Origin of the sequence: Burkholderia sp. R-40, assembly GCF_049942845.1 — a bacterium.
Taxonomy (GTDB): Bacteria; Pseudomonadota; Gammaproteobacteria; order Burkholderiales; family Burkholderiaceae; genus Burkholderia; species Burkholderia ambifaria.
On record NZ_CP187968.1, the window covers coordinates 1,766,952 to 1,994,041 of the forward strand.

The following is a 227,090-nucleotide window of genomic DNA, read 5'->3' on the forward strand; positions in this document are numbered from 1 at the left end:
CACGACGCGGCTGCGCACGCTCGTCGACGTGCTGCGCCGGCCGACCGTCGGCCTCGGGATGTTCGCGACGATCCTCGTGTTCACCGGGCATTTCGCGTTCTTCACGTATCTGCGGCCGTTCCTCGAGCAGGTCGCCGGCGTCGGCGTGAACGGGCTGTCGGCGATCCTGCTCGGCTACGGGATCGCGAACTTCGTCGGCACGTCGCTCGCGGGCCGCGTGCTCGAACACCGGCTGCGGCCGATGCTGATCGGGATGCCGGCGCTGATGGTCGTGCTCGGCATCGCGCTCGTCGCGCTCGGCCGCGCGCCGATGATCGACGCGGTGCTCGTCGCGTTGTGGGGGATGGCGTTCGGCGGCGTGCCGGTTGCCTGGTCGACGTGGGTCACGCGCACCGTGCCCGATGAAGCCGAGAGCGCGGGCGGGCTGATCGTCGCGGCGATCCAGCTCGCGATCGCGACGGGCGCGGCGGCCGGCGGCGTCGTGTTCGACGCGAACGGTGCGGGCGGCGTGTTCCTGGGCGCGGCTGCGGTACTGGCCGTCGCGGTCGCGACGATCGTGACCGGCGTGCCGAAGCGGGTGGGCGTCGCGGGGGCGCTGGCCGAATGATGGATCGCAGCGGGCCGGCGCGTGCGATCGCGCATCGGCCCGCTGCTCGTTGCTAGTTGCAATGCGCGCCGCGGGAATGGCGGCGCGGCACCTGAAGCGTGGGGACGGCGATTGCATCGGATGTAATCGTCCGCCGTCCGCTGTCCGCCCGGGCAGCGGCTAGCCGCCTTGCTTCACCACTGCCGCAAGCGCCTTCATCGCCTGCAGGTAAGGGTAGGGGCCGTGACTGATGCGCGCGACGCCGTATTCCGCGAGTTCGGCGAGCGTCGGCGTGTCGGCCACGCGCATGATGTTCACGGGCAGCGGCGACGCGGCCGTCAGCGCGCGAATCAGCGCCGGCGATTGCAGGCCCGGCACGAACAGGCCGTCGGCGCCCGCCGCCGCATACGCGCGTGCGCGGGTCAGCACGTCGTCCAGAAGCCGTTCGTCGTGCGTGTCGGCCGCGGCCTTGAAGAACACGTCGGTGCGCGCGTTGATGAAGTAGCCGATGTCCGCGCGATCGGCCGCCTGCCGGGCCGCCGCGAGGCGCGCGGCCGCGTCGTCGACGGTGCGCAGTTCGCCCGTCGCCGGAAAGCTGTCTTCCAGATTGCAGCCGATCGCGCCGGCCTCGATGCTGCTTGCGATCGTGTCGGCCACGTCCTCCAGCCGCTCGCCGTACCCGCTTTCGAGATCGACTGTGACGGGCAGGTCGGTTGCTTGGGCGATTCGCGCGAGCACTTCCATCACGAGCGCTTTCGGCATCTGCTCGCCGTCGGCGAACCCGTTGGCGACCGCGACCGACCAACTGCCCGTCGCCAGCGCGAGCCCCCCCGCGTCGGCCACCGTGCGCGCGCTGCCGGCGTCCCACACGTTGAACAGCGCGAGCGGCTCGCCCGCGCGATGAAGCGAACGGAAATACGCGGCCTTTTCCTTGTTATTGCGACTCATGCTCGTCCCTCCGGTTGAAATGCCGATCGGTGATCGTATCGAACGATACGTCGATGGTGTCGAGCGCCGCGAGAAAATCGCGCGCGTCGAACAGTTCGCCCAGGCTGCGTACGCCGCCCGACGTCAGTGTACGGCCGCTCAGCAGGCGGACCGTCGCCTCGACGATGATCGGGGCGCTCACCGCATAAATGTCGCGTCCCGACGCGCTCGCGCGATGCGTGATGCCGTTCTGCACGACGATGGCGTCCATCACGAATTGCTGCGCCGAGCGGCCTAGCGCGTCGACCGGTTGCGGCGGCGGCGTGCCGGCATCGCGGATATCGCGCAGCGCGAGCGTCGCGAGCCAGGACTCGATCGTATCGATGCGCAGATGACGCGCGAGCGTCATCACTTCCGAGAACGGCAGCAGCGTCACGTCGACGTCGCCGAGGGGTGCCGGAAACGGCCAGCGGCGCTCGCGTGCCGTCGACGGCACCGCGGTCGGCTTGCCGTCCCGCTGAATCAGCCGGGTCGCGTGATTGCGCTCGCCGGTCACGTGCGTGCCGCGCGTCGAATGCCAGCTGTCGAGGCCGGTCGCGACGTCGACGCGCTCGATCGGCCGCTGCGGGTCGACGACGGCCGTCACGAGCAGGTCGGCCAGGCCGCCGTAGAACGCGGCGGCCGGCACGAGCGTCACACCGGCGACGCGTGCACGGGCGTCGCGCTGCTCGGTCAGTGTCTGGACGGACGGCTGCTCGGCCGTCAGATCGAGATACGGGATACCGGCGCGCAACGCCGCGTCGGCGAGCGGCAGCGCGGTATCGAGGTAGGGCCCCGCGCAGTTGATCACCGCGTGCGCGCCGCGCAAGGCGGCGTCGAGCGCGGCCGGATCGTCTGCCGACGCGACGCGCCACGGCGCCGCGTCGTTGCCGCCTTGCGCGAGCCGCGCGGCATCGCGCCCGATGCGCATTGCGCCGACACCGCGCCGTTCCAGTTCGGCGACGACAAACCGCCCGGTGTGACCCGTGGCGCCATACACTGCAACCGTCATTCGACCATTCATGATCCACTCCGATACAGACCGGTTTGTTTTATAGTACAGACCTGTAGCGCCGTCAACCCCGCGGTGCTATCATCGGATGCACTTTTGCGGGACAGGCGGCCCTCGGCGGCCGGGCTTGGATGAAACAGGAAACACAGACGAAGGGGAGCGCGCCCGATACGCGCGAGCGCATTCTGCAAACGGCGAGCGCGCTGTTCTATCGGGAAGGGACGCGGGCGGTGGGCGTGGATTTGATCGTCGCGCAGGCGGGCGTCGCGAAGACGAGCCTGTATCGGCATTTCGCGACGAAGGACGACCTGATCGAGGCGTTTCTGCTGCGCGAGGATGCGGATTTCTGGGCGCACTGGGACGCGGTGGCCGCGCGGTACCGGCGTACGCCGCGCGAGGAGCTGGATGCGCAGTTGCAGTGGATCGGCGAGCGCATCGAGCGGCCCGGTTATCGCGGCTGTCCGCAGATCAACATCGCCGCGGAGTATGCGGACGGCAATCATCCCGCCCGCAAGGTCGCCGTCGCGCACAAGCAGGAATTGCGGCGCCGGCTGACGGAACTGGCGAGCGCGATCGGGATCGACGAACCGCAGACTTACGCGCTGCGGCTCGCGACCGTCATCGACGGCGCGCTCAGCAGCGGGCACGCACTGCACGCGCACGGCCCCGTGCGCTTCCTGCGGGAGTTCGCCCAATTGCTGATGCCGACGAAGGGCACGAAGTGAAGCCCGGGTAGTGCGGTGCCGCGCGCGGCTTCAGCCGCGCGTAGCTGGATCTTCCGACAGCATGCGCAACTGATCGCGCAACACATCGACTTCTCCGGCCGCGAACGGCTGTTCGATCTCGGCGTGCGTCTGCTGCCACAGCGGGAACGCGTCGGCCAGCAGCCGATGGCCGGCCGGCGTGAGTTCGAGCAGGCGGCTGCGCTTGTCATCCGGATCCTGCACGATCGTGACCAGCCCGCGCCGCTCGAGCGGTTTCAACGCGGCGGTCAGCGTGGTGCGATCCATCGCGAGCAGCGACGCGACCGATTTCATCGCGGCCGGTTTCGGCCGGTTCAGCGACATCAATAGCGAAAACTGGCCGTTCGTGAGATCCAGCGGACGCAGCACATCGTCGAAGATGCGCGCGAGATTGCGCGCCGCGCGCTGCATGTGCAGGCACAGGCAGCAATCGCGCACCATCAGCGTTGTTTCGAAAGGAAGCTTTTCATTGCGTGCCATGTTGCAATTGTGTTGATATCAACCTATCTTGTCAAGGACGAGGAGCGGCAGCTCGCTGTTCCCGCCATCGGACGGAGGAAGCATGAGTGCGCAACAGCAGTTGTATCTCGCGGTTTTCCTCGGCAGCAAGGAGAGCCCGGCCATGAAGGCGTGGATGGCGCTACCGGAGGAGGAGCGGCGCACGCGGGAGAAGGAAGGGATCGCCGCGTGGCATGCGTGGGTCGACCGGCATCGTGACGCGATCGTCGAGCTCGGCGGGCCGCTCGGCAAGACCAAGTCCATCGGCAAGGGCGGTATCACGGACACCGCCAATGCGCTGAGCGGCTTTACCGTCGTGCGTGCCGCATCGCACGATGCTGCTGCCGCGCTGTTCGAAGGCCATCCGCATTTCACGCTGTTTCCCGGCGACACGATCGAGGTGATGCCGGTGCTCGCGGTGCCCGATATGTAAACGATGAACGCATGAACCATGCGCCGCAGCCTGCATGGAGACCAATTCCCGACAATCTGGATGGAGACACTGCAATGAAGCTTTACGGATTTGCCGGCACCCGCACGCAACGCGCGCTGTGGGGGCTGAAGGAACTGGACGCGGATTTCGAATTCGTGTCGGTCAACCTGCTCGCGGGCGAGCACAAGCGGCCCGAATTCCTGCACCTCAATCCGGCCGGGAAGGTGCCCGTGCTGGTGGATGGCGACCTCGTGATTCCCGAGTCGGCCGCGATCGTGCTGTATCTCGCGGACAAGTATCCGGAGAAGCAATTGCTGCCGGTCGATCTTGCGCGGCGTGCCGAGGCCTATCGGTGGATCATGTTCGCGGTGACGGAACTCGAGCAGCCGCTGTGGCGCATCGCGCGGCATACGTTCATCTATCCGCCCGAGAAGCGCTCGCCGGCCGATATCGAACTGGCGCGCGAGGATTTCAACGCGATGGCCGTGATTCTCGACAAGCATCTCGAGGGGCGTGAATTCATCGTCGGCGATACGCTGACGGTGGCCGATTGCGTGACGGCGTATCTGATCGACTGGGCGAGCGAATGCAACCTGATCGAACCGTTCCCGCAATTGCGCGCGTATCTCGAACGGTTGTATGCACGGCCGAAGGCGCCGCAGCGGATTGCGGAGGCGCGCAAGGCGGCGTGAGCGGGTGGTTGATCCGGCTTGACCGCGGGTCAACCACGAACATTGTTGCGAACTGTTGCCATTCGCTGGACGAGAACGTGGCCATCGTTTATCCCTCAGCTTCCACAAAAAAAATCCGTGGCTGAGAGAAAAACATGGCTCGACAACGAAGTACGCACGGTGCGCTCGCGCAATGGATAACCGGCCGTCAGTCGTATTTCCTGGAGGTGCCGGGGGCGCCTCGGGCGCAGGATCTGTCGATTATGTCGTTCGCGCTCGACGAGCGGCTCGGCGAGCCCTATCGAATCGACCTGACGCTGACCAGCCCGGCCCCGCTCGCGCGTCCGGACTATCTCAATCGCCCGGCGATCTTCACGATCGAGCCGGCAGGAGCGGCCGGCGCCGCCGATGCGCGGCGTACCTTCGCCGGCTGCATCACCGCGTTCGGTCAGATTCGCAAGACCCACGATTTCGTGTCGTATCGCATCGTTGTCGAGCCATTCGTCGCTCGCCTGCGTCTCGGCGAAACATCACGCATCTACCAGCAGCAGTCCGTGCCGGAGATCATCGAATCGATCCTGAGGCGGCACGAATTCCGCTCCCATCAGTTCTCGTTCAAGCTGAGGCGCGCCTATCCGCGTCTCGCGTTCCGCATGCAGTACCGGATGTCCGACTGGGACTACATCAGGTTGCTGATGGAACAGACGGGCTTGTTCTGCTTTTTCCGTGCCGGGCAGCATGGCGACGAACTGCATTTCGGCGACGACGTCGATGCCTACACATATCGTCCGGATGTCGTGATTCCGTATCGCGAGGCAAGCGGTCTCGAAACCGGTCACGAAGCCGTGCTGTCGCTCGAGTCGCTGAGCGAAACAATTCCGCAGTCGGTGAAGGTTGCCGATTACAACCCCGACAAGGCCTACGATCGCTTCAATGCCGAAGTGAATATCGTTCGCGACGATCCGACGACGTGGGGCCGGCATTACGTCTTCGGCACGCATCATCTGGACGGCAACGAAGCCCGGCACGAAGCGCAGTTGCGTCACGAAGCCGCGGTTGCGTGGCAGGTCGTGTATTCCGGCACGAGTTCGGTGGTGGATTTCGCCCCGGGGCTCGTCGCGAAGCTCGACGAGAAGCCGGCCGATGCGCCGCACGGGATCGTCATCATTGCCGTGCGTCACGAAGGCGGTCGGGATGCGTCGTACATCAACACGTTCGACGCGATTCCCAGTGGCCGGCCGTTCCGCCTGAAGCTCGACGAACGGCGCTGGCCGGCAATCGCCGGCACGCTGTCGGCGCGCGTCACGGCGCCGGATACTTCGCCCTATGCGCATCTGACGAGCGCTGGCCTCTACACCGTACGATTCGATTTCGACTTCGACGACTGGGCGGCAGGTGGTGAATCCGTGCCGCTCAGGCTGGCCAAACCGTTCGCTGGTGACAACCAGACAGGCTTCCATTTCCCGCTGCTCGCCGATACGGAGGTGGCGGTTGCATTCGTGGGTGGCGATCCGAATCGGCCTTATATCGCGAACGCACATCATCACAGTCAGGCGACCGACCTGGTGACGAGCCGGGACGAATTCAATACGCGCAACGTGATCCGCACGCGGGCCAACAACAAGCTTCGTTTCGAGGATCGGAAAGGACGCGAAGGCATCAAGCTGTCGACGGACTACGGCGGCAAGACTCAGGTCAATCTCGGCTATCTCGTCGACAGCCGGAAGGCGGTGCGCGGTGAAGGGTTCGAGGTCAGGACCGACGAACGCGGGGTACTGCGTGCGGGCAAGGGGCTGTTCCTGACGGCCGATGTCCAGTCGAACGCGGGCGGACAGGCTTTCGACATGACGGCGGCCCGCCAGCAGCTCGACGCGGCCCGGTCCCGCATGCGCAGCCTGGCCGAAGCGGTCGAGAAGGCTCGAGCAACGGTGGCCGCATGCGACGCACAGCAGGCATTGCTCGAATCGCAGATCAAGGATCTCGAAGCGGCTGTGTTGCTCGCGTCTGCGCCACACGGCGTGGCGATCACCAGTGGCGAGCACATGCAACTGGCGGCAGGCGGACATCTGTTCACGACGACGGGCGGCAATGCGGATGCGGCGATCGGCGGCAATTTCACGGTCGCGGCTGGCAATGCGGTATCGATGTATGCGAATGCGCAGGGGATGAAGCTGTACGCGGGCGCCGGCAAGGTCGATGTGCAGGCGCAGGCAGACGCGCTCGAACTCACGGCGCTGAAGGGCGTGACGATCGCGAGCACGTCGGATGCAGTGACGCTGAATGCGCAGAAGGCGCTGACGCTGATGTGCAGTGGCGCCTATATCAAGCTCGAAGGCGGAATCGTCGAGATCGGCAGTGCGGGCGAGATCCGGGTGAAAGGGCAATTGAGCGTCGGGCCATCCGCGACGCTGAGGCAGGCGTTGCCGCTGATGCCTGAACAGGAACAAACCGGCATGCAACTCTGGCATGCGTACCCGAATGGCGAGCCAGTCAGGAACGCACCGTATCGCGTGACGTTTCCGGATGGTTCGTGGCGCGAGGGCCGGCTCGATGCCAACGGCAGGGGCACGGTAGCGAATGTGCCGCGTGGCGGCGGCGCGGTCGAGTATCTCGAAGAAGACCACGATATTCAGGATAAGGCGCGCAAATGGGTCGACCCGAACGGGACGGCGCTATTTGCGGCGGTCGGGCGCGATGCCGGCCAGGCGGTGCCTAGTCTCGTCGGGCCCGTGATGGCGGCGGCGGTGCCGGAAAGCGACGCAGTCAGGCAAGGACTGGATGCGGCTGCCTCCATCGGGGCGGCAACATCCGGCGTCGCGAAAGGCGACGGCGCCGCGCTTGCTCGAGCCGCACTCGAACCGGTCGGGCAGCCGGTTGCGAATGCCGCTGCCAATCGTGCGACGGCCTTGGTATCGGATGTCACGCCTGCGCTCGTCAAAACCACCGTGTCGCGTTGATTCACGCTCCGCGTTTTTCCCGTTCTAGACAGATAACAACCATGACCGGAACCGCCACACCTTCTACCCCTCAGCGCCAGATTCCGAAGGCACTTCTTCAGAATGCCGAAGCACGGCGCGTCATCGTCGGTCCGGTCCCCGCGCCCCGGACGTCTCCGACGCTGATCCCGGCCGACGCCGAATCGGTCGGCAATCACGGCCTCGAAATCTTCGTGCAGTGCCTGTACATGGTGCCGTTCGTCGGCAATGCGATGTCGCTGTACGACGTCGGCGTCGATATCTATCGGATCTGCAGCGAGCCGGGCGGCACCGGGAAGGTGCTCAATTGGGGGATCCTCGCGATCGATGCGATCGGCGTCGTGCCGGCGGCGGGCAATGCGACGCGGCCGGCGCGCGCGATCGTCAAGGAGGTGTTGCTCGCGTTCGCGAAGGGCGCGGGCGCGGCGGTGCTGGTCGACCTGTTCTGGGCGACGGCCGGTGGCGACGTGCTTGCGTTCATGGCCGAACTCGACGTGTCCCTCGCGAAATGGAAGACCGACATCGTCGCAGGCGTGCGCGAAGCCTCGCGCACGGTGCGCCGCTTCGTGCTCGATCCCGTCTCCGTGGCCGAGCAGATGGGACGGGTCAAGAAGAACACGGGCTTCCTGTCGTGGGTGCCGTCGACGGAGGAGATCGCGCTCATTGGCATTGACCGGTTGCTCGAGGTCTCGGGGCAGCGCGACGCGATCGTCGCGTGGCTGGACGCGTTCGATCGCGATGCGGGGCCGATGCTCGACCGGGCGTTCGGCAGTGTGGAGGAAGCCGGCAGTCTGCTGTTCATGGCCGGGCAGATCGCCGCGGAGATCAAGGCCCGCAAGGCACGCAGGATCCCGTCGCATGTGGCGCAGGCCGCGCCGGGCACGATGCGCGAGCCGCACCGGAAGCCGGGCGAGCACCGTGATTCGACGCAGAAAGGCGCGGCGCCGAGCCCGCTGCCAGCGAAGAACGGATGCGGGTGCCCGAAAACCACGACCCCGAAGCCGGTCAATTACGCGATGGGCGACGAGAACCTCGAGCAGACCGACTTCGTGCTCGACGGCGTCGTGCCGATCGTGTGGACGCGACGCTACCGGTCGAGCCTCGCGGCCTATGACGGGAGCCCGCTGGGCGCGCGCTGGAGTAGCGCGTATCACCTGTCGCTGGCGGAACGGGATGGAACGTTGACGTTCTTCGATCCCGATAGCCGGGCGGTGCCGTTGCCGCCAGTCGGCATGGGGGAATCGGTGGAGGTGCCGGCCGAACAGTTCACGGTGACGCGGCTGGACGGGCGCCGCATTCGACTGAGCTATCCCGACGGCAGTCGGGAGGATTACGAACTGCATGGCTTCATTGCATCGGCGCGCTACCGCCTCGTCTCCCGGACGAACCGCGACGGCCTCGGCCTGAGCTTCACCTACAACGCAGCCGGTGAACTCACGACGATCAGCGATGGCATGGCCAACGCGATTCGCATCGACTACGTCGACGGCCGGGTTGCGGCGATCTACCGCGCGGGCGTCCCGGGCCTCGCCAACGAAGCCCTCGCGTACTACACGTACAGCGCCGAAGGCGACCTGACCGGCCACGTCGACATGCTCGGCTTCCGGCGCACGTATGCGTACGAGCAGCACCTGCTCACGCGCTATACGGACTTCAACGGCAACCCCGCGAATCTGACGTGGGACTGGCCGGGGCGACGCGAAGGCGTGCCGGCGCCGGCCGATGCGCGCTGTGTGCGCACCTGGTACGGCACCGAAGGGCAGCACGTCCAGGACGACACGCGCTTCGAGTACCACCGTGAACACTGGTACACCAAGGTCACCGACGCGGATGGTCATGCCACCACCCACCGCTACGACTTCCACAACCGGATCGTGCTGGTCGAACACCCGGATGGTTCGACCGAGTCCTATGAATGGGACGAACAGAACCGTCTCGTCGGCACCAAGAACGCGCTGGGTCACACGCAACGTTTCGCTTATGACGCGCAGGGGCGCCTCACTGCCGAAACCGACGCGCTTGGCAATACGACGCGCACTGAATACGATGCTGCTGGTCTGCCCGTCACGGTCACGACCGCGGACGGCCGCGTCACCCAAACCGAATACGATCCGCTCGGCCGCCCGGTCTCGGTGACGGATGCGTCAGGTCGCACGACCCGCTACGCATGGGGCGCCCAAAGTGAGCTGCTGTCGTTGACCGACCCGAAGGGCGGCGTGAAGCGCTTTCGTTACGACCACGGAGGACGGCTGGCGGAGGCGGCCGACTGCTCCGGCCACACGACGTACTACGGATACGACGAGCGCGGTCATCTGTCGCGGATCACCGATGCAGCGGGGCACATTACGCTGTACAGCTGCGATGCGCGCGGACAGGTCACTAGCGTCACGCATCCGGATGGCACCGAAGAGCGCTTCACGTGGGACGGCGAAGGCAACCTGCGCACGTACCGCGACGGCGCGCGCCAGACCACCGAATACATGTTCAACGCGCGCAGGCAGCCGATCTGGCGCAAGGACGCCGCAGGCCGGGAACTCGCGTACGGATACGACCGGCAATGGCGGCTGGACACGCTGACCAACGAGAACCGCGACCAGATGCGGTTCAGCTACGACCAGTTGGGGCGCCTCGCCGAGCAGACGGACTTCGATGGCGGCACGACTCGCTACCGGTGGGACGACACGGGGCAACTGATCGGCTCGCAGACCGGTGATATCGACACGAGCTACGCGCGTGATCCGCTCGGCCGCCTGACGCGGCGGGAGATGAAGGGCGCGAGCGGTCGCGCTCAGGTGATCGAGCGTTTCTATTACGACGCTCGCGGTCGGCTCACAACCGCGCAGGGTTACGGCAGTCGCGTGACCCTGCACTATGACGACGCCGACAACCTGATCGCGGAAGAACAGACGATCTACCCGGATACCGACAGCGCCTATACGACCGTGACCCGGCATGAATATGACGTGCTCGGCAACCGGATCCGCACGCAACTGCCGAATACGCGGACGATCGACTGGCTGCGCTACGGCTCGGGTCATCTGCATGGCGTACTGCTGGACGGTCAGCCGCTCGTGGATTTCGAGCGTGACGCGCTGCATCGCGAGACCCACCGTCAATATCGGCACTTCGAGCAGCGGCGCGAATACGATCCGCTGGGCCGGCTGAAACGGATGATCGTGCGTCACGACGTACAAAGGACGTTACCGAAAGACTGGATCGTCGGGCGCGAGCTGCGCTACGACGCGGCGGGCCAGTTGACGCGCATCGACGACCGCACGCGCGGCGTCACGGATTACGCATACGATCCCACCGGGCGTTTGCTGAAGGCGACGACGCTGGATTTGAAGGAGGTGTTTGCGTTCGATCCGGCGGGCAATCCGGTGGATCCGGAGAATATCCCGCCGCGCCCGAGCGAGGAAACGATCGAGTCTGTCACGGCGCGGATGCAGCGGCAGATGGCGCAGGATCGCGCGTGGTGGGACGCCCATCCGGGCGAACGATTGCCGGACGAGCAACTCGCGAAGCGCTTGCGGATGGCTGAGGAGTTCAATGCGCTGTCCAGTTGGTACGACGCGCTGCCGAAGTGCGTCGGCAATGTGCTGAAGGAACTGAACCGCACACGCTACGATCACGATGCGCAGGGCAACCTGGTGCGCAAGACTGAACCGGGTGGGGTGACGTGGCTGTACGAGTACGATGCGGCGAACCGGCTCAAACGGGCCGATCGTTACGCGAAGCCGCCGGCGGCGAATGAGGTTGACCGGATCGAGCGGACGCAAAGCGGCGTGACGTCGATACCGGGCACGGTGCGCCCGGAGTTGTGCGTGAGCTTCACCTATGACGCGTTCGGCCGTCGCCGGTTGAAGGAAGTGGCGAGCAAGAACGGCAGCGTCGATCGAACGGTGTTCACGTGGGACGGCGACGTGCTGTTGATGGAGGAGCGATTCCACGTCCCGCCGCCGCAGTTGGGTGAGCGCGATCCGCTCGCACATCGCGCGCCGCAGGTGGTACGTGAGGATCCGGACGATGCGTACTCGGTGCCGGTGGCGCAGCGGGCCCATACGTTCGGCGAGCGGCGGCAGTGGCAGGGCGCGTCGCTGTACCTGCACGAGCCGGGCACGTTCGTGCCGCTGGCACGGCTGGACGAGACGCTGGTGGAGGCGGCGTTCATTGCGACGGGCACGGACGGCGGCTTCGTCCAGGTGCCGGCCAAGACGCGGCATGCGACGCTGTTCTACCAGAACGATCATCTGGGGACACCGCAGGAACTGCTGGATGACGCGGGGATGGTGGTGTGGCTGGGTCGGTATCGGGCGTGGGGCGGTGAGAAGACGGTGTGGCGGGAGACGCAGGAGCCGAATGAAGTGGCGAACGCGATCCGGTTTCAGGGGCAGTATCACGATGAAGAGACGGGGCTGCATTACAACCGGTATCGGTATTACGATCCGGATATTGGGCGGTTCGTGTCGAAAGACCCCATCGGGCTGCAAGGAGGCGTCAACGTTTATCAATACGCGCCGAATCCAGTACAGTGGGTCGATCCCCTAGGGCTCGCTACGGTTTCCAATGCACCTGATTTCGATACGGCTAGACGGGGGGCGTTTGAAAAGGCGGGAATGACTAATCCAGAGAACGTAGCGTTCTCGAAAATGGATCCAGTAACAGGTACCGTTGTTGAGTTCAAAGGTGCAGGTGGCGCCAAAGTAGCATATGACGCACCTCATGCAGATATGGACTCGGCGCAAGGCCACGATAAACCCCACATTGGATGGCAGACTGCTGGCAAACGAGGATGCGGGTGTCAGCGCGGAAATATTACTTATGAGGGACCACAACATCCCCATAGGCCCGACCAAAAGCTGTGAGGAGGTGTCTAGTAATGGAAAATCTTGATGCCGACGATTTCAAGGCTGAACTATCCATTGCACTGAAGAATTGCGGCCTGAGTGATCAGCAGCCAAGCAATAGGGAAGCACTATTACGAAAAATTCACGGCATATTTGTTGATGGAAATCCGCGTGCTTGGTGGACAAGTTTAAAAGAGAAGCCAATTGTATTTCAGTATGAAGACGATAGTGGCTACTTGCATCTTGCTGAGTTGGCTCCTTCCTCGACGCGAGACGTATGGTTTGTAGTGGATGAGGGTGACGAGGAAAAGTTTATCTTCGATGCTCCAATTCAGGCGATCTCCAAAGTTATAAAAGAATGTCGGTTCTTTGAGTATTACGTAGTCCCCAAAGACTTCTCGTGGATGCTTGCGGAAAATGATCACGGGGACTTGCTGTTCGTAACCAGCATGACCGACGCAGTACGACGATAATGAAGGGGGATTTGACCGCAATGGCAGGATTGTTCCAAACCGTACTACACGTCCCTGGCGTCGACTACGCTGAGTATGTGCGAGATCCGAGTACAGGAATATGGTGGTCCGAAGGATAAACGGGGCATGGAAACAGGCCTGGAAATTATGCGATAAAAATGGTGTATGGATGGAGGGTGGAGATGTATGTGGTAATTAAATGAATAAGCATCAGAGCGATTCCGGGAAGAGGATTGATTGAAATTCAAGGAGCCGAAATGATTTACTCTGCTGAAGAGTTTGTCGCGCTACGAGATAGTTCTATCAAGGAGGAGTATGATCGCGCTGCGACTGACGATGCTCCTGTTTCAGTGTGGAAAGATATTATTGATAGATTCCCGGAATACAGGAAATGGGTTGCTTATAACAAGACGGTTCCGCTTGAGATCTTGACGTTGCTTTGCAAATTTGAACCTGATGTTCGTCGTTTCATTGCCGTGAAGAGGAAATTATCTGATGAATTATTTGATATATTGTCAAGGGATCTTGATGCGATCGTTCGGCAGGGCATCGCTTCGAATAAAAGGACTCCTATTTCAGTAGTCAGAAGGCTTGCGGATGATGAGGACGAGGATGTTTCTAGAGTCGCCAAGTACAATCTCGATAACCGATCATGATCGGCAGTATATTCTTGGAGGCATTACTCGAGCACTATATCGCGCTCCAGCGGAGGTGCTTGTATCACCGGATCCAACGCACATTGGTCCCGTAACCCTGCGGATCTGCCAGCCGTTCGAGGGAGGCCGCACGGATCATGAGTTACGAATATAGATTGGTGTTTGACGACGCTGCCTCAGCGCAGCTTGTCATCGATTCACTGAAGTCCAGTGACGCCTGTGTCAAAGCGCAAGCTCAGGAAGTCTGCCTGAAGGACCGGGGCCTACAGACGTTGGCTGAGTATGATGCTAGGTTGACAAAAGAGAGTGATCGAGCACTATGGCTGGAAGTTAATTTTAGATCGCCCAATTTGTACAATTTATTGCAAGGAGCATTGAGCAGTAGGGTTGTTAGATGCTTCGAAGATGGGGATTGGGATGATGAAGTAACGCTGCAAGAGGCGTTTCGCATCAAGCAGTAACTAACTACAAGGGCCGCGTTAGCGGCCCTTGTAGTTAGCGAGGTTAGCGGTGATCCGGGCAGATGGTGATTCTTGAGCTAATGGATATTGTTTCGGGTTTCTGTCGCCCCGATATGCGAGTTTGGTAGACGTGTCGCACGGTATGGGTGCTACGCTGCCGAACAGCAGGCGATTCATATCGAAGGATTCGATCAGACCGATCGTCTTAAGAATGTCTACGACACCTCGTCGGGGCCGCCGAGCGCCCGACACAGCGACGACAGGTCGCGCAGTGTGAGATGTGCGGAAGCCGCTCGTTGCCGAACGTGTTCCCCGTCCGGATGCGTGTCGCGCACCACCCACGCCGCCTGAAGCCCCGCATTCAACGCGCCGACGATATCGAGGTGGTAATCATCCCCGACATGGAGCAGTTCCCCCGCAGGCACGCCAAGCGTCGCGGCGGCCGCATGAAAGATCTCCGGCTCGGGTTTTGCGAAGCCGAACGCACGCGCGCTGAGCGTGTCGCGGAAGAACTCGCCGCCGCCGGTCAGCCGAAGGTCCGCATTGCCGTTCGTCACCGCGATCAGCGGAAAGCGCGCGCTCAGCCACGCGAGCGCCGGCAATGCATCGTCGAAGAACTCGACCCGATTCCGCGCGGCATAAAACACGTCGTATGCGCGGTCGGTCAGCGTGACGTCTTCGTTCGCGCGTTCCAGCGCAAGCCGGATCGAGCCGATGCGCAACGCACGGTAGTCGCCGACCAGATCCGGCCGCAAGCGTTCGTATTCGTCGCGCAACTGGTTCAGCGCCTGCGACGTGGGCAGAACACGCGCAGTCTCGGGCGCGTGCGCGAGCAGCCACGCATGCAGCGACGCTTCGGCCCGTTCGACGGAGGGTCCGAACGGCCACAGCGTGTCGTCGAGATCGAACGAGATGGCGGAAACGTTGGTCAGGTGCATGGCGACGGAAGATACCACGCAGTCGCCATTCACCACGGCCACGGGATGGCGCGTCCCGCGCCGCGTTCGACCGCGTGCCGATACAGGAAGCGCGCAACGGTCAGGTCCTGCAGCGCGAGCCCCGTCATGTCGAACACGGTGATCTCGCTCGCCGTGCGATCGACCGATACAGCCCCGGAGAGCACGTCGCCGATTTCAGTGCGCGGCAAATCCGGCGCCCACTGACACTCGCCGATGCTGCGCGCCTGCTCGTGATCGTCCACGAAAATCCGCGCACGCTCCAATACGCGCTCGGGAAGTTCGCGCTTGCCCGCGGTATCCGCGCCCACGCAAGTCAGATGTGTGCCGGGCTGCACCGCATCCGCTTCGAACAGCGGGCCGCCGCCCGGTGTCGCCGTGATGACCACGTCGCTGTCGGCCACTGCATCGTTGCGGTCCCGTGCGACGCGGATGTCGCAGCGCTCGCGGAATGCCGATTCGAACTCCGGATCGACTTCGCCGCTGACTGTCACGTACTGCACCGCGCACCGTTGCGGCAGCAGCCTGATCGCATAGTCGAGCTGGACGCGCGCCTGCACGCCGGTGCCGAACACGCAGATGCGCGTGCTGTCGCGGCGGGCGAGCGCCTGCAGCCCGAGGCCGCCTGCCGCTCCAGTCCGCGCCGTGGTGATCGCGTTGCCGTCCATGATGCAGAGTGGGCGGCCGGTGGCCGGATCGAACAGCGCGATCGTCGCCTGATGCGGTTCGCCGCCGCGGCCGCGATTGCCGGGCCAGAACCCGGCCGCCTTGAAACCGAGCAGATCCTGGCTCGCGACGTCGCCCGACTTGATCCCGAATACGCCGCCGGTATGCAGCTTCTCGCGGACGACCGGGAACACGCGTCCGGCGCGTTGACTATGCAGCACGAAGGCCTCGCGGACCGCCGCCGTCACTTGTTCGGCTTGAAGGGCCGGTTCGACCACGTCGCGGTCGAGAAGAAGGAGTTGAGCGTCTGTCGGCATGGGTGGGCGAGCCTGTGGAGCAATGCGAATCGCAATGTTTAGAGTTTGTGCAGATGTAGACAAACTGTCAATTCAGTCCGACTGAGGGAGCCGGGCATTGAATCGCCGCACCGGCTGCCGTGCTCGCGGCGCTCACCACCCGTAAAAGCGCGGCCAGGTCTGTACCGTGCCGTCGCCGCTCAGCGCGTGGTATTCCGGATGTTGCGCACCGGTCGCGCACGCATGGTTCGGCAGGATCCGCAAACGCGTGCCGATCGGAAACCGCTGCGCGATGCGCGTGTCGGGCGTATCGATGCGCGACACGATGCCGTGCTCCTGATTGGCCGAACTCATGACGTATTCGCCGAGCACGTCGCCGTCTTCGGTACACACCTGCCCGTAGCCGAAATCCCGCGCCTGCCGCTGGGTGCCGCGATCGCGGCTCATCGCCATCCAGCCCGCGTCGACGATGGCCCAGCCTTTTTCTTCCTGGTGTCCGATGACGGTGGTCAGCACCGACAGCGCGATGTCCCCCAGCGCGCACACGCCGATGTTGTGCATCACGAGGTCGAACAGTACGTAGACGCCTGCGCGGACTTCCGTCACCCCGTCGAGGTTCGTCGCGGACAGCGCAGTCGGCGTCGAACCGATGCTCACCACCGGGCAGGGCAAGCCGGCCGCCCTGAGGCGCTCGGCGGCGTGCACGGTGCGGCTGCGCTCCTGTTCGGCGATCGCGACCAGCGCGTCGCGCGTGTCGTATTCATAACTGGAGCCGGCGTGAGCAAGCACGCCACCGAGCGCCATGCCGCCATCGACCAACGCGCGGCCGACGTCGATCAGCAGGGCATCGTCGGGCCGAATCCCCGAGCGGTGGCCATCGACGTCGACCTCGATCCACACGTCGAAGCGCTCGCCGTGCTCGCGCCCGAATTCGGCGATCGCATTCGCGGTCTCCGGGCTGTCGGCGACGATCTTCAGGTCGCAGCCCTGGCGGCGCAGCGCGAGCGCCTGACCCAGCTTGGCCGGAATTATCCCGACTGCATAGACGATGTCGCGCACGCCGGCCGCGAAGAACTGTTCGGCTTCCTTCAGCGTCGACACCGTGATGCCCTGCGCGCCGGCCGCGATCTGCGCGTCGACGACCTGCCGGCACTTGGTGGTCTTCACGTGCGGCCGGAACTTGACGCCCAGCGCGTCGAGATGCGCCTGCATGCGCGCGATGTTGTTGCGCATGCGATCGACGTCGATCAATGCGGCGGGTGTATTGAGGGGTGGGATGCCCATGGTGCGTTGCCTCGGTGGGTTGCCGACAGCGAACACTGTAGGGCGGTTGGCAAGCCGCGTGTTTAACGCGTGCCAAATCGATCATTAAGCCGCATTTAATCGTGGAATGCCGCTCAGGCCTTGCCGCGCCATGGCGGCGGATCGAGAAATTGCTTCGCGGCGTCGAGAAAAACCCGTTGCCGCGCGGAGCGGCCGGTGCGCGACGGCAGCAGCGCGGTCACCGGCGCGGGCGGCAGATGCCAGTCGGGCAGCAGCCTCACCAGCTTGCCGTTCGCGAGCAGTGGCGCGACGTCCCATTCCGAGCGCTCCACGATGCCGAGCCCGGCCAGTGCCCAGTCGGTGATGACGGTGCCGTCGTTCGACGAAAGCGCGCCCGTGACGCGGATCACCGCAGATCGCCTGGCTTCACCCTTGTTGTCGCCGGGTTGCGAGAAGTGCCAGCGTGGGACGTCCTCGTCGTTCTCGCGCAGGCACAGGCAGTCGTAGCGGGCGAGGTCGGACGGATGGTTCAGTTCGCCGATGCGACGCGCGTAACCGGGGCTCGCGCACAGGAAGCGCTCGTTGGGTGCGAGCGGATAGCCGATCCACGACGACGACTTCAGGGTGCCGACATGCACGACCACGTCGGCGCCCGACGCGCTGCCCAGCGGGCTCTCCGACAGGTGCAGCGAGATCTCGAGCTTCGGATGCGCGCGCTGCACGTCGCGCACGATCCGCGCGACGTACTTGCGTCCGAAGCCGAACGGCGCGACGACGCGCAGCGTGCCCTGCACGTCGCCGTGATCACCGGAGATGTTGACCGGCAGCGCCTCGACGCGCTCGAGAATCTCGACGGCTTCCTGATACAGCCGCTGGCCTTCGTCGGTCAATGCGATGCCTTTCGGCTGTCGCACGGCCAGGCGTACGTCCAGCCGCGCCTCCATCCGCTGCAGGCGGATGGTGACCGCGGGCGGGGTGAGGTCGAGCAATCGAGCGGCGGATGCCAATGAGCGCGACGCGCCGATCGCGCGGACGAGTCGCAGGTCTTCGAGATCGAGCATTGCATGTCTCTTAATGCTGGCGTTGCGAAGCATTAAACAACACATCGCGTGAAGACGGTAGCGCTACACGGCATCAACCGACCTGCGGCTTCGTGCCCGTCACGCGTCCAGCCCGAAAATCAACGAACGATGCGCGCCCACGCCGGCGGCGACGCCCGATGCCGACGCGAACGTCGCATTCGTCATCAGGCTCGACGCATCGCCGGCCGCGAACACGCCGGGAACGCTCGTCTGCTTCCACGTATCGACGCGGATCGCCACGCCGAGCGGCCCTTCGTCGAACGCACAGCCGAGCTGTTGCGCGAGATCGCTCGCCATCTCCGTACGCGCGCCGATGAACAGCGCCTCGATCGGCACGACCTGCCCGTCGGCGAGCCGTAACGCTTCGATATGCGGTGCGTCGCCGAGGATCTCGACGACCGGCGACCGCTCGATACGCACGCCACGTGCGTCAAGCAACGCGGCTTCCTCTTCATTCGGTTCGACCACGCCTTGCGTGAACCACGTCGTCGGCCCCCAGTCCGGAATCAGGATCGCCTGATGCACGGACAGCGGATGGGTGGCCAGCACGCCGAGTTGCCGATCCGACACCTCGTACCCATGGCAATACGGACAATGCAGCACGCTGACGCCCCAGCGCTCCGCAAGACCCGGCAGCGCGGGCAACGCGTCGCGGATGCCGGTTGCGAGGATCAGCCGGTCGGCGCTGGCGCGGCTGCCGTCCGCGAGCGTCACGTGAAAGTGGCCGCTCGCATCGCGCTCGGTGGTGCGCGCTTCGCCGGCGATCCGCTGCACGGTCGGATAGGCGGCGAGTTGCGCGGCGGCGTCGGCGACGATCCGCGCGGGCGGCTTGCCGTCCTGCCCGAAAAAGCCGTGCGCATGCTCGGCGAAACGATTACGCGGCTGTCCGGCATCGATCACGAGCACGCGGCGTCGCGCGCGCGCCAGTTGCATCGCGGCCGACAGCCCGGCAAAGCTGCCGCCGATCACGATCACTTCATGATGGTTCTGCATGTGTGCACCCCTTTCCGGAATCCGTGCCAGCGAAGAACGTGCTTCGATGGCGGTCAACTCATGAAACACGAGAAGTTGCATGATAGGTCGATGGTATCATTCATGCAACTTCAGGAGTTTCGAGAGTGGGAGCAGTCCGGCCATGAGAACCGATAGCCGTTTGTCGCGCATGCTGCATGCGCTGATCCACATGGACCAGGCCGACGGCCCGCTGACGTCGGAGGCGATCGCGGCGATGCTGGGCACGAATCCGGTCGTCGTGCGGCGCTTGCTCGGCGGCTTGCGCGATAGCGGCTACGTGCAGTCGGAAAAAGGCCACGGCGGCGGCTGGGCGCTCGCCGTCGCGCTCGACGACATCACGCTGCTCGACGTCTATCGCGCGGTGGGCGAGCCGCCGGTGTTTTCGGATCTGGTGTCCGAGGATGCGCCCGAATGCCTGGTCGAACAGGCGGTCAACGCGCATCTGTCGGCCACGCTGAAAGAGGCCGAGGCGGTGCTGCTCGCGCGCTTCGGCGAGGTGACGCTCGGCATGCTGTCACGCGATTTCGAAGCGAAGGCGGCGCGCCGCCGCACGCCGCGCTGACGCGCTGCAACATCGCGGCCGAGCGCAGATAGCCGGTAGTCCGACGTAATCCGGCGCGGCGCGAAACCGCCGTGCCGCCATGTTCTGTCCCCCAACTTCTGCCCGATTCGCCCGCCACAGGGCAAAATACGGGTTTTCCGCACCCGAGAGGGCGCGTCCGAATCACGCGCCGGGCGGCGGCAGTGCGCAATCGCACGCCGTCGCCGGGCGCCCAGGCAAGCTGCTCGCCGCGTCGCGAGCCCACAGGAGTCCAGACCCCATGCCCGAAACCAACCTGTCCTTCTTCGGCCGGCTATCGCTGGCCGTCGGCACGTTCTTCTCCGTGCTCGGCAACCGCGAGTTCGCGGCCGGCGTGCTGCGCCTGCGCGACGGCGCGCCGGCGCCAGTCGCCCCGGCACCGGTCGCCCCGACCCCCGCCGCGGCGCCGGCACCCGCGCCCGTGAAGGCGCCGGCGCCCGAGCTGCGCGAAGCGAGCCCGCAAGCCGCACTGCAACTGCTCGGCCTGCTGCAGCGCGATGCGCGCTTCATCGACTTCGTCGAGGAAGACATCGCCGGCTACGCGGACGCCGATATCGGCGCCGCCGCACGCCTCGTGCACGACGGCTGCCGTGCCGCGCTGCGCGAACACTTCACGATCGTGCCGGTGCGCGATGAAGCCGAGGGCAGCCGCGTGACGCTGCCGGCCGGCTTCGACGCGACGGCCGTGCGCGTGACGGGGAACGTGGTCGGCGCGGCGCCGTTCACGGGCACGGTCAGCCATCGCGGCTGGCGCGTGGCCGACGTGCGCCTGCCGAAGCTGACGGGCAGCCACGACGCATCGGTGGTCGCACCGGCGGAGGTGGAACTGTGAGCGATCCGCGCTATTCGATTGGTATCGACCTCGGTACGACCCACTGCGCGCTGTCGTACGTCGACAGCGCCGCAAGCGACGGCGAAAAAATCACGCAGCAGGTGCTGCCGATCGCGCAGCTGACCGCGCCCGGCGCGCTGGAGTCGCGCGACCTGCTGCCGTCGTTCCTCTATCTTCCGCATGAAAGCGAGCTGACGCAGGGCGACCTGACGCTGCCGTGGACGGACTCGCGCGGCTTCGCGGTCGGCGAGATGGCGCGCACCCGCGGCGCGGGCACGCCGATCCGCCTCGTGTCGAGCGCGAAGAGCTGGCTGTGCCATCCGGGCGTCGATCGCCGCGCGGCGATCCTGCCGAGCGATGCGCCGCCCGAAGTGGCGCGGGTGTCGCCGCTGGAAAGCTCGATCCGCTACCTGACGCACCTGCGCGAAGCGTGGGACCACGCGCATCCCGATGCCCCGTTCGCCGAACAGGACGTGACGGTCACGATCCCCGCGTCGTTCGACCCGGCCGCGCGCGAACTGACGGCGGAAGCCGCGCGTGCCGCCGGCTACACGCGGATGACGCTGCTCGAGGAGCCGCAAGCGGCGCTCTACAGCTGGATCCAGAAGAGCGAAGGCGGCTGGCGCAAGCAGGTGCAGGTCGGCGACCTGATCCTGTGCGTGGACGTCGGCGGCGGCACGACCGACCTGTCGCTGATCGCGGTGGTTGAGCGCGACGGCAACCTGGAGCTGCATCGCGTGGCGGTCGGCGAGCACATCCTGCTCGGCGGCGACAACATGGACCTCGCGCTCGCGCACGTGGTCGCACGCAAGCTCGCGCAGCAGGGCACGCAGGCCGATCCGTGGCAACTGCGCGCGCTGACCTACGCGTGCCGCGCCGCGAAGGAAACGCTGCTGTCCGACCCGACGACCGACGCGGTGCCGCTCGTCGTGCCGAGCCGCGGCTCGAAGCTGATCGGCGGGTCGATCCGCACGGAACTGACGCGCGCGGAACTCACGCAGACGATCCTCGAAGGCTTCTTCCCGCAAGTCGATGCGGCTGCGCGGCCGGTGAGCCGCGCGCGCGTCGGCCTGACGCAGCTCGGCCTGCCGTATGCGCAGGACGCGGGCATCACGCGCCATCTCGCGGCGTTCCTCGGTCGCCAGGTCGCGGCGCTCGACGCGCTCGAAGGCGTGCAGCGCACGCTGCCGCAAGGCGCGACGTTCCTGCATCCGACCGCCGTGCTGTTCAACGGCGGCGTGTTCAAGTCGGCGCTGCTCACGCAGCGCGTGCTCGATACGCTCAACAGCTGGCTCGCCGCCGAAGGTGCGCCGGCCGCGCGCCTGCTCGAAGGCGCGGACCTCGATCTCGCGGTCGCGCGCGGCGCCGCGTACTACGGCTTCGTGAAGCGCGGCCGTGGCGTGCGTATTCGCGGCGGCACGGCGCGCGCGTACTACGTCGCGATCGAGTCGGCGATGCCCGCCGTGCCGGGGCTCGAACCGCCGGTGCAGGCGCTGTGCGTCGCACCGTTCGGGATGGAGGAAGGCTCGGATGCGGCGCTGCCGCCGCAGGAGTTCGGGCTCGTCGTCGGCGAACCGGTGCAGTTCCGCTTCTTCGGGTCGTCGGTGCGCCGTCAGGACGAGGTCGGCACGCTGCTCGACTACTGGTCGGCAGAGGAACTGCAGGAACTCGAGGAAATCCAGGCCACGCTGCCCGCCGAAGGGCGCACGGTCGGCGAGATCGTGCCGGTGAAGCTGCATGCGCGCGTGACCGAAGCCGGCACGCTCGAGCTCGAGGCGATCCCGAGCGGGACGGACGAGCGCTGGAAGGTCGAGTTCGACGTGCGCGGCGCCGCCTGAGCGCGATGAAGCGCTATACCGTCGGCATCGACCTCGGCACGAGCAACACGGTCGTCGCATACGTCGAGGCCGGCTCCGACGCGATCCGCGTGTTCGACGTCGATCAGCTGGTCGGCCCCGGCGCGGTGGCCGCGCAGCCGCTGCTGCCGTCGGTGCGCTATCACCCGGCGGCGGGCGAACTGCCGCCGGACGCGCTGCGTCTGCCGTGGACGGTTGCTTCGAAGGCCGCGGCCGACGCGCCGCCGGCCGTGATCGGCCGTTATGCGCGCACGCTCGGCGCCCAGGTGCCGGGCCGGCTCGTCACCAGCGCGAAGAGCTGGCTGTCGCACGCATCGGTCGACCGGCTCGCGGCGATCCTGCCGTGGGGCGCGGCCGACGGTGTCGACAAGGTGTCGCCGGTCGACGCGAGCGCGAGCTACCTCGCGCACGTGCGTGCCGCGTGGGATGCCCGCTTTCCCGATGCGCCGCTCGCGAAGCAGGACGTCATCCTGACGGTGCCGGCCTCGTTCGACGACGGCGCACGCGCGTTGACGGTCGAGGCCGCCAGGCGCGCGAAACTGCCGGCGCTGCGCTTGCTCGAAGAACCGCAGGCCGCGTTCTATGACTGGTTGTACGGCCAGCGCGCGACGTTGCGCGACACGTTCGCCGCGGCGCGCCGCGTGCTGATCTGCGACGTCGGCGGCGGCACGACCGATCTCACGCTCGTCGATGTCGCGCCCGGCGACGACGGCGAGCCGACCTTCACGCGTGTCGGCGTCGGCAATCACCTGATGCTCGGCGGCGACAACATGGACCTCGCGCTTGCGCGCCTGGTCGAGACGCGGCTGACCGAGCCCGGCACGCGGCTGTCCGCCGCGAGCCTGTCGCAGCTCGTCGAACGCTGTCGCGCCGCGAAGGAGCGGCTGCTCGGCGACGACGCGCCGGCATCCGTCACCGTGACGCTGCTCGGCGCGGGCAGCAAGCTCGTCGGCGGCGCGCGCTCGGCCGAGCTGACGCGGCAGGAAGTCGAACAGGTCGTCGTCGACGGCTTCTTTCCGCAGGTCGATGCCGGCGAGCTGCCGCGCCGTGTGCGGGCCGCGATCGTCGAATTCGGCTTGCCGTATGCGAGCGATCCGGGCGTCACGCGCCACGTCGCCGCGTTCCTGAACCGTCATGCGGAAGGCCCGCTGCCCGACACGCTGCTGCTCAACGGCGGCGTGTTCCGCGCGGGCGCACTCGCCGGCCGCCTCGCGCAGACGCTCGGCGCATGGCGCGGCGCACCGCTCGACGTGCTGCACAACGCGCATCCGGATGTGGCCGTCGCGCGCGGCGCGGTGGCATATGGCCTGGCGCGGGCCGGGCATGCGCCGCGCATCGGCGGTGGCTCCGCGCGCAGCTATTTCCTCGTGCTCGACGACGGTGAGGGTGACGGCGACGCCGCGCCGCGCGGCGTCTGCCTGCTGCCGCGCGGTGCCGAGGAAGGCCGCGAGATCCGGCTCGAGGAGCGCACCTTCGCGCTGCAGCTCGGGCAGCCGGTACGTTTCCACCTCGTGTCGACGGTGGCCGACACCGCGTACCAACCCGGCGATCTCGTCGAGCTGGACGGCGGCGATTTCGTGCGGCTGCCGCCGATCGCGACGGTCGTCGACCGGCAGGCCGGCGGCGACGCCCGCGAAACGCCGGTGAAGCTCACCGCGTCGCTGACCGAGGTCGGCACGCTCGAAATGCACTGCATCGCGACCGACGATGCATCGCGGCGCTGGCGGCTCGAATTCCAGTTGCGCGGCGATGCGCCCGCGCAGGGCGACGGCGCCGCGCTGGCGCGCCATCCGCGGCTCGATCACGCGATCGAGCTGATCGACCGCTCGTTCGGCAGCAAGGCCGCCGGCGTCACGCCGAAGGACACGCGACGGTTGCGCGCGCAACTTGAACAGGTGCTCGGCCCGCGCGACGAGTGGGACGTCGCGCTCGCGCGCGAACTGTTCGACGCGTTGCTCGCACGGGCGCGTCGTCGGCGGCGCTCGGCCGATCACGAGCGGGCATGGCTGAACCTGGCCGGCTATTGCTTGCGCCCCGGCTTCGGCCATCCGCTCGATGCATGGCGCATCGAGCAGCTGTGGCCGCTGTTCGACGACGGGATTCAGTACGTGAACGACGCGCAGGTGTGGTCGGAGTGGTGGACGCTGTGGCGGCGCGTGGCCGGCGGCCTCGACGACGATGCGCAGACCCAGGTGCGCGACGCGATCGCATTCCTCGAACCGTCCGACGACAAGCGCCGTAAGCTGCCGTTCGACCCGGCCAAGGTCGGCCCGGCCGACATGACGCGCTTGTCCGCGTCGCTCGAACGGTTGCCGGTCGAGCGCAAGGTCGAACTGGCCGAGCGATTGATCGTGCAATTGCAGAAGCCGGCCGAGCGCACGCTGTGCGCGTGGGCGCTCGGGCGGATCGGTGCGCGCCGGCCGTTCTACGGCAGCGCGCACAGTGTCGTGCCGGCCGGGATCGCGAACCGCTGGCTCGACGCGTTGTTCGCGCTGGACTGGAAGCAGGTCGAACCCGCGGCCTTCGCGGCCGCGCAAATCGCGCGGATGACGGGCGACCGCGAACGCGATTTGCCGGACGACACGCGCGAAGCGGTGATCAAGCGGCTGTCGGCCGCGAATGCGTCGGCGGCGTGGATCGACATGGTGCGCGAAGCAATCGCGTTCGACGAAGCCGACACGGCGCGCGTGTTCGGCGAAACGCTGCCGGCCGGGTTGAAGCTGCTGGCCGGTTGACGCAAGGGCGCGGGGCTTCGATCCGGTTCGCAGATCGAAGCATCATCCTGTCGAGTCGGGTCGTGCGTCGCGGCCCGTCTCTGTCTCTCAGGCATGCGACACGAGTTCGCGTTGCCTTTCCCCCGATTCGGTTTCCTTCACGTCACGGGTTGCCGCGCGCCGCGCGAGGTGAATGCCCGCGAGCATGCAGCGCACTGAGCCGCCGGCCAGCTCGATCGTCGGCACGTCGAGCGGCAGCAGCCGCGCGGAGCGTTCGATCGTCGCGCGTTGCTCGCCGGTGAGGCAGTCGAACGCACGCCGCGACAACGCGAGCACGCGCCCGTCGTTGCCCGACAGTTCCAGCGTATTGCCCGCGAAGTTCGCGATCTGCGCGTGATCGAGCGCGATCACCGTGCGGCCCGTTTCGGTCAGACGGTGCGCGATCTCGTCGCGGCGCCGCCGATCCGCGATCAGGTCGAGCCCCACCATCGCGAATTCGGTGGCGACGCTCATCATCACGTTCGTGTGATAGATCGGCTTTCCATTCGCGTCGGCGGTGTCGAAGCAGATCGGCTCGAAGTTGAAATTCGTGCAGAAGCGCTCGAGCGCGACCGGATCGGCACGGCGCGAACGCGCGGTGTACGCGATTCGCGCGACGTGATCGAGCACCATCGCGCCCGTGCCTTCCAGGAACACGTCGTCGTATTCGAGCCCCGAGTAGTCGATCACGTCCTGTACGCGGTACTCGGCCTTCAGCATCTCGATCACGTCCGCGCGCCGTTCGCGGCGACGATTCGCGCTGTACATCGGATACAGCGCGACGTGCCCGCCCGGATGCGTCGAGAACCAGTTGTTCGGGAACACGGAGTCGGGCGTGCCGCGCTCGCCGTGGTCGTCGAACACGTGCACGCGTACGCCCGCATCGGCGAGAATCCGCGCGGCGGCCGTGACCTCGTCGCGCGCGGCGGCCGACACCGACGACGGGCTGCCCGCGCCGTTGCCGGCTGTGCGCTGAAAGGCGTTGTCGGCCGCGGTCTGCGGGTTCGGCACGAAGCGGTGCGGCCGGATCAACACGACGGCGGACGGCGCCTGGATCGATACGAGATTCATGAAAGGCGGGAGCGAAGGGCAGGAGAGCGGGCGGCTCACCGGCCGCCCGCGGAGGTCGATCAGCGCGCGAACGCGGCGACGGCTTCGGTCACGAACGCCGCGTGACCCTGTGCGATCGCGGCCGGATCGTCGATCAGCGCGAACAGGTTCTTCGGATCGACGGCCGGCGGAATCAGCGCGATCTCGACGCCCGCGTTGTGCTGCTGCGCGAGCGCGTACAGGTAGCGCAGCGCCGAGTAGTCCTCCAGCGCGAAGCCGACCGAGTCGAACACCGTGACTTCGTCCGCGCGCTCGCGGCCGCTCGTCTCGCCCTGCAGCACGCGCCACAGTTCGGTCACCGGGAAGTCGGCTGGCATCTGCTGGATCTCGCCTTCGATGCGCGACTGCGGCTCGAATTCGACGAACACGCGGCCCGCCTGCAGCACGCCGGCTTCGAGCTCGGTCTTGCCCGGGCAATCGCCGCCCACCGCGTTCAGGTGCATGCCGGGCTCGATCATGTCGGCCGTGACGATCGTCGCATAGGCCTTGTCCGCGGTGACGGTCGTCACGATGTCGGCGCCGCGCACGGTATCGGCGGTCGACGCGGCGCGCACGATGCGCAGCGCCGGATATGCGGCGAGGTTCCGCACGAGCTTGTCGGTCGCGAGCGGATCGACGTCGAAGACGCGGATCTCGTCGATACCGAGCAGCGTGTGGAACGCGATCGCCTGGAATTCGCTCTGCGCGCCGTTGCCGATCAGCGCCATCGTGCGCGAGTCGGGACGGGCGAGGGCCTGCGCGGCCAGCACCGACGTCGCGGCCGTGCGCAGCGCGGTGGTCAGCGTCAGTTCGGCGAGCAGCAGCGGGTAGCCGGTGTCGACTTCGGCGAGCGCGCCGAACGCCATCACCGTATGCATGCCGCGCGCGGCGTTCACGGGATGGCCGTTCACGTACTTGAACGCGAACAGCGACGCGTTCGCGACCGGCATCAGCTCGATCACGCCGTCGCGCGAGTGGCATGCGACGCGCGGCGACTTGTCGAAGTCGGCCCAGTGCAGATAGTCGGCGCGCAGCGTGTCGACGAGCTCTCGCAGGAACGGCGTGACGCCGGTTTTGGCGATCAGTCGGGCGGTGGCGGGAACGTCGAGGAAGCGAGTCATCGGTCTGTCTCCATTGTGTTGCCGGTATCGGTGTCCGGCGTTCTGGTCGACCGGGGCGGGCGCGTCAGCCCGGGCCCCGGCTCCATCAAATGCGGCGTGGCAGCGTGGGCTGCCGGTCGATGAAGTCATTATTTCCGGGAGTCGAGCCAACAAAAAGACGGCAAAAGTGGCAGATTTCTCGATAGACTTGACAAATTGCTATGCCGATTCGGCAATTTGTTCGATTCATGTGGGTCGGAATGTGCGCTCTCCGGGGCGCTGGCGGCCGGCTCGCGTTCGTCACGTTCAACAGGAAGGCCCGTTCATGATTACGCTCGACGACGTCGACCGGCAGCTCATCGCGCTGCTGCGCGACAACGCGCGGCTGCCTGTCGTCGCGCTCGCGAAGGAGTTGCGCGTCGCGCGCGCGACCGTGCAGAACCGGCTGACGCGGCTGGAGAAGAACGGCGTGATCGTCGGCTATACGGTGCGGCTCAAGCCGGCGGCCGAGCGGCACCGGATCCGCGCGCTGATGTCGATCGCGGTGCAGGGCAATCGCGGCGCGGAAGTGGTGAAGGTGCTGCGCGGGCATCCGAACGTCGCATCGATCCACAGTACCAACGGGCGCTGGGATCTCGTCGCCGAGCTGCATGCCGATTCGCTCGAGCATTTCGATCGCGTGCTTGGCGCGATTCGATTGATCGACGGGATCGCGAATACCGAGACGAGTATTCTGCTGTCGACGCACAAGGCGTGACGCGGGCGGGTGGCACCCGCGTCAGCCTGCGTACAGGTTCGGGTTGCCCAGGCTTCAGGCGTGGGCCGCCGGCTCCGGAAACACTGGCTCGCCCAGCGTCAACATCAACCGGTTCGCCCACGCGAAGATCGCGACCGCGTGCGACAGGTCGAGAATGTCCTCATGCGTCAGCCCTTCGGCTTCCAGCTCGGCGATATCGCTCGCGTCGACCGTATCGGGCCGTTCCGTCAGCGCGATCGCATAGCGGACGATCGCGCGTTCGCGCGCCGTCGTGCCGGCCGTCGCCGGATCGTCGAACACCTGCTCGATCGCGTCGGTGCGTTTCGCGAGCTGCGTGAAGCGCTGCGCATGCACGGATGCGCAATACACGCAGCCGTTCACGCGCGACACGGCCGTGCTGGCCAGTTCGCGCTCCGCGCGCGACAGTCCGCCGGGGCCGTACATGATCGCGTTGAATACACCCGAGCGTTGCCGCAGGATCTCGGGAAGATGGACGAGCAGCAGGTAATAGTCGGACGTCTTCGCGTGCGGGTGGCTCGCTTCGAGCACGGCAAGCTGATCGGGTGTTGCGGCGTCGAGCGCGACGGTGTCGAGCCAGGCACGCCAGCCGAGCGTGTCGGACGTGAAGCCGTGGGCGGTCGTCGTCATGCGGCCTCCTTGGCGGCACGTGCCTGAAGCGCTTGCGCGGCAACGGCGACGCGCAGCTGATACGCGACGAACGCAACGAGCTGCGACAGCGCGACGATTGCGGGTGTCGTGAGTCCGGCGGACTTCAGCGCATCGAGATCGGACGGGCGTGCATCGACAGGGGAAAGCGTCAGCAGGCGCGCATGCGCAAGGATCGCGCCGGTTCGTCGAGGCAGTGCGTCGAACGCATCGGCGTCCGCGTGTGCGATATCGTCGAGCGTGCCGCCTGCCTCGACCAGTCGTGCGCGATAAGTCTCGGCCAATGCCAGTGCATTCGATTTTTGTGCGACATACCGTGCCACGTGCAATCGTTCGGTCAGCGAAAGATCGGGCAGCGCGGGATCGAACAGCGCAGCCTCGCTTAGCCGAGTATGAAGCAGCACCTTTTCGCGCGCGCGGCGCAGCGCGGCGACCGCATCGCCGTCGCGCAGGCCGGCTACCGCATCGATCGTGTCCGGCGCGCCGGCCGGCGTGATGGATTCAGTCATCGTTTCAGATTCCCTTCGTCGTCAATGTGATCGATGGACGCGCGCTCACGCATCGGCGTCGCGCCATTCGTCGCCTTGCAGTTCTGCGTTCGCGTACGCGACGAGCGCGTCGTAGTGGCGATCGCGATCGGCGTCGAACAGCCGGCTCGCAATGCCGCGCGCGAGCCGCTCGGCGCCCGCGCTGATGGCCGGGATATCGCCGGACAGCTTGCCGTGGCTCAGGCTCCCCGCATGGTTGAAGCAGTGGATCCGCGTGATGGCCGCGCACGCGCCGGGCTCGCGCTCCTGGAACGCGAACGCGGGGCCGAGATCGGGCGACTCGGCGAGCTCGTCGAGCCACGCGCCCGCCTCCGGTCGATAGCGATCCTTCCAGCGCCGCACCTGCGCGCCGAACGACGCGAATTCCGCGCGGGTCGTCCAGTCCGAATGAAAGCCGGTCGCGAAGATCAGGAAGTCGACGGTGTAGCGCCCGCGCGGCGTCGTCACGTCGAGTCCGTCCGCGTGTTCGGCAAGCGTCTCGATCGGGTTGCCCGCATGGAAATGCGCATGCCCGTGACGCGACACGCGCAGCACGCTGTCGCGCGGCGGCGGCGTCTGCGACGTCAGCGCGTAATGCATGAAGCGCCATTTCGTCGCGTCGTCGAGATCGGCGTAGCCGTGCACGAGGCCCGGGCTGCCGATGCCCGTCAGCTTGTTGATGCGCGGAATGTCCGCGCGGCGGAAGAACAGGTCGACGCGTGCGGCGCCGGCTTCGAGCGCGGTGCCCGCATTGTCGAACGCGGACGCGCCCGCGCCGACCACGCCGATGCGCTTGCCCGCGAGCGCCGCGAAATCGATCGGCTCGGACGAATGGGCCCAGCGCGTGCGCGGCGCGCGCTGCGCGACGGGCGGCACGTACGGGCCGCCGAGCCCGTCGCGGCCGGTTGCGAGTACCACGTGCCGCGCGAGCAGCGTCTGCGCTTCGCCGTTGCTGCGCACATCGAGTGCGAGCAGGCCGTCGTCGCGCGGACGCAGCGCGACGAGCGTGGTGTCGTTGCGCACCTGCAGGTCGAGCACGCGCCGATACCAGCGCAGGTAGTCCATCCATTGCGTGCGCGGAATCTTGTAGAGCGCGTCCCACGCGTCGCGGCCGTATTGCGCTTCGAACCATGCGCGGAACGTCAGCGCAGGCAGCCCGAGCGCGGGGCCCGCGAGCTGTTTCGGCGAGCGCAGCGTGTCCATCCGCGCGAACGTGACCCACGGGCCTTCGTAGCCGGCCGGCGCGCGGTCGATCACGCACTGGTTGTCGATGCCGAGCAGGCGCAGTTCGGCGGAAGCCGCGAGCCCGGCCATGCCGCCGCCGACGATCGCGACGTCGAGCACGCGTGTGCCGTCTGCCTCTCGCGGCGGCACCCACGACGGCGCGGGCAGGTCGAGCCAGCGCAGGTCTTGCGCGAGCCGGGCTTCGAGTGCGTCGAGCGAAGTCGTCATGCGGCCTCCTTGCGCGAACGGCGGGGGCGGGGCGGGCGAGGCGCGGGCGGCGTGCGGCCGCTGCCCAGCCGATCGCCACGCAACAGCGCGTCGTGCGCGGCCGCTTCATGAAAGATCACGTCGTCGAGCAGCGCGCGCGTCGTGCGGCGCAGCGCATCGAGCAGCGCATCGACGGCCGCCGTGCGCGTCTTGCCGGCCGGTGTCGCGACGCCGAACGCGAACGGGATGTCGACGTCGAGGGCTCGCGCGACGACGCCGTCCACCGGCAGCGCGATACCCGTCGCCGGATCGACGATGCCGATCCCGATGCCCGCGCGCGCGGCCATGACCGCATTCAGCGATGCATTGGTTTCGATGAACACGCGCGCGTCGACCCGCGCGGCCGCGAATGCCGCATCGATCCGCTGGCGCAGCCGGTGCCGGTTCGCGACCGTCACGATGCGGCGTTGCGCGAGATCGCGCAGCGCGATGCGTGGCTGCGCCGCGAGCGGGTCGCCGGCGGGCAGCACGGCGACGCACGGCGTCTGCGCGATCCAGTGCACGTCGAGTCCGGCGTGCGCCATCGGCAGCGTGACGACGCCGACATCGGCCGTGCCGGCCAGCACCTCATGGACGACATGTTCGGCCGATTCGCTGCGCAACTGGTAGTGCGGCGCGTGCGCGTGGTCAGGCAGCGCGGCGAGCGCGGCCGGTACGAGCGTGGCCGCGAGCGAAGGTGTCGCCGCGATGCGGACGGGTTCGGCGGTTTCATCGCCGAGCGCCCGTGCGCGTGCCTCGATCGCACGCAGGCCGACCAGCGAGCGTTCGACTTCCTCGTAAAGCAGGAAGGCGCGCCGCGTCGGCGTAACGCGCGGGCCGTGCCGGTCGAACAGCGCGTAGCCGAGATCGGCTTCGAGTTCCTGGATCTGCCGCGTGACGGCCGGCTGCGAGCGGCCGAGCAGTTCGCCCGCGCCGGTTACGCTGCCGGCCGACATGACTGCGGAAAAGGCTTCGAGTTGATGCAGCTCCATGACGCGTTCCGATGATGCGATTTGCGCATTGTAGGAGCGCGAGCATGCGTGATTCATATAATGATTCTTGCTATCGACAGCGCAAAAACTTCGAAGCGCCCGATCGTCGCGATGGCCGGTGGTGCGCGCGCGAGCATCGGTAGCGACCGGTGACGTGAACGAAACGCCAATCGAATCAACGCGATGCGATGCATGCCGATGCATCGTGCGACACGCGGTGTGCGGATGGCCGTTCGCGAGCATCACGCGCTTCGCGCCGCGCATGATATCGATATGCGCAAAACTTCGTTGGATCGTCCTGAACCGGATGGTTACATGCCCTCACTCTTTTCGACTGACTGAAGCTGGGGGACGCATGAACGTTTCGGGGAACGACGCACGCGGCGCATGGCGGCGCGTGCTGGGCACGGTGGCGGCGCTCGCTGCCGCATGGGGCTTGTCGACGGGCGGTGCGCTCGCGGCCGGTGTGTCGGGCGAGCCGGTGGTGATCGGCGTGAGCGGGCCGCTCACGGGCCAGGACGCGCAGTACGGCGAGCAATGGAAGCGCGGCTTCGATCTCGCGCTCGACGAGATCAACGGCAGCGGCGGCATTCACGGCCGGCCGCTCGCAGTCGACTTCCAGGACAGCCGCAGCGACCCGCGTCAGGCCGTCGCGATCGCGCAGAAGTTCGTCGCCGATCCGCGCATCGCGATCGAGCTGGGCGATTTCTCCAGCGCGACGTCGATGGCCGCGTCGCCGATCTACCAGCGCGGGCAGCTGACCCAGTTCGGCTTCACGAACTCGCATCCGGACTTCACGAAGGGCGGCGACTATCTGTGGAGCACCGCGCTGAGCCAGGCCGAGGAGCAGCCGCTGCTTGCCCGCTACGCGGTGAAGGAACTCGGCTTCAAGCGGATCGCGGTGCTGTACCTGAACACCGACTGGGGCCGCACCAGCAAGGACATCTTCGCGAGGGCGGTGGCCGGGCTCGGCGCGCAGGTCGTCGCGGCCGAAGGCTACCAGCCGACGGAGAAGGATTTCCGTTCGACGCTCGTGCGGATCGGTGAATCGAAGCCCGATTCGATCGTGCTGATCTCGTACTACGCGGACGGCGCGCAGATCGTGCGGCAGGCGCGCACGTCGGGCGTCACGCTGCCGATCGCGGCGGTTGGCTCCGTGTATTCGCCGAAATTCCTCGAGCTGGGCGGCGCGGCCGTCGATGGCGTCTATACGGAATCGAACTTCTTCCCGGCGGAACCGCGCCCCGAGGTGCAGGCGTTCGTGCAGCGCTATCGCGCGAAATTCCATGCCGATCCCGATTCGTTCGTCGCGCGTGCGTACGACGCGCTGATCCTGTCGGCCGAGGTGCTGCGCCGCTACGGCACGACACGCCAGGCCGCGCACGACGGCTTCGCGAAAATCAGCGACGTGCCGAGCGTGATCTTCGGCAAGGTGCGCTTCGATCCGCAGACGCGCCGCGTCGCGGGCGCACGCACCGTGTATCTGGTCGTGAAGCAGGGGCAGTGGGCGCTATGGGATGGCGCGAAGCCGCAGCTCGCCGCGCGTTGACCCCAGCCCTGAACAGCATGCACGTAACGGACGCATCGTGATGGCTTCCTGGCTCGACTACACGCTCAACGGCCTCATCGTCGGCAACATCTACGCGCTGCTCGCGGTCGGGCTCGCGCTGATCTTCGGCGTGTCGCACCTGATCAACTTCGCGCACGGCTCGGTCTACATGGTCGGCGCGTTCATCGGCTGGCTGTGCCTGACGCGCTTCGGGCTGCCGCTGCCGGTCGCGCTTGCCGCGGTGGTCATCGGTTGCGGCGCGCTCGGCGTCGCGATCGAACGGATCGGGCTGCGGCCGCTGCGGCACGCGGCACGCATCGCGCCGCTGCTCGCGACGATCGGCATCAGTTTCATCCTCGACCAGCTCGCGCAGCTCGCATTCGGCGCGGACCCGCGCGCGGTGCCGACGCCGCTGCCCGACTGGCATCTGCGAATTGCCGGCGCAACGCTCGGCTCGCTCGACCTGCTGATCGCGGGCATCGGCATCGCGGCGGCCGCGCTGCTGTACGGCTTCCTGCGATTCACGCGGCTCGGCTGGGCCGTGCGCGCGACCGCGCAGGATCGCGACGCGGCGCTGCAGATGGGTGTCGACGTCGATCGCGTGAACCAGACCGTGTTCGCGATCGCATGCGCGCTCGGCGGCGTGAGCGGGCTGCTGGTCGGCATGTACTACAACAGCATCGATCCGGCGATGGGCTTCCAGGCGACGCTGAAGGGCGTGGTCGCGCTGCTGATCGGCGGGCTCGGCAACGTGCCGGGCGCGATTGCCGGGAGCCTGCTGCTCGGCCTCGTCGAAAGCTATGGCGTCGCGCTGTTCGGCACCAGCTATCGCGACCTGTTCGCGTTCGGGCTGCTGATCGTATTCCTCGTATGGCGGCCGAACGGGCTGTTCAGCGCGAACCGCGCGCTGCCGCCCGAGCCGATGACGGGGACCTTCCTCGCGGCCGCGAAGGCCGTGCGCGCGCCGCGCCCGGTGCTCGTCGCGCTGATCGCGGCGGCGGCCGTGCTGCCGTGGCTCGGTGCATCGCCTTACGTGCTGCAGACGCTGACCAACGCGTGGCTGTACGGGCTGCTCGCGCTGAGCCTCACGCTCGTCGCGGGCACGGTCGGGCAGATCTCGCTCGGCCACGCGGCGCTGCTCGTGATCGGCGCGTATGCGTCGGCGCTGCTGTCGTCGGATCTCGGCTGGTCGCCGGCCGTGACGATCCTGTGCGCGGGCGTCATCACCGCCGTGCTCGGCACGTTGCTCGTCTATCCGGCGTTCCGGCTGCGCGGGCATTACGTGTCGATCGCGACGCTCGGCATCGGCGAAGTGGTGAGCCTCGTGATCCTGAACTGGGACGGCCTCACGCGTGGCCCGCTCGGCATCACCGGCATCGCGCCGCTGCCGTGGGCGACGACCGCGCGTGCCGCGTACTGGTTCACGTTCGCGGTGCTCATCGTGTTCGCGCTCGTGCAGGTGCGGCTGCTGCGTTCGCATCTCGGCCGCACGCTGCGCGCGGTGCGCGAGGATGATGTCGCCGCCCGTGCGCACGGCATCGCGCCGAACCGCTACAAGGCGATCGCGTTCGCGGTCGGCGGCGTCGCGGCCGGCGTGAGCGGCGGGATCGCCGCGCACCTGTACAGCTACATCAATCACCAGACCTTCGATTCGCAGGTGTCGATCCTCGCGCTGACGATGGTGATCCTGGGCGGCCTCGGCAACGTGCTCGGCGGCATCGCCGGCGCGATTGCGCTGATCGGCCTGCCCGAGCTGTTTCGTTGGGCGGCCGAATACCGGATGCTGATCTACGGCCTCGTGCTGCTGCTGCTTGTCCGGTTCCGGCCGCAAGGCCTGCTCGGCACGGTGTGAGGAGATACGCGATGACCACGACCCGACCCCTGCTCGACGTGCAGGGCCTGACGCGCCGCTTCGACGGCGTGACCGCGCTCGACGGCGCGAGCCTGACGCTCGCCGACGGCGAGCTGCTGAGCGTGATCGGCCCCAACGGCGCGGGCAAGTCGACGCTGTTCAACCTGATCGCGGGCGCCGACCGGCCCGACGCCGGCCGCGTGACGTTCGACGGCCGCGACATCACGGGCACGGCGCCCGAACGGCTCGCGGCGCTCGGCATCGCGCGCACGTTCCAGCACGGCCGCGTGTTCGGCAACCTGAGCGTGCTCGACAACGTGCTGATCGGCGCGCATGCGCGGCTGCGCGCGGCGCGGCCGGGCTGGCCCGCGCTCGGCGCGGCGGCCGAGGTGTGGCGTGCGCTCGTGCGGCCCGCGTCGGTGCGGCGCGAGGAAGCCGCGCTGCGCGAAGAGGCGCGCGCGATCGTCGCCGGGTTCGGCGAGCGGCTGACGCCGCGCATCGATCATCCGGCGCACAGCCTGTCGTATGCGAACCGGCGGCGCGTGGAGATCGGCCGTGCGCTCGCGCTCCATCCGCGCCTGCTGCTGCTCGACGAGCCGACGGCCGGGATGAACGAGACGGAGACGTCCGAGATGCTGCAATTGATCCAGTCGCTGAAGGCGCGCGGGCTGACGATCCTGCTGATCGAGCACAAGCTCGAACTCGTGATGCGCGTGTCCGATCGCGTGATGGTGCTCGACAACGGCGTGAAGATCGCCGAAGGCGCGCCGCGCGACGTGCGGCACGACCCGCGCGTGATCGAGGCGTACCTCGGCCGCCGCCATGCGGGCGACGCGCCGGCGGACCGCACTACGCAGGCGGCCGCATGAGCGCACTTTCTTCGGAACCCGATACGACCATGACCGACGCGCTGCTGAAACTCGAACACCTCGACACGTTCTACGGGCCGGTGCAGGTACACTTCGACGTGAACTTCGAGGTCGGCCGCGGGCAGATCGTCAGCCTGCTCGGCGGCAACGCAAGCGGCAAGTCGACGACGATGAAGCTGATTCTCGGGCTGATGCGGCCGCGCCGCGGCGTCGTGCGCTTCGACGGCGACGACGTGACCGCGCTCGCGACGCCGCAGCGCGTGCGGCGCGGGATCGCGGCCGTGCCGGAGGCGCGGCGGCTGTTCGGCGACATGAGCGTGCGCGAGAACCTGCTGATGGGCGCGTACACGCGCGGCGATCGTGCTGCGGTGGCCGACGACTACGAGCGTGTGCTCGACCTGTTCCCGCGTGTGCGCGAACGGCTCGCGCAGCGCGCGGGCACGCTGTCGGGCGGCGAGCAGCAGATGCTCGCGATGGCGCGTGCGCTGATGGCGCGGCCGAAACTGATCTGCATGGACGAGCCGACGATGGGGCTGTCGCCGCTCTACGTCGACAAGGTGCTGGAACTGATCGACGCGATCAACCGGCAGGGCGTGACCGTGTTCATGGTCGAGCAGAACGCGAGCCTCGCGCTGGAAATCGCGCATTACGGGTACGTGCTGCAGACGGGGCGCGTCGTGCTCGAAGGGCCCGCGAAAACGCTGCTCGACGATGAGCGCGTGCGCGATGCGTATCTCGGTGGGGAGGCGGTGGCGGCGTAGACGGTGTAGGCGGTGTAGGCGGCGTAGCGCGTTTCATCGCCCGGCATTCGCCGAGTTCGCACCGCCGATCTTGCGTTGCAGCCGGCGCTCGGGCTCTGTCCGATGCAAGTGAACGGCGTAGGTATCCCAAGGGAGCTCGATATCCTGTGCCGAGAGCGCGGCCGCCTGAATCATCAGTCTGCCCGCTTCGCCGCGATGATAGCCGCCGTGCGTGACGACATGGGTCAGCATCTCTTCGCGCGTCATGTATCCGTTGTCGCCATCGGTAAACACAAAGGGAATCGATTCCGACAGCATGTCGGGTGTGGCGGCCTCCACATAGTCGAGATACCAGCGATCGAGCGTGGCGAATGCCGCGCGCAGCGCTTCCGGCTCAGGCGTGTCAGGCGTGTTGTCGGACACGAAGCCGTGACGTTCGCCGCTCAGGTGCGCGGCGAATATCCGGTTCACCACGAGGCAATGGTTCATCAGCCGCAGCGCGAGATGACGCGCCTGCGCATGCCGTACCGCGTCGAGCCCCGACAGCGCTTTCAGCATTTCGTCATTGGCCCATGCCTGGTAGCGCAGCATGCGGGACAGGAGTGCGTTCGCGCTCATGATCGTTTCCTCGTCGGGTTCACCTAATATGTGAGTTTCGCCACCATTATTTTCAGTGGGAGCCCGCATGTCCACTCGCGTTTCCAGTGCAGCCGCCGTGATGCGCAAAGCCCCACGCCAGGCCCGTTCGCGTGCGACGGTGGACGTGATCGTCACGGCCGGGGCTCGCGTTCTGGACAAGCAAGGGTGGGCCGGATTCACGACCAACGAGGTCGCGCAGGTCGCCGGTGTGAGCATCGGCTCCGTGTATCAGTATTTCCCGAACAAGCTCGCGTTGGTCGATGCGATCCGGCGTCGCCATTTCGACGACGTGCTTGCCGTGCTGCAGCGCGCGCATGATCGTCGGGCGAGCACTGGGCGTCGGCTCGAAGGCCTGATCGGCGACCTGATCGCCGCGCATCGCGATTACCCTGCGCTGCACCGGGCGCTGCTCGATCTTCCCGATCCGGGCGGTGCGAAAGAAGCGTATGACGCGTTTCAGAAGGAATATCTGTGCAGGTATGCGCTGATCGTTGCCGCGTGTCGCGGGCGTGCGCCGGTCAAGGCCGATACGTTGACCGCACAGGTGCTGTCGTCCGCGCTCGAAGGCGTCGTGCACAACGCGGCCCGGCGCGGGTTGCTGGCGGATCCGAAACTGAAGCGCGAGCTCGTCAGGCTGGCCGGCGCTTACCTCGAAGAACACCGCGCGGCGACGGCGAATGTGCGCTCATGAGCCGCCCGGAAAAATCGTCACCGATACCGAAATTCACGGTAGATTGACGCTCTCCTGATTTCGAACACCACGGGGTGGCCGCGCCATGTTGACCTATTCCATCCAGAAAGTCGGCTACGACTTCAATCAGCTCGATCAGCAGGGCGCGACCGACTATGCGTCGTTCGTTCATGCGTTCGACGCGTTCCCTTGGGTGGCGCAGCACGTCGAATGGAACGAGACGCAGGACGGCCCGCTACCGGCGCTCGTGCTGCAGCATGCCGACGATCAGCGCGAGCTGTGGGTGACTGCGTTGACGGACGCGCTTTCGGACGGCTTCCAGCTGAATGCCGTTGCCATGCGGAGGAAGAAGGGGCTGTTCGGGATCGGCAAGGGGAAGCTGGAGCAGCACGTCGACACGATCGACGTCGACTCGCGCGCGGACGTCGACACGTTGTGTCGTCTTTTCTGCGATCGTCAGTATGACGAGCTGGACCGGCTGGTCGCGCGGCACGCCGAGCGCAATCGCTTCGACGACGACAGCGACGATTGATCGCCTGCCGCGCATGAGCCGGCGCAGGTTCGCCTGTTCATGCTTTTTCTGCTTCAGCCCTCGCCGCCCGCGGAAACGTCAACACCACCGCAAATCCGCCCGCCTCGGGAAACGCGAACCCCACGCGCCCGCCGTGCGCCTTCATCACTTCCTGCACGATCGCGAGCCCCAGGCCCGACCCTGTACGCCGTTCGGTGCCGTCCGGCGCGATCCGCACGAACGGCTGCAGCGCTGCGTCCCAATGCTCGCGCGGGATCCCGCGCCCGTTGTCGGTGACGGTCAGCGTCACCGCATCGTCGCTGTTGCCCGCGGTGGCGACCGACACGACGATATCGTCCGCATGCCCATGCAGCAGCGCGTTGTGCAGCACGTTTGACAATGCTTCCTGCAGACTGATTGCATCGCCGTCGATCCACGCACGCGGCGCATCGCTCGCGAACGCGACGGCCACGTCTCGCTCGTCCGCGAGCGGAATCGTGCGGCCGAGCACGTCCTTCGCGAGCGCGACAAGTTCGACGGGTTGCAGCGGCACGGCCTCGGTACGATGGATCACCATCGCATGATTGAGCAACTGCCCGGTGAGCCGCCCGACATCCGCGCTGGTCGCACGCAGCGCATCGAGCCGCGCCGCATGACGCGCGGGATCGGCCTCGCCGTCGAGCAGTTCGATCTGCGCGTCGAGCCGCGCGAGCGGCGTGCGCATCTGGTGCGCGGCGTCGGCGATGAAGCGCTGCATCGCGTTGATCCGCTCGGCCAGGCGGTGCATCAGCCCGTTGATCGATCCGATGATCGCGTCGATCTCGCTCGGCGTATCGACGGCCACCGGCCGCAAATCGGCCGGGTCGCGTGCGGCGATGATCGTGCCGATCTGCGCGAGCGGGCGCAGCCCGCGCCGGATCGCGAGGCCGCTCGCGCCGATCGCGAGCACGCTCATCAGCAGGATCAACGTCCACACCTTGATGCTCATGTCGTTCGTCAACTGCTGCCGCGCGTTGGTTGTTTGCGCAACCGTCACGAGCGCCCATCCCGGCGTGCTTTCCTCGGGCATGTAGCGCGCGATCGTCGCGGTGCGGATCTGGTGCCCCTGATAGACGGCGTTCGCGAACGCGGGGCCCTGCTTCGCGGCGGCGAGCGTCGCGGAGCTCGCGAGATCGTTGTAGCCGGCCACGACGACGCCGCGCGAATCGACGACCTTGTAGTAGACGAGGTCGTAGCGCGACAGCGTCGACAGCGCGGCGACCGGCGGATTCAGCGCGAGCACGCCGCCTTGCACGTAGAGGTTCTCCGCGACCTGGATCGATGCGCCCGCAAGCAACTGGTCGTATGCGCGTTCGGCCGCGACGCCCGCGTAGTAGCGCGCGATCACCGCGAGGGCGAGCGCGCCGGTCGCGACGACGAGCGCGATGAACAGCAGCGTGCGACCGAACAGCGTCTTCGGGAACCAGTCAATGCGCGGCAATCTGATACCCCATCCCGCGCGCGGTGCGGATCTCGACCGAGCTGCCCTGCAGCTTCCTGCGCACGCGCGTCACGTATTGCTCGACCGCGTTCGCGCTCGGCTCGTTGCCGAAGCTGAACAGCTGGTTCAGCAGCTCGTCCTTCGAGAAGATCCGCTGCGGACGGCTCGCGAGAATCTCGAGCAACGCGAACTCCTGGCGCGACAGCGACAGCGGCTGACCGTCGAGTTCCGCGAGGCGGCTGCTGCGGTCGATCACGAGGCCGCCGAGCGTCAGCACGTCGTTCGCATGGCCGCTGTTGCGGCGCAGCAGCGCCTGCACGCGCGCTTCGAGCTCGCGATAGTCGAACGGCTTCACGAGATAGTCGTCGGCGCCGAAGCCGAGGCCGCTCACGCGGTCGTCGATTGCCGAGCGCGCGGTGACGAGCAGCACCGGCGTCGTGCTGCCCGACGCGCGCAGGTTGCGCAGCACCGTGAAGCCGTCGAGACCGGGCAGGTTCGCATCGAGCACGACGAGGTCGAAGCGCTCGACGCGCAGCAGGCTGTTCGCGGTCGAGCCGTCGGTTTCGAGATCGACGGCATGGCCGAGCCGCGTCAGACGGCTGCGGATCGCCGCGCCGATTTCGGCATCGTCCTCCACGACGAGAATGCGCATGGTGCCGTTTGCAGGTAGAAGGTTAGGGGTTTTCCCGGGGCCGGGATGTCAGCATTTTCTCAGACTCGCTCGATAACCTGTGTACAGCCGGAACAGGCGATGACGGCATTAATACCAGAGGAGACGGCAACATGCAGCATGTCACGGGCACGATGAAGGCGAGGCGCAATACTCGGCGAGGTGTGACGCCGATTGCCGCGTGGCCGCTTGCCGTGCGCCGCACGCAGGCCTGCGCATGACCACGTCGTCGCGCCGCCGCGCGTTGCTCGCCGCCGGCCTCGGCGCGTTCGCCGCGCCGTCGCTGGTGCGCGCGAAGCCGCGCACGGTGCGAATCTCGAAAGGCTACGGCGTGCTGTACCTGCCGCTGCTCGTGATGGAGAAGCAGCGCCTGTTCGAGCGGCATGCGGCGCGCCGCGGCCTGCGCGACCTTGCGCTCGACTGGGTGTTGCTCGACGGCGGCAATTCCGTCAACGACGCGATGATGGCCGGCACGCTCGACTTCGCGGGCGCCGGCGCGCCGGGCTTCATCGAGCTGTGGGCGCGGGCGCGCGGGATTCCGAATGTCGAGGTGATCGGCATCAGCGGCTTGTCGACAACCTCGCTGTCGCTCAATGCGAACCGTCCGGGCCTCGCGTCACTGCGCGACTTCACGCCGTCCGACCGGATCGCGGTGCCGGGCATCCGCACGTCGCTGTCGGCGGTCGTGCTGCAGATGGTCGCGAGCCGGCAGCTGGGTGCGAAGCATTTCGCGCAGCTCGATTCAATCACCGTGAACCTGCCGCATCCGCAGGCGATGCAGGCGCTGATCCGCCGCGAGAACGGCGTGACGGCGCACTTCACGTCGCCGCCATTCTCGACGCTCGAATTGCGGCAGCCGGGCATTCATCGCGTGGTGAATTCGGTCGACGTGCTCGGCCCGATGACGCTCGACGTCGTGTTCGCGCCGAAGCGGCTCGTCGATGCGGAGCCTGCGCTGGCCGCGGCGTTTCTCGGCGCGCTCGACGAAGCGAACCGCCTGATCGTGCAGGATCCGCGCGCGGCGGCCGCGCTGTATGCGGCGTCGTCGGGTGTCGGCGTGTCGCACGACGACGTGATACGGATGCTCGCCGCGCCGGACACGCGGTTCTCGGTATGGCCGAACCAGCTGATGGACTACGTCGAGTTCCTGTACCTCGCCGGCACGATCAAGGCAAAACCGCGCGCGTGGCACGAGATGTTCGCGCCGATGCTCGACGACTACCAGCCACGCTGAGCGCCGCCGGCCCACGATTTCATCGACCTGCACCGCGCCCGCGCGTTCGTCGCGCGCGGCGCCGATTCAACCGACAAGCAACCGATTCATGGAGGAGCCCTTAATGAATGCCACCGAAACCCTGGACCCCGCGTCCGCCGACGAGCAGCGCGTCATGTCGAAGATCGCGCGGCGCCTGCTGCCCATCCTCGTCGTGATGTTCCTGATCGCGTTCATCGACCGGCAGAACGTCGGCTTCGCGAAGCTGCAGATGGTGCACAGCCTCGGGATGACGGAAGCCGCGTTCGGGCTCGCGTCGTCGCTGTTCTTCATCGGCTACCTGCTGTTCGAGGTGCCGAGCACGCTCGCGCTGCATCGCTACGGCGCGCGCGTGTGGCTCGCGCGGATCATGCTGACGTGGGGCCTCATCACCGTGCTGATGGGCTTCACGACGTCGATGCCGGCGTTCTGCTCGCTGCGCTTCCTGCTCGGCATCGCCGAGGCCGGCTTCTACCCGGGCGTGATCTACTACCTGACGCTGTGGTTTCCGCAGAGCTACCGCGCGAAGGTGCTCGGCATCTTTACGCTCGGCAGCGCGCTCGCGAACATGCTTGGGTCGCTGGTCGGCGGCGTGCTGCTGAGCCTGAACGGCGTGTGGGGCCTCGCGGGCTGGCAATGGGTGTTCGTGGCGACGGGCATCCCGGCCGTGATCGTCGCGATCGTCGTGTTCCGCGTGTTGCCGGCTTCGTTCCGCGAGGCGTCGTTCCTCGACGATCGCGAGAAGCAGATCGTCGCGGCAGCGCTCGAGCGCGAGAAGCCGGCGCAGGCCGAGCACGGCCAGCCGTGGAAGGCGCTGCTCGATCCGCGCGTGATGCTGTTCGCGGCGACTTACATGCTGATGTCGACGTCGCTGTACGGCGTCACGTACTGGCTGCCGACGCTCGTGAAATCGTTCGGCGTGTCGAGCAGCATGAACGGTTTCCTGAGCATGCTGCCGTGGGCGCTCGCGGTGGTGCTGCTGGTGTGGCTGCCGTCGAAGCTGCGCCGCGCGAAGAGCATCCTGCGCACGATCGCGATCGTCGCGGCGCTCGGCGCGCTCGGCTTTCTGCTGAGTCTCGTGCTGCCGTCGACGCCGCTGCGCTTCATCGCGCTCGTGCTCGGCGGCGCGTGCATCCCGCTGCTGTATCCGTGCTTCTGGTCGATGCCGCCGCGCTACTTCACCGGCGCGCGCGCGGCGGCGAGTGTCGCGGCGATCAACTCGATCGGCAACCTGGGCGGCTTCTTCAGCCAGAACCTGATGCCGTTCGCCGGCAAGGTGACGGGCACCGCGTTCGGGCCGATGATCGTGCCGATCGTCTGTCTCGCGCTGCTCGGGATCGGCGCGCTGGTCGCGTGGACGCGCTCGGAGCGGGGGATGGTGGTGGTGCGGGTGTGATGTGCTACCGTGCATGCGTTTGAATGCACGGAGATAGCAATGAAGACTGCGGCGATGTGCGCGCTTCGAGTCGATCAGACATTACTCGAGGAAGCGCAAACCGTGTTGGCGGAAAACGAGACGCTGTCTGCGTTCGTCGAATCGACGCTGCGCGCCGCGATCGCACGCCGGCGCTCGCAGCGCGAGTTTGTCGCGCGCGGCGTGTTGTCGGCTGAGGAGGCGCGGCGCACCGGTGAATACGTCGACGCCGCAGAAGTCCAGGTCGAACTTGGGACGATGCTGAAAGCCGCGCGTGCAGCGAAGATAACGGGTTAAACGATTGGCGTCGATCGACGCGCACGGTCGTACCCGTTACGAGCATTGCCGGTCGGCGTCAGCGCGACGTCCCCCGTCCATCATGCGCGATCGCCACATGCGCGGACGCCACCGGAATATCCACTTCCACCGTCGTCCCAACGCCCAGCGTCGTGTCGATCCGTAGCGTGCCGCCGACGAGATACGCGCGCTCGCGCAGGCCGACCAGCCCGAACGATCCCGATTTGCGCCGCGCACCGGGATCGAAGCCCGCACCGTCGTCGCGAATCGTCAGCGCGATGGTTTCGTCCCGGTACACGAGTTCCACGGTCGCGCTCGACGCGGCCGCGTGCCGTGCGACGTTCGCGAGCGCTTCCTGCGCGATGCGGAACACGGCCGTCGCATACGGTTCGTCGAGCTGCAGCTCGCCCGGCTCGACGTGCAGCGCACACGCCATGCCGTGACGGTGCCGGAAATCCTCCACGAGCCATTGCATCGCGGCCGCGAACCCGAGGTCGTCGAGCATCAGCGGGCGCAAGTCGGATGCAATGCGCCGCGTGGCCGTCACCGCGCCGCGCGCGAGCGCATGCATCGCCGCGATCTTGCGCGCCAGCGGCGCATCGTCCTGCGGCACGTGATCGAGCAGCCATTCGAGATCGTTCTTCAGCGTCGCGAGCGTCTGCGCGAGTTCGTCGTGCAGTTCGCGCGCGATGCGGCGCTGCTCGGCCTCGCGTGCGCTCGCGCTGATCGCCGCGATCTCGCGCAGCTCCTCGCGTGACGCCTGCAGCGCCCGCTCCGCGCGCACACGCTCCTCGACTTCGCGCCGCAAGTCGCGGTTCGACGCGCTCAACTGCGCGGTGCGGGCCGCGACGCGCTGCTCGAGCCGCTCGTTCGCGTCGTTGAGCTGCGCGCTCTTCTGCACGACGAGCAGGTGCTGATAGCGCGCGCCGGCAAGCGCACGCACCGTCTGCGCATGCAGCCGGCCGTTCTCGAACAGCAGCGCGAACAGCACGACGCCCGACGCGATGAGGCCATAGGTGCGCCCCGCGTAGAAGCCGAGATCGAAGCGCCCGTGGTTCAGCATCGACGACAACGCGATGTCGAACAGCCACGCGACGAGCACGATCATCACCCACAGGTCGAGCACGGAATGGCGCCGCCGCTGCCGCCACATCAGCACGAGCGCGGCCAGGTTCAACGCCCAGACGATCGTGATCGCGATCGTCATCGTCGCGGCCATCCGGTTGCCCTGCATGATGCGCGGCAGCAGGTCGTGGCCGGCGGTCGCGAGCAGCGCGAGCGCGCCGGTCGCGGCGGCCGTCAGGACGATGCAGAGCAGCACCGGAAGCGTCGCGCGGCGCCGCTCGAGCGACGGCGGGCGGGCGCGCGGCGTCGCGCGCAGCAGCACGTACGCGGCGACCGCCAGCGGAAAGCCGCCGTGCCAGAACAGATAAAGCCACGCGGTGGTCTGCTCGCGCGCGCCGAGCAGGCCGGTCGGCGTGAACAGCCCCGGAAAGGTCAGCATGTGCGTGCCGGCCATGAACCCCGTGAACAGGTAGCCGGCGGCGAGCGCGAGCAGCGATTTCTCGCGCAGGATCGCGAACTGGCCGAGCAGCAGGCCGGCCGTCACCATGTCGTTGACGACGATCGCCGACTGGTACACGGGAATGAAGCCCCACACGCGAGCAAGCGGCAGGCCCGCGAACGGCGCCAGGGCGACGAAGATCACGGCCGACACGATCACCATCGCGATTGCGAGCCGCCGCTCCCGCCGGCCCGGCGGCAGCGACGACATGAACAGCTGCGATGGATCCGGCGCGTCGTCGTCGTCGGTGGCCGCGGCGCGCAAGCGGAATGCGGGCATCATGCGTCGTCGACGCCGAGGTCGAGATCGTGGCGCACCGCGTAGCGCACCAGCGCGGCTTCGTGCGGCAGTTCCATTTTCTCGAGGATGCGCGTCTTGTAGGTGCTGACCGTCTTCGCGCTCAGCGTGAGTTCCGACGCGATCCGCGTGACCGTTTGGCCCGCGACGATGCGGCGCATCACGTCGAGTTCGCGCGCGGACAAGCGTTCGTGCGGCAGCATTTCGACCGGCGCGCGCAGCGTGCGCGCGAGGCTTTCGGCCGCCTGTGGGCTCACGTAGACGCCGCCCGCCGCGACCTTGGTGACGGCCTGGACCAGCTCGGCAGTCGCGCTGTCCTTCGTCAAGTAACCGGTCGCGCCGGCCTTGAACGCGCGCGCGGCGTACTGCGCCTCCGCATGCATCGTCAGCACCAGCATGCGCAGCGCCGGCGCGCGCGTCTTGACGAGCCGGATCAGCTCGATGCCGGTCGGCCCGGGCATCGACAGGTCGAGCAGCAGCACGTCGGCGTCGCCACGCTCGGCCAGCGCGAGCGCGGCCGTGCCGTCGCTTGCCTCGCCGACGATTTCGAAACCGCCGGCCGTTTCCAGGATGTGACGCAGTCCGTCCCGCATGACTGCGTGATCGTCAGCCAGAATTATCCTGATCACTAGCGTTCCTCTTCGGGATGCCGCCGCGGGCCGTTCCGCCGGTTGCCGCCGCGGCCGTTCTTCTGACCAATATATTCCGCCGAAGCCGGAAAAGGTGCACCTTCGGGAAATTTTTGAGACATTGAAGTGTGGAGTGTGTCTCGAAACGAAATAATCAGCGAGAAATGGTACAGGCGATAGGGCCAGATGGGGCGGGTATTCCCGAGGCGTCGCTGCCGCGCGGCGAGCCGTGTGTGTCGCGGACCGCCCTGATTCAGAGATAAACTGGTGCCCGATTGCCCTGTCGCGACCCGAGGAGCCTCCACGATGATCGATCTCGCCGACATCCTGCCGTCCGCGCTGCCCGACGCCGTCGCGTGGGCCGACGCGCAGGCGGCGCACGGGCTCGCGCAGGGCGTGCCGCTCACGCCCGCGCAGGCCGACGACGCACGTACCGTGGGCGTCGCGCAACCGGAGCGGATCCGCATCGTGGTCGGCGACGAGCTGCCGTTTCCCGATACGCCGGCGCTGGCCGCGATCGCGCGCGACACCGGACTGCTGTGGCCGGGGACGATCGGCCTCACGCTCGGCCATGCGGTGTTCGTGCTGCGCGGCCACGACACGCGGCGCCTGCTCACGCATGAGTTCCGTCATGTGCATCAGTACGAGGAAGCGGGGTCGATCGGCGCGTTTCTCGCGCGCTACCTGCACGAGATCGCGACCGTCGGCTACCACGATGCGCCGCTCGAAGCCGATGCGCGGCAGCACGAGTTCGACTGATGCCGCCGGCCCGCACGAACATACACACTCTCCGATGAACCTTCCCCACGCCATGGCCGGCCCAGTGCGGACACGCCGCGCCGCCACGCCGCGCAACCCGCGATGAGCGACACGATCCACGCATGGCTGGGCGCGATCAGCGCGCATCCGCTACTCGTGCTGGCGATCGTGTTCGTGACCGCCTGCGCGGAGGCGATCGCGCTGATCGGCACGGTCGTGCCGGCCGGCGCCGTGATGTTCGCGGCCGGCACGCTGATCGGCGCGGGCGCGCTCGACGGCTGGACGACGATCGGCGTCGCGGCCGCCGGTGCGATCGTCGGCGACGGCATCAGCTATGAGATCGGCCGCCGCTATGGCGGCGCGATTCGCAACGGCTGGGTGCGGCTCGGCTACGCGGACGCCTATGCGCGCGGCGAGCAGTTCGTGCTGCGCCACGGGATGAAGAGCATCGTGCTCGCGCGCTTCCTGGCGCCGCTGCGCGCGGTCGTGCCGGTCGTGGTCGGCTGCGCGACGCTGCCGCGCCGGTCGTTCTATCCGGTCAACGCCGTGTCGGCGCTGATCTGGGCACCCGTGCACATCGCGCCGGGCATCGTGTTCGGCGCGTCGGCGGCGTTGGCCGCGGCAATCAGCGTGCGGGTCGCCGCGATCCTGCTGGTGGTCGCCGCGCTGGTCGCGCTCGTGTGGTTCGGCGTGCGCCTGGCGCTGCGGCGCGGCTGGCCGTTGCTGTGCCAGGCGACCGGCGCGGCCGTGCATGCATCCGCGCGCCGCTGGCCGCGCTTCGGCGCGTGGCTGCACGACGCGATCGGCAAGGTGCGCCGCCTGCCGGGCGCGGTGCCCGTGTTCGCGCTGCTGTTCCTCGGTTGCGTGTGGCTGTTCGCCGGCATCGTGCAGGACGTCGTCGCGAACGATCCGCTGACGCACGCGGACATCGCGCTGTATGCGTTCCTGCAGAACCTGCGCACGCCGCCCGTGGACGCCACGATGCGCGCGCTCGCGGTGCTGCACGGACACGATACGGGGCTGATCGTCGCGGCCGCGTTTCTCGTCTGGCTGATGATCCATCGCTGCTGGGTGACGTCCGCCTGGTGGCTCGCGACGCTCGGCATCGCAGTCGTGCTCGTGCCGGCGTTCGGCGCCGGCGTGCCCGGCATGTCGCCCGCGAGCCTGCCGCCCGGCGCGCTGCACGTGGCGCTGCCCGACGCCGACGCCGCATTCGCGATGCTCGCGAGCAGCGGCATCGGCTGGGTGCTGACGCGCGAGCGGCCCGCGTCGTGGCGGATCCCGGTCGTGACGGCGGTCGTACTGTGGATCGTGCTCGGCGGCTTCGCGCGGCTCTATGTCGGCGATACGTGGCTGTCGGGCCTGCTCGGCGGCTGGAGCCTCGGGCTCGCGTGGTTCGCGGTGCTGGCGGGCGCCCATGCGTACTGGCGGGTGCACGAACACGTGCAGCCGCGCGGCGCGCTCGTCGCGGTGCTCGTCGTGCTCGCCACCGCCGGCGTATGGACCGTGCCCGCGCAGTGGCAGCTCGATCGCGCGGCGCGTCCGCATGTCGGCGACGTCGTCGCGATGACCGTCGACCAGTGGATGCGCGGCGGCTGGCAGCGCGTGCCGACGCGGCGCACCGAGATCGGCGGCGATCGCGAGGAATATCTGCCGCTGCAATGGTGCGCGACGTCGGACACGCTCGACCGCCATCTGTCGCTGGCCGGCTGGCAGCGCGCGACGCCGTGGTCGCCCGCCACCGCGCTGCACTGGCTGTCGCCGCAGGCGCCGGCCGAGACGCTGCCCGTGCTGCCGCGCTACACGCACGGCGAGAGCACGCGCCGCGTGTTCGTGCGCGTCGACGCGGCCCATCCGGACAGCCGCCTCGTGCTGCGGCTATGGCGTTATCCGTACGTGCTGCAGGATGCGCTCGGCATGCGGCCGCTGTGGTACGGCGCGCTGTATCGCGAGACGCTGCATCGGCCCGCGCGGGTGATGACGGTCGTGCGCACGACGCCGCTCGACGATGCGGCGACGATCGCGCAGGCGCTGAAGGTCGAGCCGACGATCGAGCGGCCGCCGGCGGGGATGAGCGCGGCGCCGCCCGCGATGACGCTCGTGTGGATGGTGCAGCCTTGAAGCGCGCGCAACGCGTCAGGCGTGCGCCGGTTGCGCGGGGACGACGGACAGGCGCAGGCCGACCGTCTTGAGCACCGCGAGCAGGGTTTTCAGTGTCGGGTTGCCGTTGGGCGACAGCGTGCGATACAGCGATTCGCGGCTGATGCCGGCTTCGGCCGCGACCGCGCCGAGCCCGCCGTACGCTTCCGCGACCGTGCGCAGCGCGAGCAGCGCGGCCGCGCGGTTGTCGGGATCGTCGAGCGATTCCATCGCGACGCGCAGATAGGCCACCGCGAGCTCGCGGTCGGCACCGAGTTCGGCGACTTCCGCGTCGTGGTGCGAGACCGCGCCTTTGAGCTTGTTCACATTTGCCTCCGTTTCCAGTTCAACCAGTGTTCGTGCGCACGCCTGATGTCGTCGGACTGGCTGCGCTTGTCGCCGCCGGACAACAGCAGGATCAGCGCGCTGCCGTACCGGCCGAAGTACACGCGATAGCCGGCACCGACGTGGATGCGCAGTTCGATCACGCCTTCGCCGACCGGCTCGCAATCGCCGAAATTGCCGGTCTCAACGCGGCGCAGGCGTTCGCGAATCCGCGCCTGGATGACTTTGTCGCGGACGGTGTTCAGCCATTCGGTGAAAGGCTCGCGACCGTCGTCGCGCTGATAGCGAAGCAGTTCGAACTTGGAGAGCATTGTAACTTATAAGCTACATGAAGGAAAGGGATATCGCCGGGATGGCGTGAAGTGACGCACACGCGGGCCGACTGCCGAATCGGGACGAAGCACGACGCAAGGGCGCTGCGCAGGAATGCCTGCAGAGCGCTTTCGCGACGTGGGGTTTCGGGCGATGAAGCTGGCTTCCCGAACGACGATCATTCTTTCATTCGGGGCATGCGATGACGATTCGGCCGAATGGCCGATCTCATCGGCGCGCGAGGACACGCGCCGTGCGGAGGAGGGATTGCTCGTCGAGCTGCGCGGTCACCGATTCGTGGAAGGAGGTCGGCTTGCTCCGCGCGTCGGGCATGTCCTTGTGCTCGCCGGTCGCGTATCCGGCGAGCGTGAACAATTTGCCGACGGCCGACGGATAGCGCGCGGCCAGAGCGCGAGCACCTTCTCCGTGTGCTTGTCGCTCATCGTCACGATCACATCGGCGTGCTTGATATCGTTCGCGTTCCGTTGCATCGAACGACGCGCGGACACGGCATTGCGCCGAACCCGCGCCCCGCCGCCTCGATCGCCGGCATCGCCGGCATCACTACGCGGTCGCCGTCACCCGCTGCGCGGCAAACCCCGCCAGCGTCCGCAACGCGTCCCGCGCCGAGCGCAGATAGAACGCCTGCAGATGAAACACATGCCAGCGCTCGGCATGAATCTCCAGCCGGCACGGCACGCCGCACGCGAGCGCATGCGCCGCCAGCCGCTGCGCATCCGACAGCAGCACTTCCTGGTCGCCGGCCTGCACCAGGATCGGCGGCAGGCCGCGCAAGTCGGTGTCGAGCGGGCCGCGCGCGGCCACCGAGCCGCTCCCGTGATACCAGCGCAACCCCTGTTCGAGCCAGTCGCGACGAATCATCGGATCGTCGTGGCGGCGCGACGCGAGCGTGTCGCCGCCCAGCGCCGGGTCGGTCACGGGCGAGATCAGCAGCAGCGCGGCGGCAGCCGGTTCGCCACGCTCGCGCAGCGCGATGGCGAGTGCCAGCGCGAGCGCGCCGCCGGCCGAATCGCCGGCAATCGCGATCCGGTGCGGCGCATAGCCCAGCGCGCGCAACGCATCGTATGCGGCCAGCGCGTCGTCGAGGGCCGCCGGGCTCGGATGCTCGGGCGCGAGCCGGTAGTCGGGCACCCACACCGGCAGGCCGGCTTCGGCCGCGAGCCGCGTCGTCACGCCGCGATGCGTGTGCGGGCCGCCGAGGCAGAACGCGCCGCCGTGCAGGTAGAGGATCGCGCCGCCCGCGTCGCCGCGCTTCGGCGCGATCACTTCGACCGGCACGCCGGCGGCCGACGTCCGGTAACGCAGCGTGCCGCCCGCGCCCGGCATCAGCGGCGACAGCAACGCGACGACGCGGCGCTGCATGCGCGCACCGAACGGCGGCCCGATCAGCGGCCGGAACGCGACGCGCAGAAAGCTGCGCAGCGAGGCGGCGGCGAGCGCTTCCACGCGACCGGCGGGCGGCGCGACGACGGCGCCGTGCGTCGGCGTGGCCGTGCCCGGCAGCGGCTGCGTGAAGCGATACGCGGACAGCCCCGTGAAGCGCGTGATCCATCGATAGGTCAGCGTGAAGCCGGGCCAGTTCGTGCTGTTGTGGCCCGATGCGTCGACGTACCAGCTCTTGCAGCCGCTCCACACCGAACCCGCGAGCCGCTGCTGCACGTGCGCGTTGAAGCGCCGGTAGCGGCGCGGGTCGACGTCGATTGCCGTCGCGCCGTTGCGCCGCATCGCGCGCACGCAGCGCATCACATGCGCGATCTGGCTCTCGAGCATGTAGACGATCGAGTTGTGGCCGAGATTGGTGTTCGGGCCGTACAGCATGAAGAAGTTCGGGAAGCCCGGCACGGTGAGCCCGAGATACGCCTGCGCGCCACGCCGCCATGCATCGTTCAGGTCGAGCCCGTCGCGGCCGGTGATGCGCATCGGCGACAGGAACGCGGTCGCCGCGAAACCGGTGCCGTAGACGATCGCGTCGACCGGATGGTGCACGCCGTCGTCGGTTTCGATGCCGGTCTCGGTCACGCGCCGGATGCGCTGCGTGACGAGCTCGACGTTGTCGCGGTCGAGCGCGGCGAGATAGTCGCTCGACAGCAGGATCCGCTTGCAGCCGATCGGATAGTCGGGCGTGAGCCGTGCGCGCAGCGCCGGGTCGCGCACGTCGCGCGCGAGCAGCTTGCGGAACGGCCGGCCGATCGCGACATCCATCAGCCCGTGCAGCCGCGTGAACGCGATCGCACGCGACTCATAGCGCACGTAGATCGACGCGCGATGCAGCTTCATCGCCCACGGCAGCCGGCGAAACAGCGCTTGCTCCCACGGGCGATACGCGCGATCCGGACGCGGCATCACGTAGGCCGGCGAACGCTGGAACACGACGAGGCGCTCGACGTCGGCGGCGATCGCGGGCACGAACTGGATCGCCGATGCGCCGGTGCCGACCACCGCCACGCGCTTGCCGGCGAGCGGATAGTCGCGATCCCAGTGCGCGGAGTGGAACGCGCGGCCGCGGAACGTGTCGATGCCGGGCAGATCGGGCATCGCGGGGCGGCTCAACTGGCCGGTGCCGCTGACGAGCACGGCGGCGCTGAGCGTCGTGCCGTCGGCGAGCGTGACGTGCCACAGCGCACGGGCCTCGTCGTACTGCGCGCGCTCGACCTCGGCGCCGAAACGCAGATGGCGTGCAAGACCGTACTTGCGCGCGCAGTGCTGCAGGTACGCATGGATTTCCGGTTGCGGCGCGAATACGCGCGACCAGTTCGGGTTGGGTTCGAACGAGAACGAGTACAGATGAGAGGGCACGTCGCACGCGGCGCCCGGGTAGCGGTTGTCGCGCCACACGCCGCCGACGTCGTGCGAGCGTTCGACGATCACGAAGTCGTGAATGCCGGCGCGTTGCAGTGCGATGGCCATGCCGATGCCGGCGAAGCCGGCGCCGATGATGATCGCCGACAGCGGTGCGGCCGATTCGGCGGGACGTGACGTTTCAGGCGACGACATGGCGAATCTCCTCGGGCGGGATCGCATCGTGCGACGCGCACGCTGCATAAACGGGGTCGCGGTGCGCCGGCGCGGCGGCCGGTTCGCGCTCCGTGTCGGCCGATGAGCATGCCGGCACGCGCCGCACGCCGCGGATCAGGTCGACGGCCTTCTCGGCGATCATGATCGTCGGCGCGTTGGTGTTGCCGCCGATCAGCGTCGGCATGATCGACGCATCGACGATGCGCAGCCCCTGCAGGCCGTGCACGCGCAATTGCGGATCGACGACCGCGAGCGCGTCGTGCCCCATCCGGCAGGTGCCGACCGGGTGATACACGGTGTCGGTGCGCCGGCGCAGCACGTCGCGGATCTCGTCGTCGGTCGTGACGTTCGCGGTGAACAGGTCGCGGGTGATCCATTCGGCAAGCGCGGGTGCCGCCATCAGCCGGCGCGTGAGCCGGAAGCCGGCGACCATGTCGTCGAGGTCGCGCGGGTCGTCGAAGAACGCGGGGTCGATGCGCGGCGCGGCGAGCGGATCCGTGCCTTGCAGCGTGACCGAGCCGCGGCTGCGCGGTCGCAGCAGGCACACGTGGCACGACAGCCCGTGGCCGACGTGCAGCCGGCGTGCGTGATCGTCGACGAGCGCGACGACGAAGTGCAGCTGGATGTCGGGCGCATCGAGGCCGGCCTGCGTTTTCAGGAAGCCGCCGCCTTCCGCGAAATTCGACGTCAGTATCCCGCGCCGTTCGCGGCGAAAGCGCGCGAATTCACGCAGCATGCGCAGGCCGCCGCGCACGGACACGCCCATCGTGTCGACGCTGCGTGTGCGGTAGCCGAGGATGAAGTCCGGATGATCCTGCAGGTTGCGGCCGACGCCGGGCAGGTCGGCACGCACCGGAATGCCGAGCCGCTGCAGTTCGCCGGCCGGACCGACACCCGACAGCATCAGCAGTTGGGGCGTCTGCAGCGCGCCGGCCGCGAGCACGACTTCGCGCCGCGCGCGCAGCGTGCGCACTTCGCCGTGTTGCCGCACCTCGACACCCGTCGCACGCGTGCCGTCGAACAGGATGCGCAACACCTGCGCGTGCGTTTCGACCGTCAGGTTGTCGCGCCGGCCGACGTGCGGCAGCAAATACGCGCGCGCCGCGCTCCACCGCTCGCCGTGCTTCTGCGTGACCTGATAGAGGCCGACACCTTCCTGCTGCGCGCCGTTGAAGTCGTCGGTGAGCGGCAGGCCGGTCTGCCGCGCCGCTTCCAGGTAGCGCGCATGGAACGAGTTGCCGGTGCGCAGGTCGCTGACCCACAGCGGGCCGTCGCGGCCGTGAAAGGCGTCGTCGAAGCGCTCGTTGTGCTCGCTCAGCCGGAAGTACGGCAGCACGTCGTCGTAGGACCAGCCTTCGTTGCCGAGTGCGGCCCAGCCGTCGTAATCGACGCGATGGCCGCGAATGTAGACCATCGCGTTGATCGCGGACGAACCGCCGAGCGCCTTGCCGCGCGGCTGATAGCCGATGCGCCCGCCGAGTCCGGGCTGCGGCACGGTGTCGAACGCCCAGTTGTTCACGCGGGTCGGCAGCATCGCGACCGAGCCGGTCGGCACGTTGACGACCGCGGTGTCGCCGCGGCCGCCGGCCTCGAGCACGCAGACGGTCACGGCCGGGTCCTCGGTCAGTCGCCCCGCGACGACGCATCCGCCCGAACCGCCGCCGACGACGATGTAGTCGAAAGTCTTGCTCAAGGAATCGTCTCCGATGGTCGATGGATCATGCGATGCGTGTCAGCACGCGCAGCCGATCGAGCCGCGACAGGCCGATCGCGAGCGGCGGGGCGGGGGCGCGGGCGAATGCTTCGCGCTGGCGTTCGAAGCGGGCCGCGAGATCGGGCGGGCGACTCGGTCGCATGGTGTCTCCTCCGGGGGCGTGAGTGTCGTTCAGGCGACGACTGATGACGCCGATGGTGCGGGCCGCATGGGAAAACACCAATGCTGCTTCGGGACAATTGTTTTAGTATTTGGGCCAAATCGGCGCTTCGAGGGTTTCTCCGCATGAGCTTCTGGGACTTCACCCGGAGTCCGGCCAGTGCCCGGCTGCTGGTCGATTTCGGCGACGAACGCGGCGTGTCGCGCACGAAGCTGCTGGCCGGCACGGGCCTCGCGGACGCGCAGCTCGACGATCCGAACGTCGAGGTGACGGCCGCGCAGGAACTGCGGCTGACCGGCAATCTGCTGCGCGCGCTCGGCCGTGCGCCGGGCCTCGGGTTCGACGTCGGGCAGCGCTATCACTTCTCCGCCTACGGCGTGTGGGGCTACGGGCTGATCGCGAGCGCGACCGCGCGCGACGCGCTGGCGCTCGCGATGCGCTTCCTGCCGCTCACGTATGCGTTCACGGTTATCACGTACCGCGAGGAAGCGCACACGTGCGTGCTCAATTTCGGCGCGCCGGAGCTCGATGCCGACCTGAGCCGGTTCCTCGTCGAACGCGACATGACGGCCGCCGTCGTGCTGCTGCAGGAAATCGGCGGCGACGATTTCGCGTTGTCGCGCTTCACGATGCAGGCCGCGAGCGCAGCCGCGTCCACACGCGCGCCCGCACCGCGCATCGCCGGTGTCGAACCCGCGTTCGGCGCGCGCGCGAACAGTCTCGCGTTCGACCGCGGGTTTCTCGACCGGACGCTGCCGCATGCGAACCCGCTGACGGTCTCGATGTGCGAGCAGATGTGTGGCCGGCTGGTCGAGGCGCGGCGCGCGCGGGTCGGCACGTCGGAGATGGTGCGGCAATACCTGACGGCGACGCCCGGCAACGTGCCGTTCTCGCTCGAGGACATGGCGCGGCTGATGAACACGAGCCCGCGCACGCTGAAGCGCCGGCTGCAGGAGGAAGGCACGACGTTCCGCACGCTGCTCGCGCAGGCGCGCGGCGCGATGGCCGAGACGCTGCTCGGCGATGCCCACCTGTCGCTGACGGAAGTCGCCGAGCGGCTCGGCTTCAGCGACCTGTCGAGTTTCTCGCAGGCATTCAAGCGCTGGTATGGTGTGCCGCCGGGCACCTACCGCAGCGGCCTGCTGCGCGACGGCGCCCGCAACGGCGCGGCGTAACCACGCGCCTCCCCCAACCCTTTCGCGAGAGAACCCGCATGATCACGCTTCGCCCGATGACCGACGACGACTTCCCCCGCTTCTGGCCCACCTACCATGCGATCGTCGCCGCGCAGGAGACCTACGCATTCGATCCGGCGCCGACGCGCGAAGCCGCCCGCGCGCTGTGGCTCGATGCGCCGCTGTGCACGTGGGTCGCCGAGGAGGACGGTGTGCTGCTCGGCTCGTACTACCTGAAGGCGAATGCGGCCGGGCCCGGCAATCACGTGTGCAACTGCGGCTATATGGTCGCCGAGGCGGCGCGCGGCAAGGGCGTCGCGCGCCTGATGTGCGAGCACTCGCAGCAGGTGGCGCGCGAACGCGGCTTCCTCGCGATGCAGTTCAACTCGGTGGTCGCGACGAACGAAGTGGCGGTCGCGTTGTGGCAGAAACTCGGCTTCGAGATCGTCGGCCGCTTGCCGCGCGCGTATCGTCATGCGCGGCTCGGCTTCGTCGATTGCCTCGTGATGTTCAAGTGGCTCGGCGACGCGGCGGCCGCCGAAGCCTGATTCCACGCTCAGACGGCGAACGCGCCGTCGAACACAACCTGCCCGTCGAACGCGAGCGTGCCGCGCGCGAAGATCAGGTCGAGGTGATGGCTGCCGTTCGCGCCGCCGCCGAGGCCGAGATGCAGGCCCGGATGGCGTTCCTCGAACCCGGCGTTGCGGCCGTACAGCCCGCGGATGCCCAGGTTCGTGCCGATGCCGAATTCCTCGATGCGCCGGTGATTGTCGTGCCGGTCGAGATACGACGCGAAGTCGCGCCGGAAGCCCGCGTCGTCGCTGTCGAAATCGACGATCAGGCTGTCTTCGACATGCAGCGTCGCGAGCCGCTCCGTCACACGGTACTTGATCGCGAACGGCACGGTGCCGAGAAACGTGCCGCTGAATACGATCGAGCCGTGCAGGTCGGTGACGTGCGTCGCGATTTCGCCGGGCACGACGTCGAGATTGCCCATCCCGTCCACGCTCGTCCATTTCTGGTCCGGCGCGAGCGAACCGGTCAGCGTGTTGCCGGCTTCGTCGATGAAGCGGATCTCTGATGCGCGCGCGGCCGCGTCGATCAGCCGGCCGTTGCGCGCGGCGATGTCGTCGAGCGATTCGGCGAACGCCTCGTCGAGATGCGGGCCGTAATCCTTGAACAGCACCGACTTGCTCCAGTGCTCGACGATCGCGGGACGGATCGCGGCGAGGAACGGCGGGCCGCTCGGCGACGGCGTCGGCAGGCACGACGAGTCGTACAGCAGCACGAACAGGTCGGCGTGCGAGAGTGCGGCGGTGATTTCCGCGGGCGGGGTGCTTTCGAGGCAGAGGGTGGTCGCGTCGAGCGAGTCGGGCAGGGCGGAAAACGCGCGCAATGCGGTGTCGCGGTTGCGGGTGTCGTAGCCGACCAGCAGTTGTCCCGTCTCGCCGCGTGCGAGTTTGTCGCGCAGCGCGGGGTGAAAACCCAGCGCGCGATGCAGGTTCAGCATGCGTGTCTCCGGAAGCGGCGGAAGGGCCGCAGCCCTTCCGCGAGAACGGGCTGGCCGCTCAGACCGGCCAGAGCGCGGTGCCGAACGGCACCACGGCATCCTCCACCATCATGTCGACGGCTTCGGGGTGCGTGTCTTCCTGCATCCAGTCAAGCAATTCGATTTGCCGGGTTTCCTGCATGTCAATTCTCCTGTGGTGAACATGAGTGATTCAACATGAAAGCGCGGTAAAGGGATTACCGCCCTCATCCGGAATTTTTTGAATACCGGGCGAGTGGCGTCGATATTAGTCTGACGATTTATCGAATGCAATGCGTTGCAAGGTTTTTAGCCAAAGCGTGCTAAACAAGCGAGTTCGCTGCACATCGTGCGATCGACGCGAATGAATCGAATTTCGACGGTCGCGATTTTTTATTGAATATCGGGGCATGATCGATAAATCGATTCGCGTGATTTTTTAAATCCGGAGTCCAATTGCATCGATCGTTTCGTTTTTTATCATTCGCGAACGATGGATGCGTCGCCGGGCCGTTACCGGTTTCAACCCAGCAGCGCCTTGCCGAGCGGCTTGACGGGCTCGGACCGTAGCACCAGTGAAGTCGTGACCGCGCCGAAGCGGGCAATCGCGTCGATGATGGTCTCGAGCTGGCCGGGCGTCGGCACGAGCACTTTCAGCAGGAAGCAATCCTCGCCGGTCATCCGGTGAATCTCGATCACGTGCGGCATCTCGGCAAACGCATTCAACGCGGGCTTGATGTGTTCGTGCGTCGTTCTCAGCCGGATGATGGCCATCATTCCCAACCCGAGCGCCGCCGGATCGATCCGTGCGGTGTAGCCGGCGATGATGCCGCGCTCCTCGAGCCGCTTGACGCGTTCCGACGTCGCCGGTTGCGACAGGCCAATGCGCCGGCCGATTTCGGACAATGGCATCCGCGCATTCTCCTGCAGCGCTTCGATGATCGAAATATCGAGGCGATCCAGTTCTCCGTCGGGCATGTCGGCATTCCTGTTCCGTTAATTCATCGGGATTCTGTCTCAATATCCGATGACTTGCCATTCCACGCGGAAGTCGTCCGGACCAGACTGGGACCCTCATGTTCATGGAGGCGGGAATGGATCGAAGCATCGTCATCGTGCCGGGAATCGGCAACTCGGGCGCGGATCACTGGCAGACATACTGGGAGACGGCGCTTCCTGGCGCGACGCGCATTGCGCCGGCGTCGTGGGACACGCCCGACTTGAGCGACTGGATCGCGGCGCTCGATGCGGCCGTCGCGGCTGCGCGGACCCCGCCGATCGTCGTGTGCCATTCGCTCGGCTGCCTGTTGTTCGCGCATTGGCGTTCGTCCGCCGCGCGCCCGGTGCACGGGGCCTTTCTCGTGGCGGTACCCGATCCGGACGGCCCGCGTTTTCCGGCCGCCGCGCACGCGTTCGCGCGTGTGCCGGACGGGGATTTCGGCGAGTGGCCGGTGGTGGCGATCGCCAGTTCGGACGATCCGTACGACCCGCACGGGCGAGCGATCGGATGGGCGGCGGCACGCGGTGCGACACCGCTCGTGCTCGGCGCACGTGGCCACTTGAACGCGGCTTCCGGATTGGCGCAGTGGGACGAGGGGCGCGCGCTGTTCACCGCTTTTACCGCTGGATTGGGTGCGTAGCGCATGCCCGGTGTCGGCGCACCGCAGTTCGCGGGCGGCGTATGGCATCGCTGCTGACGGTGCAGGCAGCGCTCATCGGCAGGTCAAGTATCATCGGTCGAGCGGCGCACCGGGTCCGGCAGTCGGGACCGGCGCCCGCCACAACACGGAATCCGCAGCGACGACATCACGGCCGGCGGCCCACGGCGGTCAAGCCGCGTCGGCGTTGCGGAACCCAGGCCCCGGGCATCGGCCCGGACCGGCCTCGAACTACGATGGAGACACCGCGATGCGCGCAGCACCGCAACCGGAGCACGCCGGCCGAGCACGGCCGAATGCGAGCGCCACCGAACCCGACCGCATCGCCGCATGGCGGCTCGCGATCTGCCTGTCGCTCGGCAGCGCGATCGCGCTCGGCCTCGCACGCTTCTCGTATGCACTGCTGTTGCCGCCGATGAAGGCCGATCTCGGCTGGACCTTCGCGCAGGCCGGCGCGCTGAACACCGCGAACGCGGCCGGCTACCTGATCGGCGCGCTCGTTTTCCCGTTCCTGTCGCGGCGCTGGCGCACGGGCACGCTGCTCACGGCCGGCTGCGCGCTGACCGCGCTGCTGATGGCCGCATGCGGGCTCACGTCCGACATGAACGCGCTGCTCGTCGAGCGGCTCGGGACGGGCGTTGGCAGCGCGCTGATCTTCATCAGCGGCGGCGTGCTGGCCGCGCGGCTCGCATCCGCGGCGCCGCGCGATGCGGGGCTCCTGCTCGGGCTCTATTACGGCGGCACGGGGTGGGGCGTCGTTGCGTCGTCGCTGCTCGTGCCGGCGACGCTCGTGCCTCGCGCGCATGGCTGGCAACCCGCGTGGTTCGCGCTCGCGTTCGGGTGCGTGCTGTTCTCCGCTGTAGCCGTGTCGGCGGCACGCCGCATCGAGCGCGCGCACGCGGCACCGGCCGTGCCGCGCGACGGCACCGCGCCGGCCGCCACCGCGCATCCCGCGCGCTTCGCACTCGCGCTCGCGGGCTACGCACTGTTCGGCGTCGGCTATATCGGCTACATGACGTTCATCGTCGCGCTGCTGCGCGGCGCGGGGATGAGCGGGACGGTCGTGTCCGCGTTCTACGTGACGCTCGGCGTCGCGACCGTCGTGTCGGCGCGGCTGTGGTCGGGGCTGCTCGACCGGATGCGCGGCGGCCAGGCGCTGGCCGTGCTCAACGCGCTGCTCGGCGTCGCGACGCTGATGCCGGCGCTGTTCGTGCATCCGGCGGCCGCGTTCGCGTCGGGCGTACTGTTCGGCGCGACGTTCCTGTCGGCGGTCGCGGCGACCACCGCGTTCGTGCGTCACAACCTGCCGCCCGAAGGCTGGGCGAAAGGCATCAGCGCGTTCACGACGATGTTCGCGTTCGGGCAGATCGCCGGCCCCGTCGCGATCGGCTGGGTGTCGGACAGCGCGGGACTCGCGCGCGGGCTCGTGTATTCGGCGCTTACGCTGTTCGCGGGTGCGGCGCTCGCGGCCGGGCAGCGCGCGCTACGGGCGTTCGCCTAGCCGGTCGTCAGCGGCAGGTCACCGCACGCAGGCCGTGCGCGCCACGCGATGAAACGCGCGGCTGAAGTAGATGAGGCTGTCGCCGTCGTGGCGCACGCGGATCGACGTCGCCTCGATGAACATCACCGAATGCGATCCGACTTCCTTCATCTCGGCGATCGTCCCCTGCAGGCTCGCGAGCGCGTCGCGCAGCACGGGCACGTCCTGCTCGCCGCGATCCCACACCGGCAATTCGAAGCGGCGCTCCATCGGCAGCTCGGTGAGCCCCGCGAAATGCCGGGCGAGCAGTTCGTGCTCGGCCGGCAGCACGTTGATGCACACGTGCCGATTGCGCTCGAAGATCGCGTGCATCGCGCTCGACCGGTTCAGGCACACGAGCAGCGTCGGCGGCGCATCGGTGACGGAACAGACGGCGCTCGCCGTGATCCCGCAACGGCCGTGCGGCCCCGCGGTGGTGATCACGTTGACGGCCGCGCCGAGGTGGGCCATCGCTTGCCGGAAGGCCTTTTGCGCGTCGGTCGGTTCGGCGCGCGCCGGTTGCGGGGTGTCGGTCGTGGCGGACATGGGCGCTCCTGATTGGATGAGTGCGGCGATCGTGCATGGTATCGATGCGGCATCGGATCGTCGACGATGATCCAAGCGTACGTCACGAAAAAGCCGGCGAACATTCGCACGATTGATGCCGAAGCTGGCGTTCCCGCCAACGCGTCTAAAGGTTCTACCTAGATGCGCGGCGCGGCGCGCGAAAAAAACTGCGATCGGGCGTTCACGCGGCACGTGAAGGGGTATTCAGCGCATTTTCGGCTCGTTATGATGTGCCGCACACCCCTGACGAACGACGCTTGCCTGATATGCGGCGCGTGCGATACCGATACCGATATTTTGCGAGACACCCCGATGACGTCACCCGCCCCGATCGTATACATCGTCGACGACGACAGCGGCATGCGGACGTCGCTCGCCTGGTTGCTCGAATCGGTCGGCATCGCGTCCGAAGGATTCGCGAATGCCGCCGACTTTCTCGCGCGCTTCGACGTGAACCTGCCCGCGTGCCTGGTGCTCGACGTGCGGATGCCGGAGAAAAGCGGGTTCGACGTGCAGGCGGAGCTGAATGCGCGCGGCGCGACGCTGCCGGTGATCTTCGTCAGCGGGCACGGCGACATTCCGATGTCGGTGCGCGCGCTGCAGAACGGCGCGATCGACTTCGTCGAGAAGCCGTACAACTCGCAGCAGATGCTCGAGCGCGTGCAACGCGCGCTGCGGCTCGCGCAACAACGGCACGCGGTCGACCGGCATCACCGCGAGCTGCGCCAGCGGCTCGATGCACTGACCGCGCGCGAGAAGGAAGTCCTGCGCGGCGTCGTCGACGGCAAGGGCAGCAAGCAGATCGCGTCGGACCTGTCGATCAGCGTGAAGACCGTCGACGTGCATCGCGCGAGCATCAAGGAGAAGCTCGGCGCGACGTCGATCGCCGCGCTCGTGCGCGACGTGATGGTCGTGTGGGGCGGCGACAACGAAACGCCGCGCTAGATGCTGGCTAGCTGCGCGAATGCGCGCCGAAGCGCGCCACGTTCAACGCTCAGCGCATGTACAACCCGCCGTTGATGTCCCAGCATGCGCCGTTCGCGAAATGCGCATCGCCCGACGCGAGCAGCACCGCCGCATCCGCGACGAAACCGGCCGAGCCGAGCTTGCCGCCCGGCAGGCTCGCGAGCACCTGCCGCAGCTTTTCCGGCGCGACGCTCTCGTACACGATCGGCAAGTCGAGCGGACCCGGCGAGATCGCGTTGACGGTCACGCCCTGCGCGGCGAGATCGCGCGCGAATACCTTGGTCAGCGTTAGCGTGCCGCCCTTCGCGGCCGCGTAGTGCGCGCCCGTCGCCGAGCCGCCGTTCTGTCCGGCGAGCGACGCGATGTTGACGATGCGGCCCGCGCCGCGCGTCGCGAAGTACTGGCCGAATACCTGGCAACCGAACAGCACGCTGCGCAGGTTCACGTCGATCACCTGATCGAACTGCTCGGCCGTGATCTCCATCGCGGGCACGACCTTCGACGCGCCGGCATTGTTGACGAGCACGTCGATCGTGCCCCAGCGCGCGACGAGCGCATCGCGCGCGGCTTCGAAGTCGCGCTTCAACGTGACGTCGAGCGGCAGCGCGATCGCGCGTTCGCCGCTCGGGTCGAGTTCGCGCGCATGCGCTTGAATGGCGTCGGCGGCGATGTCGGCCAGCGCGACGCGATAGCCGGCCGCGTGAAAGCGTTCGGCGATGACGGCGCCGAGCCCGCGCGCGGCGCCGGTGACGAGGACGACTCGATCTGACATGGTGCGTGATTCCCTGGTTCGCGGGCGCATGGCCGAAGCGGCGCCCGCATCGTGGTTCAGGCGGCGAGCGCCGCCTCGAAGTGCGCGGCGACGGCGCACACGTGTTCGTCCGCGCCCTTGCGTCCGACGATCTGCAAGCCGGCCTTCAACTGCGTTCCCGCGAGCGGCAGCGGCAGGCTGAGCGCCGGGTGGCCGCTCAAATTGAACGGCCGGATCAGCGACGACATCGCAATCACCGACACGCCGTCGCGTGCCTGCTGAAGCGTGATCGGCAACGCGGGCAGCGTCGGCAGCACCAGCACGTCCGCATGCTCGAGCGCGGCATCGACCTGCGCGGTGAAGCGTGCGCGCACGGCTTCGGCTTCGTCGAGCGCGGCCGGTGTCGTCGTCGCGGCCGTGCGCAGCCGCGCATCGAGATCGGCGCCGAGCTTGCCGGTGGCGACGAGATGACCGAATGCGCGCGACGTTTCCGCGTTGATGACAGCGAGCCCGGCCGCGAACGCGGCCGGCAGCTCGTCGAGCACGGCTTCGCGTACGCGCAGGCCGGACGCGCGCAGCGCCGTGTCGAGCGCGGCGACGATGGCCGCGTCGGCATCGACGATCACGTGCGCGATCGTGCAGCCTGCAACGGGCGCTGCCGCGCGCGTGCGGTCGAAGCCCGGTGCGATGGCGGTCATCACGGCCGCGAGCGTGTCGACGTCGCGCGCGAACGGTCCGACGCAATCGAGCGTGGTGTCGGCGGGCGCGACGCCGCGCCGCGACACGCGGCCGAACGTCGGCTTGAGCCCGGCCACGCCGCAGCAGGCGGCCGGCCCGCGAATCGAGCCGCCGGTGTCGGTGCCGAGCGCGGCGTCGACGACGCCGAGCCCGACGAGCGACGCCGAGCCGCTCGACGAGCCGCCCGGAATGCGCGTCGGATCCTGCGGATTGACCGGCGTGCCGGTGTAGTCGTTGATGCCGGTCATGCCGAACGCGAGCTCGTGCATGTTCGCCTTGCCGGCGATCTGCCAGCCGGCGTCGAGCAGCAGGCGGACCACGTCCGCGTGCCGCGCGGCGGGCGGCGCGTCGGCGAGCGCGCGGCTGGCCGCGCGGGTCGGATGGCCGGCGATGTCGATCGTGTCCTTGATCGCGATCGTCGGGCCCGGGCCGCCCAGCGTGAAGGTGTCGATGAAGCCTGTCATGGTGCGATGGCGTGCGAGCGCAGTGAAGAGGTTCAAGGCCGCGACGCGGCGGCGAGCGGCCACGGGCCGTCGAGCACGCGCTCGGTGCGGAAATGGCGGATCAGCCACGCGGTGCCGCCCTCGGCCGGCGCGAAATCGACGGTCAGCCGCGCGGCGATCAGCTCGGCCGTGCCGTCCACATGGCGCGACGCCTGCAGCATGATCCAGCGGCCGCGCGCGGTCGCGAGATCGGCGCCGACGTCGATCGACTCCGACGTCAGGAAGTGCAGGTTCGCCGCGAAATGCGGCTCGGGCGGCAGATAGCGGCGCAGCATCGCGACGATCGCGTCCGTGCCTTCGAGGCGGCCGAACTTGCGCGCGTACTGCGGGCCGATGCCTTCCCACACCGCATCGGCCGTGAACAGCGCGGCGAGCGCCGGGCCGTCGCCGGCATCCTCGGGCACGTCGCACAGCGCCATGTAGCGCGTGATCGTCGCGCGCACCGCGCGTTCGGCGTCGAGCGTCGCCACGCGCCGTTCAAGGGCTTCGAGCACTTCAAGCACTTCGCGTGCATCGATCGAGCGGGCCGAATCGGATCCGGTCATCGCGCGCCTCACGACGCGGGGCGCGCGGCCGGCGGCACGGTCAGCGCGCGGCCGACCCGCGCCTCGATCTTGCCGTAACGCCACAGGTTGTATTCGCCGACGGGCGTCGTGCGATACAGGTTGCAGACCGCGACCGTCGTGTCGAAGTCGGCGACGTCGGCCATGATGTAGAAGGTCCACGGCGCGCCGTCGGCCTGGCCGACGACGAGGCGGTCGTCATCCATCACGCCTAGCACGCGTACGCCGGGCATCGCCTCGACGGCGGCGAGCATCGCGCCGTACGCTTGCCACACTTCGCCGATCTTCTCGCGCGGCAGGTCGAAGAAGTTTTGCGACACGCCGCAGCAGAACAGCACGCGCAGCGGCAGCGGATTCGAATCGGACATGACAGGTTCTCCTGAAGAATGCGTTGAGCGGCGTCGCGGCGAAGCGACGCGAATTACAGATAGCCGGGAAACGGCGTGACGCCGGTGAACACCGCGCCCGCGCCGTCGAAGTTGCCTTCGCCGAGAAACGCGTGCTGCGTGACGACCATCGCGTCGCGCAGCAGGCGCTGCAGCGGATGCGTGCGATAGATCGCGGCCGTGCCGCCGAGGCGATACGCGCGCTCGACGACGCTCGCGCCTTCGCGGGCGATGTGCGTGGCGGCGAGCCTCAGCAGGCTGACCTGCTCGGGCGTCACGGGGTTCCCCGCGAGGATCGATTGCCAGACCGAGTCGGTCGCGTCGTAGAAGAACGCGCGTGCCGAGCGCAACTGCGCCTCGGCCTTCGCGAGCTCGATGCGGAAATACGCGCGATCGGCGAGGCGCGGCGCGCCGGTGGTCGTCTGGCGGCCGCCCGACATCCGGTTCGCGACGTCGAGCGCCGCGCGGGCCAGCCCGAGGTTGACCACGGCGAGCACCTGCGCCGCATACGCGACGGTCGGATAGCGGTACAGCGGCTCGTCGACGGTCGCCTCGCCGCCGCGCACGAAGGTCCACGCTTCGGGCACGAAGCGATCGTCGACGCGCAGGTCGTGGCTGCCGGTGCCCTGCATGCCGACCACGCTCCAGTTCTCGACGATCTCGACGTCGGCGGCACGGAACACGGCCGTGCGCGGCTTGTTCGGCGCGGCGTCCTGCGCGCCGGGCACCGCGATGCCGACGCCGAGCCAGTCGGCGCCCTTGCAGCCGCTCGCGAACTTCCACGTGCCGTTCACTCGCCAGCCGCCGGGGGCCGTCTGCGCCGGCTGCACCGGGAACAGCCCGCCCGCGAACACCTGGTCGGGGCCGCTCGCGTACAGCTCGGCCTGCGTGGCGAGCGGCAGCGCGGCGAGATAGACGTTGGCCGAGCCGAAGCTCGCGACCCACGCGGCCGACCCGTCGGCGGTCGCGATCCGCTCGATCATGTCGAGGAACGCGCCCGGCGCGAGCGCGTCGCCGCCGAAGCGGCGCGGCGTGCCCGCGCGATAGATGCCGGCTTCCTTGAACAGCGCGATCACGTCGCGCGGCACGTGCGACAGGCGGTCGAATTCGTCGCGGCGCGCGGCGACGGTCTCGATCACGGCGTCGAGCGGCGACACCCGCGCGGCCGCTTCACGGACCGCGTGCGGCGAGGGGGGCGCGGCGTCGATGGCGAGGGCGGCGTTGGGCATGGCGGTCTCCTGGGGATGGGGTTCGGTTGCGGGGGCAAGACGATGCATGGGGCCTAGTCTAGAAACGTCGAAAACCCGCAGCAATTGGTGCGTAGCGCCGCGTGACTGGTGTCGCTCCGTGCCGGACTAAAGAAATCTTCAGATGCGGGCCGCGCACGCCGGTGCTATGTTGGACATCCGGCCGCGCGACGCCGCGCGCCTTCATCCGAATCCGATCATGAGTTTTCCCGACGAAGACGACTTCCACCGGCTGCTCGACGCATTGACCACCTGCGTGCTGCTGCACGACGCGCAGACCCGGGCGATCGTGTGGGCGAACCGCGCCGCGTGCATCGCGCTCGGTTTTTCCGTCGAGGAGCTGCTGCCGCTGAAGGCGCAGGACATGACGCGTCCCGAACCGAAATACCGCCGCGAGATCGCCGTGAGCGCGTGGGATCGCGCGCTCGTCGACGGCCCGCAGGTGTACGAGTGGTGCTACCGATCGCGCACGGGCGTCGACATGCTGTCGGAGGCGACCGCCACCTACGTGCCGCTGCGCGGGCGCGACGTCGTGATGGTGCAGTTCCGCGACATCAGCGCGGAAGAGGCGGTGCGCCAGCAACTGCGCCGCTACGAGGCGCGGCTGCGCGAGTTCATGCAGGATCTCGACGAAGGGATCGCGGTCGTCACGCCACAGGGCCGCGTGCAGTTCATCAGCGAGTCGGGCCGGCGCGTGCTCGGGCTCGCGCCGGACGAAGCGCTCGGCGAGGTGCTCGACTACTGCAGCGCGGCCGACCGCGACCGGCTCGTCGCGCAGTTGCGCGATGCGCCGTCGGCGTGCCCGTCCGAGCCGCAGCGTTACCGGATCGTGCGGCGCGACGGTTCCACATGTTGGCTGCGCATCCTGTGCCGGCAGGTCGAGATCGAAGGCGATCTCGACGGGCTGCTCGTGCAGTTTCGCGACGTGAGCGACGAAGTCGCGATCGAGGACGCACGGCGTGCGGAAGCGCGCATGCTCGAATACGCGGGCCGCTACAACGCGATGGGCGAGATGGCAAGCGTGATCGCGCACGAGCTGAGCCAGCCGCTCGCGGCCGTGCGCAACTTCATCGAGGGCGCGGTGCGGCGGCTGAATGCGCGCGGCGCCGTCGACGATGCGATCTGGGGGCTGCGCAGCGCGGACCGGCAGGCCGAGCATGCGGCGCTCATCATCAAGAGCGTGCGCGAGTTCATCGTGAAGCGCGAGCCGGCTGTCGCGCTCGCCGACCTGCGCGAGATCCTCGCCGATGTTGCGTATTTCATCGAGCTGCGTGCGAAGGAAGCGGGCGTGACGGTCGCGATCGTGCAGGCCGATGCGCCGCTGCCGATCCGCTGCGAGCGGGTGCTGATCGGGCAGGTGGTGCTCAACCTCGCGTTCAACGCGATCGAGGCGTTCGCCGGCTGTGAGCGCACGCCGCGCACGCTGACGCTCGGCACCGCGAACGTCGACGGGCACGCGGAACTGCGCGCGATCGACAACGGCCCCGGTGTCGCCGAAGGGGCGCACGACCGGCTGTTCGACGGCTTCTCGTCGTCGAAGGCCGGCGGCAACGGGATCGGGCTGTCGCTGTGCAAGAGCATCGTCACGCGCCACGGCGGCCGCATCGGCGCGAGTCCGGCCGAAGGTGGCGGCCTCGACTGCCGCGTGACGCTGCCGCTCGCCGACGCGCAGGCGTAGCCGGCACGTTGCTTCACGTGCTCTACGTGATTCATGTGCGTCACGGCGGGGCTGCGACGCGCGGCACACGATCAGCGCCCCAGCGCCCGCGCGGTCTGGCCGCCGATCCCGAAGTCGGTGTTCGGGATGTCCTTGATGATCACGCGCGTCGCCTGCAACGGCGCATCGAGCACGTTCGCGCCGGCATCCGACAGCGCAGCGATCAGCGCGCGTTTCTGTTCGTCGGTGCGCCCGGCGATCAGGATCGCGACGATTACCGGCAGCGACGGCGGCGCGCCGTCCGCGGCCGTGCGCCCGCCGAGGCCGATATGGGTCGCGGGCAATTCGGTGAGCAGCACGCGCACCGATTCGATCGGCGCGCCGATCGCGTCGACGGTCGCGCCGGACAGCCGCGCAATCAGCTCGGCCTTGCGTGCGTCGTCGTGGCCGGCCGGCAGGAAAACTTCGAGTGTGGGCATGGTCGTCCGGAAAGGTGAAGGTGACCGGTTCACCGTTGCGCTGGCGGCGGGGAACGGGTGGCCGTTTGCAGGTGAAGGTGACCGGCTCACCGTTGCGCTGGCGATGGCGAACCGGTGGCCGTTTGCAGGTGAAGGCGACTGGCTCACCGTCGCGCAGGCGGCGGCGAACCGGCCGCGCGTTACAGCAGGAAGCCGATCGCGCTGAGCGCTTCGGTCGAGTCGATCAGGCGCACGACCTTCTCGGCGATACGCATCTCGCCTTCGGCGTCGACGTGCAGCTTGTGCGTGACGTCGGCCGCGAACAGCGTCGCGACGCCGCGCTTGTACGCGACGACGACCTGTGCGGATTTCAGCTCGACGATGCCGGCGCTGCTGCTTTCCAGCGTGAAGCGCGACACGGTGCGCACCGTGCGCGCCGCGTCGCTTGCCGACGCCGAGTAACCGGACAGCATCCGCTGCACGCGCTTCTCGCGCATGTCCTGGTCGTCGAACACGTAGTTCAGCGTCGCCGCGAAATCCGTGGCGTCGGGATCGATCGGCACCACGTAGTGGCCGGCCGGATCCCACAGGTCGAGCCACGCGCGATAGTCGCGGCGGTCGAGCAACTCGGCTTCGCGCCACACGAATTCGACCGCGCGGGCGAAGGTCTGCTGCGAGAAAAGGGCGTTGCGGTCGTCCATCATGCTTGCTCCATCAACTTGCGCCATTGCTGGTAGGCCTCGCGCATGCCGGTCTCGTCGGTCGCATGCGCGGTCTTTTCGCCGTTCGCGGCGGTCGTCTCGCGGTTCAGCCCGCGGTTCACGAGGATCGGCACGTCGGGGCCCGCATGCGCGCCGCGCTGCACGCGCTCCCACGCTTCCGCGTCGTCGGGGCTGCCGAAGCCGAACGGGCCCTGAAAGTGCTCGTGGATGCGCAGCCGCTCGCGGTTCGCTTCGTCGGGGCCGCCGTCCATCGCGAGCGCGACGTGGCGGATCTCGGTTTCGTTCGCGGAGATCGGCCGCAGCACGCGGAAGAACGCCATCGACAACGCGAGGTTCGGAAACAGGTTCAGGTTGAAGCCGACGCCCAGCAGCGAGCGCACGATGCGGCGCACTTCGTCCGGCGCGTGGCGCTCGGCGAGTGTTGCCGCGAGCGGCGCGAAGCGCTCGGGCAGCGGCGCGCCGTCGTCTTCGTCGAGATCGATCAGCTCGGGCATCAGCACCGCGAGGCTGTGGCCGTTGCCGAGCGCGCGACAGAACGCGTGCTCGCTCGTCATGAAGCTCGTGATCGCGGCGGCTGTTTCATCGTCGATCGACTTCATCCACGACTTGTGCACGACCGGGAAGTGATAGAGGTCCGTCGTGTTCTCGAGCTGGATCTTCCAGTTGCCCTTGAACTTGAACTTGTGCTCGCCGTTCGCCTTGATCGGGTAGCCGGCGCCCTGCTTCATGAACAGGTCGATCCACGGCTTTGCGCCGCCGAGGAAATCCTCGAGCGGTTCGATGTCGTCGTTGAAGCTCGCGAAGATCAGCCCTTGATACACGCCGACGCGCAGCTTCACGAGCGGCAGGTCGCCTTTCTCGCACACGCCTTCGTAGCCGTCGCCGTACGGCAGCGCGCGCAGCGTGCCGTCGAGCGCGTACGACCAGCTGTGATACGGGCACGTGAAGCCCTTCGCATTGCCCTTGTGCGATTCGCACACGGTCGCGCCGCGGTGGCGGCAGCGGTTCTGCAGCACGTTGATCTCGCCGGTCTTGTCGCGCACGACGATCACCGGCTGGCGGCCGATCGTCGTCGTGATGAAGTCGCCCGGGTTCGGCAATTCGCTGTCGTGCGCGACCCAGATCCAGGTGCGGTAGAAGATGCGGTCGAGCTCGGCTTCGAACAGCGCGGGGTCGTGATACATCGCGGGCGCGATGCGGTCGGGCTGCGCGAAGCCGTGCAACGCGCGGGTGTCGATCGTCTGGTAGGGAATGTCGCTCATCGTCGTCGTGGGGAAAGAGTCGCGAAGTCGGGCCGCGCTGTGCGCAGCGTCGGGAGACCAGTCTCGGCTTCTGCTACATATCCGTCAAATTGATCTAAAATTGCTGATCAAATAAATACGGCAAATGATGGAGGTCACGATGACATCGGTCGATCATCTCGATCTGAACCTGTTGCGGGTGTTCCAGGCGATCGTCGAGGAGCGCAGCCTGACCAAGGCCGGCGAGCGGCTCGCGCTGTCGCAGCCGGCCGTCAGCTATTCGCTCGGGCGGCTGCGCACGCTGTTCGACGATCCGCTGTTCGTGCGCACGCGCGCGGGGATGCAGCCCACGCCGGTCGCGCTCGAACTCGCGGGGATCGTCGGCAAGGCGCTCGACATGGTGCGCGTCGCGCTGCGCTATGCGGAGCGTTTCGATCCGGCGTCGAGCACGCGCACGTTCCGGCTGTCGCTGTCGGACGCGGGCGAGATGGCGTACCTGCCGGCGATCTGCCAGGCGCTGCGCGAGCGCGCGCCGCGCGTGACGCTGAGCGTGCAGCCGCTGCCGGTGGAGGAGATCGAGGAGGCGCTGCGCGCGAGCCGGCTGGACTTCGCGATCGGCAACCTGCCGGAGCTGATGCCGCGCACGCGCCACCAGGTGCTGTTCGAGGAAACCTACGTGTGCATGACGGGCCGCCGGCGCGGGTTGCCGGCCGGCGCGGCGCTGAGCCTCGAGCAGTTCGTGCGCGCCGCGCACGTCAACGTGAAATCGGTCGAGCACAGCCACCACGCGCTCGACGACGCATTGCGCGCGCAGGGCGTGGGCCGCAACATCGCGCTCGAAGTGCCGCACTTCGTTGCGCTGCCGAGCGTGCTGTCGGTCACCGATCTCTATGCGACGCTGCCGAGGCGGCTCGCGCAGATCCTGAACCGCGGCAACGCGTTCCGGCTGTACGACCTGCCGGTGACGTTGCCGCCCGCGCCGGTCACGATGCACTGGCACGAGCACTTTCACGAGGACGAGGGCATCGCGTGGATGCGCGCGCTGCTCGCCGAGATCGTCGAGCATTTCGACGAAGCGTGAGCGCGGGGGCGGGCCGTCGCGATGCAGCCGCGCACCAGCGCATCCGAGATCGACGCGCGGGCCGTCGCGATGCACTCGCGCATCGTCGCGTCAGTGCATCGGCGCATCCGAGATCGAGCGCGGGCCGACGCGAGCGCACCCGCGCATCGTCGCCGTCAGCTCATCAGCGAATCAGAGATCGAGGACCAGCACCGCCGAGCGCGCACGCGACACGCAGCAGCAGATCACCGTGTTGCTCGCGCGCTCGGCCTTGCTGAGGCAGTGGTCGCGATGATCGGGCTCGCCGTCGAGCACCGGCACCATGCAGGTGCCGCACACGCCTTCGCCGCATGACGTGTCAACCTCGATGCCGATGCGCGCGAGCGCGTCGACGATCGACGTGTCGGGCGCGACGCGCACCGATTGCCCGCTGCGCTGCAGCCGCACTTCGAAGCCTTCGGCCGGCGCGGCATCCGTGGCGGCATCGGCCGCGGCCGGTTCCGCCGCGAAGCGTTCGAGATGAATCGCGTCCTCGGGAATCCTCATTGACGCCGCCGCGACGACCGCATCCATGAACGGGCCGGGGCCGCACGTGTACACATGCGCATGCGCATCGATCGCTTCGACGCAGTGGCCGAGCTCGGCCGCCAGCGCGTCGGGCTCGATGCCGTAGTGGAATGTCACGTGCGCGGCGAACGGGGCGGCCGACAGTTCGTCGACGAAGGCCGCGTGTTCCCGGCTGCGCGCGAAGTAGTGCAACCGGTAGCGCGCGCCGCGCTGCTCGAGTGCATACGCCATCGACAGCAGCGGCGTGATGCCGATCCCGGCCGCGATCAGCACATGTTCGCTTGCGTCGTCCGTCAGACGAAACAGGTTGCGCGGCGCGCCGATCGACAGCTCGGCGCCGACGCACACGTCGTCGTGCAGCGAGCGCGAGCCGCCGCGCGAGCGCGCTTCCTTCTTCACCGCGAACAGATAGCTGCTGCGCTCGTCGGGGCGGCCGCACAGCGAATACTGCCGCGTGACGCCGGACGGCGCGGTGACGTCGATATGGGCGCCCGGCTCGTACGCGTCGAACGGCTGGCCGTCGACGCGCGAGACCCGGAAACAGCGGATGTCCTGCGCCGCGTCGATCAGCGCATCGATCCGGACCTGGTGGCGGTTCGCTTGCATGGGTATTCCGTGGGGTAGGGAAGAAACCGGCGCGGCAGATACCGCGCCGTCATGCAGCCGAGAATAGGGACGGGCATCGCATAAATCAAATCGATAAAAAAGCGATGCCGGAATCAGTGGGATGGATAATTGAACCGCGGCCCGATCGTCGCGCGCTCAGCGTGCGGCGACCGCGTTGCCGCCGTCGACGGCCGCATTGGCGGCGTTGACCGACGCAGCCGCATGGCCGCGCTCGCGCTCGAGACTGCGACGGTACTGCCGGCATCCGGCCGCGAGCAGGAGCGCGGCGAGCGTGGCGGCGACGACGTTGACGATCGACATCGAATGCCCAACTGCCGCCGGCGCGCCGAACACGCGATCGGTAAACAGCGCGACGACGGTGGTGCCGATGCCGAGCGCGATCAGGTTCGACACGAGCAGGAACAGCGCGGAGATCTGCGCGCGCATCTGGTTCGGCGCGAGCGTCTGCATCGCGGCGGTCGAGGTCGGCATCGGGAACGACGCGAAGAACATCGCGACGACGAGCATCGCGAGCGACGCCGGCAGGCTGTCGAGCTGCGTGAACAGCGTCGCGGGAATCACCATGCACGCGGCGCCGATCGCGCCCGCACGCATCGGCGCATCACTGCGTCCGCGGCGCAGCAGCCAGTCGTTGAGCCAGCCGCCGCAGAACACGCCGGCCGTGTTCGCCACCAGCAGCACGATGCCGAGCGTGTAGCCGGCTTCGACGGCCGTCATCCCGAAGTGGCGCATATAGAACGCGGGCGTCCAGCTCAGCAGGCAGTACAGCGTCATCGCGTAGAACGAGAAGCCGAGGTAGTGGCACGTGAAGGTCGCGCGATGCGTGCCGACGAAGCGCAGCGAATCGCGCATCGACACGCGCCGCACGGCGCCCGAGCGATCCTGCGCGAGCCCCTTGCGCTGCGGGTCGCGCACGGTCGCGGCGAACAGCAGCGCGACGAGAATCCCCGGCAGCCCGACGATCAGGAACGTGACCTGCCACGCGTGCACCTGCCCGACGAGCGGTAGCGTGAACGCGCTCGCGTGCTTGAGCAGCGCGATCACGTAGCCGCCGATCAGGAACGCGACGCCGCCGCCGATGAACGAGCCGAGCGAATACACGGCGATCGCGCGGCCGAGCTTCTCCTTCGGGAAGTAGTCGGCGAGCATCGAATACGCGCCGGGCGACAGCGCGGCCTCGCCGACGCCGACCCCCATCCGCGCGACGAACATCTGCACGAACTGCTGGCTGAGCCCGCACGCGGCGGTCGCGACGCTCCACAGCGCGATGCCGAGCGCGATGATGCGCGGGCGCGCGTAGCGGTCGGCGAGATACGCGACGGGCAGCCCCATCACCGCGTAGAACAGCGAGAACGCGAAGCCGTTGAGCAGGCTGAACTGCGTGTCGGTCAGGTGCAGGTCGCGCTTGATCGGTTCGATCATCAGGACGAGCACCTGACGGTCGACGAACGAAAAGACGTACGCGAGCATGCAGATGACGACGACATACCATTCGTACGAATAGCGCTTGCCGTCGGCAGCGCGGGCCGTGGGTGCGGACATGCGGATTCTCCAGGAGCGGGCGGTGGAAAGGCGCGGCGCCGGCCTCGCGGGCCGGGCGCCGTCGCGGCGCGAAAGCGTGCGGGTGACACGTGTCGGAGACGCAGCGTAGTCGGCCAAATTCGGCCGCCATAGCCGGAGTGACAGCCGCGCCACACGGACCTTTACCGACCCGGATAAAGAAAACACCGAGGCCGTGCGTGCGGGGCGGCGCGCAGCGCGCGTGCGACGGGGCCCGCGCGCATCATGCGGCGCATCTATAAGCGTTATAGAGCGGATTGCGTCGACGTCCGAAATTGTCGTTCCTAGACTCGGCCCGGTTTTGATCGGCAGCGTTCGCACGAGATCGCGAACGCGTTTCACATCGAGCGGCGCGACGCCGACCGGCGCCGGAATGACTACGGGACGACGAAGATGAACCATCCGAACGGGCGGGCCGACCGGCTTGCCGTACCGCGTGCCACGCTGGTTGCCGCGCTGCTGGCGTGCGCATCGCTGCCGGCGCTCGCACAATCGAGCGTGACGCTCTACGGCCGCATCGACACCGCGATCGAATACACGAACGCCGGGCCGAACCACGTGACGCGCATGGGCAGCGGCAACCTGTGGGCGTCGCAGTGGGGGTTGAAGGGCGTCGAGGATCTGGGCGGCGGCTACGCGGCGATCTTCAAGCTCGAGGACGGCTTCAACGCCGCGAGCGGCGCGCTGTCGAACAGCAGCGCGCTGTTCGGCCGCGAGGCGTGGGTCGGCATTACCGGGCCGTTCGGCGGCGTGCAGTTCGGCGAGCTCTACACGATCCTGCACACCACGCTCGTCACGTACAGCCTGCCCGGTCTCGGCGCGGGCCTCGCGTGGGGCAACGCGACGAACAACTTCGTCGGGCCCGCGTTCCTGCGCGTGCGCAACTCGATGCGCTACACGTCGCCGCGCTACGCCGGCTTCCTGCTCCGCGCGATGGCCGCGCGCGGCACCAACGGCGCGGCCGGCCAGCCGGCGACGCTCGGCGATACGTACGGCGCGGGCCTCAACTACGCGCGCGGCGGGTTGTCGGTCGACGTCGACTACATGCAGCAGAAGTTCAGCCCGGTCGCCGCATCCGCGCTCGGCACAACGAGTACGACCGCGAACGGCAACTACACGCTCGGCGCGATCTCGTATGACTTCAGCGTCGTGAAGATCGCCGCGCTGTACATGCGCCATCGCGGCGGCCCCGACGTCGCGGCCGCGATCGACAGCCAGAGTGCGTATCCGCACAGCGACACGATGGAGCTCAGCGCGACGGTGCCGATCGGACGCGCGTCGCTGCTGCTGAGCATCGGCCACTACCGGAAGGTCGCGGACAGCGACGGCAACGCCGATTCGTACGGCATCCGCTTCGACTATCCGCTGTCGAAGCGCACGGTGCTGTACACGGGCGCGGCGATGGTGCGCAACGGCGCGCATGCGCGCTTCGTCGTGAACGGCGCGGCGGGCGGCGGCGTCGCGGTCGCGAAACCCGGCGCGACCGCCAGCTCGATCGTCGCGGGCATCCTCACGTCGTTCTGAGCGTCGAGCGTTGCCGCTGGCCGCCTGCGCCGCTACGCGCAGGCGGGCGGGTGCGGCGCGAGCCATGCGTCGAACGGCGGCTGCCGGCCGATATCGAACAACTCGAGCAGCAGCGCACGCAGCCAGCGATGGCCCGGGTCCGCGTCGAAGCGCCGGTGCCAGTACGCGTTGACGGCCCATTCGCCGGCCCCGGCGATCTCGTACAGCGTGCACGGCTGACGCGCGGCGAACGTGATCGCGACCGTCTCCGGCAGGATCAGCGCGTAATCGCCGTGTTCGAGCAGCGCCGGCACCACCATGAAGTCGGGCAGCGCCGCCCGCACGCGCGGCATCAGTCCGTGCCGTTCGAGCAATTGCATCGACTGCGGATGCGATGTCACCGCGACGAAGCGCAGCGTGTCCGGCGCGTCGCCGTTGAGCACGAAATCGTCGGGCAGTGCGACGCGCCGCGCGGTGCGGCGCGGCATCAGCAACACGCAGCGCTCGTGCAGGAGCGCCGCGCGCTGGAAATGGCTCGACGCGTCCGCGAAATGCCCGAGCGCGAAATCGATGCGGCCCGATTCGAGTGCGACGTTGAGCTGGCATTCGTCGACGTGCAGCGTCTCGATCACCGCGCCCGGTGCGCGCCGGTCGAATGCCGCGAGCAGCGTCGGCAGGAAGGCGCTCGCCGCGAAATCGCTCATGTGCAGCCGGAACACGCGCTGCGTGCTGTCCGGCGTGAACCGCGAGCCTTCGTCGAGCACGTCCTGCAGGATCGCGAGCGCCTTGTCGACCGATATCGCGAGCCGCTGCGCGCGCGGCGTCGGCTCGACGCCGGTGCCGGTGCGCACGAACAGCGCGTCGCGGAACATCAGCCGCAAGCGGCCGAGCGCGTAGCTGACCGACGGCTGCGTGACGCCGAGCCGCAGCGCCGCGCGGCCGACGTGCCGCTCTTCGTACACCGCGCGAAACGTCTTCAGCAAGTTGAGATCGAGATCCTGCACGCGCAGGCCGTCGGGCGAATCGCCGTCGTGCGGTGAAGGTTCGGCGCGGGACGGGGCCGGCGGCCGGCTGGTGGCGGAGTGCGTCATGGTGCTTGCCTCGCGGTGACGGAAGGCGCGTGGCCGTAACGCCGCGCGTAGGCCTTCGCGAAATGGCCGAAGCCATGAATGCCGTGCGCGATCAGCACGTCGGTCACGCTGCGCGCGTCGCCGCGTTGCAGCGCGGCGTGTACCGCGGCCAGCCGGCGCTCGCGCACGTAGGCGGCCGGCGTGGTGTTCAGGAACGCGCGGAACGCATGCTGCAGCGTGCGCGGTGCGACGCCTGCGACGGCCGCCAGCGCGGCGAGCGCGAGCGGCTCGCCGAGATGCGCGTCGACGTGATCGCATGCGCGGCGCACGTGCGCCGGCAGCGGCGGCGTGCCGCGCGCGAGCGCAGCGCTGTACGAATGCGGCAGGTGCGTGAGGAGCAGCGACATCAGCCACGCAGTGAGATCGGCGCCGAACGTCGTCACCGACGCGCCGATGCCCGGCTGCGCGCCGAGACGGCACAGATACTCGAACGTCGGCGGCACGAGCGCGGCGCCCGCGCCGTTTCCGCCCGCGGCGAGGTCGAAGTGCAGCGGCCGCGTGAGCGTCGCGTGCAGCATGTCCTGCAGCTTGCGTTCGAGTGCCCCGCGCTCCAGCCGCAGCACCAGGTTGCGGCAATCCGGGCTCGTGCGCAGGCGGCTCGCGAGCGCGGGCGACGACACGGTCAGCTCGCCCGGGCCCGCACGCGCGATCCGCTGGCCGGCCCGCAGCTCGCACGCGCCCGATAGCGTCAGCCGGAACAGGAAGTGATCGGCATCGTCGCCGAAATCGATGCGCGTTTCGCGGCCGTAGCAGAGCTCGAGCAGCGCGCCGTGATGCAGCGGCACCTCGTACAGCTCCGCATGAAACGGATCGCGGCCGTGCGCGGCCATCCGGTGCGGCCCGAGCCGGTGCGCGACCGCGCGTTCGACTTCGTCGGGCGCATGCAGCGTGCCGAGCCGGTTCGGCGCATGTCGGGAGAGGGCGATGTCCATGCGGTGGCCTCGTGTCGGATGCGTGGGCGCGGCGTGATGCGCATCGCCGCGAATGCGTTGCGCGAACGGGCGTGCCGTTGCGCGTTTTGAAGCGACGCGATGCGCGCCGCCGCGTAGTCTCGGCAACACTCACTCACCGGGAGAAAACGATGAAGGTATGTGTACTGGGCGGCGGCCACGGCTGCCATGCGGCCGCGATCGACCTGTTCGAGAAGGGCCACGACGTGACGTGGTGGCGGCGCGACCGCGAACCGCATGCGCGGCTGCGCGAACTTGGCGCGCTGCACGTGACCGACTATCGCGGCGAGCGCGCGGTGCCGCTCGGCGATACACCCGGCGCGATCCGGCTGACCGACGATCTCGCGGCCGCGCTGCGCGGCGCGCGGCTCGTCGTGGTGCCGCTGCCGGCGCTGTCGCACGACGCGCTGGCCGCGCAGGTCGCGCCGCTGCTCGAGGATGGCCAGGTCGTGTTCCTGCCGCCTGGCACGTTCGGCAGCTTCGTGTTCGCGCGCGCGGCGGCCGATGCCGGCAACCGTGCGCGCGTCGCGTACGCCGAGACGGGCACGTTGCCGTACCTGGTGCGCAAGCACGGCGACAACGCGGTCGTGATCAGCGCATACGCGACGCGCCTGCCGACCGGCGTGTTTCCCGCGAACGCGGCCGGCTGGGCGTTCGACGTGCTGCGCGCCGGTTATCCGTCGGTCGAGCCGGTCGAGGACGCGCTGTCCGGCGCGCTGATGAACGCGGGCCCGGTGATCCATCCGCCGCTGATCCTGATGAACGCCGGGCCGCTCGAACACTTCGACGCGTGGGACATCCACAACGAGGGCACGCAACCGTCGATCCGCCGCGTGACGAACGCGCTCGACGCCGAACGCATCGCCGTGCGCGAGGCGCTCGGCTACCGCGCGCCGCATTTCCCGCTCGCGGACCACTACGCGACCGACGGCGACGAATGGATGTACGGGCGCGGCGCGCACGGCAAGCTGACCGACAGCGGCGACTGGCGCGAGAAGATCGATTTGCGCACGCATCGCTACATGCTCGAGGACACCCGGCTCGGGCTGTCCTTCATCGTGTCGTGCGGACGCTGGGCCAACGTGCCGACGCCCGTTGCGCAGGGGCTGCTGAGCGTCGCGTCGGCCGTCACTGGCCGCGACCTGTATGCGCAAGGGCGCACGCTGGACGGTTTGGGTCTCGCCGCGCTGTCGCGCGACGCGATGCGCGCGCTGCTCGATGCGGGGTACGCCGCATGATGGCCGCCCTCGACGTGACGCGCGTGCACGTGCTCGGCGCGGGACGCATGGGGCAGGGGATCGCGCTCGTGTTCGCATTCGCGGGCCTCGACGTGACGCTGATCGATTTCAAGCCGCGCGACGCGCAAGGATGGCGCGCATTCGAGGATCGCACGCGCGGCGAGATCCTGCGGCCGCTGCATGCGCAGGTCGCGCTCGGCCGCATCGATCGCGCGCAGGCCGAGGCCGTCGTCGCGCGCATCGCGCTGGTCGCGCGCGACGGCGCGGCGCACGCGGTGCGCGACGCCGGCATCGTGTTCGAAGCGCTGCCGGAAGTGCTCGACGCGAAGGCCGACGCGCTGCGCTGGCTCGGCGAGCATGTCGATGCGCGTGCAACGATCGCATCGACGACGTCGACGTTCGTCGTCACCACGTTGCAGCGCCATGTCGCGCACCCGGAGCGGATGCTGAACGCGCACTGGCTGAACCCGGCGCTGCTGATGCCGCTCGTCGAGATCAGCCGCAGCGACGCGACGGATCAGTCGGTTGTCGATGCGCTGGCCGCGCTGCTCGAGCGCGTCGGCAAGAAGCCGGTGATCTGCGGGCCGGCGCCCGGCTACATCGTGCCGCGCATCCAGGCGCTCGCGATGAACGAGGCCGCGCGGATGGTGGAGGAGGGCGTCGCGAGCGCCGAGGACATCGACACGGCGATCCGCACCGGCTTCGGCCCGCGCTTCGCGGTGCTCGGGCTGCTCGAGTTCATCGACTGGGGCGGCTGCGACATCCTGTACTACGCGTCGACGTACCTCGCCGGCGAGATCGGTCCGCGCTTCGCGCCGGCCGCGAGCGTCGTGCGCAACATGGAGGCCGGGCGCGACGGCGTGCGGACGGGCGCCGGGTTCCACGACTATGCGCAAGTCGATGTGCCGGCTTACATGCAGCAACGGCTCGGCGAGTTCGCGCGGCTGCTCGATCACCTCGGGCTCGCGCCCGGGTTCGACGCCGCACGGCGCGATTCCGGGGCCTGAGCGTCGCGCGGCGCGCGGCCGCGCGGTCATGCCGCGTCGCCGCGCGTACCGGCATCGGGCATACCGGCTGCGGGCATACCGCGCGTCTCGCGCATCATGCACAGCGTCGCGACGGTCACGAGGCCGAGCGCAATGAGGAACAGCGACACGGGCCACGACGCGTGATAGCGCGCGAGCAGCGCGGTCGCGATCAGCGGCGACATCCCGCCGGCGAAGATCGACGCGACTTCATGGCCGAGCGCGACGCCCGAGTAGCGCACCTCGGTGCTGAACAGCTCGCCGACCAGCGCGGGCAGCGTGCCAATCATCGCGCCGTGGCTCACCGCCGTGCCGATCGTCAGCGCGAGCCACACGAGCGGCGTCGCACGCGTGTCGAGCAGCCAGAAGAACGGAAATGCGCACGCGACGAGGCTCAGCGCGCCGATCAGGTACACGGGCTTGCGGCCGATCCGGTCGGACAGGCGGCCCCACGCGAGCATCGCGCCCATTTCGACGATCATCGCGATCATCACGCCGGTCAGCATCACGCCGTTCGGGATGCCGACGTATTTGCCGTAGACGAGCGAGAACGCGAGGAAGATATACGCGCCGCCGTTTTCGGCGACGCGCAGCCCCATCGCGAGCAGGATTTCCTTCGGATGACGACGGATGCACTCGACGATCGGCAAGTGCGTGTGCGCGCCGCGCTTGGCGGCCTGCTCGTAGTCGCGGCTTTCCGGCAGGTGGCGGCGGATATAGATGCCGATCGCGAAGATCGCGATGCTCGCGAGGAAGGGTAGCCGCCAGCCCCAGGTGCGGAACGCGTCGTCCGGCAGCGCCTGCGCGGCGAGGAACGCGGCCGACGACAGCACGAAGCCGCCGCCCACGCCGAGCTGGCTCCATGCCGCGTAGTAGCCGCGCTGCTCGGGCGGTGCGTTTTCGCTGATCATCAGCACGCCGCCGCCCCATTCGCCGCCGGACGCGACGCCCTGCAGCAGCCGCAGCACGACGAGCGCCGCGGGCGCCCACACGCCGACCTGCGCGTAGGTCGGCAGCAGGCCGATCGCGAACGTCGACGCGCCCATGATCAGCAGCGTCCACACGAGCGACGCCTTGCGCCCGTAGCGGTCGCCGATATGGCCGAACACGATCCCGCCGAGCGGCCGCGCGACGAAGCCGAGCGCGAACGCCGCGAACGCGGCGAGGCTGCCCGCGAGCGGCGACGCGCCGGGCGGAAAGAACACGTGGCCGAACACGAGCGCGGCGGCCGTGCCGTAGACGAAGAAGTCATACCATTCCATCGCGTTGCCGGCGACGGAGGCGATGACGATCCGGCGCAGTTGCCGGTCGGCGAGCGGCCGGGCGGCGCTCGGGGATTGCACGGTGTCGGTCGGGTACATGGCGGACTCTGAAGGGGGACGAACGCGTGCCGTCTCTGGAGAGCGCATGCGGCACTGCGGGCTAGTGTTGTCGGCACCGCCGCCCCGGTCAAATCCACAAAAAAAGGGGAGTGTCATCACTCCCGCTGATGATGGTCGCTCCGCGCGCGGCCGTGCCCGCGCGCGCCGTCGCCCGTTACCGCTCGATCTGCCGGTTCCAGCGCGTATCCCACTGCGCGCGGCGCGCGTTGATTGCCGCCCAGTCGACCACCGTCACCTTGCGCACGAGATCGTCGACGTTGCCGAGGCTTTGCTGCATCGCGGCCGGCATCTTCGCGAGGCGGTTGGTCGGGATCTGCTTGCCGGCCTCGGCCGCCTTCGTCTGCGCGGGCGCGGACAGCAGGAACTGCGCGAGCTTCTGCGCGAGCTGCGGATCCGGATTGTTCGCGACGACGCACAGGTCGACGAGCAGCAGCACCGGGCCTTCCTTCGGGTTCGCATATGCGACCGGAATGCCCTTGTCCTGCAGGTCGCCGACACCGGTCGGCGTCAGCGGGAAGAGGCCGGCCTCGCCGGTCTGCACCATCTCGGAGATCTTCGCCGAGTTCGGGATGTACTCGACGACGTTCGGCCCGACCGTGCTCGCCCACTTGCTGAAGCCGGGCTCGACGTTCTGTTCGCTGCCGCCGAGCAACCGGTTGATCGCGAGGAAGCCGTGCAGCCCGAACGTGCTGCTCGACGCCGACTGGAACACGACCTTGCCCTTGTATTTCGGATCGGCGAAATCCATCCACGACGTCGGCGGCGCCCAGCCCTTCTCCGTGAACAGTTTCTTGTTGTACGCGATGCCGGTCATCCCGAGCTGCACGCCCGCGCCGACGTCGTCCTTCATCCGCGCGAACGGATACAGCTCCTTGAGCACCGGCGAATCGTCGAGCTTCTGGCACACGCCGAGGCTGACCGCGCGCGCCATCACGCCGTCGTCGAGGAACGCGACGTGGATCTGCGGCTTGTTGCGGTTCGCGAGCAGCTTCGCGAGCACGTCCGACGACGTGCCGGGCACGACGACGACCTTCACGTTGTTCGCCTTCTCGAACTCGGGCAGCACCTGGCTCGTATAGGCCTTTTCCATCGGCCCGCCGTTCATGCCGACGTAGATCGTCTTCGTTTGCGCGAACGCGGGCGCGGCGGCGCCGGCGACGCAGAGGGCGGCGGCGGCCGCGATCGTTCCGAACAGTTTCACTTGTGGGTCTCCTCTTGACGGAAAGGGGCGATCGGCGTGTGCGGCGCGAAGCGGCCGATCGAGAATGCTTCGAGTGGCGTGGCGGTTTCACCGGTCGTGACGAGGTCGGCGAGCACCTCGCCGACGCCCGGCGCGAGCAGGAAGCCGCCGCCGGAAAAGCCGAACGCATGCAACAGGTTCGGCGTCGTGCGGCTCGCGCCGATGATCGGGTTGTGGTCGGGCGTGCAGCCTTCGACGCCGCTCCACGTGCGGATCAGCAGCGCATCGCGCAGCGCGGGCAACAGCGCGCACGCATCGCGCATCACCGCGCGCGTCGTGTCGACCGACGGCTGACCGAATTCGCCGTCGCCGCGGCCGCGCCCGCCGCCAATCACGCAGTTGCCGCGCGCGACCTGCCGCGCATACACCCCGCCGCCGTACACGCCGAGGTTGTGCGTGATGAACGGCGGCAGCGGCTCGGTCACCCACATGTTCGGGTAGATCGGCTCCATCGGCACGGCTTCGCCGAAGCGTTCGGCGATGGTGTTCGCCCAGGCGCCGGCCGAATTGATCAGCCACGTCGCCGTGCACGCGCGGCCGCCCGCCTGAACGTGAAAGCGCATGCCGTCGTGCCAGGCGTCGTCGACCGCTGCGTGCTCGAACACGTCGGCGCCTGCCGCGCGGGCCGCCCGCGCGAAGGCGGGCGACACGACGCGCGGATTCGCGTGCCCGTCCGTCGCGCACAGCGAGCCGCCGAGCGCCGCGCGGCCGAGCCACGGGTAGCGGCGGCGGAACGCGTCGCCGCGCATCACCTGCAGCGGCAGGCCGTGCTCGCCGGCGACCGTTGCATACGCATCGAGCGCATCGAGGTCGGCGTCGCTGCGCGCGAGCCGCAAGTGGCCCGACACGACGAATTCGCCGTCGATGCCGATCAGCTCGGGCAGGCAGTCCCAGATGCGCCGTGCGCGCAGCGCGAGCGGCAGTTGCTCGGCCGGGCGTCCCTGGCAGCGCACGCCGCCGTAGTTCACGCCGCTCGCCTGCGCGCCGCAGTCGCGGCGCTCGAACAGCGCGACGCGCAGCCCGCGCCGCGCCAGCGCCAGCGCGGCCGACGCACCGACGAGGCCGCCGCCGACGATCGCGACGTCGTAGTGACGAAGTTCACTCATCGCGCGCCTCGTCGGGAATCGCCGCGACGTCGTCGCCCGCGAGCGCGGCCGAGATCGGGAACGGCTTCACAGGTGGTTGCGCGCGCAACCGGCCGACGTCCGCGAGCGGGCGGCCGGTTTCGGCGGCCAGCACGAGAGCGGTTGCGTCACCGCACATGCGGCCCTGGCAGCGGCCCATCCCGGCGCGCGTCAGCGCCTTCAGCCGGTTCAGCTCGGTGGCCGCGCCGTCGCGGATGCAGCGCCGCAGCGTGCCCGCGTCGATCTCCTCGCAGCGGCACACGATCGTGTCGTCCGGGCAGCGGGCGGCGAGCTCGGGCGGCGGCGCGAACGCCGCCTCGAGGCCCGCGCGGAATGCGGCGAGCCGGGCGAGCGTGCGTTCGAGCGCGGCCGCATCGGGCTTGCCGGCCAGCGACGATGATGACGATGGCGTCGCGATGCCCGCGTCGTCGAGCAGCGCGAGCGCCGCGCGTCGCCCGGACGCCTCGGCCGCGTCGGCCCCTGCGATGCCGGCGCCGTCGCCCGCGACGTAGAGGCCGCGCACCGACGTGCGGCCGGCCGCGTCGCGTTCCGGCAGCCATGCGTGGTTGAGCGGATCGAAACGGAACCGGCAGCCGGCGAGATCGGCAAGCTGCGTTTCCGAACGCAGCCCGAAGCCGAGGCCGAGCGCATCGCACTCGATCCGGCGCGGCGGTGCATCGTTACCGGCCGCGCGCCACGCGAGGCCGGTGACGTGCCGCTCGCCGAGTATGCGTTCGAGCGTGACGCCCGTTTCGATCGCGACGCCGTGCGCGCGCAGCCAGCCGATGTAATAGAGCCCCTTCGCGAAGGTCGCCGGCATGCGCAGCAGCGCCGGTGCCGCGGCGGCCTGCCGGCGCAGCGGGCTCGTGTCGAGCACCGCCGCGACCTGCGCGCCGGCCTTCGCGTACTGGTAAGCGACGAGATACAGCAACGGCCCCGTGCCCGCGAACACGATGCGGCTGCCGATCGCGCAGCCTTGCGACTTGAGTGCGACCTGCGCGCCGCCGAGCGTATAGACGCCGGCAAGCGTCCAGCCCGGCACCGGCAGCATGCGGTCGGTCGCGCCGCTCGCGATGATCAGGTGCGAGAACGGCACGGTCGTTTCGCGGCCGTCCTGCAGCGTGTCGACGCGGCCCGCGCCGCACGCCCAGGCGAGCGTGTTTGGCCGGTAGTCGACCTGCGGCAGCAGCGCGGCCATCGTCCGGTGCACGGCGTCCGCCTTCGCGGCCTCGAAGCCGTACAGCGCGCGCTTGCCGCGGGCGAACGCGCCGTCGACCGGCGGCTGCCGGTAGATCTGTCCGCCCCAGCGCGCGTTCTCGTCGATCACGACGGGGCGCAGCCCCGCGTCGACCAGCGCCTCGGCCGCGCGCACGCCGGCCGGCCCCGCGCCGACGATCACCGGTCGCAGTGCGTCGCTCACGATGCGTCTCCGTTGAGGGCGTGCTGCGCGCCGGTGACGATCCGCATGCCTTCGGCGATCGGCGTCGAGCATGCGCGCACGCGTGCGCCGGCCTCGGTGCGCACCCAGCAGTCCTGGCACGCGCCGATCAGGCAGAAGCCCGCGCGCGGCGTGCCGCTGAATTCGCTCACGCGCACGCGGCGCTGCGCGACGAGGATCGCGGTGAGCACGGTGTCGCCGGCAAGCGCGTGCGCGGGGCGGCCGTCGAGCGTGAACGCGATGGCGGCGCGCTCGCGTTCGGCGACGCGCACGAATTGCGGGCCGTCGTCGGCGATGTCGGTGGAACGGGAAACGGAAGTCATCGTCAGTGTTGGCCGATCAGGATGCGGTTCAGGCCGTACACGCGATCGAGCAGCAGCATCGCGCCGGCGGTGATGAGGATGACGAGCGTCGATACCGACGCCATCATCGGATCGATCGATTCGGTCGCGTACATATACATGCGCACCGGCAGCGTGACCGTCTGCGGCGACGTGACGAAGATCGACATCGTCAGCTCGTCGAAGCTGTTGATGAACGCGAGCAGCCAGCCGCCGGTGATGCCGGGCACGATCATCGGCAGCGTGATGCGGCGGAACGTCGTCCACGGATCGGCGCCGAGCGAGCACGCGGCCTGCTCGATGCTGCGGTCGAGGCCCGCGACGGACGCGAGCACGAGCCGCATCACGAACGGCGTGATGACGATCATGTGCGCGAGCACCAGCCACGCGAACGAGCCGGTCGCGCCGATCAGCGCGAAGAAGCGCAGCAGCGCGATGCCGAGCACGAGACCGGGAATCACGAGCGGCGACAGCAGCAGCCCGTTCAGGAACGCGCGGCCCGGAAACGTCGCGCGGCCGATCGCGAGCCCGGCGGGCAATGCGATCGCGAGCGACAGCGTCGCCGACGCGAACGCGAGCTTCACGCTGTTGGCGAACGCGGTGACGAAGTCGGGATAGTCGAGGATCGCGCGGAACCAGCGCAGCGACAGCCCGTGCGTCGGCAGCGTCAGCGTTTCGTCGGGCGTGAACGCGACGAGCACGACGATCGCGAGCGGCGCGAGCACGAACAGGATCACGAGCGTATGGAACGCCAGGGCGAAGGGGCCGTTCTTGCTCATCGGGAAGCGCCTCCGAGGCTGCGCGCGTAGCGGCGTTCGAGCACGCGATAGTAGGTGAGCATCACGACGAGGTTCGCGACCAGCAGCAGCACCGCGATCGTCGCGCCGAGCGGCCAGTTCAGTGAGCCGAGGAATTCGTCGTAGACGGCGGCCGCCGCGACCTTCAGGCGACGTCCGCCGAGCAGGCCCGGAATCGCGAAGGCGCTCGCCGACAGCCCGAACACCATCAGGCTGCCCGACAGCACGCCCGGCATCAGCTGCGGCACCACGATGCGGCGCAACGTCGTGAACGGCGAGGCGCCGAGCGATAGCGCCGCGTGTTCGGTCTGCGGATCGAGCCGCTGCAGCGCGGTCCACACGGGAATCACCATGAACGGCAGCATCACGTGAACGAGCGCGATCACGATCGCGAACGTCGTGTATTCGAGCTTGTACGGCCCGAGGCCCGCGAGCCCGAGCGCCTGGTTCACGAGTCCGCTGGTGTTCAGCAGCATGCTCCAGCCGAACGCGCGCACGACGACCGACACGAGCAGCGGCGCGAGGATCACGAGCAGGAACAGCGAGCGCCACGGGTCGCGCATTTTCGACAGCACGTACGCTTCCGGCGTGCCGATCGCGACGCAGATCGCGGTGGTCAGCGCGGCGATGCCGAAGGTGCGCGCGAAGATCGTGTGGAAGTACGACGAGCCGAGCACCTCCGCGTAGTGGCCGAACTGGAACGCGGCGATCGGGCCGGTGGCCGGGTCGAAGCGATAGAACGTGAGCGCGAAGGTCATCGCGAGCGGCACGAGCACGAGCGCGGCGAACAGCGCGAACGCGGGCGCGCACATCAACCACAACGGTGCATGGGCGCGCCACGTGGCGCGCGGCACGCGGCCGCCGGCGGCGCGCGGCGTCACCGCATCGCCCGGGGCGGTAGGCGGTGCGAGGCCGGCCGTCGCGCCGTCGGCGGGTAGCGGGCGGGTAGGCTGTCCCATTCAGGCCTCCCGGCGCATCACGCGCACCGCGTCGCTATGCCAGTCGACGCCCACCGGCGCGCCTTCCGCGAGCGGCTCCGCGCCTTCGTTCTGGCAGCACACGAGCACTTCGCCGAGCGCGCTGTCGACGCGGTACAGCCACTGGCTGCCGAGGAAGAAGCGGCTCGTGACGGTCGCGGCGAAGCGGCCCGCGCCGGGCGCGCACAGGCGCAGCTTTTCCGGGCGGATGCAGACCGACACGGCGTCGCCGACACGGATGTCGCGCTCGCGCGCCGGCAGGTGCGCGGTGCGGCCCGTTTCCGCGAGATCGTGGCCGAGGTCGATGCGGATCGCGTCGCCGTCGTGCGCGACGATCGTGCCGGGCAGCAGGTTCGCCTTGCCGATGAACTGCGACACGAAATGGTTCTCGGGACGTTCGTACGCGCGGTACGGCGTGTCCGTCTGCGTGATGCGGCCGGCTTCCATCACGACCACGCGATCGCTGATCGACAGCGCTTCCGACTGGTCGTGCGTGACCATGATCGTCGTCGTACCGATCTTGCGCTGGATCGCGCGCAGTTCGAACTGCATGTCCTCGCGCAGCTTTGCGTCGAGATTCGACATCGGCTCGTCGAGCAGCAGCACCGGCGGCTCGATCACGATCGCGCGCGCGATCGCGACGCGTTGCCGCTGGCCGCCCGACAGTTCGCGCGGGAAGCGGTGCGCGAGCGCATCGAGTCGCACGAGCGCGAGCGCCGCGCGGATGCGCTCGGCGCGCTCCGCCTTGTCGACGCCGCGCATGTCGAGGCCGAAGCCGACGTTCTCCGCGACGCTCATGTGCGGAAACAGCGCATAGCTCTGGAACACGATGCCGAGCCCGCGGCGGTTCGGCTTCATGTGCGTGATGTCCTGCCCGTCGAGCGCGATGCGGCCGCGCGTGACGTCGACGAAGCCGGCGATCATCTGCAGCGTGGTGGTCTTGCCGCAGCCGGACGGCCCGAGCAGCGACACGAATTCGCCTTGTTCGACCGACAGGTTGACGTCGGCGACGGCGGTGAGCTCGCCGAACGATTTCGTCAGATCCGTAAGCGTGAGAAACGACATGGGGAGCTCCGGGTTCGCACACCGTGGCCGGTGCACCGATGACGCGGACTCTAGCCAGCCATATTTCGGAGCGTCAATTTCGAATTCTGCTCAACGGGAGGAATTTCGAAAAAATTCCGGTGAACGGAATGGAATGTCGAATCGAGCGGGAATCGTTCCGATGGATGAAGGGCGGCCGGCCCACGAAATGCGCGCGTCAATCCCGTGCACACCCGGATGCCCGCGCAATTCTGGCCGGACGACAATGGCGGCTACCGTATTCCGTTCAATGAAATCATCGAGGAGAGCCGGCATGCCAGAACCCCAGTCGCCCGGAACGTCGTCGGCCGCACGCGCGCCGCGCCCGGACGAGCACGCCGCCGATCCGGCCGGCGCGCCGGGCACCGGCATGCTGCAGCGTGCGTTCGCGATCCTGCGCGCACTGGCCGGCATGCAGCAGGACGGCGTGCGGGTCACGCATCTCGCGAAGGCCGTCGGGCTCACGCAGGGCACCGCGCACCGGATCCTGCAATCGCTGATTGCCGAAGGGATGGTCGAGCAGGACGAACAGTCGAAGCTGTACCGGCTGAGCGTCGACTTCTTTGCACTCGCCGCGCTGGCCGGCAATCCGAGCAGCATGCGCACGCTGTGCCGGCCCGTGCTGCTGCGGCTGTGCGCGAGCCTCGGCGAGACGATCTTCCTGCTCGTGAAGAGCGGCTTCGACGCGGTGTGTCTCGACCTGTGCGAAGGGCCGTTCCCGATCCGCTCGTTTACCGGCGACATCGGCGGGCGCATCGCGCTCGGCGTCGGGCAGGGCAGCCTCGCGATCCTCGCGTTCCTGCCGGAGGCCGAGCGCGAGGAAGTGATCCGCTTCAACGTGCCGCGCATCCGCGGCTACGGCGTGCTCGACGAGGTGTACCTGCGCACCGAGATCGAACGCGTGCGGCAACTCGGCTACGCGGGCCGCAACAGCGGCGTGCTGGACGGGATGGCCGGCGTCGCGGTGCCGATCCTCGACCGCACCGGGTATCCGGTCGGCGCACTGAGCGTCGGCACGCTGGCGTCGCGCCTCGGCGACGACCGGATGCCGATGGTCGTCGAACTGCTCAGGCGCCAGGCCGATGCGATCGGCCCGCGCACGAATCCGTTCGACGCCGCGTTGCGGCGGCCGATGCATGGGCTGGCCGGGAAAACGGTATAGATGCGTCGCGCGTCGCTGGTTCGTTAGCTTGCTGATGCGAGCTCTTTACGTCTGATCAAAGCGCGCATTGTCCAGCGCTTTGGTTTTACTCGCGACGGCACAATGCCAGCGGCCTGCCCAATCACGCCAGCGCCGCTTCACCCACACGAAACTGCGCGACGGCATCGCTGAGCCGCGTGCTCTGATCCTCGAGTGACAGCGCCGCGGCGGCGGCCTCCTCGACCAGCGCGGCGTTGCGCTGCATCGTCTGCTCCATCTGGATGACGGCGGCATTCACCTGCTCGATGCCGGACGTCTGCTCGTCGAAGGCGATGCTGGTCTCGCCCATGATCGCGTTGACGCGCTCGACCGCGGTGACGAGTTCGGACATCGCCGAACCGGCGAGCGCGACGAGGCCGCTGCCGTCCTCCACGCGCTGCGTCGAGTTGCCGATGAGCTCGCGGATTTCCTTCGCCGCTGATGCGCAGCGCTGCGCGAGCCCGCGCACCTCGGTCGCGACGACCGCGAAGCCGCGCCCCTGCTCGCCCGCGCGCGCCGCTTCGACTGCGGCGTTCAGCGCGAGGATGTTGGTCTGGAACGCGATGCTCTCGATCACGCCGACGATGCCGGAGATCCGCGCGGAGCTGTGCGAGATCGCGGACATCGTTTCGACGACGCGCTGCATCGCGTCACCGCCTCGCGCGGCGATGCCGGCCGCGCCTTGCGCGTAAGTGCGTGCATCGCGCGCGTTGTCCGCGTTCTGGCGCACGGTCGCGGTCAGCTGCTCCACGCTCGCCGCCGCCTGTTGCAGCGACACGGCCTGCTGCTCCGTGCGCGCGGACAGGTCGACGTTGCCGCTCGCGATCGTGCGCACATCGCCGACGATCGTCTCCGTGCTCGTGCGGACCTGCGTCACGGTTTCGACGAGGCCGTCCTGCATCCGCTTCAACGCGTTCAGCAGATACGCCATTTCGTTTTTGCCGGGAATGACGACCGTGCCGGTCAGGTCGCCTTTCGAGATCCTGTCGAAGTGGTCGACGGCGAGATGGATCGGCTCGATGATCGCCTTCGCGAGCACGCGCTGCGCGAGAAAGCCGACGATCAGCGCGAACAGCGCGACCGCCGCCATCGCCCACACAATGCGATGGAAGCGCGCGCCGGCCGCGTCGTAGCGTGCCTTCTGGCGCGCGACCTGGAACGATTCGAGCGCGTCGATCGCATCCTGGTACGCGGTGAACAGCGCCGGCTGCGCGGTGCGATGCGTGTCGAGGAAGTCGAATGCGTTGTCTTGGTCGAGTTGCGACATCGCCTTCAGGAACACCTGGTCGAGCAGCGTGCGACGACGCGTTTGCAGCGTGTCGAACAGCGTTTGCTCGTCGGCGTCGCGTGCATGCAGGCGCGTGTAGGCGTCGAGTTCGTCGTTGCTCTGCTTGAGCAGCGTGTGGAGTTGCGCGATTTCCGCCTTCGCGGGCTGGCCGGCGCTGATGATCTGCGCGACGTCGCTCACGCGTTCGCGCAGCACGAGCATGCGCTCCGAGCTGGTTTTCAGGTGCAGCAGCGACGCGGTGTCGTCGCGGTACATCGCTTCGAGCGAGCCGTTGCCGGCATACAGCGCGGCGATGCATGCGCCGACGACCAGGACGAGCAGCGCCGTATAGCCGGCGATGGTCGCGACGAGTCCGCCGCGGATGGTGAGTTTACGCATGACGTTCCCTTGCCGACGGCGCGAAGGGCGGCCAACGGCGGATGTGGATTCCGGAGCACGAACGACGACGGGCGCCGCGTCGCGATGCGGGGCGCCGGGATTGCGAACGAGTTAACGGCGGCGATGACCGGAAGTTTTTATCCGAACGCGACGCGAACCCGACGGAATGCGACAGAAAGGGGAGCCGGCATGCGTTGGCGCGGCGGGGCAGTGTACTGAATGTGAAGGTGGCAGGGCACGGGTGGGCAGCCGCATCGGTGGCGATTGCAGCTGCCGCACCCGCGTTGCCGTCAGCCACCGGTCTGGAATCCGAGCGCCGCGGCCTTCGCACGCAGGTCCGCGAACCGGTCGGCGGCGGGATTGGCCGCCAGTTGCGACGGATCGATGCCCGACACCGAGCTGGACGGCGAAGGCGCGGTGGCTCCGGGACACGTTCCGCCGAACGGCCCTTGCGCGACCGTGAACACCGGTGCATCCGTACGCGCTGCGCCGTTGAGATCGAGCGCGTACGCGAGATTGAAGGTCGCCGGATCGCTGCCGCGCACGCCGAGCGGCTTCAGGCCGAAGCGCCATTGCAGCAGCGCATGAATCGAGCTCGGGTCGAACGGATAGCGCGTGACCGTGCCGGCACGCACGCGCGGGCCGAGCAGCGCAAGCGGTACGCGAAAGCCGAGCTTGCCGTCGTTGCCGACCGCGTGCTCGTTGTTGCTGATCGGCCGGATCGGCGGCACCACGTGCTCGAGAAAGCCGCCCCAATCGTCGTAGACGATGATCATCAGCGTGCGGCTCCACGTCGGGCTCGTGCGCAGCGCGTCATACACCTGGTTCAGAAATGCCTGCCCGTTGCGGATGTCCGCGTGCGGGTGGTCGTCGGCGGACGTACCGGCCTGCTCGCCCGAGAAAACAGGATCGACCATGCAGAACGGCGGCAGCGTGCCCGCCGCCGCATTCGACAGGAACTCCGAGAACGGACGCGAGATGCCGAGATAGCGCGTGCCGTAAAGCGCGGTGAACGGCACGTCGTGGTAGTAGTAGTTGCAACCGACGTTGGCGTCGCTCAGGTTGTCCCAGATCGTGCGCAGCGACGAGTTGTCGACACTGTCGGTGAGGCGGTCGGTGGCACCGCTATGCAGATAGAGGCGATTCGGGATCGTGTCGGTCAGCACGCCGGTGAAGTAGAAGTCGCCGATGGTGTAATTGCTTGCCACCGCGTTGAAGAACGGCAGGTCTGCCGCCGCGTAGAAGCCGATCGGCAGCAGGTCGCCCCGGGTCAGGCTCGTGCCTGGTGTGAGGAGAAAGCCGTTCATCGCCCCCGAGGCCAGCTGCACGCGTCCGCCCTCGTAGCCGTGGTTCGGGTCGTGGTACGCGCACGCCTGATAGCCGTATGCGGGATCGGCCGACAGTGAAAACGGTGCGTGGGTGGCGCCGAACGCGTCCTTGTATTGGCGGTTCGCGGGCATGCCCTCGGCGCCGGGCACCCAGCCCAGGAAGTGATCGAACGAGCGATTTTCCATCGTGATCAGCACGATGTGATCGATGCCCGAACTCGCCGGGTCGGGCAACTTCGGCCGGGGCAGGCTGTAGCGATCGCCGGCATTCGGCGAAGGCGTGTCGCCGATCGACGGCGCGGGCGCGTTGCCGTCCGGTGAATTGATGTCTCCATCTCCGCCGCCTCCGCAACCCGGCAATGCGACACTGCCGGCCACTGCTGCAACACCGGCCAGAAAACGGCGGCGGTTGTAGCGGCGATATGCATTCGACTCGTCCATGACAACGTCTCCTTCATTATTGGATGCGGCGCTGGCCAGCCGATCACGCATCGCCGCCGCGAAGCGACGCGCACTCGCCGTGCGGAAAAATGCGAGCGGGCGGAAGGCGCAACCTTCATGCCTGCGGGGGCGTTCGATGCTGGCAGCCGCCGATGCTGTTGCGCGTTCGACGGTGGCTCGGCCCGCGGGCTGGCTCGCTTGCATGTGCGGGTCGCTACTGCGTGTTCGGCGCAGTGCACCATTCGTCGTTTCGTGCGCAACGAGGTCGTAGTCCGACGATTGAACGGCGCCAAAAGCGCAGGTCGTTGGTCAAAAGGAATCGACGATTGATGCATTGCGAGAAGCCGCGCCGTCAGCTGCGTGGTGCTATGTCGCGTGCAAACGCGCGGTTGACAGTCGCTGCCGGATTGCGGAGAGTTTCGACATCGTTGCGCGGGCGCAAGCACGGCGCGCGGGTTCCGTGCGTGTGCAACGAGCAAGACGATGGCGCGCACGCGACTGCCGCGCCGAACCGAAATCGCTGCACTGTCGATGCCGATGGTTGACCGTCGGCGGACATGCTAGGATTTCCGACAAACAACTTCGGAGACTGCCATGCCGTTCATCTGCGAGAACGTTGAATGCCGTGCCGTGCTGGCTCGAGGGCAAGTCAGGTCACGTGAGGAGGACGCGGGCTGGTGCTTCTACTGCCCGGACTGCAAGGCCAGGAACGAGTTGAAGAATGTTGGCGCGGCCGACGGCCCGGTCGAGCTGGTTCAGCCGGAGCGGTCCGGTCTTCCGCACAAGGTCGTCGCGACGGCCCGGCCACTCGAAGACGGCAGATACGCGGCGCAGTTGCGCGTTCAGCGCGCGCTCGCGGTGAAAGGCACATACGCAGCCGAAGAGCAGTGGGAGGAACTCGGCGTGTTCCCCGACCCGCAAGAGGCCGTCGCGCATGCGAGGTCCTTCGCAACGGGTCTGCTTGAACCCACGACGTAATCATCGATACCGTCAGTTGTGCTGCGGGTAGTGCCACCGCACTCGCTCGGTAATGAATACGTGTCCTCGGAGCACCGCACTGTCGTGCGGCTCTGAGCATCTTTACGGTTGCCTGAAACGAAGAAGGGGCGTCGTGCACGCGAGCACGACGCCCCTTTGCATTTCCCGCTCGCAATCCGTCAGTTATGGATATCGAACGAAGTCGGCGAGTCAGCGCGCGGCGCCTGTGATGCGCGCCATGCTGCGCCGGTAGCCGGCCGGCGAGAACGTGGCGTTCAACGCGGCCGTCGACGCGATCACGCCGATGTGCAGCCACCATGCGATTGCGAAGCCGCCGCCCGCGTCGCGCAGCCAGCCGATCAACCACGGGCTCGCGGCGACGATCAGGAAGCCGACGCCCTGCACGAACGCGGCGAGCGCGCCCGCGAGACGCGCGTCGGGCAGATGGTCGAGCGTGACGATCAGGCTCATCGAGAAGAAGCCGCCGAGCCCGAGGCCGACGCTCGTGACCCACAGCCACGGCGCGAATGCGGGCATCGTCGCGAAGCCGACGAAGCCGGCCGTCTGCAACGCGAGCGTGAGCCACAGCACGGCGCGGCGATCGTGCGAACGTTTCGCGAGCAGCGGCATCGCGAGCGCGCCGATTGCCTGGAACAGCGCCATCCACGCGAGCACGTTGCCGCTCGCCTGCGGGCTCATGCCGACGCTGCGATAGAACGCGGGCAACCACGCGACGAGGCTCGCATAGCCGCTGTTGCTGAGGCCGAAGAACAGCGCCAACTGCCACGCACGCGGAATCCGCGCGAACGCGGTGACGGGCGCCGATGCCGTCGCGGCGTGCATCGCGTCGCGCGGCGCCCTCGCGCGCCACAGCGCGAGCGTGACGAGCGCGGGCACGGCCCACACGGCGAGTGACAGACGCCAGCCGCCATGCGCGGCGAGCCATGGGCTCGCGATCGCGCCGAACGCACCGCCGCCGACCAGCGCGGCCGAATAGAGCCCCATCGCGAGCGGCAGCCGGTCGACGAACCAGCGCTTGGCGAGGCCGGGTGCGAGCGACTGGATCACCGCGACGCCCGCGCCCGCGACGATCGCCGTGACGACCAGCCCGGTGCTGCCGCCGGTCCACAGGCGTGCGGTGCAACCCGCGGCGATCAGCGCCAGCGCGACGCTCAGCGCGCGCTGCTCGCCGACGCGCCGCGCGAGCCCGACGCCGATGCCGGCGACGACGCCCATCAGCACGAACGGCAGCGTGGTCAGCAGCGCGGCCGCGCGGAAGCCGAGGCCGGTGTCGGCGCGCACGAGGTCGAGCACGGGGCCGAACGCGGTCAGGAACGGACGCAGGTTGAGGCCGGCCAGCACCAGCAGTGCGAGCGCGCTATAGGATACGGAAGCCGCGTGCGGACGCGGAACGGCTTGCGCGGTGGCGGGGTCGGTCATCGAGATGCTCCGGAAGGGGCCCGTGGCCCTGTGATGCGATGCCGAAAGGGTAAAGGCGCGCTTGCCCCGCGGAAAATTAAATATTCGACTGGATGTCAGTGCGGATCGTGATGGCACGGCGCGGCGTGACAGGGCCGAATGGACGAGCCGGCCGGGCGGCCGCCGTTGCAGCGGCGGGTTCGGTGCGATGCCGGGCGCACCTTCGACGCGCCGCTACGCAGCCGGTGCGTGCGGGTCGCGGGCCTGCTCACGCGCGGCGACGAGCGCACGGATCCGCGCACGATCGGCCGGCGTTGCGGGCGTGAAGACCACGAGGCTCAGATCAGGGCGACCGGTCACCGAGAACGCCGAGTATTCGAGTGCGATCCGGCCGGCCTGCGGATGACGAATCTCCTTCGTCCCTTCGTCGTGCGAATGGATGTCGTGGCTGCGCCACATTGCATCGAACTCCGCGCTCGCCGCGCGCATCTCGTCGACGAATGCCTGCACGGCCTGCGTCGCGCCGCCGCGCGCGATGTCGGCGCGAAACGCGCCCACCGCGAATCGCGCGACGCGTTCCCAGTTCGGCTGCGCGTCACGCACCGCGGCATCGATGAAGATCAGCCGCAGGATGTTGCGCGCGGGCGGCGGCAGCGTGGCGTAGTCGGTCAGCGTGGCGGCGGCCGCGTCGTTCCACGCGACGACGTCCCACGTCGCCGTGCGCACGATCGCGGGGCTGGCGTCGAGCGAATCGAGCACATGCTGCAGGCGCGGCGTCACGTCGCGGCTCGCGTGATAGCGCACTTCGGGCGGATGACCGAGGCCGATCAGGAACAGGTGCTCGCGTTCGGCGTCGTTCAGCAGCAGCGCGCGGGCGAGCCGGTCGACCACGTCGGCCGACGGTGCGCCGCCGCGCCCTTGTTCGAGCCACGTGTACCACGCGGCGCTCACGTGCGCGCGCTGTGCGACTTCCTCGCGGCGCAGGCCCGGTGTGCGGCGGCGCGCGACGGGCAGCCCGAGCGCGGCCGGATCGAGTTTCTCGCGGCGGTCCCGAAGGTACGCGCCGAGCAGGTTGTCGGGTGCGTCAGCCATAGCCTGTTAGTTCGTTTACCGGTAAACCGTCACGTCTTCACCGTGCGCGACGCTCGACAGATAGTAAGCCTCTCATTCATCCGGAGGTGCTGAACATGCGTGTCTTTGTTACGGGAGCGTCGGGTTTCGTCGGCTCCGCGGTCGTCGCCGAACTCGTGGCCGCCGGGCATTCCGTGCTCGGCCTCGCGCGTTCCGACGCGGCCGCTGCATCGGTCGCCGCCTTGGGCGCGGACGTGCATCGCGGGTCGCTGGAGGATATCGACAGCCTCACGCGCGGCGCGCAGGGCGTCGATGCGGTGATCCACACGGGATTCAATCACGACTTCTCGCGCTTCGCGGAAAACTGCGAACTCGACCGCCGCGCGATCGAAACGATCGGTGCGGCGCTCGCGGGCTCCACGCGGCCGCTGATCGTCACGTCGGGTCTCGCGCTCGTCGCGCCGGGCCGCGCGGCGACCGAGGACGATCCGCACGTGCCGGTATCGGCCAGCTATCCGCGAGCGTCCGAAGCCACCGCGGCCGCGCTGGCCGCGCGCGGCGTGTGCGCGTCGGTCGTGCGCCTGCCGCCGTCCGTGCACGGCGACGGCGATCACGGCTTCGTGCCGCGCCTGATCGCGTTCGCGCGGGAGAAGGGCGCATCGGCGTATCTCGGCGACGGCGGCAACCGCTGGCCCGGCGTGCACCGGCTCGACGCGGCACGCGTGTATCGGCTCGCGGTCGAACGCGGTGCGCCGGCCGCGCGCTATCACGCGGTCGCCGATACGGGCGTGCCGTTCCGTGAGATCGCGGAAGTGATCGGCCGCCGGCTGAACGTGCCGGTCGTGTCGAAATCGGCCGCGCAAGCGGACGAGCACTTCGGCTGGTTCGCGATGTTCGCGGGAATGGATGCGCCCGCAACGAGCGAGCGCACGCGCGCATGGCTCGACTGGGCGCCGACGCAGGTCGGGTTGCTGGCCGACATCGACCGGTCGCGGTATTTCGAAACCTGACGCGCGCATGCGGCGTGCCGTCGTTTTCGGTCGGCACGCCCGTCGCGCCCCTGCTCAGACGGTCACGACGATCTTCCCGACCTGCGTGCCGGCTTCCATGTACCGATGGGCTTGCGCGATATCGTCGAACGCGAACGTGCGGTCGATCGACGGCTTCAGCGCGCCGGCCGCGAGCCCGTCGACGATGAAGCGCTTCGCGCGTTCGAGCCGCTGCGCGTCGCCGGTGATCTCGAACAGCTCGTAGCCGCGCAGCGTCAGATGGCGCGCGAGCAGGTCCATCACCGGCACCGGGATGTCGCGCGTGTCGAGCGCGCCGTACTGGAAGAACGTGCCGTTCGTGCGTAGCGCGCGCAGCAGGTTCGCCGCGCCGGGCCCACCGACCGGATCGAACGCGATGCGCGCGCCGCGGCCGCCCGTCAGTTCCGCGACCTGCTGCGGCAGGTCCGCCGGGTTGCCGGCGATCACGTGCGCGGCGCCCGCGTCGAGCAGCGCCTGGCGCTTCGCCGCACTGCGCGTCAGCGCGATCGGCACCGCGCCGGCGCGGTTCGCGACCTGGATCGCCGCGAGCCCGACGCTGCTCGACGCGGCGCCGATCAGTACCGCATCGCCGCGCTCGAGCCCGCCGAGTTCGATCAGCGCGCCCCACGCCGTGACGAACATCATCCACGTCGCGGCGGCTTCCGCGAACGACAGGTTCTCCGGATGCCGGACGAGCGCATGCACGGGCACGTTGACCACGTCGCCGTACATTCCGTAATCGGCGAACGAGAATGACGGCACGACGCTCACCGCGTCGCCGACGGCGAACGCCGTCACGTCCGGCCCGACGGCGGCGACGACGCCCGACGCCTCGTAGCCGAGCGACGCGGGAAAGCGCGGCTCGATCGTGTATTCGCCGCTGCGGTACATGACTTCCGCGCGGTTGATGCCGATCGCCTTCACGTGCAACTGCACTTCGCCGGGGCCGGGCGCGGGGACGTCGACGGTATCGATCTGCAGCACGTCGGGGCCGCCGACACGATGGAAACGAATGACACGGGACATGACGCTCTCCTTCGATGAACGGGGTAGATGAAGGAGAACTGTAGGCGGGGGAGCGCGGCTGATAAACCTGCACTGGAATCACTGATTGTTATTCGTCGAATAACAATCGCCGCGCGCAAGCATGCGCATGCGCTACACCGGATACCGACGCGCGAACAATTCCGTGAGCCAGTCGATGAACACGCGCACCTTGTCGGGCAGGTGCACGCGGTTCGGGTACATCACCGAGACGGGTTTCGGCTCGGCCGGCACGCCGGGCAACAGCTCGATCAGCTGGCCCGAATCGATGCTCGGCTGCAGCGCGGGCCGCAACGCGTGCACGATGCCGAGGCCGGCGAGCCCGCACGACAGCAGCGCTTCCGAGTTGTTCGTGAGGAGACTGCTCGGCAGCTTCACGTTGACGAGTTCGCCGTTCGCGCGGAACGTCCATTCGAGTATCTTGCGATTGGCACCCGTGAAGAAATTGACCGCGCGATGCGCGCGCAGATCGTCCAGCGTGCGCGGCAGTCCGTGGCGGACGATGTAGGCGGGCGATGCGCACGTGACCATCGGCACCGCGCCTACGGTCCGCGCGATCATGCTCGAATCCTTCAGCGTGCCGACCCGCACAACGCAGTCGATACCTTCGCCGATCAGGTCGGCCGGCTGGTCGCTCGCGCCGAGCACGAGCTCGATCTGCGGATAGCGCTGCTGGAATTCGGGCAGCGCGGGAATCACGACCGTCTTCGCGAGCGCGACCGCAATATCCAGCCGCAGCCGGCCCTTCGGCACGACGCGCTGCTTGGGGAACGACGCGAACGCGTCGTCGATGCTGCCGAGCAACTGCACGCAGCGCGCATAGAACGCCTCGCCTTCGGCCGTCACGCTGACGCGCCGCGTGCTGCGGTTCAGCAGGCGGATGCCGAGTTCCTGTTCGAGCTGCTGCACGGCCTTCGTGACGGCCGGCCGATGCAGTTGCAGCGCATCGGCGGCCTGCGTGAAGTTGCCGCGTTCGACGATCTGTACGTAGATCTGCATCGTTTGCAGACGGTCCATGGCGCTTCCGGATGTCGTAGCGAACAGCCATCTTCGCACAGGGTTCCACGCCGGTTCGGCGTGGCTGCGAGGCGGGCGACGCACGCCCGTCGCCGTTCATTCGACCGGATGCAGGTCCTGCAGCAGCGTCGGCACGAGCTCCGACACGGTCGGATGAATGTGCATCGCGCGGCTGATCGTCGTGTACGGCGCGCCGGCGGCCATCACGTCGAGCAGCGCGTGCACGACCTCGTCGCCCGTCACGCCGAGGATCGACGCGCCGAGAATCGCATGGCTGTCCGCGTCGACGATCACCTTCATGAAACCCTGGCTCTCGCCTTTTTCGACCGCGCGGCCGACGCGCGTCATCGGCCGCGTGCCGACCAGCAGCCGACGGCCGGTCTGCTTCGCTTCCGCGAGCGTCATGCCGACGCGGCCGAGCGGCGGATCGACGTACATCGCGTACGCGGCGATGCGGTCGGACACCTTGCGCGGATCACTGTCGAGCAGGTTCGCCGCGACGATCTCGTAGTCGTTGTACGCGGTGTGCGTGAACGCGCCGCGTCCGTTGCAGTCGCCGAGCGCCCAGATGCCGGGCACGTTGGTGCGCAGCTGATCGTCGACCGTGATGTAGCCGCGCGAGTCGGTCGCGACGCCGGCCTGATCGAGCCCGAGGTCGCCGGTGTTCGGCACGCGGCCGACCGCGAGCAGCAGGTGCGAGCCCGCGACCTCGCGGCCGCCGCCCGCGCAGTCGAGGCCGACCACGATGCCGTCGCCGTCGCGCCGCGCATTCAGGCAGTTCGCGTCGAGCTGCACGTCGATGCCTTCGTTCTCGAGAATCTCGCGCACGGCCTGCGACACGTCCTCGTCCTCGCGATGGATCAGGCGCGAGCCCTTCTCGACGATCGTGACCTTCGAGCCGAAACGGCGGTACATCTGGCCGAATTCGAGCCCGACGTAGCTGCCGCCGATGATCACGAGATGCTCGGGCAGGAAGTCGACGTCCATCATCGTCGAGTTGGTCAGGTACGGCACCGAGTCGAGGCCCGGCATCTGCGGGATCTGCGCGCGCCCGCCGACGTTGATGAAGATGCGCTTGGCCTCGAGCAGTTCGTCGCCCACGCGCACTGCATCGGCGCGCTCGAAGCGGGCGTGGCCCTGAAACACGGTCGTGTTGTCGAGCCCGCGCACCCATTGCTCGACGCCGTGGTTCGAGCGGCCGGAGATCCGGTCCTTGCGCGCCTTCACGGCCTTCATGTCGACGCTGACGGGGCCGACCGACACGCCGTATTCTTCCGCGCGCCGCGCGAGTTGCGCGGCGTACGCGCTCGCGATCAGCGTCTTGGTCGGAATGCAGCCGGTGTTCACGCAGGTGCCGCCGAAGCGGCCGCGCTCGACGATCGCGACTTTCATGCCGGCGCCGGCAAGCCGCGCCGCGAGTGGCGGCCCGGCTTGCCCGGTGCCGATGACGATCGCGTCGAATTGTTGCGTCATGACGTCCTCCTGCGCGGGTTCAACGTGGGAAGGGCGGCGCGCAAGCCGCATGCCGCGCCGGCGCGCCCGAACGGCGACGAGCGCCTATGGTAGACCGGTTGGCGCAGGTGTGCGAGTTGCATGGATGCGCGCGAGACGGAACATTGTTCCTTCACGGTGGGGAGGGCGCCGGCCCGCGATGTGTCCCTGCATCGGATAGCAGCGCGCCGGTGCTTTCGGCAGCTCGCGAAGCGTGCCAGAATCGACGACTTCACCGTCGGAATCGACACGATCCGACACGCAGGCGCCGGCGCTTCGGCGTCGCTGATCAAGGAGACTTCGATGACTGCATCGGCTGCCGTACTCGCCATTCTGGCCGCGCTGTGGCTCGGCGCGATGATTCCCGGCCCGAGTTTCGTGCTGGTCGCCCGCAATTCGATCGGGCTGTCGCGCCGCGACGGGCTCGCCACCGCGCTCGGCATGGGTGTCGGCGGGATCGCGTTCGGCGGCGTCGCGCTGGCCGGGCTCTACACGCTGCTGCAGACGGTCGAATGGCTGTACGTGGGGCTCAAGGTGGCGGGCGGCGCGTACCTGATCTACATGGCGTCGAAGATCTGGCGCGGCGCCGAGCGGCCGATCGCAATGGACGACCCGCAGGCAGCCGTCGCCGGCAGCGCGCGCAAGTCGTTCTGGATCGGCCTCACGACCCAGCTGAGCAACCCGAAGACGGCGATCTGGTATGGCAGCATCTTCGCGGCGCTGTTGCCGCAGCATCCGCCGCTGTGGTGCTACCTGGCGCTGCCGCCGCTCGTGTTCGGCGTCGAGTGCGGCTGGTACACGATCGTCGCGCTGTGCTTCTCGACCCGCCGGCCGCGCGAGCTTTACCTGCGCGCGAAGAAGTGGGTCGACCGCGTCGCGGCCGGTGCGATCACGTTGCTCGGGCTGCGGCTGATCCTGAACGCGCCGAAGGTCGGGATCTGACGACGGGCGGTGTCGCCGTGGCGCACCGCCGTTTTTATTCCCGTCAAGCAGGCCGCCACGGCCGGTCATGCCGGCGGGCGATGGCCAGCCCGTTCCATCCGACACGCGCAAGCGCGCGTCACGCCGCCGGAAACCGCTCGATCAGCGCCGCGAACCGCGCTTCATCCGGAAACGCCGTCACTTCATACCGCACTGGCCGGTGCGCGGTGGCCGTCATCAGGTCGCCGCATGCGTCCCGCAGCGCGGCCATCGGCACGTGGGCCGACTGCCGCGTCGCTTCGCGGTACAGCACGACGATGTCCGTCTCGGGCAGCAGCGTCGGCACGCCGTCGCTCCACACGCTGACGCTGAACAGCTCGCCGTTCTGCCGCCGGTACACGGTGTAGGTCGCGACGAAGATGTCGGTGCCGTCGCGCTTGTGCAGCTCGTCGAGCAGCGCCCGCTGATCCTGGTAGTCGCCGGCGAGTTCGTCCACGCGCAGCGCATGCAGTTTCGACTCCAGTCCTTGCGGAACGAAATTGCGCCACGCGGCGCCGTCCCAGCGCAGCATCAGCGACGGCAGCGGGCGCGGCTGCGCGCGCGCCTGTTCGGCGAGTTCGACCATCGTCGCGAGGCCGGCCGCATTGCGGTCGCCGGTGAGCAGCAGCACCGTCCGGTTCGGCGCCATCACCACCGGCGCGCCGGAGATCGGCTGGCGGTGCAGCAGGTCGGTCAGCAGCAGGCGCGCCGCGTCGTAGTAGTCGCCGAACTGCGACAGGAACACACCGTCGCGCAACGCGGCCCACGGCGCCGACGACATGCCGCGCAGGTTGTCGATCGCGACGTCGCATGCGTCGTCGAAGGTGACGCCCCATTCGGCGAGCCGCGCGGTCGTCAGCCGCGCGACGCTGAATTCGCCGTCGTATGCGATGCCGATCTCGAGGTTCTCGCACAGCGGCCGGAACGCGACCTCCGACGCACCGGGCTGTCCGGCGAGCTGCAGTGCGACCACGCCGCGCTCGGTCGCGCTGCGGATCACGGGGCGCAGCCGCGGGCGGACGTCCGCGAAGTTCGACGGGATCTCGTGCTGCATCATCGCGTTCGCCTGGCGCTTGAGCGTCGCTTCGCGCTCGGCCGGCTTCGCGCCCGCGTAGTCGCGGAACAGGTTGTGCAGGTTGATGATGTTCGACGGGACATCCGCTTGCACGAGACGGCCCTTGTCGTCCTCGTGAAGCCACTCGCGCGTGTCGCCGGTCGCCCGCAGCGCGGCGATCAGGCGTTCGGCGAAGTCCTGCCGGGTCGGCGGTTTGCTGAAACGCTCGCGCAGGCGCGCGACGAAGTCTGAAAGCATCGTGAGCGGTCGGGCGGGCCCGTCTGTTATTGGTTCTGTTGTCATGGGCGGCGGCACCCGTCTCGCCGGGGCGCCGACTGCGGCCCGCGGATATCGGCCGGATATCCGTCACGCGTCCGGCGGCCCGTGCGCCGGGTGCATCGCGGCGCGGGCCCGCAGCGGGCGCGATCGCGCGGCGGGTGTCGCGATGGTACCGCACCTGCGTGGCGAAATAGTAGGCCGGTGAACATCGGAGCCCGCCGGGCCGGGCGCCGCAGTCGCGCGCATGGTGGTGGCCGAAGGCGGCAAGGCGGTGTTGCTGGACGTATATGAGGATGCCGGCGCGACTCGCGCACGAACTCGGAAGGCTGCCCGGTACATCGCCAGGGCCGCGCCGGCTGTCCGTGATCTGCTCGATCAGCCCGCGAGCCTTGTGCGGCGGGCGTTCGCGCCGGTTGCGCGGCATCCCGGGCCGGCGCGCTTCCCCGATTCTGGCGGTCGACCTGCCGCCGACGTGTAAACTGCTGCCTTTTTGACGGTTTGCAGCATGGTGCAAGCTCCTCCGCGCCCGGCGCTGAGCGGCCCGACGCTCGTCCGGCTGCTCGCGCGCCTGACCGATGCCGACGTCGCGGAATCCCGGCAGGCGCTGTCGGACCGCCTGAGCCAGTGGCTCGGCTGGACCGACGCGATCACGCTGTCGTCCGCGCTGAATGCGACCCCGCCCGGCGTCGCGGCCGGCGTGCGCGGTTACGACGCCGAGCGCGACGGCGCGCGCGTGCGCCACGACCTCGCGCAGGCGATCACGGCCGCCCACCGCCCGCGCACGCGGCGGCGCCCCGGCGAGATGCCGCCGCCGCCCGCCGACACGGCCGATTTCGCGGACTTCCGCCAGAGCTGTCTGTCCCTGCAGCAGGAGATGGAGACCGCGATTGGCCAGTTGCGCGGCCGCCTGCGGGTCGCGCTCGCCGCACGCTCGTCCGGGATGGCGCGGCTCGCGGCGCTCGACGCGATCATGGAGCGCGTGCTCGGCGCGCGCGAGCGCAGCCTGCTGTCCGCCGTGCCCGCGCTGCTCGGCACCCGCTTCGAGCGGCTGCGCGACGCGGAACGGCAGGCGCTCGCCGATGCGCAAGCGGCCGCCGATGCCGGCGCCGACGGCGACGCGCCTTCCGCCGCGGCGATCGTGCCCGGCACGTGGCTCGATACGTTCCGCGACGAGATGCGAAGCATTCTGCTCGCCGAACTCGACGTCCGGTTTCAAACGGTAGACGGGCTGCTTGCAGCCCTTCGTACCTGCTAATCCCTACGCTATGTCCAGAATTCGTCTTGATCTCGTTGTCTTCATCGCCGGCCTGCTCGCAGTCTGCTGGATCGGCGTCGGCTATGTCGCGTCGAACCCGCTCGCGGCGGCCGTCACGCTGCTGATCGGCGCGTGCTACGTCGCCGGTGCGTGGGAACTGCTGCGCTACCGGCAGGCGACCGCCACGTTGTCGCGCGCGGTGGCCGGCCTGACCGAACCGCCCGCGACACTCGACACGTGGCTCGATACGCTGCACCCGGGCCTGCGCGGCGCGGTGAGTGCGCGGGTCGAAGGCGCGCGCGTCGCGCTGCCGGGCCCGTCGCTGACGCCGTATCTCGTCGGCCTGCTGGTGCTGCTCGGCATGCTCGGCACGCTGCTCGGGATGGTCGTGACGCTGAAGGGCACGGGCGCCGCGCTCGAAAGCGCGACCGACCTCGACGCGATCCGCGCATCGCTGATCGCGCCGGTGAAGGGCCTCGGCTTCGCGTTCGGCACGTCGATCGCGGGTGTCGCGACGTCCGCGATGCTCGGCCTGCTGTCCGCGCTCGTGCGCCGCGAACGCGTCGACGCGGGCCAGCAGCTCGACGCGAAGATCGCGACGACGTTGCGCGTGCATTCGTCCGCGCATCAGCGCGACGAATCGTTCCGGCTGCTGCAGCGCCAGGCCGACGTGATGCCGGCGCTGGTCGACCGGCTGCAGACGATGATGACGACGCTCGAGGCGCGCAGCGTCGCGCTGCACGATCGCCAGATCGAAAGCCAGCAGGCGTTCTTCGATCGCACCGAGCGCGCGTATGCCGGTTTGGCGTCGAACGTCGGCGACGCGCTGAAGGAAAGCGCCGCCGAAAGCGCGCGCGTGGCCGGTGCCGCGCTGCAGCCGGTCGTCGCGGCGACGATGACGGGCCTCGCGCAGGAGATGGCCGCACTGCGCGATACCGTGACGGGCGCCGTGCAGCGTCAGCTCGACGGGCTGACGGACGGTTTCGAGAAGACTACCGAAAACGTGACGGCCGTATGGAACCGCGCGCTCGACGAGCAGCGCCGCACGGGCGACGCCGTCGCGCAGCAACTGCAGACGACGCTCGGCCAGTTCACCGACACCTTCGCGCAGCGTTCGACGGACCTGCTCGACGGCGTCGCGACGCGCCTCGAATCGACCGAAAGCCGCCTGTCCGACGCGTGGCGCGACGCGCTCGCGCGTCAGGAGCAGGTCGGCGAGACGCTGGCCGGCCAGCAAGCGCAGGCGCTGGGCGACGCCGCCGCGACGTTCGAGCGGCATTCGGGCGCGGTGCTCGCCGCGATGCGCGAGTCGCATGCGGGGTTGCAGACGCAACTGGCCGCGCGCGACGAGGAACGGCTGTCGGCATGGAATGCTTCGCTGACCGCGATGGCGACGAAGCTCGGCGACGAATGGCAGCGCGCGGGCGCGCACAGCGCGGGCCGTCAGCAGGAGATCTGCGACGCGCTTGCGCAAACGACGCGCGATCTGACCGCGCAAGCGGCGACGTTCGAACAACGCTCGAACGATCTGCTGTCGACGATCCGCGATTCGCACACGGGCTTGCAATCGCAACTGGCTGCCCGTGACGAAGAACGTCTCGCGACTTGGAGTGCTTCGCTCACGGAGATGGCGACGAAGCTCGGTGACGAATGGCAGCGCGCGGGCGTGCACAGCGCGGGCCGTCAGCAGGAGATCTGCGACGCACTCGCGCAAACGACCCGCGATCTCACCACTCAGGCAGCCACGTTCGAACAACGCTCGAACGAGCTGTTGTCGACGATCCGCGATTCGCACACGGGCCTGCAAACGCAACTCGCTGCCCGTGACGAGGAACGTCTGGCGACATGGAGTGCTTCGCTCACGGAGATGGCGACGAAGCTCGGCGACGAATGGCAGCGCGCGGGCGCCCACAGCGCGGGCCGTCAGCAGGAGATCTGCGACGCACTCGCGCAAACGACGCGCGATCTCGCCACTCAGGCGGCAACGTTTGAACAACGCTCGAACGATCTGCTGTCGACGATCCGCGAATCGCACTCCGGCCTGCAATCGCAACTGGCCGCGCGCGACGAAGAACGTCTGGCGACGTGGAACGCTTCGCTCACCGAGATGGCGACGAAGCTCGGCGACGAATGGCAGCGAGCTGGCGTGCATAGCGCGGGCCGTCAGCAGGAAATCTGCGACGCACTCGCGCAAACGACGCGCGATCTGACCGCACAGGCGGCGACATTCGAACAACGCTCGAACGATCTGCTGTCGACGATCCGCGATTCGCACTCCGGCCTGCAAACGCAACTGGCCGCCCGCGACGAAGCACGCCTGTCCGCCTGGAACGACTCGCTCGCCGCGATGGCCGGCGCGCTGCGCGACGAATGGGCGCGCACGACCGAACAGGCCGCGACGCGCCAGCAGGACATCTGCGACACGCTGACCCGCACCGCGAACGACATCACCGCGCAGGCGCAGGTGCACGCGAGCGACACGATCAACGAAATCTCGCGCCTCGTGCAGGCCGCGTCGGAAGCGCCGAAGGCCGCGGCTGACGTCGTCGCCGAGCTGCGCCAGCGCCTGTCCGACAGCATGGTGCGCGACACCGCGATGCTCGAGGAGCGCAGCCGCCTGCTCGCGACGCTCGAAACGCTGCTCGGCGCGGTCAATCACGCGTCCACCGAACAGCGCACCGCGATCGATGCGCTCGTCAGCACGTCGGCCGACCTGCTCGATCGCGTCGGCGCACGCTTCAACGACACCGTCGACGCCGAAACGCGCAAGCTGGATGCGGTGGCCGCGCAGGTTACGGCCGGCGCTGTCGAGGTCGCGAGCCTCGGCGATGCATTCGGTGCGGCCGTGCAGATCTTCGGCGAATCGAACGACAAGCTGCTGAACCATCTGCAGCGCATCGAGGCCGCGCTCGAGAAATCGCTCGCGCGCAGCGACGAGCAGCTCGAGTACTACGTCGCGCAGGCGCGCGAGGTGATCGACCTGAGCATGATGTCGCAGAAGCAGATCGTCGAAGATCTCCAGCAGATCGCCGGTCGGCGCGCATCGGTCGGAGCGTGACGCATGCATGACGAAATCGACGACGGCGCGTCTGCCGCGCCGGTGTGGCCCGCGTTCGCCGACCTGATGTCGGTGCTGCTCGGCGCGTTCGTGCTGATTCTCGTCGGCGTGATCGGCATGCAGTTGCAGCTCACGTCGAAGCTCGAGGAAGCCGTGCGTGCGCGCCAGCAGGAGGCGCAGCAGCGCAAGTCGCTCGAACAGGCGCTCGCCGGGCCGCTCGCGGCCGGACGCGTGACGCTCGTGAACGGCCGCATCGGCATCAGCGGCGCCGTGCTGTTCGCGCTGAACTCCGACCAGTTGCAGCCCGAGGGCCGCGATCTGCTGAAGACGCTGGCCGGGCCGCTGGCCGCCTATCTGACGACGCGCGACGAGATCCTGATGATCAGCGGCTTTGCCGACGACCAGCAGGTGCGTGCCGGCAACCGCCAGTTCGCGGACAACTGGGAGCTGTCGGCCAAGCGCGCGCTCACGGTCACGCGGGCACTGATCGACGCCGGCGTGCCGGCGCGGTCGGTGTTCGCGGCCGCGTTCGGTTCCGAGCAGCCGGTCAGCTCGAATGCGGACGACGAAGGCCGCGCGAAGAACCGTCGCGTGGAGATCGCACCGGTGCCGCGCAAGTCCGCATCGAACGGAGGGAAGCCGAAGTGACGGACGACGCGACGCACGTGCGCGCGACGCTCGACGCGTGGCGCGAGCAGGGCGCCGACCGGCTCGATCCGGTGCGCTTCCATCGGCTCGACGCGCTCGAGAAGCGCGCGGCCGCGTTCGACGGCGATGCGCGCGCGTTGCTCGATGCGCGGCTCGCGACGCTGCTGGAAGGGTTTGCGCAGATCGTCGCGCGCGCCGGTGAAGCGGCAGCCGCGAGCGAGACGGCGCAAGCAAGTGCGCAGGCGCCTGCACGCGGCGCGCTCGGCGGGCTCGTCGAGCAGCTCGCGCGCGATGCGCAGGCCGACCGGCGCGGTGTCGATCCCGAGCTGATCGACTACTTCCGCACGATGTGGTCGAAGGTCCGGACCGAACAGCAGTATCGCCAGTCGCTCGACCAGGTGCCGCGCAACGCGGGGCCGCTCAATTCGAACAGCCTCGTGCATCGGTCGCTCGCGACGATGCGCGAGCTGTCACCGGAATATCTGCAGCAATTCCTGTCGTATATCGATGCGCTCGCATGGCTCGAGGATCTCGCCGGCGGCGGCGCGCAGCCGGAGAAGGAAGCGCCGCGCGCGAAGGCCGCGAAGCCGGCAAAACCGGCGAGGAAGACCACGCGCGCCAAGGCGCGATAAACGCACGCGGTCGGCCGCGCCGATTGGTGTCTAGCGGCCCTGCGCCTGCGCGTCGATCGCCGCGCGCAGCGCGTGCAACGCATCGGCGAGTGCCGACGCGAACGGCGGATGCGCGGCGATGCCCGCCGCATCGAGCTGGCTGCCGAGGATCGGCAACGCGATCGATGCGTGCTCGACGATGCACGCCGACATCACCGACAGCGTTTCCCGCAGCGCCGCGTCCGCATGCGTCGCGCGCGGCGACGCGTTCAATACCGCGACCGGCTTGTCCACGACGGCTTCGCATCCCACGACCCAGTCCAGCGCGTTCTTCATCACGCCCGTCACGCCGTGTGCGTATTCGGGGCTTGCGATCAGCACGCCGTCCGCGGCGTTCAGCCGCTCGATCAGTTCGCGCACCGCGGCCGGCGACGGATGTTCGGCATCGGGATTGAACAGCGGAAATTCACCGAGACGATCAAAGCGCGTGATGCGCATCCCGCGCGGCGCGACGCGCGCTGCCGCATCCAGCAGCGCCGCGTTGTACGACTGCGCACGCAGGCTGCCGCACAGCGCGACGATGTCGATGCGGCGTTGGGAATCGGTTCGGGGTTCGGTAGACATCGAGGCGGGCGTCGGTAGGTGGGTTGCGCGGTGACGTCGCGCGAATTCGCCGGATTATCGCATCGCGGCGTGGGCAGCGTGAGCTGCGTGAGCGACGTGACGCGCGTTGGCGGCAGCGCGAAGATTCGCGAGTTCGCGTCCCTCCTGCTGAAAACTCGTGTCCCGACATCTTGCGCCGGCGACGTCCGTCATCCCGGTTGCCCGCGCCAGGTCATCGAGAGTCCACCCGTTGCCGAGCAACAGCCGGCGCGTATGCAGCGCGCCGTGCACGTGGTCCGCGACGGCTTCGCCGAGATAGCGCAGCGCGCGGCCTTCGACGTCGACGAAGCCGTGCCGGTAGTCGTGCGCGAGCGCGGTCCACAGCCGCGCCGCGCCGACCGACTGCCGGGCGCCGCTGATCAGGCACAGGCCCGCGTCGAGCGCCCAGCGATAGAGCGTCGTCGCGAGGCCCTTGCGTTGCGCGGAGCCGCGCAGCCGCGTATGCGGGGCGCGCAGGTAGCGGTCCGCGCGGCGCGGGAGTTCGCGCAAGCGGTTGAAGATCGTGTAGCCGGCGAGCTGCCGGGCCGACGGATCCTCGACGTAAAGGAAGTATTCGCCGTCCGCTTCGCGGTGGCGGACGATCAGGCCCGAGTCGCCGAGCGCGACGGCCGGCAGGCCGTGCAGGCGATGGCCCGGCTGGTGCAGACGCGCGTGGAGCATGTCGAGTTCATCGTCGATGTCGTGCTGGGAATGCTGTACGTCGATACGCATGGCAAAAGGCGCCCGTCCCGGGCGCATCGAGAAAGGGGTTCATCGCAACGGGGAATGGACAGGGAAGCGGCCCCCGGGCTCGACGCGCGAGCCGGGGCCGCGAATCAGTTGGGGATGTGCTGGAAGCCGGCGGCGATCGCGGCGAGGCCCGCGATGCAGAGTGCGAACAGGATCAGGACTTTGTGGATCACGCCTCTCTCCTCTTGACGTCCTCACCCGCCTAAAGGCAGGTGATTCCCACACCTGGCGATGCACGTCCGCATCGGAGAATGTTCAGCGCAGCGTTGGTATCTCGATCATGCACGACACCACAGCCATCGCAGGCCCATTCTCTTATTCGCAGTCCCGCGATACCTTTCGGCCGCGTCGTGCTGTCTTTCGACCCGCACGCCGAACAGGACTGGGTGGAACCGCTTTCGTCGACTTCCTCGAACGTGGCCCCGTGCGCCATCGCCTTGTAACGGAGCTTGTTTCGGAAGGACGACCAGGATGCGTCGTAGACGCTTTTCGCCATCCTGGTTCTGGCGAGCTTCGCGGCCGACACGTTGCCGACCGCGAGGTAATCAAAGCGCCGCACCAGATCGAGCGCGAGCTTGTGCTGAAAATCGGCACGGGCATTCGCGACCTTGGCGTGCAACTTCGCGATATGTCGCTTGTGCTTGCGTGCTCGCTGGGCCTTCGCCAGCTTGTCTGCCGCACGGCGGCCGAATTGGTCGTTGGGCAGTTTCTCGCCGGTCGAAAGTGTGGCGAAGTCTTTCAGGCCGAGATCGATGCCGACGCCGGAACGGATCGGGCGAGCCTGAACATCGGGTGCCTCGATCACGATGTTGAGAAACCAGTTGCCGCGCGCATCCTGTGCGAAGTTGGTCCCATCCTTGATCTTGCCTTCGGGAAGCGCCCGGCTGTGGAATACCCGAAACGTGTTACCGGCAAAACGAAACGCATCGCCTTCGCGCTTCAGGTCACGCCCCTTCAGCGGCACCCAGCCCAGCGACTTCCTGCCGCGATAGCGCAGGTAGGGGCGTCGGTGCTGACTGCGCGACTTCGCATATTGCTCGTACGTTGCATTGACCGTGCCGGAGTGAATGCCGAGCGCCTTGCTGCTCCCCGTCGTCAGCACGTTCAGATCGAATCCCGTCGGCCACTTCTTGCTCCACTTGAGCGCGTGCTTCTGCGTGTCATTGCAGAAGTTCCAGACGTAGTTCACCGCACGGCTCTGCTTGTTGAGCAGTCCGTTGAACGACTTCACCCGGTAGCGGTAGACAAGAATCATGCCGGTGATCCTAACCCGTGGAAGAAGCTGCCTGTCAACAGCACGCCTTTCCTTCCCGCCATCCGCCCCGAAGGAAGTCCCATTGGGGGAAATGGCGGGGTTTCTCGGAGCACATTCTGATGAACGCGCGGCGCCGAAGGACGCGCCGCGGAGACGGTGACGGCGGGCACGGCCCGCGCGGCCGTCGTGCGCGACGACGGTCGGAGGTCCGGCGACAGGCGCGCGCGGACGGTCAGCACCATACGCGACGGATACGGGGCGGGCAATCTGGCGGCGGGAGAAAAGCGACGAAACGCGGGGAATCGGCGTGTTTCGCGACAATTGGCCGCAAGGGGCGGCGTGTGATGGCGATGCGTTTGCGTGCGCGGGCCCGGGGTGCGACATCGCGAGTGGGTTTGTATCGCACATGCGCGACACGACACGGTAGCCGCTGCGTCGATCGCATGCGTTCCGCCGGGCTCCATACCGGAGGCGCTCATCGAACCGATGAGCGCGACCCACCCTCACACCGCCTGCCGTCCCCCGAACGCCTGCTTGACCCGCGCGAACAGCCCGTGCCGAGCGATCCATTCCGCATACGCGCGATAGTCGGGATCCCGCATCAAATGTCGCTCTTCCGTCTTCGCCCGCGTGTAGTAGATCAGGTTGACCGCGACGAGCCCCGCGCAGTGCATGAGCCCGAGCTGCCAGCCGAGCGGCTCGACGAACGGCACCGACACCATCCAGTACGACAGGTTCTTCGCGATGTACGCCGGATGCTTCGTGAAGCGGTACGGGCCCGACGTGATGATCCCGCGGTTCGTGAGGTTCGAGAAACGCAGCCCGAACGAGATCGTCGACAGCGCGTAGGTCATCAGCAGCAGGATGATCACCGCGCCCCAGATCACGCGCAGCGTCGGCGCGGACATCAGCCAGTTGTCCCAGAACAGCGAGCCTTCGTAGCGGATGTAGTTGTTCGAGATCAGCGACCAGAACGGCTGGTAGCACATCAGCGCGGCGACCCAGCCGAGCGTGGTCGGCTCGACGGTGCGCACGTGGCTGTCGAGGATGCGGAACGTGCACAGGTAGCCGACGGTGCCGAACATCAGGTCCATCGTGAACGACAGGTCGTACAGGAGCACGAAGGTCGCGAGCGTCATCGGCGCGTGCATCGCGTTCGCGAGCGACGCGCTCAGGTGATCGGCGTCCTTCGACAGGTAGACGGTCATCAGCGGCAGGAAGAACGCCTTCACGCCCCAGCCGGCGAGCATCTCGCGCACGGGCTGCCAGCTCGCGGGCTGCTCGCGGCGGAACAGGAAGCGGCCCCACAGCAGGTACGCGTCGTCGGTCTCGCGCTGGTGACGATCCATCCACGCGAAGTAGAACGGCGCGGCGACGATCACGTACGGCGCGAGCGAGCGCAGCAGCGACCAGAACGGCAGGTAGAACGCGCCGTGATATTCGGGCAGCAGCCAGTAGAGCAGGCCGATGCCGGCATAGATCGACGTCAATGCGCCGAGCCGCGTCGCGACGCGGGCGAGCCCGAGCGTGCGCACGGCCTGCCGCGACAGTCCCGCGCTCGGGCGCAGGTAGACCCGCGAGATGAAGATTTCGTGCAGCGCGATCGTGCCGATGATCGCGAGGCTGGCGATGACCGCGCGCGTGGCCGCGTCGAGGGTCGGCTGGTCGCGGGTGATCCACAGCGCGAACAGGCCGGCCGCGATGCCGAGCAGGCCGGCGCGCAATGGTGTGGCGGAACGGGGCGGGCGGTCCTGGACCGCGGCGATGCCGTCGATGGTGGAATTCATGATCGAATCCTCGTCGGGATGAGGGCCGGCGCCCCCGCTTGGCGGGTGACGCCGGCCGTCGGCCGGGCATTCGATTGGTACGCGCCCGGCCATTGGCCTGTGGTTTTGATAGGTGAAGCGTTACTTCTTCGGGGCGGCGCCGAGCAGACCGCCGAGCAGGTTCGTCACCGGCGCGAGCAGATTGTTCGTGCTGCCCGCGGCACCGGTCGAGCTGCCGGTCAGGCCGGTCGCGACGGTGCTGCTGCCGGTGGGCGTCGTCACCGTGCCGGCCGCGCCGCTCGGGCTGGCCGTGCCGAGCGCGCCCAACGCGCCGGCCGGCGACGTCAGCGAACCCGTCAGCGTGCCGACGGGGCCGCTCGTCAGCGCACCGCCGAGGGTGCCTGTCAGGCCGCCGCCCGGCGTCGTGACCGTGCCGGTCAGGCTGGCGCCGAGCGGAGTCAGCGAGTTGACGAGGCCGGTGACCGGCGCAAGCAGGCCACCGACACCCGAACCGCTCGTGCCGCTGGTGCCACTCGTTCCGCTCGTTCCACTCGAGCCGAGGCCACCGAGCGCACCCGTCACCGTGCCGAGCAGGCCGGTGATCGGCGCGAGCGGGCCGCCGCTGGTACCACTCGTCCCGCTGGTGCCGCCCGACCCGCTCGAACTGCTGCCGCCGCCGAGCCCGCCCGTGAGCGTACCGAGCAGACCGGTGATCGGTGCGAGCGGGTTGGTGCCGCTGCTCGAGCTGCCGCTGGACAGCAGGCCGCCGGCCGACGCCACCGTGTTGCCGAGCTGGGACACGCTGCCGCCGGCGCTCGTGCCGACCGGGTTGCCGGTCGCGCTGCCGACCTGCGAGCCGGCCAGGCCGAGGCCGCTGCCGAGCGTGCTCAGCAGGCCGCTGAGCGGCGCGCCGAGCAGGGTCGCGTTGCCGAGCGTCTGCGTGGCGCCCGGCGTCGTGACGCCGCCGGTCAGCATGTTCGTGATCGGGTTGATCACGCTGCCGAGCTGCGTCTCGAGTTGCTGGACCGGCGAGCTGTTCAGCGCCGTGTTGAGCGCCGATGCGGTCGAGTTGACCGCGGTGCCGACCGTGTTGACCAGATCGCCGACCAGGGTCGTGGCCGGCGCGAGCGGCGACAGCGGTCCGCTGCCGAGGCTCGTCACTGCGTTGCCGAGGTTGTTGACCGCGCCGCCGGCGCCGGTCAGCAGGCCGGTGGTCGACGTGAGCGTCGGGCCGAGCGGGTTCGGCGACACGCCGATCGAGCCGAGGCCCGCCGCGACGCCGCTGCCGAGCGACTGCACGCCGTTGCCGAGGCTCGTGACCGCGTTGCCGAGGCTGGTGGCCGTTGTCGGGTTCGTGCCGGGGACCTGCACGCCGCCGACCTGCGCACCGCCGTTCGCGACCGTCGTGCCCAGTCCCGTGACGAGCGTGCCGGTTTGCTGGAGGACGTTGCCGAGCGGGGTGACGTTGCTGGAGGTGCCTGACGTGCCCGAGGTGCCCGAGGTGCCCGAAGTACCGGAGGTGCCCGACGTGCCGGAAGTGCCCGACGTACCGGAAGTACCCGAAGTGCCCGAAGTGCCCGAAGTGCCCGAAGTACCCGAGGTGCCTGAGGTGCCTGAGGTGCCCGACGTACCGGAAGTACCCGACGTGCCGGAAGTACCCGACGTGCCGGAAGTACCCGAGGTACCGGAGGTACCCGACGTACCGGAGGTGCCCGAGGTACCGGAAGTACCCGACGTGCCGGAGGTGCCCGAGGTACCGGAGGTGCCCGAGGTACCGGAGGTGCCCGAGGTGCCGGAAGTGCCCGAGGTGCCGGAAGTGCCCGACGTGCCGGAAGTACCCGACGTACCGGAAGTGCCGGAAGTGCCCGAGGTGCCGGAAGTACCCGAGGTGCCGGAAGTACCCGACGTACCCGAGGTGCCGGAAGTGCCCGACGTACCGGAAGTACCCGAGGTGCCCGAAGTCCCCGAACTACCGCCTCCCGACGTTCCCGACGAGCCGCCACCGGAAGTCCCCGAACTACCGCCACCGGACGTACCCGTCGAGGTGTTCCCGGATGCGCCCGAAGTCCCCGACGTCCCCGAAGTCCCCGAAGTCCCCGAAGTCCCCGAAATGCCGGACGTTCCCGACGTGCTCGGCTTGACCGACGGCGTGACCGGCCCGTCGACCGAGCCGCATCCGTAGAGCGTGACGAGCGACAGGACGGCCAGCGATACCGTCGTTTTCTTGAAGTAATGGTGCATGGTGCCCTCGACATTGGAAGTTGTGCCGAGGGCCATTACTGCAAATTCCGCGCCATGACATCTTTCGCGCGACGCACCGGCGCTTTGTTGCGGAAATCGGGAATATCGGCGCGATTTAAACGGAGGAATAGCGGTTTCGCGAGATGGGCATACCAGGTGCGTCGATGCGCACGCTGCGATGTTCCCGTAAGGCGCCGTAACGCGCGGCGCGATGTTACGTAGCGTTCGTCCCGACGCGACGCGACGCCGGTGGCCGCGACCGGAACGCCGCCTCTTTGACGAAACGCCCGCGTGCCGCGAACATGACGCGAACCCACCCGGCCGCGGGCGACGCCGAAGCGGTCGCGACTTCAGACAGGACACCGACATGAGCGAACAGGACAGGGAACAGGGCAAGGCGCGCCGCGCCGAAGTCATGGGCGACGCGTTCGTCGAGCGCGCGATGCGCGACCTCGACGGATTTTCGCGTCCGCTGCAGAACTGGCTGAACGAGCACGCATGGGGCAGCACCTGGCAGCGCGGCGGCATCGACCTGAAGACGCGCAGCCTCTGCACGTGCGCGATGCTGGCGGCGCTCGGCCGCGGCGCTGAGCTGAAGGGCCACGTGCGCGGCGCGCTCAACAACGGCGCGAGTCTCGTCGAGATCCGCGAGGTGCTGCTGCACAGCGCGCTGTACGCGGGTGCGCCGGCCGCGGTCGAAGCGTTCCGCAGCGCGCGCGAGGTGATCGCGGAACTCGGGCTGTCGCTACCCGACGACGAAGCGTGACCGACGCGCGGTGCCCGCCCCCGCAGCGCCGGGGCGCCGCCATCCTCCGCGCGAGCGCCCGTCTACCGGATGACGCTCAATGCTCGACGTGCGCACCCTGCGCCGGCACATCGACCGGCGCGGCGGCAACCTCGAGCAGCCAGTCCGCGGTCGCGTCCGGAATCGTGACCGGCAGCATGTGTCCGCCCTCGACGACCGTCAGCCGCACGCGTGCCGACTTGTTCGCCAGCGCCTCGCCATGCGCGCGCCAGTTCAGGATCGGATCGGCGCGGCCGTACAGCACGTCGACCGGCAGCGCGAGCTCCGCGTAGCGTCGCTCCATCGCGGGCAGGTCGACGGGCGCCGACAGCAGGTCCGTCGCCGTCGCGTAGAACACATGCGGGCGCAGCCCGAGCAAACCGCCGCCCTTCACCGGGAAGTCGCGCGGCACGGCTTCCGGCGCGAACACCTGGTCGACGGCCCTGCGGCCGGTCAGGATCGTCAGCGGCACCGCGAAGGTCCACGACACGAAGCGGCGCACCAGCGGCGACGGCAGCATCAGCGGCTTGAACGGCGCCGGCGGTTCGGTCTGGTCGTGCGACAGCGGCGCGATCAGCGCGAGCCGGCTCACGCGCTCCGGATGATTGAGGCCGACCGCGAGCGCGATCGCGCCGCCGAGCGAGTGGCCGACGAGCACCGTCCGGTCGAGCTTCAGCGCATCGAGGAACGCGGCGATCGTGCGGGCCTGCGCGAACACGTTCGCCTGCGAGCTGGCGCCGCGCAGCGAACGGCCGGCGCCGGGCCGGTCGACGAGGATCACGCGATGGTGCTGCGCGAGCCGCGTGAGCGGCAGGTACGCGAAGTTGCGCCACTGCCCGGCGAGCCCGTGCACGAACACGAGCGGCGGGCCGCTGCCGTACTCGACGTAGTGGATGCGATCGCCGCCGATGTCGACGAAGCGGCCTTCGGGCGGAAACGAGCGCGTCACGCGGCGCGCGATGAAGCCGGAAAACAGCGCGAGCGCGGCGAGCACCACGACGACGCCGAGCAGCACGTTCTGGATCAGATGAAGCGTATGGCTCATGTCGGCCTCAGCGGGTTTCGAGTACGGGTTCGGCAACCGGCGCGGCGGCCGGGCCGGCTTTCGCGCGGCGTTCGAACTTCATCGCCGAATCGGCGAGTCCGCTGAACTTCAGCGACGCGAGATCGAGCACGTAGTTCTGGTGGAATTTCCAGGGCTTGCGGTGCCCCTGCCTCGGCAGGATGCCGGCCGCGCGCTGGATGTAGCCCGAGCTCAGGTTCACCGCCGGCACGTCGCCGAGGTCGCCGGCGCCGAGCCGCGGCACGCAGGTGTCGTAACCGTTCGCACGCATGTGGTTGAGCAGCCGGCACACGTAGCGCGCGATCAGCTCGGCCTTCAGCGTCCACGATGCGTTCGTGTAACCGAACGACGACGCGAGGTTCGGCACGTCGCTGTACATCATTCCTTTATAGGACACGGTCTGCGGCAAGTCGACCGCGCGGCCGTCCACCGTGACGCGCGCGCCGCCGAGCATCTTCACCTTCAGCCCGGTCGCGGTGACGATCACGTCCGCGTCGAGCTGCTGGCCGCTCTTCAGCTGCAGGCCGGTCGGCGTGAAGCGCTCGATCTCGTCGGTGACGATCGACGCGCGGCCCGCGCGGATCGACTTGAACAGGTCGCCGTTCGGCACGAGGCACACGCGCTGGTCCCACGGCATGTAGCGCGGCGTCAGATGCTTCGCGACGTCGAAGTCGGGCCCGAGCTGCTTGCCGGCCGCGCGGATGATGAAGCGCTTCGTCTGCTCGGGCTTGCGGCGCGACACGTTGTACAGGTACATCGTCAGCAGCACGTTCTTCACGCGCACGAGCCGGTGCGCGAGCCGCGACGGCAGCACGCGGCGCAACGCGTTCGCGATCCTGTCGCGCGCGGGCAGCGACACGATGTAGGTCGGCGAGCGCTGCAGCATCGTCACGTGTTTCGCGTCAGCCGCCATCGACGGCACCAGCGTGACGGCCGTCGCACCGCTGCCGATCACGACGACGCGCCGGTTCGCGTACGACAGGTCCTTCGGCCATTGCTGCGGGTGCACGATGCGGCCTTCGAACGATTCCATGCCGGCCCAGTCGGGCAGGTAGCCGCCGTCGTAGTCGTAATAGCCGCTGCACATGTAGAGGAAGCGGCACGTGTAGACGAGCGTGTCGACCGTGCCGTCCCGCGTGCGCTCGATGCGCACCGTCCAGCGCGCGCGGTTCGAATCCCAGTCGGCCGCGACCACCTTCTGGCCGTAGCGAATCGTCTTGTCGATGCCGTACGCGCGTGCCGTGTCGCGGATGTAGTCGAGAATCGTCTGCCCGTCCGAGATCGCCTTGTCGCTGTGCCACGGGCGGAAGCTGTAGCCGAGCGTGAACATGTCGGAATCGGAACGAACGCCGGGATAGCGGAACAGGTCCCAGGTGCCGCCGATCGCATCGCGCGCCTCGACGATCGCGACGCTCGCGTACGGGCAGCGCTTTTTCAGGTGATACGCGGCGCCGATGCCGGACAGGCCGGCGCCGACGATCAGCACGTCGAGATCGCGGCTGTCGCCGCAGGCGGACGGCGCGTCGCGCCGGTCGGTCGTCGTCGAGCTCATGTGAGGTCCCTGGTCGGTGGAGTCGGGCGTGCGGCCGGCGCGTGCATGCGTTCTGCCGCGGCGGCTGCCTTCGGGCACAGATTGCGTGCGCGGGCGCGGCGCACGTAGCGCAACACCAGCTGCTGGTAGCCGGCACCGAGCAGCCGCGCGATCCGGTCGAGGCGCCGCGCATCGGCGCCGACCAGCACGCGGCGCGCATTGCGCTCGACGCCGGCGAGAATCTGCCGCGCGGCGTCGTCGGCCGTCGTTGCGTTGATCAGGCGGTTCGCCTGGCGACGGTGGGTCGCTTCGTCCTGGCCCGTGAGCGCGTGGATGCTGGTGTCGACGCGGCTCGCGTCGACGATGCCGGTCGCGACGCCGCCCGGATGCACGCAGGTCGCGCTGACCGGCGCGCCGTCTAGTTCGAGCTCCATCCGCAGCGCCTCGGTGAAGCCGCGCACCGCGAACTTGGTCGCGTTGTACGCGCTCTGCGTCGGCATCGCGACGAGCCCGAACAGGCTCGACGTGTTGATCACGTGCCCGTCGCCCGACGCGCGCAGATGCGGCAGGAACGCCTGCGTGCCGTGCACGACACCCCAGAAGTTGATGCCGACGATCCATTCGAGATCGGCGATGCGCGCGGTCTCGGCGCTCGCGGCCAGCGACACGCCTGCGTTGTTGAAGATCAGGTTGACCTTGCCGTGTTCGGCGCGCACGAAATCGGCCCACGCGAACACCGCGTCGCGGTCGGCGACGTCGAGCCGCCGCATGCTCGTGCGCACGCCGTGCTTGCCGCACGCGGCCGCCGTGCCGGCGAGCCCGACATCGTCGACGTCGGCGAGCGCGACCTCGCAGCCGCGCCGCGCGAGCTCGACCGCGAGGCTGCGGCCCATGCCGGAGGCGGCGCCCGTGATCGCGGCGACCTTGCCCGAAAAACCCTTCATTCGTCTTCCTCCCGTTCCGCTTGCGCTGCGCCGGCGGCGTGCTTATTGTGGTGATGTTCGTCACCACTTTAGTTTTCGGGTGTCCTGATGTCAAATAGCGAAATGGAGAAAGCACTCGAAACGGAAAAACGGGGGCGCGCCTACGGCGGCGTCGCGCCCGAGGTGCGCGCCGCCGAGCGGCGCGACGCGCTGATCCGCGCGGCGACGCGGGTGTTCGGCACGGTCGGCTTTCGCAAGGCGACCGTGCGGTCGATCTGCCAGCAAGCGAAGCTGAACGACCGCTATTTCTATGCGGCGTTCGACAGCACGGAGGATTTGCTGCGCTGCACCTACCTGCATCACGCGCAGCAACTGCACGACGCGGTCGAGCGGGCGGTGGCCGAGCGCGGCGGCGATCTGCGCGAGCGCGTCGACGCGGGGCTCGCCGCATTCTTCGGGTTCCTGCGCGACCCGTGCGCAGCGCGCGTGCTGCTGCTCGAGGTGATGGGCGTGAGCGCGGATACCGACATGACCTACCAGCGGATGCTGATCGACTTCGGCAAGCTGATCATGGCGATCGGCGCGGCGCGCGAGGCCGTGACGCCCGCCGAGCGCATCGAGCAGCGGCTCGTCGGGCTCGCGCTGGTCGGCGCGATGACGAACGTCGGCGCCGCATGGCTGCTCACCGAGTATCGCGATCCGGAGGCCCAGATGATCGCGAGTTGCAGGAAAGTGCTGCTGGGCACGTTGAGGGAAGAGGGGTAGCGCGGGGCCAAGCGCCTGGCGGCGGCCGGAATGAAGGGGTCGAAGCCAATTGCGCGCATATCGCGCTTCGTTCCATGTTTCTTCTTGGTGAATTCTCGCGCGCAATCCGTAATGGTAATTAACGGGTGGGGATCGATATTAAAAAGGCGCAGAATTTCACTGAATTGTCATTGGCTATATTCATTTTTTGATTTGTCGGCTTGCGAATATAGATAATCGATTTAAATGAAACAAGCCGACGCCACGCCAATGAAAATTGACGTTGCGCCGGCCTCGCGCGCGAAAGGTGTCGCGCGCGTGCACTGCGAGATTACAAGCCCGTATACGCGCCCCGGGTCCAGCCATCACCATCCCAGCACCATTCGGTGGTCGAGCCCCCACTGGTCGCGTACACGCGGATATGCACGGCGCTCCCGCTCAACCAGCACGTCGCCGACACGTTGTCGCCGGCCTGGTTGAACGCCCCCGTGTACCAGTTCGACCCGTCGTAGCAGCGCTCGGTGATCTTGTTGCCGTTGGCCGTGTAGACGCGAATCGACGGCGTGGTTCCCCAGGAAATTGCGGCGGTTTGCATGTTCAAACTCCTTGATTGGAATAAGGCGGAGAATTGAAGCGTTTCGGTAAAACGCGATTCCGCGCATTACCGGGAATAAGGTTAGATGAAAATCTCGAAAATCAATATGAGATTTTTTGTGAATAAATGGCGCGATTAATTCGGCGCGAGAAAATCCGTTGCCGCCGGCGCGGTTGCCGCGATCCGCGCCTTCATTGCGTCGATGAATGCGCGCACCGTCCGCGACGGCAACCGCGTCGACGGATACACCGCATGAATCCCCGCCAGCGCCGAACGCCAGGCGGGTAGCAGCCGGACGAGCCGGCCGGCCGCGATGTCGTCCGCGGTCGCGAAATCCGTCAGGAACCCGAAGCCGCCGCCCGCGAGCGCGATCGCGCGGCAGGCCGTCGCGGTGTTCGACACGACCGGCGCGGTGCAGCGCACCGACGCATGGCCGCCGCTCGTGTCGTGGAGTTCGAGCGTATGCGGGCGTGACGGCGTCGACAGCATCACGAACGGCAGCGCGGCGAGCGCGTCCGGATCGCGCGGCAGGCCATGCCGTGCGACGAACGCGGGGCTCGCCACCACCCATTTCTCGTATTGACCGAGCTGCACCGCGCGATGGTTCGAATCCGCGAGGCGGCCGAGGCGGATCGCGACGTCGAGGTTGTCCGCGACCAGATCGACGACGCGGTCGTTCGCGATCAGTTCGACATCGAGCCCCGGATGCGCATCGCGCAGCGCGACGATGGCCGGCGCGACGACCAGCGCGCCGTAGTCGATCGGCACGCTCACGCGCAGCGTGCCGCGCAACGGTCCCGCGTCGGACGACACCGCGTCGAGCGCGCTTTCGGTCGCGAGCACGATGTCGCGGCACGCGTCGTAGAACGCGCGCCCCGCATCGGTCACGCTCAGCCGCCGGGTGGTGCGGACCAGCAGGTTCGCGCCGACTTCCGATTCGAGGCGCTGCATGTGCGTGCTGACGACCGTCTTCGCGAGGCCGAGCCGCTCGGCCGCAGCCGTCAGCGAGCCGGCATCGACCACCGCGACGAAGATCGCCAGCCGGTTCAGGTTCACGTCGCGCAGATCGGCCATCGGTGATTGTCCTATGGGAAAGGATAATGTTTCAGCGATTATCCGCCTTCTGGATGTGAGCGGCGAGCGCTACGCTGCGGGCTGGTCGTCGCCGATTTCCGGCGGCGCGAGATCCAGGAGCCTTTCCATGCCAGCCGCCAGCAAGCCCGTCCGTCCAGTTCGTGTCTATTCGTTCCCGCTGTCCGGGCATGCGCACCGCGTCCGGCTGTTCCTGTCGCTGCTCGGGCTGCCGTCCGACATCGTCGACGTCGACCTCGCGGCCGGCGCGCAGCGCGAACCCGCGTTCCTCGCAGTCAATCCGCTCGGCCAGGTGCCGGCGATCGACGACGACGGCACCGTGCTCGCCGATTCGAACGCGATTCTCGTCTATCTCGCGAAGCGCTACGGTGACGCGCACTGGCTGCCCGACGATGCGGCCGGCGCGGCGACCGTGCAGCGCTGGCTGTCGTACGCGGCCGGGCCGATCGCATCGGGGCCGGCGGCCGCGCGGCTCGTCACCGTGTTCAACGCGCCGCTCGATCACGACGCGGCCAAGCGCACGGCCGCGAAGATACTCGCGGTGATCGACGGCGAGCTCGCCGGCAAGCCGTTCGCCGCGGGCGCGCAGCCGACGATCGCCGACATCGCCGCCTACACGTACATCGCGCACGCGCCGGAGGGCGGCGTGTCGCTCGAACCGTATCCGCACGTGCGGGCGTGGCTCGCGCGCGTCGAGGCGCTGCCGGGCTTCGTCGGCATGCCGACGACCCGTGCCGGCCTGCTCGCCGCCTGACGCGCCACGACACGTATCCACGACACGTCTTTACCGGGAGACACACGATGACCGCGCCGACCGCCGCCATACCGGGCTGGGAACTCGACGTTGCGCCTTTTCATGCGGGCGAGCTCGCCGTGCAGCAGCGCGCGGGCGTGACGGAGGCTGCGGGGGCGGCTGGCCGGCGCGGGATCCGGCGCTTCATGCCGGACCAGCACCGGGCGTTTTTTGCGCAGCTGCCGTTCTTCGTGCTCGGCGGTGTCGACGCGCACGGCCAGCCGTGGGCGACGCTGCGGGTAGGGATGCCCGGCTTCGTGACGGCGCCGGACGCGCGCACGCTGCACATCGACGGCGATGCGCTGCCCGGCGATCCGCTGGCCGGGGCGTGGCAGCCGGGTGCGCCACTTGGCGGGCTTGGAATCGAGTTCGACACGCGGCGGCGCAATCGCGTGAACGGCGTCGTGCGTGCGGTCGACGGCGGTGCGCTGACGATCGCGGTCGAGCAGAGCTTCGGCAACTGCGCGAAGTACATCCAGGGTCGCAAAGCCACGTTCGTCGCGCGAGAAGGCGATGCGTCCGGCGCGGCCGACGTGTCGGATCGGTTGAGCGACGCGGATCGCGCGCTGCTCGCGCAGGCCGATACGTTCTTCGTCGCGAGTGCGAACACGTCGGCCGATGCGGGCGCCGCGCGCGGCGCGGACGTGTCGCATCGCGGCGGCATGCCGGGCTTCGTGCGCGTCGACGACGCGTGCACGCTGACGACGCCGGATTTCAGCGGCAACCGCTTCTTCAACACGCTCGGCAACCTGCAGCACGATCCGCGCGCGGGGCTGCTGTTCATCGATTTCGACAGCGGCGACGTGCTGTATGTCGCCGCGCGGGCGGAGATCGTGTGGGACGGGCCGCTCGTTGCATCGTTCGACGGCGCGCAGCGGGTCGTGCGGTTTCATGTGCATGAGGTGCGGCGCACGCGGGGCGTGTTGCCGTTCCGGTGGTCGGTGCCCGAGCGGGCGCCGCAGTTTGCGGCGATGGCTGAGGGTTCGGCGATCGCGGGTGCGCAGGCCGCATCCGCATCCGCGTCGACTCCCAGCTGGCGCCCGCTGCGCATCGCGAAGATCGTCGATGAAGCGCGCGCGATCCGCTCGTTTCATTTCGAACCGGCGGACGGCGGTGCGCTGCCAGCCCATGAAGCCGGCCAGCATCTGACGCTGCGCATCGCGCTGCCGGACAGCGACGCGCCCGCGATCCGCAGCTACACGCTCTCCGATGCACCCGGCGCGCCGCATTACCGGATCACCGTGAAGCGCGAAGGACGCGTGTCGGCATGGCTGCACGACCACGCGCATGCCGGGATGACGCTCGATGCGCAGATGCCGCGCGGCCGCTTCACGTTCGACGTCGCGAGCCCGCGTCCGGCCGTGCTGGTGTCGGCCGGCATCGGCATCACGCCGATGTTCGCGATGCTGCGGCGCGCGCTGGCGGACGACACGCCGTCGCGCCGCGTCGTGTTCGTGCACGGCGCACGCGATACGGCCGACCGGCCGTTTGCGGCGGAGCTGACGCGCATCGCCGACACCGACGCACGCGTGGCGCTGCACTGGTTCGACAGCCGGCCGCTGCGCGACGGTGCGGCGCGGCCGGGGCGCATCGATGTCGCGCAACTGAAGCGCATCCTGCCGTTCGACGACTACGATTTCTACCTGTGCGGGCCGTCCGCGTTCATGCGCGATCTGTACGACGGATTGCGTGCGCTGAACGTGCCGGACGAGCGTATCCGCTTCGAGGCGTTCGGGCCGTCGAGTGTCGTGCGCAGTGCGGCCCGCGCGGCGGGAGCGTCGTCGGTGGCGAGCGTGCCCGTCGTGTTCCGCCATTCCGCGCGCGACGCCGCGTGGACGCCCGCCGACGGCACGCTGCTCGAATTCGCGGAAGGTCAGGGCGTGGCGGTGCCGTCCGAATGCCGGTCGGGTTCATGCGGCACGTGTGCGACGCGCGTGCTGTCCGGGGCGGTCGATTACGTGCAGTCGCACGATGCGCCGGTCGAGCCCGGTTGCGCGCTGCTGTGCGTCGCGCAGCCTGCCGAAGGGGCCGCGGAGCCGCTCGTGCTCGACCGCTGACGTGCGTGCGGCATGCGGTCGCACAACGCGTGCTGCGCAAAAAACGCTCGCAACTGCTTCTTTTTCAGGAGGCCTGTCGGATCGACGATAGCGTCAACCGATAGAGGAAAGGAGCAACATCATGAAACTGTTCAGCATGATCCGCCTGGTTCTGTGGAGTTTCTTCGGCGTACGCAACAGCAAGGCGCACGCGTCCGATCTCGCGAACGTCAACTTCACGCTGCTGCCGTTCGTCGCGATCGTGCTCGCGGTGCTGGTCGGCGCGGTGATCTATGGCGTTGTCCATCTGGTCGTCGATCCGACGGTGACGATGCAGGGGTTCTGAGCGCTCGCAGAATCGCGCGGGCTGTGATGCCCGCGTTCCCGTCTCTCGTCTTCCGCCTCCCGCTTTGGCCGATTCTCCGGCCGTCAGCCCCGCCCGGGGTAAAATGCGCGCCACGCCGCGATGTCGCGTGCGACGGGCATTCCGCCGTTCCGACGAACGGCGCACGCAAATGCCCGGCGCCCGCACCGGGGCGTTCGAAGCGTCCCCTGCATGACAACACCGCGCGATGCAGCCGGCTGCCCGACACGCACCCGATCCGCGGATCGGCCGCCGCGTCGGCGCCCGGCGCGTCACCGGCATCCGATGTCCCATCCTGCGCATTCCCGATCGATCGGCACGCAAGCGGCCGGATCGCCAGGTTCGTCCGATGAATGTCGTGTCCGGCGGCTCGCCGGGTCATGCGCGAGGTCGCGCTTCGCGGCGGCATAACGTATTTCGACAGGGTCGAGTGGCGAGTTTTCCTTCCAGAACAATGACGGTGAATAGAACAACAGCGTCGCCCGCACGGCGGCGGCGCGCGAAGGTCGGCGTGGGCGTCGGTCTCGGCATCACGCTTTTCGCGGCGCAGGCCGCCGCGGCACAGGGCGACGCGCCGGCTCCCGAAGCCGATGCGGCCGCCAGCGCGACGCTGCCGGCGATCGCGATCAGCGGCGAGCGCGGCGGCGCGTTTCGCGCGCGCGAAGCGTCGGTCGCGGGGCTCGACGACGCGCCGCTGCGCGACACGCCGGCCTCCGTCAGCGTCGTCACGCGCGCGCAGCTCGACGACCAGCAGGCCAAGCGCCTGAGCGACGTGGTGCGCAACGATGCGTCGGTCGTCAACGACTACGCGCCCGTTGGCTACTTCGAAGGCTTCGCGATCCGCGGCTTCCCGGTGGATCTCGCGAGCGCGATCCGGATCGACGGGCTGACCGCGTCCGGCGAGCAGAACGTGCCGCTCGAGAACAAGGAGCGCGTCGAGATCCTGAAGGGACTGGCCGGCATCGACAGCGGCGTGGTCGCGCCGGGCGGCGTGATCAACTTCGTGACGAAGCGCTCGGCGAACGTCGCGAGCGTGACGACCGGCGTCGACAGCCGCGGCTCGACGTCGGCGGCCGTCGATCTCGGCCGCCGCTTCGGCTCCGACCACCAGTTCGGATTCCGGATCAATGCCGCGAAGGAGAACATGCACTCGTACATCGACGGCACGAACGGACGGCGCACGTTCGGCTCGATCGCCGCCGACTGGGACATCAGCCCGCGCGCGAGCCTGCAGTTCAACGCGGAATTCCAGCAGTGGATCCAGCGTTCCGCACCCGGTTACCAGCTGCTCGGCGGCACCGTCGTGCCGTCCGTCAACACGACGTCGAAGGCGCTCGGCACGCAGCCGTGGGCGAAACCGGTGACGACCGACGCGCTGAACCTGAACGCGCGCTTCGACTACCGGTTCAACGACGACTGGAACGCCTATATCGCCGCGGGCCGCAGCCGCACGATGATCGACGACAACAGCGCGTTCGCGTACGGCTGCTATTACGCGCCGAGCTGCGCGGCCGGCGCAACGTCGCCGTTCTTCTTCGGCGCGAACGGCGACTACGACGTGTACGACTTCCGCAGCCCCGGCGAATACCGCCGCAACGACGACCTGCGCGCGGTGACGACGGGCAAGTTCGCGACGGGCCCGCTGCGTCACGAGCTGACGCTCGGCGTGAGCGTGCAGCGCCGCGTCGTGCACATGGCGAGCGCCGTGTACGACTACGTCGGCAGCGAGAACATCTACGGGCCCGACGTCGCGTTCGCGCCGTCGCAGAACACGGCCGGGCCGTCGTATCCGCAGCTCGATTCGTGGCAGTACGGCGTGTTCGGGCTCGACCGCATCAGCATCGGCGAGCATTGGCAGGTGCTCGCGGGCGGCAAGGAGGTGCTGCTGCGCCAGCGCAGCTGGAGCAGCCTCGATGGCGACGCGACGCACACCGACCGCTCGGTGTTCCTGCCGCAGGTCGCGCTCGTCTACAAGCCGGTGAACGTGCTGTCGCTATACGCGTCGTACAGCAAGGCGCTGTCGCTCGGCGACCAGGCGCCGCTGCGCGCGACCAACGCGTATGCGTTCCTGCCGCCGGTCGAATCGCACCAGTTCGAGCTCGGCGCGAAATACGACTGGCTCGACCGGCTCAGCCTGACGGCCGCCGTGTTCTCGATCAGCAAGCCGTTCCAGTTCGCCGACCCCGACGCGTCCGGCACGAGCTACACGTTCGTGCAACGCGGCACGCAGCGCCACCAGGGGATCGAGCTCGGCGCAGCCGGGCGCGTGACCGAGCGGCTGTCGCTGACGGCCAGCGTCGCGGCGATTCGCGCGCGCGCGTACGATTCGGGTTCGCCGGCGTACGAAGGGCACCAGATCATCAACGTGCCGGCGCTGCGCGCGTCGCTGTACGCGGATTACGCGGTGCCGGGCGTCGCGGGCCTGAACATGCTGGGCGGCGTCGAGTACAGCGGCGGCCGCAATGCGAACGAAGAGGGCACCGCGCGCGTGCCGTCGTGGTTCGTGTTCAATCTCGGCGCGCGCTATACGACGAAGATCGGCGGCCATCGCACGGTGCTGCGCGTATCGGTGGACAACCTGTTCAACAAGTTCTACTGGCGCGACGCTGGCGAGCAGCAGGGCGACGCGTACCTGTTCCCGGGCGCGCCGCGCACCGCGCGCGTGTCGCTGACTTATGATTTCTGATCGACCGGATCCGGCCGCGTGACACGCGGCCCCGGCAGCTAACCAGGAGAGCACGGACGATGTCCCCACTCGAAATCGCCGGCGTGATCGTCAGCGCGCTCGCGATCTGGCTGACCGCGAAGCGGCGCATGCTGTGCTGGCCGGTCGGGCTCGCGTCGGTCGCGCTGTACGGCTGGATCTTCTTCGATGCGAAGCTGTATTCCGACATGCTGCTGCAGGGCGCGTTCGCGGTGCTGCAGGTGTACGGCTGGCGCCGCTGGATCGCGCAGCGTACGCTGGAGGCGAGCGGCGGCGCGGCGCCGGCAGGCGACGTCGCACCCGTCGCCGGCGTGCGGCCGCGGCAGATGCTGCCCGACCTGATGGCGGCCGTCGTCGGCAGCGCGCTGCTCGGCGGGATGATGGCGCGCTGGACCGACGCCGCGCTGCCGTTCGTCGATGCGTCGCTGACCGCGTTCAGCCTCGTCGCGCAATACTGGACCGCGCGGCGCTACATCGCGTCGTGGGGGCTGTGGATCGTCGTGAACGTCGTGTACGTCGGAATGTTTGTGTTCAAGGCGCTGTATCTGACGGCCGGACTCTATGCGCTGTTCATCGCGCTCGCCGTCATCGGCTGGCGCGACTGGAGCCGGACGGCCGACGCGCTGCGCGCGAGCGCGAACCCGGCGGGCTGATTCACGGGCCGATTCAACTACGGAGCTACGTCGTTCATGTCATTTCCACTCGAGCCGGACGGGCCGCTATCGCCGGACGTCGCACCGCCGCAGTTCGGTGTCGACGGCGAGCAGGCCGAACGCGACTGGCCGCTGATGACGCACGACGAGGTTGCGGCGCTGCTCGCGCGCATCGACGGCGCCGGCGAACCGGCGCGGCTGACCTGGCACAGTCCGCGGCAGTTTGCGGCGGCCACGCTGGTGCGGATGACGGACGGGCGCGCACTGTTCGTCAAGCGTCATCACGTGAGCCTGCGCGACGTCGCGGGGCTCGAGGAAGAGCATCGTTTCATCGCGCATCTGCGCGCGCGCGGGATGCCGGTGGTGGACGTGCTGGCCGATCGCAACGGTGCGACGGCCTTTGCTTCCGGCGACTGGACGTACGAGGTGCATGTGGTCGCGCCTGGTGTCGACGCGTATCGCGGCGTGATGTCGTGGCAGCCGTTCACGCATCCATCGCACGCTTACGCGGCCGGCCGCACGTTAGCCGAGCTGCATCGCGCGTCGGCCGGTTACGACGCGCCGGCCCGGCCCGTGCGCACGCTGCTGTCGAGTTTCCGCGTGCTGTCGTCCGACGATCTGGCGGGCGCGCTCGAACGGTGGGTCGACGCGCAGCCGCTGCTGGTGCGCGCGCTCGGCACGCGCGACTGGCGCGGCGATGTCGCGGATGCGATCGGCCCGTATCACGCGCGCCTCGTGCCGCTGTTGCCCGCGCTGCCGCCGCTGTGGACGCACGGCGACTGGCATGCGTCGAACCTGTTGTGGACCGGCGCCGGCCCCGGCGCGCAGGTGCGCACCGTGCTCGACTTCGGCTTGTCCGATCGCACTTGCGCGGTGATGGACGTCGCGCTTGCGATCGAGCGCAACACGGTCGACTGGATGGCGCCGCCCGACGCGCGTCGCATCGAATACGCGCACATCGATGCGCTGCTCGACGGCTACGAATCGCTTGAACCGCTGAGTGACGACGCGTATGCGGCGCTGGTCGCGATGCTGCCGATCGTGCATACGGAGTTCGCGCTGTCGGAGGTCGCGTATTTCGGGTGCATCATCGACGCGCCGGCGATCGTCGATATCGCGTACGACGGTTATCTGATCGGGCACGCGCGCTGGTTCGGTGAACGCGACGGGCGGGAATTGCTTGACTGGCTGGTGCGACGTCGGCGTGCGAAGCGGGGGAGCGTTTGATTCTTTGGGAACATCCTGACAGCATCATCGGTTCGGCGATGGATAGGTCGCCCAAATCGATTTGACGGACCGTCGCCCGCGAGTGCTGGATGTGCGAGCTTATCGCAAGTGTGGCGGCGACAAATGAGTCAACTCTCAGGTCAATGACCGGTGCAGCAATTGTCGGGGCAGCCGGGGCTCACTTGGACGGTGACCTCACGGGTTTCCGGTGTCGATTCGGCTGTGCTACCGGCCGGATAAATTTGCGTTTTTATCTGAAATGGTGCGTTTATCAGCCCATCGTCTATGATGGCTTTCGCCACGATGGAGGCGCGTTTCGTTGCAAGTTTATCGGGCGAGGTTTCATTTTTGGACGCGCTGCCAATTATATAGATCCAGTTTTGAATCGGATACCTGGAATTGATTGATGAGACCCATTGCCCGATTCGTGTTTGCTCCGATCCGGCGATCTCATGACTATTGGGAGAAAAGGCCACGAACAATTGTTGTGATGGCAGATTCTGTGATCCTTGGCATTCTGCGGCCGCATTCGCTGAAAAAATGAACAGGGTCGAGACCAGTGCTGAAATAAAAATTTTCATGCTGAATTTCACTCCTTACTCTGCAAATAAGTCTTCGCCGTAGATCACGAATCCGGTGAGTGTATCCGCATTTCTCAATGCCAGGTCAGGATTGGCTCTTGCCCATGCAGCCGCTGTGGGGTCGAGCCCATAGCGAGAGTCGTCGCTGCCGAAGGTGTCAATGAAATGAGTTACTTCGTGAATGAGCGTGGACAGGCGGGAATCTCCGAACATATTCTGATCGCGCAAGCCGGTACAAAATTTCATCGCAATACTTATAAGCCTACGCTCCGTGTTGGGTCCGCAAACATGAGCGGCCTCGTTATCAATATTGCTCATATTCGGAACGCAACCCAACATTCTATCGACGCTCGGGTCACTTCGAACGAAATTGTGTGGCGTTAGCGTTTTAAGAACAGAAAGATGTCGTGAAAAACCACTGATAAGATAGTGTCGGGTATTTTCATCGAATCGATTGAACTAATAGCTCATTCTTTCCTTAGTTTTTTCGTCGTGCCGCTTCAGGTCGGCGATCCTTCGATCAACTAGAATTATGGCCCATTTAATAAGTCGCGCTACCATTATTCTAAATTCCCTGTTGGTCATGTTGCGGCAAATGGGCGTTGTGTTGATGTGAACATGTACCAGTGATCCCGGATTTGTGTTGGTGACGGCCCCGGAATGAACGAGGAACCATTCATTGTCTTCGTCAGCGTCAAAGTTGTACTCGTTGTGATTGGAAATATCATTCATTGCTTTAAAGTCTCGCCGTGTCTATTTTCAAGGATGTTGGCGTATCAGTAGCGAAGCGGCGCATTGTTGTCGGGTCGTCGTTCCCGATCGTTCGTCGGCTCCTCAATTGAAGTTGGTGAAAATCCGATCGCACAACCGCGGGGTTACGGAGCGGCATGGTTGCGTTCGTATCCACGGAACCTTGAACAGTCATCTTTTCGAGTGAAGATGTCTATAGAACTCGTTCGAAATTTTGGAATGCAAAGAATATTTTTGTGATTTCGACGTAGCCGAATTGGATGATCGGAAGCGATGCGACGCGTTCGATGAGCTTTGACGGCATCATCGGATTGCACGCAAGTGCTAGACGTTGCGTACAGATGGCCATCTGGGCAGGATGCACGATGGTTCGGGAGTACAAAGCGCCACAAAAGAATCGACGAATATCAGCGCTTGTCGCGGACATGCTGTGTCTCGTGCTTGGAGCGGGCCGGCACGCCGATCGACGTGCGGATGGTTGATGCGGCCGAGGAAGCGTCGCGCATCTCCAGCTACTACGGGCCGCTCGAGGAGGATGGGGTGTGTCGGTGAAGGTGGACGGCTATGCGGCGGCGATGCGGAACTCACGTTGTATCAGCGCGCGTTGCGCAAGCTGCTGTCCAATGCGCAGGCTTATGAGGCGTGCGACACGCTGCCCGCGATCGCCGGGCAGCGCACGCGCCTGACCGGCATCAACGGGTCGCGAGGCTGTCGTGATGGTCGGCCTGCGGCGTCTTCTCGCCGGCATGCATCGAAATCACGTGAAGTTCCTTGTTGCGCGCGATCATCTCGCTGGTTGGCGGGTACTGCGTCTTGCTCGTCGGCACCACACCGTCGTGTTGCGCCTGCTTCAGTTCGTTGATGACTTCCGTGCGGGTCTTGCCATGTGCTTGCGTTTGCGCGAACGCGGCTTGCGTGGTGATGCCGAGCGACAGTGTGGCGGTGATGAACAGGGCCGCGAGTTTCGTCGTTTTCATGGAGCTCTCCTTGATGAGGCCGCCGAGTGGCGATCCATGCATTCAGTATGCGAAAGCAGCCGGGCGTGACCGTGATCGGAAGATGAAAAGTGCGTCAGATTGCGCGATGGCGCGCGTGACGCAATCGTCATGTTCGGGTCATGCATGCGGCGGGATCAAAGCGGAACATGCAGTCAATCAGCGTTTGACATGTCGGGCGCATTGCCGCCGATATGCGATCCGGCCGCTGGCATGCGCATCGTTCGCCGCGAGAGTTTCAATAGCGGACGGGCCCGTCACGACTCTTCCATTCGTTCGCCAAATGAATCGCCTGTCTGCCCGCTCGTCGCGCCGCGTCATGCTGGTTATCTCGCTGCTCGTCCCGCTTCTCGCAGGCTGCGCGTCCGTGCGCCCAGACACCAGACCGGTCGCATCGACCAGCGCGCCAAAAGCAAAGCCCGTCGCCGACGAGTTGATGCCGGGCGAGCAGATCGACTACGCGGGGCATCGCTGCGGCAATCCGAACCTGTACGTGAAGACGCATCCGTGCCTGTTTCCGCAGCGCAACGTCGCGCGCTGAATACCGCGGCCGCGTGAAAGACCGTGCAAAAATGTTCTTCGTGGATTTCCGTAGACGTCGCTTGCCGACCCATCTCGGCCGTTCGACATGATCGCGGTGAGCGACCGTTATGAGAAGTCTCGCTCGGTTTCCGACCAGGACTTGCCGGGCTCGGAATCGTTGAGGGACTCTCGCGTCACAGTGAACGCCTCTTCAGGAATAACCATGCGGACATGATTTCAGCGCGGCTTCGTTTCTGCCGGCGGAGCGGCGTGGAGCAGCCGTCCGGTGCCTTCAGTGCTTGTTCAGGATGCCCGAGATCCATGCAAGCAAACGCGATTGCACTTCCCCGCGATTAATTTCGTTGAGCATCTCGTGACGGCCCCAGGGTAGAAATCGCACGTCACAGGCCGTCCGACCTCAAGTGGGCTGAAAAATGATGTGAGGTTTGAGTTTTGCCACGGCTTCCGCCTGCTGTTCGGCCACCTGTCGCGCCTTTTGCCCTTCCTTCCAGTGAGCGAGCTTGGTCGTCTGTCCGACGCACGGATCGAACCGGTTGCAGGGATCGAGTTTCTTGTAGGAGTCCCGCAGGATGGCCGAACCTTCTGGCATTTGCCAAACGTGCATTCGTCGACATCAGAGTCTAGGCTCTTAATGGGAATTCACAAGTACAAACCGCCACAGGAGCCAACATGGAAAACTCATCCGTTGAAGCACTCGACAAGCGCATCATGCCGCGCCACGCCATCGGCGAGTTCGCGCGCGTTCTTTGGCACCTGCGGGGGGTCTTGTTCATCTTGCTCATCCTCTTCGTGCTGCTGGCGGTGGTCATGCGCTACGCGGGTGGAGCGGTCAATGTGGTCACTCATGCACCCGCTTCGATTGGCCAGGTTGTCTATTTTTGCGCCATTACCGCCTTGACGATCGGCTATGGGGACGTGATTCCGACGACCGAGATCGGCCGCGTCGTTGCTGTACTGCTCGGCATGCTCGGCGTGCTGATCACCGGACTGGTGACCGCGGCGGCCGTATACGGCATCCAGGCAGCAGCGCATCGGGAAGGGATCTTGCCGCGCTGATTCTCACTCCGCTTTGCAAGGTACCTGCGAGAAGCGGGCGAAAGGCATCGCGCGTGCCGTGTGCATTCCTTTTCCGCATCGGCCAAGGCGCGCTCTTCGGAGGCCCTTCACAGAGGAAACGGAAAGCCCCCTCGCATTTGCGATGCTTGTCGCTGCAAAGTGGATTTGGCAAGTCTTGGAGGATGGACTACATTGCAGAGGACAATTTCCCCGCGCCACCCTCGCTGCCGGGCTTCCGCCACGTTGCCACGCAGGGTGCCGCCATTTGCCGGACGGTTGCACGAGCCGTCGCTGGAGTCCGAGGCCGGGAGGGTTCCATGAGCACCGTCGCCATACTCCTGTCGGCTTTCATCATTTCCGTTGTCGGACTGCTGGTATTCATCGTCAGCGTTCGCTACGGACTGCTCGACGGATCCCAGAAGGCTGCCGAGGTGATATTTGCGCGGGGCGAAATCGGGCGGACCGAAGAGCCGGCGGTCACCGAGCAGCAGCGCTCGGCACTGCAGGCTGTCGCAGGCCAGGCCCAGATGCAGGCACCGTCGCCGCCCCTGGACGAGGACCTGTCCGTGCGGGCCGAAGCCGATCATTCCTCCTCGCTTGTGGTGTTCATCTTCCTGTGCAGCGCCATGACATGGCTGCTGGTGGCTTCGCTGGCCGGGCTGACGGCTTCGCTCAAGCTGCACATGCCAGATGCGCTTGCTTCGCAAGCCTGGCTGACATTCGGGCGGGTCCGGACTGTTCACCTGAACGCGGTGGCCTATGGCTGGGCGCCGATGGCGGGCCTGGGCATCGCGCTGTTCGTCCTGCCGCGTGTACTGAAGACGCGCCTGGTCGGCGCCAATTACGCGCTGCTTGGGGCAATGATGTGGAACGCCGGGCTTGTCGCCGGCCTCGGCAGTATTGCCGTCGGCCTTTCCGACGGCATGGAGTGGCTCGAGATTCCATGGCAGATCGGCATCGTGTTCGCCGTGGGAGGAGCCTTGATCGGCATGCCGCTGGTGCTGACGCTGCTGTCAACCCGAGTCACCCACCTGTACGTATCCGTCTGGTACATGGGCTGCGCACTGTTTTGGTTCCCCGTGCTTTACCTGGTCGCGAAGGTTCCCTTCATCCATTTCGGCGTCGAGCAGGCGACCACCAACTGGTGGTTCGGGCACAGCGTGCTGGGCCTGTTCTATACGCCGCTCGCGCTGGCTTCCGTCTATTATTTCCTGCCGAAGATCATCGGCAGGCCGATCCAGTCATATGGCCTGTCCCTGCTCGGCTTCTGGACTCTTGCATTCTTCTACGGGCAGGTTGGAGGACACCATCTGATCGGCGGGCCGGTTCCGGGCTGGATGGTCACGCTTTCGATCGTGCAGAGCATGATGATGATCATCCCGGTGATCGCGTTCACAGTGAACCTGCACCAAACGATGAAGGGGCACTTCAGGGCGCTGCTATATTCGCCCACGCTGCGGTTCGTGACGCTCGGCGGCATGATGTACACCCTCAGTTCGCTCCAGGGCTCCTTTGAAGCGCTGCGCAGCGTCAATGCCATCACCCACTTCACCCATTTCACGGTGGCCCATGCCCACCTGGGGCTTTATGCCTTCGTGAGCTTCGTCTTCTTTGGCGCCATCTACTTCATCGTGCCACGCATCACGAGGCGCGAATGGCCGTATCCGGGCCTGATCGCCGCGCATTTCTGGTGTGCGGCCGTAGGCGTCGGCATCTACTTTGTCGCCCTGACGATCGCCGGCACCCTGCAGGGACTGGCCATGCTCGATGCCGCCCGGCCTTTCATCGATTCCGTCGCGCTGACGGTGCCGTACCTGAAGGCCCGTTCGCTGGGCGGCGGGCTGATGGTGCTGGGGCATCTGTGTTTCATCGCCAATTTTGTTTGCGTCATTCTCGGGCTCGGCCCCAACCGCGACAAGCCGGCGATGTTCCCGATTGCCGGCTTGGACAAGGCAGGAGCCGGCTCATGAGCAATATCACGCTGCTGCTCGGCGCCGGCATGGTCATGCTGGCGCTGGCGACCAGTGCCCTGGTGGTGGTGCCGTACCTGCAACTGCACGACGTGAAACCGGCACCCGGCCTGAAGCCCTATACATCGGCTCAACTGCGCGGCAGGCAGGTCTATATCAGCAATGGCTGCATCTACTGCCATTCGCAACAGCCACGGGATCCGTCGTTCGCGCCAGACGGCAAGCGGGGCTGGGGGAGACCCTCCGTGGCGGCGGATTACTACTATGACCGGCCACACCTGCTGGGTACCATGCGCACCGGGCCCGACCTGTTCAATATCGGTGCCCGGCAGCCGAGCGCGGACTGGCATCTCGGGCACCTGTACCAGCCGCGTGCCTACGTGAAGCAGAGCATCATGCCGAGCTTCCCGTACCTGTTCGACGTCAAGGAAACCGCGGAGCCCGGCGAACGCGCGCTGACACTGCCGCCCGGTGTCGCGCCACCGGGCATGGTCGTCGTGCCGACGCCCGAGGCGCTGGATCTGGTGGCCTATCTGAAGGCGCTTGATCACACTTACGCCGCACTTGCCTTGCCCGACGGCGCCACCGGCAAGACAAACAAGTAGGGGCGGCACGCGACGACTTCAGGAACCCGACTGCCATGCCAGACCATCCGCCATCCATTCAGCCCTCGCCGCAGGAACAGCGCGAGCATGCCGATCCCGGCGAATCGCAGACACCCATTCCCAGAGGCGTCGTGCTGCTCGTGGCCGTACTGATCCTTTGGGGCATCTACTACATCGCGCGTGCGCCGATCAACATTCCGTCCGAACTCGGGGACGGCCGCACGATCAGCGCGCTGGCGGGCAGGAAAGGCGGCGGCGGCGGCGGCAAGGCGGACGGGGCCGCCATCTTCTCGGGACAGTGTGCCGCCTGCCATCAGGCGACGGGCCAGGGCTTGCCGGGCGTGTTCCCGCCGCTGGCCGGCTCCGAATGGGTGCGGGGAAAGCCGGAAACCGTTGTTGCGATTGTTTTGCATGGCATCACGGGACAGCTCACGGTGAAAGGCAATGCCTTCAATGGGTCGATGCCACCGTTCGGCGCCCAGCTCAGCGACGCCGAGATCGCCGCCGTGCTGAGCCATGTGCGAAGCCAATGGGGCAACGCCGCGCCGCCCGTGCCGGTGGAACTCGTCGGCCAAGTCCGCGCCGCCACCAAGGACAAGACCAGTCCCTTCGATGGCGACAAGGAACTGGTGCCGCTGAAGTAGGGAAGACCGTGGACAGCAGGGACTTGCGCCGCCCACCCGGCCTGCGCGCGGCAGGCGCGGCCTGCCTGGTACTGTGCGTTGCCTTTGCAGCCGCACTGGCGTGGCTCACGCAAGGGTTGCAGACGTGGACGCTCGACGAGCGCCGCAGTGCGCGGGCCGCGGCGGGCAGCATGTCGGCCGCTCCGGTCGTGCTACGCAACGCGCGCGGCGGGCAGTTCGTGCCGTGGAATGCAGCGTCACGGTCGGCTCAGGTTTACCTCGTGGATTTCATCTATACGCGGTGCGAAACAGTCTGTGCAGCGCTCGGCTCGGAGTTCTACCGGATGCAGCAGGAAATCCGGGCACGCGGGCTCGAAGACCGGGTCAGCCTACTGTCCGTTTCCATTGACCCGGTCCACGACGACACCTCGCGCCTGGCCGACTATGGCAGACATCAACGCGCCGATCCGGCCATCTGGCGCATTAGTGCGCCGGTAACGTCCGCGGGGCGGGGCGCGCTGTTGAGAGCGCTCGATGTGGTAGCCATCCCGGACGGCCTCGGGGGATACGTTCACAACGGAGAGATTCACCTGATCGATGGCCGCGGCGTCGTCCTGGGCCTGTACGACTACAGACAGTTCAAAGAGGCGCTCGAAGCGGCGCGGCGGGCCATGCGATGAGGTTGGCTACCCGAATGGAAACAGTACAGACGGCTGGCGGGCGTGCCGGGTGGGTGCTCCGTGGCCTCCTGGGCCTGCCAGCCATCCTGCTGGTGGCGCCCGTGCGCGAGGCCCTGGAAGCGAGCATGGCCTGGCAGATGCTGGCGGAATTTCCGCTCCTGCTGGCATTCGGCTTCTCGGCATCCGCCGTGCTGGCGCACCGCCACCGAGAACGTCCTGCCGTGGATGCGCTGACGCACATGGGACTGGCGCCGCTGCTGGGTGCCTCGCTGTGCCTGATGTTCTGGATGGTGCCGCTGGCGCTGGACCTGTCCAGGCTCGACGCTGGCGTCAACGGCGCAAAGTATGTGTCTCTGATACTCGCCGGCGTGGCAATGCAGCATGGCTTGAGGCGAGCCCAGGCGGCGATTTTATTGTTCTTCGGCGGCAATCTCATCTGGACGCTGGCAACTGTGGGGATGTTGTTCCACGATGCCGAAAGTCGGCTCTGTGCCAATTACCTGCTGTCGGACCAGCAACTGACAGGAGCTGGATTGCTTACCTATGCGTTAGTGGTCACCGTCGCGCTGGCGCTCTACCTGCGCCGACAGCCAGGCTTTGGCTTTTTCGTGCCGCCGGCGGGGAGCGACAGCGACGGCCGGCGATAGGTCAAGGGCTTGCCTCAGGATGCAAGCCACAGAAGCACGGCATCGGAGCATGCATACCCAACTTGCCGACGACAACTGCGCCACTGGTGCGGATGAACGACAGGTCACGGCCAATGTCGGCCAATGTCGCAGCCGATGCATGTACACGTGTTAACCAATCCATGCATCATTGGCGGCGGCATGGATGGTGCGATTGAGTTTCCGGCCACGATCAACTTGATTGCATTGAGATCCGGGAGCAGCCGGCGCGCTGAAACCGACGCGGCCCGGCATGCCCGGGTACCGAGACGGGCGACGGGCAATGTTCCACCCCTTTGCGGTCATTGCCGATTGCGTCCGGGAATGACTCTTCCTGGCCGAACGCCGACGTTCCTCCCCTGCGTTCCCCCCGTAATCCGCGATGAACCAAAAAAAGGCCCGGCACTTCACGTGTCCGGGCCTAACGCGTGTTCGTGCCGTGCGGCAGCGAATCGCTTGCGTGGGTGTAACGGGCATTGCCCGTCACGTTGTCGATCGTATTGGAGCGTCCCATCGCGAAGCTGATCGGAACATGAAATTTTTGTCATTCAGCGGCGAATGCGTCGCGGTGCGACTCGCGTGATTCGTCTTCGATCGGTGACGAAACCGTCGTCGCACAATCACGATCTCACGGGCGCGCGCCATGCGGCGGCGGTTCGGGCTCGAACACCTTGAAGCCGTTGCAAAGTGAAGATGTCTGAAAGCGGGCGCCTCAGCACGCCCGCCTCGCGTCACACCTGCGCGAGCGCCTGATCGAGATCGGCGAGCAAGTCGTCGATATGCTCGATGCCGATCGACAGCCGCACGGTTTCCTCCTTCACGCCGGCCTTCGCGAGTTCGGCGGGCGATAGCTGGCGGTGCGTCGTCGAGGCCGGATGCGTTGCGAGCGACTTCGTGTCGCCGATGTTGACGAGCCGCGTGAACAGCTTCAGCGCGTCCTGGAACTTCGCGCCGCCGTCACGGCCGCCCTTCACGCCGAAGGTCAGGATGCCGGGCGCGCGGCCCGACAGGTAGCGCGCGACGAGCGGATGGTCGGGATGATCGGGCAGTCCCGCGTAGTTCACCCATTCGACGTTTTCGTGGCGCGCGAGATGCTGCGCGATCTTCAGCGCGTTGTCGCTGATGCGCTCGACGCGCAGCGCGAGCGTCTCGATGCCCTGCAGGATCTGGAACGCGTTGAACGGCGAGATCGCCGCGCCCATGTTGCGCAGCGGCACGACGCGCGCGCGGCCGATATAGGCAGCCGGCCCGAACGCTTCCGTATAGACGACGCCGTGATAGCTGACGTCGGGCTCGTTGAGCCGCTTGAAGCGGTCCGCGTGCTGCGTCCACGGGAACTTGCCCGAATCGACGATCGCGCCGCCCAGGCTCGTGCCGTGGCCGCCGAGATACTTCGTCAGCGAGTGCACGACGATGTCCGCGCCATGTTCGAACGGGCGCAGCAGGTACGGCGACGGCACCGTGTTGTCGACGATCAGCGGGATTCCGTGGCGATGCGCGATGTCGGCGAGCGCGGCGATGTCGGTCACGTTGCCGAGCGGGTTGCCGACCGATTCCGCGAAGATCGCCTTCGTGCGCGCGTCGATCAGCGGCTCGAACGATGCGGGGTCGCGCGGATCCGCGAAGCGCGTCGTGATCCCGTATTGCGGCAGCGTATGCGCGAACAGGTTGTAGGTGCCGCCGTACAGCGAACTGGCGGACACGATGTTGTCGCCGGCTTCCGCGATCGTCTGGATCGCATACGTGACGGCCGCCTGGCCCGACGCCAGCGCCAGTGCGCCGATGCCGCCCTCGAGCGCGGCGATCCGCTGCTCGAGCACGTCCGTCGTCGGATTCATGATGCGCGTGTAGATGTTGCCCTGGACCTTCAGGTCGAACAGGTCGGCGCCGTGCTGCGTGTCGTCGAATGCGTACGCAACGGTCTGATAGATCGGCACCGCGACCGCGCGCGTGGTCGGGTCGGGGCGATAACCGCCGTGCACGGCGATGGTTTCGAGGCGCCAGTTCGATGCGGCCTGATCGGTCATGGGTGCTCCGTCTGTTGTTGTGGTGGTCGAGCGATTATAGGAGGACGTGCGCGGCTGCCCTTAGAACGAATGGTTTGTTGCTTATGGCGACGCGGCGCATAAAATGCCCTTTCCGCAAACAAGGGGTGCGCGATGAATCAGGATCGTTGGAACCAGGTGGATGCGTATTTCTCCGCGACGCTCGTGCCGTCCGACGACGTGCTCGACGCGGCGCTGGCGGCGAGCGACGCGGCCGGGCTGCCCGCGATCAACGTCGCGCCGAACCAGGGCAAGCTGCTGCAACTGCTTGCGACGATCCGCGGCGCGCGCCGGATTCTCGAGATCGGCACGCTCGGCGGCTACAGCACGATCTGGCTCGCGCGCGCGTTGCCGCCGGGTGGCACGCTCGTGACGCTCGAACTGAACCCCGAGCATGCGAAAGTCGCGACGCGGAACATCGCGCGTGCCGGGTTCGCGGAAGTCGTGACGGTGGTGGTCGGCAGCGCGAAGGACAGCCTCGCGCGGCTCGTCGATGCGGGTGAAGCGCCGTTCGATTTCATCTTCATCGATGCCGACAAGGACAGCAACCCGGTCTATCTCGACGCGGCGCTGAAGCTGTCGCGGCCCGGCACGGTGATCGTCGTCGACAACGTCGTGCGTGGCGGCCGCGTGGCGGATCCGGACAATCGCGAGCCCGACGTGATCGGCGTGCGCGACGGGTTCGCGCGTCTCGTGGCCGAGCCGAACCTCACGACGACGGCCGTGCAGACGGTCGGGCAGAAGGGTTGGGACGGGTTCTCGATCTCGATCGTCGGCGGGTGACGTGACGCGTCAGCGCGGGCTTGCTGCCGCATCGGCACGTCGATACAGGCGTGGCCATTGATCGTCGAGCAGGCCGTTGCACGTGCCACGCGTGGCGATGTCGTTGAGCAGGAAGCGTCGGCCGTCGAAGATCCACGATGCGGTCGAGCCGCAATCGCCGGCATTGCGCAGTCTGACCTTGCTCGACAGCGTCGCGCTGGTGCGGTCATAGCCGGCCTCGGTCAGCTCGTTCGCGAACGACGCCGGATCGAGTCCCGCGTTCGCGTTCTCGCCGAAATTCATCGCTGTCGGCGTGAATGGTGCCGTCCGTCGCACGCGATACCACAGGTCGGTGTGGTTATACATGCTGCTGGTCTGGCACGGTATCGCGACCAGCGCTTCGTCGGTCGAGATCGCCACCGCGCGCGACGCGTTCCTGCGGTCGCTTGCCGACATTTCGTCTTCGACATCGGCTGCGCATTGCTTCACGTCGCCGCCGAACTTCGCGAGCACCGCGTCGACGAGCGGGCGCTGCTCGACGGCCGACAGGTTGGCGACGGCCGGCGCCGGTGTGACCGCGGGCGGCAGTGCCGGCGCGGCCGGCACCGAAGACGCGGGCCGGTTGCCCGGGCGCAGCAGCGCCATGACGGTGCCGACGCGGCCCTGCGTGTCGTCGATCAGCAGCAACGCGGCATTCAAGCCCGCCAACGGCATGCGTGCGGTTTGTGCCGACGCCGAATCGCCGAAGCTCAGCAACTGCGCATTGCGCGATGCGGTGAGCCATGCGGCAACCGTTGCAGGATCATTGGTCCGGACCCGGAACGGGTATGGGTCGTCACCATCGGGTTTGCCGCCCGATGCATGCCATTGGGCCGCCATTGCATCGAACGGGCGGCCGTCCGCGCGTGCGGTGCGCAGGTCCAGCGGCGCCGACGCGTAAATGTCGAGCGATGCTTGCGCGTCCGGGCCGGCATCGCGCGTCACGCGCAGGATGAGACGGGGGCGTGCGTCATTGATTTCGTCGCTATCGCTTTCGGCAATGCAACGGTTGCCGTTGTCGCAGACGACCGACCAGTTCTTGAAGTCGCGCTCGACCGGCGGCCGCGTGAGCGGACGAGCCTGGGCCACGATCGGCGAAACGGCGAGGAGTGCGGCGACGGCGAGCGAAAGGCGGTGCGACATGACGGTTCGTATCGACTATGGATGGGCGGGCGGAAGATGTCGGAGTGCAAGCGCATCGTCAGCAAGCGGGGCATGTCGAAGGCTGCGGCGCATGCGGCGGTGCGCTTGACCGAACGGCATCGAGTATACCGCCGCAACGGGTGGTGATCGCGGCGACGACACGTAGTGTGCAGGCACGTACGTTGCTGGCCTGCATTGGTCGGACGAGTGCAAATGCGAAAACGGCGCGACGCCCGCAGGCATCGCGCCATTCCCTTTTCATCGATCGTCGACCACGTCACGCAGGAACGCATCGAGCATCGCCACGTCGCCCCACGGCCGCTTGTACTCGCGATCGTGTTCGGCATCCGCGAGCATCGTCTCGACGAGCGCGTGGATCGCCGGCCGGCGCGGCCCGTATTCGCTTTCGTTCGCGCTCATCTTCAGCGCGAGCAACGCGTCAAGTTCCGCGCGCACCGCCGGCTCGTGCACGGTGCCGGCGACGAGATCCGCGAAGCGCATCGGCGGCATCCCGAGCCCCATGTCGATCCAGCGCACCGCGAGCAGCGGCCGCAGCACGTACAGGTATTTCTTGTAGCGCACCGTGTCGCCTTGCAGGTAGCCGCGAAAGTTCTTCTTCGCCATCGCGAGGTAGTGGTGACGCCCACGCACCGGCGAGAAGAACGCCGACGCCAGCGACCTGAGCCGCGGCGCCCAGCGCGCATCTTCGCGATACACGACGGGCGAGTCGAGCCATTCGAGCAGCGTCGGGTTCGAGCGGCGCAGCAGCTGCAGCGCCTTGCGCAGCTCCCAGCCGCTGACGTCGAGCTCGTCGTCGAGCGGCCGCTCGATCACGTCGCGTTGCGGTTCGACGCTCAGGTACCAGTCGCGTCGATGCGCATACACGAAGCGCACGTCGTAATCGCTGTCCGGCGACGCGAAGCCCCAGCCGCGGCTGCCCGATTCGCACGCGAACAGCACGCTCACATCGTGGCGGCGCTCGACTTCCGCAAGTTCCGCCATCACGCGCGCCCGTACGGCCGGATCGACCGGGTGCGCGCTTCGCACGGGTGTCAAATTTTCCGTTTTCATTGTTGTCGTTTCCTTTTCGTTGTGCGCGGCCGCCGGCCCTCGGCCGCGCACCGCGCTATCCTTTCACGCACACCACCTGCCGCAGCGTATGCACCACTTCGACGAGGCTGCGCTGGGCCGCCATCACCGCGTCGATGTCCTTGTAGGCCATCGGGATTTCGTCGATGACGCCCGCGTCCTTCCGGCATTCGACGCCGCGCGTCGCGTTCACCTGATCGTCGACCGTGAAGCGGCGCTTTGCTTCCGTACGGCTCATCGTCCGGCCCGCGCCGTGGCTGCACGAGCAGAAGCTTTCCGGGTTGCCGAGCCCGCGCACGATGAAGCTCTTCGCACCCATCGAGCCCGGGATGATCCCGAGCTGCCCCTTCTGCGCGGACACCGCGCCCTTGCGGGTCACGAGCACGTCCTCGCCGAAGTGGCGTTCGCGCTGCACGTAGTTGTGGTGGCAGTTCACCGCATGTTCGTCGACCGAGAACGGCTTCGCGATCACGCCGCGCGCCGCGCCGATCACCGCATCCATCATGGCCTGCCGGTTGCGCCGCGCGTAGTCCTGCGCCCAACCGACCGCTTCGACGTAATCGTCGAAATGCCGGCTGCCCTCGGTGAAATACGCGAGGTTGCGATCCGGCAGGTTCGCGATGTGCTGCCGCATGTCGGCCTGCGCGAGTTCGATGAACAGGCTGCCGATCGCATTGCCGACGCCACGCGAGCCGCTGTGCAGCATGAACCACACGTGGTCCGCTTCGTCGACGCACACTTCGATGAAGTGGTTGCCTGTGCCGAGCGTGCCGAGATGCGCGTAGTGGTTCGTCTTTTCCAGCTTTGGATACTTGTCGACGATGCGCTTGAAGCCCGGCAGCAGCGACTTCCACGACTCGGTCACGGCGGCCGGCGTGCGCTCACCCCATGCGCCCGGATCGCGACGGCCCGGCGCGCGGCCGTGCGGCACCGCGCGTTCGATCGCGCTGCGCAGCGCGCCGAGCGAGTCTGGCAGGTCCGCAGCGGTGAGCGTCGTGCGCGCGGCCATCATCCCGCAGCCGATGTCGACGCCGACCGCTGCCGGAATGATCGCGCCCTTCGTCGGGATCACGCTGCCGATCGTCGAGCCCTTGCCGAGGTGGACGTCCGGCATCACCGCGACGTGCCTGAAGATGAACGGCATCTGCGCGGTGTTGCGCAGCTGCGCGCGCGCTTCGTCCTCGACAGCGACACCTTGCGTCCACATCTTCACCGGCTTGCCGTTCGCCAGTTCCATTACCTGAAAATCGTCGTTACTCATTTGCATCACCATTCATTCGTTCATTCGACCGGCGCGGCACGCATGCGCCGCGCCGGTTCATCCATCACGCGCCCTTGATGCTGACGAGTCCGTTCAGCACCTGGTCGAGGCCGCCGAACACCGAGATGCGGTCGATCCGTTCCGCGACGCGCTCGAGCGTTTCCAGCTCCTTGAGCCGCAGCGCGGTCGGGTTCTCTTCCATCACCTTCGCGGTGTTCAGCAGCGAGCGCGTGGCTGCCGTTTCCTCGCGGCGGCGAATCACGTTCGCCTGCGCGGCCTTTTCTGCTTCGACCACCTGCGCGAGGATCGTCTTCATGTCGCCCGGCAGCACGATATCCTTCACGCCGACGCTGCGCACGTCCACGCCGGAATGGCCGAGGCGTGCACGCACCTGCGTGATCACGACTTCGTCGATCGACTGCTTGTCCTCCAGCAGCTCGTCGAGCGAGCGCGTGCCGACCGCCGCCCGCAGCGCGAACTGCAACTCGCGATACAGGTGCTCGACCGGCTTCTGCAACTGGCCGAACGCATGCAGCACGTCCGCATAGCACCACGTCGCCGACAGGTTCAGCCGCAACGCGACCTTGTCGCGCGTCAGGATTTCCTGTCCGCCGACTTCGAGCGCCTGCAAACGCAGGTCGACAAGTTCGACCGCGACGTCGCGGTTGAAGCGCCAGTACGCTGCAACGCCCGGTTCGAGCAGCCGCTCGATCTTGCCGTCGATCTTCAGCACACCGACGTGATACGCCGGCACCTGCGCCAGCAGCACGCCCGTCAGGCCCGCCACGCCGCGCGCACGCAGCGCCGGTTGCGCGATGCGCTTCGCGAGCGCGGCCGGCAGCATGCTGTCCTGCGCAAGATCGACGCGCTCCAGCCGGTGCGCGATCGGGCCGCGCCAGTACAGCCGACGCGTGCCGGGCGGCAAGATTTCGACGAGCACGTCGTCTTCGTAACGCAGGCCCGCTTCGTCGTCGCCCAGATCCATTGCGACGAAGTAGTGCGCGAGCACGTCCGGTGCGTCGTGACGCAGGTAGTCGGCCAGCGCGGCATCGGCGAGCGGCGCGTCGAGACGCGCGGTCTGCACCGACAGACGCTTGAACGGATCGAAGGCCTTGAACACACCCGGTTCGAGCACCTTCACGAAATCGCCCTCATTCATCAGCAGCGCGCGTTCGTTCTTTTTCACCACATGACGCTTCCACATATTCTTGTCCTTTTCTTCAATGGCCGCCGGGCGACACGCATCGCACGGATCGGGGTGCGACGCGATCGGGCGGGCGGCGCGGAGGTCCGGCGCGGCCGCACGCGGCGACGCATCCTGCATCGCGTCGTCGTGCGCATTCGCGCGGGTCGTCCGGCCGCCCGGCCGATCGCGCGGAACCGCAACCGGTCCGACGCGCGGCGGGCCTGTCGGCCCGCACCGGCGGGTACTGCTTCTATCAATAGACTGTCTTTGCGGACAGTGTTCGAGCGGGATTCGAACCCGCTACACACCGGCTTGCGCCGGCTGCTCTACCCGAATGAGCTACCGAACGGAGGGCGCCCCGGGATTCGAACCCGGGCGAAGTTCCAATACGCGCCCGTTTGCCTTCGTCTGTCCATGGCGGCATGCGCGACCGCGACGAACGAGGTTCGGCGGCGGCGCACCAGCAGGGTTTTGTGAACCCTGGCTCGTGGGCCAGCGGGACATCCGGCGCTTTCTATTTAGCGAGGAGCGTGCCAGCGGGCTGGGTGGGTGACGAGAAATTCCCTCAAACGTTTGAAATAAAAGAATAATTTGTGATTTTTCGTCGGCGCCTGCGGAATCCGCCGGCGTCCACTCCTCACCCAATTCCGATACAATCGGATCGCTTCTTATCCCATGAGATAAACATGCGCAAGACCGTCGCCATCGGCTTTCTCGGCACCGTGCTCGACCAGGGCGGCCGCGCGCCGCGCCGTTACCGCAAGTGGCGGCCGACCGTGTCGCTCTGCATGCAGCCGGACTTCGCGATCAACCGGCTCGAGCTGCTGCATCCGCCGGGCCACACGCGCCTCGCCAATCAGGTGCGCGACGATCTCGCGCATCTGTCGCCGGATACCGAGGTGCGGCTCACGCCGGTCACGATTCGCGATCCGTGGGATTTCGAGGAGGTCTACGCGACGCTGCACGATTTCGCGCGCACCTATCCGTTCGATCTGGACCGCGAGGACTACCTGGTCCACATCACGACGGGCACGCACGTCGCGCAGATCTGCTGGTTCCTGCTCGCGGAAGCGCGCTACCTGCCCGCGCGTCTCGTGCAGACGGGGCCGCCGAAGCAGACCGACGAAGGGCCGAGCGGCCCCGGCACGGTGTCGGTGATCGATCTCGACCTGTCGCGCTACAACCGGATCGCGCAGCGCTTCACGCGCGAGCGCGACGAAACGGTGTCGTTCCTGAAGGCCGGCATCGCGACGCGCAACGCGCGCTTCAACGCGCTGATCGAGCAACTGGAGCGCGTGGCCGTGCGCTCGCGCGCGCCGATGCTGCTCGTCGGTCCGACGGGCGCCGGCAAGTCGTTTCTCGCGAAGCGCGTGTACGAGCTGAAGCGCGGCCGCCATCGGCTCGCGGGGCCGTTCATCGAGATCAACTGCGCGACGCTGCGCGGCGACGCGGCCATGTCGACGCTGTTCGGTCACGTGAAGGGGGCGTTCACCGGCGCGCAATCCGCGCGTGCGGGCTTGCTGCGCGCGGCTGACGGCGGCCTGCTGTTTCTCGACGAGATCGGCGAACTCGGGCTCGACGAGCAGGCGATGCTACTGAAGGCCATCGAGGAGAAGCGGTTCCTGCCGGTCGGCGCGGACGTCGAGGCGACCAGCGATTTCGAGCTGATCGCGGGCACGCATCGCGACCTGCGGCAGATGGTGGCGGCCGGCACGTTCCGCGAGGATTTATATGCGCGGATCAATCTGTGGACGTATGAATTGCCGGGGTTGGCCGAGCGTCGCGAGGACATCGAGCCGAACCTCGAATTCGAGCTCGATCGATTCGGCCGCGAGCAGGGCGAGCAGGTGCGGTTCAACGTGGAAGCGAAGCGGCGTTATCTCGCGTTCGCGGCGTCGCCGCGCGCGGCATGGGCCGGCAACTTCCGCGAGCTGTCCGCATCGATCACGCGGATGGCGACGCTTGCCGATGCGGGGCGGATTACCGAGGCGATTGCCGAACAGGAGGTCGAGCGGCTGACGCGCACATGGTCGTCACCGGGCGGCGCGGGTGCGTCGGATGGCTACGTCGACGCCGTGTTCGGCATGCGTGCGGCGGAACTCGACCTGTTCGACCGCGCGCAGCTTGAACGCGTGCTCGACGTATGCCGCGTGTCGGCGAGCTTGTCGGAGGCCGGGCGCACGCTGTTCGCTGTGTCGCGGCAGAGCAAGAAGCAGCCGAATGATGCAGACCGGCTGCGCAAGTATCTCGCGCGGTTCGGGCTGGATTGGGACGGCGTGCGGGAGGCGCTGGACGCGAAGTAGTCGAACCACCGCGATATTCACCGCTCACACGCGGCAGATCGCGATGATCTCCGCACTGACTGCATCATCGAACGGCGAGCCGTCCCAGTCGCCGCACCAGTCGGCGCACGAGAAACCGGCGGCCGCGACCCGCGCCTGCAGTTCGCTTTGCGCGATGAAGCGCAGCCGGCTCGCGCTCTTCACCTGCGTATCGTCACGGTGAAAGCGGTAGACCGTGTCGAACGACACGATCGGCCCGTCGACCGCGGTGACCGCGTGGTGCAGCTCGACGATGCCGAATTCCGGCGAATCGATCCGGGATACGGATGCCTGCGGTGTCCACGCACGCCACGGCTCGACACGCGGGTTGCGGGTTTCGAACAGGAAGCGGCCCCCGTCGGCCAGCACGCGCCGCACGCCGCGCAGCGTCGCGTCGATCTCCGCGTCGGTCAGCAGGCACTGGAACGCGTGCCCGGTCATCACGACGGCGTCGAATGGCGCGCCGCGCGGCAGGCCGTCGAGGCCGCACGCGAACCAGTGCACGGCGTCGGCGCCGGGCTGGCGTCGCGCATGGGCGATCATCGCGGGTGCGGGATCGATCGCGACGACGTCGTGTCCGGCCGATGCGAGCCGCCGCGCGAACGTGCCGGTGCCGCAGCCGAGATCGAGAATCCGTTGCCGCGCGGCGCCGATGCGCGATGCGTAGAACGCGAAGTCGCGGTCACCGGCGTTGAACCGATCGTAGACCGCGACGAGGCGCGGGTCGGTATAGAGGCGTTCGCCGGCAGGCGCGGCGCCGGACGTCATGCGAAACGCGCGGGTCAGCGCTGCTGCACCGCGACGCGCAGCCCGAGCGCGATGAAGATCGAGCCGATGATTTTCCCCTGCCAGCGCGTGAGCCATGCGAGCCGCTTCACGACGCGCCCGAGCGGGCGGATCGAGCACGCGATCAGCGTCGTGTAGAGCGAGCTCAGCACGACGAAGATCAGCCCGAGCACCGCGAACTGCACGAACGTCGAGCCGCGTTCCGGATGCACGAACTGCGGCATGAACGCGAGGAAGAACAGCGCGGTCTTCGGGTTCAGCACTTCGGCGGGAATCGCCTGCAGGTACGCCTTCAGCGGCGTGACGGCCGACACCTTCGGCAGCGACGGATCGGACGACGGCCGGTCGAGCAGCGCACGCACGCCGAGGTAGATCAGGTATGCGGCGCCGACCAGCTTCACGACGTTGAACGCGAGCGCCGACGTCATCAGCAGCGCCGACAGCCCGACGGCCGCGAACAGCGTATGCACGAAATCACCGCTTGCGACGCCGAGACCGGTCAGGATGCCGGTCTTTCGGCCGCCCTGCACGGTGCGGCTCAGCACGAGCAGCACGGCGGGGCCGGGGATCAGGAACAGGCCCAGGACGACGGCCGTGAAGGTGGTCAGCGTGGTCAGGTCGAACATGGCGGCTCCAGCAAGGTGGGCGCAGCGGCCGGGGAGGATCGACGCATTGTATTCGGTTCGCCGCGCGGCTGCCGGCGGCGCGGAACCCTGTCAGGTGCCCGCGAGGCGAAACGCGTCGGCCATGCGCTCCTGTTCCCGCGCAGAAAGCGCGAGTCGTGTCGCGAGTGTGCGCCATTGGCCGACGACGTCGCGGAAGTCGTCGATGATCTCGTCCGCATCCTTCAGGCTCAGCCGAAAATATTCACATACCTCGCGGGCGAGTTCGAGGTTCAGCGCGTTATCGGCTTCCGTGATGTTGAGCTTGAGGCCGTCGGCTACGGCAACGGGATTCATGTCGTAGGCTGGGGAGAGTCGCCAGCCCGCACCGGGTTCGAGAATGAACCCGTGATTGCGAAGATGATCGTCGGTATTCGAGACGAGAAGGTTGAAGACGATCCGGGTCCATAGTTCGCGCAGGTCGGCATTCGGTTGCGCGCCGTGTCGCATGAGGACTTCCGCCAATTCCAGGTAGCTGACGCCGGTGGATGCATCGTCGCCGTCGACATGGCCGGTCATCGTCATGGCCGATGCAAAATGCAGCCGGCCACCATCGGAAGTCCGATCGAAGCGTCGCACCAGGAAGCAGTGATAGTCGCTGGCGAATTTTCGCGCTTCGGCGTGGGCGACGTTCAGGCCGCAGCCGACCGCCAGTGCATTGACGACCATTTCCCAGCCGCCTATGTCGTAGTCGTCCCGCGCGCTCGGGAACTTCGCGATATACAGATGCCCGCGATCGTCGGCCACGCTGGCTTTCGGTCTTGCGCCGCCGAGCGAGCCTCCGGGCGCGATGAGCATCGATAGCCAATCGCGACCGTTCGGGGCGATGTTGTCGACGTCTTCCTCCAGTGCCCGACTGGCTTGCTCCAGTTCGCGAATCTCGGCAAACGGTGGCGCGGCGAGATCGATACGGTCATCGAGAAATTCTCCAGCGTCGTCGAGCTTGTAGCGCAGTGCACCGACCCGATAGAGATCATGGACGCCGAGCAGGTAGTCCGACTCATGGAGTCGCGTGCCCTTCGGTCGAATGCCCGCACGAATGTCGCGCTCCAGCCGGCGATCCATCAGCATGCGGCCCCACCGATCGGGGCTCGAATCGGCGAACGCGCCGAACGCGTTCCGTGGCGGAAGTGGGTATTGCGGCCCTTCGAAGAGTCCGATTCCGGGGTCGAGCTGCACGCCGGCAAGCTCGGGAGAAGCCAGCGCAGCCGCGTCGTACCGGAATTCGAACCGTTCGCTGGCACGTGTCTGTCGACCGTGCAGAAGGCCGAGCTTCAGCGGAGTGGGCAGACCGCTCCAGTCCGCATAGACGGAGATGGTCGTCATTTCCTGGTTGTCCCCCCGTGTCGCTTGCCGACGGGTTTCAGCAATGCGGCCAGCTCCGCTGCGGTCGTGCCGCGATTGTCATCAGGCACTGCGCGATCGGATGCCGGGGTGGCTGTTTCCTCGACTTGGGACGTGGATGAGACGCGCGCGCGAGCGCGCCTGTCGGGTGTGCGCGACGCTGCGGCAGTCGCCGGGGACGCGACGCGCTTCGGGCGCCGCGGCGATGCGAGGCGGCTGTCCTGAAGCTGGCGGCCGAGCGGATCCGTGGCGGCCAGCTGTTCCAGATCGCCCTCGAGCCCGAGCGTCTGCATGACGGAAAGGTAGGCTCCCATCGTCACTCCGGAACTGCCTGCTTCTAGGGAGCGAAGCGTCATCGGCGACATGCCGGCGCGCTCTGCGACTTGCTTGGCCGTCAGTTTTCGGCGCAGACGTGCCAACTTCAGCCGCTCGCCGAGGTCGGCGAGCAGCCGACTGGATGCCGGCAAGAGCGGGGCGGTTTTCTTGGCCATGGTGGGAGCTATTATTTCAGCACTTTTTACATAATAACGCCAAAATAATAGCACTTCGATGGGTCGTAAGCGGGGGTTTGATCCGGTTGCGCAAGAGGAAATGTAAATATTCTGGCTTTTTCTATGGGAAAAACCGAAATATTGACATTTTCTCGATCGCGCGAGCCAGAGCCGAACGCGGTTTATACCGGGACGCCCGGGGCCACTTCGCCCTGCAGGGCGCACTGAGGCTCGTCCGCCCGCACCCCCCCGTCACCCACCCAACTCCCCCGCCAGATAGTCCACGAACGCGCGGATCCGCGCGGACATCTGATGCCGTTGCGCATACACCGCATAAATATCCGCGGCCGGCGTCTCGTAGTCCGGCAGCACGACGACGAGCCGCCCGTCGGCCAGGTAGTCGCGGATATCCCATTCCGCGCGCATCAGGATTCCGTGTCCGTCGAGCGCCCACTTCACCGCGATCTCGCCGTCGTTCGTCGTCAGGTTGCCGTTGATCCGCACGGCTTCCGTGTTGCGCGACGTGCCGCGTCCGCCCGTCAGCCGCCAGATCCCGTAGCCTTCGTCGCCTTGCCGGATGCCGATGCAGTTGTGCCGCGTCAGCTCGTGCGGTGTGCCCGGTGTCCCGTGCCGAGCGAGATACGCGGGCGCCGCGCACAGCAGCCGGCGGTTCGGCGCGAGCCGCCGCGCGACCACGCGCGTGTCGGGCGGCTCGCCGAAGCGGATGCACACGTCGAACGCGTCGTCCGTCAGCGGCGGCGGCATCACCGACAGCTGTAGCTGCACCGACACTTCCGGATAGCGCGCGACGAAGCGCGAGATCGCCGGGCCGACGTGGCTGCGCCCGAAGCCGAGCGTCGCGTTCACGCGCAGCAACCCCTTCGGCCGCTGTTTCGCGCTGCCGAGCAATTCGCCCAGTTCGTCCATCTGATCGAGGATCCGGCGTGCGTAGTCGAGATACACGTCGCCCTCGGGCGTCAACATCATGCGCCGCGTCGTGCGGTTGACGAGTGTCACGCCCGCGCGGCGCTCCATCTGCGTGAGCCGCTTGCTGACGGCCGCCGCGGTCAGCCCGAGTTCGCGCGCGGCCGCGCTCAGGCTGCCCGACGCGGCCAGCGTCGAGAAGAAGCCGAGATCGGCCGGCTGGACGGTATCCGCCATGACAGGATTTGTGAATAAAAGTTAAAGATGCTTTGAGTCTAGCACCGGTTCCCGTACTGCCGGTTCGGTAAAGTGCATTCACGCTTACGATCAATCGAGGATGTCAGCATGAAGACCTACCGTATCGCGACCATTCCCGGCGACGGCATCGGCAAGGAAGTGGTGCCGGCCGGCAAGCAGCTGCTGGAAGCGCTGGCCCGCGGCAGCCACCGCTTTGCGTTCGAGTTCGAGGATTTCGACTGGGGCGCCGATTACTACCGCCAGCACGGCGCGATGATGCCGGCCGACGGCCTCGACGCGCTGCGCGGCAAGGACGCGATCCTGTTCGGCTCGGCGGGCGACCCCGACGTGCCCGACCACGTGACGCTGTGGGGCCTGCGCCTGAAGATTTGCCAGGGCTTCGACCAGTACGCGAACGTGCGCCCGACGCGCATCCTGCCCGGCATCGACGCGCCGCTGAAGCGCTGCGGGCCGGACGACCTGAACTGGGTGATCGTGCGCGAGAACTCGGAGGGCGAATACGCGGGCGTCGGCGGCCGCGTGCACCAGGGGCATCCGATCGAGGCCGCGACCGACGTGTCGATCCTCACGCGCGCCGGCGTCGAACGCATCATGCGCTTCGCGTTCCGGCTCGCGCAGTCGCGTCCGCGCAAGCTGCTGACCGTCATCACGAAGAGCAACGCGCAGCGTCACGCGATGGTGATGTGGGACGAGATCGCGAAGCAGGTCGCGCAGGAATTCCCCGATGTCGCGTGGGACAAGGAACTCGTCGACGCCGCGACCGCGCGCATGGTGAACCGCCCGGCGTCGCTCGACACGATCGTCGCGACGAACCTGCACGCGGACATCCTCAGCGACCTCGCCGCCGCGCTCGCCGGCAGCCTCGGCATCGCGCCGACCGGCAACATCGATCCCGAGCGCCGCTATCCGTCGATGTTCGAGCCGATCCACGGCTCCGCGTTCGACATCATGGGCAAGGGCCTCGCGAATCCGGTCGGCACGTTCTGGTCGGTCGTGATGCTGCTCGAGCATCTCGGCGAGACGGATGCCGCCGCGCGCGTGATGCAGGCGATCGAGGCGGTCACGGCCGACCCGTCGCTGCATACGCGCGACCTCGGCGGCAACGCGACGACCGCGCAGGTGACGGCCGCCGTCTGCGAGCGCGTCGCGAACGCGACGGTCGCCGCCTGACGGCAACGAGGACGGTAACGGCCGCGCGCGTGCGCAGCCGTTCGTCGTCGATTCACCGCCCCTGAATTTACTGCCTGCGACTCGCGCATTCGACGCGAGCCGGGCGCCGGTGCGCACGCGTCGTCGTGACACCGGCCGGCACCCACCGGGCACGCGCGCACCGCGCACGGCTCGACCTCCAAGGAGGAGACACATGCAAGCGGATCTTGAAACCCGTGTCGCGCGGAAACTCATGTGGCGCATCATTCCGTTCGTGATGCTGCTTTACTTCGTCAGCTTTCTCGATCGCGTCAACGTCGGCTTCGCGGCGATGACGATGAACAAGGCGATCGGCCTGTCGCCGACCGCGTTCGGATTCGGCGGCGGCTGGCCTGTTCTTCATCGGCTACTTTCTGTTCGAAGTGCCAAGCAATCTGATTCTCCACCGCGTCGGCGCACGCATCTGGATCGCGCGCGTGATGATCACGTGGGGCATCGTGTCCGCGGTGTCCGCGTTCGCGGCCGGGCCGACGAGCTTCTACGTGCTGCGCTTCCTGCTCGGCATGGCGGAAGCCGGTTTCTTCCCCGGCATCATCCTGTACCTGAGCCTGTGGTTTCCCGCGAAGCAGCGCGCGGTGGCCGCCGCGTGGTTCATGGCGGCCGCGCCGATCTCCACCGCGATCGGCTCGCCGCTGTCGGGCGCGATCATGCAGATGCCGCCGATGTTCGGGCTCGCCGATTGGCAGATGCTGTACATCATCGAAGCGCTGCCGGCGGTCTTGCTCGGCTTCGTCGTGCTGAAGTGCCTGACCGATTCGCCGTCGAAGGCCGCGTGGCTGCGGCCGGACGAGCGCGACTGGCTGATCGCGAAGCTGAAGACGGAAGCCGACGCGCGCCACACGCATGCCGGGCATACGGCCGGCGCATGGCAAGCGCTGCGCGACCCGCGCGTGCTGGCGCTCGCGCTGATCTATTTCGGCACGTCGGCGGGGCTCTACACGCTCGGCCTGTGGGCGCCGCTGATGGTCAAGCAGTTCGGCTTCACCGCGTTGCAGACTGGCTTGCTCACCGGCATCCCGAGCATCGCCGCGGTCGTGGCGATGATCGTTTGGGCGCGCCATTCGGATCGCACCGGCGAGCGCACGTGGCACGTCGTGATTCCGTGCGTGCTGGCCTGCATCGGCTTCGTGTTCGCAGGGCAGGCGAGCACCGCGCTCCTGACCGTGCTCGCGCTGGTCGTCGTCAACGTCGGGATCAGCGCCGCGAAGGCGCCGCTGTGGGCGATGCCGAGCGCGTTCCTGTCAGGCGCCGGCGCGGCCGCGGGGATCGCGATGATCAACTCGATCGGCAACCTCGGCGGCTTCGTCGGACCGTTCGCGATCGGCTGGCTCAAGCATGTGACGGGCGGGTATGCGGCCGGGCTGTACGTGGTGGCGGGCACGCTCGCGGTGTCGGCGGTCGTTACGCTGATGCTGAGTCGGAAGGAGGCGAGGGCGCAGGTCGTGACGGGGGCGCAGCAGCATCATTGAAGGCTGCGCGCCCGCATTCGCCGGTTCGGGCATGTGTTACGCGTTGAACCAGAACCACAGGCCCGGGATGCAGAGCAGAAGGTGCAGCGGGAGCGCGATGCGGAATGAAGTTTCCGGACGCTGGTCCGGTTTCGACGTGTGGGCCACGAGACAACCGACGCCGACGGCAAGCGCCAGGACGGAGACAGTGGCCATGCTCCGCAGGCCGAAGCCGAGAACGCCGACACCTGCGTAAGGATCGGTCATCGAGCTGGCATAGCCGTAGCACATCACCAGCGCGACGATTTCAATGACCGCGAGCCACGCGAGAAGAGAGCCGAGTCGTGTTGTCATGTTGTATCGGGTGTCGTTCCAGGTTGGCGAAAAGCCTCGAGGATACACGGCGTGACGACGACGTTCCCCGCGGCGCGATCGATGCGGGTGCGTCAATGGGTGGGAAGCGCCACACGGCGAGCGATCTCCGTCGCACAGGCATCAGCCGATGCCTTCGACGTATCGATCACGCAATCGCTGAACGCGCGCGCCGCATACCCTTCCCGATACATCTCGGCGATCCGTTGCCGCTCCCAGTCCGTCAGTGCGCGCGTGCCGCGATTCGACGACGCGATCGCTTCGGGCGGCGCGAGCGTGACGACGAACAGCCGCGCATCACGCGCATTGCAGGCGGCGCGCAGCCGTTCGAATTCCGCTTCGCCGATCGGATAGGCGATCACCAGATGACGTTCGCTCGCGTGCGTGATCTGCGTGACCAGACGCTCCAGCGCGATCGCCCACTGCACGTCGAACGGGGCGTCGTCGGGCGCGTCGTGATCGTCGCCGTCGATGAAGCGCGCACCAGGCAGCGCGCGTGAGAGTGCGCGGCCAATCGTCGTCTTGCCGCTGTTGATCGGGCCGTTCAGGTGAACGACGGTGAGAGGCGCGTTCGATGGAACAGTCATGAAGGGCGTGCTTGATCGGAACGCCTGCATTGTGCCTCGAGATGAAATCCGTTTGTAATGTCGGCCGCGAAGCGATCAGAAGAATTATTCGATCAAGCACCCTAAAGAAACCTGCAGCGCGCGCCGTTACCTTTTCTCGGTAGCTCATCGAAGCATTGCTGAAGCTGCACGACCACACGACCAGACAACCGGGGGCGCACGGCCGACGAAGCCATGCGCATGATCAGAAGATGAGACGCACCGATTCGATTCGGCGCGCTGGCAACGGGGCCCGCGCGTCGTCTGCCTTTGCGTTGCCGCAGCCGGCCTGCTGCGGCATTGCACCGTCATCTCCGCGGATGTCGTCTCAACATTCCGTCAACCACAAAAGCCAATTCACTCAATGAAGAACTCCTCCAAAGCCACCCTGTTCGGTTGCGGCCTGCTCGTGACGCTGCTGTCCGGTTGCACCACGTTGCCGAACACGGACATGAAACCCGAAGCACGTCAGAAGCTGCATTCGATCGCGATCCTCGACGTCACCGAGCCGAAGCGTGTCGCGGTCGTCAACCTCGGCGGCGCGGCGGCCGGGTTCGGGCTGATCGGCGCGCTCACGCAAGCCGCCGTCAACTCAAGCCATACGAGCACCTACACGGATCACGTGACGGCCGGCAAGATCGCGTTCGCACCGGACATCGTCGACGGCGTAACGGGCCGCCTTACCGATACCGGATATCAGGTCGTGAGGCTGAATGGCCAGAAGGCGAAGCTCGCCGATGACGGCAAGTCGGATGACTATTCCGCGATCCAGACCGATGCGGATGCGATCATGAACGTATGGTTCACGTCGTTCGGCTATATCTCGCCGCCCAACCAGCCCGATTACATCCCGTGGGTGGTCGTCCGCGCGCGCATTCTCGACGCGAAGACGAAGCAGGACATCTATTTCAAGACGTTCGCGTGCGGCTACGACATCAAGGCGAACAGCGTCCACGTCGACAGCGATTTCGCTTACACGTACGGCAGCTTCAGCGATCTCGAGAAGAACTTCGACAAGTCGGTGGAAGGGATCAAGTCGTGCGAGAAGTCGGTTGCGGACATGATCGGTCGGGATCTGGCACGCACGCCGGCGCCGGTGACTGCTGCCACCACGATGACGACGACAGCGGCCACTGCGACCGCAACGGCCACGGCAGCGAAATGATCGTGATGCGCGTGCAGGATCGTCGCGATACGCGTTCGCGATCCGAATCCGGCAGGGCTTGAAGAAAAGGCGGAGAGGGAAATGCTGCGGGCGGGCAGGCGGTTTTCATACCACCCATCCGCCCGCCCGCGAAAGCGACCGGCTTACTTGTCGCTATCGCCCTTGATCTGCGGCAACGCCGACGATTCACCCGGCGTCAGCAAGCCGACTTGCGAATACACGCGCAGCTTGTCGCGCGTATCGGTGATGTCGAGGTTGCGCATCGTCAGCTGACCGATCCGGTCGCGCGGCGAGAACGTCGATGCAACCTTCTCCATCGACAGGCGTTCCGGCTGGTACGTGAGGTTCGGCGACTTCGTGCTCAGGATCGAGTAGTCGTTGCCGCGGCGCAGTTCGATCTTCACTTCGCCGGTGATCGCGCGTGCAACCCAGCGCTGCGCCGTTTCGCGCAGCATGATCGCCTGCGGGTCGAACCAGCGGCCCTGGTACAGCAGACGGCCGAGACGGCGGCCGTTCTCGCGGTACTGCTCGATCGTGTCTTCGTTGTGGATGCCGGTGACGAGACGCTCGTACGCGATGTACAGCAGCGCGAGGCCCGGGGCTTCGTAGATGCCGCGGCTCTTCGCCTCGATGATGCGGTTCTCGATCTGGTCGCTCATGCCGAGGCCGTGGCGGCCGCCGATGCGGTTCGCTTCGAGCAGCAGTTCGACCGGGTCATTGAACTCGACGCCGTTCAGCGCGACCGGCTGGCCGGCTTCGAAGCGCACCGTCACTTCCTCGGCGGCGATCTTTACGTCGTCGCGCCAGAAGGCGACACCCATGATCGGGTTCACGATCTTGATGCCGCTCTCGAGGCTTTCGAGATCCTTCGCCTCGTGCGTCGCGCCGAGCAGGTTCGAGTCGGTCGAATACGCCTTCTCGGCCGACATCTTGTACGCGAAGCCGGCCTGGTTCATGAATTCGGACATTTCGGCGCGGCCGCCGAGTTCGTCGATGAACGTCTGGTCGAGCCACGGCTTGTAGATCTTCAGATCCGGGTTCACGAGCAGGCCGTAGCGGTAGAAACGCTCGATGTCGTTGCCCTTGTACGTGCTGCCGTCACCCCAGATGTTGACGCCGTCTTCCTTCATCGCGGCGACGAGCATCGTGCCCGTCACGGCGCGGCCGATCGGCGTCGTGTTGAAGTACGTGACGCCGGCCGTCGTGATGTGGAACGCGCCGCTTTGCAGCGCCGCGATGCCTTCGGCGACGAGCTGCGCGCGGCAGTCGATCAGGCGGGCGCCGGCTGCGCCGTATTCGATCGCGCGTTTCGGGATCGCGTCGTAATCGTCTTCGTCGGGCTGGCCGAGGTTCGCCGTGTATGCGTACGGGACGGCGCCCTTCAGTTTCATCCAGTGCAGCGCGGCGCTGGTGTCCAGGCCGCCGGAGAAGGCGATACCGACCTTCTGGCCGGTCGGGAGGCTTTCGAGAATCGTGCTCATAGGAATTACCGTGGATTGAAGCCGGTGGGATCGTATTTCGCGGAATATGCGAGTATCGGCTGTCCGGGAAGTTGGGGCAAGACCTGATTTTCGCGCCAATGCGTCGCCGCGCTTGTCGCGGCGGGCCTGGCGGCCGGTTAACCGGCCGGAGAATCCGCCGCGAAGCGGCACCCAAAGGCGGTCGAAACCGGTAGGCACGCGCCCGTACGTAAGCGCTGTTTCCAGGGCCGGATCGGCCGGAAAGTGCGGCCGATGTCGTCAAGACGCGGTCTCGCCTGGATGAAAGAAATATGAAAGATTTCCGGCGTCTACCGAAATCCTTCGACTTCAGACCTTCACACCTTCACACCTTCACGCCTTCACGCCTTCAGATATTCCACGCCTGCGCGGTATCGAGCAGTTTCTCGCGCAACTGATCCACTTCGGCGGCCAGCTTGGCCGTGATCGACACGTAGCCCGACAATTCCGGCGGCGGCGCGTCGTGCGGCGCATCCGCCGGCCGGCGGCGCGGCGCGAGCCGGCTCGGCGTGCCGAACTTGAGCGCGCGGCTCGCGCCGACGAGCGTGTCGCGGATGCGCCGGTTCACGGCCTTCATCCCGGTTCGCATGTAATCGCGGGCGGCGAGGTCGTCGCGGGCCGGCACGGCGCTCGACAGGATCTCCAGGTAGCCGATGCACAGGCGCAGGCTGCGCTGGATCGCCTCGAGGTGCGTGACGGAGATCTCGCACTCCTTCGACACCGACGGCATCAGCGAACGCAGCTGCACCAGCAGCGCGCTCAGCGCGGCCATTTCCTTCAGGTGCGCGTCGTCGCTCACGGGGCGGTCGCCTGCGAGCCGCGCGTGCACGGCCGCGCACGCGCGCAGCGCGTCGGCGAGCTTGTAGCGCCACGAGTAGGTCGCATAGAGCGGCAGCGCGAACGAGAACGCCAGCGCGATCGCGATGCCGACCAGCACGTTCACCGCGCGCCACAGGCCGTCGACGATCTCGTTGTCGCCGTGTCCGGCGACGATCACCATCGTGATCGCCGACAGCAGCGCGATGTAGCCGGCCTTGCCGATCGCGTGATACGCGCAGAGCCCGCACGCGATCGACATCAGCAGGTAGATCGCGAACGGCATGTGCAGGACCGAATACAACACGATCAGCGCGAGCCCCGCGAGCGCGCCGATCGACGTACCGAGCGCGCGCTCGGCCGCCTTCTTGCGGATGTTGCCGTGGTGCTGCAGCCCGCCGACGACGATCAGCACGGTGATCGTCGACCATTCGCCGTGCGGCACGCGCAGGCCGGTGGACAGGCCGATCGACACGAGAATCGCGAGCGCGACGCGCGCCGCATGGATCAGCTTCGCGTGCCGGTAGCGGCGGTACGGGTCCAGCAGAGGACGGAGCGCGTGGCGCAGGAGGGGCGGCAGTCGGGCAGGGAGCTGGGCAGTCATGACGGAGCGGGGGTGGCCGGCGGGGTGGCCGCCGGGGTGGCCACGATACGCGCGGGCGGCCTGCGCGGGCCGGCGCCGCGCCGCACGCGCAGCTGACGTAACGCTAGCCGAACGCGCGCGGGCTGTCCACGGCGAGGCGGCACGGCGTAGGCGACAGCCGCGTCACGCGTCGGCCGTGCTCGCCTCGGCGTCGGACACGCGATTGCGGCCGCCGGACTTCGCGCGGTACAGCGCTTCGTCGGCCTGCCGCAGCAGCGCCGCGGCATTCACGCGCCCGCCGGTGGCGGTCGCGGTGCCGATGCTCGTCGTCACGTGCCCGTACGGACTGCGGCCGTGCGCGATGTCGAGCCCGGCGATCGCGCGGCGGATCGTCTCGGCGACGGTCGCCGCGCCCCGCGCATCGGTGTCGGGCAGCGTGACGACGAATTCCTCGCCGCCGTAGCGCGCGACGTGGTCGCTGTCGCGACGCAGGCAGCGCGACGCGGATTGCGCGACGCGGCGCAGCACGTCGTCGCCGGCGAGGTGGCCGTAGTAGTCGTTGAACGCCTTGAAATGATCGACGTCGACGAACAGCACCGACAGCGGGCGGCCGCTGCGCGACGCGCGCTGCGCTTCCTTCGCGAGCACCGCGTCGAAGGTGCCGCGGTTGTCGAGGCCGGTCAGCGAATCGGTGTGCGCGAGCCGGTACAGCTTCGACTCGGCGATCTGCCGGCGCCTGAGTTCCCGCGACAGCGCGAGCGAGCCCCACGCGATGAACGCGGTGAACAGGCCCATCAGCACGGCGGTCCAGATCGCGCGATGGCGCCACGATGCGTAGATGTCGATCTCGGCGGGCGCGACGTCGACGAGCAGCGGCAGATTCGCGAGATGCTTGTAAACATAGATGCGGCGCACGCCGTCGATCGCGCCGACGCCCGTGAGCGCGCCTTCGCTGCGGCGCTGCGACTCGATGAAGAGCGGGGAGTCGTGCAGATCGAGGCCGACCACGCGCGCATCGTACGGCAGGCGGGACACGAGCGCGCCGTTGTCCTCGATGACCGCGGCGCTGCCGTGCTTGCCGACGGCGACCCCGTCGAGCAGCGCGCGGAAGTAGTCGATGTTCAGCGTGCCGACGACGATCCCGCCGAACGTGCCGTCGGCCTTGACGATCCGGCGGCTGAGCGCGATCGTCAGTGCGCCGCCGCGCAGCCGGGACGCATAGGGCCGGCTGATGTAGAGGCCCGGCGCAAGCCGGTCGCGATGCACGGTGAAATAGTCGCGATCGGCGAAATTGCCTTGCCGCGGCGGCGACCTGGCCGAGTCGATCACGATATTGCCGTGCGGGTCCATCACGAAAATGGCGCCGAGATACGCGCCGGTCGCGGCGCGGTCGAACAGCAGCCGGTGACGCTGGCGCGGCGGCAATGCCATTAGTTCCGGATCGGAGAGACCGTCGACCACGTTTTGTAGTGACAGATCATAAAGTTCGATATTGCGTGAAATATCGCGCTCGATCAGCAGCATCAGATTGCGCGCATTTTCGACCGCATGGCCGTACGCGTCGTGGCGTGCCTCAATTAAAAGCGACGTCGAGAATCCCCAGCTGAGCAGCAACAGCACGATGCCCGCGACGACTACGCCGCGGGGCGACAGAATGCGGGCCACAGCCGACACGGTATGGCGGCGCAGCGTAGCAGGCAGCGGGTATGAATTCATCCTCGGGGGCGGCAGGCGGCGGATATTTGTGTATCGGGGGGCCGCGCGCTGAATATTTCGAATTAACCCGTATTATGTCGCGAAATCTTGAAGCTGGCCGCGCGATGCAAAACATGCTGCGCGAATTACCGGGTTTCCGGCGGTTACGCATCATTACTGCATGCCTTGCGGACGATTTTGATATGAATCAATCGTCAGTCCGTAACATTTCGTCTGATTATTACCGTGTATGTCGATTGATTTGTCGCTTTAATGCGGAATCGGCATACGAGGCGAAGCCGATTAGCATGGCTTGGATTGGAATGACGGATAACCGTTCGGCGAATAGGCGTTTTGCCGCCTGCGCGGCCGCGAGTGGCGCGTGGCCGCTCGTGCCGCACTCAACCCGTTGATTCCGCGGGCGTTCGCACCCGAGCGATCCCGATGACGAATCAGGTAGAATCCGCGCTTCGCCGCAGGCGCCCGGCGCGCAACGCGTATCGGGGCCGCATCGAATGCATCGCAGGCGGCGCACCCCGATCCCGCTTGCGCCGGCTCCGGATGCCGGCCCGCTCAACGTTCGTCTCGTTTATGTCCGCACTTCCGAATTCCGACCCATCCGGTTCGCCCGCGAACCCACCCAAGCTTCATCGCGCGCTGAAGGCGCGCCATCTGACGATGATCGCCATCGGCGGCTCGATCGGCACGGGCCTGTTCGTCGCGTCCGGCGCGTCGATTTCGCAAGCCGGCCCCGGCGGCGCGATGGTCGCGTACATGCTGATCGGCCTGATGGTCTACTTCCTGATGACGAGCCTCGGCGAAATGGCCGCGTTCATGCCGGTGTCGGGCTCGTTCGCGACCTACGGCGCGAAATACGTCGACGAAGGCTTCGGCTTCGCGCTCGGCTGGAACTATTGGTACAACTGGGCCGTGACGATCGCGGTCGAACTCGTCGCCGCGCAGCTCGTGATGCACTACTGGTTCCCGGACGTGCCGGGCGTCTGGTGGAGCGCCGCGTTCCTCGCCGTGATGTTCCTGCTCAACGCGCTGACCGTTCGCGGCTTTGGCGAAGCCGAATACTGGTTCGCGCTGATCAAGGTCGTCACGGTGGTCGCGTTCATCGGCGTCGGCCTGCTGATGATCTTCGGCATTCTGAAGGGCGCGCCGGGCAACGGCTGGGGCAACCTGACGATCGGCGACGCGCCATTCGCCGGCGGCCTGCCGGCGCTGATGGGCGTCGCGATGATCGCGGGCTTCTCGTTCCAGGGCACCGAGCTGATCGGCGTCGCGGCCGGCGAATCGGAGAACCCGCGCACGACGATCCCGCGCGCGGTGCGCCAGGTGTTCTGGCGGATCCTGCTGTTCTACGTGCTGGCGATCTTCGTGATCGGCGTGCTGATTCCCTATACCGATCCGAGCCTGCTGAAGAGCGACGTGACCGACATCGGCGTGAGCCCGTTTACGCTCGTATTCCGCCACGCGGGCCTCGCGTTCGCGGCCGGCGTGATGAACGCGGTGATCCTGACGGCCGTGCTGTCGGCCGGCAACTCGGGCATGTACGCGTCGACGCGGATGCTCTACAACCTCGCGACGGAAGGCCGCGCGCCGAAGCTGTTCGCGAAGCTGTCGCCGGGCGGCGTGCCGCGCAATGCGCTGTACGCGACCACCGCCGTCGGCGCGCTGTGTTTCTTCACGTCGCTGTACGGCGACAAGACGGTGTACCTGTGGCTGTTGAACACGTCGGGCATGACCGGTTTCATCGCGTGGCTCGGCATCGCGATCAGCCACTACCGGTTCCGCAAGGGCTACGTGAAGCAGGGCTACGCGGTCGATCAACTGCCGTACCAGTCGAAATGGTTTCCGTTCGGCCCGCTGTTCGCGTTCGTGCTGTGTCTCGTGATCGCGCTGGGGCAGGACTATCAGGCGTTCCTCGCGAACCGGATCGACTGGGCGGGCGTGGCCGCGACCTACGTCGGCATCCCGCTGTTCCTCGTCGTCTGGCTCGGCTACCGGTTCCTGAACAAGAGCCGCTTCGTGCGCTACGAAGACATGGAAATCGCGCCATGGGTGGCCGCGAACCGCGGCGCGCAGACGCAGCGCGTGGCGAACCGCGAAACCGCGGGCTGATAGCGGTGCGGCAGGGCCGCGCGAGATGCGATGAAACGGGAAGCCGCGCGCTTCCCGTTTTTTTTGTCAGCTTTCCCCTGCACGGGGTCAAAGCCGGTTATATTTCCCGACCCTACCGGGCCACGGCCCGGCCGGCGCGACGAGCGCGGCGCGGATCGGGCATCCGGCGCGCGCCTGTTGCGGCGGCCGGCGGCGCCCGGCGTTTCAATCGTTCCGCTGCGGCCGGCACGGCCCGCGGAGCGGCAACCCAGAGGAATTCATGAGCGCATCACCCGCCGAGCGGAAGGCCGGACCCGTTTCCATCGTGCGAATCGAAGCCGCGATCAATGCGTGGCGCGAAGTGTATCCGCCGGCGCCGGACGGCGAGGACGGCTACGCGCTCGACGCCGGCAGCAACTGCCTGGCCGAGCTGTACGGCGCGATGATTTGCTATCGACTGCCGGACGTGCCGCTCGATTCGCTGAGCGACGCGCAGCGCGATGCGCTGTACGCAACCGAGGCGTGACGCGCGGCCGGGACGATGCCGCGACGCGGCGTCGATGAACGAACGGGAAGCCTCGCGGCTTCCCGTTTTGCTTTGCGCGGTGCGCGACGCGCGTGCGGGCGCGATGCTGCTCGCGTCAGTAGCGGCGCGCTGTAAGGTATCGTCATGGCATCGGGATCAGGCGAGCACGGGGCGACCGGCGTGGGCGACCGGCGTGGGCGACCGGCGCGGGATGCGTCCGCGCGGGGCCGAATGAACGTCCGTGGCCTGTCCGGGAGGGTTCGAACATGGAGTTGAGACACCTCCGCTACTTCGTCGCGGTTGCCGAGGAGCGGAATTTCACGCGTGCGGCCGAGCGCCTGCACATCGCGCAACCGCCGCTCAGCCGGCAGATCCAGCAGCTCGAGGAGGCGCTCGGCGTGCCGCTGTTCGAGCGCAACGCGCGGCCGCTGAAGCTGACCGACGCCGGACGCTTCTTCTATTCGCATGCGGTGCAGCTGCTCGCGCAGACGACCGAGCTCGAATCGATGACGAAGCGGGTCGGCAAGATCGAGCGCAGCATGTCGGTCGGTTTCGTCGGCTCGACGCTGTACGGGATGCTGCCGAAGATCATCCGGCGCTTTCGCAGCGAGTATCCGGCCGTCGAGCTGAGCCTGCACGAGATGTCGACGATGGACCAGATCAAGGCGCTGAAGGAAGGGCGCATCGACGTCGGGTTCGGGCGCATCCGTCACGAGGATCCGAGCGTGCGTCGCGTCGTGCTGCGCGAGGAACGGATGATCGTCGCGCTGCCGGTCGGTCACGTGCTCGACGGCGCGAAGCCCGTGCTGTCGCTTCACGATCTCGTGAACGACACGCTGATCATCTTTCCGAAGGCGCCGCGGCCGAGCTATGCGGACCAGGTGCTCGCGGCATTCCACGATCGCGCGCTGCAGCCGCGGCGCATCTACGAGACGCGCGAGCTGCAGATCGCGCTCGGGCTCGTCGCGATGGGCGAGGGCGTGTCGGTCGTGCCGCACAGCGTGTACGGGCTGAAGCGCGACGACATCAGCTACAAGCCGCTCGACGATCCGAACCTCGTGTCGCCGATCATCATGAGCATGCGGATGCTCGACGAATCGGAGGACATCCGCGCGATGCAGGCGCTGATCTACCGGCTCTACGACGAGGCGCAGATGGAGTATCTGCCGCCGCAACCCGAATGAGCGTGCGGACGGTGGGGGCTTGCTTGACGCTGCGCGCGTGGCCGGGCCACCATCGTCGGCATTCGATGCGGTACGCGCGCGTGCGGCCCGCCTTCATGCAGACGACGACATACACACATGACTGACATCGTGACCGAGGAGACCTGGGTCGAGACGCCGCAAGGCCGTCTCTTCGCGAAGCGCTGGCGCGGTGCGCCTGCTGTGGAAACGGCCGCGCTAGAGGCGGTCGCACCTAAGCCGCCCGCACCTACGCCGGCCACACCTACGCCGGTCGCACCGATCGTGCTGCTGCACGATTCGCTCGGCTGCGTCGAACTATGGCGCGACTTCCCCGCACAGCTCGCGCGCGCCACCGGCCGCGACGTGATCGCGTACGACCGGCTCGGCTTCGGCCGGTCCGATCGTCATCCGGGGCAGCTCGCCGCGACGTTCGTGCGCGACGAGGCCAATCACGGATTCCATGCGCTGCTCGAACGATTCGGCATCGATGCGTTCGTTGCGTTCGGACACAGCGTCGGCGGCGGGATGGCGGTCGGGTGCGCGGCCGCGTATCCGGCGCGTTGCCGCGCGCTGGTGACGGTCGCCGCGCAGGCGTTCGTCGAGGATCGCACGCGCGACGGCATTCGCGACGCGGCGCAGCAGTTCGACGCGCCCGGCCAGCTCGACCGGCTCGCGCGCTATCACGGCGAGAAAGCCGAATGGGTGCTGCGTGCGTGGGTCGACACGTGGCTGTCGCCGGCGTTTCGCGGCTGGAGCCTCGACGACGAACTGCCGCGCGTGCGCTGCGCGACGCTCGCGATTCACGGCGAGCAGGATGAATACGGGTCGGACGTGCATCCGAAGCGGATCGCCGCGCGCGTCGCGGGGCCGTCGTCGTTCCTGCTGCTCGACGGATGCGGGCACATGCCGCATCGCGAGCGGCCCGACGACGTACTCGCGGCGGTGGCGACGTTGCTGCGCGACGCGCCCGCCTGAACGTACCAACCTATGCGACCGGCGGGGCGAACCCGCCGGCGCTCAGAACGCCAGCTGGATCGCGAGATCGATCGCGAGCAGCGCGATCGAGCAGCCGATGCCGAGGACCACGTTCGGCAGGCGGTGCTCGAAATCGCGATGGTCGCGGCGCATCGCGGCGCCGAGCAGGAAGATCGCCTCGACGACGATCTGCAGCCCGACGAACAGCAGCATCAGCAGATACTCGTAACCCATCTGCTTGAACGCGGCGAATTGCATCCCGTGATCGCGGATCCACTGGCCGACGCGCAGCAGTTCGTAGACGAACAGCAAGGCGGGAAACAGGTAGCTGATGAAATACGTCGGCGCGGTGGCGTGCCGTAGCTCGAGGTGGAAGTGCTGATGTGTCGTAGCCATCACGAAGCCCTCCTTGCAATGCATGATTGCGGATGCGACGGCGGCGCGGCGACGTGCGGACTAGGGGATTGCCCGATGTATCGTGCGCGGCCGTACGACACCAGCATACTGCCGCGCGGGAAATTTGGCATCCCGTCTGATCATTCGTTGTAAAAACCCCTGCGCGGCGCGCGGCGCAATCGGCGCAGCATCCGACCGCCGAGGCCGCTCACGGCTTCGCTTGCGCGCCTTCGACGAACAGTTTCGCGACCGACTGGAATTCGCGTTTCAGCGATAACCCCGGCACCGTCAGCCAGCGCAGCATCGCCGCGAGATACAGGTGATGGAACCACGTGGCGAGCTGGTCGGCCGCCAGCGCCGCGTTCAGCTCGCCTGCCTGCTGGCCGGCCGCGATCAGCTGCTGCCACACGAGCGCGATGTCGCTGCCGTTCTCCGTCGCACCGTCGGCTTGCACCGCCCCGATGCTCAGGAATCGATGCCGCAGGTATGCGAGCAGATACACCGGGTGCTGTTCGCACCACGCGGCCGACGCGTCGAGCACGCAGGCGATCCGCGACGCGAAGCTTTTCCGTCTTGCGACGTCGCGCTCGAGATGGGCGAGGTCGCGCGCGAGTTCGCCTTCGAGCCAGTGCGCGAGCACGGCTTCCTTCGTCGGGAAGTGGTTGTACAGCGTTCGTTTCGCGACGTCGGCCTGCGCGGCGATCTGCTCCATCGTGACGGCGTCGTAGCCGTGCGCATCGAACAGGCGCGCGCCGGTGGCGGCGAGGTGCGCAAGCATCTGAATGCGCTTGCGCGCGCGGCGGCCCGGATCGTCGGTCGTCATCGGCATGGCTCGGGGTTGACGGAAAGTGTACGAATTGCATTAGTATACGACGCGCACATTTTTGAATCCACTCGTTCTCGCCGTGCCGAGGAGTCACGCATGAAACTCGTCATTGCTACCTACGGCACCGAAGGTGACACGCGCCCGCTCGCGGCGCTGGGTCGCGCGCTGATGGCGGCCGGCCATGAGGTCCGGTTGCTGGCCGACGCCGCGACGCTCGGTTCGGCCGCCGCGCTCGGCGTCCCGTGCGCGCCGTTGTCCGGCGATATCCGCGCGGCGATCGCGCCGGACGGCGCGTTGGCCGATGCGGTGCGCGGGCGCGGCGGCTTCAACGACACGTCGAAGGCGCTCGCGGCGATCGCGAATGCGAACACGGAAGCGTGGATGCGCGAAGTCGCGGATGCGTCGGCCGGTTGCGATGCGATTCTCGTGTCGGGGCTGGCGTCGTTCGTCGGGCTGTCGGTCGCCGAGTATCGCGGCGTGCCGGCAATCGGCGCGGGGATGATCCCGATTACGCCGACCGCGGCGTTCGCGTCGCCGTTCCTGCCGCCGGCCAAGGCGCCGCGCTGGCTGAATCGCGCCAGCCACCGGTTCGTGAACGCGCTGCTGTGGCAGGCGTTCAGGAAGGCGACCAATGCGGCGCGCGCCCGCGTGTGCGGATTGCCGCCGCGCCGGCACGTATGGATCGATCATCCGATGCTGTACGGCGTGTCGCCCGTGCTGCTCGCCGAGCCGGCCGACTGGCCGCCGAATGTGCTGGCATGCGGTCAGTGGCGTATCGACGCGCCCGCGTGGACGCCGCCGCCCGCGCTGTCGGCCTTTCTCAAAGCGGGCGAGCCGCCCGTGTATATCGGCTTCGGCAGCATGGCCGGGTTCGACCTGGCCGCGATGGTCGACGCGCTGGTGCGGGCGCTCGACGGCCGGCGTGCGCTGTTCCAGCCCGGCTGGAGCGGCATCGATGCGTCGATGCTGCCCGCGCACGTGTGCGTGATCGGCGAGACGCCACACGACTGGTTGTTTCCGCAAGTATCGATGGCGATCCACCACGGCGGATCGGGCACCACGCATTCGGCCGCGCGGGCGGGCATTGCGTCGGTCGTCGTGCCGTTCGCGGGCGATCAGTTCTTCTGGGCGAACCGGCTGCAGCGGCTCGGTGTGGCCGACGCGCCGGTGGCCGGGCGCCGCGTGCGCGCCGCCGGGCTCGCACGCGCGATCGCGTTCGCGGCGCGGGCCGACACGCAGGCGCGCGCCGCTGAACTCGGTGCGCGGCTCGGGCAGGAGGACGGGTTGCGTGTCGCGGTCGACGCGATCGAACGCTGGGCGCGCCGCGGCGCGCAATGAACGCGCGAGCCGCGCGTCAGAAATGCCCGGTGAACCGGTAGCGGCTGCCCGGATGCCATAGATTCGCGACCGACGCGACCATCCCTTGCGACCACGTGCGCCGATGCAGCAGCAGGCAGGGCTCGCGTTCGTCCATCGTCAGGTGACGGCGCGTCGGCGCATCGGGCATCGCGGCCTCGATCCGGTATTCGACCCGCTGTAGCGGCGCGACGCGCGTCAGGTACTGGTTCGGCGTCGTCGTCGTGAAGTCCTGCAACGCGTATTCGGGCGCGCAGGCCGGATTGACCCAGCGTTCCTCGAGCTGCACGGGTGTGTCGTTTTCGAAGTGCAGCACGCGCGAATGGAAGATCGGGTTGCCCGTGTCGAGCCGCAGTTCGTCGGCAAGCTGCGCGTCGGCGATGGCAGCGCCCACCTCCAGCACCTGTGCCCGATACGCATGGCCGCGCGCGGCGACTTCATCCGAGATGCTACGGATCGCGACCAGCGTCGATTCGTATTTCGGCGACGCGACGTAGGTGCCGGAGCCGCGCGTACGCGTGAGCACCTGTTCGGCCGTCAGCTCGCGCAGCGCGCGGTTGACCGTCATCCGCGCGACGTTGAATTCGCGCGCGAGCTCGTTCTCCGACGGCACCTGGTCGCCTTCCGCCCACTCGCCCGCGTGGATGCGCGCGAGGATGAAGTCCTTGATTTCCTGATAGATCGGTGTGGTCATGGGGTTGCTGTTCAAGTGACGGCGGCCGCGTGCCGTCGCAGTCCGGGCCTTCATGCGGGACCGGGCGGAGTGTACCGGGTTCGATGCGGGATCCGCCCGGCCATCGACGCATGATCCCCATTATTTCGGCACATATCCACACGGGAAATCGCGCACAGGCGTGGTTTCGGCGAACGTCGCGCACGAGGCGCGCGCGCACGGCGAGCGGAAAAGTATAGACAAATGCGCGTGCGGCCGAGAAGGACGGACTCGTCGCATGAAAGCTCAGTTACAGCCGGACGGAAGCATAATCGATTGAAATATAAGGGAATCTCGTGCCCACACGGCGCTTTTTCGGCAACTAGAGATAAACACGGATTGCTGGGGGTGCCCCACAAAAGGCAAAGTTGTATGTACAACTTGGGGCGCCGTCTAGATGACGGCTTCCGGGTTGGAAGGGTTCGCGGCGGCGACGCCCGACGGGCCCGTGCTCAGTTCGCCTATGACAGGAACGCCATGAAGAAACTCGCCCTCAGTATTGCCCTCGCGTGTATCGCGGTGGGTGCCCACGCCAAGGATTGGTCGACGATCCGGTTCGGCGTCGACGCCAGCTATCCGCCGTTCGAATCGAAGGACGCAAGCGGCAAGGTTGTCGGCTTCGACGTCGATCTCGGCAACGAGATCTGCGCGCGCCTGAAGGCGAAATGCGTATGGATCGAGAACGACTTCGACGGGATGATCCCCGCGCTGAAGGCGAAGAAGTTCGACGGCGTGCTGTCGTCGATGTCGATGACGCCGGCGCGCGCCGAGCAGATCGCGTTCTCCGACAAGCTGTTCAACACGCCGACGCGGCTCGTGTCGAAGAAGGGTGCGCACCTGCAACCGACGGCCGAATCGCTGAAGGGCAAGTCGGTCGGCGTCGAGCAGGGCACGATCCAGGAAACCTACGCGAAGGCCTACTGGGCGCCGAAGGGCGTGCAGGTCGTGTCTTACCAGAACCAGGACGGCGTGTACCAGGACCTGATGGCCGGCCGCCTCGATGCCGCGCTGCAGGACGCGGTGCAGGCCGACCTCGGCTTCCTGAAGACGCCGCGCGGCGCGAACTTCGAATTCGCCGGCAAGGACATCGACGATCCGAAGACGCTCGGCAACGGCGCGGGCATCGGCCTGCGCAAGGACGACGCCGACCTGAAGGCGAAGATCGACCACGCGATCGCCGACATCATCAAGGACGGCACGTACAAGAAGCTCGAGAAGAAGTACTTCGCATTCGACGTCTACGGCGGCTGACGCCTTCGCGGCGCACGCGGCTCCGGCCGCGCTGCGCCGCCTGTCTTTCTGGATGGATACGCTGACATGATTTTCCAGGGATTTGGCCCGCTGCTGTGGGCCGGCACGGTGGAAACCGTGAAGCTGGCGGTGCTGTCGCTCGCCGCGTCGCTCGTGCTGGGGCTGGTCGGTGCGAGCGCGAAACTGTCGACGAACCGCGCGCTCAAGGCGCTCGGCACGTTCTATACGACGCTGATCCGCGCGGTGCCCGATCTCGTGCTGATGCTGCTGCTGTTCTACGGGATCCAGATCCTGCTGAACATGGCGACCGACGCGCTCGGCTGGGATCAGATCGACATCGATCCGTTCGTCGCCGGCGTCATCACGCTCGGCTTCATCTACGGCGCGTACTTCACCGAGACGTTCCGCGGCGCGTTTCTCGCGGTGCCGCGCGGCCAGCTCGAAGCGGGCTTCGCGTACGGGATGAGCGGCTGGCGCGTGTTCCACCGGATACTGTTCCCGCAGATGATGCGCTTCGCGCTGCCGGGCATCGGCAACAACTGGCAGGTGCTCGTGAAGGCCACCGCGCTAGTGTCGATCATCGGCCTCGCCGATGTCGTGAAGGCGTCGCAGGACGCCGGCAAGAGCACGCTCGATTTCTTCTTCTTCACGCTCGCGGCGGGCGCGATCTACCTCGCGATCACGACGGTATCGAACGTCGTGCTGCACCATCTCGAGAAGCGTTATTCCGTCGGCGTCCGGAGGCTCGCACTGTGATCGAACTCATCGGCCAGTACTGGCAAAACTATCTCTACACCGACGGCTACCGCTTCAGCGGCCTCGCGATCACGCTGTGGCTGCTGGTCGTGTCGATCGCGTTCGGCTTCGCGCTGGCCGTGCCGCTCGCGATCGCGCGCGCGTCGTCGAACCGCTGGATTTCCGGCCCGGTGTGGCTCTATACGTACGTGTTCCGCGGCACGCCGCTCTACGTGCAGTTGCTAATGTGCTACACGGGCATCTACAGCCTGCAGGTCGTGCACGACCACGTGCTGCTCGACACGTTCTTCCGCAACGCGATGAACTGCACGCTGCTCGCGTTCGTGCTGAACACCTGCGCGTACACCACCGAGATCTTCGCGGGCGCGATCAAGGCGACCTCGGACGGCGAGATCGAGGCCGGGATGGCGTACGGGATGTCGCGCTTCAAGCTCTATACGCGCATCATCCTGCCGTCCGCGCTGCGCCGCTCGCTGCCCAGCTACAGCAACGAAGTGATCCTGATGCTGCACGCGACGACGCTCGCGTTCACCGCGACCGTGCCCGACATCCTGAAGGTCACGCGCGACGTCAACTCCGCGACGTACATGTCGTTCCAGGCCTACGGCATCGCGGCCGTGCTGTACGCCATCGTCGTGTTCACGCTCATCTGGGCGTTCCGCAAGCTCGAGACGCGCTGGCTCGCGTACCTCTCGCCGCGCGGCCATTAACGCAAGGAAGGACCAAGCATGTACAAGCTCACCGTTGATAACCTCCACAAGAAGTTCGGCGACAACGAGGTGTTGAAGGGCGTGTCGATGAAGGCGAAGGCCGGCGACGTGATCAGCATCATCGGCTCGAGCGGCTCCGGCAAGAGCACGTTCCTGCGCTGCATCAACTTCCTCGAGCAGCCGTGCTCGGGGCAGATCACGATCGGCAGCGAGCCGATCCAGACCGCGCGCGACCGCAACGGCTCGCTGCGCGTGGCCGACCAGAAGCAGCTGCAGCGGATGCGCACGAAGCTCGCGATGGTGTTCCAGCACTTCAACCTGTGGTCGCACATGACGGTGCTCGAGAACGTGATCGAGGCGCCGATGGCCGTGCTCGGAATCGGCAAGGGCGAAGCGGTCGAGCGCGCGCGCACGTATCTGGAGAAGGTCGGTCTCGCGCCGCGCGTCGAGGGCATGTATCCGTCGCACCTGTCAGGCGGCCAGCAGCAGCGTGTCGCGATCGCGCGTGCGCTCGCGATGGAGCCCGAGGTGATGCTGTTCGACGAGCCGACTTCGGCGCTCGATCCGGAGCTCGTGGGTGAAGTGCTGAAGGTGATGCAGAAGCTGGCCGAGGAAGGTCGCACGATGGTCGTCGTCACGCACGAGATGGGTTTCGCGCGCAACGTGTCGAATCATGTGATCTTCCTGCATCAAGGGAAGATCGAGGAAGAGGGCGATCCGCAGGAGATTCTCGTCAATCCGAAGAGCGAGCGGCTCGGGCAGTTCCTGTCGGGGCGGTTGAAGTAAGTCGCGAGATCGCGTGCCGCGGCACGCGATGGTTTTTCGTATCGTTTCTCATTGCTTGTCGGCGCGATTGGTCATCGCGCCGTTTCTTTTCCTGACCCCTTCTCTTGCACACGCTCGCCCATTCCGGCGGCGGCGCTTCATTCGAAGTCCAGAGCGTTGTGCCGATGAAAGCTTCGAAAGCATGCGGGTGCGCAGCCGCCTTCGAGCGGCCGATGTCAAAGATCGTCAATTGCGGGCAGGTGCGGTGCACGGAGATCGGGTGATCGGCGTTAAGCAGATACCAGCCGGATCACCGGCTGACCTATCCCGGAGAATGTCCATGAACCGCATCGCGAAGATCCTGACGGCCACCGCACTGGCTTGTGCCGTTCTCGTGCCGGCCCTCGCCGAAGCGCACTCGCACCGCGTGTGCCATTTCAATCACCACCACCATCGCGTGTGCCACTGGGTGCACTAAGCAGGGTTTTCCCGGCGCGGCTCCGGGACGCTTTCACCCGTCAGGCAAATCAGGAGAGGACCATGAAAAAAATGATGTTGATCGCCGCGCTTGCTGCCGGCGTGGGGCTGTCGACCGCTGCGTTCGCGCAGGTTCCCGCCAGCGCGCCGGCGGGCACGACCGGTCTGTGCAAGGACGGGTCGTTCTATTCGGGCGCGTCGAAAAAGGGTGCATGCGCGGGTCACAAGGGCGTGAAGGCCTGGTACGGCGCATCGGCTGCGGCGGCAGCGAGCGCACCGGGCGCGGCGCCCGCAATGGCGGCATCCGCTGCTCCGGCATCGGCCGCCGCGCCCGCGAAGAGCGCGCCGGCGACGACCGCGGCAGCGCCGGGCGGCGGCGCGGGCAAGGTGTGGGCCAACGACAGCACGAAGGTCTATCACTGCTCGACCGACAAGTACTACGGCAAGACGAAGCACGGCAGCTACATGTCGGAAGCGGAGGCGAAGACGAAGGGCTTCCATCCGTCGCACGGCAAGGCCTGTTCGTAACACAGGCCGGGCGCGCGGGTTCGCTCGCTCGCGCGTCGGCTGAACGCTGCTGGAAATCGCGCCCCGCCCCTACGGCGGGGCGATTCATTTGCAACGCCGGCGAATACCCTGCCGCTCGGCTTCAGCGGGCGTGATGCGATCATGTTTCGGCCACCGCATCGTGCCTCGTTGCGCGCGCATCGAGCAGTGCGCGCAGCGTGACGTAGTGCGTGCCGTTCGCGTTGCCTTCCGAATCCGCGGTGCGATCGTACGGCTCGTTGTCGTGGATCGTCGCGCGCACGATCGGATAGATCTGCGTTTCCCAGCGGGTGCCGTTGAACACCCCGTAGTGGCCCGCGCCCGTCTGCACGTGGTGCGTCTTGAGATATGGCGGCAACCCCGAACACAGCTCCTGCGCGGCCATCGTCTGGCCGACTGCGCAGATATCGTCCTTCTCGCCTTCGATCGTCAGCAGCGCGGTGCGATGAATCGCCGCCGGTTCGACGAGCCTGTCGCCGACCGTCAACTCGCCGCGCGCGAGCGCGTATTGCTGGAACACCTTCTCGACCGTTTCCAGATAGAACTCCGCGGTGAGATCGGCCGTTGCGAAGTATTCGTCGTAGAAGTGCCGCAGCGTGTCGGCTTTCGCGGGGTCGCCTTTCGCGCGCTCGTAATACAGATCGGCAAACGACGCCGCATGCCGGTCGGGATTCATCGACATGAAGGCGCCGACCTGCACGAAGCCCGGATACACGCACCGCTGCGCGCCGACGAAGCCGGCCGGCACGACGCTGATCAGGTTCCGCGCGAACCATTCGATCGACTGGCTCGTGGCGAGCGCGTTGACCTTCGTCGGATTCACGCGGCAGTCGATCGGGCCCGCCATCAATGTCAGGCTCGCGGGCTGCGCCGGATCGCCGCCGGCCGCCATCAGCGCGACCGCCGCGAGCGCGGCGACGGTCGGCTGGCAGATCGCGAGCACATGTGCGTCGGGGCCGATCTGGCGAATGAAGTCGATCACGTGCACGACGTATTCGTCGAAGCCGAACCGTCCGGCCGTCAGCGGGATGTCGCGCGGGTTGTGCCAGTCGGTGATGTACACGTCGTGGTCGGCCAGCATCGTGTGCACCGTGCCGCGCAACAGCGTCGCGAAATGCCCGGACATCGGCGCGACGATCAGCACGCGCGGCTGGGGTGCGACCGGCCGCGCCTTGCGGAAATGCAGCAGCGTGCCGAACGGGGTGGCCGCGGCAGCCTCCTCGACGATCGGTACCGTTTCCCCGTCGACGACGATCGACCGGATGCCGAACGGTGGACGCCGATGCGAGAACGCGCAGCATTCGAGTAGTTCGCACAGTGCGTCGAGCGTGCGGCCTGTCGGCGTGGTGGTGGACGGCGGCCACAGCGCCATCGTCGCGCGTGCAGTGGCCGCCCATGCGCGCGCCGGGCGCAGGCATTCGGCAGACCATTGATAGAACGGATAGGCAAGCAGGTTCATGACCGTCGCTCGTTGCGCTGCATTGCATCAAACGAGGCAAGCCGTGTGCCAGCACGCGGCTGGCACGCGCGTTGCACGCAGTTCGTGAGTGCGGCGGCGCAGGTGGCACGCGATGACGGACGGCCGAAGGCGATGCGTTGCCGCGCCGGTCCGGCGTGTGGCCCGTACCACGATACGGTGCGACGCTGCGCCGGTTCGGCGAATGCGCCGCACGGGTATGGTGCGGATGACGCCGTGCAGCGTCCGTTTTCGGTGCAGGGGCACGAACGGCATTGGGTAGGGGAGCGACATGGAATCCACCGGAAAGACGACGCTGACCATCAGCAGCCGCAATTACTCGTCGTGGTCGATGCGCGGCTGGCTGCTCGCGAAGCTGAGCGGGCTCGCGTTCGACACGGTCAGCGTGCCGATCGACGCCGCGTCGCGGGCGGAATTGCTGCTGCTGTCGCCGTCGATTCTCGTGCCGTGCCTGACGCACGACGGCAATGCGGTGTGGGATACGCTCGCGATCGCCGAATACCTGAACGAAATCCGGCCGCAAGCGCGGCTGCTGTCTGAAGACCGGCATGCGCGCGCGCATTGCCGGTCGATCTGCGGCGAGATGCATTCCGGTTTCAGCGCGCTGCGATCCGCGTTGCCGATGAACCTGCGTGCGCATTTCCCCGGCTTCCGGATCTGGTCGCGTGCGCAGCACGACATCCAGCGGATCGTGACGATCTGGCGCGAGTGTCTGGCCGCGTACGGCGGCCCCTGGCTGTTCGGCGCGGAGATCGGCATCGCCGACGCGATGTATGCGCCGGTCGTCACGCGCTTCCTGACCTATGACGTGAAGCTGGAGCCGGATATCGCCGAGTACTGCATGCAGGTGCTCGCGCATCCGTTCGTGGCGGAGTGGACCGACGCGGCGAAGGCGGAGCAGGAAGACATCGACGAACTCGACATGGAGTTTTGACGCGCGGGATCGCATTGCGCTTTCAATTGCACTACACGCACACTCACACGCATCGAAGTGAACAATCGAAGTGAACATTGCGAAACAGCCGCGCAACCCGCAAACGTTTCACGTTGATTCCGCGCAAAAGCGAGTGCGAACTCCCTAAAGGATGTTGCGCCCGATGACGTAAACGAGTCACGGGGATGACTCGCGATCGCATGCTTCCGACAGGCGACGCGCAGTCCGCAACATTCAGCGCAGCAGGGGGATCGACGTGAATCGTCAGCAATCGTGGACGCGTACAGCGGCGCCCGGAGAAATCATTTACTCGGAGGGCTTCGCGGGCGAGCCCGTCATCTTCCTGATCGCCGACGGCAAGGTCGAGCTGTCGACGCGCTGCGAAGACAAGCGCGTCGTCGTCGCGACGCTCGGGCGCGGCGAGTTCTTCGGCGAATCGGCGCTGCTCGCGGCCGAGCCTCGCGCGCATACCGCGAAGGCGCTGTCGTTCTGTCAGCTCACGGTCGTGCCGGCCGCGGTGCTCGACGAAGAAATCGAGCACGTGTCCGCGCTGCTTCGTCATGTCGTGCGCACGATGATCCGGCGCGTGAAGCGCAAGGACGACCAGCTCGCGACCTATACGCACGCCGACTTCATGCCGGGCGTGCTGTCGTATGCGCATGTGCTGTCGCTGATGGCGGGCGCCGACACGCGCGGCTCCGACGACGCGTGGTCGCGCCGGCCGATGCAGGCGCATGCGGTGGAAACGTCGGTGCCGCTCGCGGACGTGATCCGCCGCTGTCGCGCGATCGCCGGCCATTCGCGCCCGCACGTGCTCGCGATGCTGCACCGCATGGAGAAGCTCAATCTGGTCACGATCGAAGCCGCGCAGGCCGATCATGCCGGCGGCGCGACCGATTACGCGGGTTCGTCGGATGCGCGCCAGGTTGTCACGTTCGATGCGGCGCGCGTGATCGATCGCGCGCAGCAGGTCGCCGATCACGACCTCGACCTGTCGATCAACAGCGAGCTGGAGCTGATCGAGCTGGCCGACCTGGAGGCGCTGATCGGCGTCGACCGGAAGCTGCTGCTCAACAAGCTGTCGCACGGCGAAATCGCCGACGAGGTGTTCGCGTTCCGCAAGTCGAAGGTGCTCGGCTACGTCGAGCAGAAAGGCGTCGCGTATTTCTCGCGCCGCAGCCCCCGCGCCGGCGGCGATGTGCGCGCGCTCGAGGACATCGTGTGGATCGATCAGCGCACGCTGTTCGACGTGATCAGCGCATTCGACACGTACGATCTCGCGAAGCTGATCGCGAGCCTCGATGATCGCGCGGTGGCCGACAAGCTGTTCTCGGTGATGACTGAGGCGCGGCGCAACGAGGTGTCGTGGGTGATGCGTCGCGAGTTGAAGCTCGATCCGATCGAGATCGAGGAGATCGGGCAGCGCGTGCTCGATGCCGTGCGTGTCGCCAAGGCGCCGGCGCCGTCCGCGCCCCTGGCTGCATCCGACGCGTAACACTCGACCCGACGGAGACGCATATGGACCTGTTGACCCTGGCCGGCGTGGTGCTCGGCGGCGCGGCCATCGTATTCGGCTTCGCGCTGGAAGGCGGCCACTTCTCGATGCTGTTCCAGTTCGAGGCGCTCGTCATCGTACTCGGCGGCACGCTCGGCGCGGTGATGATCCAGAACACGTGGGCGCGCTTCTTCGATGCGGTGAAGCAGTTGCGGCTCGCGTTCGTGCGCGCGCAGGAAGTCGATCGCAAGCACCTGACCGACTTGTTGGAGTGGGGCGATCGCGCGAAGCTCGACGGCTTGCTCGCGTTCGAATCGATGGACGTGAGCGGCATTCATCCGTTCGCGCGGCGCGGGCTGGAACTGCTCGCGAACGGCGTGTCGACCGCCGTGCTCGAGGACGCGCTGCACCGCGAGCTCGACGCGTACGAGCGCAGCCGGCTCGCGGCCGCGCGCGTGTGGCATCAGGCCGGCGGCTATGCGCCGACGTTCGGCATTCTCGGCTCGGTGCTCGGGCTGGTGCAGGTGACGAGCCACATTCTCGAACCGGCGCAGCTCGGGCCCGGCATCGCGGTTGCGTTCATCGCGACGCTCTACGGCCTCGCGTTCGCGAACCTCGTGTTCCTGCCGCTCTACGGCAAGCTGCGTGCGCAGATCGACAGCGAGCTGCGGTTTCGCAAGCTGTATCTCGACGGCTTGCTCGCGATCTCGCGCAAGGAGTCGCCGCATACGATCGAAACGCGGCTGACCGGCGACGTGCGCGGCCGCGCGGAGGAATCGCTCGCATGACGCACCGGGAGCTTCGACATGACGGCTCGAACTGACGGCGCGCGTGCGGTTTCGGCCGCCGCCGACCGCGACGACGATGAAGCGGAAGGCGCGCAGTCCGGACGCTGGCTGATTTCCTACGCGGATCTCATCACGACGCTGATGGTGCTGTTTCTCGCGCTGTACGTGCTGCAGCTCGCGAAATACAACGCGCTCGATGCGCGCTATCAGACGCTCGCGCGGCACGACAGCGGTGCGGCAAGTGCGACGGCGGCCGCACCTGCGACACCCGAGCGCGCGCCCGCATGGCTAACGTCGCTCGATGTGCTGAAGACGAATGGCCGCATCTCGCTCGTGCGGGCGCCGCACGGCATCGAGATCGGCATCGATGCGAAGATCCTGTTCAACGTCGGCGATGCGCGCCTGCTGCCCGACGCGACGCCGGTGCTGAGCGAGATCGCGCGGGCGCTGAGCGAGCATGCGACCGGCGACATACTCGTCGAGGGGCATACCGACAGCGTGCCGATCGCGAACGCGAAATACGAATCGAACTGGGAGCTGTCATCCGCGCGGGCGGGCAGCGTCGTGCGCTATCTGGCCGAACGCGGCGTCGCGCCGCACCGGCTCGCGGCGATCGGGCGAGCCGACACGCAGCCGCTCGTCGCCGGCGACGATGCGCCCGCGCGGGCGCGCAACCGCCGCGTGACGATCTTCGTCGCATACTGATCGGGCGACGCTCGGCGGGCCCGCCACGCTCGCCTGTCGACGACATATCGGATCCCGCATGACGGACATGTGAAATCGGCGATGCGATTTTGCGTGTGCCTGCCGATAACCCAAGCTGGCTCAGACCGAGCGGTTATCGAGGGTTCCCCATGCATTTCTGGCGCAAGCTGTCCATTCAGAACAAGCTGATTCTCAGCATGACGAGTTGCCTGCTCGTGTTCGTCGCGATCTCGAGCGGGTTGAGCGTCCGCCTGATCGGTCACGCGGTGCGCGATCGCGTCGTCCGCGAAGAGCTGCCGACGGCCGTCAGCGGCATCCGGGCCGACGTGCAGCGCCAGATGGCCGGACCGATTGCCGCGTCGCGCCTGCTCGCGCGCGATGCGTTCCTGCTGCAATGGGAAGCCGACGGCGAGCCCGATGCCGGCACGCGCAACTGGGTCCAGCTTGCGAAGAACGTGAAGGACGAGCAGAAGGCGGCGTCCGTGCAGTGGGTGTCGGTGAAGAGCGGCAACTACTACAACGAAGGCGGCCTGCAGCGCAAGGTCACCGGCGAGGATCGGTGGCTGACGAACTTCCTCGCATCCGGCAAGGCCTTCGACGTGAACATGGATCGCGAAGTCACGCTCGGCGGCTACATGATGTTCATCAACAGCCGCGTGGAGCTCGACGGCGCGCCGATCGGCGCGGCCAGCATGAGCCTGTCCGTCGATGCGCTCGCGAAGGGCATCGCCGCGTACCGGATCGGCGACACCGGGTTCGCGTACCTCGTGCGGCCGGACGGCGCGATCATGATGCATCGCGATACGTCGCTGATCGACGGCAAGCACTTCCTGAAGGATGAAGCGGGCCTGCCCGGCGACGCGGCGTCGACGCTGCTGGCCGGCAAACCGTATGCATACCTGAGCTACGATGGCGACGGCGGTGCGCGCTTCATCGCGACGTCGTTCATTCCGGAGCTGAATGCGTACGTGGTCGTCGAAGTGCCGCAGGCCGAACTGCTCGGCCCGGTGACGCGTGCGATTCGCAGCGCCGCGCTGGTCGCCGCGGTGGTGGGCCTCGGCGTCGCGCTGATCGTGATCTGGCTGGTCGGGCGCGCGATCGCCGCGCCGATCCGCCGCGCGGCGACGCTGCTGTCCGAGATCGCGAGCGGCCAGGGCGACCTGACGCGCCGGATGACGGTCGAGAGCGAGGACGAGATCGGACAGTTGTCGGACGCGTTCAACCGCTTCGTGTTGTCGTTGTCGACGCTCGTGCACCGGATTCGCGCGGCGTCCGCGTCGATCGCGACCGGCTCCGCGCAGATCGCGTCGGGCAACGCGGATCTCAGCGAGCGCACCGAAGGACAGTCGAGCAACCTCGAGCGCACGGCTTCGTCGATGGAGGAAATCACCGCGGTCGTGCGCAACAACACCGAAACCGCGACGACGGCCGCGAAGCTGATCACCGGCGCATCCGATACGGCGTCGCGCGGCGGGCAGGTCGTCGGCGAAGTCGTGTCGACGATGGAGCAGATCAGCGATGCGTCGCAGCGGATCTCAGAGATCATCGTGATGATCGACAGCATCTCGTTCCAGACGAACATCCTCGCGCTGAACGCCGCAGTCGAGGCGGCCCGGGCCGGCGAGCAGGGGCGCGGGTTCGCGGTCGTCGCCGCGGAAGTGCGCAACCTCGCGCAGCGCAGCGCGCAGGCGGCGAAGGAGATCAAGGCGCTGATCGAGCACAGCGCGGGCACGGTGAACACCGGGTCGCGGCTCGTCAGCGAGGCCGGCAAGGTGATGCGCGATGTCGTGTCGCAGGTGCAGGGCGTCAGCGCGATGATGAGCGAGATCGCCGAGGCGAGCCTGGAGCAGAGCGCGGGCATCGACCAGATCGGCGACGCGGTGCAGTCGCTCGATCAGATGACGCAGCAGAATGCGGCGCTGGTCGAGGAGAGCGCGGCGGCCGCCGAGAGCCTGAAGCAACAGGCGGCGGAACTGACGCGACTGGTATCGGCGTTCAAGGTCGACGAATGAAGCCTGCGCGACGTTAGAATGAAGCGTTTCTGAGGGACGACTGCCGCGCGATGACGGCAGCCGTTTTCGCTGTCGGCGCGGGGTTCGGTAACGTCAAAAAAATGAAGCGCATATCAAGACTGAAGGTCGGGGCGGGGGTGGTGGTGGTCGCGGCGCTGCTCGCCGCGGTCGGGGCGAAGGTGATCGCATCGCCGGCGGATTCGTATCTTGCCTATCGGAACAAGGCCACGGCGACCGTGGCGGCGGCGCGCATCGAGGATCGGGCGGCCCTCGACAAGCAGTACACGGCCGACGTGAATGCACGGCTCGCGAAGCTGATCGGCACGGTCCGCGCGAGAGGGTTTGCCGCGAAGGCGGAGGGCACCGTGCAGAGTGTCGGCCCGGTCGACGGAATGCCGTCGGGGCCGGACGGGTTGTCCTTCAAGTCGGAGGACGGCAAGACGAATCTGGTCGTCACGACGGTTGCGCTGCTGAAGGCGTGGGCGAGTACCGCGGATGCGGGCATCAAGCCGACCGACGACGTCGCCGCGATGTTCGACAATGAAACGCTTTACACGAATGTGTTCGGCGACGACGCCGCGGCGTTTCGCTTCGCCGAAGTGCCCGTCAAGCGGCAGCCGGCCGACGGCGTCGTGAAGGCGTTGCTGCTGGGCGAAAGCCAGGACGGCGTGCCGGACGGGCCGAACACGCTGGCCGTGTCGGTGCGGCAGGGCCAACGGGTGTACATCCTGTGGAAGAGCGTGACGCTGCGCCCGATCGCGGCGTGCAGCGCGGCGCGCGTGCCCGAGGACGCGCGGCAGGCGTGTTTCGCCAAACAGGTGGCGTCCCAGCGGATTTACCCGCGGCTGATCGCGCAGGCGCAATCGATGGCCGATGCGGTGGCTCGATAGCGGGCAACGGGCAACGACGCGCCCGCGTCGCCGCCCGTCGGGATGCCGTCGGACGATCCTTCAAGGCGAGCGCAACGCCTGCAACCCCAGCGCGAGCGCGTTGAACGGCATCTCGGCGGCGCCCATCGAAAAGCTCGTCGCGTTCGCGCTCGCCCCCGGCATATGCATCAACGCGTGAACGATCCGCTCGCTCGCATGGCCGTCGCCATACGGATTGCTCGCGCGCGCCATTTCCTCATACGCGCTCTCGCTGTCGAACAGCCGCGACGCTTCCCAGATGATCCGTTCCTGATCCGTGCCGACGAGCCGCGCGGTGCCGGCCTGGATCGCTTCGGGGCGCTCGGTCGTCTCGCGCGTGACGAGCACCGGCTTGCCGAGCGCCGGCCCTTCCTCCTGGATGCCGCCAGAATCCGTGATGATGAAATGCGCGCGTGACATCAGGAATACGAACGAAAGATATTCCTGCGGATCGATCAGATAAATGTTCGGCACGTCGCCGAGCAGCGCGCGCGCCGGCTCGCGCACGTTCGGATTCATGTGCAGAGGATAGACGAACTGCGCATCGCGATAGCGGTTCGCGAGCGCGCCGAGCGCGTTGCAGAAATGCCGGAACGGCTCGCCGAAGCTCTCGCGGCGATGGCCGGTGATCAGCACGACGCGACGCGACGGCTCGAGAAACGGAAAGTGCGCGGCGACGGTATCGTTGAGCTCGGCATTGTGATCGAGCATCCGTTTGACGTCGTGCAGCGCGTCGATCACGGTGTTGCCGGTCATCACGACCGCGCCCACCGGGATGCCTTCGCTGAACAGGTTGTCGCGCGCCTGGCCGGTCGGCGCGAAATGCCATGACGACACAGCGTCGGTCACGCGGCGATTCAGTTCCTCGGGCCACGGTGACCAGATGTCGCCGCTGCGCAATCCCGCTTCCACGTGTCCGACCGGCAGGTAGCGATAGAACGCGGCGAGACTCACGGCCAGCGTCGTCGTCGTATCGCCGTGCACCAGGACGACGTCCGGATGGAAGTCCTCGAAAACGACGCCGATCGCCTGCAGGATGCCGGTCGTCACGTCGGTCAGCGTCTGGCTCTGACGCATCAGATTGAGATCGTAGTCTGGCTTGATGCCGAACAACGTGAGGACCTGATCCAGCATTTCCCGATGCTGGGCGGTGACGCATACCCGGGCGTCGACATCCCTGCGCGCCTTGAGTGCGCGCACGAGCGGCGCCATCTTGATGGCTTCCGGCCGAGTCCCGAACACAAGCAAGATCTTTTTCATCGTTATCCTCGTTGAGCTTCTGCGCACCGTACGACCCGGTACCTGGCGCCAAGCAGGGTGGCTGGCGAACCGTCCCGTGCCCGCACGCGGTCGCGCCGACCGGCGCCGGCCGCGCGACATGCGGCGGCGGTGCGGGCGAGCGCGCCGCTTCTATCCGCGCGGTCTGCGCCACGCAATCGTCGGACTACGCCCGTTACCTTGGATCTCGTCGATCACGTCATGAGCGTTCCTCGCTGTATCGATCGTCACGTCTTCCGTCACACCTTTCGCACTGCCACGCGATGGCGCACCCGGTGGGTGTCCATGCGTTCGATACAGCAATATTCAAACCAGCCGCCCTCCGGAATGGTCCGGATCGCGGAGCCCGCGCGGTTCGTCAAGGAACGTTTCACAACTGCTACGGACGCCCCATCGGCGGGCGGTCGTGACGCAGATAAACGGGCGGCCGCGCGTGCGATCGGCACGCTCGCATCATTCGGCGAACAGCGATGGGTGTTGTGCATCGGTGGGCGGTCGAACGTCATGCATCCTTCGAAGCGCATTGAATCGCTTCGATATGCGAATTTTGTCTGGGCAATGAACGCAGCGTCATCGCGCATCCGATTCCGGTCGCGCACGCGTGATTTCGTCGCCGCGGAGCAGCGCCGGCGTCGTGCGGGCTGACAGGCTCGAAATGTTGCGTATCTGTAACGCGCGGCCGGAATGACGCGGCCGCATCCGTGTCGCGCCCATCAGTGGCGCACCGCGGCGGGCGCCGCGCACGCTTGCCGCCCACGGCGCATGTCACGGCGATTCGCGATCGGTTGCGTTCGTGAGCCGCGTCGCGCAAGGCGACACGCGCGCGATGAGCAGACGATTCGCCGCCGGATGCGTACGCGGCGCGAGTCCGGGCCGCGCGTATCGCCGAAAAGCTGATTCGCAGATGAATCAAAAACTCCGCCCGCGGCCCCGACCGCGCGCGCCGCTTGCTGGCTAGCCCTTGCCGCACGCGGCACGGCGGCCGATGGCTCGCCGCTTGCTTGTTCTGGCCGGACAGGCGCGTTCCGACGTGTTGCTACGACAGCGGACGGAGCGCCACAGCAGCGAATCCGGAAGGCGGCACACCACGCTCGTCCTGCGCGGAAGAAGGCCGCGCATGCGCGACGAACGTGCAGCCGCTTCCCATTGACATCCGCGCGACTCACGGCCCGGGCTCCAACGCTCGGCGGCCGCCGTCGCCGGCACGGGGGCAGGACATGAAGAACCGTCGGTCTGTGTCGCTCTGCATCGAAGGCATTCTGCTGTTGATCGTGCTGGCCTGCTCGCTGGCCGTGCGCGACACCGCCACGCGGCCGGCGGCCGCAGCGGTGCGCGTCGGCATGTCGGCGGCCGATGCGGCCGGGCACAGCGTGCGCGATGCCGCGCCGCTCGCGGTGCGCGAGTCGACCGATGCGAACGCGCTGCTCCAAACGACGCGGGCCGACGACGCGCCAATCACGTTCGATCTCGACACGCTGCTGATGCCGGGCGTCGCGTACCTGTGGCTGTTCACGCTGCTGACGTGCGTCTACGCCGCGCGGCATTACGTATTCAGTCTCGACCGCCTGTTCAAGCCGCAGCACGCGCCTTATCAGACGATTACCCACGGCGAATGGCCGCGGCTCACGGTGTTCGTCGCCGCGCACAACGAGGAGGCCGTCGTCGTCGATTGCCTGATGGCGTTGCTCGCGACGACCTATCCGCGCGACCGGCTCACGATCATTCCGGTCAACGACCGTTCGACCGACAACACGCGTGCGCTGATCGACGAGGTGCAGGCGCTGGCGCCCGATCTCGTCAAGCCGTTTCACCGCGAGAGCGGCAAGCCGGGCAAGGCCGCCGCGCTGAAGGATGCGCTGCGTTTCATCCGCGGCGACATCATGGTGGTGTTCGACGCCGACTACCTGCCGCGCCCCGGGCTGCTGAAGGAACTCGTCGCGCCGTTCTTCGATCCGGAAGTCGGCGCGGTGATGGGCCGCGTCGTACCGCAGAACGCCGACAGCAACCTGCTCGCACGGTTGCTCGATCTCGAGCGCGCGGGCGGCTACCAGGTCAATCAGCAAGCGCGCAACAACCTGAACCTGGTGCCGCAATACGGCGGCACCGTCGGCGGCATCCGCAAGAGCGCGCTCGATGCGGTCGGCGGCTGGTGCGACGACACACTCGCCGAGGATACCGACATGACCTATCGCCTGCTGTTGAGCGACTGGCGCACGGTCTACCTGAATCACGCCGAATGCTATGAGGAAGTGCCCGAGCGCTGGGCGGTGCGCGCGCGCCAACTGACGCGCTGGGCGAAGGGCCATAACCAGACGCTGCTGCGCTATCTCGGCCCGGTGTTGCGCAATCCGCTGCTGTCGCGGCGCTGCCGGCTCGACGGCGCGCTGCTGCTCGGCGTGTTCCTGATGCCCGCGCTGCTCGCGATCGCATGGGCCACCGCGATCACGCTCTATCTGCTCAACGGCGTCAACTCGACGGCGCTCGGCCTGCTCGTGTCGCTGTTCGCGCTGTTCGGCTTCAGCACCTTCGGCAATTTCGGCGTGTTCTTCGAGATCGTCGTCGCCGCCCGGCTCGACGGTCGCGCGACCCGCCTGCGGCTCGTGCCGGTCAACGTGGTCGGCTTTTGCGTGACGATTGCGGCGGTGGTGTCCGCGCTGTGGGGGCTCGCGCTCGACGTCGCCTTGCGCCGCGAACTGAAATGGGACAAGACCGAGCGCTTTCGCCGGCAACTGAAACCGGGGCGATGAACGATGACGACTTTCAATGTGATGGTGCCGGTGGCCGGGGTGCTCAGCCTGCCGTTCCTGCCGTTGCTGCATGAACTGATCCGGCGCAGCGACGTCGCGGCGCTGCCGATCGGCGACGGACCGTTCGTCGACCAGGCGCTGCTCGCCGCGCGCTGGCACGATGCGCTGCGCATGCACGCCGACGATGCGCCGCCGGCCGATCCGTCCGCCGCGCCGCCGTGGCACGCGCTGGGGCTGCTCGTGCGGCATGACGAAGAGATTCGCGTGTTGCGTCACGAGCATTGCGACGACGTGCTGTATGCGGATCGCGCGATCACGCTCGACGGCGGCGCGCGGGCCGCGTATGCGTTCGCCGAGCAGCGCATCGACATTCACGCGGGCGCGACGATCGGCATGCTCGCGCACGCATCGCACATCGACGTCGAAAGCGCGGTGCTGCGCGGCGTCGTGGTCGGCGGGACGATGTACCTGCACGGCGCGGGCGGCTTCGTGTGCCTGTACGGCGAGCCGATCGTGTTCGGCAAGGCCCCGGAGCTGCCGGCCGCCGATACGGCCGGCGCGCCGCGCCGCGCGGTCTCGCTGACGCGCCACTTCGCGAAGCTGCCGTATCGCTACGTGCATGGCCGCTACCTGCTGCCCTGCGATGTGCGTCTGCCCGCGCACACGGTCGTGCAGGGCAACCTCGTGGTGGACGGCACGCTGGTGCTCGGCGACGGCTGCGTGCTGCGTGGCAGCGTCAAGGCGCATCGCGTCGAGCTCGAACGCCACGCATTCCTGCACGGCGCGGTGTTCGCGCGGGACGACGTGCTGCTCGCGAGCGGCAGCTGCATCGATGGCGTCGTGTCCGCGGGCGGCCTGCTGCGCCTGACCGGCGGGCGCATCGGCGCCCCCGGACATCCCGTCAGCGCCTGCGCACGCGACGTCTCGGTCATCGGTCATGCCTGCGTGCACGGCGACCTCGTCGCCTGCCGCAGCGGCTGGTTCCACGCATCCCGTTAAGGAGCGCCTTCTCATGTCCGATCGTTTCCGTCGTCGCGGCGCGCGCGCGCCGGTCGCCGCCCTGGCGGTGCTGTACGGCGTCGCCGTCGGCCCGCTGCCGGCGCTCGCGGCGCAGCCGGATGATGCCGGCGCGCCGCCACCCGCGCAGTCGCCCGACGTTGCGGCACCCGTCGCTACGCCCGTCGCTGCACCAGTCTCCTCGCCCGTCATCGTGCCGCGCACGCTCGACGCTCCCGTGTTCGTGCGCGTGACGCCCGAAGGCTTGCCGGATGGCATGTCGCTCGCCGAATTCACGCCCGAGGATACGAATCGGCCGCCGTTGCCCGACGCCGTGATCGCGCACGTGCAGGCGCCGAGCGAATCGCATGCCGAGATGTCGCTCGGCGTGTCCAGTGCGCACCTGACGCACGGGTATGGCAACTGGTACGGCGTGCATGTGCGCGGCATCTATCAGGACGGCGGCCGCACGATACTCGGCGAGCTGGCGCAACTGCACCGTTTCGGCGAGAACACGCAACTCGGCTCGCTGACGTACGTGCAGGACATGGGACCGAACTGGTTCGGCGGCATCGGCTTTGCCGGCACCACGTCCGGGACGATCCTGCCGAGCATGCGCGTCGACCTGTCGATCAACCGCAAGCTGCTGCCGGACCGTTCGCTGATCGTGTCGCTGGGCGCCGGCTATGCACGCAACCGCAGCGGCCACAAGGATCAGCTGTATCACGCCGGCGTGATCTGGTACGCGCTGCCGAAGTGGATCTTCGAGGCGGGCGCGAACTATACGGTCGATTCGCCGGGTTCGGTGAAGGCGCCCCAGTACTACGGCGCCGTCACCTACGGCGAAGTCGGCAAGAGCGTGATCGTGCTGCGCGGCGGGTTCGGCCGCGAGGCGTATCAGATCACCGGTTCCGGCTCGCAGATCGCGGATTTCCGCAGTCACGAGCTTTCCGCGAAGTGGCGCTACTGGTTCACGCGCAAGTGGGGTACCCAACTCGAATTCGATTACTACCATAACCCCTACTATTCACGGATCGGCGGCGAGCTGAGCGTGTTCTATCGTTGGTAGCGGGGGCGGGCGCCATGCAGACGCATCCCGTCCGTCCTCCTGTCGACCGCTCGCTGCGGATCCACCCGCATCCGCAGCGCTGGCTGACGTCGATCGTGCTGCTCACCCCGATGCTCTATGCGTTGCTGTGGCTCGGCTTGCCGCTGGCGTGGCGCTACTGGCGCGCGGTCCTCGCCTGGGGCGCGCACGAGCTCGATCCGGCGCTGCACGTGATCGCGCTTGGCTATCCGCCCGACGCGCCGCGCGTGGCGCTGCTCTCGATCGATCTCGCCGCGCGGATGCCGAGCGCAACGCAGCTGGCCGTGACCGCCGCGATTTGCGCGATCGGCTTCGGCGCGTCGTTTTTCCGGCGGGCGAAGTGGCTGCCCGTTGCATATCTGTTACGTATCGCGAGCTTTACGCAGCTGCTGATCTGCGCGTATTTCTGGCTCGCGCCGGGCGCGTTTCCGTACGTGCCGATGCTGCATCTGCGCGACATGTTCGTGCTGCACGGCGCGGCGATCGCGGTGATTCCGCTGGTGATGGCGGCGCTTTACTACCCGCTCGACTTCTCGCTGCTGCAAAAGATCGTCGCATCGGTGCTCGTGGTCGGCTATTTCGTGTTCGCGCTGCCGTTCGTGATGCTGCTGCACGCGGTCATCATCCATCACGGCTCGCTGCTGTTCTTGCCGTTCTGCTATTTCCTGCTCGGCGGCCCGCTGCTGATCGGCCTGCTGGTTACGCTCTACACCTACTGCGCGAGCTGGCCCGGCTCGCTGACGAATCCTTAGATGGTTCGCGCGGAGATCGCGCGCAAACGCCGCCGTATCAGTGATGAAACGATTCGGCCGCGTTTTCGGCCGGCCCGCCGGAAGCCCGGCGCACGAAGCGAGCGCGACCGGGGCTCTGGCGCCAATGGCACGTTGTTCGCTTCTTCTCCTTCGTCGCATCGATTCGTTTTCCCCGGAGAAGACGGCGCGGCACGCCGGGACGGATTGATCAGTCGGGCTGCCGATGGCAGATGCCGTTCGATGCTCGACGAACCGGGCAGCCCCACACATCCGCCGGGCAAGGTTGGTTGACCTGACGGCACGCGCAGCGCTGCCGCCGCGCGCCACTCATTCCTGAAGCGAGGAGCACACCATGTTGGCAAAGTCAGGCAAGTTCTTGCGGATTCTGTTTGCGTTGTTCGCGCTCGCGATCGCATTCAGTCCGGGCGTCGTCCGGGCGGCCACCAACCAGCTGCTGCTGCTGGTGCCCGACACGCTGACACTGCCGGATCCGCGCGTGTCCGCGTGGCTCGATACCGCGCAGGAAGAAGGGCTGCAGATCAAGGTGATGACCGACAGCCAGTTCATGGCCGCCGGCTCGACGCTGTCGCAGTATCCGGGCCTGATCCTGCCGGACCAGATTCATACGACGGCCGCCGACACGCTCGTGACGGCAATCCAGAACTATGCGCTGAATGGCGGCAAGGTGATGCTCGTCTATGATTTCGGCGTACTGAACTCGGCGGGCTTCTACGTGAGCCCGAAATCGCGCTTCAGCAGCATGGCCGGCGTCGACTACGTGCTGTATGACCAATACGGCGGCAACATGATCGGCCTCGGCACCGTGACCGGCATGAGCAGCTGGCTGCGCACGCTGCAGGTGCCTCCGGGCAAGTCGATGGCCTGGACGACGACTGCGTCGGGCACGACCGCCAGCCCCGCGACGTCGTTCGCGTCGACGAGCAGCTCCGGCACGTCGATGACTTCGGCATCGAAGTCGACGTCCACGTCCGGCAGCGCGCTGTTCCTGCCCGCAAGCCCGTCGAACCCGGGCGGCCTCGCGAACTACAACCACGGCGCGTGGTTCCAGTACTCGACGCCGCCCGCCGGCAGCGGCGTGCTGAGCCAGTCCCTCCCGAAGATCACGGGCGCCGTGACCGGCAAGCTGAAGAAGACCACTTCGTATAGCGCCGGCTCGCTGCTGAGCACCGCGACGGGCACGACCGCCAACACGCTGGCATCCACGCTGGCCACCACCACCGACACGCTCGAAGGGATCTCCGGCTACGTATACGGCTTCCTGACCTATCCGAGCTTCGTCACGCAAGGCACGTACACCGGCACCACGATCCTGACTTCGCCGACGTTCGGGCTGGTATCGGGCTACAACACGTACGGCAACGGTGGCGTGCTGTTCGTCAACCTGCCGCTGGCCTACCTCGACGGCCAGACCGACGGGATGCTGATCCACGGCTACCTGCATTATTTCGGCATGAAGCTGCTGAACCTGCCGTCGCTGTCGCCGCTGCCGAAGGCGCAGGCCGGGCTCGTGTTCAACTGGCACTTCTGCGCAGGCGACCAGATCCAGCCGGCGCTTTACCTGAAGAGCCTCGGTGTGTGGAACAACGGGCCGTTCTCGCTCGTGGTGACGGCCGGCCCCGACGAAGCAGCCTTCGGCGACGGAGGCGGCATCAATCTCGCCAACAATCCGTCCGCGCAGAATCTCCTCAAGTACTTCCTGCTCAAGGGGCATCGCGTCGGCAGTCACGGCGGCTGGATCCACGACTACTGGGGCGCGAATGCAAGCGAAACGAACGCGAGCACGTTCACGCAGTATCTGGTGATGAACCATCAGGCCGTGCAGGCCGTGACCGCTCAGCCGGACGTCGAATACGCGGCGCCGGAAGGCAACACGCCGACCTGGTCGGTGAACTGGCTCCAGAGCAACGGCTTCAACGGGTACTACTTCACCGGCCACACCGGCTCGGCGCCGACCCGCGCGTATCGCAACGGCGCGATGCTGAACCCGGGCCTGTGGGCTTATCCGGTGATGCCGTTCGGCAAGTACGCGACGTTCGAGGAGTTTCAGCAGTTTGCGGTGCCGACGAGCGACGTGAACAACTGGTACGCGTCGCTGATGAACTTCGTCGTCGCGAACCGCACGAGCCGGCTGATCTATGCGCACCCGCTCGGCGCGTCGTCGTACACGTCGACGCTGTCCGCCATCTTCTCGCAGGCCAACTCGCTGAAGCTGACCGGGCAGTTCAGGTGGTACACGATGACCGACATCACGGTGTTCGACCGCGCACGCCTGAACGTCACGTGGTCGGCCACCGACACGGGCACCGGCTGGGCCTTCTCGGCCAGCCACCCGACGAGCCTCGCGAACATGACGTGGCTGCTGCCAAAGGCCAGCTTCGGGACGCCGATCATCACGCAAGGCATTGGCACCATCGGCATCACCGACTCGACGTACTGGCTCGTGACCGCGACCAGCGGTACCAGCCTCAAGTTCAGCAGCGTCAAGCTGCACTGAGTCACACCGTCGACCTGTTCGCCGGACGCGACGCGGCCAACGCCGCGTTCGGCGACGAATGCGCAGGACTACCGCGCAGGAGCCCCACATCATGAACTGGCCCGCGCTTTTCCCCGCCGCACGCACGTGCGTGGCGGCCACCGTCAGGCTGTGCCATGCGTGGCGCGTTGCCTGCTGCGTCGCCGCGTGCTGCTCCGTGCTGCCCGCGGGCGCCGCCGAACTCCAGCTCAACGGGCTGTATCAACGCCCGGACGGCGCGATCACCGTGCGCCTGAACGGGGCCGGCATCGATCCTTATTTCGCGGCGAAGGCGCTGCTTGCCGCGGCCGATACGCGGATGGACGCCCGTCAGTCGGCGCTCGCGTGGATCGCATGGCTGTTGCCGCGCCAGCGCCCGGACGGCGGCTTCGACCGCTATTGCGTGAAGGACGGCCTGACGAACCGGTGCGCGGAAGCCGACGCGGACGACGCGATGATGGCGACCTGGATCGAGCTGCTCGCGCGCTTCGCACCGCCTGACGGGATGCCGGCCGCGTGGGAGCTCAGCCTGAACCGCGCGGGCGCGCACCTCGACGCGCTGCTCGACAAGCCGACCGGCGTCTATCAGATCTCGTCGTCGCTGCATGTCGCGCTGCTGATGGACAACGTCGAGGTGCACAGCGCGTTCCAGGCGTTCGCCGCGTATTACATGCGCCGCGGCGACGCCGCGCGTGCGGCGCCGTGGAGCCAGCGCGCCGACCGGCTGTCGTCGGCGATCGTGAAGGTGTTCTGGCGCGGCACGCAATCCGGCTTTCGCGCGAGCACGCAGAAGATCAGCGACGCGAGCTTCTATCCGGCGAAAGTCGCGCAGATTTTCCCGATCCTGTCGGGCATCCAGGTGCCGGACCAGTCGAACGACCGGATCTATGCGCAGTGGATGCAGAAGTACGGCAAGACCTGGATGCAACTCGCCGGCTCCGATTTTCCGTGGGGGCTGATCGCGCTGGTCGCATACAAGATGAACGACTGGAACACCGTTGCGTGCTGGTATGCCCGCTCGGGCCCGTATCGTCACGGCCCGCACTGGAATGTACTGGAGGAGGCACTGTACCTGGCATTCGAAAACAGGATGACCGACCCGCTCGCGCCCGCCAAATGCGGGTTCACGACGGCGGAGGTCACGGTGACCGGATCGCGCTGATACAACGGCGCACGGTTCGGCCCGCGGTTCATGAACGGACAAAGGGAAGGAGACGTGTCATGTGTGGCATCGTCGGCGCGGTCGCGCAACGGAACATCGTTCCGATTCTGATCGAAGGTTTGCGCCGCCTCGAATATCGAGGCTACGATTCATGCGGCGTGGCGACCGTCGTCGATGGCCACGCGCGCCGCGAGCGCAGCGTGTCACGCGTCGCGGATCTCGACGCGCACGTGCGCAGCGCCGGGCTGTCCGGCACCACCGGCATCGCGCACACGCGCTGGGCGACGCACGGCGCGCCCGCCACCTGCAACGCGCATCCGATCTTCTCGCGCGACGAAATCGCGCTCGTGCACAACGGCATCATCGAGAATCACGAAACGTTGCGCAGGCAACTGTCGGACGAGCACTACGAATTCGACGGCCAGACCGACACCGAGGTCGTCGCGCACCTGATCCACAGCAAGTATCGCGGCGACCTGCTCGCCGCCGTGCGCGATGCGACGTCGCAGTTGCACGGCGCATATGCGATCGCGGTGTTCAGCAAGCACGAGCCGCAGCGGCTGATCGGCGCGCGTGTCGGCTCGCCGCTCGTGGTCGGCCTGAAGGACGACGAATGTTTTCTCGCGTCCGACGCGCTCGCGCTCGCCGGCATCACCGATCGCTTCATCTTTCTCGAGGAAGGCGACATCGTCGAGCTGACGCCGGGCGGCGTGCGAATTCTCGAGCGCGGCGGCACGCCGGTCGAACGCCCGATCCAGACCGTCTCGTCGACGCAGGGCGTGGTCGAGCTCGGACCGTACCGGCATTTCATGCAGAAGGAAATCTTCGAGCAACCGCAGGCCGTGGCCGCGACCATTCCCGATGCGGGGCTGTTCGATCCGGCGGCATTCGGCCCGGATGCCGCGCGGGCGTTCGAGCAGATCGACAACGTGCTGATTCTCGCGTGCGGCACGAGCTACTATTCCGGCCTGACTGCGCGCCGCTGGCTCGAGACGATCGCGCGCCTGCCCGCGCAGGTCGAGATCGCGAGCGAATACCGTTACAGCGACGCGCTCGCGCTGCCGAATACGCTGGTGGTCAGCGTGTCGCAATCGGGCGAGACGGCCGACACGCTTGCCGCGCTCAAGTACACGCAGGCGCTCGGTCATGTCGACACGCTCGCGATCTGCAACGTGCCGACCAGCGCGATGGTGCGTCAGACCAGCCTGCGGTTCCTGACGCGCGCCGGCCCGGAAATCGGCGTCGCGTCGACCAAGGCGTTCACGACGCAGCTCGTCGCGCTGTTCATTCTCGCGGTGACGCTTGGCCGGCTGCGCGGCTATGTCGACGATGCGCAGCTTGCCCGCTATGCGACGCAACTGCGACGGCTGCCGGACGCGCTCGAACAGCGTGCTCGCGCTCGAGCCGCAGATCATCGCTGGTCGGTGGAGTTCTCACGCCACGAAAACGCGCTGTTTCTGGGGCGTGGGCTGCATTACCCGATCGCGCTCGAAGGGGCGCTGAAGCTCAAGGAGATTTCGTATATCCACGCGGAAGCGTATCCGGCCGGCGAGCTGAAGCACGGGCCGCTCGCGCTCGTCACGCACGCGATGCCGGTCGCGACGATCGCGCCGAACGACGCGCTGCTCGAGAAGCTCAAGTCGAACATGCAGGAGGTGCGGGCGCGCGGCGGGCAGCTTTACGTGTTCGCCGATGCCGATACGCGGATCGACAACGGCGAAGGCGTGTCGGTGCTGAGGATGCCGGATTACTACGGGCTGCTGTCGCCGATCCTGCACGTCGTGCCGCTGCAATTGCTCGCTTATCACGCGGCGTGCCTGCGCGGCGCGGATATCGACAAGCCGAGGAATCTCGCGAAATCGGTGACGGTGGAGTGACGGGAAGGGGGCTCGACGCGGCTGCTTCTGCGCGATGCGGAGCGGCCTCGGAATGGCAGCCGGCAAACCGACGCGATTCGTGCACGGCCGCCCGGTCCGTTACGATTTCGCGTCGTCGGCTGGAGCGTCGTCGTCGATGCGGAACACGATCGGATCGTGCGGATAGTGCTTGATATCCGGCGATAAAGCGTACCTGCCCTCGGCCCAGTAATACGCGAAGGAAACGATCAGGATCGCCAGCGAAAAGGGCAGCGACATGCGCCCCCATGCCCAGAAAGCGAGAAGCCCGAGCGCGACGATGATCGAAAAAGCGATCATCGCCGGGCGTCGTGCTGTTGCGAGCGGCTGCCAGGTTTCAGGGTGAATCCCCGCGGCGATGAACGTCCTCGGATTGAAACGCAGCCCCTGATGCGCGAGGCCGCACAGCAGCGCGACAACCAGTTCGTGATGATTCTTGAAGCGAACGCAGCGAATGGCACTGTCGGCGTCGTAATCCACGAGACTCGTGCGCAGCGTGAATCGCGTCGCCGGTTCGCGCTTGGCACCGCGTCGCCAGAACTGGAAACTCGCGGGGCGCATGGCCACTCGGGATGCCGTGTCGTATTCGACATCGCAGCGCAGGTCCTGGCTGGGTACGACTTCATGCCATTCGATGTGTTGTTCCTGCTGCAGGGCCGCCGCATTCGAGCGCTTGCCGATCCCATATCGGAAGCCGGTTGCATCAATATGAAACCAGCCGCCGGTATTCCTCATGGCCCGAATGACGACGACCACCGCCCACGCGAGGCAGCCCAATATGCCGAGCCACAAAACGAATCCAATGAAGCCGCCTCGCGCGAAAGACGCATCGCCGAATGGCGCGGTGAGCAGCCCGACGAACATCGTGCCGAAAAACAGCAGGAAGCCGATATTGACCAGATAGGTATTGAACAGGTCGGGAATCCCGTCACACGACGGAATCTGCCGAAGATGCGCCGGTAGCGTAATGACGCGCGGGTTTGCGCCGGTGCCCTGTCTTGATGGGTTCGACGTGTCGGCGATGCCGGACGACAAGGTGCCGTCTGAGCGGGTAGTCATGGCGCGTGGCCCTTTTCCGGAGGAGGTGTTCTGGAGATCGACGATTGATCAGATGTTAGTCGATCTCGCGGAATGGCTCGAATCCCGTATCCCGCATCCGGAATTCGCATGAATGCGAAAGGCGAAAAAATCCGGCCCATTGTTCGCGCCTGTGTCGGAAATCGAGTAGACGATGGTGGTCGGATATCGCGGGCTGCTCACGAAGCGGTGCACGCACAACGCCGCCATTCGTGCGACCATTAACCCTCTATCCGACCACCGAATCCGAGACCGTCGTGATCCGATCGAATCCCGAAGGCAATCCGCAATCCGGTCATCCGCCGTGGATGTCCGTCGCGCTGGCCGAGCTGGGCATCCGCCGTTTCCCGCCCGGCAGCATCAATCCGCGCATCGTCGAATACAACAACCACACGAATCTCGTCGGCTACGACGACAAGATTTCGTGGTGCTCGTCGTTCGTCAACTGGTGTATGACGCACGCCGGCATCCGTGGCACGGGGTCGGCGCTCGCGCGTTCGTGGCTCGAGTGGGGGCGGCCGCTGACGCGCCCGGTGTACGGCTGCATCGCGATCCTCACGCGCGACGATCCTGCGAGCTGGAAAGGCCACGTCGGGTTCTATCTGCGTCATGACGACGAGCACGTGCATCTGTTCGGCGGCAATCAGCTGGACGAGGTGCGCGAGCTCGCGTATCCGCTGAGCGAGGTGATCGGATACCGGTGGCCCGACGCCGGCTGAGCGCGCCGCCGGCACGGCACTCCCTGCATGCACGGGCGACGGAGGCGTTGCAGGGTGGCCGCGGTCAGTCCTTCGCGACCGTGGCCGCGACGGCCACCGCTTGCGTGTTCGTCCCGCCCGCCGCATCGTTCCTGCTCCACCCGCCGCCAAGCGACCGATACAACGCGACCGCGGCGAGCGCATGCTCGCGCCTCACCTGATTGAGCGCATCCGAGTCCCGCAGATAGACCTCCTGCGCGGACAGCACATCCAGAAAATCCGTCGCACCGCCCTTGTAGAGCTGATTCGCCAGGCCGAGCGCCTTGTCCGACGCCGACAGCGCACTGTCGAGCCGCCGTGCCGCTTCATCGCTGCTGACGAGGTTCGCGCGTGCATCCTCGACTTCCCGCAGCGCCTGCAGCATCGTCTGCCGCAAACCGAGTTCCGACTCGCGCATCCGGCTTTCGCTCTGCGTGATGTCGGCTGTGATCCGCCCCGCGTTGAAGATCGGGCTGGTCGCGCTCAACGCCGCGCTGAACAGGTTGTCGGTCAGCGTCGGCAACCCGAGGTACGACGCGGCAAGAATCCCGTCCGCCAGGTTCAGCGAGAACTTCGGATACCGCTCGGCCTTCGCGACACCGACCTGCGCCGCGCGCCGTTCGACCTGCGCGTAAGCGGTGAGCACGTCGGGCCGTCGCAGCAGCGCCTGCGACGGCAGCGTGGTGGGCGACCCGGCGGGCGGCGCGGGAATCGCGCCGGCCTGCGCGAGCACGAGCCGGTCGACCGATTCGGGCGTGCGGCCCGAATACACGGCGATCAGGTTGAGCTGATGCGCGATCTGCGCCTGCGTCGGCGGAATCCGCGCTTCGAGCGCATCGAGCTGGTTCTGCGCGCGCGTGACGTCGAGTTCCGTCGACAGCCCGAACGCCTGGCGCTTGCGCGTAAGCTCGAGCGCATGCCGGCGGATCGCCGCGTTGTCCTGCAGGATCTTCAGTTCCTGCTGCGCCCAGCGCAGGTCGACGTACGCGGACGCCGCATCGGCCGCGAGCGCGAGCCGCATCGCATCTTCCGCATGCTGTTGTCCGACCAGCTCGGCCTGGGCGGCCAGCAGGTCGAGCCGTTCCCCGCCGAACACGTCCGGCGACCAACTCAGCGCGAGCCCGATGCCGGCCTGCCGCACGTAGCCGAGCGGCGGCGGCGTGTTCTGGCGCGCGTCGGATGCACGCGCGGTCGCGTCGAGTTCGGGCAGCAGCGCCGCGCGCTTCTGCACGGTCAGCGCCTGCGCCTGCTTCACGCGCTCGGTGGCGGCCTGCAGATCGAGATTGCCGTCGAGCACGGTCGCGATCAGCCGGTCGAGCACGGGATCGTGGAAGCGCGCCCACCACGCGGCGGCATCGATGTCCGCGCGCGGCACGTCGATGTCCCACGCGGCGGGCGCGAGCGATTGAACGGAATCGTGCAGCGCGGGATGCTGCGCGGGCTGCACCGCGCAGCCGGCGGCGAACGCGCTGACGGCCAGCGCGACGAGTAGCTTTTTCATAACGATGACCTCTGCTTCAGTGCGCGTCCGGCGGCGGCGCGTTCAGGGTAATGGGACGGGAAAACGCGACGGCGATCAGCGCGACGATGAAGCACAGCGACAGCGCGTAGTACGCATCCGCGTAGGTGAGCGTCAGCGCTTCGCGATAGATCAGGCGGTGCAGGTTCGCGAGGCCGGCCTGCGCGGTATCGAGCGTGTTGCCTGCCACCGAGGTCCAGTACGCGGCCTGGCGATCGAGCAGCGACGCGATCTGCGGCTCGCCGGCGCTCACGTGCTCGTTCAGGCGCAGGTAGTGAAAGTTCAGCCGGTCGTTGAGCATCGTCGCGCTCACCGCGATGCCGATCGCACCACCGAGATTGCGCATCAGGTTGAACAGGCCGCTCGCCGATTTCAGCCGCGACTGAGGCAGCGAGCCCAGCGCCATCGTCACGATCGGCGGCACGCTGAACTGCTGGCCGATGCCGCGCAATGCCTGCGGCAGCAGCAGTTCGCGCCAGCCCCAGTCGTGCGTGATCGGCGTGTACAGGTAGCAGCCGAGGCCGAAGCAGATAAGCCCGAACACGAGCAGCGCGCGCATGCTGAAGTAGCGCGCGGCGAACGCATACGCGCAGAGCGCGAGCAGCTGGAACGCGCCGACCGACAGCAGCGCGATGCCGATCTGCAGCGAACTGAACGCGCGCACCTGCGACAGGAACAGCGGCGTGAGGAACACCGTCACGAAGATGCCGATGCCCGTCACGAACGACAGCAGGCTGCCGATCCCGAAGTTGCGCACGGCAAGCGCGCGCAGGTCGACGACCGGATCGTCCGCGGTCAGCGCGTGCACGATGAACAGGAAGCCGCAGATGCCGGAGATCCACGCGCAGATCACGATCGCGTCGTCGCTGAACCAGTTCTTGCGCGGGCCTTCCTCGAGCACGTATTCGAGGCAGCCGAGGAAGCCCGACATCAGCGCGATGCCGAGATAGTCGCCGCGCTTGAGCAGGCTCGGGTCGGGTTCGTCGATATGCACGTAGCGCGGCACCAGCACGGCCACGGCGATGCCCGGCACCAGGTTCAGGTAGAACAGCCAGTGCCACGACCATTGATCGGTGATCCAGCCGCCGATCACCGGCCCGATCGCCGGCGCGAGCGACGCGAGCGCGCCGATCGTCGTCGACGCAATCAGCCGCTGCCTGCCCGGGAACAGCACGAACGCGGTCGTGAACACGGTCGGGATCATCGCGGCGCCGAGCGCGCCCTGCAGCCCGCGAAACAGGATCATCGAGTTGATGTCCCACGCGAGCCCGCACAGCATGCTCGTGATCGTGAAGCCGACCGCCGACGCGACGAACAGCCAGCGCGTCGACATCACCTTCGACAGCCAGCCCGACATCGGGATCACGATGATCTCGGCGATCAGGTAGGCCGTCTGCACCCACGACAGCTCGTCCTGGCTGGCGGACAGGCCGCCGCCGATGTCGCGCAGCGACGACGCGACGATCTGGATGTCGAGCGTCGCCATGAAGAAGCCGACGCACATCAGCGCGAACGCGAAGACGCGCTGCTTCGTCGGTTGCGACGCGGGGTCGCCGGAAAACGCGGTGGTCATGGTCGGCTCCGGGTCAGTTCGCGTGGTCGGTGTGCACCGTCACGGCCGCGGACAGGCCGGGGCGCAGCACGTGCTCGAGGCCCGGCTGCGGATCGAGATGCACGCGCACCGGCACGCGCTGGACGATCTTCGTGAAGTTGCCGGTCGCGTTCTCGGGCGGCAGTACGCTGAAGGTCGCGCCGGTCGCGGGCGCGAGGCTGTCGACACGGCCGTGCAGGCGCGTGCTCGACGCATCGAGCGTGACGTCGACGCGATCGCCCGCGCGCATCTTGCGCAGCTGGTCTTCCTTGAAGTTCGCGTCGATCCACAGCCCCGACGCGGGCACGACCGTCAGCAGCGGCACGCCGACATTCGCGAGCATCCCGACGCGGCTCGTACGGTTGCCGACGTAGCCGTCGACCGGCGAGCGGATCGTCGTGTACTCGACGTTGAGCGCCGCGACGCGTTGCGCGGCGAGCGCCGTGTTCACGCGGGCCCGCGCATCGGCGAGCTGCGCGCCGAGCACGTCGAGCTGTCGCTTCGACGCGAGCAGCGCGGCGTCGCTGCGGGCGACGGCCGCATCCGCCTTCGAATAGTCGGCATCCGCGCGCTCGACGATCTGGTTCGACACCGCATCGGATTTGACGAGCTCGCGGTAGCGCACGCGGTCGGACGACGCACGCGTGAGCTCGGCCGACGACGCATTGCGGTCCGCCGCGTGCTGGCCGATCACCGCGTATTGCAGCTGCTGCTTCGATTCGAGTTCCGTCACTGCTGAGCGCGCGCTGTCGACTTCCGCGGCGGCCTGCGCGAGCTTCGCATCGTAGTCGCGCGCATCGAGCTGCACGAGCACGTCGCCGGCCTTCACGCGCTGGTTGTCGGTCACGAGGATCTTGTCGACGAAGCCGTTCACCTTCGGCGCGAGCACGGTGACGTCACCGCCGACATACGCATCGTCGGTGCTTTCCTGGAGGCGCAACACGAACAGCCAGTCGAGCGCGGCCGCGGCCACGACGACCACCACGGCGCCCACCGCGATACGCATCCACGGTACGCGGCGCTGCTGCTTCGCGGGCGGATCGATTGTGGCTGCTTCGCGGGAAGCAGCGGCTTGGGTCGTTTCCATCGAGTCACCTATGTATATGCACTTATCAAAACGATCGACGACGTTGCATCGATCGGGAAAGAGGCTAGCGCTCCGGCAGGTTGTGCGTGATCCGAAACAATTCGTCTCTGAGGCGGGCCGCCTGGGCCGACCCGAACCGCTGCTCGAACGCTTGCTGCGCGGCGAGCCAGTGCACATGCGCGTCGGCGATCCTGGCTTCGCCGTGCTCGGTCAGCGCGAACGTCTGGCGGCGGCAACGCGGCTCCATCCGGCCCGCCACGAGCGCCGCGCCGATCAGCGGCTTGAGCGCGCGCAGGAGCGCCGTGCGCTCGATCACCAGCACCGCCGACAGCGTCGCCATCGTCAGGCCCGGGCGCTCCCGCAGCAGCGCGAGAATGCTGTACTGCGACGGCGTGACGCCCGCCCGCGACAGATAGCGCTCGTAGAACTGCGAGATTCGCCGCGCGGCCTGCCGGATCGCGAAGCAATCGTCATCGGTGAGGGTGGTCGTGTGCATGTGCACATATTAGGTGGCGAGGCGGGCTGAAGCGAGCGGCGGCGCGGGATCAGATTGGTGTCGTGGCTGTACCAATCGGCGCCCGGACGGCGCGTTTTCGCGCCAAGTCAGGCGGCGGCCGGAACAATCCGGCCTTCGCGGTCGCAGTACGCGGCCGTGTAGTCGATGAACGCCTTGACCTTCGCGGGCAGCAGCGCGCGGTTCGCGTAAGCGAGCTTGATCTCCACGAACGCGTCGACCAGATCGGCGCCTTCGAGCAGCTGCACGAGCGCGCCCGACGCGAGTTCGGCCTCGACGAGCGTTCTCGGCACGACGCCGATGCCGAAGTCGTGCATCACCATTTCGCGGTTGAAGACGGGGCTGTTCGACGAGACGTCGAAGCTCAATGGCACGGTCAGCGTGTCGCCGTCGACGCGGAACGACAGCGCGGGGCGGCGCAGCGACGGCGACAGCGGCACGAACGCATGCTCGGCGAGCGCGGCCGGCGTCTCGGGGCGCGGATGCGCGCGCAGATACGCGGGCGTCGCGACGATCACCACCGGAATGCGTTCGACCAGGCGCACCACGGTCGTCTCGCTCGTCAGCATGTACGGCACGACGATGCCGATGTCGTAGCCTTCGCCGACGAGGTCGACCGGGCGCTCGGTCAGCGTGACGTCGAGGCGCACCTTCGGATGCGCGGCCTTGAAGCCGGCGATCAGCGGCACGAGCCGGTTCAGCGCGGCCGTCGTGTGCGCGACGAGCCGCAGCAGCCCCTCGGGTTCGCGCGTGTGCGACTGCGCCTGCGCTTCCAGCGAGTCGAGTTCGTCGAGCACGGCCGCGCAGCGCTCGTAGATGCGCTCGGCGGTTTCGGTCAGCGAGACCTGGCGCGTGGTCCGGTGCAGCAGGCGGCTGCCGAAGCGTGCCTCGAGATCCGCGACCGCCCGCGACACGACCGGCCGCGCGAGGCCGTGCATGTCGGCGGCGCGCGTGAAGCTGCGCATTTCCACCACCGACCGGAAGATCCGCAGCTTGTCGATGTAGTCCATGTTCGTCTCCTCGCGGCGATGGCGGCGCAGTGCAAGCGGCCGGCCCGGCCATGTTACGGCGGAGTGTACATTGACTTTATGCATATGCACATATAAATTGCCGATCATGAACGATATCCAGATCGCCCAGGCCTGCAATTGCCTCGCGCTGCGTCAGGCGGCGCGCTTCGTCACGCAACTCTACGAGCGGCATCTGGCCCCCGTCGGGGTCACGCCCGCGCAGTTCTCGATCATGGCGAACCTGTCGCGCCGGCCGGGCCTCGTGATGAGCGAGCTTGCCGATACGCTGGTGATGGACCGCACGACGCTGTTGCGCGCGCTCAAGCCGCTGCAGCGCGACGGCTTCGTCGCCGCGGCCGCGTCCGAGCATGACGCCCGCGCGCACGCGCTCAGCCTGACGAAGCTCGGCGAGCGCACCTATGCGCAGGCGAAAATCGCGTGGCAGGCCGCGCAGGACGAGTTCGACACGCAGTTCGGCCGCGACCGTGCCAAGGCGCTGCGCGACGAACTGTTCAGCCTGACGGCGCAGCGATAGCCGCAACGCGCGGTAGTATGACAAAAGCGATCCGGGCCCGCCGGACGAGACACGAGGAGCACCCCCATGCTGCAGTTGAGCGAGCGCGACGATGCGATGTTGCGCGGCGCATTCGGCGACGGCGTCGCGCGCGCGATGCGGATCGTCACGCGCACGGCCGAGGTCATGTCTGCGCCGCACCTGATCGACATCACGTCCGCGCATATCGACGGCTGCCTTTACCACGGCCAGACGAGCCTCGACTTCGTCGAGTATTTCGTCGACACCGGCGCGCAAGTTGCGGTGCCGACCACGCTGAACGTCGGGTCGCTCGACCTGATTCATCCCGAGCTGTATCACGGCGATCGCACGATCGAGCGCGACGCGCGGCGGCTGATGGAGGCGCACCTGCAGCTCGGCTGCGAATCGAGCTTCACGTGCGCGCCGTATCAGCTGAAGCATCGTCCGCGCGTGGGCGAGCAGATCGCGTGGGCCGAATCCAATGCAATCGTGTTCGCGAATTCGGTGCTCGGTGCGCGTACCAGCCGCTATGGCGACTTTCTCGATTTGGCCGCCGCGATCACCGGGCGTGCGCCGTATGCGGGCCTGCACGTCGAATCGAATCGCGCGGCGCGGATCGTATTCAACGCGCCGGACTTCGGTAACCGGCCGTCGCGCGATATCTATTTCGCGGCGCTCGGGTTGCTGATCGGCAGGATCGCGGGCGCGATCGTCCCCGCGATCGTCGGGCTGCCCGCGGACACCACCGAGGACGAACTCAAGGCGCTCGGCGCGGCCGCCGCATCGAGCGGGGCCGTCGCGCTGTTCCATGCGGTGGGCGTCACACCGGAGGCGCCGACGCTCGACGCCGCGTTGCACGGGCAGGCGGCGCAGCGAACGGTCGATGTCGCGATGGCCGACCTCGACGAGATCCGCCGCACGCTGAATCATGGCGCGGCCGGCGACGCGCTCGTCGCGGTCGCGCTCGGCACGCCGCATTTTTCGCTGGCCGAATTCCGCACGCTCGATGCGCTGCTCGATCAGTTCGACGGCAAGCCGAAGTGCGATTTCTACGTGAACACGAGCCGCTTCATCCTGTGGGAGCTGGGCGAGCTCGGGCTCGCCGGCAAATTCGATGCGCGCGGCGTCCAGATCGTCGTCGACACCTGCACGTACATCACGCCGGTGATGAAACAGCTGTCGGGCCTGGTGATGACCAACTCGGGGAAGTGGGCGTCGTATGCGCCCGCGAACATTGGCGTCACGGTCGCATACGGCAGCATGCGCGAGTGCGTGCGCTCCGCGTTCGAAGGAAAGGTGCGATTCGATGACTGATGCAACGACGGGGCAACTGACGGGCGACACGCTCGTGCCGGGCAGCGCATGCGCGAACACGATCGTGCTCGACAAGCCGCTCAGCTTCTGGGGCGGCTACGACTCGGGCGCGGGGCGAATCGTCGATCGCGGGCATCCGCAGGCCGGCGCGAGCCTGGCCGGCCGGATCATGGTGATGCCGCACGCGAAGGGTTCGAGTTCGAGCAGCAGCGTGCTCGCGGAAGCGGTGCGCAACGGCACGGGGCCGGTCGGGATCGTGCTGAAGGAGCGCGACCTGATCATCTCGATCGGCGCGATCGTGGCGGCGGAGCTCTATGCGATCGCGGTGCCGGTGGTCTGCGTGACGGACGATGTGTATGACGCGATTGTCGCGGCGACGGGCGAAGTGCGGATCGAGGCACACGAAGGCGATGGCGGCGCGCGGATCGACGTCGGCGGCTGACTTTCCGGCTTACTCGCGTGCCGGATTGCCGGCCGCGTCCCGGTATGCGCTTGGCGTCTGCCCGGCCCACCGTCGAAACGCCCGCGTGAAATTCGCCGGGTCGGTGAATTGCAGCCGCTCGGCGATCGTCTTCAGGTCGAGATCCGAGGCCGCGAGCAACTGCTTCGCATCGCGAAACCGCGCTTCGTCGAGCAGTTGCCGGTAGCTCGACCCGGCTTCCTCGAGCCGGCGCCGCAACGTGCGCGTCGACACGAGCAGCGCGTCGGCGAGCGCCTCCGGGCTCGAATAGTCGCCGGCCGTGCGCGCCAGTTCCGCGCGCACGCGCTCGACCAGATCGCCTTCCTCCTGACGCACCTGCGCATACTCGCGCTCGACCTGCACGAGTGCCTGCCGGTGTGCGACTTCGTCGGCGAGCGGTAGCGGCCAGTCGAGCACGTCGCGCGCGATCCACAGCGCATTCGCCGCGCAGCCGAATTCGACCGGCGGCAACTGGTCGCGATAACGCGCGAAATAGCCGGGCTCCGGCCACGCGAAGCGCAGCGCGATCGGCGGCGACGCGCGCCCGGACCATTGCGAGATATTTTGCGCGAGCCCGGTCAGCACGAACTCGAACATCACGTGATGCTGCAGCACGGGGCTCGCCTGCACGCCGTGCAGTTCGAGCGTTGCGCCGTGTTCGTCCTCCGCGTAGGTCAGACGATATTGGCGATTGCGCATCCGGAAGTAGCGCTGCGTGACCATCAGCGCGTCGCGGATGTCCAGCGCGGTCAGCGTCGCATAGCCGAGGAAGCCGTGCACGGTCGGCTTCAGCAGCAGCCCGAATGCGAGCCCGATGCCCGGATCGCCGCCGATCCCGATCGCATTCAGCACGAGCCGGCCCCATTGCGACGGCGCGACGCGTGCGTCCGGTTCGGCCAATACCGCGTCGCGCAGCCCGGTGCCGGCGCGCACCGCGGCCAGATCGACGCCGCGCGCGGCCAGCGCCTGCAGCAGCAGGCGCGGATAGGCGACCGGAATCGTCGGTCGGCGCAGCCCGAGGTGATCCTTGCGTGACGGGGAGGTCATGTCGATTTGGCCGGAAATGACAAGCATTATGGCTGTTTGCCCCCTCACGTTCAAGGCGGCGCGCGCCTACGATGACACCCATCGCTTACCGGCAGACTCATCATGACGACCCCCTTTCCGCACCTGCTCGCACCGCTCGATCTCGGCTTCACCACGCTGAAGAATCGCGTGCTGATGGGCTCGATGCACACGGGCCTCGAGGACAGCCGCAAGACGCTGCCGCGGCTCGCCGACTATTTCGCCGAACGGGCGCGCGGCGGCGTCGGCCTGATCGTGACCGGCGGCTTCGCGCCGAACGTGGCCGGCTGGACCAAGCCGTTCGGCGGCACGCTGATGACGTCCGCCGGCGCGCGGCGCCATCGCGTGATCACCGACGCCGTGCATGCGGACGACGGCAAGATCGCGCTGCAGATCCTGCATACCGGCCGCTACGGCTACCACCCGTTCGCGGTCGCGCCGTCGAAGATCAAGTCGCCGATCTCGCCGTTCGCGCCGCATGAACTCAGCGCGCGCGGCGTCGAGCGGCAGATCCGGGCGTTCGTCCGCTGCGCGCAGCTCGCGCGCGAGGCCGGCTACGACGGCGTCGAGATCATGGGCTCCGAGGGCTACCTGATCAACCAGTTCATCTCGATGCATACGAACAAGCGCGGCGACCAGTGGGGCGGCTCGTATGAAAACCGCATCCGCCTGCCGATCGAGATCATCGAGCGCACGCGCGAAGCGGTCGGGCGTGACTTCATCCTGATCTACCGGCTGTCGATGCTCGACCTGATTCCGGACGGCAGCGACTGGCGCGAGACCGTGCAGCTTGCGAAGGCCGTCGAGCGCGCGGGCGCGACCATCATCAACACGGGGATCGGCTGGCACGAGGCGCGCGTGCCGACGATCGCGACGTCGGTGCCGCGCGGCGCGTTCGCATGGGTGACCAGGAAGATGAAGGGCGAGGTCGGCATCCCGCTCGTGACGACCAACCGGATCAACCGGCCCGAAGTGGCCGAGCAGATTCTCGCGGACGGCTGCGCGGACATGGTGTCGATGGCGCGTCCGCTGCTCGCGGATGCCGAGTTCGTCGTCAAGGCCGCGCAGGGCCGCGCCGACGAGATCAACACCTGCATCGGCTGCAACCAGGCGTGTCTCGACCACGCGTTCAAGAACAAGATCGCGTCATGCCTGCTGAACCCGCGCGCCTGCCACGAGACGGAGCTGGTCTACGCGCGGGTGCAGCAGCCGAAGCGCATCGCGGTCGTCGGGGCAGGGCCGGCCGGGCTCGCATGCTCGACCGTGCTCGCGCAGCGCGGCCACCACGTCGACCTGTTCGACGCGGCCGCGGAGATCGGCGGCCAGTTCAACATGGCGAAGCGGATCCCGGGCAAGGAAGAGTTCGATGAAGCGCTGCGTTACTTCGGCCGCCAGGTCGAGCTGACCGGCGTGAACCTGCATCTGAACCGCCGCGTCGCCGCGAGCGACCTGATCGCGGGCGGCTATGACGAGATCGTGCTCGCCACCGGCGTCGCGCCGCGCGACCCGAAGATTCCCGGGCAAGACGGGCCGAACGTGCTCAGCTATATCGACGTGCTCGCCGGCAGGCAGCCGGTCGGCCGGCGTGTCGCGGTGATCGGCGCGGGCGGCATCGGCTTCGATGTCGCCGAGTATCTGGTGCAGGACGGCGCGTCGCCGACGCTCGATCTGGAAGAGTGGAAAGCGGAGTGGGGCGTGACCGATCCGGCCGCGACGCGCGGCGGCGTGACGCGTGCGCAGGTCGGGCCGCCCGCGCGCGAAGTGACGCTGCTGCAACGCAAGGCCGCGCCGCTCGGCAAGGGGCTCGGCAAGACGACCGGCTGGATTCACCGCGCGACGCTGAAGATGAAGCAGGTGAAGATGATCGGCGGCGTGAACTACGAACTGATCGATGCGCGCGGGTTGCACGTGTCGTACGGCGAACAGCGCACCGATCACGAACTGATCGAAGCCGACACGATCGTGCTGTGCGCGGGGCAGGAACCGCAGCGCGCGCTGCTGGTGCCGCTGCAGGCAGCCGGACGATCGGTGCATCTGATCGGCGGCGCGGAGCTTGCGGCCGAACTCGATGCGAAGCGTGCGATCGATCAGGGTTCGCGGCTTGCCGCGCGGCTGTGACGGGGAATCGTTTCGGGTGCCGGGGCGGTGTGCGTCGCGCGGCGGTGGTCTGCCTGCGCGACGGCTCGCGGTTTTCCGCTCCGTGATTCCACAGGGCGGTTGAGCACGTCGAATCGATGTGCCGCGTCACCACGCGACGGGATCCCCGCACACGGCCATCCGCCACCGGCCCGCGTGTGTCAGGCCGCTTCGACCCGTTCCTCCTCTTCCGCTTCCAGCATCGCCTTGACGATCAGGTAGACGGCCGGCAGGTCGTCGTCGTCGCGACGCCAGTCGACCGGCTCCTCGACGTCCGCCGCGACCAGCCGGCTGTCGCGCAGGCGGATGAACGCGTCGACGACGGTCGGATCGTTGCGGCTCAGGAAACCGGCGTTCGAGAACGCGAGTTCCTCGACGTTCAGCAGCGCCTGCCAGCTCATCGTGCGGACGGCGGCCGGATGCGTGCGTCGTCGCAGGCCGAGCGCGCGCTGCGCAGGGCCGCCGACGACACGCTGCAGATCGACGACCGCGCGCTGCGCGGCGCGCTCGAAGTGGCCAGGGTTGAAGCCGGGTTGCTCGGGATCGAATGCGGATGACTGGAACATGGTCGCCTCACAAAAGTCCGTCCGTCATGGGTGACGGAATTCGGGTCAAATGGTGCAAAAGCACTGTAAATATATACAGTGTTCGAGGCGGTTTCAAGTGCTGAATGAATACGCGTGTGCCGCGGCCCGTTTCGGACGAGGGGGAAGGTGCGGTTGCGTCCGTACCGCGAAAGATTCATACCGACGCGGCGATCGTCTCGCGCAGCCATCGATGCGCGGGATCGCGATGCACGCGCTCGTGCCACAGCATCGACATCTCGTAGCCGGGGACTTCGACCGGCGCTTCCACGACGCGTAATGCGGGTATGTTGCGGACCAGCCGCTCGGGCAGCATCGCGACGAGATCGGTGCTGGCGACGGCCGACATCACGAACAGGAAATGCGGAACCGACAGCACGACACGCCGCGCAGCGCCCGCTTTCGCGAGCGCGTCGTCCGTCACGCCGAAGAAGCCGCCGCCGTCGGGCGACACGATCACATGTTCCAGCGCGCCGAACTGCGCGAGCGTGGGGCGCCGCTTCAGCTTCGGATGACCGGCGCGACCGACGAGCACGTATCGCTCGACGAACAGCGGCAGGCGCCGCATGCCGTCCGGCGACCCTTCGCTCGTATGGAAGGCCAGGTCGATGCCGTTGCGCTCCGCGTCCTGCTCGATGCGCGGCGGCACGAGTTCGACGACGGCGAGCCGCGTAGCGGGGGCGGCCGAGCGCAGCGTGTTCAGCGCGGGCAGCACGATCGTCGATTCGCCGTAGTCGGTCGCGGCCACGCGCCACGTGTTCGTCGCGGTCGCCGGATCGAACGGCGTGGCCGTCAGCACCGCCCGCTCGAGCGCATCGAGCGCGTCCCGCAGCGGCTCGCGCAGCGTTTCGGCGCGGGCGGTCGGCCGCATCCCGCGCGGCCCCGGCAGCAGCAGCGGATCGCCGAACAGATCGCGCAGTTTCTGCAACTGCACGCTGACCGACGGCTGCGACATGTTCAGTTTTTCAGCCGCCCGCGTGACGTTGTGCTCGGCGAGCAGCACGTCGAGCGTGACCAGCAGGTTCAGGTCCAGTCGTCTGAGATTGTTCATGGCTATACCTGGGATATCGGGAATTCATTTCCAATATACCGTTGGCGACGGCATCCTGCAGTCATTCAATCAACGGAGTAGTGAACATGAATGTGCTGATCGTCTATGCCCATCCCGAACCGCGTTCGCTGAACGGCGCGTTGCGGGACTTCGCGGTCGAGTATCTCGAAGCAGCTGGCCATGCCGTGCAGGTTACCGATCTGTACGCGATGAACTGGAAGGCCGCGTTCGACGCGCATGACGTGACCGACCGTGCGCCCGACGCGCGCTTCGATCCCGCGCTCGATTCGAAGCGTGCGTTCGAGACGGGCACGCAGCGCGACGACATCGCGCGCGAACAGGACAAGCTGAAGTGGGCCGACGCGGTGATCCTGCAGTTTCCGCTGTGGTGGTTCTCGATGCCGGCGATCATGAAGGGCTGGGTCGAGCGGGTGTATGCGTACGGCTTCGCGTACGGTGTTGGCGAGCATTCCGACCAGCATTGGGGCGACCGTTACGGCGAGGGCTCGCTGGCGGGCAAGCGTGCGATGGTGATCGTCACGACGGGCGGTTGGGAGTCGCACTACAGCGCGCGCGGCATCAACGGGCCGATCGACGACGTGCTGTTTCCGATCCAGCACGGGATTTTGTATTACCCGGGGTTCGACGTGCTGCCGCCGTTCGTGATCTACCGGACGGGGCGGATGAACGACACGCGCTTCGAGGAAACGCGTGCGGCGCTCGGCAAGCGTCTCGACGAACTGTGGACCGCACGGCCGATTCCGTTCCGGCAGCAGAATGCGGGGGACTACGAGATTCCGGCGCTGACGCTGAAGGCCGGGATCGCGCCGGAGAAGGCGGGATTTGCCGCGCACCTCGCGCACGAGCAGTGACGGTGTGCGATCACGGCCGGTCGATGCGCCGCTCGATGCGCAGGCGGCCCGGCGGTTCGAAGTAGGTGCCGAAGCGCACGAGTCCCGTGTTCTTCAGGTGGCATGTCATTTCGAAGCTGACCAGGATGCCGGGATCGCGGTTGTCGACGATCGCGACGTCGATCGAACGGATGCGCGGCTCGTACTTCAGTAGCGTGGCTTCCATCTGCTGCTTGAGCAGATGCGCCGACGCGGGCAATGCCTTGTAGATGTTCGTGAGGTCGGGCAATCCGTAGTCGGGCAGGTGCTTGAGCGCACCGGCCCGCGTATTGAGAATGCGGCGCACGTTCTGCTGCACGCTCAGGCATTCGAGCGTCCGGTCGTCGTAGGCGCCGATCGGCTCGCCGCCGATCTGGCCGAGCAGCATGTCGTAGAGGGAGGGGCCGGCGGTCATCGGTGGTTCGGTTGCTCGATGCGGTTATCGGTCGTGGCCGGGGCGTCGACGAAATCGATCGTCAACGCACCTTCAACGCCGGTCGACAGCACGATGTGTCGCGGCGTGACACCCGTTGCCATCCGGCCAAGCAGCTCACGGGACACGACGGGCAGTACACGCTGGTTCAGGAATGCATCGACACCGCGTGCGCCGGATTCCCGTGACACGCAGTGCTGCGCGATCGATTCGATCAGATCGTCGTCGCAAGTGAGCGTGACGGCGTGTTGCCGATGCAGGCGTTCGGCAATCTTGTCCAGTTTGATCCGTACGATCGATGCAAGCGACGCGATATCGAGCGGCCGATAGACGAGCGTCTGAAAGCGTGCGAGCAGCGCCGGCTGAAAATGCGCGACCAGCTGCGGATGAATGGCTTCACGCAACGCGACCTGAGTGATCGACGCGTTCTCGGCCGTCGCGTCGTCTATCTGCGCACTGCCGAGATTGGACGTCATCACGATCACGCAGTTGCGGAAATCGATCTCGCGCCCTTCGCCGTCGCGCATCGTGCCGCGATCGAACACCTGATAGAAAATATCGAGCACGTCGCGATGCGCCTTCTCCACTTCGTCCAGCAGCACGACGCTGTACGGACGCTGACGCACGGCTTCGGTCAGCACGCCGCCGCGTCCGTAACCGACATAGCCGGGTGGCGAACCCTTGAGCTGCGATACCGTGTGCGCTTCCTGGTACTCCGACAGATTGATCGTCGTCAGCGCCGCGGTGCCGCCGAACAGCACGTCGGCGAGCGCGAGCGCCGTCTCGGTCTTGCCGACGCCGGACGGCCCGGTGAGCAGGAATACGCCGAGCGGCGCGTGCTCGCTTTTCAGGCCGGCCTTGGCGGTGCGCAGGCTCTCCGCCAATGCACCGATCGCATCGTCCTGTCCGACCACGCGTGTCGCGAGCGTGGACTCGAGCGCGAGCAGGCTCCGCAGTTCGTCCTCGACGAGATTGCCGACCGGTACGCCCGTCCATTCGGCGACGACGCGCGCGATCGATTGTGCGTCGACGTCGGGCGAGATCATCGGAGACTTTCCTTGAGCGCTCGCCAGTGCGTCGATCGCCTTGATCACGTCCGCCGGATCAGGCGCGGGGTCGGCCGCACCACGAAGCGTGCGCACTGCATCGACGAGTTCGCGCTCGCGTGCGTATTGACCGAGCAGCGTGTCGGCGGTGTCGCGCATCGCGTCGTGCTCCGTATCGATCGCGACACGGCGTTCCGCGATGCCGGCGATGCCTGCGCGGGCGTCCGCATCGAGCGCCGCGCGTTCCAGCTCGAGCGCCGCCAGCGCGGCATGCGCCTGTTGCAGTTCCGCCGGCAGGACGTCGAGTGCCATCCGCACGCGCGCGGCTGCCGTATCGATCAGATCCACGGCCTTGTCCGGCAACTGGCGCGCCGGAATGTAGCGGCGCGACAGGCGGACGGCCGCGACGATCGCCTCGTCGCGGATGTGAACATCGTGATGGGCCGCATAGCGGCTGGCGAGCCCGCGCAGCATCAGGCAGGCGGCTTCGTCGTCCGGCTCGTCGACCTTGACGACCTGGAAGCGCCGTTCGAGCGCCGCATCGCGTTCGAAGTATTGCTTGTATTCGGCCCACGTGGTGGCCGCGATCGTGCGCAACTCGCCGCGTGCGAGCGCCGGCTTGAGCAGGTTGGCGGCATCGGCGGCGCCTGCCGCGTTACCGGCACCGATCAACGTGTGCGCCTCGTCGATGAACAGCAGGATCGGTGTCGTCGAAGCTCGCACCTCGTCGATCACGTTCTTCAGCCGTTGCTCGAATTCGCCCTTTACGCCGGCGCCGGCCTGCAGCAAGCCGAGATCGAGCGTCAGGATGCGTGTGCCGCGAATCGTTTCCGGCACGCCGCCGTCGATCACGCGCAAGGCGAGCCCTTCGACAAGCGCGGTCTTGCCGACGCCCGGTTCGCCAACCAGGATCGGATTGTTCTTGCGGCGGCGCGCGAGCACGTCGATCATCTGCCGGATTTCGCGGTCGCGTCCGAAGACGGGGTCGATCTCGCCGCGGCGCGCCTTTTCGGTGATGTCGAGGGTGAAGCGCGCGAGTGCGTCGTGCTCGATCGCGCGCGGGGGGGCAGGTTGCGCCGCGGCGGCCGATGTCGGCGTTCCAGCTACGGGTAGATCGCCGGTGGAGTCGGATTCGCGTGCCGAGACGGGTTCATCAACCGCGTTTTCGCACGAGCGCCGCCCGAGCCGGGGCAGCACGCGACGAATCTGTGCGCTGGAGACGGACAGCAGCGGCCACGCACGCTGGGTGCGCAGCACATGAGGGGCGTCGACGATCGCTTGCAGCAGGTGCCCGGAACGAATCGAGTCGTCGGGATCGTCGGCCGTCGCATGCGCCCACGCATCCTCCAGCACCGTGGCGAGTTGCCGCGACAGCGCCGGCATGCCGCGCAACGTGCGTGGCATGCGCTCGATCACGTCGATCATCGCATCCCACACGGCGTCGATGTCGAGGTCGTAGTGGCGCAGCAGCGCGGGAATGTCGCCGTCGTCGGCTTCGATCAGCTTCAGCACCCAGTGCTCGACCGCGATTTCGTCCGCGAGCCGGGTCTGGCACAGATTCGCCGCGGCTTCGAGTGCGCGCGTGCAGTGAGGATTGAGGCGGCGAATGAGATGGGAAGCATCCCGGAGCGGCGGCGTCATGTCGGTATCGGATCAGGAAGGGAGAAGGGGGGGCGCCCCTGAGGAGCGGAATCCCGCCGCGCAAGCGCGACGGATTCCGCCAGGCGGTCAGTCCATCAGGAACGTTCGTTCCAGGTGTCCTTGTGGATGATGTTGCCGTCCTTGTACGACCACGTGATCGTCTCGTAACGCAGTTCCACGTCTTCGAGATGGTTGTGCTTCTCGTAGTCGGGGTTCTTGATGTCGAGCATCTTCGGCTTCACCGCGACGATCTTCACGTTGTCGAGCTTCGTGTTGAAGTATTCCTTTTCCTTGCCTGCGTCGTCGATCCGATACCACTTGATCTCGACCGACTTCAGCGTCTGGCCGCTCGTCACGGCCTTGTACAGGTACGGCGTCGACGCGTCGGTCTCCTTCGTCAGCGTGATCGGCTTGTGCACGCGCGTGCCGGTCAGCTTGCCCGTATTGCCGTCGGTCGGAATGTGCACGCCATGATCGAACGCGACCAGTTCGACGCTACCCTCGCGATCCTGGACGGTTACCGAACCCTTGATGTCCGCGCCACCGTCGTCCTTGAGCCACATGTAGGCCGGAATTGCCATTTTGTTCACTCCTTCTTCTTCGTACTGCGAATCGCCGGAACCGGATTCCGGCGCTGATAACCCCGGGGCGACTGCCCCGGGAACCCAAACGCGTGTTACCTCGCGGCGCCGGTCGGGACGGCAGGCACCGGTGTATCGGGCACGAGCGTGATCTCGACCCGACGATTCTTCGCCCGCCCTTCCGGCGTGGCGTTGTCCGCGACCGGCCGCGTATCGCCGTAGCCCTGGATCGCGAACCGTGTCGGCGGGATACCGGACGCTTCGACGAGCCAGTCGCGCACGGCCGACGCGCGATCGATCGACAGCTTCAGATTGCGATCGGGCCGACCCTGATCGTCCGCATAGCCGGCGACGAGCACGCGTTTGCCCGGATGGGCCTTGATCAGTTCGAGCGCATCGACCATCGCGCGCGTGGTGCCCGTTCGGAGCCTTGCCTTGCCGCTGTCGAATAGCGACATGCTGTCCAGCGTGACGACGGCGGGCGGCGGCGGGGGCGGTTCGTACGACGCGATTGCGTCGTTGAGGACGGGCAGCAGCGGTGCGCCGCGATAGGTGCCGAACGACAGCCGGAGCGGCACGCCGACCCGTGCGTACCGGTCGAGCTGATCGCGATCCGACGCAAGGACGCGGAGCGCGTCGCGTTTGGCCGCGTCGTGGGTGGCGGGAATACGGTTGTAGTGTTGAAGGTGCTCGCCGATGCGGGTCATCAACGCCTCGTTGTTCTTTGCGGCGCCGCAGATGGCGGCGATTGCGGCGCAGGCGACGATCGCAACGACGTGCGCGGCGGCGGTGATGCGCGGCGACCGCCACGTGCGGCGCGGCATCGCGTCGATCAACGGTTGCGGCAATGGCCACGGCGTCGGCGACGCAGGCAGTGTGGCCGGGGCGATACCTGTCAGGCTGCGGACTTCACGTTCCCACGGTTTGCCGGGGGCGCTCGCCGGGCCATGATCGATCCAGCCGGCGCCGAACAACGGCCACGGCGATGCGGGCTGGCGTCGATCGGTCAGCGTGTCGAACACGACGCGTCGGGTCCATCCGATCATCGATGCGACGCCGGCGGCGCGTGCCGCGACCGCGGGGCTGCCGTCGGCATGGAGCGCATCCGACTCGGCTGCTTCGATCGTGGTGTCGAAGCGATGCGTGTTGACGATGGCCGAGCCGGTCGACATGCCATACCACCGGGCCGCCGATTCGACGGCCGGCGTCGTCGCCGCGGCATTTGCGTTCGAGAGCCGCTGATAGAGAGCGACATAGCCCGGCAGCGACGTGCCGAGCATGCGGGACGCATCGGCCACGGCTTGCCGGATCACGCGCAGCGACTGCGACAGCGTGTCGTCGTTCGCATGAAGGCCCGGCGCGACCGCCAGCACGACACAATCCGGCGCATGACCGTCCCGCCACTGGCGGACCGCGACGGCGAGCCGGGGAAGATCCTGAGGCCGGTCGGCTCGCAACCAGATCGCGCCGTCGCCGACATGCACGAAACGCGACATGGCCGTATCGCGATCGAACAACGCGGACAGACCGTCGCCGGTGACGAGAGCGAGCGGCATTCTCGTGCGCAGCGCGACCGGCAGGTCGGCGGTCGCCGCGCCCAGTTGCGCAATCACCTGAACGTTTTGTTCGCGGGCGCGCGTCAATTCGCGCGAATGCAACCAGACGATCAGCGCGGAAAGCGCGACGACGAGCGCTACCCATCCCCACATGACGCCGCGCTCGACGGGTACAACCCACCCGACGACAGTCAGTGCCAGTGCCGCGGACAGCGTCACGACCGTCCGGACCGGATAGCCCAGGCCCGACAACGCCGCGCGTGCCGCATTGGAATCGGCGCGGGTTGCTGCCGTAGGGAGCATGGTGCCCGAACTCACGGCCGTTTCGCTTGCTGGACGAGTTGGGCCAGTTCGGCATCGAGGATCCGATCCCACGCGAACCAGACGAGTATCGCGATGACGCATGCCGCGCCCGCGATCATCCATGGCGACACATGCCTGAGCCGGTCGAGCAGTCGCGTGTTGGAGCGATCGGTGACGAATCCCGGGCGGACCGCCGGCCGCAATTGATCGATCTGCGCAACCAGCGCGGCGATCAGTGCCTGACGTTTCGCCTCACCGTCATGGGTGCCCGCGGACGACCCCGAGCGAGCGGCATACCGGCCACGGAATCCCAGGCCGAGAACGGCCGCATAGCATTCGAGCAGGTCGACGTTCGGCACAGGCTCGCGCATCCGGTAGTCGAGCCGCTCGTAGATGCGCGTGCCTGCATCGTGCGTGCCGAATCGCTCGACCTGTAGCGGCGTGGATTCCCACTTCGCCTTGGCGGAAGCCGGCAGGTGTCGCAGTGCGGCTTCGTCGATCAGCCCGCACTGGGCGATGATCGCGTCGTCCCGTACGTCCGCGGCAATGCCTTGCGCATCGAGCGCGGTCGCGAACTGCGCGACCAGCAGGCGACACTGCTCACGCAGGCTTGCGGCGTTGTCGACTTCGCCGCCGTTCGACAGTTGACTGACGAGCAATGCGGTATCGCGCAACAGCGCGCGCATCGAGGCTCGCTGTGCATGACCGGAAGATGGATCGTGTGCAAGCAGCGCGGTTTCGTGACGCATGGAGGCGACGGCATTCATCAGCGCAGCACCGCATAAAGTTCGAGCGACGCGTCTGGAATCGACGCGGGCAGATAGATCTGGCAAGCGCGCGCGGCGAGCATCCGCGCATGCGCGGCGTCGTGCGCATCGAGCGCGAAATAGTGGTTGTCCAGCCGGACCGGTATGGCGCCGGGCACCCGCTGCACGGCTTTGAGCGGAATTCCCGCCACCGCGGAATTGACGATGTGCTCGACGTCGTCCGGTGCGCCGATCTTGCAGAGGCGCGGAAACTGTTCGACCAGCTCGAACGCCGGCAACGCGGCATTGACGGACAGATACCAGTCCGCGGCATCTTCGACGATGCGTTCGTCGCGGAACTGACCGACCCAGGTCGTCGGCGTCGTATGCGAGAGCCCGATCGAGACGACGCGTGACGGAATGATCGCGTCGAGCAGATCGCGGATCAGCGATTCGAGCGCGGCGAACACGTCATGGGCGCTCGCGTGGTCGTAGGGCGGAATGTCGGTCAGCGACACGCGCGTCGAGAACGTGATCAGCGAGCCGGCCAGTTGGGCGAGCACCTGGTACAGGCGATCGGTCGGCTGCGCCGGGTGCGACGCGAGGAAGCGCAGTTGCGGCCACGCCTGGTGAATGCAATGCAGGAGCCAGAACAGCTGGACGTCGGCGACGCCATACTCGGCCACCTGCTCGATGCGCTCGCTGCGGCGCGCACCGAGGAGCGCGCTTTTGGCGGCGAGGATGTCGGCGATCCGCCGAATACGCTCGATATGCAGCGTGTGCCCGGATAGCGCGAGACAAGGCGGCACGTATCGGCGATCGACCTGGAACTGCCCGCTCGTCGTGCGCGTCAGGCGTGCGATCGCGCATGCCGTGTCGTCGGCGTGCGATTCGAAGCCGAACAGCAACCGGACGGCGTGACGCTCGGCGGCAATTTCGGTTTCGGCCGAGCCGTTCAGGTCCGTCACCTTGACGAACTCGCGATACGCGCGACGCGGGCGGGCCAGCGCCGTTTCGTCGAAACGGCAGTTGCTGCCGTTCGCGTCCGGTAGCGCGAGCGCAGCGAGTACGTCGATGGTCTGGGCATCGGCGGGAATTTCGCCGACGAGGTCGCGCGCCGGCGGCAATGCGTCGGCGACGGTCGTGTCGATCGGCGTGCCGTCAGGGAAGCGCAATTGCAGCCGCGCGAGCTTCAGGCGGCCGGAGGACAGTGCCTCCTCGTCGATGTCGACGTTCAGCGTTCCCCATGGCGATACGGCGACAGCCGACGCCAGTTGTTGCAGCGCGAACCCGTTCCAGCGCTCCTGCTGCTGGAAATGCTGCTGCGTAAGAATCAGCCCTTCATGCCAGAGCGGTTTGTCGATCCGCATGGTGTGGTCAATACCGATGTAGGAATTATGAGGCGCCGATTCTATACATCGTTTTCTGATTTCGTATACCCCGTTTTATTCGAATTTGTTGAGAAGTGTCTCGAATAAATTGAGATAAATGGGGTGTTTATTTTGAGATTTATTGGGTGCGGGGTGTTTCGTCGGTGCGAGCGGTGTCGAGTGGGGTTTTTATTGAGATCTTGGGTTCCGCGTGTTTTGTGGAAATGGCATAAAAATCAAGTGGTTGTGAGATTTTTGTGAATTTGTTTGATAGTGGTTTATGGGCGGTCGCGTGGAATTAGGACGACATGTCTGGAATGCATCGTGGAATCGGACTAGTCTCATTTGCAAAAGACATCGTGTCGTTAATTTTCAATTTTCCGTGTTTCGGGTTTACTCGCTGACAAAGAGCGTGATATTTTCTGCCGCCTGAGTCGGATATCGGGCCGCGAATATCCGGATGGGCCGTTCGTCGATGCACGTTGCGGGGTTGGCATGGGCGGTACGGACGGCGATGCACCCATGACTTGCGGGTGCGTGTCGCGGAGTCTTCAAGCTTCCTGAGATAAGGAGAACGAATTGGATAGCTTTCAGCGAGAGATCCCGAAGAGCCGGGTGTCGATCACGCTTGACCTGCATACGGGTGGAGCGCAGAAGAAGGTCGAGTTGCCCCTGAAGCTGCTGGTCGCCGGCGACTTCAGTGCCGGCCGTGAGCAGGCGCCGCTTGCCGAGCGCAAGAAGGTGAACATCGACAAGAACAACTTCGATGCCGTGCTGGCCGACTATGCGCCGGATCTCAGGATCGCCGCGGACAACACGCTGGCCGGCGACGGTTCGGAACTGCCCGTCAACCTGTCGTTCCGCTCGATCAAGGATTTCGCGCCCGAGCAGGTCGCGCGCCAGATTCCCGAGCTGCAGGCGCTCCTCGCGATGCGCAATCTGCTGCGCGACCTGAAATCGAACCTGCTCGACAACGGCACGTTCCGTCGCGAGTTCGAGAAGGTGCTGAAGGACGATCGCCTGTCCGCGAAGCTGCGCGGCGAACTCGCGCAGATCGCGACCGCCGCGACGCAGCCGGAAGGGCATGCGTGAAACGCGCTGGGCAAAACGCGCGTTCAGCGCATTCCGCAACATCGTAGCGATTCGATCGCAGACAGGACACGCCATGAAATCCACTGAAACGCAGCACGCCGGCGCGAGCGAGACCGTCGTGCTGGATGCCCCGCACGGGGATATCGACAGCGTCTATGCGTCGCTGTGCAGCAAGATCAACCTGAAGCCCGTCAGCGAAGCGCGCCCGCTCGAGGCGTTCCGCGACAACGACATGCTGTCCGAGGCGTCGGCCGACGAGCGCATCGCGCGCGGGATGGGCGCATTCCTCGAACTCGTCGCTAACGCGAGCCAGCCGGTGGACCGCCTCGACAAGTCGCTGCTCGATTTCCATATCGGCCAGATCGACCGGCAGATCAGCCGCCAGCTCGACGCCGTGATGCATACGCAGGAATTCCAGGCGCTCGAGGCACGCTGGCGCGGCCTGAAGATGCTCGTGAGCCGCACCGATTTCCGCAAGAACGCACGCATCGAAGTGCTCGACGTGTCGAAGGACGCGCTGCAGCGCGACTTCGAGGATACGCCGGAACTGATCCAGAGCGGCCTGTATCGCCTGACGTACATCGAGGAATACGACACGCCGGGCGGCCAGCCGATCAGCGCGATGATCAGCGACTTCGAGTTCGCGAATTCGCCGATGGACGTCGCACTGCTGCGCAACATCTCGAAGGTGGCGGCCGCCGCGCACATGCCGTTCATCGGCTCGGTCGGGCCGGCGTTCTTCGGCAAGCAGTCGATGGAGGAAGTCGCCGCGATCCAGGATATCGGCAACTATTTCGATCGCGCCGAGTACATCAAGTGGAAGAGCTTCCGCGATACCGACGATGCACGTTACGTCGGCTTGACGATGCCGCGCGTGCTCGGCCGTTTGCCGTACGGCAAGGACACGACGCCGGTGCGCGCATTCAACTACGAGGAGGCCGTCAAGGGCCCCGACCACGACAAGTACCTGTGGATGAATGCGTCGTTCGCGTTCGCCGCGAACATGGTGCGCAGCTTCGTGAGCAATGGCTGGTGCGTCCAGATTCGCGGCCCGCAGGCGGGCGGCAAGGTCGAGGATCTCCCGGTTCACCTGTACGACCTCGGCACCGGCCACCAGCCGAAGATCCCGACCGAGGTGCTGATCCCCGAAACGCGCGAATTCGAGTTCGCGAATCTCGGCTTCATTCCGCTGTCGTTCTACAAGAACCACGACTTCGCGTGCTTCTTCTCCGCGAACTCGGCGCAGAAGCCCGCGCTGTACGAGACCCGGGAAGCGACCGCGAACAGCCGTATCAACGCACGGCTGCCGTACATCTTCCTGCTGTCGCGCATCGCGCACTACCTGAAGCTGATCCAGCGGGAGAACATCGGCACGACCAAGGATCGACGTCTGCTCGAGCTCGAGTTGAACAACTGGATCAAGGGGCTCGTGACCGAGATGAAGGATCCGGGTGACGAACTGCAGGCGTCGCATCCGTTGCGCGAGGCGAAGGTCACGGTCGAGGACATCGAGGACAACCCGGGCTTCTTCCGGATCAAGCTGTTCATCGTCCCGCACTTCCAGGTCGAAGGGATGGATATCGGGCTGTCGCTCGTGTCGCAAATGCCGAAGTCCAAGAACTGATCTGACGTTAGTCGCAGTGGCGCCGGGGTGGACAGGGGCACCCCGGCGTGCCGTGCAGTCGCGCAACCGAGAGATTCCATGTCGATGATTCTGCCTTCGCAGGCTTATGAATTGAAGCTCGCGCCGCACCCGGCGCCGACGTCCGTGCTCCGCTTCACGGGCCGGGACGCCGTGAGCGAGTTGTACCGCTACGACATCGAATTCACGAGCCCGGTGGTCGGTATTCCAATGGATCAGGTGATCGGTCGCCCGGCAAAATTCATCGTCGCGCCAGTCGATCCGAACATGGACTATCTGCGCAGAATGTTCGGCGAGAACACGGAGCAATTCAGCAAGATGCCGCCGACCTATACGATCCACGGCGTCATCACGGAGTTCGACGAGCTCGACACCTCGGCCGATCAGACACACTATCGGGTCCGGCTGGAGCCCAAGCTCGCTGATTTGAACAGGGGCGTGACGAGCCGGTTGTTCCAGAAGCAGTCGATCGAGGAGATCGTGACCGACACGCTGCGCCATTATGGCTACCGGGCCGGGGTCGATTTCCAGTTCCAGTTGCGCGGTCAGTACAAGCGCTGCGAGTACGTGACCCAGTATCACGAAACGACGTTTTCCTTTATTCAGCGAATCTGCGCCGAGGAAGGGCTCTGGTTTCGCTGGGAGCAGCAGAAGGATTATGCGGTGCTCGTGTTTGGCGACGATCTGGACGCCTATGCGCGCAAGCAGCGCACCGTGTCGCACCGGCGCGACTCAGGGCTCGAGAGTTCGGGCATGGACGCGATCAAGACGCTCGAGAAGCGGACTCGGCGCGTGCCGGAAGCCGTACGGTTGCACGATTACAACCACCGTGAGGCGGGTGTGTCGCTGCTAGTCGAGGAAAATGCCGCACGCGACGACAAGACGACGAGCGGCATCGATTACCAGTGGGGCGAGCACTACGAGACGCCGGAAGAGGGCAAGAGCGTCGCCCGTCGGCGCCACGAGGAATACCTGACCAACCAGATCACCTTCAGCGGTACCGGAAATCCGTTCTGGCTCGAGGCGGGCGAAGTCATGCGGCTGGCGCCGCATCCGGTCGATGCGAAGCACGGGATTTTCATCACGGCGGTGGAGTCGCAAGGCGGGCGCGACCAATCGTACTGGGTGACCTTCGAGGGGATTCCGTCAGACCGCGTATGGCGCACGCCGGTTGCATCGATCGAGCAACCGGTCATCGACGGTATCCTGCCGGCCCGGATTACGTCACCTGGCGATTACAAATACGCGTATCTGACCGAGCAGGGCTGGTATGTGATCAAGCTGCCGTTCGATCTCGATGAGTGGAGCCCGGGCGGTACCAGCCGGCCGGTGCGGTTCGCGAAACCGTATAGCGGCGACAACTATGGGCATCACTTCCCGCTGATTGACGGTGCGGAGGTGGCGGTTGTCTTCACGCAGGGGGATCCTGACCGACCCGTGATCATCGGGGCCATGCACGACAGCCTGCATCCCGATCTCGTCACCAGCCAGAACCATACCCGGAATCTGATCCGCACCGCCGCGCAGAATGAACTGCGGATGGAGGACAAGGAAGGTGTCGAGCACGTCCATCTGACGACGCCGTTTGAGGCGAGTGAGCTGAACCTCGGTCACATGGTCGACGGAGATCGCAAGGATCGCGGGCGGGGTGTCGAGTTGCGCACCGACGGGCCAGCGGCAGTTCGGGGATCGAAGGGTGTGTTGGTGACTGCGGAGGGACAGCCCGGCGCCGCGGGACAGCAGCTCGACATGCAGGACGCCGACACGACGCTCGAGCAGGCCGAACAAATCCTGAATGCGCTGAACGACTCGGCGAACGCTGCGAAAGCGCTGCAGGCTGACATCGATCAACAGCGCGTACTGATCCAGCAAAAGCTCAAGCAGCTTCAGAAACCCGTCATTGTTGCGACAGCTCCCGATGGCGTCGGGATTGTCAGTGGTCAGCAGATGCAGCTTGCCGCCCGCAAGCAAATGTTCGTGACCGCCGGCGACGGGCTCGACATCGGCGTCATGAAGCGTATCGCGGTAGCGGCCGGCGAGGCGATCTCGCTTTTTGCGGCAAAGCTCGGGATTCGAATCTTTGCCACGAAGGGCAAGGTCCAGGTACAGGCACAGTCCGACGCGATGGAACTGATGTCGATGCAGGACATGGCAGTCAGTTCGTCGGATGGCGAAGTAATCATCACCGGCCGCAAAGGTGTCACGCTCGGCGATGGATCGGGCGCTTACATCAAGTTGTCGGGCGGCAAGATCATCCTCGGTAGTCCGGCCGGAGAAATCGAGGCCAAGGGAAATCTGACGATCGACGACCCTGACGGCGGTAGTTTCAAATTTCCGACTTGGGCCGCGGCGCCCGTCAGCGACGTACAGACTGCAACGAACTTCGGATTTTCGGAATAACGAACAACCATGGCAAACCCACCCGCACCGAAGAAGCCACAATCCCCCACGCCGGCACCGGCCAAGCTGAAGCCGTTACCGTTCGCCTTTCCATTCCTGCGAAAGGGAAGGGGAAAGACCGACGCTCCCGTGCAATTCACAGGCGAGCACGAAATCTATCGCCTGCTTGCCGGACGTGAGCCGTCAGGGGCGTATCTCGTGAGCCGTAAGGGAATGTGGCATGGCGGCATTCACGTTACGGAGGCGTGCGCCGGACAATCGCTCGATCTTGACGCGGGCTTGCGCTGCATCGCCGACGGCACACTGATTGCATTTCGCGCCAACAAGACCTATCCGATCAGCGAAATCGGTGGGGCGGGAAGTGAATCACCGGTTCAGGCACCGTACAGTACCGGCTTCGCACTCGTGCAGCACACGATGGAGTTCCCACAGGGCGCGAAGCTGACGTTTTACAGCCTGTACATGCACCTGATGTCATTGGAGGACTACGCCAATTTCCCGAAGCGGAGCAAGCCGGCGTACTGGCCGCGGCAGTGGCGGGTCACTCAGCATGCGCAGAACAAACCTTCGTCTGGTCGAAACGGTCAGGTTCCGGATTCGTCCCAGCAAGGGTTACGGGTTCGTAAAAGCTACCCACGTGGCGAGATCGTTGGCATCCTGCCGCAGGGGGCAAGCGTTAGCATCGGCAAGCGGGAGAACAACTGGGGCCAAGTAACCGATCTGCACGGAGCGTCACTGGTTCCACCCGAAGCCGGTGGCTATGCCGAGCCGGTCCGCGCCGTTGGTGGCTGGGTTTTTATGGGCCGAGAGAACGGCGGACCAACCGTCGAGGAGGTCATCGAGGATTCGATGTTCGACCGGGTGATCGTCACGATAGAACAGACCGGTCAGTCGGGAGATTCGCGAGCAATCAGAGGCGGGATCCCGCTCAAAGCTGGCGACCCGATCGGCCACCTCGGTCGCTACGATTCGCTGAACGAATGCACGTCCGGTACAAGGATGGCGCACATCGAGGTGTTCTGTGACGACGGTATCGAGTCGTTCCTCGAGCAAGGTCGAGCGTGGGTCAATCAACACGGTCCGCACAAGGAAGACTGGTCGGTATTGGGTCTGCCCTCCGAGCCGACGATTCTTCGGGTTGCACCGGGTACGGTGCTATATCAACGCCAGGACAAGAAATTTGTTCCTGGAGTTGACCCGCAGTCGAGAAAGACTGACACAGTTCAGGTGTATTCGCTTGCCGAACTGGCACGCAAATCAGAACGACGAGTCGCCGAGCCGAAGCCAAACCCCAATCCAGGCTACCCGGTGAACTGGTGGCACGTCGAGGGTGTGAATGCTCAAGGTCAACAAATCGACGGCTGGGTGTGCGACTTCAACCACCCGAGCGGCCGGGTGACGCGGGAATTTGCGCAGAAGTGGATCGACTTCGAGTGCCTGGCGGACGCCCATGATCCGGCGCATACGATCTTTGCGACAACCCCGAAGTGGGTTAATTATGCGAGCGGCGCCAACGTTGCCGACGTCTCTTCGCGTTCGAATCTTAGCCCATTGATGCTCAAGGTGTATGACGCTTTGTTCACGAAAGGCGATGGCAAGAAAGCGGCTGACGAACTATGCACGCTGTCGCGAACGGAGCGCGACGGGTATCCGTGGTTGATGCTGGCGGCATCCCGGCTGATCGTCAAGCACCAAAGTGAGTGGGCTAATCCGTCGAAGTGGAAGCAGCTGATCGCCGAACTAGAGACGCAGACGGGCCTCAAGCCGCAGCACGAGGAAGAGCAGAAGCGGATCGATAAGCTTGCATGGTGGGATGACTTGAAGGCCCATATCCCAGGTTTTCCTGCCCCCGATGTATTTCACGTCAATCCAATTGGCTTAATCGCGAATTTTTCACTCGATCTGGGAATTATCACACTTGAGATGCTTGCGGCAGTTGATCCAGGTGGCAGTCAAAATTATCACAGGCAGATCCTTCCTGCGCTCAATAAGTACGCGAAAGGATATCGGGTCACTACGCCAAAGAGGATTGCTCATTTTCTCTCGCAAATCGCCGTCGAGAGTGGTTTTAAGAATATCGAAGAAGGACTTTCATATTCTTCAAAGCGAATGAAGGAGATTTTCGGATGCAATCCTGCTCCCAGAGGCAAGAAGGCGTATAGCGAAGTATCAGGCGATATTGTTTGCAATTTCGGTCGGTTGCGGGAGAAATTGTGGACTGAAGCAAGCAAGTACGAAAATAATCCAAGAAATCTTGCTAGCTATGTTTATGCTGATCGATATAAAAATGGAAACGAGGAATCCGGAGACGGGTATAAATATCGCGGCAGAGGTCTTATACAGACGACATTTAAAAGCAACTACATGATGCTTACGGATGAGCATAATCGCCGCTTCCCGGATGATCAACGTGACTTCGTGGAAAATCCAGATCTCGTTCTTAGCGATTTGGAGTATGGGGTCGAATCTGCCTTTGTTTACTGGGCTGTCACTAAAAACGTTAACGGAATTGCGGATTCTGGGAATGTCCTCGCGGTTTCGAAAGCGGTAAACGGCGGGAAGATCGGGTATTCAGAGCGCTTAACAGCCTACAACAACGTGGCGCCAATTCTTGGGCTACAAAAGGAGGTGGC

At 67.2% G+C, this 227,090-nt stretch carries 204 protein-coding genes, 1 tRNA gene and 1 pseudogene (2 of these 206 cut by a window edge); 99 read left to right on the plus strand and 107 right to left on the minus strand.

The features are described from left to right. Positions 1-607 carry the 3' portion of an MFS transporter gene (locus ACP26O_RS24340; protein WP_175666114.1) on the plus strand. The gene continues 605 nt to the left of window position 1, outside the view, so 607 of the gene's 1,212 nt are visible here — the last part of the coding sequence; its start codon lies off the left edge, out of view; its stop codon occupies positions 605-607. 159 nt (positions 608-766) lie between these two features. On the opposite strand, the gene ACP26O_RS24345 is transcribed toward ACP26O_RS24340, so the two are convergent. Together ACP26O_RS24345 and ACP26O_RS24350 are read right to left on the minus strand one after the other, a co-directional pair. Then, on the minus strand, positions 767-1,534 hold the full coding sequence (locus ACP26O_RS24345) for an isocitrate lyase/PEP mutase family protein (RefSeq protein WP_175666115.1): 768 nt from the start codon (positions 1,532-1,534) through the stop codon (positions 767-769). Next, complete coding sequence (locus ACP26O_RS24350) at positions 1,521-2,576, minus strand: saccharopine dehydrogenase NADP-binding domain-containing protein (RefSeq protein WP_175666116.1); 1,056 nt, start codon at positions 2,574-2,576, stop codon at positions 1,521-1,523. Before ACP26O_RS24350 ends, ACP26O_RS24345 begins: the two co-directional genes overlap by 14 nt. Before the next feature lie 119 nt (positions 2,577-2,695). Here ACP26O_RS24350 and ACP26O_RS24355 point away from each other — a divergent pair, with 119 nt between their 5' ends. Next, complete coding sequence (locus ACP26O_RS24355; RefSeq protein ID WP_175666117.1) at positions 2,696-3,289, plus strand: TetR/AcrR family transcriptional regulator; 594 nt, start codon at positions 2,696-2,698, stop codon at positions 3,287-3,289. Positions 3,290-3,319: 30 nt separating this feature from the next. Here ACP26O_RS24355 and ACP26O_RS24360 read toward each other — a convergent pair whose 3' ends face one another. Beyond that, positions 3,320-3,787: a MarR family winged helix-turn-helix transcriptional regulator gene (locus tag ACP26O_RS24360; RefSeq protein WP_175666118.1), complete on the minus strand. Its 468-nt coding sequence runs from the start codon at positions 3,785-3,787 to the stop codon at positions 3,320-3,322. A gap of 82 nt (positions 3,788-3,869) precedes the next feature. Here ACP26O_RS24360 and ACP26O_RS24365 point away from each other — a divergent pair, with 82 nt between their 5' ends. The 6 genes from ACP26O_RS24365 to ACP26O_RS24390 all read left to right on the plus strand — a co-directional run bounded on the left by ACP26O_RS24365 (position 3,870) and on the right by ACP26O_RS24390 (position 13,860). Beyond that, positions 3,870-4,238 (plus strand): YciI family protein, encoded by a 369-nt coding sequence (locus ACP26O_RS24365; protein WP_175655317.1) that lies wholly within the window; start codon positions 3,870-3,872, stop codon positions 4,236-4,238. 74 nt (positions 4,239-4,312) lie between these two features. Next, the gene (locus ACP26O_RS24370; protein WP_126226542.1) at positions 4,313-4,930 is read left to right on the plus strand and encodes a glutathione S-transferase family protein; all 618 of its coding nucleotides are present in this window, start codon (positions 4,313-4,315) and stop codon (positions 4,928-4,930) included. Positions 4,931-5,064: 134 nt separating this feature from the next. Beyond that, the gene (locus ACP26O_RS24375; protein WP_244099063.1) at positions 5,065-7,866 is read left to right on the plus strand and encodes a type VI secretion system Vgr family protein; all 2,802 of its coding nucleotides are present in this window, start codon (positions 5,065-5,067) and stop codon (positions 7,864-7,866) included. Positions 7,867-7,907: 41 nt separating this feature from the next. Further along, positions 7,908-12,749 (plus strand): polymorphic toxin type 47 domain-containing protein, encoded by a 4,842-nt coding sequence (locus ACP26O_RS24380; protein ID WP_175666119.1) that lies wholly within the window; start codon positions 7,908-7,910, stop codon positions 12,747-12,749. 14 nt (positions 12,750-12,763) lie between these two features. Next, positions 12,764-13,204: a DUF6756 family protein gene (locus ACP26O_RS24385; RefSeq protein WP_175666120.1), complete on the plus strand. Its 441-nt coding sequence runs from the start codon at positions 12,764-12,766 to the stop codon at positions 13,202-13,204. A gap of 257 nt (positions 13,205-13,461) precedes the next feature. Then, entirely contained in the window at positions 13,462-13,860 is a 399-nt protein-coding gene (locus ACP26O_RS24390) for a hypothetical protein (protein ID WP_175666121.1), read from the plus strand. Between the two features lie 676 nt (positions 13,861-14,536). Here ACP26O_RS24390 and ACP26O_RS24395 read toward each other — a convergent pair. From ACP26O_RS24395 to ACP26O_RS24415, 5 genes are all read right to left on the minus strand, one after another. After that, positions 14,537-15,259 (minus strand): HAD family hydrolase, encoded by a 723-nt coding sequence (locus ACP26O_RS24395; RefSeq protein ID WP_175666177.1) that lies wholly within the window; start codon positions 15,257-15,259, stop codon positions 14,537-14,539. 29 nt (positions 15,260-15,288) lie between these two features. Beyond that, on the minus strand, positions 15,289-16,260 hold the full coding sequence (locus tag ACP26O_RS24400) for an ornithine cyclodeaminase family protein (protein WP_175666178.1): 972 nt from the start codon (positions 16,258-16,260) through the stop codon (positions 15,289-15,291). A 132-nt stretch (positions 16,261-16,392) separates the two neighbouring features. Next, positions 16,393-17,523: a DSD1 family PLP-dependent enzyme gene (locus ACP26O_RS24405; RefSeq protein WP_175666122.1), complete on the minus strand. Its 1,131-nt coding sequence runs from the start codon at positions 17,521-17,523 to the stop codon at positions 16,393-16,395. A 113-nt stretch (positions 17,524-17,636) separates the two neighbouring features. Then, a complete protein-coding gene (locus ACP26O_RS24410) occupies positions 17,637-18,563 on the minus strand; it encodes a LysR family transcriptional regulator (RefSeq protein ID WP_175666123.1) in 927 nt (308 codons plus the stop codon). Positions 18,564-18,662: 99 nt separating this feature from the next. Then, the gene (locus ACP26O_RS24415; protein ID WP_175666124.1) at positions 18,663-19,577 is read right to left on the minus strand and encodes an NAD(P)/FAD-dependent oxidoreductase; all 915 of its coding nucleotides are present in this window, start codon (positions 19,575-19,577) and stop codon (positions 18,663-18,665) included. A gap of 142 nt (positions 19,578-19,719) precedes the next feature. Between ACP26O_RS24415 and ACP26O_RS24420 the strand changes: the two genes are divergently transcribed. The 4 genes from ACP26O_RS24420 to ACP26O_RS24435 all read left to right on the plus strand — a co-directional run bounded on the left by ACP26O_RS24420 (position 19,720) and on the right by ACP26O_RS24435 (position 25,601). Further along, positions 19,720-20,160 (plus strand): Rrf2 family transcriptional regulator, encoded by a 441-nt coding sequence (locus ACP26O_RS24420; RefSeq protein ID WP_166726329.1) that lies wholly within the window; start codon positions 19,720-19,722, stop codon positions 20,158-20,160. A 259-nt stretch (positions 20,161-20,419) separates the two neighbouring features. Next, the gene (locus ACP26O_RS24425; protein ID WP_012365375.1) at positions 20,420-21,010 is read left to right on the plus strand and encodes a DUF2760 domain-containing protein; all 591 of its coding nucleotides are present in this window, start codon (positions 20,420-20,422) and stop codon (positions 21,008-21,010) included. Continuing rightward, positions 21,007-22,848 (plus strand): Hsp70 family protein, encoded by a 1,842-nt coding sequence (locus ACP26O_RS24430; RefSeq protein WP_175666125.1) that lies wholly within the window; start codon positions 21,007-21,009, stop codon positions 22,846-22,848. Before ACP26O_RS24425 ends, ACP26O_RS24430 begins: the two co-directional genes overlap by 4 nt. Before the next feature lie 5 nt (positions 22,849-22,853). Continuing rightward, a complete protein-coding gene (locus ACP26O_RS24435; protein ID WP_175666126.1) occupies positions 22,854-25,601 on the plus strand; it encodes an Hsp70 family protein in 2,748 nt (915 codons plus the stop codon). Positions 25,602-25,688: 87 nt separating this feature from the next. Here the strand turns inward: ACP26O_RS24435 and ctlX are convergent, their stop codons facing one another. Both ctlX and ACP26O_RS24445 read right to left on the minus strand, forming a co-directional pair. After that, positions 25,689-26,690, minus strand: coding sequence for a citrulline utilization hydrolase CtlX (gene ctlX / locus ACP26O_RS24440; protein WP_175666127.1), 1,002 nt, complete (start codon positions 26,688-26,690; stop codon positions 25,689-25,691). Between the two features lie 59 nt (positions 26,691-26,749). Continuing rightward, positions 26,750-27,829: an ornithine cyclodeaminase gene (locus ACP26O_RS24445; protein WP_175666128.1), complete on the minus strand. Its 1,080-nt coding sequence runs from the start codon at positions 27,827-27,829 to the stop codon at positions 26,750-26,752. A gap of 304 nt (positions 27,830-28,133) precedes the next feature. Between ACP26O_RS24445 and ACP26O_RS24450 the strand changes: the two genes are divergently transcribed. Then, positions 28,134-28,565 carry an Lrp/AsnC family transcriptional regulator gene (locus tag ACP26O_RS24450; protein ID WP_006479718.1) on the plus strand — a complete coding sequence of 144 codons (432 nt, stop codon included), beginning with the start codon at positions 28,134-28,136 and terminating at the stop codon, positions 28,563-28,565. A 54-nt stretch (positions 28,566-28,619) separates the two neighbouring features. On the opposite strand, the gene ACP26O_RS24455 is transcribed toward ACP26O_RS24450, so the two are convergent. From ACP26O_RS24455 to ACP26O_RS24470, 4 genes are read right to left on the minus strand one after another with little or no spacing between them, the layout of a single operon-like run. Next, entirely contained in the window at positions 28,620-29,213 is a 594-nt protein-coding gene (locus tag ACP26O_RS24455) for a peroxidase-related enzyme (protein ID WP_011660232.1), read from the minus strand. Next, complete coding sequence (locus tag ACP26O_RS24460) at positions 29,210-29,740, minus strand: CMD domain-containing protein (protein WP_166725693.1); 531 nt, start codon at positions 29,738-29,740, stop codon at positions 29,210-29,212. Before ACP26O_RS24460 ends, ACP26O_RS24455 begins: the two co-directional genes overlap by 4 nt. 45 nt (positions 29,741-29,785) lie before the next feature. Then, positions 29,786-31,210: an NAD(P)-binding domain-containing protein gene (locus ACP26O_RS24465; protein WP_175666129.1), complete on the minus strand. Its 1,425-nt coding sequence runs from the start codon at positions 31,208-31,210 to the stop codon at positions 29,786-29,788. After that, a complete protein-coding gene (locus ACP26O_RS24470) occupies positions 31,207-32,220 on the minus strand; it encodes a LysR family transcriptional regulator (protein ID WP_175666130.1) in 1,014 nt (337 codons plus the stop codon). The genes ACP26O_RS24465 and ACP26O_RS24470 overlap by 4 nt, the downstream gene beginning before the upstream one ends. 355 nt (positions 32,221-32,575) lie before the next feature. Between ACP26O_RS24470 and ACP26O_RS24475 the strand changes: the two genes are divergently transcribed. The 4 genes from ACP26O_RS24475 to ACP26O_RS24490 are packed head-to-tail and all read left to right on the plus strand — an operon-like array spanning position 32,576 to position 37,251. Beyond that, positions 32,576-33,769, plus strand: coding sequence for an ABC transporter substrate-binding protein (locus tag ACP26O_RS24475; RefSeq protein WP_175666131.1), 1,194 nt, complete (start codon positions 32,576-32,578; stop codon positions 33,767-33,769). 40 nt (positions 33,770-33,809) lie between these two features. Beyond that, positions 33,810-35,621, plus strand: coding sequence for an ABC transporter permease (locus tag ACP26O_RS24480; RefSeq protein WP_175666179.1), 1,812 nt, complete (start codon positions 33,810-33,812; stop codon positions 35,619-35,621). 11 nt (positions 35,622-35,632) lie between these two features. Further along, positions 35,633-36,490, plus strand: coding sequence for an ABC transporter ATP-binding protein (locus tag ACP26O_RS24485; RefSeq protein WP_175666132.1), 858 nt, complete (start codon positions 35,633-35,635; stop codon positions 36,488-36,490). Next, complete coding sequence (locus ACP26O_RS24490; protein ID WP_175662327.1) at positions 36,487-37,251, plus strand: ABC transporter ATP-binding protein; 765 nt, start codon at positions 36,487-36,489, stop codon at positions 37,249-37,251. The genes ACP26O_RS24485 and ACP26O_RS24490 overlap by 4 nt, the downstream gene beginning before the upstream one ends. Before the next feature lie 33 nt (positions 37,252-37,284). Here the strand turns inward: ACP26O_RS24490 and ACP26O_RS24495 are convergent, their stop codons facing one another. Beyond that, positions 37,285-38,004 (minus strand): DinB family protein, encoded by a 720-nt coding sequence (locus tag ACP26O_RS24495; RefSeq protein ID WP_244103693.1) that lies wholly within the window; start codon positions 38,002-38,004, stop codon positions 37,285-37,287. Here ACP26O_RS24495 and ACP26O_RS24500 point away from each other — a divergent pair. Next, positions 37,916-38,560, plus strand: a complete 645-nt coding sequence (locus ACP26O_RS24500) for a TetR/AcrR family transcriptional regulator (RefSeq protein ID WP_175662325.1) — start codon at positions 37,916-37,918, stop codon at positions 38,558-38,560. The genes ACP26O_RS24495 and ACP26O_RS24500 overlap by 89 nt on opposite strands. 85 nt (positions 38,561-38,645) lie before the next feature. After that, positions 38,646-39,092: a hypothetical protein gene (locus ACP26O_RS24505; RefSeq protein ID WP_175666133.1), complete on the plus strand. Its 447-nt coding sequence runs from the start codon at positions 38,646-38,648 to the stop codon at positions 39,090-39,092. A gap of 37 nt (positions 39,093-39,129) precedes the next feature. Here the strand turns inward: ACP26O_RS24505 and ACP26O_RS24510 are convergent, their stop codons facing one another. After that, on the minus strand, positions 39,130-40,551 hold the full coding sequence (locus ACP26O_RS24510) for a sensor histidine kinase (protein WP_175666134.1): 1,422 nt from the start codon (positions 40,549-40,551) through the stop codon (positions 39,130-39,132). Continuing rightward, the gene (locus tag ACP26O_RS24515) at positions 40,538-41,203 is read right to left on the minus strand and encodes a response regulator transcription factor (RefSeq protein ID WP_011660244.1); all 666 of its coding nucleotides are present in this window, start codon (positions 41,201-41,203) and stop codon (positions 40,538-40,540) included. Before ACP26O_RS24515 ends, ACP26O_RS24510 begins: the two co-directional genes overlap by 14 nt. A 235-nt stretch (positions 41,204-41,438) precedes the next feature. On the opposite strand from ACP26O_RS24515, the gene ACP26O_RS24520 reads away from it, so the two are divergent. The 3 genes from ACP26O_RS24520 to ACP26O_RS24530 all read left to right on the plus strand — a co-directional run bounded on the left by ACP26O_RS24520 (position 41,439) and on the right by ACP26O_RS24530 (position 44,184). Then, positions 41,439-42,455, plus strand: a complete 1,017-nt coding sequence (locus ACP26O_RS24520; protein ID WP_175666135.1) for an ABC transporter substrate-binding protein — start codon at positions 41,439-41,441, stop codon at positions 42,453-42,455. 103 nt (positions 42,456-42,558) lie between these two features. Then, positions 42,559-43,869, plus strand: a complete 1,311-nt coding sequence (locus ACP26O_RS24525) for an MFS transporter (RefSeq protein WP_175666136.1) — start codon at positions 42,559-42,561, stop codon at positions 43,867-43,869. Between the two features lie 39 nt (positions 43,870-43,908). Beyond that, a complete protein-coding gene (locus tag ACP26O_RS24530; protein ID WP_011660247.1) occupies positions 43,909-44,184 on the plus strand; it encodes a YlcI/YnfO family protein in 276 nt (91 codons plus the stop codon). A 58-nt stretch (positions 44,185-44,242) separates the two neighbouring features. On the opposite strand, the gene ACP26O_RS24535 is transcribed toward ACP26O_RS24530, so the two are convergent. Further along, positions 44,243-46,030, minus strand: coding sequence for a sensor histidine kinase (locus ACP26O_RS24535; protein ID WP_175666137.1), 1,788 nt, complete (start codon positions 46,028-46,030; stop codon positions 44,243-44,245). Continuing rightward, positions 46,027-46,674 carry a response regulator gene (locus ACP26O_RS24540; RefSeq protein ID WP_165752503.1) on the minus strand — a complete coding sequence of 216 codons (648 nt, stop codon included), beginning with the start codon at positions 46,672-46,674 and terminating at the stop codon, positions 46,027-46,029. The genes ACP26O_RS24535 and ACP26O_RS24540 overlap by 4 nt, the downstream gene beginning before the upstream one ends. A gap of 306 nt (positions 46,675-46,980) precedes the next feature. Between ACP26O_RS24540 and ACP26O_RS24545 the strand changes: the two genes are divergently transcribed. Continuing rightward, positions 46,981-47,433: a hypothetical protein gene (locus tag ACP26O_RS24545; RefSeq protein ID WP_175655292.1), complete on the plus strand. Its 453-nt coding sequence runs from the start codon at positions 46,981-46,983 to the stop codon at positions 47,431-47,433. 102 nt (positions 47,434-47,535) lie between these two features. Then, a complete protein-coding gene (locus ACP26O_RS24550) occupies positions 47,536-49,554 on the plus strand; it encodes an LssY C-terminal domain-containing protein (protein WP_175666138.1) in 2,019 nt (672 codons plus the stop codon). A gap of 15 nt (positions 49,555-49,569) precedes the next feature. Here the strand turns inward: ACP26O_RS24550 and ACP26O_RS24555 are convergent, their stop codons facing one another. The 6 genes from ACP26O_RS24555 to ACP26O_RS24580 form a co-directional block, all read right to left on the minus strand. Then, the gene (locus ACP26O_RS24555; RefSeq protein WP_006752118.1) at positions 49,570-49,899 is read right to left on the minus strand and encodes an addiction module antidote protein; all 330 of its coding nucleotides are present in this window, start codon (positions 49,897-49,899) and stop codon (positions 49,570-49,572) included. Beyond that, positions 49,896-50,228, minus strand: a complete 333-nt coding sequence (locus tag ACP26O_RS24560) for a type II toxin-antitoxin system RelE/ParE family toxin (protein ID WP_011660253.1) — start codon at positions 50,226-50,228, stop codon at positions 49,896-49,898. The genes ACP26O_RS24555 and ACP26O_RS24560 overlap by 4 nt, the downstream gene beginning before the upstream one ends. A 229-nt stretch (positions 50,229-50,457) precedes the next feature. After that, on the minus strand, positions 50,458-50,604 hold the full coding sequence (locus ACP26O_RS24565) for a hypothetical protein (protein ID WP_175666139.1): 147 nt from the start codon (positions 50,602-50,604) through the stop codon (positions 50,458-50,460). Positions 50,605-50,793: 189 nt separating this feature from the next. Then, positions 50,794-53,244, minus strand: coding sequence for an alpha/beta hydrolase fold domain-containing protein (locus ACP26O_RS24570; protein ID WP_175666140.1), 2,451 nt, complete (start codon positions 53,242-53,244; stop codon positions 50,794-50,796). Next, entirely contained in the window at positions 53,231-54,958 is a 1,728-nt protein-coding gene (locus tag ACP26O_RS24575) for a GMC family oxidoreductase (RefSeq protein ID WP_175666141.1), read from the minus strand. Before ACP26O_RS24575 ends, ACP26O_RS24570 begins: the two co-directional genes overlap by 14 nt. A 25-nt stretch (positions 54,959-54,983) precedes the next feature. After that, complete coding sequence (locus ACP26O_RS24580) at positions 54,984-55,121, minus strand: hypothetical protein (protein WP_175666142.1); 138 nt, start codon at positions 55,119-55,121, stop codon at positions 54,984-54,986. Between the two features lie 143 nt (positions 55,122-55,264). Between ACP26O_RS24580 and ACP26O_RS24585 the strand changes: the two genes are divergently transcribed. Together ACP26O_RS24585 and ACP26O_RS24590 are read left to right on the plus strand one after the other, a co-directional pair. Continuing rightward, entirely contained in the window at positions 55,265-56,314 is a 1,050-nt protein-coding gene (locus ACP26O_RS24585) for an AraC family transcriptional regulator (protein WP_175666143.1), read from the plus strand. A gap of 38 nt (positions 56,315-56,352) precedes the next feature. Continuing rightward, entirely contained in the window at positions 56,353-56,862 is a 510-nt protein-coding gene (locus ACP26O_RS24590; protein ID WP_175666144.1) for a GNAT family N-acetyltransferase, read from the plus strand. 8 nt (positions 56,863-56,870) lie between these two features. Here ACP26O_RS24590 and ACP26O_RS24595 read toward each other — a convergent pair whose 3' ends face one another. The 3 genes from ACP26O_RS24595 to ACP26O_RS24605 all read right to left on the minus strand — a co-directional run bounded on the left by ACP26O_RS24595 (position 56,871) and on the right by ACP26O_RS24605 (position 58,820). After that, complete coding sequence (locus tag ACP26O_RS24595; RefSeq protein WP_175666145.1) at positions 56,871-57,824, minus strand: leucyl aminopeptidase; 954 nt, start codon at positions 57,822-57,824, stop codon at positions 56,871-56,873. A gap of 58 nt (positions 57,825-57,882) precedes the next feature. Then, positions 57,883-58,005, minus strand: coding sequence for a hypothetical protein (locus ACP26O_RS24600; protein ID WP_006752127.1), 123 nt, complete (start codon positions 58,003-58,005; stop codon positions 57,883-57,885). Positions 58,006-58,364: 359 nt separating this feature from the next. Next, on the minus strand, positions 58,365-58,820 hold the full coding sequence (locus tag ACP26O_RS24605; RefSeq protein ID WP_006752128.1) for an Lrp/AsnC family transcriptional regulator: 456 nt from the start codon (positions 58,818-58,820) through the stop codon (positions 58,365-58,367). Between the two features lie 116 nt (positions 58,821-58,936). Here ACP26O_RS24605 and ACP26O_RS24610 point away from each other — a divergent pair, with 116 nt between their 5' ends. Next, positions 58,937-59,482 (plus strand): RBBP9/YdeN family alpha/beta hydrolase, encoded by a 546-nt coding sequence (locus ACP26O_RS24610; RefSeq protein ID WP_175666146.1) that lies wholly within the window; start codon positions 58,937-58,939, stop codon positions 59,480-59,482. A 268-nt stretch (positions 59,483-59,750) separates the two neighbouring features. Then, positions 59,751-61,001 carry a YbfB/YjiJ family MFS transporter gene (locus ACP26O_RS24615; RefSeq protein ID WP_175666147.1) on the plus strand — a complete coding sequence of 417 codons (1,251 nt, stop codon included), beginning with the start codon at positions 59,751-59,753 and terminating at the stop codon, positions 60,999-61,001. Positions 61,002-61,019: 18 nt separating this feature from the next. On the opposite strand, the gene hpaC is transcribed toward ACP26O_RS24615, so the two are convergent. Continuing rightward, positions 61,020-61,565 carry a 4-hydroxyphenylacetate 3-monooxygenase, reductase component gene (gene hpaC / locus ACP26O_RS24620; protein WP_011660263.1) on the minus strand — a complete coding sequence of 182 codons (546 nt, stop codon included), beginning with the start codon at positions 61,563-61,565 and terminating at the stop codon, positions 61,020-61,022. 333 nt (positions 61,566-61,898) lie between these two features. On the opposite strand from hpaC, the gene ACP26O_RS24625 reads away from it, so the two are divergent. Next, on the plus strand, positions 61,899-62,531 hold the full coding sequence (locus tag ACP26O_RS24625) for a response regulator transcription factor (protein ID WP_011660264.1): 633 nt from the start codon (positions 61,899-61,901) through the stop codon (positions 62,529-62,531). Between the two features lie 49 nt (positions 62,532-62,580). On the opposite strand, the gene ACP26O_RS24630 is transcribed toward ACP26O_RS24625, so the two are convergent. From ACP26O_RS24630 to ACP26O_RS24650, 5 genes are read right to left on the minus strand one after another with little or no spacing between them, the layout of a single operon-like run. Then, entirely contained in the window at positions 62,581-63,324 is a 744-nt protein-coding gene (locus ACP26O_RS24630; RefSeq protein WP_175666148.1) for an SDR family NAD(P)-dependent oxidoreductase, read from the minus strand. A gap of 56 nt (positions 63,325-63,380) precedes the next feature. Then, positions 63,381-64,505, minus strand: a complete 1,125-nt coding sequence (locus tag ACP26O_RS24635; RefSeq protein ID WP_175666180.1) for an amidase — start codon at positions 64,503-64,505, stop codon at positions 63,381-63,383. Positions 64,506-64,537: 32 nt separating this feature from the next. Then, positions 64,538-65,089: a nuclear transport factor 2 family protein gene (locus ACP26O_RS24640; RefSeq protein ID WP_175666149.1), complete on the minus strand. Its 552-nt coding sequence runs from the start codon at positions 65,087-65,089 to the stop codon at positions 64,538-64,540. Positions 65,090-65,097: 8 nt separating this feature from the next. Continuing rightward, positions 65,098-65,475, minus strand: coding sequence for a hypothetical protein (locus ACP26O_RS24645; protein WP_011660268.1), 378 nt, complete (start codon positions 65,473-65,475; stop codon positions 65,098-65,100). Between the two features lie 53 nt (positions 65,476-65,528). After that, positions 65,529-66,722, minus strand: coding sequence for an acyl-CoA dehydrogenase family protein (locus tag ACP26O_RS24650; protein WP_175666150.1), 1,194 nt, complete (start codon positions 66,720-66,722; stop codon positions 65,529-65,531). A 142-nt stretch (positions 66,723-66,864) separates the two neighbouring features. Here ACP26O_RS24650 and ACP26O_RS24655 point away from each other — a divergent pair, with 142 nt between their 5' ends. Beyond that, positions 66,865-68,418: a sensor histidine kinase gene (locus ACP26O_RS24655; protein ID WP_175666151.1), complete on the plus strand. Its 1,554-nt coding sequence runs from the start codon at positions 66,865-66,867 to the stop codon at positions 68,416-68,418. A 71-nt stretch (positions 68,419-68,489) separates the two neighbouring features. Here ACP26O_RS24655 and ACP26O_RS24660 read toward each other — a convergent pair whose 3' ends face one another. The 3 genes from ACP26O_RS24660 to ACP26O_RS24670 all read right to left on the minus strand — a co-directional run bounded on the left by ACP26O_RS24660 (position 68,490) and on the right by ACP26O_RS24670 (position 70,839). Beyond that, positions 68,490-68,876, minus strand: coding sequence for a 2-hydroxymuconate tautomerase family protein (locus ACP26O_RS24660; protein WP_006752139.1), 387 nt, complete (start codon positions 68,874-68,876; stop codon positions 68,490-68,492). Between the two features lie 179 nt (positions 68,877-69,055). Continuing rightward, a complete protein-coding gene (locus tag ACP26O_RS24665) occupies positions 69,056-69,559 on the minus strand; it encodes an aromatic-ring-hydroxylating dioxygenase subunit beta (protein ID WP_175662303.1) in 504 nt (167 codons plus the stop codon). After that, complete coding sequence (locus tag ACP26O_RS24670) at positions 69,556-70,839, minus strand: aromatic ring-hydroxylating oxygenase subunit alpha (protein ID WP_126226587.1); 1,284 nt, start codon at positions 70,837-70,839, stop codon at positions 69,556-69,558. Before ACP26O_RS24670 ends, ACP26O_RS24665 begins: the two co-directional genes overlap by 4 nt. 139 nt (positions 70,840-70,978) lie before the next feature. Here ACP26O_RS24670 and ACP26O_RS24675 point away from each other — a divergent pair, with 139 nt between their 5' ends. Next, positions 70,979-71,899, plus strand: a complete 921-nt coding sequence (locus ACP26O_RS24675; protein WP_165752519.1) for a LysR family transcriptional regulator — start codon at positions 70,979-70,981, stop codon at positions 71,897-71,899. Positions 71,900-72,070: 171 nt separating this feature from the next. Here the strand turns inward: ACP26O_RS24675 and ACP26O_RS24680 are convergent, their stop codons facing one another. Both ACP26O_RS24680 and ACP26O_RS24685 read right to left on the minus strand, forming a co-directional pair. Then, positions 72,071-73,051 (minus strand): PDR/VanB family oxidoreductase, encoded by a 981-nt coding sequence (locus ACP26O_RS24680; protein ID WP_175666152.1) that lies wholly within the window; start codon positions 73,049-73,051, stop codon positions 72,071-72,073. A 156-nt stretch (positions 73,052-73,207) separates the two neighbouring features. Then, the gene (locus ACP26O_RS24685; RefSeq protein WP_175666153.1) at positions 73,208-74,614 is read right to left on the minus strand and encodes a spinster family MFS transporter; all 1,407 of its coding nucleotides are present in this window, start codon (positions 74,612-74,614) and stop codon (positions 73,208-73,210) included. Positions 74,615-75,025: 411 nt separating this feature from the next. Here ACP26O_RS24685 and ACP26O_RS24690 point away from each other — a divergent pair, with 411 nt between their 5' ends. Then, positions 75,026-76,156, plus strand: a complete 1,131-nt coding sequence (locus ACP26O_RS24690) for a porin (protein ID WP_175666154.1) — start codon at positions 75,026-75,028, stop codon at positions 76,154-76,156. 32 nt (positions 76,157-76,188) lie between these two features. Here ACP26O_RS24690 and ACP26O_RS24695 read toward each other — a convergent pair whose 3' ends face one another. Both ACP26O_RS24695 and ACP26O_RS24700 read right to left on the minus strand, forming a co-directional pair. After that, on the minus strand, positions 76,189-77,226 hold the full coding sequence (locus tag ACP26O_RS24695) for a LysR family transcriptional regulator (RefSeq protein WP_175666155.1): 1,038 nt from the start codon (positions 77,224-77,226) through the stop codon (positions 76,189-76,191). Next, on the minus strand, positions 77,223-78,197 hold the full coding sequence (locus ACP26O_RS24700) for an AraC family transcriptional regulator (RefSeq protein WP_175666156.1): 975 nt from the start codon (positions 78,195-78,197) through the stop codon (positions 77,223-77,225). The genes ACP26O_RS24695 and ACP26O_RS24700 overlap by 4 nt, the downstream gene beginning before the upstream one ends. 149 nt (positions 78,198-78,346) lie before the next feature. Between ACP26O_RS24700 and ACP26O_RS24705 the strand changes: the two genes are divergently transcribed. Both ACP26O_RS24705 and ACP26O_RS24710 read left to right on the plus strand, forming a co-directional pair. After that, a complete protein-coding gene (locus ACP26O_RS24705) occupies positions 78,347-79,453 on the plus strand; it encodes an NAD/NADP-dependent octopine/nopaline dehydrogenase family protein (protein WP_175662295.1) in 1,107 nt (368 codons plus the stop codon). After that, positions 79,450-80,460: a 3-hydroxybutyryl-CoA dehydrogenase gene (locus ACP26O_RS24710; protein WP_175666157.1), complete on the plus strand. Its 1,011-nt coding sequence runs from the start codon at positions 79,450-79,452 to the stop codon at positions 80,458-80,460. Before ACP26O_RS24705 ends, ACP26O_RS24710 begins: the two co-directional genes overlap by 4 nt. A 26-nt stretch (positions 80,461-80,486) precedes the next feature. On the opposite strand, the gene ACP26O_RS24715 is transcribed toward ACP26O_RS24710, so the two are convergent. The 8 genes from ACP26O_RS24715 to ACP26O_RS24750 all read right to left on the minus strand — a co-directional run bounded on the left by ACP26O_RS24715 (position 80,487) and on the right by ACP26O_RS24750 (position 88,842). Then, positions 80,487-81,839 carry an MFS transporter gene (locus ACP26O_RS24715; protein ID WP_175666158.1) on the minus strand — a complete coding sequence of 451 codons (1,353 nt, stop codon included), beginning with the start codon at positions 81,837-81,839 and terminating at the stop codon, positions 80,487-80,489. A gap of 175 nt (positions 81,840-82,014) precedes the next feature. Continuing rightward, a complete protein-coding gene (locus tag ACP26O_RS24720) occupies positions 82,015-83,061 on the minus strand; it encodes an ABC transporter substrate-binding protein (RefSeq protein WP_105829946.1) in 1,047 nt (348 codons plus the stop codon). After that, positions 83,058-84,206, minus strand: coding sequence for an NAD(P)/FAD-dependent oxidoreductase (locus ACP26O_RS24725; protein ID WP_175666159.1), 1,149 nt, complete (start codon positions 84,204-84,206; stop codon positions 83,058-83,060). The genes ACP26O_RS24720 and ACP26O_RS24725 overlap by 4 nt, the downstream gene beginning before the upstream one ends. After that, positions 84,199-85,644, minus strand: coding sequence for an NAD(P)/FAD-dependent oxidoreductase (locus ACP26O_RS24730; protein WP_175666160.1), 1,446 nt, complete (start codon positions 85,642-85,644; stop codon positions 84,199-84,201). Before ACP26O_RS24730 ends, ACP26O_RS24725 begins: the two co-directional genes overlap by 8 nt. Then, a complete protein-coding gene (locus tag ACP26O_RS24735) occupies positions 85,641-85,985 on the minus strand; it encodes a (2Fe-2S)-binding protein (protein ID WP_175666161.1) in 345 nt (114 codons plus the stop codon). Before ACP26O_RS24735 ends, ACP26O_RS24730 begins: the two co-directional genes overlap by 4 nt. 2 nt (positions 85,986-85,987) lie before the next feature. After that, positions 85,988-86,782 carry an ABC transporter permease gene (locus ACP26O_RS24740; protein ID WP_012365422.1) on the minus strand — a complete coding sequence of 265 codons (795 nt, stop codon included), beginning with the start codon at positions 86,780-86,782 and terminating at the stop codon, positions 85,988-85,990. Further along, positions 86,779-87,759 (minus strand): ABC transporter permease, encoded by a 981-nt coding sequence (locus ACP26O_RS24745; RefSeq protein ID WP_175666162.1) that lies wholly within the window; start codon positions 87,757-87,759, stop codon positions 86,779-86,781. Before ACP26O_RS24745 ends, ACP26O_RS24740 begins: the two co-directional genes overlap by 4 nt. Then, complete coding sequence (locus ACP26O_RS24750; protein ID WP_011660294.1) at positions 87,760-88,842, minus strand: ABC transporter ATP-binding protein; 1,083 nt, start codon at positions 88,840-88,842, stop codon at positions 87,760-87,762. A gap of 292 nt (positions 88,843-89,134) precedes the next feature. Between ACP26O_RS24750 and ACP26O_RS24755 the strand changes: the two genes are divergently transcribed. Then, on the plus strand, positions 89,135-90,022 hold the full coding sequence (locus tag ACP26O_RS24755) for an IclR family transcriptional regulator (RefSeq protein ID WP_175666163.1): 888 nt from the start codon (positions 89,135-89,137) through the stop codon (positions 90,020-90,022). 121 nt (positions 90,023-90,143) lie between these two features. Here the strand turns inward: ACP26O_RS24755 and ACP26O_RS24760 are convergent, their stop codons facing one another. Both ACP26O_RS24760 and ACP26O_RS24765 read right to left on the minus strand, forming a co-directional pair. Continuing rightward, complete coding sequence (locus tag ACP26O_RS24760) at positions 90,144-91,706, minus strand: methyl-accepting chemotaxis protein (protein ID WP_175666164.1); 1,563 nt, start codon at positions 91,704-91,706, stop codon at positions 90,144-90,146. Positions 91,707-91,996: 290 nt separating this feature from the next. Next, positions 91,997-93,475 carry an alkaline phosphatase family protein gene (locus tag ACP26O_RS24765; protein ID WP_175666165.1) on the minus strand — a complete coding sequence of 493 codons (1,479 nt, stop codon included), beginning with the start codon at positions 93,473-93,475 and terminating at the stop codon, positions 91,997-91,999. A gap of 594 nt (positions 93,476-94,069) precedes the next feature. Here ACP26O_RS24765 and ACP26O_RS24770 point away from each other — a divergent pair. Then, on the plus strand, positions 94,070-94,453 hold the full coding sequence (locus ACP26O_RS24770; protein WP_105829956.1) for a hypothetical protein: 384 nt from the start codon (positions 94,070-94,072) through the stop codon (positions 94,451-94,453). A gap of 210 nt (positions 94,454-94,663) precedes the next feature. Here ACP26O_RS24770 and ACP26O_RS24775 read toward each other — a convergent pair whose 3' ends face one another. Together ACP26O_RS24775 and ACP26O_RS24780 are read right to left on the minus strand one after the other, a co-directional pair. Then, positions 94,664-95,893 carry a cyanate transporter gene (locus ACP26O_RS24775; protein WP_175666166.1) on the minus strand — a complete coding sequence of 410 codons (1,230 nt, stop codon included), beginning with the start codon at positions 95,891-95,893 and terminating at the stop codon, positions 94,664-94,666. Positions 95,894-96,106: 213 nt separating this feature from the next. Continuing rightward, positions 96,107-96,964 (minus strand): helix-turn-helix transcriptional regulator, encoded by an 858-nt coding sequence (locus tag ACP26O_RS24780; RefSeq protein ID WP_175666167.1) that lies wholly within the window; start codon positions 96,962-96,964, stop codon positions 96,107-96,109. 95 nt (positions 96,965-97,059) lie between these two features. On the opposite strand from ACP26O_RS24780, the gene ACP26O_RS24785 reads away from it, so the two are divergent. Further along, complete coding sequence (locus ACP26O_RS24785) at positions 97,060-97,953, plus strand: SDR family oxidoreductase (RefSeq protein WP_175666168.1); 894 nt, start codon at positions 97,060-97,062, stop codon at positions 97,951-97,953. Positions 97,954-98,007: 54 nt separating this feature from the next. On the opposite strand, the gene ACP26O_RS24790 is transcribed toward ACP26O_RS24785, so the two are convergent. The 3 genes from ACP26O_RS24790 to ACP26O_RS24800 form a co-directional block, all read right to left on the minus strand. Then, a complete protein-coding gene (locus ACP26O_RS24790) occupies positions 98,008-98,997 on the minus strand; it encodes a zinc-dependent alcohol dehydrogenase family protein (protein ID WP_175666169.1) in 990 nt (329 codons plus the stop codon). A gap of 132 nt (positions 98,998-99,129) precedes the next feature. Then, positions 99,130-100,032: a LysR family transcriptional regulator gene (locus ACP26O_RS24795; RefSeq protein WP_175666170.1), complete on the minus strand. Its 903-nt coding sequence runs from the start codon at positions 100,030-100,032 to the stop codon at positions 99,130-99,132. Between the two features lie 96 nt (positions 100,033-100,128). Beyond that, positions 100,129-101,505 (minus strand): FAD-containing oxidoreductase, encoded by a 1,377-nt coding sequence (locus tag ACP26O_RS24800; protein WP_105829962.1) that lies wholly within the window; start codon positions 101,503-101,505, stop codon positions 100,129-100,131. Between the two features lie 321 nt (positions 101,506-101,826). Between ACP26O_RS24800 and ACP26O_RS24805 the strand changes: the two genes are divergently transcribed. Continuing rightward, entirely contained in the window at positions 101,827-102,465 is a 639-nt protein-coding gene (locus ACP26O_RS24805) for a LysE family translocator (RefSeq protein ID WP_011660314.1), read from the plus strand. A 118-nt stretch (positions 102,466-102,583) separates the two neighbouring features. On the opposite strand, the gene ACP26O_RS24810 is transcribed toward ACP26O_RS24805, so the two are convergent. Then, positions 102,584-103,795, minus strand: coding sequence for a hypothetical protein (locus tag ACP26O_RS24810; protein WP_175666171.1), 1,212 nt, complete (start codon positions 103,793-103,795; stop codon positions 102,584-102,586). A 526-nt stretch (positions 103,796-104,321) separates the two neighbouring features. Here ACP26O_RS24810 and ACP26O_RS24815 point away from each other — a divergent pair. From ACP26O_RS24815 to ACP26O_RS24830, 4 genes are read left to right on the plus strand one after another with little or no spacing between them, the layout of a single operon-like run. After that, positions 104,322-105,071 carry a DUF3348 domain-containing protein gene (locus tag ACP26O_RS24815; RefSeq protein ID WP_175666172.1) on the plus strand — a complete coding sequence of 250 codons (750 nt, stop codon included), beginning with the start codon at positions 104,322-104,324 and terminating at the stop codon, positions 105,069-105,071. 10 nt (positions 105,072-105,081) lie between these two features. Continuing rightward, positions 105,082-108,129, plus strand: coding sequence for a DUF802 domain-containing protein (locus ACP26O_RS24820; RefSeq protein WP_426284370.1), 3,048 nt, complete (start codon positions 105,082-105,084; stop codon positions 108,127-108,129). Positions 108,130-108,132: 3 nt separating this feature from the next. Further along, positions 108,133-108,777: an OmpA family protein gene (locus tag ACP26O_RS24825; protein ID WP_105829970.1), complete on the plus strand. Its 645-nt coding sequence runs from the start codon at positions 108,133-108,135 to the stop codon at positions 108,775-108,777. Further along, positions 108,774-109,409, plus strand: coding sequence for a DUF2894 domain-containing protein (locus ACP26O_RS24830; RefSeq protein WP_175666726.1), 636 nt, complete (start codon positions 108,774-108,776; stop codon positions 109,407-109,409). Before ACP26O_RS24825 ends, ACP26O_RS24830 begins: the two co-directional genes overlap by 4 nt. Positions 109,410-109,439: 30 nt before the next feature. Here the strand turns inward: ACP26O_RS24830 and ACP26O_RS24835 are convergent, their stop codons facing one another. The 5 genes from ACP26O_RS24835 to ACP26O_RS24855 all read right to left on the minus strand — a co-directional run bounded on the left by ACP26O_RS24835 (position 109,440) and on the right by ACP26O_RS24855 (position 115,172). After that, positions 109,440-110,012 carry an NADPH-dependent FMN reductase gene (locus tag ACP26O_RS24835; RefSeq protein WP_175666725.1) on the minus strand — a complete coding sequence of 191 codons (573 nt, stop codon included), beginning with the start codon at positions 110,010-110,012 and terminating at the stop codon, positions 109,440-109,442. A gap of 54 nt (positions 110,013-110,066) precedes the next feature. After that, entirely contained in the window at positions 110,067-110,762 is a 696-nt protein-coding gene (locus tag ACP26O_RS24840; protein ID WP_175666724.1) for a histone acetyltransferase, read from the minus strand. Positions 110,763-110,982: 220 nt separating this feature from the next. Further along, a complete protein-coding gene (locus ACP26O_RS24845) occupies positions 110,983-112,035 on the minus strand; it encodes an RNA-guided endonuclease InsQ/TnpB family protein (protein ID WP_426284367.1) in 1,053 nt (350 codons plus the stop codon). A gap of 503 nt (positions 112,036-112,538) precedes the next feature. Then, positions 112,539-113,822, minus strand: coding sequence for an isoprenylcysteine carboxylmethyltransferase family protein (locus tag ACP26O_RS24850; RefSeq protein ID WP_426356334.1), 1,284 nt, complete (start codon positions 113,820-113,822; stop codon positions 112,539-112,541). Between the two features lie 120 nt (positions 113,823-113,942). Beyond that, positions 113,943-115,172 carry a collagen-like triple helix repeat-containing protein gene (locus tag ACP26O_RS24855; RefSeq protein ID WP_341771681.1) on the minus strand — a complete coding sequence of 410 codons (1,230 nt, stop codon included), beginning with the start codon at positions 115,170-115,172 and terminating at the stop codon, positions 113,943-113,945. Between ACP26O_RS24855 and ACP26O_RS24860 the strand changes: the two genes are divergently transcribed. After that, entirely contained in the window at positions 115,126-115,983 is an 858-nt protein-coding gene (locus ACP26O_RS24860) for a hypothetical protein (protein ID WP_425100631.1), read from the plus strand. The genes ACP26O_RS24855 and ACP26O_RS24860 overlap by 47 nt on opposite strands. A 426-nt stretch (positions 115,984-116,409) precedes the next feature. Then, entirely contained in the window at positions 116,410-116,808 is a 399-nt protein-coding gene (locus ACP26O_RS24865; RefSeq protein ID WP_006750778.1) for a carboxymuconolactone decarboxylase family protein, read from the plus strand. 76 nt (positions 116,809-116,884) lie between these two features. Here ACP26O_RS24865 and ACP26O_RS24870 read toward each other — a convergent pair whose 3' ends face one another. From ACP26O_RS24870 to ACP26O_RS24880, 3 genes are read right to left on the minus strand one after another with little or no spacing between them, the layout of a single operon-like run. After that, on the minus strand, positions 116,885-117,871 hold the full coding sequence (locus ACP26O_RS24870; protein ID WP_175663278.1) for an alpha/beta fold hydrolase: 987 nt from the start codon (positions 117,869-117,871) through the stop codon (positions 116,885-116,887). A 7-nt stretch (positions 117,872-117,878) separates the two neighbouring features. Next, positions 117,879-119,441 carry a flavin-containing monooxygenase gene (locus ACP26O_RS24875; protein WP_175663277.1) on the minus strand — a complete coding sequence of 521 codons (1,563 nt, stop codon included), beginning with the start codon at positions 119,439-119,441 and terminating at the stop codon, positions 117,879-117,881. Beyond that, a complete protein-coding gene (locus ACP26O_RS24880) occupies positions 119,438-120,364 on the minus strand; it encodes an SDR family NAD(P)-dependent oxidoreductase (RefSeq protein WP_175663276.1) in 927 nt (308 codons plus the stop codon). Before ACP26O_RS24880 ends, ACP26O_RS24875 begins: the two co-directional genes overlap by 4 nt. Before the next feature lie 87 nt (positions 120,365-120,451). Here ACP26O_RS24880 and ACP26O_RS24885 point away from each other — a divergent pair, with 87 nt between their 5' ends. Continuing rightward, positions 120,452-121,108, plus strand: a complete 657-nt coding sequence (locus ACP26O_RS24885; RefSeq protein ID WP_006750782.1) for a TetR/AcrR family transcriptional regulator — start codon at positions 120,452-120,454, stop codon at positions 121,106-121,108. 310 nt (positions 121,109-121,418) lie between these two features. Here the strand turns inward: ACP26O_RS24885 and ACP26O_RS24890 are convergent, their stop codons facing one another. Continuing rightward, positions 121,419-121,682 carry a hypothetical protein gene (locus ACP26O_RS24890; RefSeq protein WP_011660332.1) on the minus strand — a complete coding sequence of 88 codons (264 nt, stop codon included), beginning with the start codon at positions 121,680-121,682 and terminating at the stop codon, positions 121,419-121,421. Positions 121,683-121,817: 135 nt separating this feature from the next. Further along, positions 121,818-122,756, minus strand: a complete 939-nt coding sequence (locus tag ACP26O_RS24895) for a LysR family transcriptional regulator (protein ID WP_175663275.1) — start codon at positions 122,754-122,756, stop codon at positions 121,818-121,820. Positions 122,757-122,883: 127 nt separating this feature from the next. On the opposite strand from ACP26O_RS24895, the gene ACP26O_RS24900 reads away from it, so the two are divergent. From ACP26O_RS24900 to ACP26O_RS24925, 6 genes are all read left to right on the plus strand, one after another. Next, positions 122,884-123,528, plus strand: a complete 645-nt coding sequence (locus ACP26O_RS24900; protein ID WP_175663274.1) for a glutathione S-transferase family protein — start codon at positions 122,884-122,886, stop codon at positions 123,526-123,528. A gap of 47 nt (positions 123,529-123,575) precedes the next feature. Next, positions 123,576-125,624, plus strand: a complete 2,049-nt coding sequence (locus ACP26O_RS24905; RefSeq protein WP_175663273.1) for a pyridoxamine 5'-phosphate oxidase family protein — start codon at positions 123,576-123,578, stop codon at positions 125,622-125,624. A 121-nt stretch (positions 125,625-125,745) separates the two neighbouring features. Beyond that, a complete protein-coding gene (locus ACP26O_RS24910; RefSeq protein WP_006750787.1) occupies positions 125,746-125,949 on the plus strand; it encodes a DUF2970 domain-containing protein in 204 nt (67 codons plus the stop codon). Positions 125,950-126,421: 472 nt separating this feature from the next. Next, entirely contained in the window at positions 126,422-128,653 is a 2,232-nt protein-coding gene (locus ACP26O_RS24915) for a TonB-dependent siderophore receptor (RefSeq protein ID WP_175663272.1), read from the plus strand. A 59-nt stretch (positions 128,654-128,712) separates the two neighbouring features. Next, positions 128,713-129,324: a nicotinamide riboside transporter PnuC gene (gene pnuC / locus ACP26O_RS24920; RefSeq protein WP_006750789.1), complete on the plus strand. Its 612-nt coding sequence runs from the start codon at positions 128,713-128,715 to the stop codon at positions 129,322-129,324. 36 nt (positions 129,325-129,360) lie between these two features. Continuing rightward, on the plus strand, positions 129,361-130,551 hold the full coding sequence (locus tag ACP26O_RS24925) for a phosphotransferase enzyme family protein (protein ID WP_175663271.1): 1,191 nt from the start codon (positions 129,361-129,363) through the stop codon (positions 130,549-130,551). Between the two features lie 140 nt (positions 130,552-130,691). On the opposite strand, the gene ACP26O_RS24930 is transcribed toward ACP26O_RS24925, so the two are convergent. From ACP26O_RS24930 to ACP26O_RS24940, 3 genes are all read right to left on the minus strand, one after another. Continuing rightward, positions 130,692-131,132, minus strand: a complete 441-nt coding sequence (locus ACP26O_RS24930; RefSeq protein ID WP_175663270.1) for an OmpA family protein — start codon at positions 131,130-131,132, stop codon at positions 130,692-130,694. 15 nt (positions 131,133-131,147) lie between these two features. Then, entirely contained in the window at positions 131,148-131,450 is a 303-nt protein-coding gene (locus tag ACP26O_RS24935) for a M35 family metallo-endopeptidase (protein ID WP_244098935.1), read from the minus strand. Positions 131,451-132,574: 1,124 nt separating this feature from the next. Then, positions 132,575-132,859, minus strand: coding sequence for a DUF4148 domain-containing protein (locus ACP26O_RS24940; RefSeq protein WP_175663269.1), 285 nt, complete (start codon positions 132,857-132,859; stop codon positions 132,575-132,577). Between the two features lie 337 nt (positions 132,860-133,196). Here ACP26O_RS24940 and ACP26O_RS24945 point away from each other — a divergent pair, with 337 nt between their 5' ends. Then, on the plus strand, positions 133,197-133,418 hold the full coding sequence (locus ACP26O_RS24945) for a hypothetical protein (protein ID WP_244101280.1): 222 nt from the start codon (positions 133,197-133,199) through the stop codon (positions 133,416-133,418). 399 nt (positions 133,419-133,817) lie between these two features. Here the strand turns inward: ACP26O_RS24945 and ACP26O_RS24950 are convergent, their stop codons facing one another. Then, positions 133,818-134,009, minus strand: coding sequence for a hypothetical protein (locus ACP26O_RS24950; protein ID WP_175663267.1), 192 nt, complete (start codon positions 134,007-134,009; stop codon positions 133,818-133,820). A gap of 80 nt (positions 134,010-134,089) precedes the next feature. Here ACP26O_RS24950 and ACP26O_RS24955 point away from each other — a divergent pair, with 80 nt between their 5' ends. From ACP26O_RS24955 to ACP26O_RS24980, 6 genes are all read left to right on the plus strand, one after another. Next, on the plus strand, positions 134,090-134,476 hold the full coding sequence (locus ACP26O_RS24955) for a potassium channel family protein (RefSeq protein ID WP_175663266.1): 387 nt from the start codon (positions 134,090-134,092) through the stop codon (positions 134,474-134,476). Between the two features lie 317 nt (positions 134,477-134,793). After that, the gene (locus ACP26O_RS24960) at positions 134,794-136,446 is read left to right on the plus strand and encodes a cbb3-type cytochrome c oxidase subunit I (RefSeq protein ID WP_175663265.1); all 1,653 of its coding nucleotides are present in this window, start codon (positions 134,794-134,796) and stop codon (positions 136,444-136,446) included. After that, a complete protein-coding gene (locus ACP26O_RS24965) occupies positions 136,443-137,051 on the plus strand; it encodes a cbb3-type cytochrome c oxidase subunit II (protein ID WP_089486943.1) in 609 nt (202 codons plus the stop codon). The genes ACP26O_RS24960 and ACP26O_RS24965 overlap by 4 nt, the downstream gene beginning before the upstream one ends. Before the next feature lie 35 nt (positions 137,052-137,086). Further along, complete coding sequence (locus tag ACP26O_RS24970; protein ID WP_175663264.1) at positions 137,087-137,695, plus strand: c-type cytochrome; 609 nt, start codon at positions 137,087-137,089, stop codon at positions 137,693-137,695. Positions 137,696-137,703: 8 nt separating this feature from the next. Further along, positions 137,704-138,354 (plus strand): SCO family protein, encoded by a 651-nt coding sequence (locus ACP26O_RS24975; protein WP_233410191.1) that lies wholly within the window; start codon positions 137,704-137,706, stop codon positions 138,352-138,354. A gap of 14 nt (positions 138,355-138,368) precedes the next feature. Then, positions 138,369-139,001, plus strand: a complete 633-nt coding sequence (locus tag ACP26O_RS24980) for a hypothetical protein (RefSeq protein ID WP_244098934.1) — start codon at positions 138,369-138,371, stop codon at positions 138,999-139,001. A 749-nt stretch (positions 139,002-139,750) separates the two neighbouring features. Here the strand turns inward: ACP26O_RS24980 and ACP26O_RS24985 are convergent. After that, the gene (locus tag ACP26O_RS24985; RefSeq protein ID WP_012365463.1) at positions 139,751-141,046 is read right to left on the minus strand and encodes an O-acetylhomoserine aminocarboxypropyltransferase/cysteine synthase family protein; all 1,296 of its coding nucleotides are present in this window, start codon (positions 141,044-141,046) and stop codon (positions 139,751-139,753) included. 132 nt (positions 141,047-141,178) lie between these two features. On the opposite strand from ACP26O_RS24985, the gene ACP26O_RS24990 reads away from it, so the two are divergent. Continuing rightward, a complete protein-coding gene (locus ACP26O_RS24990) occupies positions 141,179-141,847 on the plus strand; it encodes an O-methyltransferase (RefSeq protein ID WP_175663261.1) in 669 nt (222 codons plus the stop codon). A 9-nt stretch (positions 141,848-141,856) separates the two neighbouring features. Here ACP26O_RS24990 and ACP26O_RS24995 read toward each other — a convergent pair whose 3' ends face one another. From ACP26O_RS24995 to ACP26O_RS25015, 5 genes are all read right to left on the minus strand, one after another. Continuing rightward, the gene (locus ACP26O_RS24995) at positions 141,857-143,008 is read right to left on the minus strand and encodes a DUF1176 domain-containing protein (protein WP_175663260.1); all 1,152 of its coding nucleotides are present in this window, start codon (positions 143,006-143,008) and stop codon (positions 141,857-141,859) included. Between the two features lie 258 nt (positions 143,009-143,266). After that, positions 143,267-144,079: a nucleotidyltransferase domain-containing protein gene (locus ACP26O_RS25000; protein ID WP_126226646.1), complete on the minus strand. Its 813-nt coding sequence runs from the start codon at positions 144,077-144,079 to the stop codon at positions 143,267-143,269. 55 nt (positions 144,080-144,134) lie between these two features. Then, the gene (locus ACP26O_RS25005) at positions 144,135-145,358 is read right to left on the minus strand and encodes an RtcB family protein (RefSeq protein WP_175663259.1); all 1,224 of its coding nucleotides are present in this window, start codon (positions 145,356-145,358) and stop codon (positions 144,135-144,137) included. A gap of 64 nt (positions 145,359-145,422) precedes the next feature. Next, positions 145,423-146,562 (minus strand): slipin family protein, encoded by a 1,140-nt coding sequence (locus tag ACP26O_RS25010; protein ID WP_175663258.1) that lies wholly within the window; start codon positions 146,560-146,562, stop codon positions 145,423-145,425. A 258-nt stretch (positions 146,563-146,820) separates the two neighbouring features. Next, positions 146,821-146,893: transfer RNA gene (locus ACP26O_RS25015), tRNA-Cys, on the minus strand. Positions 146,894-147,230: 337 nt separating this feature from the next. Between ACP26O_RS25015 and rtcR the strand changes: the two genes are divergently transcribed. Next, positions 147,231-148,847 (plus strand): RNA repair transcriptional activator RtcR, encoded by a 1,617-nt coding sequence (rtcR, locus tag ACP26O_RS25020; protein ID WP_175663257.1) that lies wholly within the window; start codon positions 147,231-147,233, stop codon positions 148,845-148,847. Between the two features lie 24 nt (positions 148,848-148,871). Here the strand turns inward: rtcR and ACP26O_RS25025 are convergent, their stop codons facing one another. The 5 genes from ACP26O_RS25025 to ACP26O_RS25045 all read right to left on the minus strand — a co-directional run bounded on the left by ACP26O_RS25025 (position 148,872) and on the right by ACP26O_RS25045 (position 153,309). Continuing rightward, positions 148,872-149,633, minus strand: coding sequence for a class I SAM-dependent methyltransferase (locus ACP26O_RS25025; RefSeq protein WP_175663256.1), 762 nt, complete (start codon positions 149,631-149,633; stop codon positions 148,872-148,874). 14 nt (positions 149,634-149,647) lie between these two features. Then, positions 149,648-150,277, minus strand: a complete 630-nt coding sequence (locus ACP26O_RS25030; RefSeq protein ID WP_105830001.1) for a LysE family translocator — start codon at positions 150,275-150,277, stop codon at positions 149,648-149,650. A gap of 90 nt (positions 150,278-150,367) precedes the next feature. Beyond that, entirely contained in the window at positions 150,368-151,639 is a 1,272-nt protein-coding gene (locus ACP26O_RS25035; RefSeq protein ID WP_175663255.1) for a type II toxin-antitoxin system HipA family toxin, read from the minus strand. Further along, positions 151,636-152,148, minus strand: coding sequence for a helix-turn-helix domain-containing protein (locus tag ACP26O_RS25040; RefSeq protein WP_175663254.1), 513 nt, complete (start codon positions 152,146-152,148; stop codon positions 151,636-151,638). The genes ACP26O_RS25035 and ACP26O_RS25040 overlap by 4 nt, the downstream gene beginning before the upstream one ends. A 252-nt stretch (positions 152,149-152,400) precedes the next feature. Beyond that, positions 152,401-153,309 carry a LysR substrate-binding domain-containing protein gene (locus ACP26O_RS25045; RefSeq protein ID WP_175663253.1) on the minus strand — a complete coding sequence of 303 codons (909 nt, stop codon included), beginning with the start codon at positions 153,307-153,309 and terminating at the stop codon, positions 152,401-152,403. Between the two features lie 108 nt (positions 153,310-153,417). Between ACP26O_RS25045 and ACP26O_RS25050 the strand changes: the two genes are divergently transcribed. Together ACP26O_RS25050 and ACP26O_RS25055 are read left to right on the plus strand one after the other, a co-directional pair. Beyond that, a complete protein-coding gene (locus ACP26O_RS25050) occupies positions 153,418-154,500 on the plus strand; it encodes a tartrate dehydrogenase (protein ID WP_175663252.1) in 1,083 nt (360 codons plus the stop codon). Positions 154,501-154,693: 193 nt separating this feature from the next. After that, positions 154,694-156,008 (plus strand): annotated as a pseudogene (locus ACP26O_RS25055) (MFS transporter). 36 nt (positions 156,009-156,044) lie between these two features. Here the strand turns inward: ACP26O_RS25055 and ACP26O_RS25060 are convergent. Together ACP26O_RS25060 and ACP26O_RS25065 are read right to left on the minus strand one after the other, a co-directional pair. Continuing rightward, positions 156,045-156,341 carry a hypothetical protein gene (locus ACP26O_RS25060; protein WP_175663251.1) on the minus strand — a complete coding sequence of 99 codons (297 nt, stop codon included), beginning with the start codon at positions 156,339-156,341 and terminating at the stop codon, positions 156,045-156,047. 92 nt (positions 156,342-156,433) lie between these two features. After that, positions 156,434-156,946 (minus strand): shikimate kinase, encoded by a 513-nt coding sequence (locus ACP26O_RS25065; RefSeq protein WP_244098933.1) that lies wholly within the window; start codon positions 156,944-156,946, stop codon positions 156,434-156,436. Positions 156,947-157,328: 382 nt separating this feature from the next. On the opposite strand from ACP26O_RS25065, the gene ACP26O_RS25070 reads away from it, so the two are divergent. Beyond that, entirely contained in the window at positions 157,329-158,129 is an 801-nt protein-coding gene (locus ACP26O_RS25070; RefSeq protein ID WP_175663249.1) for a hypothetical protein, read from the plus strand. A gap of 143 nt (positions 158,130-158,272) precedes the next feature. On the opposite strand, the gene argG is transcribed toward ACP26O_RS25070, so the two are convergent. From argG to ACP26O_RS25085, 3 genes are all read right to left on the minus strand, one after another. Further along, positions 158,273-159,610, minus strand: a complete 1,338-nt coding sequence (argG, locus tag ACP26O_RS25075) for an argininosuccinate synthase (protein WP_175659686.1) — start codon at positions 159,608-159,610, stop codon at positions 158,273-158,275. A 367-nt stretch (positions 159,611-159,977) separates the two neighbouring features. Continuing rightward, complete coding sequence (locus ACP26O_RS25080) at positions 159,978-161,048, minus strand: FUSC family protein (RefSeq protein ID WP_175663248.1); 1,071 nt, start codon at positions 161,046-161,048, stop codon at positions 159,978-159,980. A gap of 162 nt (positions 161,049-161,210) precedes the next feature. Then, positions 161,211-162,743 (minus strand): GGDEF domain-containing protein, encoded by a 1,533-nt coding sequence (locus ACP26O_RS25085; RefSeq protein WP_175663247.1) that lies wholly within the window; start codon positions 162,741-162,743, stop codon positions 161,211-161,213. Here ACP26O_RS25085 and ACP26O_RS25090 point away from each other — a divergent pair. The 5 genes from ACP26O_RS25090 to ACP26O_RS25110 all read left to right on the plus strand — a co-directional run bounded on the left by ACP26O_RS25090 (position 162,734) and on the right by ACP26O_RS25110 (position 167,513). Next, positions 162,734-163,135, plus strand: a complete 402-nt coding sequence (locus tag ACP26O_RS25090; protein ID WP_175663246.1) for a hypothetical protein — start codon at positions 162,734-162,736, stop codon at positions 163,133-163,135. The genes ACP26O_RS25085 and ACP26O_RS25090 overlap by 10 nt on opposite strands. 178 nt (positions 163,136-163,313) lie before the next feature. After that, entirely contained in the window at positions 163,314-164,849 is a 1,536-nt protein-coding gene (locus ACP26O_RS25095; protein WP_012365477.1) for an amino acid permease, read from the plus strand. Between the two features lie 259 nt (positions 164,850-165,108). Beyond that, positions 165,109-165,354 carry a DUF3717 domain-containing protein gene (locus tag ACP26O_RS25100; RefSeq protein WP_006761486.1) on the plus strand — a complete coding sequence of 82 codons (246 nt, stop codon included), beginning with the start codon at positions 165,109-165,111 and terminating at the stop codon, positions 165,352-165,354. Between the two features lie 266 nt (positions 165,355-165,620). After that, positions 165,621-166,538, plus strand: a complete 918-nt coding sequence (locus ACP26O_RS25105; RefSeq protein ID WP_006750808.1) for a LysR family transcriptional regulator — start codon at positions 165,621-165,623, stop codon at positions 166,536-166,538. A gap of 117 nt (positions 166,539-166,655) precedes the next feature. After that, positions 166,656-167,513: an alpha/beta fold hydrolase gene (locus tag ACP26O_RS25110; protein WP_175663245.1), complete on the plus strand. Its 858-nt coding sequence runs from the start codon at positions 166,656-166,658 to the stop codon at positions 167,511-167,513. 42 nt (positions 167,514-167,555) lie between these two features. On the opposite strand, the gene ACP26O_RS25115 is transcribed toward ACP26O_RS25110, so the two are convergent. Next, positions 167,556-167,909: a hypothetical protein gene (locus ACP26O_RS25115; RefSeq protein ID WP_012365480.1), complete on the minus strand. Its 354-nt coding sequence runs from the start codon at positions 167,907-167,909 to the stop codon at positions 167,556-167,558. A gap of 208 nt (positions 167,910-168,117) precedes the next feature. Next, positions 168,118-168,738 carry a TetR/AcrR family transcriptional regulator gene (locus ACP26O_RS25120; protein WP_175663244.1) on the minus strand — a complete coding sequence of 207 codons (621 nt, stop codon included), beginning with the start codon at positions 168,736-168,738 and terminating at the stop codon, positions 168,118-168,120. Between the two features lie 93 nt (positions 168,739-168,831). Between ACP26O_RS25120 and ACP26O_RS25125 the strand changes: the two genes are divergently transcribed. Next, positions 168,832-170,073 (plus strand): glycosyltransferase, encoded by a 1,242-nt coding sequence (locus ACP26O_RS25125; RefSeq protein WP_175663243.1) that lies wholly within the window; start codon positions 168,832-168,834, stop codon positions 170,071-170,073. A 16-nt stretch (positions 170,074-170,089) separates the two neighbouring features. Here ACP26O_RS25125 and hutC read toward each other — a convergent pair whose 3' ends face one another. Beyond that, complete coding sequence (gene hutC / locus ACP26O_RS25130) at positions 170,090-170,785, minus strand: histidine utilization repressor (protein WP_006750813.1); 696 nt, start codon at positions 170,783-170,785, stop codon at positions 170,090-170,092. 495 nt (positions 170,786-171,280) lie between these two features. Here hutC and ACP26O_RS25135 point away from each other — a divergent pair, with 495 nt between their 5' ends. The 6 genes from ACP26O_RS25135 (at position 171,281) to ACP26O_RS25160 (ending at position 175,290) form a co-directional block, all read left to right on the plus strand. Continuing rightward, entirely contained in the window at positions 171,281-172,054 is a 774-nt protein-coding gene (locus ACP26O_RS25135) for an ABC transporter substrate-binding protein (protein ID WP_175663242.1), read from the plus strand. Positions 172,055-172,120: 66 nt separating this feature from the next. Beyond that, on the plus strand, positions 172,121-172,810 hold the full coding sequence (locus ACP26O_RS25140) for an ABC transporter permease (RefSeq protein ID WP_011660378.1): 690 nt from the start codon (positions 172,121-172,123) through the stop codon (positions 172,808-172,810). Continuing rightward, positions 172,807-173,520, plus strand: a complete 714-nt coding sequence (locus ACP26O_RS25145; RefSeq protein ID WP_426356335.1) for an ABC transporter permease — start codon at positions 172,807-172,809, stop codon at positions 173,518-173,520. The genes ACP26O_RS25140 and ACP26O_RS25145 overlap by 4 nt, the downstream gene beginning before the upstream one ends. A gap of 18 nt (positions 173,521-173,538) precedes the next feature. Continuing rightward, the gene (locus ACP26O_RS25150) at positions 173,539-174,306 is read left to right on the plus strand and encodes an ABC transporter ATP-binding protein (RefSeq protein ID WP_175663241.1); all 768 of its coding nucleotides are present in this window, start codon (positions 173,539-173,541) and stop codon (positions 174,304-174,306) included. A gap of 319 nt (positions 174,307-174,625) precedes the next feature. Further along, on the plus strand, positions 174,626-174,763 hold the full coding sequence (locus ACP26O_RS25155) for an HHHH-motif protein (RefSeq protein ID WP_164714777.1): 138 nt from the start codon (positions 174,626-174,628) through the stop codon (positions 174,761-174,763). 62 nt (positions 174,764-174,825) lie between these two features. Beyond that, entirely contained in the window at positions 174,826-175,290 is a 465-nt protein-coding gene (locus ACP26O_RS25160; protein ID WP_175663240.1) for a hypothetical protein, read from the plus strand. Positions 175,291-175,429: 139 nt separating this feature from the next. On the opposite strand, the gene ACP26O_RS25165 is transcribed toward ACP26O_RS25160, so the two are convergent. Continuing rightward, on the minus strand, positions 175,430-176,767 hold the full coding sequence (locus tag ACP26O_RS25165; protein ID WP_165752634.1) for a polyhydroxyalkanoate depolymerase: 1,338 nt from the start codon (positions 176,765-176,767) through the stop codon (positions 175,430-175,432). A gap of 289 nt (positions 176,768-177,056) precedes the next feature. On the opposite strand from ACP26O_RS25165, the gene ACP26O_RS25170 reads away from it, so the two are divergent. The 6 genes from ACP26O_RS25170 to ACP26O_RS25195 all read left to right on the plus strand — a co-directional run bounded on the left by ACP26O_RS25170 (position 177,057) and on the right by ACP26O_RS25195 (position 183,609). Then, positions 177,057-177,719 (plus strand): glutathione S-transferase family protein, encoded by a 663-nt coding sequence (locus tag ACP26O_RS25170; protein ID WP_426356336.1) that lies wholly within the window; start codon positions 177,057-177,059, stop codon positions 177,717-177,719. Between the two features lie 256 nt (positions 177,720-177,975). Further along, positions 177,976-179,214 carry a Crp/Fnr family transcriptional regulator gene (locus tag ACP26O_RS25175; protein WP_175663239.1) on the plus strand — a complete coding sequence of 413 codons (1,239 nt, stop codon included), beginning with the start codon at positions 177,976-177,978 and terminating at the stop codon, positions 179,212-179,214. A gap of 23 nt (positions 179,215-179,237) precedes the next feature. Then, a complete protein-coding gene (locus ACP26O_RS25180) occupies positions 179,238-180,002 on the plus strand; it encodes a flagellar motor protein (RefSeq protein ID WP_175663238.1) in 765 nt (254 codons plus the stop codon). An 18-nt stretch (positions 180,003-180,020) separates the two neighbouring features. Next, on the plus strand, positions 180,021-180,707 hold the full coding sequence (locus ACP26O_RS25185; RefSeq protein ID WP_175663237.1) for an OmpA/MotB family protein: 687 nt from the start codon (positions 180,021-180,023) through the stop codon (positions 180,705-180,707). A gap of 149 nt (positions 180,708-180,856) precedes the next feature. After that, positions 180,857-182,719, plus strand: coding sequence for a methyl-accepting chemotaxis protein (locus ACP26O_RS25190; RefSeq protein ID WP_175663236.1), 1,863 nt, complete (start codon positions 180,857-180,859; stop codon positions 182,717-182,719). A 50-nt stretch (positions 182,720-182,769) separates the two neighbouring features. Further along, the gene (locus ACP26O_RS25195; protein ID WP_244103673.1) at positions 182,770-183,609 is read left to right on the plus strand and encodes a hypothetical protein; all 840 of its coding nucleotides are present in this window, start codon (positions 182,770-182,772) and stop codon (positions 183,607-183,609) included. A gap of 60 nt (positions 183,610-183,669) precedes the next feature. Here the strand turns inward: ACP26O_RS25195 and wecB are convergent, their stop codons facing one another. Continuing rightward, positions 183,670-184,887: a non-hydrolyzing UDP-N-acetylglucosamine 2-epimerase gene (gene wecB / locus ACP26O_RS25200; RefSeq protein WP_011660387.1), complete on the minus strand. Its 1,218-nt coding sequence runs from the start codon at positions 184,885-184,887 to the stop codon at positions 183,670-183,672. A 303-nt stretch (positions 184,888-185,190) separates the two neighbouring features. Here wecB and ACP26O_RS25205 point away from each other — a divergent pair, with 303 nt between their 5' ends. The 8 genes from ACP26O_RS25205 to glmS all read left to right on the plus strand — a co-directional run bounded on the left by ACP26O_RS25205 (position 185,191) and on the right by glmS (position 196,059). After that, positions 185,191-185,550 carry a hypothetical protein gene (locus ACP26O_RS25205; protein WP_175663234.1) on the plus strand — a complete coding sequence of 120 codons (360 nt, stop codon included), beginning with the start codon at positions 185,191-185,193 and terminating at the stop codon, positions 185,548-185,550. Between the two features lie 572 nt (positions 185,551-186,122). Next, positions 186,123-187,652 carry a glycosyltransferase family 2 protein gene (locus ACP26O_RS25210; protein WP_175663233.1) on the plus strand — a complete coding sequence of 510 codons (1,530 nt, stop codon included), beginning with the start codon at positions 186,123-186,125 and terminating at the stop codon, positions 187,650-187,652. 3 nt (positions 187,653-187,655) lie between these two features. After that, the gene (locus tag ACP26O_RS25215; protein WP_011660390.1) at positions 187,656-188,651 is read left to right on the plus strand and encodes a polymer-forming cytoskeletal protein; all 996 of its coding nucleotides are present in this window, start codon (positions 187,656-187,658) and stop codon (positions 188,649-188,651) included. 13 nt (positions 188,652-188,664) lie between these two features. Beyond that, positions 188,665-189,717, plus strand: coding sequence for a YaiO family outer membrane beta-barrel protein (locus ACP26O_RS25220; protein ID WP_165752642.1), 1,053 nt, complete (start codon positions 188,665-188,667; stop codon positions 189,715-189,717). 14 nt (positions 189,718-189,731) lie between these two features. Continuing rightward, positions 189,732-190,487 carry a hypothetical protein gene (locus tag ACP26O_RS25225; protein WP_175663232.1) on the plus strand — a complete coding sequence of 252 codons (756 nt, stop codon included), beginning with the start codon at positions 189,732-189,734 and terminating at the stop codon, positions 190,485-190,487. 352 nt (positions 190,488-190,839) lie between these two features. Then, positions 190,840-193,002, plus strand: a complete 2,163-nt coding sequence (locus ACP26O_RS25230; RefSeq protein WP_175663231.1) for a polysaccharide deacetylase family protein — start codon at positions 190,840-190,842, stop codon at positions 193,000-193,002. Positions 193,003-193,093: 91 nt separating this feature from the next. Next, positions 193,094-194,182 carry a hypothetical protein gene (locus tag ACP26O_RS25235; protein ID WP_175663230.1) on the plus strand — a complete coding sequence of 363 codons (1,089 nt, stop codon included), beginning with the start codon at positions 193,094-193,096 and terminating at the stop codon, positions 194,180-194,182. Between the two features lie 59 nt (positions 194,183-194,241). Next, positions 194,242-196,059: a glutamine--fructose-6-phosphate transaminase (isomerizing) gene (gene glmS / locus ACP26O_RS25240; protein ID WP_426356337.1), complete on the plus strand. Its 1,818-nt coding sequence runs from the start codon at positions 194,242-194,244 to the stop codon at positions 196,057-196,059. Between the two features lie 99 nt (positions 196,060-196,158). On the opposite strand, the gene ACP26O_RS25245 is transcribed toward glmS, so the two are convergent. Further along, positions 196,159-197,136, minus strand: a complete 978-nt coding sequence (locus ACP26O_RS25245; RefSeq protein ID WP_175663229.1) for a hypothetical protein — start codon at positions 197,134-197,136, stop codon at positions 196,159-196,161. Positions 197,137-197,462: 326 nt separating this feature from the next. Between ACP26O_RS25245 and ACP26O_RS25250 the strand changes: the two genes are divergently transcribed. Next, positions 197,463-197,873 (plus strand): TIGR02594 family protein, encoded by a 411-nt coding sequence (locus ACP26O_RS25250; RefSeq protein ID WP_006752595.1) that lies wholly within the window; start codon positions 197,463-197,465, stop codon positions 197,871-197,873. Between the two features lie 64 nt (positions 197,874-197,937). Here the strand turns inward: ACP26O_RS25250 and ACP26O_RS25255 are convergent, their stop codons facing one another. From ACP26O_RS25255 to ACP26O_RS25275, 5 genes are all read right to left on the minus strand, one after another. Beyond that, positions 197,938-199,392 (minus strand): efflux transporter outer membrane subunit, encoded by a 1,455-nt coding sequence (locus ACP26O_RS25255; RefSeq protein WP_175659664.1) that lies wholly within the window; start codon positions 199,390-199,392, stop codon positions 197,938-197,940. A gap of 16 nt (positions 199,393-199,408) precedes the next feature. Beyond that, the gene (locus ACP26O_RS25260) at positions 199,409-200,983 is read right to left on the minus strand and encodes a DHA2 family efflux MFS transporter permease subunit (protein WP_175663228.1); all 1,575 of its coding nucleotides are present in this window, start codon (positions 200,981-200,983) and stop codon (positions 199,409-199,411) included. Positions 200,984-200,996: 13 nt separating this feature from the next. Next, the gene (locus ACP26O_RS25265; protein WP_175663227.1) at positions 200,997-202,088 is read right to left on the minus strand and encodes an HlyD family secretion protein; all 1,092 of its coding nucleotides are present in this window, start codon (positions 202,086-202,088) and stop codon (positions 200,997-200,999) included. A gap of 64 nt (positions 202,089-202,152) precedes the next feature. After that, positions 202,153-202,584: a MarR family winged helix-turn-helix transcriptional regulator gene (locus tag ACP26O_RS25270; protein ID WP_175663226.1), complete on the minus strand. Its 432-nt coding sequence runs from the start codon at positions 202,582-202,584 to the stop codon at positions 202,153-202,155. 107 nt (positions 202,585-202,691) lie between these two features. Next, positions 202,692-203,612 carry a LysR family transcriptional regulator gene (locus ACP26O_RS25275; RefSeq protein WP_175663225.1) on the minus strand — a complete coding sequence of 307 codons (921 nt, stop codon included), beginning with the start codon at positions 203,610-203,612 and terminating at the stop codon, positions 202,692-202,694. A gap of 106 nt (positions 203,613-203,718) precedes the next feature. Here ACP26O_RS25275 and ACP26O_RS25280 point away from each other — a divergent pair, with 106 nt between their 5' ends. From ACP26O_RS25280 to ACP26O_RS25290, 3 genes are all read left to right on the plus strand, one after another. After that, a complete protein-coding gene (locus ACP26O_RS25280) occupies positions 203,719-204,147 on the plus strand; it encodes a MarR family winged helix-turn-helix transcriptional regulator (RefSeq protein WP_126226683.1) in 429 nt (142 codons plus the stop codon). Positions 204,148-204,213: 66 nt separating this feature from the next. Then, a complete protein-coding gene (locus tag ACP26O_RS25285) occupies positions 204,214-205,461 on the plus strand; it encodes an aconitase X (protein ID WP_175663224.1) in 1,248 nt (415 codons plus the stop codon). Next, entirely contained in the window at positions 205,454-205,903 is a 450-nt protein-coding gene (locus tag ACP26O_RS25290) for an aconitase X swivel domain-containing protein (protein WP_175663223.1), read from the plus strand. The genes ACP26O_RS25285 and ACP26O_RS25290 overlap by 8 nt, the downstream gene beginning before the upstream one ends. Before the next feature lie 9 nt (positions 205,904-205,912). On the opposite strand, the gene ACP26O_RS25295 is transcribed toward ACP26O_RS25290, so the two are convergent. Continuing rightward, positions 205,913-206,995, minus strand: a complete 1,083-nt coding sequence (locus tag ACP26O_RS25295; protein WP_175663222.1) for a helix-turn-helix transcriptional regulator — start codon at positions 206,993-206,995, stop codon at positions 205,913-205,915. A 75-nt stretch (positions 206,996-207,070) separates the two neighbouring features. On the opposite strand from ACP26O_RS25295, the gene ACP26O_RS25300 reads away from it, so the two are divergent. Further along, a complete protein-coding gene (locus tag ACP26O_RS25300) occupies positions 207,071-209,104 on the plus strand; it encodes an NADPH-dependent 2,4-dienoyl-CoA reductase (RefSeq protein WP_175663221.1) in 2,034 nt (677 codons plus the stop codon). Between the two features lie 179 nt (positions 209,105-209,283). Here the strand turns inward: ACP26O_RS25300 and ACP26O_RS25305 are convergent, their stop codons facing one another. After that, on the minus strand, positions 209,284-209,688 hold the full coding sequence (locus ACP26O_RS25305; protein WP_175663220.1) for a DUF2471 family protein: 405 nt from the start codon (positions 209,686-209,688) through the stop codon (positions 209,284-209,286). Positions 209,689-209,863: 175 nt separating this feature from the next. Then, on the minus strand, positions 209,864-210,757 hold the full coding sequence (locus ACP26O_RS25310; RefSeq protein WP_175655180.1) for a LysR family transcriptional regulator: 894 nt from the start codon (positions 210,755-210,757) through the stop codon (positions 209,864-209,866). An 86-nt stretch (positions 210,758-210,843) separates the two neighbouring features. Here ACP26O_RS25310 and ACP26O_RS25315 point away from each other — a divergent pair, with 86 nt between their 5' ends. Then, on the plus strand, positions 210,844-211,629 hold the full coding sequence (locus ACP26O_RS25315; protein WP_175663219.1) for an NAD(P)H-dependent oxidoreductase: 786 nt from the start codon (positions 210,844-210,846) through the stop codon (positions 211,627-211,629). A gap of 10 nt (positions 211,630-211,639) precedes the next feature. Here the strand turns inward: ACP26O_RS25315 and tssE are convergent, their stop codons facing one another. From tssE to tssK, 6 genes are all read right to left on the minus strand, one after another. Continuing rightward, positions 211,640-212,062 carry a type VI secretion system baseplate subunit TssE gene (gene tssE / locus ACP26O_RS25320; RefSeq protein ID WP_175663218.1) on the minus strand — a complete coding sequence of 141 codons (423 nt, stop codon included), beginning with the start codon at positions 212,060-212,062 and terminating at the stop codon, positions 211,640-211,642. Beyond that, on the minus strand, positions 212,059-214,767 hold the full coding sequence (tssH, locus tag ACP26O_RS25325) for a type VI secretion system ATPase TssH (protein WP_175663217.1): 2,709 nt from the start codon (positions 214,765-214,767) through the stop codon (positions 212,059-212,061). Before tssH ends, tssE begins: the two co-directional genes overlap by 4 nt. A gap of 95 nt (positions 214,768-214,862) precedes the next feature. Continuing rightward, a complete protein-coding gene (locus tag ACP26O_RS25330; RefSeq protein WP_006750272.1) occupies positions 214,863-215,348 on the minus strand; it encodes an Hcp family type VI secretion system effector in 486 nt (161 codons plus the stop codon). Between the two features lie 95 nt (positions 215,349-215,443). Continuing rightward, on the minus strand, positions 215,444-217,207 hold the full coding sequence (locus ACP26O_RS25335) for an OmpA family protein (RefSeq protein WP_175663216.1): 1,764 nt from the start codon (positions 217,205-217,207) through the stop codon (positions 215,444-215,446). Positions 217,208-217,218: 11 nt separating this feature from the next. Further along, entirely contained in the window at positions 217,219-217,974 is a 756-nt protein-coding gene (locus ACP26O_RS25340; protein ID WP_244101277.1) for a DotU family type IV/VI secretion system protein, read from the minus strand. Beyond that, positions 217,974-219,323 carry a type VI secretion system baseplate subunit TssK gene (gene tssK / locus ACP26O_RS25345; RefSeq protein ID WP_175663215.1) on the minus strand — a complete coding sequence of 450 codons (1,350 nt, stop codon included), beginning with the start codon at positions 219,321-219,323 and terminating at the stop codon, positions 217,974-217,976. The genes ACP26O_RS25340 and tssK overlap by 1 nt, the downstream gene beginning before the upstream one ends. 579 nt (positions 219,324-219,902) lie before the next feature. On the opposite strand from tssK, the gene tssB reads away from it, so the two are divergent. The 4 genes from tssB to ACP26O_RS25365 all read left to right on the plus strand — a co-directional run. Further along, entirely contained in the window at positions 219,903-220,415 is a 513-nt protein-coding gene (gene tssB, locus ACP26O_RS25350; RefSeq protein ID WP_006750268.1) for a type VI secretion system contractile sheath small subunit, read from the plus strand. Positions 220,416-220,488: 73 nt separating this feature from the next. Continuing rightward, positions 220,489-222,039 (plus strand): type VI secretion system contractile sheath large subunit, encoded by a 1,551-nt coding sequence (gene tssC / locus ACP26O_RS25355; RefSeq protein WP_175663214.1) that lies wholly within the window; start codon positions 220,489-220,491, stop codon positions 222,037-222,039. A gap of 78 nt (positions 222,040-222,117) precedes the next feature. Beyond that, positions 222,118-224,457: a type VI secretion system Vgr family protein gene (locus ACP26O_RS25360; protein ID WP_175663213.1), complete on the plus strand. Its 2,340-nt coding sequence runs from the start codon at positions 222,118-222,120 to the stop codon at positions 224,455-224,457. 9 nt (positions 224,458-224,466) lie between these two features. Then, positions 224,467-227,090, plus strand: partial view of a glycoside hydrolase family 19 protein gene (locus ACP26O_RS25365; protein ID WP_175722367.1) — the 5' portion only. It continues 4 nt past the right edge of the window; the window shows 2,624 of its 2,628 coding nt (coding positions 1-2,624); it begins with the start codon at positions 224,467-224,469; the stop codon falls past the right edge of the window.

Excerpts from the sequence above, each read along its gene's own strand:
- ACP26O_RS25360 (WP_175663213.1), top strand. The coding sequence starts at position 222,118 with ATGTCGATGATTCTGCCTTCGCAGGCTTATGAATTGAAGCTCGCGCCG.
- ACP26O_RS24695 (WP_175666155.1), bottom strand. The coding sequence starts at position 77,226 with ATGACGCACTCCGCCACCAGCCGGCCGCCGGCCCCGTCCCGCGCCGAA.
- ACP26O_RS24640 (WP_175666149.1), bottom strand. The coding sequence starts at position 65,089 with ATGACCGGATCCGATTCGGCCCGCTCGATCGATGCACGCGAAGTGCTT.
- ACP26O_RS25300 (WP_175663221.1), top strand. The coding sequence starts at position 207,071 with ATGACGACCCCCTTTCCGCACCTGCTCGCACCGCTCGATCTCGGCTTC.
- ACP26O_RS24545 (WP_175655292.1), top strand. The coding sequence starts at position 46,981 with ATGATCGATCTCGCCGACATCCTGCCGTCCGCGCTGCCCGACGCCGTC.
- ACP26O_RS24670 (WP_126226587.1), bottom strand. The coding sequence starts at position 70,839 with ATGAGCGACATTCCCTACCAGACGATCGACACCCGCGCGTTGCACGGC.
- ACP26O_RS24525 (WP_175666136.1), top strand. The coding sequence starts at position 42,559 with ATGAATGCCACCGAAACCCTGGACCCCGCGTCCGCCGACGAGCAGCGC.
- ACP26O_RS25000 (WP_126226646.1), bottom strand. The coding sequence starts at position 144,079 with ATGAAAACGGAAAATTTGACACCCGTGCGAAGCGCGCACCCGGTCGAT.
- ACP26O_RS25245 (WP_175663229.1), bottom strand. The coding sequence starts at position 197,136 with ATGACTACCCGCTCAGACGGCACCTTGTCGTCCGGCATCGCCGACACG.
- wecB (WP_011660387.1), bottom strand. The coding sequence starts at position 184,887 with ATGAAAAAGATCTTGCTTGTGTTCGGGACTCGGCCGGAAGCCATCAAG.
- ACP26O_RS24765 (WP_175666165.1), bottom strand. The coding sequence starts at position 93,475 with ATGGACGAGTCGAATGCATATCGCCGCTACAACCGCCGCCGTTTTCTG.
- ACP26O_RS24905 (WP_175663273.1), top strand. The coding sequence starts at position 123,576 with ATGACCGCGCCGACCGCCGCCATACCGGGCTGGGAACTCGACGTTGCG.
- ACP26O_RS25195 (WP_244103673.1), top strand. The coding sequence starts at position 182,770 with ATGACGGCAGCCGTTTTCGCTGTCGGCGCGGGGTTCGGTAACGTCAAA.
- ACP26O_RS24875 (WP_175663277.1), bottom strand. The coding sequence starts at position 119,441 with ATGAGCTCGACGACGACCGACCGGCGCGACGCGCCGTCCGCCTGCGGC.
- ACP26O_RS24900 (WP_175663274.1), top strand. The coding sequence starts at position 122,884 with ATGCCAGCCGCCAGCAAGCCCGTCCGTCCAGTTCGTGTCTATTCGTTC.
- ACP26O_RS24740 (WP_012365422.1), bottom strand. The coding sequence starts at position 86,782 with ATGAGCAAGAACGGCCCCTTCGCCCTGGCGTTCCATACGCTCGTGATC.
- ACP26O_RS25285 (WP_175663224.1), top strand. The coding sequence starts at position 204,214 with ATGCTGCAGTTGAGCGAGCGCGACGATGCGATGTTGCGCGGCGCATTC.
- ACP26O_RS25135 (WP_175663242.1), top strand. The coding sequence starts at position 171,281 with ATGAAGAAACTCGCCCTCAGTATTGCCCTCGCGTGTATCGCGGTGGGT.
- ACP26O_RS24530 (WP_011660247.1), top strand. The coding sequence starts at position 43,909 with ATGAAGACTGCGGCGATGTGCGCGCTTCGAGTCGATCAGACATTACTC.
- ACP26O_RS25085 (WP_175663247.1), bottom strand. The coding sequence starts at position 162,743 with ATGAATTCATACCCGCTGCCTGCTACGCTGCGCCGCCATACCGTGTCG.
- ACP26O_RS24485 (WP_175666132.1), top strand. The coding sequence starts at position 35,633 with ATGACCACGACCCGACCCCTGCTCGACGTGCAGGGCCTGACGCGCCGC.
- argG (WP_175659686.1), bottom strand. The coding sequence starts at position 159,610 with ATGAGCACGATTCTCGAAAGCCTCCCGACCGGCCAGAAGGTCGGTATC.
- ACP26O_RS25165 (WP_165752634.1), bottom strand. The coding sequence starts at position 176,767 with ATGAACCTGCTTGCCTATCCGTTCTATCAATGGTCTGCCGAATGCCTG.
- ACP26O_RS24885 (WP_006750782.1), top strand. The coding sequence starts at position 120,452 with ATGTCAAATAGCGAAATGGAGAAAGCACTCGAAACGGAAAAACGGGGG.
- glmS (WP_426356337.1), top strand. The coding sequence starts at position 194,242 with ATGTGTGGCATCGTCGGCGCGGTCGCGCAACGGAACATCGTTCCGATT.
- ACP26O_RS24880 (WP_175663276.1), bottom strand. The coding sequence starts at position 120,364 with ATGAAGGGTTTTTCGGGCAAGGTCGCCGCGATCACGGGCGCCGCCTCC.
- ACP26O_RS25010 (WP_175663258.1), bottom strand. The coding sequence starts at position 146,562 with ATGTGGAAGCGTCATGTGGTGAAAAAGAACGAACGCGCGCTGCTGATG.
- ACP26O_RS24660 (WP_006752139.1), bottom strand. The coding sequence starts at position 68,876 with ATGCCCACACTCGAAGTTTTCCTGCCGGCCGGCCACGACGACGCACGC.
- ACP26O_RS24935 (WP_244098935.1), bottom strand. The coding sequence starts at position 131,450 with ATGAGCAATATTGATAACGAGGCCGCTCATGTTTGCGGACCCAACACG.
- ACP26O_RS24770 (WP_105829956.1), top strand. The coding sequence starts at position 94,070 with ATGCCGTTCATCTGCGAGAACGTTGAATGCCGTGCCGTGCTGGCTCGA.
- ACP26O_RS24785 (WP_175666168.1), top strand. The coding sequence starts at position 97,060 with ATGCGTGTCTTTGTTACGGGAGCGTCGGGTTTCGTCGGCTCCGCGGTC.
- ACP26O_RS25090 (WP_175663246.1), top strand. The coding sequence starts at position 162,734 with ATGAATTCATCCTCGGGGGCGGCAGGCGGCGGATATTTGTGTATCGGG.
- ACP26O_RS24520 (WP_175666135.1), top strand. The coding sequence starts at position 41,439 with ATGACCACGTCGTCGCGCCGCCGCGCGTTGCTCGCCGCCGGCCTCGGC.
- ACP26O_RS25215 (WP_011660390.1), top strand. The coding sequence starts at position 187,656 with ATGACGACTTTCAATGTGATGGTGCCGGTGGCCGGGGTGCTCAGCCTG.
- tssE (WP_175663218.1), bottom strand. The coding sequence starts at position 212,062 with ATGACCGCCGGCCCCTCCCTCTACGACATGCTGCTCGGCCAGATCGGC.
- ACP26O_RS25290 (WP_175663223.1), top strand. The coding sequence starts at position 205,454 with ATGACTGATGCAACGACGGGGCAACTGACGGGCGACACGCTCGTGCCG.
- ACP26O_RS24500 (WP_175662325.1), top strand. The coding sequence starts at position 37,916 with ATGTCCACTCGCGTTTCCAGTGCAGCCGCCGTGATGCGCAAAGCCCCA.
- ACP26O_RS25315 (WP_175663219.1), top strand. The coding sequence starts at position 210,844 with ATGAATGTGCTGATCGTCTATGCCCATCCCGAACCGCGTTCGCTGAAC.
- ACP26O_RS25115 (WP_012365480.1), bottom strand. The coding sequence starts at position 167,909 with ATGGCTACGACACATCAGCACTTCCACCTCGAGCTACGGCACGCCACC.
- ACP26O_RS24950 (WP_175663267.1), bottom strand. The coding sequence starts at position 134,009 with ATGCCAGAAGGTTCGGCCATCCTGCGGGACTCCTACAAGAAACTCGAT.
- hpaC (WP_011660263.1), bottom strand. The coding sequence starts at position 61,565 with ATGTCCGCCACGACCGACACCCCGCAACCGGCGCGCGCCGAACCGACC.
- ACP26O_RS25140 (WP_011660378.1), top strand. The coding sequence starts at position 172,121 with ATGATTTTCCAGGGATTTGGCCCGCTGCTGTGGGCCGGCACGGTGGAA.
- ACP26O_RS24630 (WP_175666148.1), bottom strand. The coding sequence starts at position 63,324 with ATGTCAGATCGAGTCGTCCTCGTCACCGGCGCCGCGCGCGGGCTCGGC.
- ACP26O_RS24435 (WP_175666126.1), top strand. The coding sequence starts at position 22,854 with ATGAAGCGCTATACCGTCGGCATCGACCTCGGCACGAGCAACACGGTC.
- ACP26O_RS24970 (WP_175663264.1), top strand. The coding sequence starts at position 137,087 with ATGCCAGACCATCCGCCATCCATTCAGCCCTCGCCGCAGGAACAGCGC.
- ACP26O_RS25150 (WP_175663241.1), top strand. The coding sequence starts at position 173,539 with ATGTACAAGCTCACCGTTGATAACCTCCACAAGAAGTTCGGCGACAAC.
- ACP26O_RS24635 (WP_175666180.1), bottom strand. The coding sequence starts at position 64,505 with ATGACAGGCTTCATCGACACCTTCACGCTGGGCGGCCCGGGCCCGACG.
- ACP26O_RS24470 (WP_175666130.1), bottom strand. The coding sequence starts at position 32,220 with ATGGAGCTGCATCAACTCGAAGCCTTTTCCGCAGTCATGTCGGCCGGC.
- ACP26O_RS24445 (WP_175666128.1), bottom strand. The coding sequence starts at position 27,829 with ATGACTCGCTTCCTCGACGTTCCCGCCACCGCCCGACTGATCGCCAAA.
- ACP26O_RS25045 (WP_175663253.1), bottom strand. The coding sequence starts at position 153,309 with ATGGCGGATACCGTCCAGCCGGCCGATCTCGGCTTCTTCTCGACGCTG.
- ACP26O_RS24410 (WP_175666123.1), bottom strand. The coding sequence starts at position 18,563 with ATGCTCGATCTCGAAGACCTGCGACTCGTCCGCGCGATCGGCGCGTCG.
- ACP26O_RS24945 (WP_244101280.1), top strand. The coding sequence starts at position 133,197 with ATGCTGGTTATCTCGCTGCTCGTCCCGCTTCTCGCAGGCTGCGCGTCC.
- ACP26O_RS24655 (WP_175666151.1), top strand. The coding sequence starts at position 66,865 with ATGCGGGCCGCGCACGCCGGTGCTATGTTGGACATCCGGCCGCGCGAC.
- ACP26O_RS25210 (WP_175663233.1), top strand. The coding sequence starts at position 186,123 with ATGAAGAACCGTCGGTCTGTGTCGCTCTGCATCGAAGGCATTCTGCTG.
- ACP26O_RS24675 (WP_165752519.1), top strand. The coding sequence starts at position 70,979 with ATGACATCGGTCGATCATCTCGATCTGAACCTGTTGCGGGTGTTCCAG.
- ACP26O_RS24910 (WP_006750787.1), top strand. The coding sequence starts at position 125,746 with ATGAAACTGTTCAGCATGATCCGCCTGGTTCTGTGGAGTTTCTTCGGC.
- ACP26O_RS25120 (WP_175663244.1), bottom strand. The coding sequence starts at position 168,738 with ATGCCGATGACGACCGACGATCCGGGCCGCCGCGCGCGCAAGCGCATT.
- ACP26O_RS24705 (WP_175662295.1), top strand. The coding sequence starts at position 78,347 with ATGAAGGTATGTGTACTGGGCGGCGGCCACGGCTGCCATGCGGCCGCG.
- ACP26O_RS25310 (WP_175655180.1), bottom strand. The coding sequence starts at position 210,757 with ATGAACAATCTCAGACGACTGGACCTGAACCTGCTGGTCACGCTCGAC.
- ACP26O_RS25005 (WP_175663259.1), bottom strand. The coding sequence starts at position 145,358 with ATGAGTAACGACGATTTTCAGGTAATGGAACTGGCGAACGGCAAGCCG.
- ACP26O_RS24400 (WP_175666178.1), bottom strand. The coding sequence starts at position 16,260 with ATGCCGACAGACGCTCAACTCCTTCTTCTCGACCGCGACGTGGTCGAA.
- ACP26O_RS24420 (WP_166726329.1), top strand. The coding sequence starts at position 19,720 with ATGAGAACCGATAGCCGTTTGTCGCGCATGCTGCATGCGCTGATCCAC.
- ACP26O_RS24450 (WP_006479718.1), top strand. The coding sequence starts at position 28,134 with ATGATTACGCTCGACGACGTCGACCGGCAGCTCATCGCGCTGCTGCGC.
- ACP26O_RS24725 (WP_175666159.1), bottom strand. The coding sequence starts at position 84,206 with ATGAGTGAACTTCGTCACTACGACGTCGCGATCGTCGGCGGCGGCCTC.
- ACP26O_RS24775 (WP_175666166.1), bottom strand. The coding sequence starts at position 95,893 with ATGACCGACCCCGCCACCGCGCAAGCCGTTCCGCGTCCGCACGCGGCT.
- ACP26O_RS25065 (WP_244098933.1), bottom strand. The coding sequence starts at position 156,946 with ATGACTGTTCCATCGAACGCGCCTCTCACCGTCGTTCACCTGAACGGC.
- ACP26O_RS24615 (WP_175666147.1), top strand. The coding sequence starts at position 59,751 with ATGCGCGCAGCACCGCAACCGGAGCACGCCGGCCGAGCACGGCCGAAT.
- ACP26O_RS24980 (WP_244098934.1), top strand. The coding sequence starts at position 138,369 with ATGGAAACAGTACAGACGGCTGGCGGGCGTGCCGGGTGGGTGCTCCGT.
- pnuC (WP_006750789.1), top strand. The coding sequence starts at position 128,713 with ATGTCCCCACTCGAAATCGCCGGCGTGATCGTCAGCGCGCTCGCGATC.
- ACP26O_RS25230 (WP_175663231.1), top strand. The coding sequence starts at position 190,840 with ATGTTGGCAAAGTCAGGCAAGTTCTTGCGGATTCTGTTTGCGTTGTTC.
- ACP26O_RS25265 (WP_175663227.1), bottom strand. The coding sequence starts at position 202,088 with ATGGAAACGACCCAAGCCGCTGCTTCCCGCGAAGCAGCCACAATCGAT.
- ACP26O_RS25190 (WP_175663236.1), top strand. The coding sequence starts at position 180,857 with ATGCATTTCTGGCGCAAGCTGTCCATTCAGAACAAGCTGATTCTCAGC.
- ACP26O_RS24710 (WP_175666157.1), top strand. The coding sequence starts at position 79,450 with ATGATGGCCGCCCTCGACGTGACGCGCGTGCACGTGCTCGGCGCGGGA.
- ACP26O_RS24690 (WP_175666154.1), top strand. The coding sequence starts at position 75,026 with ATGAACCATCCGAACGGGCGGGCCGACCGGCTTGCCGTACCGCGTGCC.
- ACP26O_RS24995 (WP_175663260.1), bottom strand. The coding sequence starts at position 143,008 with ATGTCGCACCGCCTTTCGCTCGCCGTCGCCGCACTCCTCGCCGTTTCG.
- ACP26O_RS24350 (WP_175666116.1), bottom strand. The coding sequence starts at position 2,576 with ATGAATGGTCGAATGACGGTTGCAGTGTATGGCGCCACGGGTCACACC.
- ACP26O_RS24955 (WP_175663266.1), top strand. The coding sequence starts at position 134,090 with ATGGAAAACTCATCCGTTGAAGCACTCGACAAGCGCATCATGCCGCGC.
- ACP26O_RS25035 (WP_175663255.1), bottom strand. The coding sequence starts at position 151,639 with ATGACGACCATCTCCGTCTATGCGGACTGGAGCGGTCTGCCCACTCCG.
- ACP26O_RS25025 (WP_175663256.1), bottom strand. The coding sequence starts at position 149,633 with ATGACGTCCGGCGCCGCGCCTGCCGGCGAACGCCTCTATACCGACCCG.
- ACP26O_RS25155 (WP_164714777.1), top strand. The coding sequence starts at position 174,626 with ATGAACCGCATCGCGAAGATCCTGACGGCCACCGCACTGGCTTGTGCC.
- ACP26O_RS25280 (WP_126226683.1), top strand. The coding sequence starts at position 203,719 with ATGAACGATATCCAGATCGCCCAGGCCTGCAATTGCCTCGCGCTGCGT.
- ACP26O_RS24455 (WP_011660232.1), bottom strand. The coding sequence starts at position 29,213 with ATGACGACGACCGCCCACGGCTTCACGTCCGACACGCTCGGCTGGCGT.
- ACP26O_RS24895 (WP_175663275.1), bottom strand. The coding sequence starts at position 122,756 with ATGGCCGATCTGCGCGACGTGAACCTGAACCGGCTGGCGATCTTCGTC.
- ACP26O_RS24790 (WP_175666169.1), bottom strand. The coding sequence starts at position 98,997 with ATGTCCCGTGTCATTCGTTTCCATCGTGTCGGCGGCCCCGACGTGCTG.
- ACP26O_RS24395 (WP_175666177.1), bottom strand. The coding sequence starts at position 15,259 with ATGCACCTGACCAACGTTTCCGCCATCTCGTTCGATCTCGACGACACG.
- ACP26O_RS25220 (WP_165752642.1), top strand. The coding sequence starts at position 188,665 with ATGTCCGATCGTTTCCGTCGTCGCGGCGCGCGCGCGCCGGTCGCCGCC.
- ACP26O_RS24355 (WP_175666117.1), top strand. The coding sequence starts at position 2,696 with ATGAAACAGGAAACACAGACGAAGGGGAGCGCGCCCGATACGCGCGAG.
- ACP26O_RS24990 (WP_175663261.1), top strand. The coding sequence starts at position 141,179 with ATGAATCAGGATCGTTGGAACCAGGTGGATGCGTATTTCTCCGCGACG.
- ACP26O_RS25185 (WP_175663237.1), top strand. The coding sequence starts at position 180,021 with ATGACGGCTCGAACTGACGGCGCGCGTGCGGTTTCGGCCGCCGCCGAC.
- ACP26O_RS24890 (WP_011660332.1), bottom strand. The coding sequence starts at position 121,682 with ATGCAAACCGCCGCAATTTCCTGGGGAACCACGCCGTCGATTCGCGTC.
- ACP26O_RS24610 (WP_175666146.1), top strand. The coding sequence starts at position 58,937 with ATGGATCGAAGCATCGTCATCGTGCCGGGAATCGGCAACTCGGGCGCG.
- ACP26O_RS25255 (WP_175659664.1), bottom strand. The coding sequence starts at position 199,392 with ATGAAAAAGCTACTCGTCGCGCTGGCCGTCAGCGCGTTCGCCGCCGGC.
- ACP26O_RS25205 (WP_175663234.1), top strand. The coding sequence starts at position 185,191 with ATGCGTTCGATACAGCAATATTCAAACCAGCCGCCCTCCGGAATGGTC.
- ACP26O_RS24665 (WP_175662303.1), bottom strand. The coding sequence starts at position 69,559 with ATGATGGACGACCGCAACGCCCTTTTCTCGCAGCAGACCTTCGCCCGC.
- ACP26O_RS24870 (WP_175663278.1), bottom strand. The coding sequence starts at position 117,871 with ATGAGCCATACGCTTCATCTGATCCAGAACGTGCTGCTCGGCGTCGTC.
- ACP26O_RS25170 (WP_426356336.1), top strand. The coding sequence starts at position 177,057 with ATGGAATCCACCGGAAAGACGACGCTGACCATCAGCAGCCGCAATTAC.
- ACP26O_RS24515 (WP_011660244.1), bottom strand. The coding sequence starts at position 41,203 with ATGCGCATTCTCGTCGTGGAGGACGATGCCGAAATCGGCGCGGCGATC.
- rtcR (WP_175663257.1), top strand. The coding sequence starts at position 147,231 with ATGCGCAAGACCGTCGCCATCGGCTTTCTCGGCACCGTGCTCGACCAG.
- ACP26O_RS24480 (WP_175666179.1), top strand. The coding sequence starts at position 33,810 with ATGGCTTCCTGGCTCGACTACACGCTCAACGGCCTCATCGTCGGCAAC.
- ACP26O_RS24375 (WP_244099063.1), top strand. The coding sequence starts at position 5,065 with ATGGCTCGACAACGAAGTACGCACGGTGCGCTCGCGCAATGGATAACC.
- ACP26O_RS24845 (WP_426284367.1), bottom strand. The coding sequence starts at position 112,035 with ATGATTCTTGTCTACCGCTACCGGGTGAAGTCGTTCAACGGACTGCTC.
- tssC (WP_175663214.1), top strand. The coding sequence starts at position 220,489 with ATGAAATCCACTGAAACGCAGCACGCCGGCGCGAGCGAGACCGTCGTG.
- ACP26O_RS25060 (WP_175663251.1), bottom strand. The coding sequence starts at position 156,341 with ATGACAACACGACTCGGCTCTCTTCTCGCGTGGCTCGCGGTCATTGAA.
- ACP26O_RS24780 (WP_175666167.1), bottom strand. The coding sequence starts at position 96,964 with ATGGCTGACGCACCCGACAACCTGCTCGGCGCGTACCTTCGGGACCGC.
- ACP26O_RS24745 (WP_175666162.1), bottom strand. The coding sequence starts at position 87,759 with ATGGGACAGCCTACCCGCCCGCTACCCGCCGACGGCGCGACGGCCGGC.
- ACP26O_RS24405 (WP_175666122.1), bottom strand. The coding sequence starts at position 17,523 with ATGGGCATCCCACCCCTCAATACACCCGCCGCATTGATCGACGTCGAT.
- ACP26O_RS24595 (WP_175666145.1), bottom strand. The coding sequence starts at position 57,824 with ATGCTGAACCTGCATCGCGCGCTGGGTTTTCACCCCGCGCTGCGCGAC.
- ACP26O_RS24820 (WP_426284370.1), top strand. The coding sequence starts at position 105,082 with ATGTCCAGAATTCGTCTTGATCTCGTTGTCTTCATCGCCGGCCTGCTC.
- ACP26O_RS24570 (WP_175666140.1), bottom strand. The coding sequence starts at position 53,244 with ATGTCGTCGCCTGAAACGTCACGTCCCGCCGAATCGGCCGCACCGCTG.
- ACP26O_RS24345 (WP_175666115.1), bottom strand. The coding sequence starts at position 1,534 with ATGAGTCGCAATAACAAGGAAAAGGCCGCGTATTTCCGTTCGCTTCAT.
- ACP26O_RS25160 (WP_175663240.1), top strand. The coding sequence starts at position 174,826 with ATGAAAAAAATGATGTTGATCGCCGCGCTTGCTGCCGGCGTGGGGCTG.
- ACP26O_RS24750 (WP_011660294.1), bottom strand. The coding sequence starts at position 88,842 with ATGTCGTTTCTCACGCTTACGGATCTGACGAAATCGTTCGGCGAGCTC.
- ACP26O_RS24580 (WP_175666142.1), bottom strand. The coding sequence starts at position 55,121 with ATGCGACCGAGTCGCCCGCCCGATCTCGCGGCCCGCTTCGAACGCCAG.
- ACP26O_RS24535 (WP_175666137.1), bottom strand. The coding sequence starts at position 46,030 with ATGATGCCCGCATTCCGCTTGCGCGCCGCGGCCACCGACGACGACGAC.
- ACP26O_RS24645 (WP_011660268.1), bottom strand. The coding sequence starts at position 65,475 with ATGTCCGATTCGAATCCGCTGCCGCTGCGCGTGCTGTTCTGCTGCGGC.
- ACP26O_RS24915 (WP_175663272.1), top strand. The coding sequence starts at position 126,422 with ATGACGGTGAATAGAACAACAGCGTCGCCCGCACGGCGGCGGCGCGCG.
- ACP26O_RS24825 (WP_105829970.1), top strand. The coding sequence starts at position 108,133 with ATGCATGACGAAATCGACGACGGCGCGTCTGCCGCGCCGGTGTGGCCC.
- ACP26O_RS24805 (WP_011660314.1), top strand. The coding sequence starts at position 101,827 with ATGACTGCATCGGCTGCCGTACTCGCCATTCTGGCCGCGCTGTGGCTC.
- ACP26O_RS24390 (WP_175666121.1), top strand. The coding sequence starts at position 13,462 with ATGATTTACTCTGCTGAAGAGTTTGTCGCGCTACGAGATAGTTCTATC.
- ACP26O_RS24560 (WP_011660253.1), bottom strand. The coding sequence starts at position 50,228 with ATGCTCTCCAAGTTCGAACTGCTTCGCTATCAGCGCGACGACGGTCGC.
- ACP26O_RS24380 (WP_175666119.1), top strand. The coding sequence starts at position 7,908 with ATGACCGGAACCGCCACACCTTCTACCCCTCAGCGCCAGATTCCGAAG.
- ACP26O_RS25125 (WP_175663243.1), top strand. The coding sequence starts at position 168,832 with ATGAAACTCGTCATTGCTACCTACGGCACCGAAGGTGACACGCGCCCG.
- ACP26O_RS25275 (WP_175663225.1), bottom strand. The coding sequence starts at position 203,612 with ATGGACTACATCGACAAGCTGCGGATCTTCCGGTCGGTGGTGGAAATG.
- ACP26O_RS24370 (WP_126226542.1), top strand. The coding sequence starts at position 4,313 with ATGAAGCTTTACGGATTTGCCGGCACCCGCACGCAACGCGCGCTGTGG.
- hutC (WP_006750813.1), bottom strand. The coding sequence starts at position 170,785 with ATGACCACACCGATCTATCAGGAAATCAAGGACTTCATCCTCGCGCGC.
- ACP26O_RS24760 (WP_175666164.1), bottom strand. The coding sequence starts at position 91,706 with ATGCGTAAACTCACCATCCGCGGCGGACTCGTCGCGACCATCGCCGGC.
- tssK (WP_175663215.1), bottom strand. The coding sequence starts at position 219,323 with ATGCGGATCGACAAACCGCTCTGGCATGAAGGGCTGATTCTTACGCAG.
- ACP26O_RS25250 (WP_006752595.1), top strand. The coding sequence starts at position 197,463 with ATGTCCGTCGCGCTGGCCGAGCTGGGCATCCGCCGTTTCCCGCCCGGC.
- ACP26O_RS24960 (WP_175663265.1), top strand. The coding sequence starts at position 134,794 with ATGAGCACCGTCGCCATACTCCTGTCGGCTTTCATCATTTCCGTTGTC.
- ACP26O_RS24460 (WP_166725693.1), bottom strand. The coding sequence starts at position 29,740 with ATGACTGAATCCATCACGCCGGCCGGCGCGCCGGACACGATCGATGCG.
- ACP26O_RS24605 (WP_006752128.1), bottom strand. The coding sequence starts at position 58,820 with ATGCCCGACGGAGAACTGGATCGCCTCGATATTTCGATCATCGAAGCG.
- ACP26O_RS25260 (WP_175663228.1), bottom strand. The coding sequence starts at position 200,983 with ATGACCACCGCGTTTTCCGGCGACCCCGCGTCGCAACCGACGAAGCAG.
- ACP26O_RS24590 (WP_175666144.1), top strand. The coding sequence starts at position 56,353 with ATGATCACGCTTCGCCCGATGACCGACGACGACTTCCCCCGCTTCTGG.
- ACP26O_RS25070 (WP_175663249.1), top strand. The coding sequence starts at position 157,329 with ATGAAGAACTCCTCCAAAGCCACCCTGTTCGGTTGCGGCCTGCTCGTG.
- ACP26O_RS24715 (WP_175666158.1), bottom strand. The coding sequence starts at position 81,839 with ATGTACCCGACCGACACCGTGCAATCCCCGAGCGCCGCCCGGCCGCTC.
- ACP26O_RS25270 (WP_175663226.1), bottom strand. The coding sequence starts at position 202,584 with ATGCACACGACCACCCTCACCGATGACGATTGCTTCGCGATCCGGCAG.
- ACP26O_RS24385 (WP_175666120.1), top strand. The coding sequence starts at position 12,764 with ATGGAAAATCTTGATGCCGACGATTTCAAGGCTGAACTATCCATTGCA.
- ACP26O_RS24415 (WP_175666124.1), bottom strand. The coding sequence starts at position 19,577 with ATGCAGAACCATCATGAAGTGATCGTGATCGGCGGCAGCTTTGCCGGG.
- ACP26O_RS24680 (WP_175666152.1), bottom strand. The coding sequence starts at position 73,051 with ATGCAAGCGAACCGCCACCAGGTCCGGATCGATGCGCTGATCGACGCG.
- ACP26O_RS24550 (WP_175666138.1), top strand. The coding sequence starts at position 47,536 with ATGAGCGACACGATCCACGCATGGCTGGGCGCGATCAGCGCGCATCCG.
- ACP26O_RS24965 (WP_089486943.1), top strand. The coding sequence starts at position 136,443 with ATGAGCAATATCACGCTGCTGCTCGGCGCCGGCATGGTCATGCTGGCG.
- ACP26O_RS24585 (WP_175666143.1), top strand. The coding sequence starts at position 55,265 with ATGAGCTTCTGGGACTTCACCCGGAGTCCGGCCAGTGCCCGGCTGCTG.
- ACP26O_RS25040 (WP_175663254.1), bottom strand. The coding sequence starts at position 152,148 with ATGGCCAAGAAAACCGCCCCGCTCTTGCCGGCATCCAGTCGGCTGCTC.
- ACP26O_RS25330 (WP_006750272.1), bottom strand. The coding sequence starts at position 215,348 with ATGGCAATTCCGGCCTACATGTGGCTCAAGGACGACGGTGGCGCGGAC.
- ACP26O_RS25105 (WP_006750808.1), top strand. The coding sequence starts at position 165,621 with ATGGAGTTGAGACACCTCCGCTACTTCGTCGCGGTTGCCGAGGAGCGG.
- ACP26O_RS24365 (WP_175655317.1), top strand. The coding sequence starts at position 3,870 with ATGAGTGCGCAACAGCAGTTGTATCTCGCGGTTTTCCTCGGCAGCAAG.
- ACP26O_RS24795 (WP_175666170.1), bottom strand. The coding sequence starts at position 100,032 with ATGGACCGTCTGCAAACGATGCAGATCTACGTACAGATCGTCGAACGC.
- ACP26O_RS24685 (WP_175666153.1), bottom strand. The coding sequence starts at position 74,614 with ATGTCCGCACCCACGGCCCGCGCTGCCGACGGCAAGCGCTATTCGTAC.
- ACP26O_RS25050 (WP_175663252.1), top strand. The coding sequence starts at position 153,418 with ATGAAGACCTACCGTATCGCGACCATTCCCGGCGACGGCATCGGCAAG.
- ACP26O_RS24755 (WP_175666163.1), top strand. The coding sequence starts at position 89,135 with ATGCCAGAACCCCAGTCGCCCGGAACGTCGTCGGCCGCACGCGCGCCG.
- ACP26O_RS25335 (WP_175663216.1), bottom strand. The coding sequence starts at position 217,207 with ATGCTCCCTACGGCAGCAACCCGCGCCGATTCCAATGCGGCACGCGCG.
- ACP26O_RS24490 (WP_175662327.1), top strand. The coding sequence starts at position 36,487 with ATGAGCGCACTTTCTTCGGAACCCGATACGACCATGACCGACGCGCTG.
- tssH (WP_175663217.1), bottom strand. The coding sequence starts at position 214,767 with ATGACGCCGCCGCTCCGGGATGCTTCCCATCTCATTCGCCGCCTCAAT.
- ACP26O_RS24465 (WP_175666129.1), bottom strand. The coding sequence starts at position 31,210 with ATGACGACTTCGCTCGACGCACTCGAAGCCCGGCTCGCGCAAGACCTG.
- ACP26O_RS25305 (WP_175663220.1), bottom strand. The coding sequence starts at position 209,688 with ATGTTCCAGTCATCCGCATTCGATCCCGAGCAACCCGGCTTCAACCCT.
- ACP26O_RS24475 (WP_175666131.1), top strand. The coding sequence starts at position 32,576 with ATGAACGTTTCGGGGAACGACGCACGCGGCGCATGGCGGCGCGTGCTG.
- ACP26O_RS25295 (WP_175663222.1), bottom strand. The coding sequence starts at position 206,995 with ATGCTTGTCATTTCCGGCCAAATCGACATGACCTCCCCGTCACGCAAG.
- ACP26O_RS25080 (WP_175663248.1), bottom strand. The coding sequence starts at position 161,048 with ATGACTGCCCAGCTCCCTGCCCGACTGCCGCCCCTCCTGCGCCACGCG.
- ACP26O_RS24835 (WP_175666725.1), bottom strand. The coding sequence starts at position 110,012 with ATGTCTACCGAACCCCGAACCGATTCCCAACGCCGCATCGACATCGTC.
- ACP26O_RS24800 (WP_105829962.1), bottom strand. The coding sequence starts at position 101,505 with ATGACGCAACAATTCGACGCGATCGTCATCGGCACCGGGCAAGCCGGG.
- ACP26O_RS24940 (WP_175663269.1), bottom strand. The coding sequence starts at position 132,859 with ATGAAAACGACGAAACTCGCGGCCCTGTTCATCACCGCCACACTGTCG.
- ACP26O_RS24850 (WP_426356334.1), bottom strand. The coding sequence starts at position 113,822 with ATGAATTCCACCATCGACGGCATCGCCGCGGTCCAGGACCGCCCGCCC.
- ctlX (WP_175666127.1), bottom strand. The coding sequence starts at position 26,690 with ATGAATCTCGTATCGATCCAGGCGCCGTCCGCCGTCGTGTTGATCCGG.
- ACP26O_RS24650 (WP_175666150.1), bottom strand. The coding sequence starts at position 66,722 with ATGCCCAACGCCGCCCTCGCCATCGACGCCGCGCCCCCCTCGCCGCAC.
- ACP26O_RS24815 (WP_175666172.1), top strand. The coding sequence starts at position 104,322 with ATGGTGCAAGCTCCTCCGCGCCCGGCGCTGAGCGGCCCGACGCTCGTC.
- ACP26O_RS24930 (WP_175663270.1), bottom strand. The coding sequence starts at position 131,132 with ATGAAAATTTTTATTTCAGCACTGGTCTCGACCCTGTTCATTTTTTCA.
- ACP26O_RS24985 (WP_012365463.1), bottom strand. The coding sequence starts at position 141,046 with ATGACCGATCAGGCCGCATCGAACTGGCGCCTCGAAACCATCGCCGTG.
- ACP26O_RS25340 (WP_244101277.1), bottom strand. The coding sequence starts at position 217,974 with ATGAATGCCGTCGCCTCCATGCGTCACGAAACCGCGCTGCTTGCACAC.
- ACP26O_RS24810 (WP_175666171.1), bottom strand. The coding sequence starts at position 103,795 with ATGCTTTCAGACTTCGTCGCGCGCCTGCGCGAGCGTTTCAGCAAACCG.
- ACP26O_RS24505 (WP_175666133.1), top strand. The coding sequence starts at position 38,646 with ATGTTGACCTATTCCATCCAGAAAGTCGGCTACGACTTCAATCAGCTC.
- ACP26O_RS25100 (WP_006761486.1), top strand. The coding sequence starts at position 165,109 with ATGAGCGCATCACCCGCCGAGCGGAAGGCCGGACCCGTTTCCATCGTG.
- ACP26O_RS25180 (WP_175663238.1), top strand. The coding sequence starts at position 179,238 with ATGGACCTGTTGACCCTGGCCGGCGTGGTGCTCGGCGGCGCGGCCATC.
- ACP26O_RS25110 (WP_175663245.1), top strand. The coding sequence starts at position 166,656 with ATGACTGACATCGTGACCGAGGAGACCTGGGTCGAGACGCCGCAAGGC.
- ACP26O_RS25235 (WP_175663230.1), top strand. The coding sequence starts at position 193,094 with ATGAACTGGCCCGCGCTTTTCCCCGCCGCACGCACGTGCGTGGCGGCC.
- ACP26O_RS24700 (WP_175666156.1), bottom strand. The coding sequence starts at position 78,197 with ATGGACATCGCCCTCTCCCGACATGCGCCGAACCGGCTCGGCACGCTG.
- ACP26O_RS24625 (WP_011660264.1), top strand. The coding sequence starts at position 61,899 with ATGACGTCACCCGCCCCGATCGTATACATCGTCGACGACGACAGCGGC.
- ACP26O_RS24600 (WP_006752127.1), bottom strand. The coding sequence starts at position 58,005 with ATGCAGGAAACCCGGCAAATCGAATTGCTTGACTGGATGCAGGAAGAC.
- ACP26O_RS24735 (WP_175666161.1), bottom strand. The coding sequence starts at position 85,985 with ATGACTTCCGTTTCCCGTTCCACCGACATCGCCGACGACGGCCCGCAA.
- ACP26O_RS24840 (WP_175666724.1), bottom strand. The coding sequence starts at position 110,762 with ATGCGTATCGACGTACAGCATTCCCAGCACGACATCGACGATGAACTC.
- ACP26O_RS24425 (WP_012365375.1), top strand. The coding sequence starts at position 20,420 with ATGCCCGAAACCAACCTGTCCTTCTTCGGCCGGCTATCGCTGGCCGTC.
- ACP26O_RS25225 (WP_175663232.1), top strand. The coding sequence starts at position 189,732 with ATGCAGACGCATCCCGTCCGTCCTCCTGTCGACCGCTCGCTGCGGATC.
- ACP26O_RS24360 (WP_175666118.1), bottom strand. The coding sequence starts at position 3,787 with ATGGCACGCAATGAAAAGCTTCCTTTCGAAACAACGCTGATGGTGCGC.
- ACP26O_RS25030 (WP_105830001.1), bottom strand. The coding sequence starts at position 150,277 with ATGTTCGACCTGACCACGCTGACCACCTTCACGGCCGTCGTCCTGGGC.
- ACP26O_RS24925 (WP_175663271.1), top strand. The coding sequence starts at position 129,361 with ATGTCATTTCCACTCGAGCCGGACGGGCCGCTATCGCCGGACGTCGCA.
- ACP26O_RS24865 (WP_006750778.1), top strand. The coding sequence starts at position 116,410 with ATGAGCGAACAGGACAGGGAACAGGGCAAGGCGCGCCGCGCCGAAGTC.
- ACP26O_RS25095 (WP_012365477.1), top strand. The coding sequence starts at position 163,314 with ATGTCCGCACTTCCGAATTCCGACCCATCCGGTTCGCCCGCGAACCCA.